The organism is Streptomyces cadmiisoli (genome assembly GCF_003261055.1).
GTDB classification, from domain to species: domain Bacteria; phylum Actinomycetota; class Actinomycetes; order Streptomycetales; family Streptomycetaceae; genus Streptomyces; species Streptomyces cadmiisoli.
Genome location: NZ_CP030073.1, coordinates 5,100,724 through 5,326,983 on the forward strand (window position 1 = coordinate 5,100,724; position 226,260 = coordinate 5,326,983).

The 226,260-nt window shown below is 72.0% G+C and carries 198 protein-coding genes, 4 tRNA genes, 5 pseudogenes and 1 riboswitch (2 of these 208 cut by a window edge); of the genes and pseudogenes, 111 read left to right on the forward strand and 96 right to left on the reverse strand.

The window, feature by feature from the left end; genetic code table 11:
* Both DN051_RS22185 and DN051_RS22190 read right to left on the reverse strand, forming a co-directional pair.
* Window positions 1–317 carry the 5' end (the start) of an acetate--CoA ligase family protein gene (locus tag DN051_RS22185; RefSeq protein ID WP_112439355.1) on the reverse strand. It extends 1,912 nt beyond the left edge of the window, so only the first 317 of its 2,229 coding nucleotides appear in the window; its start codon is at window positions 315–317; the stop codon falls past the left edge of the window.
* A gap of 128 nt (window positions 318–445) precedes the next feature.
* Window positions 446–1,726 carry a flavin-containing monooxygenase gene (locus tag DN051_RS22190; protein ID WP_079001300.1) on the reverse strand — a complete coding sequence of 427 codons (1,281 nt, stop codon included), beginning with the start codon at window positions 1,724–1,726 and terminating at the stop codon, window positions 446–448.
* A gap of 225 nt (window positions 1,727–1,951) precedes the next feature.
* Here DN051_RS22190 and DN051_RS22195 point away from each other — a divergent pair, with 225 nt between their 5' ends.
* From DN051_RS22195 to DN051_RS22205, 3 genes are read left to right on the forward strand one after another with little or no spacing between them, the layout of a single operon-like run.
* Window positions 1,952–2,404, forward strand: coding sequence for a DoxX family protein (locus tag DN051_RS22195; RefSeq protein WP_112439356.1), 453 nt, complete (start codon window positions 1,952–1,954; stop codon window positions 2,402–2,404).
* Window positions 2,401–2,802 carry a Zn-ribbon domain-containing OB-fold protein gene (locus tag DN051_RS22200; RefSeq protein WP_079001332.1) on the forward strand — a complete coding sequence of 134 codons (402 nt, stop codon included), beginning with the start codon at window positions 2,401–2,403 and terminating at the stop codon, window positions 2,800–2,802. The genes DN051_RS22195 and DN051_RS22200 overlap by 4 nt, the downstream gene beginning before the upstream one ends.
* 31 nt (window positions 2,803–2,833) lie before the next feature.
* Entirely contained in the window at window positions 2,834–3,436 is a 603-nt protein-coding gene (locus DN051_RS22205; protein ID WP_112439357.1) for a GNAT family N-acetyltransferase, read from the forward strand.
* A 13-nt stretch (window positions 3,437–3,449) separates the two neighbouring features.
* On the opposite strand, the gene DN051_RS22210 is transcribed toward DN051_RS22205, so the two are convergent.
* The 3 genes from DN051_RS22210 to DN051_RS22220 all read right to left on the reverse strand — a co-directional run bounded on the left by DN051_RS22210 (window position 3,450) and on the right by DN051_RS22220 (window position 6,129).
* Window positions 3,450–4,115 (reverse strand): pyridoxine/pyridoxamine 5'-phosphate oxidase, encoded by a 666-nt coding sequence (locus DN051_RS22210; protein ID WP_112439358.1) that lies wholly within the window; start codon window positions 4,113–4,115, stop codon window positions 3,450–3,452.
* Between the two features lie 305 nt (window positions 4,116–4,420).
* A complete protein-coding gene (locus DN051_RS22215) occupies window positions 4,421–4,846 on the reverse strand; it encodes a pyridoxamine 5'-phosphate oxidase family protein (RefSeq protein WP_053760894.1) in 426 nt (141 codons plus the stop codon).
* A gap of 116 nt (window positions 4,847–4,962) precedes the next feature.
* Window positions 4,963–6,129: a thiolase C-terminal domain-containing protein gene (locus tag DN051_RS22220; RefSeq protein ID WP_112439359.1), complete on the reverse strand. Its 1,167-nt coding sequence runs from the start codon at window positions 6,127–6,129 to the stop codon at window positions 4,963–4,965.
* 99 nt (window positions 6,130–6,228) lie between these two features.
* On the opposite strand from DN051_RS22220, the gene DN051_RS22225 reads away from it, so the two are divergent.
* Both DN051_RS22225 and DN051_RS22230 read left to right on the forward strand, forming a co-directional pair.
* Window positions 6,229–7,410, forward strand: coding sequence for an acyl-CoA dehydrogenase family protein (locus DN051_RS22225; RefSeq protein ID WP_112439360.1), 1,182 nt, complete (start codon window positions 6,229–6,231; stop codon window positions 7,408–7,410).
* Entirely contained in the window at window positions 7,410–7,886 is a 477-nt protein-coding gene (locus DN051_RS22230; protein WP_053760897.1) for a nitroreductase/quinone reductase family protein, read from the forward strand. The genes DN051_RS22225 and DN051_RS22230 overlap by 1 nt, the downstream gene beginning before the upstream one ends.
* A 4-nt stretch (window positions 7,887–7,890) precedes the next feature.
* Here DN051_RS22230 and DN051_RS22235 read toward each other — a convergent pair whose 3' ends face one another.
* Window positions 7,891–8,514 carry a LysE family translocator gene (locus tag DN051_RS22235; RefSeq protein WP_053760898.1) on the reverse strand — a complete coding sequence of 208 codons (624 nt, stop codon included), beginning with the start codon at window positions 8,512–8,514 and terminating at the stop codon, window positions 7,891–7,893.
* 82 nt (window positions 8,515–8,596) lie between these two features.
* Here DN051_RS22235 and DN051_RS22240 point away from each other — a divergent pair, with 82 nt between their 5' ends.
* The gene (locus DN051_RS22240; protein WP_112439361.1) at window positions 8,597–9,049 is read left to right on the forward strand and encodes an Lrp/AsnC family transcriptional regulator; all 453 of its coding nucleotides are present in this window, start codon (window positions 8,597–8,599) and stop codon (window positions 9,047–9,049) included.
* Window positions 9,050–9,150: 101 nt separating this feature from the next.
* Here DN051_RS22240 and DN051_RS22245 read toward each other — a convergent pair whose 3' ends face one another.
* Window positions 9,151–9,786 (reverse strand): TetR family transcriptional regulator, encoded by a 636-nt coding sequence (locus DN051_RS22245; RefSeq protein WP_053760900.1) that lies wholly within the window; start codon window positions 9,784–9,786, stop codon window positions 9,151–9,153.
* A 134-nt stretch (window positions 9,787–9,920) separates the two neighbouring features.
* On the opposite strand from DN051_RS22245, the gene kbpA reads away from it, so the two are divergent.
* Window positions 9,921–10,655, forward strand: coding sequence for an AfsK-binding protein KbpA (kbpA, locus tag DN051_RS22250; RefSeq protein WP_053760901.1), 735 nt, complete (start codon window positions 9,921–9,923; stop codon window positions 10,653–10,655).
* A 177-nt stretch (window positions 10,656–10,832) separates the two neighbouring features.
* Window positions 10,833–13,184 (forward strand): protein serine/threonine kinase AfsK, encoded by a 2,352-nt coding sequence (afsK, locus tag DN051_RS22255; RefSeq protein WP_053760902.1) that lies wholly within the window; start codon window positions 10,833–10,835, stop codon window positions 13,182–13,184.
* Window positions 13,185–13,298: 114 nt separating this feature from the next.
* On the opposite strand, the gene DN051_RS22260 is transcribed toward afsK, so the two are convergent.
* The 3 genes from DN051_RS22260 to DN051_RS22270 are packed head-to-tail and all read right to left on the reverse strand — an operon-like array spanning window position 13,299 to window position 15,646.
* A complete protein-coding gene (locus DN051_RS22260) occupies window positions 13,299–14,093 on the reverse strand; it encodes an enoyl-CoA hydratase/isomerase family protein (RefSeq protein WP_053760903.1) in 795 nt (264 codons plus the stop codon).
* Window positions 14,072–14,488, reverse strand: coding sequence for a Zn-ribbon domain-containing OB-fold protein (locus tag DN051_RS22265; RefSeq protein WP_053760904.1), 417 nt, complete (start codon window positions 14,486–14,488; stop codon window positions 14,072–14,074). Before DN051_RS22265 ends, DN051_RS22260 begins: the two co-directional genes overlap by 22 nt.
* Window positions 14,489–14,497: 9 nt before the next feature.
* Window positions 14,498–15,646 carry a lipid-transfer protein gene (locus DN051_RS22270; RefSeq protein ID WP_053760905.1) on the reverse strand — a complete coding sequence of 383 codons (1,149 nt, stop codon included), beginning with the start codon at window positions 15,644–15,646 and terminating at the stop codon, window positions 14,498–14,500.
* 93 nt (window positions 15,647–15,739) lie between these two features.
* Between DN051_RS22270 and DN051_RS22275 the strand changes: the two genes are divergently transcribed.
* A complete protein-coding gene (locus DN051_RS22275) occupies window positions 15,740–17,323 on the forward strand; it encodes a FadD3 family acyl-CoA ligase (protein ID WP_112439362.1) in 1,584 nt (527 codons plus the stop codon).
* A gap of 87 nt (window positions 17,324–17,410) precedes the next feature.
* Here DN051_RS22275 and DN051_RS22280 read toward each other — a convergent pair whose 3' ends face one another.
* From DN051_RS22280 to afsR, 3 genes are all read right to left on the reverse strand, one after another.
* Window positions 17,411–17,863, reverse strand: coding sequence for a phospholipase (locus DN051_RS22280; protein WP_053760907.1), 453 nt, complete (start codon window positions 17,861–17,863; stop codon window positions 17,411–17,413).
* Window positions 17,864–18,118: 255 nt separating this feature from the next.
* The gene (locus DN051_RS22285; RefSeq protein ID WP_053760908.1) at window positions 18,119–18,319 is read right to left on the reverse strand and encodes a hypothetical protein; all 201 of its coding nucleotides are present in this window, start codon (window positions 18,317–18,319) and stop codon (window positions 18,119–18,121) included.
* Window positions 18,320–18,542: 223 nt separating this feature from the next.
* The gene (afsR, locus tag DN051_RS22290) at window positions 18,543–21,512 is read right to left on the reverse strand and encodes an SARP-family global regulator AfsR (RefSeq protein WP_112439363.1); all 2,970 of its coding nucleotides are present in this window, start codon (window positions 21,510–21,512) and stop codon (window positions 18,543–18,545) included.
* 252 nt (window positions 21,513–21,764) lie between these two features.
* On the opposite strand from afsR, the gene DN051_RS22295 reads away from it, so the two are divergent.
* From DN051_RS22295 to DN051_RS22320, 6 genes are all read left to right on the forward strand, one after another.
* Entirely contained in the window at window positions 21,765–22,991 is a 1,227-nt protein-coding gene (locus tag DN051_RS22295; protein ID WP_199314640.1) for an amidohydrolase family protein, read from the forward strand.
* Window positions 22,988–23,911, forward strand: a complete 924-nt coding sequence (locus DN051_RS22300) for an LLM class F420-dependent oxidoreductase (RefSeq protein WP_246040649.1) — start codon at window positions 22,988–22,990, stop codon at window positions 23,909–23,911. Before DN051_RS22295 ends, DN051_RS22300 begins: the two co-directional genes overlap by 4 nt.
* A gap of 9 nt (window positions 23,912–23,920) precedes the next feature.
* Window positions 23,921–24,691: an SDR family NAD(P)-dependent oxidoreductase gene (locus DN051_RS22305; RefSeq protein ID WP_112439364.1), complete on the forward strand. Its 771-nt coding sequence runs from the start codon at window positions 23,921–23,923 to the stop codon at window positions 24,689–24,691.
* 142 nt (window positions 24,692–24,833) lie between these two features.
* Window positions 24,834–25,925 carry an LLM class flavin-dependent oxidoreductase gene (locus DN051_RS22310; protein ID WP_053760913.1) on the forward strand — a complete coding sequence of 364 codons (1,092 nt, stop codon included), beginning with the start codon at window positions 24,834–24,836 and terminating at the stop codon, window positions 25,923–25,925.
* A gap of 30 nt (window positions 25,926–25,955) precedes the next feature.
* Window positions 25,956–27,686 carry an N-acyl-D-amino-acid deacylase family protein gene (locus tag DN051_RS22315; RefSeq protein WP_053760914.1) on the forward strand — a complete coding sequence of 577 codons (1,731 nt, stop codon included), beginning with the start codon at window positions 25,956–25,958 and terminating at the stop codon, window positions 27,684–27,686.
* Window positions 27,683–29,146, forward strand: a complete 1,464-nt coding sequence (locus DN051_RS22320) for an aldehyde dehydrogenase family protein (RefSeq protein ID WP_246040650.1) — start codon at window positions 27,683–27,685, stop codon at window positions 29,144–29,146. The genes DN051_RS22315 and DN051_RS22320 overlap by 4 nt, the downstream gene beginning before the upstream one ends.
* Before the next feature lie 46 nt (window positions 29,147–29,192).
* On the opposite strand, the gene DN051_RS22325 is transcribed toward DN051_RS22320, so the two are convergent.
* Entirely contained in the window at window positions 29,193–29,588 is a 396-nt protein-coding gene (locus DN051_RS22325) for a nitroreductase family deazaflavin-dependent oxidoreductase (protein WP_053760915.1), read from the reverse strand.
* An 80-nt stretch (window positions 29,589–29,668) separates the two neighbouring features.
* Here DN051_RS22325 and DN051_RS22330 point away from each other — a divergent pair, with 80 nt between their 5' ends.
* On the forward strand, window positions 29,669–30,499 hold the full coding sequence (locus DN051_RS22330; RefSeq protein ID WP_112439365.1) for an endonuclease/exonuclease/phosphatase family protein: 831 nt from the start codon (window positions 29,669–29,671) through the stop codon (window positions 30,497–30,499).
* Here the strand turns inward: DN051_RS22330 and DN051_RS22335 are convergent.
* On the reverse strand, window positions 30,391–32,010 hold the full coding sequence (locus tag DN051_RS22335) for a CehA/McbA family metallohydrolase (RefSeq protein WP_112439366.1): 1,620 nt from the start codon (window positions 32,008–32,010) through the stop codon (window positions 30,391–30,393). The two genes, DN051_RS22330 and DN051_RS22335, sit on opposite strands and share 109 nt — an antisense overlap.
* Before the next feature lie 154 nt (window positions 32,011–32,164).
* Between DN051_RS22335 and DN051_RS22340 the strand changes: the two genes are divergently transcribed.
* The 3 genes from DN051_RS22340 (at window position 32,165) to DN051_RS22350 (ending at window position 36,316) form a co-directional block, all read left to right on the forward strand.
* Entirely contained in the window at window positions 32,165–33,013 is an 849-nt protein-coding gene (locus tag DN051_RS22340) for an LLM class F420-dependent oxidoreductase (protein WP_112439367.1), read from the forward strand.
* Window positions 33,014–33,051: 38 nt separating this feature from the next.
* On the forward strand, window positions 33,052–35,637 hold the full coding sequence (locus DN051_RS22345; protein WP_053760918.1) for a bifunctional FO biosynthesis protein CofGH: 2,586 nt from the start codon (window positions 33,052–33,054) through the stop codon (window positions 35,635–35,637).
* Between the two features lie 106 nt (window positions 35,638–35,743).
* Window positions 35,744–36,316: a hypothetical protein gene (locus DN051_RS22350; protein WP_112439368.1), complete on the forward strand. Its 573-nt coding sequence runs from the start codon at window positions 35,744–35,746 to the stop codon at window positions 36,314–36,316.
* Between the two features lie 113 nt (window positions 36,317–36,429).
* Here the strand turns inward: DN051_RS22350 and DN051_RS22355 are convergent, their stop codons facing one another.
* Window positions 36,430–36,981 carry a DoxX family protein gene (locus DN051_RS22355; RefSeq protein WP_053760920.1) on the reverse strand — a complete coding sequence of 184 codons (552 nt, stop codon included), beginning with the start codon at window positions 36,979–36,981 and terminating at the stop codon, window positions 36,430–36,432.
* Between the two features lie 400 nt (window positions 36,982–37,381).
* Between DN051_RS22355 and DN051_RS22360 the strand changes: the two genes are divergently transcribed.
* Entirely contained in the window at window positions 37,382–38,494 is a 1,113-nt protein-coding gene (locus DN051_RS22360; RefSeq protein ID WP_053760921.1) for an ADP-ribosylglycohydrolase family protein, read from the forward strand.
* 31 nt (window positions 38,495–38,525) lie between these two features.
* Here the strand turns inward: DN051_RS22360 and DN051_RS22365 are convergent, their stop codons facing one another.
* Together DN051_RS22365 and DN051_RS22370 are read right to left on the reverse strand one after the other, a co-directional pair.
* On the reverse strand, window positions 38,526–40,088 hold the full coding sequence (locus tag DN051_RS22365; protein ID WP_053760922.1) for a sodium:solute symporter family protein: 1,563 nt from the start codon (window positions 40,086–40,088) through the stop codon (window positions 38,526–38,528).
* Window positions 40,089–40,236: 148 nt separating this feature from the next.
* Entirely contained in the window at window positions 40,237–41,022 is a 786-nt protein-coding gene (locus DN051_RS22370) for an SDR family oxidoreductase (protein WP_112439369.1), read from the reverse strand.
* A 73-nt stretch (window positions 41,023–41,095) separates the two neighbouring features.
* Between DN051_RS22370 and DN051_RS22375 the strand changes: the two genes are divergently transcribed.
* Window positions 41,096–41,935, forward strand: coding sequence for a hypothetical protein (locus DN051_RS22375; protein WP_053760924.1), 840 nt, complete (start codon window positions 41,096–41,098; stop codon window positions 41,933–41,935).
* Between the two features lie 53 nt (window positions 41,936–41,988).
* Here DN051_RS22375 and DN051_RS22380 read toward each other — a convergent pair whose 3' ends face one another.
* Window positions 41,989–43,824: a DUF2339 domain-containing protein gene (locus DN051_RS22380; RefSeq protein ID WP_053760925.1), complete on the reverse strand. Its 1,836-nt coding sequence runs from the start codon at window positions 43,822–43,824 to the stop codon at window positions 41,989–41,991.
* Window positions 43,825–44,040: 216 nt separating this feature from the next.
* Entirely contained in the window at window positions 44,041–46,836 is a 2,796-nt protein-coding gene (locus DN051_RS22385) for a D-alanyl-D-alanine carboxypeptidase (RefSeq protein ID WP_112439370.1), read from the reverse strand.
* Window positions 46,837–47,062: 226 nt separating this feature from the next.
* Here DN051_RS22385 and DN051_RS22390 point away from each other — a divergent pair, with 226 nt between their 5' ends.
* The 3 genes from DN051_RS22390 to DN051_RS22400 all read left to right on the forward strand — a co-directional run bounded on the left by DN051_RS22390 (window position 47,063) and on the right by DN051_RS22400 (window position 49,395).
* Window positions 47,063–47,815: a GOLPH3/VPS74 family protein gene (locus DN051_RS22390; protein ID WP_053760927.1), complete on the forward strand. Its 753-nt coding sequence runs from the start codon at window positions 47,063–47,065 to the stop codon at window positions 47,813–47,815.
* A 338-nt stretch (window positions 47,816–48,153) separates the two neighbouring features.
* The gene (locus DN051_RS22395) at window positions 48,154–49,011 is read left to right on the forward strand and encodes a helix-turn-helix domain-containing protein (RefSeq protein WP_053760928.1); all 858 of its coding nucleotides are present in this window, start codon (window positions 48,154–48,156) and stop codon (window positions 49,009–49,011) included.
* A gap of 192 nt (window positions 49,012–49,203) precedes the next feature.
* Entirely contained in the window at window positions 49,204–49,395 is a 192-nt protein-coding gene (locus tag DN051_RS22400) for a DUF397 domain-containing protein (RefSeq protein ID WP_053760929.1), read from the forward strand.
* 126 nt (window positions 49,396–49,521) lie between these two features.
* On the opposite strand, the gene DN051_RS22405 is transcribed toward DN051_RS22400, so the two are convergent.
* From DN051_RS22405 to DN051_RS22415, 3 genes are read right to left on the reverse strand one after another with little or no spacing between them, the layout of a single operon-like run.
* The gene (locus DN051_RS22405; protein WP_112439371.1) at window positions 49,522–50,400 is read right to left on the reverse strand and encodes a MerR family transcriptional regulator; all 879 of its coding nucleotides are present in this window, start codon (window positions 50,398–50,400) and stop codon (window positions 49,522–49,524) included.
* Between the two features lie 54 nt (window positions 50,401–50,454).
* Window positions 50,455–50,973, reverse strand: a complete 519-nt coding sequence (locus DN051_RS22410; protein ID WP_112439372.1) for a glutathione peroxidase — start codon at window positions 50,971–50,973, stop codon at window positions 50,455–50,457.
* A gap of 9 nt (window positions 50,974–50,982) precedes the next feature.
* On the reverse strand, window positions 50,983–51,975 hold the full coding sequence (locus DN051_RS22415) for a winged helix-turn-helix domain-containing protein (protein WP_112439373.1): 993 nt from the start codon (window positions 51,973–51,975) through the stop codon (window positions 50,983–50,985).
* 86 nt (window positions 51,976–52,061) lie between these two features.
* Between DN051_RS22415 and DN051_RS22420 the strand changes: the two genes are divergently transcribed.
* Window positions 52,062–53,231, forward strand: coding sequence for an MFS transporter (locus DN051_RS22420; protein WP_112439374.1), 1,170 nt, complete (start codon window positions 52,062–52,064; stop codon window positions 53,229–53,231).
* A gap of 203 nt (window positions 53,232–53,434) precedes the next feature.
* Window positions 53,435–54,709 carry a cation:proton antiporter gene (locus DN051_RS22425; RefSeq protein ID WP_112439375.1) on the forward strand — a complete coding sequence of 425 codons (1,275 nt, stop codon included), beginning with the start codon at window positions 53,435–53,437 and terminating at the stop codon, window positions 54,707–54,709.
* Between the two features lie 25 nt (window positions 54,710–54,734).
* Here the strand turns inward: DN051_RS22425 and DN051_RS22430 are convergent, their stop codons facing one another.
* Window positions 54,735–55,394 (reverse strand): response regulator, encoded by a 660-nt coding sequence (locus DN051_RS22430; RefSeq protein ID WP_053760935.1) that lies wholly within the window; start codon window positions 55,392–55,394, stop codon window positions 54,735–54,737.
* A 1-nt stretch (window position 55,395) separates the two neighbouring features.
* On the reverse strand, window positions 55,396–56,343 hold the full coding sequence (locus DN051_RS22435) for a HAMP domain-containing sensor histidine kinase (protein WP_053760936.1): 948 nt from the start codon (window positions 56,341–56,343) through the stop codon (window positions 55,396–55,398).
* A gap of 478 nt (window positions 56,344–56,821) precedes the next feature.
* Here DN051_RS22435 and DN051_RS22440 point away from each other — a divergent pair, with 478 nt between their 5' ends.
* Together DN051_RS22440 and DN051_RS22445 are read left to right on the forward strand one after the other, a co-directional pair.
* Entirely contained in the window at window positions 56,822–57,106 is a 285-nt protein-coding gene (locus tag DN051_RS22440; RefSeq protein WP_053760937.1) for a DUF3040 domain-containing protein, read from the forward strand.
* Between the two features lie 125 nt (window positions 57,107–57,231).
* Window positions 57,232–57,672, forward strand: a complete 441-nt coding sequence (locus tag DN051_RS22445; protein WP_053760938.1) for a hypothetical protein — start codon at window positions 57,232–57,234, stop codon at window positions 57,670–57,672.
* Window positions 57,673–57,830: 158 nt separating this feature from the next.
* Here the strand turns inward: DN051_RS22445 and DN051_RS22450 are convergent, their stop codons facing one another.
* From DN051_RS22450 to DN051_RS22460, 3 genes are all read right to left on the reverse strand, one after another.
* Window positions 57,831–58,373, reverse strand: a complete 543-nt coding sequence (locus tag DN051_RS22450) for an MOSC domain-containing protein (RefSeq protein WP_112439376.1) — start codon at window positions 58,371–58,373, stop codon at window positions 57,831–57,833.
* A gap of 99 nt (window positions 58,374–58,472) precedes the next feature.
* Window positions 58,473–58,793 carry a GYD domain-containing protein gene (locus DN051_RS22455; RefSeq protein WP_053760940.1) on the reverse strand — a complete coding sequence of 107 codons (321 nt, stop codon included), beginning with the start codon at window positions 58,791–58,793 and terminating at the stop codon, window positions 58,473–58,475.
* A 212-nt stretch (window positions 58,794–59,005) separates the two neighbouring features.
* Window positions 59,006–59,767 carry a hypothetical protein gene (locus DN051_RS22460; RefSeq protein ID WP_112439377.1) on the reverse strand — a complete coding sequence of 254 codons (762 nt, stop codon included), beginning with the start codon at window positions 59,765–59,767 and terminating at the stop codon, window positions 59,006–59,008.
* A gap of 270 nt (window positions 59,768–60,037) precedes the next feature.
* On the opposite strand from DN051_RS22460, the gene DN051_RS22465 reads away from it, so the two are divergent.
* Entirely contained in the window at window positions 60,038–60,334 is a 297-nt protein-coding gene (locus tag DN051_RS22465) for a GYD domain-containing protein (protein ID WP_053760942.1), read from the forward strand.
* Window positions 60,335–60,690: 356 nt separating this feature from the next.
* Here the strand turns inward: DN051_RS22465 and DN051_RS22475 are convergent, their stop codons facing one another.
* From DN051_RS22475 to DN051_RS22510, 7 genes are all read right to left on the reverse strand, one after another.
* Window positions 60,691–60,912 carry a hypothetical protein gene (locus DN051_RS22475; RefSeq protein WP_053760943.1) on the reverse strand — a complete coding sequence of 74 codons (222 nt, stop codon included), beginning with the start codon at window positions 60,910–60,912 and terminating at the stop codon, window positions 60,691–60,693.
* Between the two features lie 252 nt (window positions 60,913–61,164).
* A tRNA-Arg gene (locus DN051_RS22480) sits at window positions 61,165–61,237 on the reverse strand.
* A 168-nt stretch (window positions 61,238–61,405) separates the two neighbouring features.
* Window positions 61,406–62,767, reverse strand: a complete 1,362-nt coding sequence (locus DN051_RS22485) for an ABC transporter permease (RefSeq protein ID WP_246040651.1) — start codon at window positions 62,765–62,767, stop codon at window positions 61,406–61,408.
* Window positions 62,764–63,546, reverse strand: coding sequence for an ABC transporter ATP-binding protein (locus DN051_RS22490; protein WP_079001307.1), 783 nt, complete (start codon window positions 63,544–63,546; stop codon window positions 62,764–62,766). Before DN051_RS22490 ends, DN051_RS22485 begins: the two co-directional genes overlap by 4 nt.
* On the reverse strand, window positions 63,543–64,958 hold the full coding sequence (locus tag DN051_RS45145) for a peptidoglycan-binding protein (RefSeq protein WP_162624977.1): 1,416 nt from the start codon (window positions 64,956–64,958) through the stop codon (window positions 63,543–63,545). The genes DN051_RS22490 and DN051_RS45145 overlap by 4 nt, the downstream gene beginning before the upstream one ends.
* Window positions 64,959–64,972: 14 nt before the next feature.
* A complete protein-coding gene (locus tag DN051_RS22505; RefSeq protein WP_162624978.1) occupies window positions 64,973–65,929 on the reverse strand; it encodes a hypothetical protein in 957 nt (318 codons plus the stop codon).
* Between the two features lie 314 nt (window positions 65,930–66,243).
* Window positions 66,244–67,146, reverse strand: coding sequence for a DUF3152 domain-containing protein (locus DN051_RS22510; protein WP_112439380.1), 903 nt, complete (start codon window positions 67,144–67,146; stop codon window positions 66,244–66,246).
* Window positions 67,147–67,347: 201 nt separating this feature from the next.
* Here DN051_RS22510 and DN051_RS22515 point away from each other — a divergent pair, with 201 nt between their 5' ends.
* From DN051_RS22515 to DN051_RS22525, 3 genes are read left to right on the forward strand one after another with little or no spacing between them, the layout of a single operon-like run.
* Window positions 67,348–68,037: a response regulator transcription factor gene (locus DN051_RS22515; RefSeq protein WP_053760948.1), complete on the forward strand. Its 690-nt coding sequence runs from the start codon at window positions 67,348–67,350 to the stop codon at window positions 68,035–68,037.
* On the forward strand, window positions 68,034–69,644 hold the full coding sequence (locus tag DN051_RS22520; protein ID WP_079001315.1) for a sensor histidine kinase: 1,611 nt from the start codon (window positions 68,034–68,036) through the stop codon (window positions 69,642–69,644). Before DN051_RS22515 ends, DN051_RS22520 begins: the two co-directional genes overlap by 4 nt.
* Window positions 69,641–70,246 (forward strand): hypothetical protein, encoded by a 606-nt coding sequence (locus tag DN051_RS22525; protein ID WP_112439381.1) that lies wholly within the window; start codon window positions 69,641–69,643, stop codon window positions 70,244–70,246. The genes DN051_RS22520 and DN051_RS22525 overlap by 4 nt, the downstream gene beginning before the upstream one ends.
* 67 nt (window positions 70,247–70,313) lie before the next feature.
* On the opposite strand, the gene DN051_RS22530 is transcribed toward DN051_RS22525, so the two are convergent.
* The gene (locus DN051_RS22530; RefSeq protein WP_112439382.1) at window positions 70,314–71,996 is read right to left on the reverse strand and encodes an IclR family transcriptional regulator domain-containing protein; all 1,683 of its coding nucleotides are present in this window, start codon (window positions 71,994–71,996) and stop codon (window positions 70,314–70,316) included.
* A 101-nt stretch (window positions 71,997–72,097) separates the two neighbouring features.
* On the reverse strand, window positions 72,098–73,387 hold the full coding sequence (locus DN051_RS22535; protein WP_053760951.1) for a M6 family metalloprotease domain-containing protein: 1,290 nt from the start codon (window positions 73,385–73,387) through the stop codon (window positions 72,098–72,100).
* A gap of 321 nt (window positions 73,388–73,708) precedes the next feature.
* On the opposite strand from DN051_RS22535, the gene DN051_RS22540 reads away from it, so the two are divergent.
* Together DN051_RS22540 and DN051_RS22545 are read left to right on the forward strand one after the other, a co-directional pair.
* Entirely contained in the window at window positions 73,709–74,353 is a 645-nt protein-coding gene (locus DN051_RS22540; RefSeq protein WP_053760952.1) for a TetR/AcrR family transcriptional regulator, read from the forward strand.
* 264 nt (window positions 74,354–74,617) lie between these two features.
* Entirely contained in the window at window positions 74,618–76,168 is a 1,551-nt protein-coding gene (locus DN051_RS22545; RefSeq protein ID WP_053760953.1) for an MFS transporter, read from the forward strand.
* Between the two features lie 94 nt (window positions 76,169–76,262).
* Here DN051_RS22545 and DN051_RS22550 read toward each other — a convergent pair whose 3' ends face one another.
* Window positions 76,263–76,778, reverse strand: coding sequence for a MarR family winged helix-turn-helix transcriptional regulator (locus DN051_RS22550; protein ID WP_053760954.1), 516 nt, complete (start codon window positions 76,776–76,778; stop codon window positions 76,263–76,265).
* Window positions 76,779–76,901: 123 nt separating this feature from the next.
* Here DN051_RS22550 and DN051_RS22555 point away from each other — a divergent pair, with 123 nt between their 5' ends.
* Window positions 76,902–77,693: a dioxygenase family protein gene (locus DN051_RS22555; RefSeq protein WP_053760955.1), complete on the forward strand. Its 792-nt coding sequence runs from the start codon at window positions 76,902–76,904 to the stop codon at window positions 77,691–77,693.
* A gap of 48 nt (window positions 77,694–77,741) precedes the next feature.
* Here DN051_RS22555 and DN051_RS22560 read toward each other — a convergent pair whose 3' ends face one another.
* The gene (locus DN051_RS22560) at window positions 77,742–78,260 is read right to left on the reverse strand and encodes a GNAT family N-acetyltransferase (protein WP_053760956.1); all 519 of its coding nucleotides are present in this window, start codon (window positions 78,258–78,260) and stop codon (window positions 77,742–77,744) included.
* Window positions 78,261–78,450: 190 nt separating this feature from the next.
* Between DN051_RS22560 and DN051_RS22565 the strand changes: the two genes are divergently transcribed.
* Window positions 78,451–79,449: a sigma-70 family RNA polymerase sigma factor gene (locus tag DN051_RS22565; protein ID WP_053760957.1), complete on the forward strand. Its 999-nt coding sequence runs from the start codon at window positions 78,451–78,453 to the stop codon at window positions 79,447–79,449.
* 621 nt (window positions 79,450–80,070) lie between these two features.
* Entirely contained in the window at window positions 80,071–80,712 is a 642-nt protein-coding gene (locus tag DN051_RS22570) for a TetR/AcrR family transcriptional regulator (protein WP_053760958.1), read from the forward strand.
* A 53-nt stretch (window positions 80,713–80,765) separates the two neighbouring features.
* Here DN051_RS22570 and DN051_RS22575 read toward each other — a convergent pair.
* Window positions 80,766–81,239, reverse strand: a pseudogene (locus tag DN051_RS22575) (WYL domain-containing protein); the annotation flags it as partial.
* Between the two features lie 167 nt (window positions 81,240–81,406).
* Here DN051_RS22575 and DN051_RS22580 point away from each other — a divergent pair.
* The 3 genes from DN051_RS22580 (at window position 81,407) to DN051_RS22590 (ending at window position 85,522) form a co-directional block, all read left to right on the forward strand.
* Window positions 81,407–82,168, forward strand: a complete 762-nt coding sequence (locus DN051_RS22580; protein ID WP_053760959.1) for a DeoR/GlpR family DNA-binding transcription regulator — start codon at window positions 81,407–81,409, stop codon at window positions 82,166–82,168.
* On the forward strand, window positions 82,165–83,112 hold the full coding sequence (gene pfkB / locus DN051_RS22585) for a 1-phosphofructokinase (RefSeq protein WP_112439383.1): 948 nt from the start codon (window positions 82,165–82,167) through the stop codon (window positions 83,110–83,112). Before DN051_RS22580 ends, pfkB begins: the two co-directional genes overlap by 4 nt.
* 322 nt (window positions 83,113–83,434) lie before the next feature.
* Window positions 83,435–85,522, forward strand: a complete 2,088-nt coding sequence (locus tag DN051_RS22590) for a PTS fructose transporter subunit IIABC (RefSeq protein WP_112439384.1) — start codon at window positions 83,435–83,437, stop codon at window positions 85,520–85,522.
* 45 nt (window positions 85,523–85,567) lie between these two features.
* Here the strand turns inward: DN051_RS22590 and DN051_RS22595 are convergent, their stop codons facing one another.
* The 4 genes from DN051_RS22595 to DN051_RS22610 form a co-directional block, all read right to left on the reverse strand.
* On the reverse strand, window positions 85,568–86,314 hold the full coding sequence (locus tag DN051_RS22595; RefSeq protein WP_112439385.1) for a DUF6227 family protein: 747 nt from the start codon (window positions 86,312–86,314) through the stop codon (window positions 85,568–85,570).
* A gap of 195 nt (window positions 86,315–86,509) precedes the next feature.
* Window positions 86,510–87,727 (reverse strand): L,D-transpeptidase, encoded by a 1,218-nt coding sequence (locus DN051_RS22600; protein ID WP_112439386.1) that lies wholly within the window; start codon window positions 87,725–87,727, stop codon window positions 86,510–86,512.
* 175 nt (window positions 87,728–87,902) lie between these two features.
* Entirely contained in the window at window positions 87,903–88,952 is a 1,050-nt protein-coding gene (locus tag DN051_RS22605; RefSeq protein ID WP_112439387.1) for a P1 family peptidase, read from the reverse strand.
* Window positions 88,953–89,077: 125 nt separating this feature from the next.
* Entirely contained in the window at window positions 89,078–90,292 is a 1,215-nt protein-coding gene (locus tag DN051_RS22610) for a low temperature requirement protein A (protein WP_053760964.1), read from the reverse strand.
* Between the two features lie 163 nt (window positions 90,293–90,455).
* Here DN051_RS22610 and DN051_RS22615 point away from each other — a divergent pair, with 163 nt between their 5' ends.
* Window positions 90,456–90,635, forward strand: a complete 180-nt coding sequence (locus tag DN051_RS22615) for a hypothetical protein (protein WP_053760965.1) — start codon at window positions 90,456–90,458, stop codon at window positions 90,633–90,635.
* A gap of 25 nt (window positions 90,636–90,660) precedes the next feature.
* Here DN051_RS22615 and mscL read toward each other — a convergent pair whose 3' ends face one another.
* The 6 genes from mscL to DN051_RS22650 all read right to left on the reverse strand — a co-directional run bounded on the left by mscL (window position 90,661) and on the right by DN051_RS22650 (window position 96,697).
* The gene (gene mscL / locus DN051_RS22620) at window positions 90,661–91,137 is read right to left on the reverse strand and encodes a large conductance mechanosensitive channel protein MscL (RefSeq protein ID WP_053760966.1); all 477 of its coding nucleotides are present in this window, start codon (window positions 91,135–91,137) and stop codon (window positions 90,661–90,663) included.
* Window positions 91,138–91,278: 141 nt separating this feature from the next.
* Window positions 91,279–91,761, reverse strand: a complete 483-nt coding sequence (locus DN051_RS22625; RefSeq protein ID WP_053760967.1) for a hypothetical protein — start codon at window positions 91,759–91,761, stop codon at window positions 91,279–91,281.
* 353 nt (window positions 91,762–92,114) lie between these two features.
* Window positions 92,115–92,948, reverse strand: coding sequence for an S-methyl-5'-thioadenosine phosphorylase (locus DN051_RS22630; protein WP_053760968.1), 834 nt, complete (start codon window positions 92,946–92,948; stop codon window positions 92,115–92,117).
* A 100-nt stretch (window positions 92,949–93,048) separates the two neighbouring features.
* A complete protein-coding gene (locus DN051_RS22635; RefSeq protein WP_079001318.1) occupies window positions 93,049–93,360 on the reverse strand; it encodes an FmdB family zinc ribbon protein in 312 nt (103 codons plus the stop codon).
* A 67-nt stretch (window positions 93,361–93,427) separates the two neighbouring features.
* A complete protein-coding gene (locus DN051_RS22640) occupies window positions 93,428–94,720 on the reverse strand; it encodes an MFS transporter (RefSeq protein ID WP_053760970.1) in 1,293 nt (430 codons plus the stop codon).
* A 471-nt stretch (window positions 94,721–95,191) separates the two neighbouring features.
* Window positions 95,192–96,697 carry a potassium/proton antiporter gene (locus tag DN051_RS22650; protein ID WP_053760971.1) on the reverse strand — a complete coding sequence of 502 codons (1,506 nt, stop codon included), beginning with the start codon at window positions 96,695–96,697 and terminating at the stop codon, window positions 95,192–95,194.
* A gap of 286 nt (window positions 96,698–96,983) precedes the next feature.
* On the opposite strand from DN051_RS22650, the gene DN051_RS22655 reads away from it, so the two are divergent.
* The gene (locus tag DN051_RS22655; protein ID WP_112439388.1) at window positions 96,984–99,761 is read left to right on the forward strand and encodes a penicillin acylase family protein; all 2,778 of its coding nucleotides are present in this window, start codon (window positions 96,984–96,986) and stop codon (window positions 99,759–99,761) included.
* 84 nt (window positions 99,762–99,845) lie between these two features.
* On the opposite strand, the gene DN051_RS22660 is transcribed toward DN051_RS22655, so the two are convergent.
* The gene (locus tag DN051_RS22660; protein WP_112439389.1) at window positions 99,846–100,469 is read right to left on the reverse strand and encodes a 5-formyltetrahydrofolate cyclo-ligase; all 624 of its coding nucleotides are present in this window, start codon (window positions 100,467–100,469) and stop codon (window positions 99,846–99,848) included.
* Between the two features lie 94 nt (window positions 100,470–100,563).
* Between DN051_RS22660 and galU the strand changes: the two genes are divergently transcribed.
* The 7 genes from galU to DN051_RS22695 all read left to right on the forward strand — a co-directional run bounded on the left by galU (window position 100,564) and on the right by DN051_RS22695 (window position 106,210).
* Window positions 100,564–101,466, forward strand: coding sequence for a UTP--glucose-1-phosphate uridylyltransferase GalU (galU, locus tag DN051_RS22665; protein WP_053761039.1), 903 nt, complete (start codon window positions 100,564–100,566; stop codon window positions 101,464–101,466).
* A gap of 5 nt (window positions 101,467–101,471) precedes the next feature.
* Window positions 101,472–102,794 (forward strand): molybdotransferase-like divisome protein Glp, encoded by a 1,323-nt coding sequence (gene glp, locus DN051_RS22670; protein ID WP_053760974.1) that lies wholly within the window; start codon window positions 101,472–101,474, stop codon window positions 102,792–102,794.
* Between the two features lie 83 nt (window positions 102,795–102,877).
* Window positions 102,878–103,357 (forward strand): cyclic pyranopterin monophosphate synthase MoaC, encoded by a 480-nt coding sequence (gene moaC, locus DN051_RS22675; RefSeq protein ID WP_053761040.1) that lies wholly within the window; start codon window positions 102,878–102,880, stop codon window positions 103,355–103,357.
* On the forward strand, window positions 103,354–103,893 hold the full coding sequence (locus DN051_RS22680) for a MogA/MoaB family molybdenum cofactor biosynthesis protein (protein WP_053760975.1): 540 nt from the start codon (window positions 103,354–103,356) through the stop codon (window positions 103,891–103,893). Before moaC ends, DN051_RS22680 begins: the two co-directional genes overlap by 4 nt.
* Window positions 103,894–103,919: 26 nt before the next feature.
* Window positions 103,920–104,549, forward strand: a complete 630-nt coding sequence (locus DN051_RS22685) for a GNAT family N-acetyltransferase (RefSeq protein WP_234388914.1) — start codon at window positions 103,920–103,922, stop codon at window positions 104,547–104,549.
* Window positions 104,550–104,733: 184 nt separating this feature from the next.
* The gene (gene sepX, locus DN051_RS22690) at window positions 104,734–106,065 is read left to right on the forward strand and encodes a divisome protein SepX/GlpR (RefSeq protein ID WP_053760977.1); all 1,332 of its coding nucleotides are present in this window, start codon (window positions 104,734–104,736) and stop codon (window positions 106,063–106,065) included.
* A 71-nt stretch (window positions 106,066–106,136) separates the two neighbouring features.
* Window positions 106,137–106,210 (forward strand) — tRNA-Ala (locus tag DN051_RS22695).
* A 109-nt stretch (window positions 106,211–106,319) separates the two neighbouring features.
* Here DN051_RS22695 and DN051_RS22700 read toward each other — a convergent pair.
* A complete protein-coding gene (locus tag DN051_RS22700; RefSeq protein WP_053760978.1) occupies window positions 106,320–106,799 on the reverse strand; it encodes a GNAT family N-acetyltransferase in 480 nt (159 codons plus the stop codon).
* 68 nt (window positions 106,800–106,867) lie between these two features.
* On the opposite strand from DN051_RS22700, the gene DN051_RS22705 reads away from it, so the two are divergent.
* Window positions 106,868–107,671 (forward strand): exodeoxyribonuclease III, encoded by an 804-nt coding sequence (locus DN051_RS22705; RefSeq protein ID WP_053760979.1) that lies wholly within the window; start codon window positions 106,868–106,870, stop codon window positions 107,669–107,671.
* Window positions 107,672–107,699: 28 nt separating this feature from the next.
* Here the strand turns inward: DN051_RS22705 and DN051_RS22710 are convergent, their stop codons facing one another.
* Complete coding sequence (locus tag DN051_RS22710) at window positions 107,700–108,344, reverse strand: MerR family transcriptional regulator (RefSeq protein ID WP_053760980.1); 645 nt, start codon at window positions 108,342–108,344, stop codon at window positions 107,700–107,702.
* Window positions 108,345–108,490: 146 nt separating this feature from the next.
* Between DN051_RS22710 and DN051_RS22715 the strand changes: the two genes are divergently transcribed.
* From DN051_RS22715 to DN051_RS22730, 4 genes are all read left to right on the forward strand, one after another.
* On the forward strand, window positions 108,491–110,008 hold the full coding sequence (locus DN051_RS22715) for a flavin-containing monooxygenase (RefSeq protein ID WP_053760981.1): 1,518 nt from the start codon (window positions 108,491–108,493) through the stop codon (window positions 110,006–110,008).
* The gene (locus DN051_RS22720; RefSeq protein WP_112439390.1) at window positions 110,005–110,940 is read left to right on the forward strand and encodes an alpha/beta fold hydrolase; all 936 of its coding nucleotides are present in this window, start codon (window positions 110,005–110,007) and stop codon (window positions 110,938–110,940) included. The genes DN051_RS22715 and DN051_RS22720 overlap by 4 nt, the downstream gene beginning before the upstream one ends.
* The gene (locus DN051_RS22725) at window positions 110,937–111,821 is read left to right on the forward strand and encodes an SDR family oxidoreductase (protein WP_112439391.1); all 885 of its coding nucleotides are present in this window, start codon (window positions 110,937–110,939) and stop codon (window positions 111,819–111,821) included. Before DN051_RS22720 ends, DN051_RS22725 begins: the two co-directional genes overlap by 4 nt.
* Window positions 111,822–111,895: 74 nt before the next feature.
* Complete coding sequence (locus DN051_RS22730; RefSeq protein ID WP_053760984.1) at window positions 111,896–112,123, forward strand: hypothetical protein; 228 nt, start codon at window positions 111,896–111,898, stop codon at window positions 112,121–112,123.
* A gap of 127 nt (window positions 112,124–112,250) precedes the next feature.
* Here DN051_RS22730 and DN051_RS22740 read toward each other — a convergent pair whose 3' ends face one another.
* Window positions 112,251–115,907, reverse strand: a complete 3,657-nt coding sequence (locus DN051_RS22740; protein ID WP_246040653.1) for a S41 family peptidase — start codon at window positions 115,905–115,907, stop codon at window positions 112,251–112,253.
* A gap of 168 nt (window positions 115,908–116,075) precedes the next feature.
* Here DN051_RS22740 and DN051_RS22745 point away from each other — a divergent pair, with 168 nt between their 5' ends.
* From DN051_RS22745 to DN051_RS22770, 6 genes are all read left to right on the forward strand, one after another.
* Window positions 116,076–116,675 carry a TetR/AcrR family transcriptional regulator gene (locus tag DN051_RS22745; protein ID WP_053760985.1) on the forward strand — a complete coding sequence of 200 codons (600 nt, stop codon included), beginning with the start codon at window positions 116,076–116,078 and terminating at the stop codon, window positions 116,673–116,675.
* Between the two features lie 135 nt (window positions 116,676–116,810).
* Window positions 116,811–119,027, forward strand: coding sequence for an MMPL family transporter (locus DN051_RS22750; RefSeq protein ID WP_112439392.1), 2,217 nt, complete (start codon window positions 116,811–116,813; stop codon window positions 119,025–119,027).
* 194 nt (window positions 119,028–119,221) lie between these two features.
* Entirely contained in the window at window positions 119,222–119,719 is a 498-nt protein-coding gene (locus DN051_RS22755; protein ID WP_053760987.1) for a YbaK/EbsC family protein, read from the forward strand.
* A complete protein-coding gene (locus DN051_RS22760; protein ID WP_112439393.1) occupies window positions 119,716–120,561 on the forward strand; it encodes an EamA family transporter in 846 nt (281 codons plus the stop codon). The genes DN051_RS22755 and DN051_RS22760 overlap by 4 nt, the downstream gene beginning before the upstream one ends.
* A 134-nt stretch (window positions 120,562–120,695) precedes the next feature.
* Entirely contained in the window at window positions 120,696–120,974 is a 279-nt protein-coding gene (locus tag DN051_RS22765; RefSeq protein ID WP_053761041.1) for a DUF1876 domain-containing protein, read from the forward strand.
* A gap of 134 nt (window positions 120,975–121,108) precedes the next feature.
* Complete coding sequence (locus DN051_RS22770; protein ID WP_112439394.1) at window positions 121,109–121,630, forward strand: hypothetical protein; 522 nt, start codon at window positions 121,109–121,111, stop codon at window positions 121,628–121,630.
* Here the strand turns inward: DN051_RS22770 and DN051_RS22775 are convergent.
* The 4 genes from DN051_RS22775 to DN051_RS22790 form a co-directional block, all read right to left on the reverse strand.
* Window positions 121,620–122,828 (reverse strand): serine hydrolase domain-containing protein, encoded by a 1,209-nt coding sequence (locus DN051_RS22775; RefSeq protein WP_112439395.1) that lies wholly within the window; start codon window positions 122,826–122,828, stop codon window positions 121,620–121,622. The two genes, DN051_RS22770 and DN051_RS22775, sit on opposite strands and share 11 nt — an antisense overlap.
* A 94-nt stretch (window positions 122,829–122,922) precedes the next feature.
* Complete coding sequence (locus DN051_RS22780; protein WP_053760991.1) at window positions 122,923–123,690, reverse strand: energy-coupling factor ABC transporter ATP-binding protein; 768 nt, start codon at window positions 123,688–123,690, stop codon at window positions 122,923–122,925.
* Window positions 123,678–124,439, reverse strand: coding sequence for a cobalt ECF transporter T component CbiQ (gene cbiQ, locus DN051_RS22785; protein WP_053760992.1), 762 nt, complete (start codon window positions 124,437–124,439; stop codon window positions 123,678–123,680). Before cbiQ ends, DN051_RS22780 begins: the two co-directional genes overlap by 13 nt.
* Window position 124,440: 1 nt before the next feature.
* Window positions 124,441–125,502, reverse strand: a complete 1,062-nt coding sequence (locus tag DN051_RS22790; RefSeq protein ID WP_053760993.1) for an energy-coupling factor ABC transporter permease — start codon at window positions 125,500–125,502, stop codon at window positions 124,441–124,443.
* A gap of 178 nt (window positions 125,503–125,680) precedes the next feature.
* Between DN051_RS22790 and DN051_RS22795 the strand changes: the two genes are divergently transcribed.
* The gene (locus DN051_RS22795; protein ID WP_053760994.1) at window positions 125,681–126,037 is read left to right on the forward strand and encodes an SsgA family sporulation/cell division regulator; all 357 of its coding nucleotides are present in this window, start codon (window positions 125,681–125,683) and stop codon (window positions 126,035–126,037) included.
* A 24-nt stretch (window positions 126,038–126,061) separates the two neighbouring features.
* Here DN051_RS22795 and DN051_RS22800 read toward each other — a convergent pair whose 3' ends face one another.
* The 3 genes from DN051_RS22800 to DN051_RS22810 form a co-directional block, all read right to left on the reverse strand.
* Window positions 126,062–127,729: a penicillin-binding transpeptidase domain-containing protein gene (locus tag DN051_RS22800; protein ID WP_112439396.1), complete on the reverse strand. Its 1,668-nt coding sequence runs from the start codon at window positions 127,727–127,729 to the stop codon at window positions 126,062–126,064.
* Window positions 127,730–127,866: 137 nt separating this feature from the next.
* Complete coding sequence (locus DN051_RS22805; RefSeq protein ID WP_112439397.1) at window positions 127,867–129,486, reverse strand: penicillin-binding transpeptidase domain-containing protein; 1,620 nt, start codon at window positions 129,484–129,486, stop codon at window positions 127,867–127,869.
* A 124-nt stretch (window positions 129,487–129,610) separates the two neighbouring features.
* Entirely contained in the window at window positions 129,611–131,356 is a 1,746-nt protein-coding gene (locus tag DN051_RS22810) for a dolichyl-phosphate-mannose--protein mannosyltransferase (protein ID WP_053760997.1), read from the reverse strand.
* A gap of 95 nt (window positions 131,357–131,451) precedes the next feature.
* On the opposite strand from DN051_RS22810, the gene rsmI reads away from it, so the two are divergent.
* The 10 genes from rsmI (at window position 131,452) to DN051_RS22860 (ending at window position 144,420) form a co-directional block, all read left to right on the forward strand.
* Entirely contained in the window at window positions 131,452–132,297 is an 846-nt protein-coding gene (gene rsmI / locus DN051_RS22815; protein WP_053760998.1) for a 16S rRNA (cytidine(1402)-2'-O)-methyltransferase, read from the forward strand.
* Between the two features lie 173 nt (window positions 132,298–132,470).
* Complete coding sequence (locus DN051_RS22820) at window positions 132,471–132,860, forward strand: hypothetical protein (RefSeq protein ID WP_053760999.1); 390 nt, start codon at window positions 132,471–132,473, stop codon at window positions 132,858–132,860.
* A 47-nt stretch (window positions 132,861–132,907) separates the two neighbouring features.
* Window positions 132,908–133,777: a TatD family hydrolase gene (locus DN051_RS22825; protein ID WP_112439398.1), complete on the forward strand. Its 870-nt coding sequence runs from the start codon at window positions 132,908–132,910 to the stop codon at window positions 133,775–133,777.
* A gap of 495 nt (window positions 133,778–134,272) precedes the next feature.
* Window positions 134,273–135,652 (forward strand): resuscitation-promoting factor, encoded by a 1,380-nt coding sequence (locus tag DN051_RS22830; protein WP_246041113.1) that lies wholly within the window; start codon window positions 134,273–134,275, stop codon window positions 135,650–135,652.
* A 41-nt stretch (window positions 135,653–135,693) separates the two neighbouring features.
* Complete coding sequence (gene rsmA / locus DN051_RS22835) at window positions 135,694–136,569, forward strand: 16S rRNA (adenine(1518)-N(6)/adenine(1519)-N(6))-dimethyltransferase RsmA (RefSeq protein WP_112439399.1); 876 nt, start codon at window positions 135,694–135,696, stop codon at window positions 136,567–136,569.
* Window positions 136,570–137,493, forward strand: a complete 924-nt coding sequence (locus tag DN051_RS22840) for a 4-(cytidine 5'-diphospho)-2-C-methyl-D-erythritol kinase (protein WP_053761002.1) — start codon at window positions 136,570–136,572, stop codon at window positions 137,491–137,493. It begins immediately after the preceding gene.
* A gap of 163 nt (window positions 137,494–137,656) precedes the next feature.
* Window positions 137,657–139,456 carry an ABC-F family ATP-binding cassette domain-containing protein gene (locus DN051_RS22845; protein WP_112439400.1) on the forward strand — a complete coding sequence of 600 codons (1,800 nt, stop codon included), beginning with the start codon at window positions 137,657–137,659 and terminating at the stop codon, window positions 139,454–139,456.
* Window positions 139,457–139,685: 229 nt separating this feature from the next.
* The gene (locus tag DN051_RS22850) at window positions 139,686–141,467 is read left to right on the forward strand and encodes an outer membrane protein assembly factor BamB family protein (RefSeq protein ID WP_112442388.1); all 1,782 of its coding nucleotides are present in this window, start codon (window positions 139,686–139,688) and stop codon (window positions 141,465–141,467) included.
* A gap of 49 nt (window positions 141,468–141,516) precedes the next feature.
* Window positions 141,517–143,376 (forward strand): outer membrane protein assembly factor BamB family protein, encoded by a 1,860-nt coding sequence (locus DN051_RS22855; protein WP_112439401.1) that lies wholly within the window; start codon window positions 141,517–141,519, stop codon window positions 143,374–143,376.
* A gap of 303 nt (window positions 143,377–143,679) precedes the next feature.
* Window positions 143,680–144,420 carry a helix-turn-helix transcriptional regulator gene (locus DN051_RS22860; protein WP_079001324.1) on the forward strand — a complete coding sequence of 247 codons (741 nt, stop codon included), beginning with the start codon at window positions 143,680–143,682 and terminating at the stop codon, window positions 144,418–144,420.
* Window positions 144,421–144,530: 110 nt separating this feature from the next.
* Here the strand turns inward: DN051_RS22860 and DN051_RS22865 are convergent, their stop codons facing one another.
* Together DN051_RS22865 and DN051_RS22870 are read right to left on the reverse strand one after the other, a co-directional pair.
* A complete protein-coding gene (locus DN051_RS22865; RefSeq protein ID WP_053761006.1) occupies window positions 144,531–144,854 on the reverse strand; it encodes a hypothetical protein in 324 nt (107 codons plus the stop codon).
* A gap of 21 nt (window positions 144,855–144,875) precedes the next feature.
* Entirely contained in the window at window positions 144,876–146,561 is a 1,686-nt protein-coding gene (locus DN051_RS22870) for a sodium:solute symporter family protein (protein ID WP_053761007.1), read from the reverse strand.
* A 198-nt stretch (window positions 146,562–146,759) separates the two neighbouring features.
* Here DN051_RS22870 and galT point away from each other — a divergent pair, with 198 nt between their 5' ends.
* Genes galT through galK form a run of 3 tightly spaced genes read left to right on the forward strand, consistent with a single transcriptional unit; the run spans window position 146,760 to window position 150,005 of the window.
* The gene (gene galT / locus DN051_RS22875) at window positions 146,760–147,821 is read left to right on the forward strand and encodes a galactose-1-phosphate uridylyltransferase (RefSeq protein WP_053761043.1); all 1,062 of its coding nucleotides are present in this window, start codon (window positions 146,760–146,762) and stop codon (window positions 147,819–147,821) included.
* Window positions 147,818–148,780 (forward strand): UDP-glucose 4-epimerase GalE, encoded by a 963-nt coding sequence (gene galE, locus DN051_RS22880; protein ID WP_053761008.1) that lies wholly within the window; start codon window positions 147,818–147,820, stop codon window positions 148,778–148,780. Before galT ends, galE begins: the two co-directional genes overlap by 4 nt.
* Before the next feature lie 49 nt (window positions 148,781–148,829).
* Complete coding sequence (gene galK / locus DN051_RS22885) at window positions 148,830–150,005, forward strand: galactokinase (RefSeq protein ID WP_053761009.1); 1,176 nt, start codon at window positions 148,830–148,832, stop codon at window positions 150,003–150,005.
* A gap of 42 nt (window positions 150,006–150,047) precedes the next feature.
* On the opposite strand, the gene DN051_RS22890 is transcribed toward galK, so the two are convergent.
* Window positions 150,048–150,536, reverse strand: a complete 489-nt coding sequence (locus DN051_RS22890) for a GNAT family N-acetyltransferase (protein WP_079001326.1) — start codon at window positions 150,534–150,536, stop codon at window positions 150,048–150,050.
* Between the two features lie 295 nt (window positions 150,537–150,831).
* Here DN051_RS22890 and DN051_RS22895 point away from each other — a divergent pair, with 295 nt between their 5' ends.
* On the forward strand, window positions 150,832–151,611 hold the full coding sequence (locus tag DN051_RS22895) for a response regulator transcription factor (RefSeq protein WP_053761010.1): 780 nt from the start codon (window positions 150,832–150,834) through the stop codon (window positions 151,609–151,611).
* A 169-nt stretch (window positions 151,612–151,780) separates the two neighbouring features.
* Here DN051_RS22895 and tamR read toward each other — a convergent pair whose 3' ends face one another.
* Window positions 151,781–152,278, reverse strand: coding sequence for a MarR family transcriptional regulator TamR (gene tamR, locus DN051_RS22900; RefSeq protein ID WP_053761011.1), 498 nt, complete (start codon window positions 152,276–152,278; stop codon window positions 151,781–151,783).
* 103 nt (window positions 152,279–152,381) lie between these two features.
* Between tamR and DN051_RS22905 the strand changes: the two genes are divergently transcribed.
* Complete coding sequence (locus DN051_RS22905; protein WP_112439402.1) at window positions 152,382–153,194, forward strand: trans-aconitate 2-methyltransferase; 813 nt, start codon at window positions 152,382–152,384, stop codon at window positions 153,192–153,194.
* 9 nt (window positions 153,195–153,203) lie between these two features.
* Here the strand turns inward: DN051_RS22905 and DN051_RS22910 are convergent, their stop codons facing one another.
* Both DN051_RS22910 and DN051_RS22915 read right to left on the reverse strand, forming a co-directional pair.
* The gene (locus DN051_RS22910) at window positions 153,204–153,881 is read right to left on the reverse strand and encodes a TetR/AcrR family transcriptional regulator (RefSeq protein WP_053761013.1); all 678 of its coding nucleotides are present in this window, start codon (window positions 153,879–153,881) and stop codon (window positions 153,204–153,206) included.
* Window positions 153,878–154,897 (reverse strand): acyl-CoA desaturase, encoded by a 1,020-nt coding sequence (locus DN051_RS22915; protein WP_053761014.1) that lies wholly within the window; start codon window positions 154,895–154,897, stop codon window positions 153,878–153,880. The genes DN051_RS22910 and DN051_RS22915 overlap by 4 nt, the downstream gene beginning before the upstream one ends.
* Window positions 154,898–155,203: 306 nt before the next feature.
* Between DN051_RS22915 and ppc the strand changes: the two genes are divergently transcribed.
* On the forward strand, window positions 155,204–157,948 hold the full coding sequence (gene ppc, locus DN051_RS22920; protein WP_053761015.1) for a phosphoenolpyruvate carboxylase: 2,745 nt from the start codon (window positions 155,204–155,206) through the stop codon (window positions 157,946–157,948).
* A gap of 183 nt (window positions 157,949–158,131) precedes the next feature.
* On the opposite strand, the gene DN051_RS22925 is transcribed toward ppc, so the two are convergent.
* The 7 genes from DN051_RS22925 to DN051_RS22955 form a co-directional block, all read right to left on the reverse strand.
* The gene (locus tag DN051_RS22925) at window positions 158,132–158,620 is read right to left on the reverse strand and encodes a hypothetical protein (RefSeq protein ID WP_053761016.1); all 489 of its coding nucleotides are present in this window, start codon (window positions 158,618–158,620) and stop codon (window positions 158,132–158,134) included.
* Window positions 158,621–158,695: 75 nt separating this feature from the next.
* Window positions 158,696–159,298: an aminoacyl-tRNA hydrolase gene (gene pth / locus DN051_RS22930; protein WP_053761017.1), complete on the reverse strand. Its 603-nt coding sequence runs from the start codon at window positions 159,296–159,298 to the stop codon at window positions 158,696–158,698.
* A 77-nt stretch (window positions 159,299–159,375) separates the two neighbouring features.
* Window positions 159,376–159,981, reverse strand: coding sequence for a 50S ribosomal protein L25/general stress protein Ctc (locus DN051_RS22935; RefSeq protein ID WP_053761018.1), 606 nt, complete (start codon window positions 159,979–159,981; stop codon window positions 159,376–159,378).
* A 188-nt stretch (window positions 159,982–160,169) separates the two neighbouring features.
* Window positions 160,170–161,144 carry a ribose-phosphate diphosphokinase gene (locus tag DN051_RS22940; protein ID WP_053761019.1) on the reverse strand — a complete coding sequence of 325 codons (975 nt, stop codon included), beginning with the start codon at window positions 161,142–161,144 and terminating at the stop codon, window positions 160,170–160,172.
* 134 nt (window positions 161,145–161,278) lie between these two features.
* Entirely contained in the window at window positions 161,279–162,727 is a 1,449-nt protein-coding gene (glmU, locus tag DN051_RS22945; RefSeq protein WP_079001328.1) for a bifunctional UDP-N-acetylglucosamine diphosphorylase/glucosamine-1-phosphate N-acetyltransferase GlmU, read from the reverse strand.
* Between the two features lie 120 nt (window positions 162,728–162,847).
* A tRNA-Gln gene (locus tag DN051_RS22950) sits at window positions 162,848–162,918 on the reverse strand.
* Between the two features lie 6 nt (window positions 162,919–162,924).
* Window positions 162,925–163,797 carry a hypothetical protein gene (locus tag DN051_RS22955; RefSeq protein ID WP_112439403.1) on the reverse strand — a complete coding sequence of 291 codons (873 nt, stop codon included), beginning with the start codon at window positions 163,795–163,797 and terminating at the stop codon, window positions 162,925–162,927.
* A 166-nt stretch (window positions 163,798–163,963) separates the two neighbouring features.
* Between DN051_RS22955 and DN051_RS22960 the strand changes: the two genes are divergently transcribed.
* Complete coding sequence (locus tag DN051_RS22960) at window positions 163,964–165,280, forward strand: sensor histidine kinase (protein ID WP_053761022.1); 1,317 nt, start codon at window positions 163,964–163,966, stop codon at window positions 165,278–165,280.
* Window positions 165,281–165,332: 52 nt separating this feature from the next.
* Here DN051_RS22960 and DN051_RS22965 read toward each other — a convergent pair whose 3' ends face one another.
* Complete coding sequence (locus DN051_RS22965) at window positions 165,333–165,866, reverse strand: SUKH-3 domain-containing protein (RefSeq protein ID WP_053761023.1); 534 nt, start codon at window positions 165,864–165,866, stop codon at window positions 165,333–165,335.
* A gap of 83 nt (window positions 165,867–165,949) precedes the next feature.
* Window positions 165,950–166,474: a YwqJ-related putative deaminase gene (locus DN051_RS22970; protein ID WP_199314642.1), complete on the reverse strand. Its 525-nt coding sequence runs from the start codon at window positions 166,472–166,474 to the stop codon at window positions 165,950–165,952.
* Window positions 166,475–166,786: 312 nt separating this feature from the next.
* Between DN051_RS22970 and DN051_RS22975 the strand changes: the two genes are divergently transcribed.
* From DN051_RS22975 to DN051_RS22985, 3 genes are all read left to right on the forward strand, one after another.
* Window positions 166,787–167,830: an SMI1/KNR4 family protein gene (locus DN051_RS22975; RefSeq protein ID WP_053761025.1), complete on the forward strand. Its 1,044-nt coding sequence runs from the start codon at window positions 166,787–166,789 to the stop codon at window positions 167,828–167,830.
* A 7-nt stretch (window positions 167,831–167,837) separates the two neighbouring features.
* Window positions 167,838–170,477 carry an SUKH-4 family immunity protein gene (locus DN051_RS22980; protein WP_112439404.1) on the forward strand — a complete coding sequence of 880 codons (2,640 nt, stop codon included), beginning with the start codon at window positions 167,838–167,840 and terminating at the stop codon, window positions 170,475–170,477.
* Window positions 170,478–170,705: 228 nt separating this feature from the next.
* Window positions 170,706–171,596, forward strand: coding sequence for a cellulose-binding protein (locus tag DN051_RS22985; protein WP_112439405.1), 891 nt, complete (start codon window positions 170,706–170,708; stop codon window positions 171,594–171,596).
* Window positions 171,597–171,614: 18 nt separating this feature from the next.
* On the opposite strand, the gene DN051_RS22990 is transcribed toward DN051_RS22985, so the two are convergent.
* From DN051_RS22990 to DN051_RS23000, 3 genes and pseudogenes are all read right to left on the reverse strand, one after another.
* Window positions 171,615–173,225 (reverse strand): sodium/solute symporter, encoded by a 1,611-nt coding sequence (locus tag DN051_RS22990; protein WP_053761028.1) that lies wholly within the window; start codon window positions 173,223–173,225, stop codon window positions 171,615–171,617.
* Window positions 173,222–173,662, reverse strand: a pseudogene (locus DN051_RS46595) (DUF485 domain-containing protein); the annotation flags it as partial. The gene DN051_RS22990 and the pseudogene DN051_RS46595, both read right to left, overlap by 4 nt.
* A gap of 538 nt (window positions 173,663–174,200) precedes the next feature.
* Complete coding sequence (locus DN051_RS23000) at window positions 174,201–175,691, reverse strand: MFS transporter (protein WP_112439407.1); 1,491 nt, start codon at window positions 175,689–175,691, stop codon at window positions 174,201–174,203.
* 411 nt (window positions 175,692–176,102) lie between these two features.
* Here DN051_RS23000 and DN051_RS23005 point away from each other — a divergent pair, with 411 nt between their 5' ends.
* The 3 genes from DN051_RS23005 to mfd all read left to right on the forward strand — a co-directional run bounded on the left by DN051_RS23005 (window position 176,103) and on the right by mfd (window position 183,393).
* The gene (locus tag DN051_RS23005) at window positions 176,103–176,891 is read left to right on the forward strand and encodes an ABC transporter ATP-binding protein (RefSeq protein ID WP_053764234.1); all 789 of its coding nucleotides are present in this window, start codon (window positions 176,103–176,105) and stop codon (window positions 176,889–176,891) included.
* The gene (locus DN051_RS23010) at window positions 176,888–179,467 is read left to right on the forward strand and encodes an ABC transporter permease (RefSeq protein WP_112439408.1); all 2,580 of its coding nucleotides are present in this window, start codon (window positions 176,888–176,890) and stop codon (window positions 179,465–179,467) included. The genes DN051_RS23005 and DN051_RS23010 overlap by 4 nt, the downstream gene beginning before the upstream one ends.
* Window positions 179,468–179,859: 392 nt before the next feature.
* Complete coding sequence (gene mfd, locus DN051_RS23015) at window positions 179,860–183,393, forward strand: transcription-repair coupling factor (RefSeq protein ID WP_112439409.1); 3,534 nt, start codon at window positions 179,860–179,862, stop codon at window positions 183,391–183,393.
* A gap of 29 nt (window positions 183,394–183,422) precedes the next feature.
* Here mfd and DN051_RS23020 read toward each other — a convergent pair whose 3' ends face one another.
* Complete coding sequence (locus DN051_RS23020) at window positions 183,423–184,019, reverse strand: TetR/AcrR family transcriptional regulator (protein ID WP_053764237.1); 597 nt, start codon at window positions 184,017–184,019, stop codon at window positions 183,423–183,425.
* Between the two features lie 102 nt (window positions 184,020–184,121).
* Between DN051_RS23020 and DN051_RS23025 the strand changes: the two genes are divergently transcribed.
* Window positions 184,122–185,087 (forward strand): SCO6745 family protein, encoded by a 966-nt coding sequence (locus DN051_RS23025; protein ID WP_246040654.1) that lies wholly within the window; start codon window positions 184,122–184,124, stop codon window positions 185,085–185,087.
* A 140-nt stretch (window positions 185,088–185,227) separates the two neighbouring features.
* On the opposite strand, the gene DN051_RS23030 is transcribed toward DN051_RS23025, so the two are convergent.
* On the reverse strand, window positions 185,228–185,410 hold the full coding sequence (locus tag DN051_RS23030) for an antitoxin (RefSeq protein WP_053764238.1): 183 nt from the start codon (window positions 185,408–185,410) through the stop codon (window positions 185,228–185,230).
* A 159-nt stretch (window positions 185,411–185,569) separates the two neighbouring features.
* On the opposite strand from DN051_RS23030, the gene DN051_RS23035 reads away from it, so the two are divergent.
* Together DN051_RS23035 and DN051_RS23040 are read left to right on the forward strand one after the other, a co-directional pair.
* Entirely contained in the window at window positions 185,570–186,277 is a 708-nt protein-coding gene (locus DN051_RS23035; protein ID WP_425471788.1) for an HNH endonuclease family protein, read from the forward strand.
* 163 nt (window positions 186,278–186,440) lie between these two features.
* On the forward strand, window positions 186,441–187,184 hold the full coding sequence (locus DN051_RS23040; protein ID WP_112439411.1) for an N-acetyltransferase: 744 nt from the start codon (window positions 186,441–186,443) through the stop codon (window positions 187,182–187,184).
* A 97-nt stretch (window positions 187,185–187,281) separates the two neighbouring features.
* Here DN051_RS23040 and DN051_RS23045 read toward each other — a convergent pair whose 3' ends face one another.
* Both DN051_RS23045 and DN051_RS23050 read right to left on the reverse strand, forming a co-directional pair.
* Window positions 187,282–188,046, reverse strand: a complete 765-nt coding sequence (locus DN051_RS23045) for a hypothetical protein (RefSeq protein WP_112439412.1) — start codon at window positions 188,044–188,046, stop codon at window positions 187,282–187,284.
* Window positions 188,047–188,500: 454 nt separating this feature from the next.
* Entirely contained in the window at window positions 188,501–189,184 is a 684-nt protein-coding gene (locus tag DN051_RS23050; protein ID WP_324612427.1) for an Rv1352/Rv1906c domain-containing protein, read from the reverse strand.
* Window positions 189,185–189,385: 201 nt separating this feature from the next.
* Here DN051_RS23050 and DN051_RS23055 point away from each other — a divergent pair, with 201 nt between their 5' ends.
* The 16 genes from DN051_RS23055 to DN051_RS23130 all read left to right on the forward strand — a co-directional run bounded on the left by DN051_RS23055 (window position 189,386) and on the right by DN051_RS23130 (window position 208,595).
* Complete coding sequence (locus DN051_RS23055) at window positions 189,386–191,737, forward strand: N-6 DNA methylase (RefSeq protein WP_112439413.1); 2,352 nt, start codon at window positions 189,386–189,388, stop codon at window positions 191,735–191,737.
* Window positions 191,738–191,995: 258 nt separating this feature from the next.
* Entirely contained in the window at window positions 191,996–192,682 is a 687-nt protein-coding gene (locus DN051_RS23060) for a hypothetical protein (protein WP_112439414.1), read from the forward strand.
* 65 nt (window positions 192,683–192,747) lie between these two features.
* Window positions 192,748–194,205, forward strand: a complete 1,458-nt coding sequence (locus DN051_RS23065; protein ID WP_234388870.1) for a serine/threonine-protein kinase — start codon at window positions 192,748–192,750, stop codon at window positions 194,203–194,205.
* A gap of 269 nt (window positions 194,206–194,474) precedes the next feature.
* A complete protein-coding gene (locus tag DN051_RS23070; RefSeq protein WP_112439415.1) occupies window positions 194,475–195,119 on the forward strand; it encodes a SurA N-terminal domain-containing protein in 645 nt (214 codons plus the stop codon).
* A 121-nt stretch (window positions 195,120–195,240) separates the two neighbouring features.
* Window positions 195,241–196,263, forward strand: coding sequence for a nucleoside triphosphate pyrophosphohydrolase (locus DN051_RS23075; RefSeq protein ID WP_112442392.1), 1,023 nt, complete (start codon window positions 195,241–195,243; stop codon window positions 196,261–196,263).
* A 408-nt stretch (window positions 196,264–196,671) separates the two neighbouring features.
* On the forward strand, window positions 196,672–197,142 hold the full coding sequence (locus tag DN051_RS23080; protein ID WP_053760283.1) for a hypothetical protein: 471 nt from the start codon (window positions 196,672–196,674) through the stop codon (window positions 197,140–197,142).
* Between the two features lie 186 nt (window positions 197,143–197,328).
* The gene (locus DN051_RS23085; RefSeq protein ID WP_053760284.1) at window positions 197,329–197,601 is read left to right on the forward strand and encodes a hypothetical protein; all 273 of its coding nucleotides are present in this window, start codon (window positions 197,329–197,331) and stop codon (window positions 197,599–197,601) included.
* 287 nt (window positions 197,602–197,888) lie between these two features.
* Window positions 197,889–199,163 (forward strand): cytochrome P450 family protein, encoded by a 1,275-nt coding sequence (locus tag DN051_RS23090; protein ID WP_112439416.1) that lies wholly within the window; start codon window positions 197,889–197,891, stop codon window positions 199,161–199,163.
* A 183-nt stretch (window positions 199,164–199,346) separates the two neighbouring features.
* The gene (locus tag DN051_RS23095; RefSeq protein ID WP_342781459.1) at window positions 199,347–200,336 is read left to right on the forward strand and encodes a transglycosylase family protein; all 990 of its coding nucleotides are present in this window, start codon (window positions 199,347–199,349) and stop codon (window positions 200,334–200,336) included.
* A 283-nt stretch (window positions 200,337–200,619) separates the two neighbouring features.
* Window positions 200,620–200,787, forward strand: a riboswitch (cyclic di-AMP (ydaO/yuaA leader).
* Between the two features lie 4 nt (window positions 200,788–200,791).
* Complete coding sequence (locus tag DN051_RS23100) at window positions 200,792–201,469, forward strand: LysM peptidoglycan-binding domain-containing protein (RefSeq protein ID WP_112439417.1); 678 nt, start codon at window positions 200,792–200,794, stop codon at window positions 201,467–201,469.
* A 431-nt stretch (window positions 201,470–201,900) separates the two neighbouring features.
* A complete protein-coding gene (eno, locus tag DN051_RS23105) occupies window positions 201,901–203,187 on the forward strand; it encodes a phosphopyruvate hydratase (protein ID WP_112439418.1) in 1,287 nt (428 codons plus the stop codon).
* A 113-nt stretch (window positions 203,188–203,300) separates the two neighbouring features.
* A complete protein-coding gene (locus DN051_RS23110) occupies window positions 203,301–203,777 on the forward strand; it encodes an FtsB family cell division protein (RefSeq protein ID WP_053760288.1) in 477 nt (158 codons plus the stop codon).
* Between the two features lie 28 nt (window positions 203,778–203,805).
* Complete coding sequence (locus DN051_RS23115; protein WP_053760289.1) at window positions 203,806–204,336, forward strand: DUF501 domain-containing protein; 531 nt, start codon at window positions 203,806–203,808, stop codon at window positions 204,334–204,336.
* Window positions 204,333–205,274 (forward strand): Ppx/GppA phosphatase family protein, encoded by a 942-nt coding sequence (locus tag DN051_RS23120; protein ID WP_053760290.1) that lies wholly within the window; start codon window positions 204,333–204,335, stop codon window positions 205,272–205,274. Before DN051_RS23115 ends, DN051_RS23120 begins: the two co-directional genes overlap by 4 nt.
* A 432-nt stretch (window positions 205,275–205,706) precedes the next feature.
* Entirely contained in the window at window positions 205,707–207,092 is a 1,386-nt protein-coding gene (locus tag DN051_RS23125; protein ID WP_079001146.1) for an NAD(P)/FAD-dependent oxidoreductase, read from the forward strand.
* 201 nt (window positions 207,093–207,293) lie between these two features.
* Window positions 207,294–208,595, forward strand: a complete 1,302-nt coding sequence (locus DN051_RS23130) for a class I SAM-dependent methyltransferase (protein WP_112439419.1) — start codon at window positions 207,294–207,296, stop codon at window positions 208,593–208,595.
* Window positions 208,596–208,680: 85 nt separating this feature from the next.
* Here the strand turns inward: DN051_RS23130 and DN051_RS23135 are convergent.
* The 3 pseudogenes from DN051_RS23135 to DN051_RS23145 form a co-directional block, all read right to left on the reverse strand.
* Window positions 208,681–208,989, reverse strand: a pseudogene (locus DN051_RS23135) (FtsX-like permease family protein); the annotation flags it as partial.
* A gap of 3 nt (window positions 208,990–208,992) precedes the next feature.
* Window positions 208,993–209,460 (reverse strand): annotated as a pseudogene (locus tag DN051_RS23140) (ABC transporter permease); the annotation flags it as partial.
* 37 nt (window positions 209,461–209,497) lie between these two features.
* A pseudogene (locus DN051_RS23145) lies at window positions 209,498–209,707 on the reverse strand (ABC transporter ATP-binding protein); the annotation flags it as partial.
* 276 nt (window positions 209,708–209,983) lie between these two features.
* Here DN051_RS23145 and DN051_RS23150 point away from each other — a divergent pair.
* A tRNA-Leu gene (locus tag DN051_RS23150) sits at window positions 209,984–210,066 on the forward strand.
* Between the two features lie 164 nt (window positions 210,067–210,230).
* On the opposite strand, the gene fmdA is transcribed toward DN051_RS23150, so the two are convergent.
* From fmdA to DN051_RS23175, 5 genes are all read right to left on the reverse strand, one after another.
* Entirely contained in the window at window positions 210,231–211,481 is a 1,251-nt protein-coding gene (gene fmdA / locus DN051_RS23155; RefSeq protein ID WP_053760296.1) for a formamidase, read from the reverse strand.
* A 24-nt stretch (window positions 211,482–211,505) separates the two neighbouring features.
* Complete coding sequence (locus DN051_RS23160) at window positions 211,506–212,141, reverse strand: AmiS/UreI family transporter (protein ID WP_053760297.1); 636 nt, start codon at window positions 212,139–212,141, stop codon at window positions 211,506–211,508.
* 81 nt (window positions 212,142–212,222) lie between these two features.
* Complete coding sequence (locus tag DN051_RS47815) at window positions 212,223–212,561, reverse strand: FmdB family zinc ribbon protein (RefSeq protein ID WP_420709193.1); 339 nt, start codon at window positions 212,559–212,561, stop codon at window positions 212,223–212,225.
* A gap of 127 nt (window positions 212,562–212,688) precedes the next feature.
* Entirely contained in the window at window positions 212,689–213,057 is a 369-nt protein-coding gene (crcB, locus tag DN051_RS23170) for a fluoride efflux transporter CrcB (protein ID WP_053760298.1), read from the reverse strand.
* Window positions 213,054–213,560, reverse strand: coding sequence for a fluoride efflux transporter FluC (locus tag DN051_RS23175; protein WP_234388867.1), 507 nt, complete (start codon window positions 213,558–213,560; stop codon window positions 213,054–213,056). Before DN051_RS23175 ends, crcB begins: the two co-directional genes overlap by 4 nt.
* Window positions 213,561–213,689: 129 nt before the next feature.
* Here DN051_RS23175 and DN051_RS23180 point away from each other — a divergent pair, with 129 nt between their 5' ends.
* The 4 genes from DN051_RS23180 to DN051_RS23195 all read left to right on the forward strand — a co-directional run bounded on the left by DN051_RS23180 (window position 213,690) and on the right by DN051_RS23195 (window position 218,053).
* A complete protein-coding gene (locus DN051_RS23180) occupies window positions 213,690–214,853 on the forward strand; it encodes an NAD-dependent formate dehydrogenase (RefSeq protein WP_112439422.1) in 1,164 nt (387 codons plus the stop codon).
* 242 nt (window positions 214,854–215,095) lie between these two features.
* Complete coding sequence (locus DN051_RS23185; RefSeq protein ID WP_053760300.1) at window positions 215,096–215,518, forward strand: hypothetical protein; 423 nt, start codon at window positions 215,096–215,098, stop codon at window positions 215,516–215,518.
* 248 nt (window positions 215,519–215,766) lie between these two features.
* Window positions 215,767–216,942, forward strand: coding sequence for a 4-hydroxybenzoate 3-monooxygenase (locus tag DN051_RS23190; protein WP_112439423.1), 1,176 nt, complete (start codon window positions 215,767–215,769; stop codon window positions 216,940–216,942).
* Window positions 216,943–217,156: 214 nt separating this feature from the next.
* The gene (locus DN051_RS23195) at window positions 217,157–218,053 is read left to right on the forward strand and encodes a Bax inhibitor-1/YccA family protein (protein WP_053760302.1); all 897 of its coding nucleotides are present in this window, start codon (window positions 217,157–217,159) and stop codon (window positions 218,051–218,053) included.
* A gap of 105 nt (window positions 218,054–218,158) precedes the next feature.
* On the opposite strand, the gene DN051_RS23200 is transcribed toward DN051_RS23195, so the two are convergent.
* A complete protein-coding gene (locus tag DN051_RS23200) occupies window positions 218,159–218,386 on the reverse strand; it encodes a DUF4287 domain-containing protein (protein WP_053760303.1) in 228 nt (75 codons plus the stop codon).
* A 94-nt stretch (window positions 218,387–218,480) separates the two neighbouring features.
* Between DN051_RS23200 and DN051_RS23205 the strand changes: the two genes are divergently transcribed.
* Entirely contained in the window at window positions 218,481–218,792 is a 312-nt protein-coding gene (locus DN051_RS23205) for a hypothetical protein (RefSeq protein WP_053760304.1), read from the forward strand.
* A gap of 138 nt (window positions 218,793–218,930) precedes the next feature.
* On the opposite strand, the gene DN051_RS23210 is transcribed toward DN051_RS23205, so the two are convergent.
* The 3 genes from DN051_RS23210 to DN051_RS23220 form a co-directional block, all read right to left on the reverse strand.
* Complete coding sequence (locus tag DN051_RS23210) at window positions 218,931–219,710, reverse strand: hypothetical protein (protein ID WP_199314999.1); 780 nt, start codon at window positions 219,708–219,710, stop codon at window positions 218,931–218,933.
* 281 nt (window positions 219,711–219,991) lie between these two features.
* On the reverse strand, window positions 219,992–221,212 hold the full coding sequence (locus DN051_RS23215; protein ID WP_053760306.1) for an acetyl-CoA C-acetyltransferase: 1,221 nt from the start codon (window positions 221,210–221,212) through the stop codon (window positions 219,992–219,994).
* A 140-nt stretch (window positions 221,213–221,352) separates the two neighbouring features.
* Complete coding sequence (locus tag DN051_RS23220; RefSeq protein WP_079001149.1) at window positions 221,353–222,408, reverse strand: SGNH/GDSL hydrolase family protein; 1,056 nt, start codon at window positions 222,406–222,408, stop codon at window positions 221,353–221,355.
* A gap of 149 nt (window positions 222,409–222,557) precedes the next feature.
* Between DN051_RS23220 and DN051_RS23225 the strand changes: the two genes are divergently transcribed.
* Window positions 222,558–223,946 carry a cystathionine beta-synthase gene (locus DN051_RS23225; protein ID WP_053760308.1) on the forward strand — a complete coding sequence of 463 codons (1,389 nt, stop codon included), beginning with the start codon at window positions 222,558–222,560 and terminating at the stop codon, window positions 223,944–223,946.
* 432 nt (window positions 223,947–224,378) lie between these two features.
* On the opposite strand, the gene DN051_RS23230 is transcribed toward DN051_RS23225, so the two are convergent.
* A complete protein-coding gene (locus DN051_RS23230; RefSeq protein ID WP_053760309.1) occupies window positions 224,379–224,804 on the reverse strand; it encodes a hypothetical protein in 426 nt (141 codons plus the stop codon).
* A 331-nt stretch (window positions 224,805–225,135) separates the two neighbouring features.
* Between DN051_RS23230 and DN051_RS23235 the strand changes: the two genes are divergently transcribed.
* On the forward strand, window positions 225,136–226,260 hold the 5' portion of the coding sequence (locus DN051_RS23235) for an aromatic amino acid ammonia-lyase (protein ID WP_112439424.1). Its footprint extends 384 nt past the window's final position; the window shows 1,125 of its 1,509 coding nt (coding positions 1–1,125); its start codon is at window positions 225,136–225,138; its stop codon lies off the right edge, out of view.

Sequence of the window (226,260 nt, forward strand, 5' to 3'; positions counted from 1 at the left end):
CCGAAGACCGACTCACGGGTGGGGTGGACGGGGTGCAGCCGCGCCCCGACCCGCTCCGCCCATGCCGTCAGCTGCCGGGTGATCCCGGTGTTCGGGCGCCCCTCGGCGTCCGAGGCGCCGATCACCGCGACGGACTCGGGGCGGAAGAAGCGGTCCAGATCGGGGACCTCCGCGTGCAGCGGCCGCCCGCTGACGTCCAGGTCCGCCACATCGGCCGGGCGGCCGTGGACGGCGGGGTGGGGCCGCCGCTCGCCGCAGGCGATGACCCGGGCCCGGCGGGCGTCGGTGGTGAGGGTGCCGTGGGTTGATCCAAGCATGGGCCCGCCCGCTCCTGTGTGACAGCCACCAGCAACAAATAACTGACGCACTGTCAGATTACTGAACTGACGCATTGTCAGGAACCGGTGTGCAGCCGGGAAATCGGGCGGGCGGGACCCGGTGGGGCTCAGCCGGGGAGCCGGGAGACCCGGTCGGCGCTCCTCCTGGCGATGGTCCGGGCGATCTTCTCCGCGTCGATCGCCAGCTCGCGGAACATGCCGCTGATCGGGTTGGTGAAACCGGTGAAGTACAGGTCGGGGGCGTTGCGCGGGGTGCGGGCACCGTGCACGACGGGCCTGCCGCGGTCGTCCAGGACGTCGAGATGGCCGACGAGGGGCTCCAGCGCGCGGCGGTAGCCCGTCGCGGCGACGACGGCGTCCGGGGTGACCCGGCTGCCGTCCGCGAGCAGGACCTCGCCGTCCTCGAACGCCTGTACCGCGGCGACGATCTCGACCCTGCCGCCGCGCACCGCGTCGACCAGGCCGACGTCCTGCACGGGGATCGAGCCCTCGGTGACCCTGCTGTACAGGCCGGTCGCGGGGCGGGGCAGGCCGTGCGCGCTCAGGTCCGGCACGCTGACCTTGGCCAGCGGGCGGGCGAGCCGGTCGACGAGCCGGACCGGCAGCCGGCGCACGAGCACACCGGTGTACTGGGCCGCCCAGCCGGCCGTGGAGCGGCGGACGATGTGCGGGGCGGTGCGCACCGACAGCCGCACCCGGGCCGCGCCGCCCTCGACGAGGTCGACCGCGATCTCCGCGCCGGTGTTGCCGACGCCGACGACGAGGACGTCCTGGCCGGCGTAGGGCTCGGGGTTGCGGTAGTCGCGGGCGTGGCGCAGTTCGCCGGAGTAGGTGTCCCGGCCCGGCCAGTCCGGAAGGCGCGGGGTGTGGTTGTGGCCGGTGGCGACGACCACGGCGCCGCCGGTCAGTTCACGGCCGCCGGTGGCGTGCAGCAGCCAGCCGGTGCCGTCGGGCGCCCGCTCGACGCGGGAGACCTCGACGCCGGTCACGATCTCCAGTTGGTGGTGCTCGGCGTACTTCTCCAGGTAGCGCACCACGTCGTCCCGGGAGACCCAGCGTCCGAAGCGGCGCGGCATCGGCAGTCCGGGCAGCGCGGACAGCCGGCGGGTGGTGTGCAGGTGCAGCCGGTCGTAGTGGCGTCGCCAGGACGCGCCGACCCGGTCGGACTTCTCCAGTACGACCGCGCGGATGCCGCGGGCCCGCAGCGCCCGGGCGACGGAGAGGCCGCCCGGTCCGCCGCCGATGACGTAGACGGGCCGGTCGGCGGGGCTTTGCGAGGGGCGCGGGCCGCCGTCGTCCCGGGAGGTCTCGGGGCTCGCGGACGTCGGTTCCTCCCGCTGCGGGGACGTGGGTCCCTCGGGTTGGGTGGGCGCTGTGGAGTCGGGCATGTCCCGGAGCGTAACCACATGCCGGGTTGATGGGTCTCGGTCAAGACCGAAATTGGTTGCGGATCGATCACGGGTGGGGGAGGAGTGGGTGGAGCTTGTGGCGCCGGGCGACTGGTTGTGAGTGATCGGGGAGGACCGGGCGCGGGGCGAGGGGTGGACACCCGGGGGCCGTGCCGATTAACTGACGTACCGTCAGATACGGCGGGACCGTCGGCGGGAGAGCCCATGGACACGATCTGGCTGAGCGGTGCGCAGTGGCTGGCCGTGCTGCGCATCGGGCTCGGGCTGTGGTGGCTGGAGAGCTGGCGGCACAAGGACAAGAAGGGCTGGTTCGAGCGGGGCACCGGGATCGCCTGGGCGGCGGACGTGGCGGCGGAGCACCGCTGGGGCGTGGTGCGTTCGGGATTCCGGCGCGTCGTCGCCCCCCGGCCGCGGGTGATGGCGTACGTCGTCGTGTACGCGGAACTCGCCCTGGGACTCGGCCTGATCACCGGATTCCTCACCCCGGTCGCCCTGGCCGGCGGGCTGCTGCTCAACGTCCTCTACTTCAGCCTCATGATCCACGACTGGGCCGAGCAGGGGCAGAACCTCATGATGGCGCTGATCTCCACCGTCGCCCTGTTCGGGATGTCCTGGCAGACCTGGTCGCTGGACGCCGCCCTGGGGTGGCTGCCGTGAGCGCGCGGCACGATCTGCCGGACGTCGACGCGTTCACCCGGACCTACTGGGACGCCGCGGCGGGCGGGCGGCTGCTGGTGCGGCGCTGCCGGGCGTGCGGGCGGGCGCACCACTACCCCCGGGAGTTCTGCCCGTACTGCTGGAGCGAGGACGTGGGCTGGGAGGAGGCCTCCGGTCGCGCCACGCTCTACACCTGGTCCGTCGTGCACCGCAACGACCTGCCGCCCTTCGGGGAGCGCACCCCGTACGTCGCCGCGGTCGTTGACCTCGCCGAGGGGCCGCGGATGATGACCGAGGTGGTCGAGTGCGGGCCGGACGACCTGCGGGCGGGGGCGGAACTGGCGGTGGCGTTCCGGGAGGGAGTGCCGGTCTTCCGGGTCCGGCGGGATCGGGGGTGATTCACCGCCGACGAGGAGATTGAATGGGGCGATGTCCCACATACGCGCCCGGTCCCTCGTCTCCCAGCCCTTCCCCGAGCCGCACGGCCACGGTCTGCGGCTGTGCCGCTGGGACCCGGATTCCGACGCCGACGCCGAGAACTGGCTGCGCGGCATGTCCGACCCGGAGTTCCAGCGCTGGAACACTCCGCTGAAGCAGATCACCGGGCTGTCCGAGGCCCGTGCCTCCCTCCGCGCCAAGGCGGAGAGCTGGGCGAACGGTTCCGGCGCGTCGTTCCGCGTCGCGGACGCCGCCACGGGCACCACGCTCGGCCACCTCGGTGTCAACGAGATCGACCATGTCTTCCGCGTGGCGCGGGTCGGCTACTGGACCCTCCCCGAGGCCCGCGGCCGGGGCGTCGCCGCCCGCGCCCTCGTCCTCGCCGCCGACTGGGCGTTCACGGACCTCGGCCTGCACCGCCTGGAACTGGGCCACGCCCTCGGCCACGAGGCCTCCTGCCGGATCGCGCAGCGCTGCGGATTCCCCTACGAGGGGACCCTGCGCGGCGCGATGTGGGAGGCCGGGCGGCAGGACACGTTCCGCGACGTGCACCTGCACGGCCGACTGGCCACCGACCCGCCGGTCCGGCTGTGAACGCGGCCCGGTCTCAGGGCCACAGGAGCTGCCGGGTCCAGCCGTCCGGGGTGCGCCGGTAGGCCAGCCGGACGTGGCGCCGCCGGGCGTCGCCCTGGAAGAACTCGACCTCGTCGGGCAGGAGTCGGTAGAGCGTCCAGGTGGGGACCGGGGCCTGCGGGGTGTCCCGTGCCCGGGTCCAGGCCTCGTCCGAGGCGCGGGCGAGTTCGTCCAGGGAGCCGAGGGGTTCGCTCTGGTGGCCGGTGAGCGCGGCGGCCAGCGCGCCCGTGGAGCGGGCGTGCAGGTCGGACCGGCTCTCCTCGGCCGGGGCCGTGGTGACCGGGCCCCGCACCCGGACCTGCCGGCCCTGGGCGGGCCAGTAGAAGCCCAGGGCGGCATAGGGGCGGGCCGTGAGATGGCCGCCCTTGCGGCTGGTGAGGTGGGTCGCGAAGGACCAGCCGTGTGCGTCGGCGCCGTGCAGCATCACCGTGCGCACATCGGGCCGGCCCTCCTCGTCCGCCGTGGCCAGGGACATGGTGTGCGGTTCGGGCTGGCCCGCGGCCACCGCCTGCGCCAGCCATCCGGTGAACAGGGGCAGCGGTTCGGCGGGCGCCGCGGCGGGGTCGAACGGCGGCAGCTCGGTGGCCTCCGGGTCCCACACCCGCAGCGACCTCAGCAGCTCGTGAAGATCCGGTTCCATGGGGCGAGTATCCCCCCGCGGGCCGCCGCGACGGCCTGGGGCCTGCCGTCGGATTCCCGCCTGTCCCGCGACGCCCGGCGCGCTCCCCCACTGCCTGAAAGGTGTGGGAGGTGCCCCCGCTCGCGGCACCGGGGGAAGGCCCGGGTACGTCCGGTACGAAAACTTCCGCCCGGCATTCCCCCGGCCTCCGGCCGGGGACCCCCGGAGCGCGCACCGGACGCCGCGGGGCCGCCCTTCGGGCGACGACGCCGCGGGGCCGCCCTTCGGGCGACGACAGCAATGTGACGACAGGCCCTGGACCAGCCCTAGACCGACCCGAGGTCCGAGGACACCCACCGCTCGGGCCGCATCCGGATGACGACCTGCTCGCCGTGGTTCTTCGCGGCGAAGTCGACATAGCCGTCGACCTTGTCGGCGGGGAGGTAGCGGGCGGCCAGCTCCCGCAGCTCCTCGACGGTCGCGGAGGTGGTCCCGATCACCGGGCCCTCGACGGAGACGTAGCGGATGGTCGGTTCTACGCGGTCGACCATCAGGGAGAACCGGCCCGCCGCGCCGAGCAGCTCGTTCTTGCGGGAGTCGCGGCCGGTCATGATCCAGATGTTGCCGCCGGGCGCGTACTGGTACCAGATCGGCACGGTCAGCGGGGCCCTGCCCGCCATCCCGGCCACCGCAAACGCGGCCACGTGGGGTTCGGCCAGGAACTGTTCGCGTTCCTCACGGGACAGTGCCATGATCGCTCTCCTTCGAGTGCTCCAGGTCCGCGGGCATCCGCTTGTCCCTGTCAGCGTGCCCCGGCGGGGGCCGTATTCCGGGTAGCCGGGCCGCTGGGTGCCGGGGGAATGCGGATTCACCCGCGTCCCAGGATCACCGTCCCGGAGGAGCAGAACCAGCCCCCCGTCCCCGAGGCCACCCCGAGCCGGGGCAGTTCGCCGTCCCGCGCGCGCACCTGGCGGGCACCCGCCTCCCCGCGCAACTGCCGCACCGCCTCCACGAGCAGGAACAGCCCGCGCATACCGGGGTGCTGGGCCGACAGGCCGCCCCCGTCGGTGTTCACCGGCAGTTCCCCGCCCTCGACCCTGAGCCGGCCCTTCTCCACGAACGCGCCGCCCTCGCCCTTCGCGCAGAAGCCGAGGTCCTCCAGGGTCACCAGGGTCATGTAGGTGAAGGCGTCGTAGATCTCGGCGAAGTCGATCTCGTCCGGGCGCACTCCGGCGCGTTCGAAGGCCAGCCGTCCGCTCACCGCCGCCGGGGACACGGTGAAGTCGGTCCACTGCGACATGGCGGCGTGCGAGACGTGCTCACCGGTGCCGAGGATCCACACGGGGGCGGTACGGCAGTCCCGTACGAACTCCTCGGCCGCCAGCAGCACCGCCGCGCCGCCGTCGGAGCGGATGCAGCAGTGCAGCTTGGTGAACGGCTCGGCGACGGGCGGGCCGGACAGGACGTCGTCGACCGTGATGGGGTCGCGGAACATCGCCTCGGGGTTGAGCGCGGCGTTGGCCCGCGCCTGGACGGCGACCTGGGCCAACTGCTCGACGGTCGTGCCGTGTTCGATCATGTGGCGGCGGGCGGCCATGGCGTACTTCGCGATCAGGGTGTGGCCGTACGGCACCTCGAACTGGAGCGGGCCGCGGGCGCCGAAGGAGAGGGTGCCGGTGCGCCGGCCCGCCCTGAGGTCCGCGCGGGCCGTGGAGCCGTAGGCCAGCAGCACCGCGTTCGCGTGGCCGGCGGCGATCGCGTCGGCGGCGTGGGCCGCCATGACCTCCCAGGTCGAGCCGCCGACCGAGGTGGAGTCGACCCAGGTCGGGCGCAGGCCGAGGTAGTCGGCCACCTCCGCGGGTGCCAGCGTGCCCGTGCCGGCGGACGCGAAGCCGTCGACCAGGCCGCGGTCGAGCCCGGCGTCGGCGAGGGCCCGGCGGGCGGCCTGGGCGTGCAGGGTGTACGGGGTTGCCTGGTCCACACGGCCGCAGGCGGACAGGGAAACGCCCACCACGGCCACTCTCCGGGTCCGCATGAATCTGACGGTACATCAGATCGGTGGTTCCCCGGCAGGTCTGGGTATCGCGGCCCCGCTGCCCTAACATGACGACCCGTCAGATCCTGGAGGTCGCTCATGGACGCCGGCTTCACCCCCGAGCAGGACGAGATCCGCCGCACGCTGCGCGAGCTGCTCCGCCGCAACCGCGACGCCGAGCGGGAGCGGGCCGCCCCGCACGGCCCGGACGGACACGACCGACGCCTGTGGACCGGCCTCGCCGCCGGACTCGGCCTGCCGGGCCTGGCGCTGCCCGAGGCGTACGGCGGGGTCGGCTGCTCGGCGACCGAACTGGCCCTCGCCTGCGAGGAGACCGGCCGGACACCGTTCCCCTCACCGCTGCTCGCCACCGGCGTCCTGGTGGCCCCCCTCGTGCTCGCCCTGGGCACGGACGCCCAGCGCGCCGACCTGCTCCCGCGCATCGCCTCCGGCCGCCTCACCGCCGCCCTCGCCGTTCCCGGCGCGCGGCTGGCCACCGCCCTCGCGCTGACCGGCGGCAACCGGGGCGACTGGGCCGGCGGCGGCCGGGCGGGCGGTGTGCAGGCCCGCCGGGCCGACGGCGGCTGGCGGCTCTACGGGGAGGCCGACCAGGTCCTCGACGGGCACAGCGCGGACCTGCTCGTGGTGGCCGCGCACGCCGGGGGGTTCGCCCGCTCGCGGACCCTGCTGTTCCTGGTGCCGGGTGAGGCCGCCGGTGTCGTACGGGTGCGGCTGACCGCCCTGGACCCGTCCCGGCCGCGGGCCCGTGTGCAACTGCGCGACGTACCCGCGCAATTGCTGGGGGAGGACGGGGCGGACGTCCCGGGGGCCCTGGCCGCGGTCGGGAACACCGCCGCCGCCGCGCTCGCCGCCGAGTCCGTCGGGGCAGCCGACGGCATCCTGGCGCGGACCGTGGAACACGTCGGTCGGCGTGAGCAGTTCGGCCGGCCCATCGGCTCCTTCCAGGCCGTCAAGCACCGCCTGGCCGACGTGTACGTCCAGGTGCAGGCGGCCCGCTCGGCGGCCTACTACGCGGCCTGGGCCACTGCCCGCGCGGAGCCGGTCGGCGGGCTGGCGCTCGCGCAGGCCCTCCAGGCGCTGCGCGTCGCGGCGGCCGAGGGGATCCAGTTGCACGGCGGGCTGGGCTTCACCTGGGAGCACGAGGCCCACCTGTACTTCAAGCGCGCCGCCGGCGACGAGCTCCTCTTCGGGCCCGTCCACCGGCTGCGCGACCATGCCGCCGGTTCGGCGGGGCTGTTCGAGGGAGAGGTGGCTGTCTGATGGCCTCGGGTCTGCGCGGCGCGGTGCAGAAGGTGTCCTCCACCAGGGCCTTCGCGAAGGCCGCCCCTCATGTCGTGCCCGCCCTGGACCGCGCCGTCCACCGGCTCAGCCGGGGCAGGGTGCTGCTCAGCGCCCTGATGCTGCCCGGAGTGATCCTCACCGCCACCGGCGCGCGGAGCGGACTGCCCCGGCGCACCCCGCTGGCCTGTCTGGCCGAGGCCGACGGAGGCGGCTGGATCCTGGTCGGCTCCAACTTCGGCCGGCCGGGCCATCCCGCCTGGACGCACAACCTCCTCGCCCGCCCGGCCGCCGAGATCAACTGGCGGGGCGAGGACATCCCGGTCACGGCCGTGCTGCTGGCGGGGGAGGAGCGCGCGCGGGCCTGGCGCGCGGTGCTGGAGTTCTGGCCGCCGTACGCGGCGTACCAGGCACGGGTGGAGCGGGAGATCAGGGTCTTCCGGCTCGTGCGACGGTGAGCGGCTACAGCGTCGCCAGCCGCTGCACCAGCAGAAACGTGCCGATGCCCAGCATCGCGGCGCCCGAGGTGCGGGCGACGGCGCGGGCGGCGGCCGGACGGGTCCCGAGGACGGCGCGGGCCGCGACGCCGACCGCGAGGTAGACGACGGCGCAGCACGCCATGTGCAGCAGGCCGAGCACCGCCGTCTGGGCCGGTACGGGCAGATGCGCGCCGTCCACGGTCAGGAACTGCGGCAGGACCGAGAGGTAGAGCAGCAGGCCCTTGGGGTTCAGGCCGCTGATCGCGGCGCCGCGCAGGAAGACCCGTGCCCGGCCGGTCCGGGCCGGCTCCTCGGACGCCTGCGGCGTACCCGGTCGGCGCAGCACGCCCCAGCCCAGCACGACCAGGTACAGCGCTCCCGCCGCGGTCAGCGCGGTGAGCAGGACCGGGGACCCGGCCACCAGGACCGCGAGACCGGCCGCCGCCAGCAGGGTGTGCAGGGCGTAACCGCCGACCAGGCCCGCCACCGCCGTCACCGGCGACCGGTCGCGCAGACCGGCCGAGATCACGTACGCCCAGTCGGCGCCCGGCACGCACACCAGCAGCAGGTCGAGGGCCAGGAAGGAGAACAGCACCGCCAATTCCATGGCGGCGAGATTATGCGTGATCGGCGCGAAAGTGTTCCTTAAGTTTGCCCAGCACAGGGCCCTCATGAGAAGAATCTTCGCCATGGACGACATAGACCGGAAAATTCTTGCCGAGCTCCAGACGGACGGGCGGCTGACCGTGACCGAGCTGGCCGCGCGGGTGCGGCTGAGCGTCTCGCCCTGCCACCGCAGGCTGCGGGAGCTGGAGCGGTCGGGGGCGATCAGCGGCTACCGGGCCGTGGTGGATCCCGCGGCCGTGGGGCTGACCTTCGAGGCGCTGGTCTTCGTCTCCATGCGGCAGGAGGACCGGGAGACCGTCGTCGAGTTCGAGCGCGCGGTCGGCGAGGTGGAGCACGTCCTGGACGCCCAGCGGCTGTTCGGGGACCCCGACTATCTGCTGCGGGTCGCCACCGCGGACCTCGCCGCCTTCCAGCGGCTGTACGACGAGCGGCTGGCGACGCTGCCCGGCGTGCAGCGGCTGACCTCGACGCTGGTGATGAAGCACGTCGTCAAGGACCGCCCGATGCCCGCCTGAACGGCCCCGGACAGCACAGCGGGCGGTGGCCCACCCGGGTGAACCGCCGCCCGCCTGACAGGACTTCGGACAGGGACAAGAAGGTGCGCCCGCCGCGCGGGCTACTTCGTCGGCTTCTTGCCCGTGATGCCCAGATGCACCAGCAGCGCCAGATTCGGCTTGAGTTCGGCCTGCTTCACACCCCAGGACTGGAAGCCCTTCTGGTGCGAGGCGACCGCCGCCAGCATCGCGACGATCGAACCGGCCATCGCCGCCGGGTTCACGTCCTTGTCGACGCGGCCCTTGGACTGGAGCTCGGCGACCGCGTCCACCAGGGAGTTGTTCACCGAGTTCAGGATCTTCATACGGAGTTTGTAGAACCGCTTGTCGCCCTCGGCGGCCCCGAGGTCGACGACGCGCAGGATGGCGTCGTTGCGGCGCCAGAACTCCAGGAAGCCGTCCACGAGTTCCTGGGCGGTCTGCCAGCCGGCCTTGCCGGTCCAGGAGCGGCCGGCCAGCAGCTCGGTCAACCCGGCGCCCTCGGTGGCCATTTGCTCGGCGATCTCCAGGACGGCGCCTTCGACGTCCGGGAAGTACTGGTAGAAGGTGGCGGGCGAAGTGCCCGCCTTCCGGGCGACATCGATGACTTTGACGTCCCGGTACGGGGAGGAGCTGAGCATCTCGCTGAGGCAGTCGAGCAGCTTCTGCCGGGTCGCCTGCCCACGCCGACCGGCCACGCGGCCGTCGACGGTACGCACTTGTCCTGTCATGCCGTCAGCTTACCGAGGGGTGATCGGACCGCGATTCGGCCGACTGCAAATGGGGTGCACGGCGGGAAACGCGGTGGTGTGGCAGGTGGGCGGGGTGCGTGAAGGACGATTAGCTTGACCATATGGCCGAAAACAGGGCATCTGCTCGCGACGAGGCGTTCCTGGAGGGTGTCCCCTGCTGGGTGGACGCACAGCTCGCGGACGTGGAGGCGGGCAAGCGGTTCTACGGTGGGCTCTTCGGGTGGTCCTTCACGGCGTCGCACGGCGGCGGTGTGTGGGCCCGGCGGGAGGGCGAACCCGTGGCGGCGCTGGCGCGCAAGGCGGACGGCCGCCTGCCCACGGTGTGGACGGTGTACTTCGCGACCCCGGACGCCGACGCGCTCGCGCGGCGCGTCCGGGCGGGCGGCGGCCAGGTGGTCACCGCTCCGGCGCAGGTCGGGGAGCTGGGCACCGCCGCGCTGGTCACCGACCCCGAGGGCGCCGTCCTCGGTCTGTGGCAGCCGGGGTCCCACCGGGGCTTCGGGCGGCGCCACGAGCCCGGCACGTTCGCCTGGGCCGAGCTGTACGCCCGCGACACGGCCGCCGCCAACGCCTTCTACGGGGAGCTGTTCCACGACGCCCTGTTCGGCCCCGACGCCGAGCCGGACTTCGGCCGCGCCCCGCTCGTCGATGTCTTTCCCGCCGAGATGCCGCCCCATTTCCTGGTCCATTTCGCCGTCGAGGACTGCGAGGCCGCGCTCGCGGCGGTGAGACGGCTCGGCGGCCGCGTCCAGGCGGGGCCCTTCGCCACTTCGTACGGGACAGTGGGCGTCGTGGCGGACGACCAGGGGGCGTCGTTCGCGGTTCTCCAGCGCTGACCTGCTGCTTTTGATCTGATAAAAGGCGTGACACCCCATATGTCGCCGGGTTCGCAACCTGTGGCCCGGACAGGAAGAATCAGGGTGCGTGCCGCCACGGCGGTGCGGTGGTGAGACGCTGCACTGGGTCGCGTACATATGGAGGTGGCGCGGCTCGTACGGGGAGGTGGCAGGCAAGTGGTGGATCAGCTGACACAGCACGATCCGCGGCGGATCGGGCCGTTCGAGGTGCTGGGACGACTGGGCGCCGGCGGCATGGGACTGGTTTATCTCGCACGCTCGGCGTCCGGCCGGCGCGTGGCGATCAAGACCGTCCGGACGGAGCTCGCCGAGGACCAGCTGTTCCGGGTCCGGTTCACGCGCGAGGTCGAGGCGGCCCGCGCGGTGTCCGGCTTCTACACGGCGGCCGTGGTCGACGCCGACCCGCGCGCCGCCGTGCCGTGGCTGGCCACCGCGTACGTGCCCGCGCCCTCGCTCGAGGAGATAGTGAACGACTGCGGGCCGCTGCCGGCCCAGGCGGTGCGCTGGCTGGCGGCGGGCGTCGCGGAGGCCCTCCAGTCCATCCACGGCGCCGGGCTCGTCCACCGGGACCTCAAGCCCTCCAACGTCCTGGTCGTCGAGGACGGTCCCCGGGTGATCGACTTCGGGATCGCCTCCGGCGTGTCGAACACCCGTTTGACGATGACGAACGTCGCCGTCGGCACCCCCGCCTACATGTCGCCCGAGCAGGCGAAGGACTCGCGCTCCGTCACCGGCGCCAGCGACGTCTTCTCGCTGGGCTCCACCCTCGTCTTCGCCGCCACCGGGCACCCTCCCTTCCACGGCGCCAACCCGGTCGAGACCGTCTTCATGCTGCTGCGCGAGGGCCCCGACCTGGAGGGACTCCCGGACGAGCTGCGCCCGCTGATCGAGTCCTGTATGCAGATGGACCCCTCGGCCCGTCCCACCCCCGCCGATCTCCAGGCCCAGCTCGCCCCGCACCTGTTCGGCTCCGGCTCCGACGACAGCGGAACGGCCTCGGCATGGCTGCCGGAGAAGGCCGTCGGCCTGATCGAGACCCGCCGCGGCGGACGCCCCGCGGTCAGACCGGCCCCGGGAACGGGCCGCAGCGCGGGCCGGCCGCACGCCGTGCCGCCCCCGCCGTCCCACGACCCCGTCGTACCGGCCCCGCCCGTGCCCGCCCCGGTCGGCGCCCCCGACGGCGGCCCGGTCCGGCTGGCCGGCGCCCCGATGCCGATCGGCCCCGGCCCCCGGGTCGCCGACGCCCGTGCCGCCGCGGTCAAGGCGCCTCCCCCCGAGGCCGGTCTCGTCGCGTCCTGGTCCAGGCCCCGCCCCGGTGTCAACGGCGCCGAACCCGCCGTCCCGGCCGCGGCCCCGCCGCCGCTGCCGGAGAGCCCGGCCGGCTGGCGCCCCTGGCGCTTCCGCATGTCCAACGACGTCTGGGGCACCCCCGCCGTCGCCGACGACCTGGTGTACGTCACGTCCTTCGAGGTCCACGCCCTGGACGTGGCCACCGGCCGGCGCCGCTTCAAGACCCGTGACGTGGCCTGGTCGATGGCGGTCGCCGACGGCAGGGTGCACGCCTCCGACGGACCCACCCTGTTCGCCCTGGACGCCCGCGAGGGCGGCGACCTGTGGCGGCTGTCGACGGACGCCTGGGTGTACTCCCTGAAGGCCGAACGCGGCACCGTCGTCACCGGCACCCGCGGCGGCGGCGTGCAGGCCTGGGAGGCCGCCAGCGGCCTCAAGCTGTGGGAGATCGGCGGCTGCCAGAGCGACTTCGAGTCGCCCGAGGCCGGGCCCGCCCTGCACGACGGCACGGTGTACGTGTGGCAGGACGCCAGGCTGCGCGCCCTGGACGCCCGCACCGGCGACGAGCGCTGGTCGTACCCGATCGGCGACGCGGCCTCCTGCGGCGGCGTCCCGGTCCGGATCACGCCCGCCCCCGACGGCTACGTCTACGTCTGCGCCGGCACCCGCGTCCTGGCCGTCGAGGCGGCCGGCGGGCACGTCCGCTGGCACTTCGAGGCACCCGCGGTGTTCCTCTCCCCGCCCGCCTTCGCGCCCGGCCCCGCCGTCACCGGCGGCGGCGTCTACCTCGCCGACTACCTCGGCACGGTCTACGCCCTCGACGCCACCGACGGCCGCGACCGCTGGCGGATCGCCACCGAGTCAAGGTCGTCCATCGAGCCGGTGCTGGTCGCCGCCGGCCACGTCCATGTCGGCAGCGGCACCGGCCTGTACACGCTGGACGCGGTCACCGGCACGCCCAAGTGGCGCTTTCAGGCGGGCGGCGACATCGTGGGCTCGCCCTCGGTCGCCGAGGGCCGGATCCACTTCGGCTCCACCGACCACCTGCTGTACACCCTGAAGGCCGACGACGGCCGGCTGCGCTGGAAGCTCGCCACGGGCGGCGAGATCACCGGCTCCCCGGTGGTCAAGGACGGCATCGTGTACGCGTGCAGCAAGGACCGCTGTGTGTACGCGCTGGACGCGGAGAAGGGCACCGGTACGGCGCGGACCGCCTGAGCGGCACCGGGGCCGGCCGTCGAACGGGCTCGGCGGGGGCTCCGGACGGCGGCGGTCGCCCCGGACACCACGCCCGGTCCGCGGCACCCGCCACGCGGTGGGCGCGCTCCCGGCTCACCGGACCCGGAAGCCGTCCGGCCGCCGTGCGGCGAACAGTTCGGCCTGCCGCTCGGCGGGCAGATTACCCAGCGCGACCAGATGCGGGGCCAGGGCCAACGCCTGGGAGAGGGCCGCCTCCCGGGCCGCCCAGCAGGCGCGCACGGTGCCCTGCACGGCCTCGGGCGGACACCCCGCGATGGTCTCGGCGCAGCGCACGGCCGCCGCCACCGCCTCGCCGGGGGCGGTGACCTCCGACACCAGGCCCACCTCGTACGCCCGCCGCGCGGAGATCCGCTCCGCGGTGCCCATCAACGCCATCCTCGCCACCTCCCCGGGCGGCATCCGCTGCGCCAGGTACATCGACTCGTACGCGCTGACCATGCCGTAGGTCGTGTGCGGGTCGAAGAAGGTGGCGGTCTCGTCCGCGACGACGAACTCGGCCTCGCCCAGCAGGTAGAAGGCGCCGCCGCAGGCCATGCCGCGCACGGCCGCGACGACCGGTTTCCACAGGTCGTTCGCCTTCGGGCCGACGGTGAGCAGCGGGTCGTCCACCATGTACGGCGAGCCGGGCTGCGGCACCTCGGCGCCGCGGTCGATGCCGGTGCAGAAGGCCCGTTCCCCGGCGCCGGTCAGGACGACGGCCCGTACGGAGTCGTCGAACCGGAACTCCCGCCAGACCGCGGCGAGGTCGGCCGCCGTCGCGAGATCGACGGCGTTGAGCCGTTCGGGTCGGTCCAGGGTGACGACGGCGACGCCGGTGGCCTTGTCGGCGGTGACCCGGACGCCGCTCACACCCGCTCCAGCACCCATTGCGGGAGGCCGTCGCCGTCGAAGACGACGCGGACCCGCGCGCCGATCCGGATCCCGCCGGGCGCCACGGAGTCGAGGCGGGCGCCGGGTTCGCGGACGAGGTTGCCGACGAGCCGGACGGCGGGTGCGTCGGCCAGCTCGACGACGATCACGTTGTACGGCGCCTGTTCGGCGTAGTCGGGCAGCAGCGGCGGGTGCGGCACGACGTACGACCAGATCCGTCCGTGGCCGCCGACCGCGCGCCACTCCGTCGCGAAGGACCGGCAGCGCGGGCAACAGGGCCGGGGCGGGAACCGGAACCCGCCGCAGTCGGCGCAGGCCTGGATCCGCAGTTCGCCCCGGGCGGCGTACCGCCAGAAGGGGGCGCCGTCGGCGTCGATGGCGGGGCTGAGCATGTCGACTCCTCAGTTCCGGAGCAGCAGGGCGGAGGTGGGGACGCCCTCACCGGCCGTGACCAGGCAGGTGGCGGCGCCGGGGACCTGCGCGGTACTGGTCCCCCGCAGTTGCTTGACACCCTCGGTGATGAGGTTGAACCCGTGGACGTAGGCCTCGCTGAGCCCGCCGCCGCCGGTGTTCAGCGGCAGCCGCCCGCCGGTCTCCAGGGCGCCCCCCTCGGTGAAGGCGCCGCCCTCACCGCGGTCGCAGAAGCCGTAGCCCTCCAGGGAGAGCGGGACGAGGGCGGTGAACGCGTCGTAGATCTGGGCGACGTCCACGTCCTGCGGGGTGAAGTCGGCGTGCTTCCACAGGTGCCGGGCCGCGGTCCAGGCGGGGCCGGTGAGCGGGTCGTCGTTCCAGTAGTTGACCATGCCGTGGTGCTGGGCGGGCAGGCCCTGCGCGGCGGAGTGGACGTAGACGGGCCGGCTCCGGCAGTCCCGGGCCCGCTCGCGCGAGACGACGACGCAGGCCAGCGCGCCATCGGTCTCCAGGCAGTTGTCGAACAGGCAGAGGGGTTCGCTGATCCAGCGGGAGGTCATGTACATCTCGCGGGTCAGCGGCCGGTCGTACATCACCGCGGCGGGGTTCTGGTTGGCCCGGTTCCGGCAGGCGAGGGCCACATTGAACAGGTGGTCCCGGGTGGTGCCGTACTCGTGCATGTGGCGGCGGGCGAGCATGGCTATCTCGTCGGCCGGGCGCAGCAGCCCGAAGGGGCGGGTCCACTGGGCCGGGGTGGGGAGCTGGACGGTGGTGTTCGTCCAGGGCCGCGGCCCGCTGCCCCGTTTGCGGGACCGCCAGGCGACCCCGACCGTGGCCTGCCCGGTGGCGACGGCGGCGGCGAGGTGGGCGACGGTGGCGCAGGAGCCGCCGCCCCCGTAGCCCACCTTGCTGAAGAAGGTGAGGTCGCCGAGGCCCAGGCTCTTGGCGAGCTCCACCTCGTCGGTCTCCTCCATCGTGTAGGAGGCCAGCGCGTCGACCTCCCGCGGGGCGATCCCGGCGTCGTCCAGGGCGGCGAGCACGGCACGGCACGCGAGGGTCCGCTCGTCCTCCGGAAGGCGCCGGGCGAAGGCGGTCTGCCCGATCCCGACGATCGCCGTCGCGTCCTTCAGCCCTGCCATGAGCACACCTCCGCAACGGTCCGGTCTGCTGACAGTCCGTCAGGCTACCGCTAATCTGACGGGTAGTCAGCTATGGGTTCGGGGAGGCCGGTTGTGCGAGGGGACGAGGAGTGGGGCAGCATCCCGGCGCTGGTGCGGAGCGCGGCCGAACGGTACGGCGACGCCGAGGCGGTGGTGGAGGGCAGGACCAGGATCTCGTACGCCGAACTGGGCGCCCGCGTGGAACGCGCGGCGGCGGCCTGTCTGGCGTACGGGGTGGCGCCCGGCGACCGGGTCGCGGTCTGGGCGCCGAACACCCTGGACTGGATCGTCTCGGCGCTGGGCGCGGTGTCGTCCGGCGCGGTCCTGGTCCCGCTGAACACGCGCTTCAAGGGCACGGAGGCCGCGGACGTCCTGCGGCGCAGCCGCGCGCGGCTGCTGTTCGTCACGGGCACGTTCCTGGGGACGTCGTACGTGGCGTCGCTGCGGCGGGCCGCGGGGGAGGGCGACGGGCGGGGCCCGCTGCCCGGACTGCCGTCCCTGGAACAGGTGGTGGTCCTGTCGGACGACGCCCCGGCCGACTTCCGCACCTGGAAGGACTTCCTGGCCGGCGGCGACCGGGTGGCGGGGGCCGCCGTGCGGGCCCGGGCCGACGCCGTCGAGCCGTCCCGGCCGTCGGACATCGTCTACACCTCGGGCACCACCGGCCGCCCCAAGGGCGCGGTGATCACCCATGCGCAGAGCCTGCGCGCCTACGAGGTCTGGAGCGACCTGGCGGGCCTGCGCGGCGACGACCGCTACCTCATCGTGAACCCCTTCTTCCACACCTTCGGCTACAAGGCGGGGATCCTGGCCTGTCTGATGCGGGGCGCGACGATGATCCCCCAGCCGGTCTTCGACGTGGACACGGTCCTGGCGAACATCGCGGCGGAACGGGTGTCCGTCCTGCCCGGCCCGCCCGCCCTGCACCAGGCCCTGCTGGACCACGCCTCCCGCGACGCCCACGACCTGTCCGCGCTGCGCCTGGTGGTGACCGGTGCCGCGGTCGTCCCGCTGCGTCTGGTCGAGCGCCTGCGCGGCGAACTCGGTGTGGACACCGTCCTGACGGCGTACGGCCTGTCCGAGGCGAGCGGCATCGTCACGATGTGCCGGCGCGGCGACGACCCCGCGGTGATTGCGTCGACGTCCGGCCGGGCGATCCCGGGCACGCGGGTGCGGGTCGACGCGCCCGCCGGCAGTCCCGGGGAGGTCCTGGTCAGCGGATTCAACGTGATGGCCGGCTACTTCGAGGACGACGCGGCCACGGCCGAGGTGCTGGGGGCGGACGGCTGGCTGCGCACCGGCGACGTGGGCGTGCTGGACGCGGCGGGAAACCTGCGCATCACCGACCGGATCAAGGACATGTTCATCGTCGGCGGCTTCAACGCCTATCCCGCCGAGATAGAGCAGGCGCTCGGCCTGCATCCGGCGGTGGCCGACGTCGCCGTGATCGGCGTTCCCGACGCCCGGCTGGGTGAGGTCGGCAAGGCCTACGTGGTGCGGCGCCCGGGGGCCGTGCTGACCGCGGACGACCTGATCGCCTGGGCGCGCCGGGAGATGGCGAACTACAAGGTGCCCCGGACGGTGGAGTTCGTGGGGGAGCTGCCGCGCAACGCGAGCGGCAAGGTGGTGAAGGGGGAGCTGCGGGCGCGGCGCTGAGCGGGGGTGGGGGGCGGGGGTGCGGGGCGCCGTGCGGCGACGCCCCGCCATGTCCGTCCGGCCGGAGGCACTCCGGCCGGCGCCGGGTCAGCCGAAGGCCCGCACGGCCTGGTAGTACGTCCACGCGGTGCTGTTGCAGGCCGCCTTGGTGGCGCCGCCGTATCCGTTGCAGACGCGCTTGAGGTCCTCGTAGAAGGCGCTGTCGAGGCGGGCCTTGTTGGCGTCGAAGGCGCCGGCCGCCTTGTAGTTGCGGTAGCCGAAGTCGTGACGGGCGCAGGACGTGGCGAAGGGGAAGCCGAAGGGGTTGTCGGGCGAGGTGGAGCAGTAGTCGGTCGACCAGTCGAAGCCGTAGGCGGCCCAGGCGGACTGGTTGGCACGGGCCGCCACCCAGGCGTTGTAGCTGGACGCGCTGGTCTGCGTCCAGCTCGACAGGACCTGGGGCTTGTCGGCGGGAGCGGCGCCGGCGGCCGTCGCGGTGGCGACGACGGTGCCGAGAGCCAGGGTCGAGGCGGCAAGAGCGGTTGCGAGTCTGCGGTGCATCCCACACCTCCATGAGGCTGCCGCCCGTCCGTCGGACAGCAGGTTCATGCCAAGAGAATCGCCATCGGACCCGTGGTTTCACACCTCGTCAGGCCGAATAGACTTTGAATTGTGGGATGTGACAGGAGTTCGGTACGTGAACTTCAGGTGTTCCTGGGACTTGTGCCGCAGCGTCAGAAATGCCGCGGCCGCGGCGGCTCCCCCTCCGCGCCGCCGCGGCCGATCCCCGTGCGATCCCCCGCCGTTGCCGCGGTCCTAGTTGGCCGGCTCGCTCGACGCGTGGGCGTCGGTCGGCTTGACCTCGGTGCCCGAAGCGTGGGCGTCCGCGGGCTTGAGCGGCCCGCTCGACGCGTGCGCGTCCTGCGTAGTCAGCTCCTCGCCGGAGGCGTGTGCGTCGTTCGGCTTGACGGCGTCCTTGCCGTCGGTGGTGCCGGCGTTCTGGGCGTTCTCGGCCATGTGAGTCAACTTCCCTGTGCGTGCAGCCAAATGGTCGTCCGGCCCGCTCGGCGGCTCCCCCGTGAGCCCCCGAGCGGACCGAGCAGGCCGTTCACCCTAGCGGGGCGGCCGTGCCGGTCCGTCTGCCCCCCGATGCGACGGACCGGCAGGAAGAGAGACTGCCACCAGTCGATAAACGATCGATGAACGGCCCGCTCACGGTGACCGGGCCCGTCGACCGTGATCAGGCCACGGCCGACGGCGACAGCAGCAGGCGCACCGACTCGGCCTCCGGCGAGCCGAGTTCCTCGAAGATCGCCAGCGCCTCGCTCCAGCAGACCCGGGCCCGGTCGGTCTGGCCGATGGCGGCCAGCCCGCGGCCCAGCACGGTCAGCACGTTGCCGCGCCGCCACTCGCCGCCGATCCCGTGCAGGACGGACAGGGCCTGTTCGGCCTGGGTCGCCGCCAGGGCCGGGCGCCGGTCCGCCAACTGCACCTCGGCGAGCCGGTACAGGGTCATCCCCTGCCAGAACCGCTGGCGGCTGTCGCGGAAGACCTCCAGCGCCTCGGTCAGCACGTCACGGGCCCGCGCGGTCTGTCCGGCGCCGGTCAGGGCGAGGCCGAGCGCGTACTTGCCGTTGGCCAGCCGCAGCGCCAGTCCGGACCGGTCCTCCTCGTAGAGGGCGATGCCCTGGCCCGCCAGTTCCACGGCGGTGGCCGTCCGCCCGGTGGCCAGGTGCACCCGCGAGAGATTGCACAGCGCCGCGGCCTCGCCGGGCTTGTTGCCGTCCGCCCGGAACGCCGCCAGGGCCTCCGACAGATGGGCCTCCGCGTCCTCGTGCCTGGCCTCGTACAGGGCGATGATCCCGCGCTGGTTGGGCGCCTGGCCGCTGGAGACCGGATCGCCCGCCGGCAGCCCGACCGCGAGGGCCCGCCGCGCCTCCGCGTCGGCCTCCGCGAACCGCCCGCAGATGCTGTGCACATGGGTCAGCATGGTCCGGGCCCGGGCCTCGGCCCAGGGGTCCCCGGCCTCCGCGGCGGCCTCGCTCACCGCGGCGGCGACCTTGGTGAACTGAAGGGAGCCGGCACCGGACTCGCCCAGGTCCACCGCCGCCATGAGCAGGTCCGCCGCCTTGCGGTGCAGACCGGCCGACGTGGCCTGCCGGGCGCACGCCAGCAGGCAGTTCGCCTCGCCGAACAGCCACTCCAGTGCCTGGTCGCGGTCCTGGAAGGACAGGCCCGGGTGCCGGGTCTTCGCGATGTGCTCCAGGACCCGCTCGCCGGGCCGCTCGATCGCGTAGACGCGGGACGCGGTGGCCAGATGGAAGTCCAGCAGGCGGGCGAACGCCGCGTCGCGTTCGCTCGGCGGCTGCTCGTCCCGCTCGGCGCACGCGCGCGCGTAGAGCCGGACGAGGTCGTGGTACCGGTAGCGGCCGGGCGCCGCCGACTCCAGCAGGGACATGTCGACCAGGGACTCCAGCAGGTCCTCGGCGTCCTCCGGCGGCAGATCCAGCACCGCGGCCGCGGCCGGCAGCGAGACGTCCGGCCCGTCCGCGATTCCCAGCAGCCGGAACGCCCGTGCCTGGGCCGGTTCCAGCTGGCCGTACCCCAGCTCGAAGGTCGCCTTGACGGCGAGGTCGCCGGCCTGGAGCTCGTCCAGCCGGCGGCGTTCGTCGGCGAGCTTCGCGGCCAGCACGGACACCGTCCAGGTGCGGCGGGCGGCCAGCCGGGACGCGGCGATCCGGATCGCCAGCGGCAGGAAGCCGCACGCCGCCACCACGTCCAGCGCCGCCTTGCGCTCGGCGGTGACCCGCTCCGCGCCGACGATCTTCGTGAACAGCGACAGCGCCTCGTCGGGCGACATCACGTCGAGGTCGACCAGATGCGCCCCGGCCAGGTCCACCATCCGGGCGCGGGAGGTGACCAGCGCCGCGCAGCCGGAGGTGCCGGGCAGCAGCGGGCGCACCTGGGCGGCGTCGCGGGCGTTGTCCAGCAGCACCAGCACCCGGCGGCCGTCCAGTACGGACCGGTACAGCGCCGCCCGCTCGTCCAGGGTGTCCGGGATCGCCGAGTCGGCCGTCCCGAGCGCCCGCAGGAACGAGCCGAGCACCGACTCCGGCTCCGACGCCCGGCCGCCGGCTCCTTGCAGGTCGACGTACAGCTGTCCGTCCGGGAAGGCGGCCCGCGCCTGGTGCGCGACATGCACCGCGAGCGTCGTCTTGCCCACGCCGCCGATCCCGGCCACCGCCGAGACGGCCATCACCCGGCCCTCGGCCGACGCCAGCACCTCGCTCAGCTCGGCGACGAAGGAGCTGCGGCCGGTGAAGTCCTGGACCGTCGCCGGAAGCTGGGCCGGGCGCACCCGCGCGGTCGGCGCTTCGGCGGCCGGGGCCGCCGGTGCCGCGAGGTCCGGGTCCGCGCGCAGGATCCGCTGCTGCAACTCGCCGAGGCCCCGCCGCGGATCCACTCCCAGCTCGTCCGCCAGCAGCCGCCGGGTGTCCGCGTAGACCGCCAGCGCCTCCGCCTGCCGGCCGCTGCGGTACAGCGCCAGCATCAGCAGCTCGCGCAGCCTCTCGCGCAGCGGGTGGGCGGCCGTCAGCGCGGTCAGCTCCGAGACCGCCTCGGCGTGGCAGCCCTGTTCGAGGTCCATGTCCAGGCGGGACTCCAGCAACTGGAGCCGCCATTCCTCCAGCCGTACGCGCTGGGCCTGCGCGTACGGCCCGGGTACGCCGGCCAGCGCCTCGCCGTCCCACAGGGCCAGGGCCCGCCCGAGCAGGTCCCGCGCCCGGCACAGGTCCCCCGTGTGCCCGGCCCGGTCGGCCTCCGCAGCCAGCTCCCGCGCGACGGCCAGGTCCAGCGCGCCGTCGGGGAGGGAGCGGATGGCGTACCCGCCGGACTCGCTCACCAGGACCCCGGGGTCCAGCACCTTGCGCAGCCGGGAGGCGTAGGTCCGCAGGGCGGCCAGCGCCTGCGACGGGGGCTCGTCGCCCCACAGGGCGTCGATCAGCTCCGGCGCGGTGGCCGTACGGCCCTCGCGCAGCAGCAGCGCGGCCAGCAGCGCGCGTTGCTGGGGGGAACCCGTGGCGAGCGGTTCCGCGCCGCGCGAGGCGCGCACGGGACCGAGGACGCAGAAGCGCAGCGCACCCGGATCGCCGAAGGCATCCGGGAAGTCCGGCTGCCGTTGCGCCGGCACCCGCGGTGGTACCCCTTCCATCGCCGTCCCCTTAGACATCCTGAACAACCCTGTCAGTTTGCCTTGCTCGTGGTGTTTGCGTCAGTGGCGCGAGACCACACTCACAGTCGGCGGTGCGGTGCCTCACAAAGCCTTCACATTCTCATCGCCCACTTCCGTACTGATCAGAGCGCGAAGGGCCGTCCGAGATACACCGGGGGTGCCGCGAGGGGCCCGGGGCCGATCCCGCCGCCGTAGCTGACGGGTCGTCAGATGAGCGCTACCGTGGCCGGCATGGACACCCAGCCGACCTTTCCCCGGATCATCTCCGTCGACGACCACACCGTCGAACCGCCGAACGTCTGGCAGGACCGGCTCCCGAAGAGGTATCTGGACACGGGTCCGCGCACCGTGCGCGCCCCGCTGAAGGAGATGACCTTCCTCGGCGGCCGGTTCAAGCCCGTGATGGGCGCCCCCGGCGACGACGGCCCGATCGGCGACTGGTGGGTCTACGAGGACCTGCACCGGCCGCTGACCCGACTGGACACCGCCGTCGGGTACGCCCGGGACGAGATCAAACTGGAGATCATCACCTACGAGCAGATGCGCCCCGGGTCCTACGACGTCCCCGCGCGCCTGGCCGACATGGACGTCAACCACGTCCAGTCCGCGCTCTGCTTCCCGACCTTCCCGCGCTTCTGCGGCCAGACCTTCACCGAGGCCGCCGACCGCGAGCTGGCCCTGCTCTGCGTGCGCGCCTACAACGACTGGATGGTGGAGGAGTGGTGCGGGCCCGAGGCGCGGGGCCGGCTGATCCCGCTCACCCTCATCCCGCTGTGGGATCCCGTGCTCGCCGCCGAGGAGGTCCGGCGCAACGCGCGACGCGGTGTGCGCGCGGTCGCCTTCTCCGAGATACCCCCGCACCTCGGACTGCCCTCCGTCCACACCGACGCCTGGGACCCCTTCCTCGCCGCCTGCGACGAGACCGGCACGGTGGTCGCGATGCACATCGGCTCCAGCAGCCGGATGCCCTCCACCTCCGCCGACGCCCCGCCCGCCGTCGGGTCCACGATCACCTTCGCCAACTGCTGCTTCTCGATGGTGGACTGGCTGATGAGCGGGAAGCTGGAACGCTTCCCGAACCTGCGGATCATGTACGCCGAGGGGCAGATCGGCTGGATCCCCTACATCCTGGAGCGCGCCGACGTCGTCTGGGAGGAGAACCGCGCCTGGGGCGGGGTCGCCGACAAGGTGCGCCGTCCGCCGTCGGAGCTGTTCGCCGAGCACGTCCACGGCTGCTTCTTCGACGACGCCTTCGGGCTGCGCAACCTCGACGCGATCGGCGTCGGCAACGTCCTGTACGAGACCGACTACCCCCACTCCGACTCCACCTGGCCGAAGTCGCGCCAGGTCGGTGAGGAGCAGATGGCGCACCTGGACGCGCCGACGGTCGAGCGGATCGTGCGCGGCAACGCCATCGAGCTGCTCGGGCTCACCCCGGACGGACTGTGGTCGCCGTGAGCCGGCTCCGCTACGGCATCCAGCTGCCGGTGCAGTCCCAGAGCACGCTCTACGCGGAGGCCTGGGAGGCGGACGCCGGACCCGAGGACCTCGTCGCCGTCGCCCGCGCCGCCGACCGGGCCGGCTTCGACTACGTCGCCTGCTGCGACCACGTCGCCGTACCGCGCCGGCTCGCGACCGCGATGAGCACGGTGTGGTACGACCCCGTGGCCACCCTCGCCCACCTCGCCGCGGTCACCGAACGCGTCCGCCTGCTCTCCCATGTCGCCGTCGTCGGTCTGCGGCACCCGCTGGTCACGGCCAAGCAGTACGCCACCCTCGACCACCTCTCCGGCGGCCGGCTCGTCCTCGGGGTCGGGGCCGGGCACGTGGCCGAGGAGTTCGAGGCGCTCGGCGTGGACTTCCGGCGCCGCGGCCCGGTGCTCGACGAGGTGATCGACGCCCTGCGGGCCGCGCTCGGGCCGGAGGAGTTCCCCGTGCACCACGGGAAGCTGTACGACTTCGAAGGGCTCGGGCAGTTGCCCCGGCCCGCACAGCGGCACGTGCCCGTCTGGGTCGGCGGCTCCTCGCCCGCCGCGGTGCGCCGGGCCGCGCTCAAGGGCGACGGCTGGCTGCCGCAGGGCGACCCGCGGGAGCGGATGCCCGGGCAGATCGCGCGGCTCACCCGGCTGCGCGCGGAGGCGGGGATCGACGCGCCCCTGACCGTGGGCGCCCTCACCGAGCCGCTGTACGTGGGCCGGCCGGACCGGCCCGTCGGCCGCCGCACCCTGACCGGATCGCCGGACGAGCTGGCCGAGTCGCTGCGGGAGTACCGGGCGATGGGCGTGCACCAGATCCAGGTGCGGTTCCGCAGCCGTGACCGCGGCGAACTCGTCGACCAGATCGCCGCCTTCGGCGCCGAAGTGGCTCCTCACCTCTAAGGAGAGCGCATGGGCAAGCTGGACGGACGCGTCGTGATCGTCACCGGCGCGGCACGCGGACAGGGGGAACGGGAGGCCCGGCTGTTCCGGGAGGAGGGCGCCGAGGTCGTCGTGACCGACGTCCTCGACGACCAGGGCGAGGCGCTGGCCAAGGAGATCGGTGCCCGCTACGTCCATCTCGACGTGGGCCTCGAGGACGACTGGCGGGCCGCGGTGGCCGCCGCCAAGGAGGCGTACGGCCGTGTAGACGGGCTCGTCAACAACGCCGGCGTACTGCGCTTCAACTCCCTCGTCGACACCCCCCTCGACGAGTTCATGCAGGTGGTGCGGGTCAACCAGGTCGGCTGCTTCCTGGGCATCAAGTCCGTGGCACCCGAGATGACCGGCGGCGGCACGATCGTCAACACCGCCTCGTACACCGGCATGACCGGAATGGCTGCGGTCGGCACCTACGCGGCGACCAAGCACGCCGTCCTCGGCCTCACCCGGGTCGCCGCGCTGGAGCTGGCCCACCGGGGCATCCGGGTCAACGCCATGTGCCCCGGCGCGATCGACACGGCGATGTCCAACCCGGCCCGTCTGGATCCGCAGGCCGACCCGGAGGCGACCTCGCTCGCGCTGGACCGGCTGTACCGCAAGCTCGTGCCGCTGGGGCGGATCGGGCGGCCGGAGGAGGTGGCGCGGCTGGCGCTGTTCCTGTCCTGCGAGGACTCCTCGTACATCACCGGCCAGCCGTTCGTGATCGACGGGGGATGGCTGGCGGGCGTCAGTGTCCTGTGACCCATCCATCTGACTGTTCGTCAGCTATTGACGGTGCACACCCTCGGTGCCACAGTCGGCGGCAGACGAATCTGACGGTCCATCAGAAAATGACTGGGGACGGTGAACCTCCTTGGAATTCGGGCTCTTTGTACAGGGGTACGTGGGCAAGCGCGCCGAGACCGACCCGCTCGCCGAGCACAAGGCGCTGATGGAGGAGACCGAGTACGTCATCCAGGCGGACAGGTCCGGGTTCAAGTACGCCTGGGCGTCCGAGCACCACTTCCTGGAGGAGTACTCGCACCTCTCCGCCAACGACGTCTTCCTCGGCTACCTCGCCCACGCCACCGAACGCATCCACCTGGGCTCCGGCATCTTCAACCCGCTCGCCCAGGTCAACCACCCGGTCAAGGTGGCCGAGAAGGTCGCCATGCTCGACCACCTCTCCGGCAACCGCTTCGAGTTCGGCAGCGGCCGCGGCGCCGGCTCGCACGAGATCCTCGGCTTCCTCCCCGGCATCACCGACATGAACCACACGAAGGAGATCTGGGAGGAGACGATCGCCGAGTTCCCGAAGATGTGGCTCCAGGACGAGTACGAGGGCTTCCAGGGCAAGCACTGGTCACTGCCGCCCCGGAAGGTGCTCCCGAAGCCGCACGGGCCCGCGCACCCGGCGATGTGGTACGCGGCCGGTTCGCCGCCGTCGTACGCGATGGCCGCGCGCAAGGGCCTCGGGGTGCTCGGCTTCAGCGTGCAGAAGGTCTCCGACATGGAGTGGGTGCTGGAGCAGTACAAGTCCGCGATCGTCGACGCCGAGCCGATCGGCGCCTTCGTCAACGACAACGTGATGGTCACCACCACCGCCGTCTGCGCCCCCACCCACGACGAGGCGATACGGATCGCGGTCGAGGGCGGGTTGCACTACCTGCCCTCCCTCGTCTTCCGCTACCACGACACCTTCCCGCGCCCCGAGGGCTTCCCCGTGTGGCCGGAGACCCTGCCCGAGTACACAGCCGAGTTCGTCGAACTCCTCATCGAGGAGGAGCTGCTGATCTGCGGCGACCCCGACGAGGTGCTCCGGCAGTGCAAGCGGTGGGAGCAGGCCGGCGCCGACCAGCTCAGCTTCGGGCTGCCGGTCGGGGTGCCGAAGGAGGAGACGCTGCAGACGATCCGGCTGATCGGCGAGCACGTGATCCCGAAGATCGACACGGATCCGGTCCACCGCACCTCGCGGTTCCGGGCCTCCGCCGCGTGAGCCGCCCGCCGGAGCCGGGGGAGGAGACCCATGCTTGATCACGTCATCAAGGGCGCGACCGTCGTGGACGGCACGGGCGCGCCCGCGTTCACCGCCGACGTCGGCGTGCGCGACGGGCGGATCGCCGCCGTCGGCCGGGTCACCGAGCGGGCCCGCACCAGCGAGGACGCCTCCGGCCTCGTCCTCGGGCCCGGCTTCGTCGACCCGCACACCCACTACGACGCCCAGCTGTTCTGGGACCCGTACGCCACCCCGTCCCTCAACCACGGGGTGACCACCGTCGCCGGCGGCAACTGCGGCTTCACCCTCGCCCCGCTCAACCCCGACCGCCCCGAGGACGCCGACTACACCCGCCGCATGATGTCCAAGGTCGAGGGCATGTCCCTGGTCGCCCTGGAGGAGGGGGCGCCCTGGAACTGGCACACCTTCGGCGAGTACCTGGACGCGCTGGAGGGGCGGATCGCGGTCAACGCGGGCTTCATGGCGGGGCACTGCGCCCTGCGCCGCCACGTGATGGGCCCGGACGCGGTCGGCGGGCAGCCGAGCGAGGAGCAGCTCGCGGCCATGGTCCGGCTGCTCCACGACGCGATGGACGCCGGCGCCTGGGGCCTGTCCACCACCCAGTCGTCCACCCACTCCGACGGGGACGGGCGGCCCGTCGCCTCCCGGCACGCCGCGCCCGACGAACTGCTGGCGCTGTCCCGGGCCGTCGGCGAGCACGAGGGCACCCAGATCGAGGCGATCGTGGCCGGCTGCCTCGACCAGTTCAGCGACGCCGAGATCGAGCTGTTCGTGGAGATGAGCGCGGTGGCCGGCCGGCCGCTGAACTGGAACGTGCTGACCGTCGACGCGGCCGTGCCCGAACGCGTCCCGCGCCAGCTCCTGGCGAGCGAGCGGGCCCGGAAGGCCGGCGGCCGGGTCGTGGCGCTCACCATGCCGATCCTCACGCCGATGAACATGTCCCTCGGCACCTTCTGCGCGCTGAACCTCATCCCGGGCTGGGGGCCGGTGCTGAGTCTGCCCGTGCCCGAGCGCGTCGCGCGGCTGAAGGACCCCGTCGTGCGGGCCGAGCTGCTGCGCCGGGCCGACAGCAGGGAGGCGGGCGTCTTCCGGCGGCTGGCGGACTTCGCGCGGTACGTCGTCGGGGACACCTACAGCGAGGCGAACCGCGGCCTGACCGGGCGCGTGGTCGGCGACATCGCCGCCGAACGCGGCCAGGACCCGTTCGCCTGCCTGGTCGACATCTGCGCCGAGGACGACCTGCGCACGGTCCTGTGGCCGATGCCGCCCGACAACGATCCGGCGTCCTGGGCGCTGCGCGCCGAGACCTGGCGGCACGAGGACGTGCTGCTCGGCGGCTCCGACGCGGGCGCCCACCTGGACCGGATGTGCGGCGCGCCGTACACCACCCGCTTCCTCGGGGACTGCCTGCGCGGCCGGAAGCTGGCGGGACTGGAGCAGGCGGTGAAGATGCTGACGGACGATCCCGCGCGGCTGTTCGGACTGCGGGACCGGGGCCGGATCCGGGAGGGCTGGCATGCCGACCTCGTCCTGTTCGACCCGGAACGCGTCGACGCCGGCCCCGCCACGCTGGTGCACGACCTGCCGGGAGACAGCCCGCGCCTGGACTCCCGCGCGATCGGTGTGCGGGCGGTCTGGGTCAACGGCGTCGAGGCGATCCGCGACGACGTGGTGAGCGGAGCGGTGCCCGGCCGGGTGCTGCGTTCGGGCCGGGACACGAGGACGGTGAGCACCCGGTGAGCACCCGGCTGTTCATCGGCGGGGAGTGGGTCGAACCGGCGGGCGGCCACTACGCCGTGGTCGACCCGGCGACCGAGGAGACCGTGGGATGGGCGCCGGAGGCCTCGACCGAGCAGGTGCACGCCGCCTGCGCCGAGGCCCGCGCCGCCTTCGACTCCTGGTCGCGCACCCCCGCCCAGGAGCGCGCGGCGGTCCTCGCCAGGGCCGCCGACCACATCCGCGCCCGGCTGGTGCCCCACGCCGAACTCGCGCAGGCGGAGACCGGGGCGACGACCCCCACCGCCCGCGCCATGCAGGTGGGGGTCGCCGCCGCCCGCTTCCGCCGGTACGCCGCGGTCGAACCCGCCGAGTGGGCGATCGCGCCGCAGATCGGCGAGGGCGGGCGGAAGGGCGCCGCGTCGGCGCTCGGCGGCGGGGGCGTGCTGGGCGCGCTGGCCGTACGCCAGCCCGTCGGCGTCGTCACCTGCATCACCTCGTACAACAACCCCTGGGCGAACCCGGCCGGCAAGGTCGCCCCCGCCCTGGCGATGGGCAACACGGTGGTGGTGAAACCGGCCCCGCAGGACCCCCTGTCCGTCTACCGCATGGCGGAGGCCCTGGACGCGGCGGGCGCGCCGCCCGGCGTGCTCAACGTGGTCTGCGGACGGTCGGTGGAGGTGGGGGAGGCCGCCGTGGCCTCCGCGGACGTCGACATGGTCAGCTTCACCGGTTCCACCGCCGTCGGACAGCGCATCGCCGAGGTCTGCGGGCGGGACATGAAACGCCAGCTGATGGAGCTGGGCGGCAAGGGGGCGGCACTCGTCCTCGACGACGCCGACCTCGGCTCCGCGGTGGCCGGCATCGGCACCACGTTCTCCTTCTACAGCGGGCAGATCTGCACGGCACCGACGCGGGTGCTGGCACAACGCGGGGTGTACGAGCGGCTGGTCGAGCAACTGGCGGCGTACGCCCGCCGGCTGAAGGTCGGCGACCCCCGCGCGGCGGACACCGTCGTCGGCCCGGTGATCTCCGCGGCGCACCGGGAGCGGGTGGAGTCGTACGTCGCCCTCGGCCGCAAGGAGGGCGCGGTGACCGTCGTCGGCAGCGAACGCCCCGACGTGGAACGGGGCTTCTACGTCGCGCCCACCGTCCTGGCCGACTGCACCAACGACATGCGTGTCGCCCGCGAGGAGATCTTCGGTCCCGTCGTGGTCGTCATCCCCTTCGACGAGGAGGACGAGGGCGTCGCCCTGGCCAACGACTCCGACTACGGCCTGATCGACTACGTCTGGTCGGCCGACGTCTCCCGCGCCTTCCGGGTGGCACGGCGGCTGCGGGCGGGCGGCGTCGGCGTCAACACCGTCGGCCGCAACATGGAGGCGCCGTTCGGCGGGTTCAAGCGGAGCGGAGTGGGCCGCGACGTCGGCTCGTACGCCCTGCACGCGTACAGCGAGGTGCAGTCGATCGTCTGGCCGGGGTGAGCGGGCCCGCCGGGAGACCGCGACGCGGGCCGGGGGCCCGGGGACCTCAGCCGTCCAGGTCCACCCGCACCGTCAGCAGGTCCGTGCCGATCGCGCGTACCGCCGCGCTGTTCAGCCGCGGCAGCCGGCGCAGCCGCGCCCCGGCGTCGTCCTCCGGCAGGACGTGGGCCGTGCCGGCGTGCCAGCGGCCCCCGATCCGTACGCGTACCCGGGGATCGGCCCGGATGTTGCGGATGTACTGGGAGCGTTCGCCGAACTCCGAGACCAGCCAGAAGGAGTCACCGACGCGCCGGCCGCCCACCGGGGTGCGGCGGGCGAGTCCGGAGACGCGGCCCGTGGTCTCCAGGACCGTGTGCGGCGGGAAGCGCCGCATGAGGGGGTTGGCGAGCCGGCGCTGGACGGCGGTGGCCGTCCGGAACTTCAGTTCGGCGAGACGGGACATGATCCGTGCGGCTCCTGTGTCGTGCGGCGGTGGCTGTTGCTTCAATGGTCCTCGGACGTGGTGCGACGAGGGCGGTGGCCATGCGGGTCGTGACCTGGAATCTGTGGTGGCGGTTCGGCCCCTGGGCGGAACGGCAGAAGGCGATCCTCGGCGCGCTGCGGGAACTGCGCCCCGACGTCGTGGGCTTGCAGGAGGTGTGGGCCACCGACGGGGAGAACCTGGCCGAGTGGCTGGCCGGGGAACTCGGACTGCACTGGACGTGGGCCCCCTCGCACGCCCCCGAGCGCTGGCAGCGCCGGATCGGCGACCCCGGTGTGCGCATCGGCAACGCGGTCCTCAGCCGCTGGCCGGTCGAGGCGCGGGCGGTGCTGCCGCTGCCCGCCCCGGCGGAGGTCGACGACGGCCGGCTCGCCCTCTGCACCCGGATCGTGACCCCCACCCACGACGTGCCCTTCTTCACCACGCACCTCACCTCGGCCCTGGACGGCTCGGCCACCCGCTGCCGGCAGGTCTCCGTCCTCGCCGAGTTCGTCGGGGAGCACTCCGGCGGCACGCCGTTCCCGGCGATCGTCACCGGCGACTTCAACGCCTGGCCCGACTCCGACGAGATCCGCCTGTTCGGCGGGTACCGGACCGCGCCGGTCGTGCCCGGGCAGGTGCTGCTCGACGCCTGGCAGTACGCCGAGCCGGGCGCTCCGTCCGTCACCTGGGACCCGGCCAACCCGTACGTAGGGGAGGGCCGGTACCCCGGCGCGCGGATCGACTACATCCATGTGGCACCCCCCGGTCCGGGCGGCCTCGGTCATGTACGGGCGGTCCGGCGCGCTTGCGACCGCCCGGTCGACGGCGTCTGGGCCTCCGACCACGCGGCCGTCGTCGCCGACCTCGCCGACCGGCCCGACCACGCCTGACGGCGTCCGAGGAACACCGGGTTCGTGAACGCCGCCAGCGCCCCCGGCAGCGGCGCCAGCACCGCCTCGTGGCGCAGCTCGGCCCGCACGTAGGCGGCGTACGCCGCGGTCGTCCGCCACTCCACCACCCCCGAACCCGTCACCGGCAGGGGAGCGCTGGTGTGCAGCACGCCCTGGTCCGTGACGAACCGGACCGCGCAGCGCGGGGCACCGGTGACCTCCAGCCGGACGGTCACCGGGGTGTCCGGGCCGACGTCCAGACGCTCGCCGATGCCCGCGTGCTCACCCCGCCCGCCGGACGCCGTGAACGACAGGACGACGTTCTTCGACTCCGCCACGTACGAGCGCCCCGCGCGGATGCCCGCCAGGACGGCCTCGCGGGTCAGGTCGTCGGCCAGGACCACGGTCTGCGGAAGGCCGACCACGTCCGGGTCGCGGTGGGCGTCGCTGCCGCCCATCGCCGGGATCCAGTCCCGGCCCTCGCGCACCGAGGCCACGAGCGTGCCGTCCCAGTCGGCCAGCGACACCTCGTCGTCGGGGGTGTAGGGGCCGTTCCACACCTCGACGGCGTCCGCCTCGCCGAAGCCGAACTTCCAGTTGCAGCCGATGCAGGTGGCGTGCGGATGGGCCGGTACGACCAGACCGCCGGCCCGGCGGATCTGCCGGGCGAACCGGCCGAAGCGGTTGTCGCGGGCCCGGTAGCGCCAGTCGACGAAGGTGCCGGGCTCCGTGCCGACGGCCACCACGTGCCCGTTGCGGGTGGTGACCTCCTCGCCCAGCATCACCAGCAGGTCGTCGCTGGCGACGTCCGCCCAGTGGGCGTGGCCGGCGTGCGTGTTGTGCTCGGAGGTGTTGATGAAGTCCAGCCCCGCCGCCCGCGCGAGGGCCCCGATCTCCGCGGGGGTGCGGCGGCCGTCGGAGTGCCAGGAGTGCAGATGGCAGTCGCCCCGGTACCAGTCCCGGCCCCGGCCCTTCGCCCGCCGCGGCGGGTGGACGGGCGCGGCGACGGCGCCCTGCTCACCGCGGACGAGTGTGACGTCGATCTCGTACGTCATGCCCTGCGGCGCCACCGTGTAGGGGCCGAGCACGATGTGCCAGGTGCCGCGGCGGATCGGCCCGGGGAGGTATCCGGGCGTGGCGTCGTCCGCGCGCAGGAAGAACTCCGTGCGCGCGCCGCCCGACCAGCCGCGGAAGCCCCGGCCGCCCAGGTCGGTGCCGCGTTCGTCGAAGATGCCGATGTCGAGGGCGTTGCCCGCGGTGCCCGCCGGGACGGAGGGCCGGTCGTAGGTGTACGCGACCCTGATCTCCCGTACGCCGGAGGGGATCTCCAGCGGCAGGTACACGAAATCCGGCGAACCGGTGGGCAGCGTGCCCCGCACCGTCCGTGTCTCCTGGTCGCCGTCCGCGGCCCCGGCGCCGCTCGCGAAGGTCACGCCACCCAACGTAAGGGCGGTCGCGGCTCCCGTCACGACCAACGCGCGTCTGCCGATGCCCTCGTGGTCCTCGCACATACCGTCAGTGTGTCGGACACTGGTGAACTGCGGTACAGGAAAAGGGAATTGGGGTTCCTGGGAGCCTCGCCCGCCGGCGTTCCGGCCGGCCTCTCCCGGTGAATCCCGACCGGTCGGTATGGACAGATGCGGCGCCTGCGGGTAGAGATGGGGCATGCGTATCGCCGTCACGATCTTCCTCACCGACGAGACCGTCACCCCGATCCGGCTCGCCCGTGAGCTGGAGCAGCGGGGCTTCGCCGGGCTGTATCTGCCCGAACACACCCACATCCCCGTCGAGCGGACCACCCCCTACCCGGCGGGCGGCGAGCTGCCGCCCGAGTACGGCCGCACCCTCGACCCGTTCGTCGCGCTCGGCCAGGCCGCCGCCGTCACCGAACGCCTCGGGCTCGGCACCGGCATCACGCTGGTCGCCCAGCACGACCCGATCGGCCTGGCCAAGCAGATCGCCACCCTGGACCACCTCTCCGACGGCCGCTTCACCCTGGGTCTCGGCTTCGGCTGGAACGTGGAGGAGGCCGCCGACCACGGGGTCGACTGGACGACCCGGCGCGAACTGGTCCGCGACCGGATGGCGCTGATGCGCGCCCTGTGGGCGGAGGAACCGACCGCCCACGACGGGGAGTTCGGCAGCGTCCGGGCGAGCTTCGCGCACCCCAAGCCGGCGCAGAAGCCGCGCGGCCCGGTGGCCGGTCCGCGCACCCTCGTCGGCGGTGCCGCCGGACCGAAGCTGTTCACGCACATCTGCGAGTACGCCGACGGCTGGCTGCCCATCGGCGGGCGCGGCCTGTCCGAGTCGCTGCCGCGGCTGCGTGCCGCCTGGACCGACGCGGGCCGTGACCCGGCCGCCCTCCAGGTCGTCCCGTACGCCGTGTACCCCACCCCGGGCAAGCTCGCGCACTACGCGCAACTGGGCATCGAGGAGGTCGTCGTGCAACTGCCGCCGGCCGGGGAGGCCGAGGTGCTGCGGGTGCTGGACGGGTACGGCGCCTTCCTCGACTGAGCCCCGGGCCCTGATCACGTCGACCGTATGCTCGAAGGATGACGACTTCCGCGACCTCTGGAACCGGACCCACCGAGAACTCCCTGCGTCGCGCCCTCAAACGCGCCCGTGACGGCGTCGCCCTCGACGTCGGCGAGGCGGCCGTCCTGCTCCAGGCCCGCGGCGAGGCACTCGAGGACCTCGCCGCGTCCGCCGCCCGGGTGCGGGACGCGGGCCTGGAGGCGGCGGGCCGCCCCGGCGTCATCACGTACTCCAAGAGCGTCTTCGTCCCGCTGACCAGGCTGTGCCGGGACAAGTGCCACTACTGCACCTTCGTCACCGTGCCCGGCAAGCTGCGCCGTGCCGGGCACGGGATGTTCATGTCCCCGGACGAGGTCCTCGACATCGCCCGCAAGGGTGCCGCGCTCGGCTGCAAGGAAGCCCTCATCACCCTCGGCGACAAGCCCGAGGACCGCTGGCCCGAAGCACGCGAATGGCTCGACGCGCACGGGTACGACGACACCATCGCCTACGTCCGGGCGATCTCGATCCGGATCCTGGAGGAGACGGGCCTGCTGCCCCATCTCAACCCCGGGGTCATGACCTGGACCGACTTCCAGCGGCTCAAGCCCGTGGCCCCGTCCATGGGCATGATGCTGGAGACCACCGCCACTCGCCTGTGGTCCGAGCCGGGCGGCCCGCACCACGGCTCCCCCGACAAGGAGCCCGCCGTCCGGCTGCGCGTCCTGGAGGACGCCGGCCGCTCCTCGGTCCCCTTCACGTCCGGGATCCTGATCGGGATCGGCGAGACGTACGAGGAGCGCGCGGAGTCCCTCTTCGCGCTGCGGAAGGTCGCCCGCGCCCACCACGGCATCCAGGAACTGATCATCCAGAACTTCCGCGCCAAGCCGGACACCGCGATGCGCGGCATGCCGGACGCGGAACTCGACGAACTGGTCGCCGCGGTCGCCGTCGCCCGGCACATCATGGGCCCCTCGGCCTGCCTCCAGGCCCCGCCGAACCTGGTCGACAGCGAGTACGAGCGGCTGATCGGCGCCGGTGTCGACGACTGGGGCGGGGTCTCCCCGCTCACCATCGACCACGTCAACCCCGAACGCCCCTGGCCGCAGATCGAGGAGCTCGCCCGCAGGTCCGCGGCGGCCGGCTTCGAGCTGCGCGAGCGCCTGTGCGTGTACCCGGAGTTCGTCACCCGCGGCGAACCCTGGCTGGACCCGAGGCTGCTCCCGCACGTCCGGGCACTGGCCGACCCGGCGACGGGCCTGGCACTCCCGGACGCGGTGGTGGAGGGCCGCCCCTGGCAGGAGCCGGACGAGGCCGTCCGGCCCTCGGGCCGCACCGACCTGCACATCACGATCGACACCGAGGGCCGCACCGGCGACCGGCGGACGGACTTCGACGTCGTCTACGGCGACTGGGAGGCCCTGCGCGAGGCGGCGGCCCCCGGCATGGCGCCCGAGCGCATCGACACCGACGTCCGCCAGGCGCTGCGCACCGCCGCCGACGACCCGACCCGGCTGACGGACGAGGAGGCGCTGGCCCTGCTGCACGCGGACGGCACGGCACTGGACGCGCTGTGCCGGGTCGCGGACGACGTGCGCAGGTCGGCGGTCGGCGACGACGTCACCTACATCGTCACCCGGAACATCAACTTCACCAATGTCTGCTACACGGGCTGCCGCTTCTGCGCCTTCGCCCAGCGCCGCACCGACGCGGACGCCTACACGCTCTCCCTGGACCAGGTCGCCGATCGCGCCCAGCAGGCGTGGGACGTCGGCGCGGTGGAGGTCTGCATGCAGGGCGGCATCCACCCCGATCTGCCCGGCACGGCCTACTTCGACATCGCGAAGGCGGTCAAGGCGCGCGTCCCCGGCATGCACGTGCACGCCTTCTCGCCGATGGAGGTCGTCAACGGCGCGACCCGCACCGGCATGTCCGTGCGCGAGTGGCTGACCGCGGCCAAGGAGGCCGGACTGGACTCCGTGCCCGGCACGGCCGCGGAGATCCTCGACGACGAGGTCCGCTGGATCCTGACGAAGGGCAAACTGCCGGCGGCCACCTGGATCGAAGTGATCACCACGGCGCACGAGCTGGGCATCCGCTCGTCGTCGACGATGATGTACGGCCATGTGGACCAGCCCCGGCACTGGCTCGGCCATCTGCGCACCCTGGCCGGCATCCAGCAACGCACCGGCGGCTTCACGGAGTTCGTGACGCTTCCGTTCATCCACACCAACGCTCCGGTCTATCTGGCGGGCATCGCCCGGCCCGGCCCGACGGCGCGCGACAACCGGGCGGTGACGGCGATGGCCCGGCTGCTGCTGCACCCGTGGATCCCGAACATCCAGACCAGCTGGGTGAAGCTCGGCGCGCAGGGCGCGGCGGAGATGCTCCGCTCCGGCGCCAACGACCTGGGCGGCACGCTCATGGAGGAGACGATCTCCCGGATGGCGGGCTCCTCCTACGGCTCGTACAAGTCGGTCAAGGACCTGATCGCGGTGGCCGAGGCCGCGGGCCGCCCGGCCCGCCCCCGGACGACGCTGTACGGCGAGGTGCCCGAGGAGCGCCGCCGGGCGGCCGAGGCCTCGGACGGGCACCTGCCGGCGCTGCTGCCGGTACTGGACTGAGCCGGGATCCGCGGCCGGGGCGGCCCCGGCCGCGGATCGCCCGGTCGGGCGCTCACAGTACGATGATCCGACCCTCGACACCGGGGGTCGGAGACTGAGGAGATGCGTGCCCGTGCCTGCCCGACGGCTTCCCTCGTGGGCCTGGGTCAGCGGCCTGACCGCGGGGGCGGTCGCGGCGGTCGCCGTGCTGGCCGTGCAGGCCGGCCAGGGAACCCGCCCCACCGCCACGGCGACCGTGCCGAGCCCGTCGGCGTTCCCCAGCGCGCGTCCCACCGCCGAGCGGCCGCCGGCCCCGCCGGCGGTCCCGGACGACTCCGGCACCGGGCGCCGCATCGTCTACTCCCTCGCCGAGCGGCGGGTCTGGCTGGTCGACGTCAACGACAGCCCCCGGCGTACGTTCACCGTCTGGCCCGGCACGGTCGACCCCGACCCCGGCAGCTACACGGTTGGCACCCGCACCGACGCCACGACCGGCTCGGACGGCGTGCCGGTCGAGCACGTCGTGTTCTTCGCCCTCAAGTCCGGCGTCAACTTCGCCTTCTCCGCGGCCGTGGACGGCTCCTCGCCGCCGCCGGCCGAGCCGGGTGCCCGGACCGGCGGCATCCGTATGAAGTCGGCCGACGGCTCCGCCCTGTGGACGTTCGGGTCGGCGGGCACGACCGTGACGGTCGTCGACTAGTGCCGTGGCAGGCAACGTTTGCCCGTCGCGACGGCGCGAACGTTGCGTGCTACGGCACTAGGACCTGTCGGTAAGGCGGTGTCCGGTCCCCGCTACGTCCGGTGCGCCACGGTTCACCTCAGGGCCAGCACGATCGCGGCTCCGGCACAGCCGAGGAGCAGGGCGAAGCCCGCCGGGCCCCAGCCGCCGTCCCGCCAGGGGAAGGGCACGTCGAGGGAGAGCCGGCCCGGCCCCACGGCGGCGATGGTGAAGGCGCCGACGGCCAGCAGCATGGGGTAGGAGAAGGCCGGCCCGGTCGACGACCACAGGCTGAAGTGGGGCGCGATCTCCATCGCGTTGATCATGACCCCGATCGAGGCCGCCGCGGCGAGCGGAGTGAGCAGCCCGACGGCCAGGCCGAGCCCGCCGAGGAACTCGGAGGCCCCGGCGAGCACGGCGTAGAAGAGGGCGGGGTCGTATCCCAGCTGGGCGAACCCGGCGGCCGTCGCGTCCGGGCCGGACCCGCCGAACCAGCCGAACAGCTTCTGGGCCCCGGCTCCCGCGAGGATCAGGCCGACGGCCAGGCGGAGCATCAGCATCGCGACGTCGGAGGCACCGGCCGGCATCGGCGCGGCACCCGTGCCCGGAACGACGGGCTGATCGGGACGCTCGGTGTGCAGTTTCATCGTGGAGTCACCTCCAGCGTCGCCGGTCCCGGTCGCCGGAGGTGACGGCGGCCCGGGGCGCCGCCGACGCGGTCAGGTGGAGAAGGCGGGCCGGCGCGGCCGGTCCGGGAGAGCCGGGCCGACGGTGCCGGGCACAGGAGTCGGACGGAGAACTCGGGCCGGGTACGTCGGGCGCCCCGGCTCCTCGGGCTCTCCACCCACCGTACTGCCCTGCCCACCACGACGCGTGACGACCGGGCGCCGCCGAGGCATCCGCAATGTCACCTGGTACGGCCGATAGCCGACCAGTCACGACAAGTTCGGTCACATTCCACATACCGATTCGCCTCTGATCCGACGCTTCCCGGTCGAATACAGTGCTGTGCTGTCGTACGTACGGACGGTGCCCCGGGGAGGTCTGGTGGATGCGACAGCCGGCGCCGTCTGGGGCCGCACCGAGCAGCAGGACTTCCGCAGCCGGGTGCGCGGAACGCTGCTCGGCGTGGCCGTCGGGGACGCCCTCGGCGCGCCCGTCGACACGCTCGACCTGGACGCGATACGGCAGGCGCACGGCCCGGAGGGCGTCGTCGATCTCGCGCCCGCGTACGGCCGGCGCGGCGCCGTGACCGACCGTACCCAGCTCACCCTGTTCACGGTCGACGGGCTGATCCGCGCCCAGGTGCGCCGTGACACCGGCGCCTGGCATCCGCCGACCGATCTGCACCGGGCGTATCTGCGGTGGGCCACCACGCAGCGTGACTGGGGGCCGGACGAGCGGCGCAAGGACGACGGCTGGCTGGCCCGCGAGGAGTGGCTGTACGCCCGCCGCGATCCGGCCCGCGCCCTGCTGCTCGGTCTCGGTGACGAGATCATGGGCACACCGGACGTGCCGAAGAACCCGGGCGAGGCGGGCCCGGAGGCCGCCGCCCGTTCCGCGCCGTTCGGTCTGCTCGTCGGCTGGGAGCCGCAGCTGGTCGCCCAGCTCGCCGTGGAGTGCGCGGCCCAGACCCACGGCCATCCCACCGCGTATCTCGCCGCGGCGGCCTACGCCGTGATCGTGCACGCCCTGGCGCGGGGCGAGACGCTCGACGGTGCCGTGCAGCGGACGCTCGCCCTGCTCGCCGCCCGGCCGGGGCACCAGCCGGTGTCGGAGGCGCTCCAGCACGCGCTCGGCGCGGTGCGCCAGGGGATCCCGACCCCGGCACGCGTCGCCGACCTGGCCGGCGCGGGCACCGCGGACGGGGCGGTGTCGGCCGCCGTCTACTGCGCCATGGTCGGCGAGGACGTCCGGCACGGTCTGCGCCTCGCCGCCAACCACGACGGCCCCTCGGCCACCGTCGCCGCCCTCACCGGCGGACTGCTCGGTGCCCTGCACGGCGAGACGGCCCTCCCGCCGGCCTGGCTGGCCGAGCTGGAGGGCCGTCCCACGATCCTGGAACTCGCCGACGACTTCGCGATGGAGATGACCCAGGGTCCGGCCCTGCACGGCCCGGCCGGCGCGTCACCCGCGTGGCTGGCGCGCTACCCCCGGTAGAGAGGTGGAGAGAGGGCGCGGCCCGCCGCGCTCAGTCCTTCACCGGCGCGGTGTCGTCGGCCCCGGCCTGCGCCGGGACGACCGCCGCGGCACCGTCGTCGTCGGTGTTGATCCGCTCGATGAGGGCGTCCCGCTCGGGGGTGTCCTCCGGCTTCACGTATCCGATCAGGATGTACAGGGTCAGGGAGACGGCCAGCGGCACCGACACCTGGTACTGCAACGGCACCCCGCCGTCGACGCTCCAGTGGATCGGGTAGTTCACCAGCCAGAAGGCCAGCAGGCCCGCGGCCCAGCTGGTGAGCGCCGCGGTCGGGCCGGAGCGCCGGAAGGTCCGCAGCAGACCCAGCATCATCGGGATCGCGATCGGGCCCATCAGACCGGCCACCCACTTGATGACGACCGTGATGATGTCCTTGAACGTGGGCGAGTTGACCTGCGTCGCCACCGCCATGGACAGCGCCAGGAACACCACCGTGGTCAGCCGCGCCGCGATCAGCCCGGACCGCTCCGACCACGACCGCGCCTTCGCCGACAGCACCGGCGCCACGTCCCGGGTGAACACCGCGGCGATGGCGTTGGCGTCGGAGGAGCACATGGCCATGGTGTGCGAGAAGAAGCCGACGATGACCAGGCCCAGCAGGCCGTGCGGCAGGAGCTGCTCGGTCATCAGGGCGTAGGAGTCGGAGCCGTCCGTCTTCTGCGACTCGACCAGCAGTGGCGACATCCACATGGGGAAGAACAGCACCAGCGGCCAGATCAGCCACAGCGCGGCCGACAGCCGGGCCGACCGGGTGGCCTCGTGCGGCGTCGGCGTGGCCATGTACCGCTGCGCCTGGTTGAGCATGCCGCCGTTGTACTCGAACAGCTTGATGAACAGGAACGCGAGCAGGAAGACCGTCCCGTACGGTCCCACCAGCGGCTTGTCGTGGCCCTGGAGCGCCGGTTCGTCCCAGGCGCCGAAGAACCCGATGCCCTTGTCGTCGAGTTCCATGATGACCGCGACGAACATCGCGAGTCCGGCCAGCAGTTGGATGACGAACTGGCCCAGCTCGGTCAGCGCGTCCGCCCACAGCCCGCCGATGGTGCAGTAGATGCCGGTGATCACACCGGTGATGAGGATGCCCTGGTTCAGCGAGATGCCGGTGAACACCGACAGCAGTGTGGCGATCGCCGCCCACTTGGCACCCACGTCCACGATCTTCAGCAGCATGCCGGACCAGGCCAGCGCCTGCTGCGTCTGGAGGTTGTACCGGTTCTTCAAGTACTCCAGCGGGGAGGCCACATGGAGCCTTGACCGCAGCCGGTTGATGCGCGGCGCGAACAGCTTCGACCCGATGGCGATACCGAGGGCGATCGGGAAGGACCAGGTCACGAACGAGGTCACGCCGTAGGTGTAGGCGATCCCCGCGTAGCCGGTGAACATCACCGCGCTGTATCCGGACATGTGGTGCGAGATGCCGGACAGCCACCACGGCATCTTCCCGCCCGCGGTGAAGAAGTCGCTGACGTTGTCGACACGTTTGTGCGACCAGACGCCGATCGCGACCATCACGCCGAAGTAGCCGATGAGCACGGCCCAGTCGAGACTGTTCATGTGCCAACCTTCCGGATTCCGCCTGGTGAACGGCCCGCTCATCGTGGGTGCGGCGACACGGACACGACAAGCGAGAGGAAGGTCAAGAGCAGGCAAAAAAGTTCTGTGAGATGACTCACGTTCATGAACATGAACGTCGCCGAAGGTGTCAGCGCATCAGCTCCCCGGCGTTGACCAGCAGCGACTGCCCCGTGATGGCCCGCGCCCGGTCCGAGGCCAGGAACACCGCGGCGTCCGCCACGTCCCCGTCCGTGGCCAGCTCCGGCAGCGCCATCCGGCCGGTCAGCCGCTCCAGCACCTCGTCCTCGGGTACCCCCTCGGTGTGTGCGGTGAACTGCACGTACGCCTGCACCGGCGGCCCCCACATCCACCCCGGCAGCACGGTGTTGACCCGTATCCGGTGCGGCCCGAGCTCCCGCGCGAGCGAGTACATCGCGCTGGTCAGCGCCCCCTTCGAGGCCGCGTACGCCGCCTGCCGCACCTGAGAGGGGGCCGCCACCGCCGACTGCGTCCCGACGAACACCACCGAGCCGCCGCACTCCTTGAGCCCCGGCAGGCACGCCCGGGTCATCCGCAGCGTGCCCAGCAGATTCACGTCGATCACCGAGCGCCAGGTGTCGAAGTCGGCGTCCTGGAGTCCGCCGAAGTGGCTGTCCCAGGCGGCCACGTGCACCACGGCGTCGAGCCGGCCGAACCGTTCCCGGGCCAGCCCGGCCAGTTCCTCGCACTGCGCCTCGTCGGTGATGTCCGTCGCCCGGTACGCCGTGTGCGCGCCGTCCGGGTCGATCGAGGCGGCGCTCTTGGCGAGGTTCGCCTCCGTCCGCGCGCCGAGCACGGCGTTCCCGCCGTCCCGTACGACCGCCGCCGCGACCTGGTGGCCCAGTCCGGCGCCGACGCCCGAGACGACCACGGTCCTTCCCTCCAGCAGTGACATCGCAGACTCCCCGCTCTGGCACTTTCCCTGACGGACCGTCAGAGTATGGGCGACCGGAGGAAAGGGGAACCGCATGAGCGAGGACACCCGCAGCGAGCTGTACGCCGAACTGGCCGCCGTCGGCCCCTACGGCGTCCGCCCCGGCCACGCGCTGATCACCATGGTCGAACCGCACCCGGGTCACGAGTACGCCTACAACCGCTGGTACGAGGACGACCACTACTACGCCGGCGCCATGGCGATGCCCTGGATGTACGCCGGGCGCCGCTGGGTGGCCACCCGCGATCTGCAACTGCTGCGCCACCCCGAGAAGTCGGCCGTCGCCCAGCCCGTCACCACCGGCTGCTACCTGTCCACGTACTGGATCACCGCCGGCCGGCACGCCGACCACATGCGCTGGACCGTGGGCATCAACAAGCGCCTCAACCACGACGCCCGCGTCTACCGCGACCGCACCCATGTCTTCACCGCGTTCCAGGACCACCGGACGACCGTCTACCGCGACGGAGCGGCAGGCCCCCGCGACTTCCACGCGCTCGACCACCCCTACGCGGGACTGGTCCTCCAGGTGATCGACGCCGAATCGGCCGAGCAGCGTGCCGCACTGCTCGACTGGCTGCGCACCCGGCACCTGCCCAAGCGGCTGGCCGGCTCCCCGACCGCGCTGGTCACCGTCTTCCGCCCGGTGCCGCTGCCCGGTGACCGGATGACGTACGTCCGCCAGGTCGAGGGGGTCGACACCCGGCTGACCCTGCTGTGGTTCCTGGAGGCGGACCCCAGGGAGTGCTGGGAGCGGCACTTCGCCGGGCAGTCCGACGCCGTCGAGGAGACGGGGCTCGGCCGGGTGGAGCTGGTCGCGCCGTTCATCCCCACCGTGCCGGGGACCGACCGCTATGTGGACCAGCTGCGCTGACCCCGCGGCAGGGCGCCGTCAGCCGGCCGGGTGACGCCCGGACCGGTGTCCGGTCACCGCAGCTCCTCCGGGCACGGCGTGCCGCGCGGCAGGTCGTACGGCGACGCCAGCCGGTAAGTGCCCGCCCGCGGAGCGAGCAGCACCGTCCACCGGTCGCCCTTCGCGTCCTCCTCCGTCTCCATCAGGCAGCCGCTGACGTTGCGATACGTCTTCGGCATGCCTTCCGGGCGGTCCTCGGAGGCCTTGGTCTCCTGCGGCGGCTGGACGCCCTTGCCCTCCGCGTCGACGAGCTTGAGCCAGGGGGAGTACGGGACCCGGATCAGGACCCGGCCCGGCTCCCGGATCCGCAGCGTCATCTCGCCCTGCTCGGCCCGTTCGACGGTGGCGGGCGGGTCGGCCAGCGGCGTCGGGTCGGTCACCGCGAACAGCTGCCAGTTGGCGTCGCCCCAGATCTGCTTCAGATACGGCAGCCCGCGCTGCACCAGTTCCCGCTCCCGCTCCCCGCCGTCGCCGTCCGGCTCGTCCTTGGGCAGCACGACGTAGTGCACAGCCCAGCGCTTGAGCCAGTCGTGGTAGTTCGCCGAGTTGAGAGTGTCGTCGTAGAACAGCGGGTTGCGCTCCATGTCGGCCTGGCGGTTCCAGCCGCGGGCCAGATTGACGTACGGGGCGAGCGCGGAGGCCTCGCGGTGGGAGCGGGCCGGGACCACCTCGACGCGGCCCTTCCCGGCACCGGCCTGCTGGAGCTGGTTGACCAGCGGCGCCAGCTCACGCGCCCAGGAAGCCCGGGGCGTGGTGTGGACGACGTCGTCGACCGACTTGAAGCCGATCCAGGCGACGAAACCGGCCGAGGCCACCACGATCGCGTACCACTTGCGTGAGCGCGGCACCGCGAACGGCAGCGCCGCCAGCAGGGCCACCCCGGCGAACAGCATCGCCAGCCGGGTGATGTTCGAGCCGATCTGCGAGCTGATCAGCCACACCAGCAGCACCGACAGGCCGTACACGGCGGCCGTGATCCGCACCGTCCGCCAGTCCCGCGGAACCAGCAGGAACACCAGGGCCGCGTACAGCAGCGGAAGGGAGGCCGAACCGAACGACATCGGCTGGGTCCCGGAGAACGGGAACAGCCACGCGGACACCGCGACCACGGCGGTCGGCGCGAGCCCCAGCGCCCACGCGCCCGGCCGCCGCTTCTGGAGGAACAGCGCCACCGCCACCAGACCCACGAACAACCCGGCGACCGGCGACGACATGGTGGCGAGCGCGGCCAGCGGAGCCGCGCACAGCGCCTTCGCCCACCGTTTGTGGCGCCAGCGGTACGGCCAGCAGAACACCACGGCCACCGCGCCGAGGGCGAACAGCGTGCCCAGGCCGTAGGTCACCCGCCCGGACGCCGCGTTGCACAGCAGGGAGAACACCCCGACGGCGGCCGGCCAGAACGGTCGCCGGACCGCCCGGCTGCGCACCAGGACCAGCGTCAGCAGTCCGGCGGACAGCGTCCCCGCGATCATCATCGTGGTCCGCACACCGAGCAGGGACATCAGATACGGCGACACCGCGCTGTACGACACCGGGTGCATCCCGCCGTACCAGGCGAGGTTGTACGCCGAGTCCGGATGGCGGCCGACGAACTCGGCCCACGCGTCCTGCGCCGCGAGATCGCCGCCACTGTTCGCGAACGTGAAGAACCAGATGAGGTGCAGCAGTCCGGAGACCGTGGTGGCGACGAGGACGGGATGCCGGTTCAGCCGCTCACTCAGCCCGGACGGCTCCGGCCGGCCACCGGGCCCGCCGGGCGCGCCCGGCTGATCCGAGGGCACACGTATTCGCGGACCGGTTCCCGAACCCGGACCGGTGTCGTCGGTGCGTGTCGGCTCCGCAGTGGCCACCTGTTGGCACTCCCCGTGTCCCGTCTTCTGTTCTCGGCCGCACGCGCCGTTTCCGGCCGGTTCGCGGCTCCGTGGCCGGGGGTTCGCGCCCCCGCCCCGCACGCGGGCGTCCTGTCCCGTTTCGTGACGCTAGCACGCACCCCGCCGGCGGGCTCCCCGGGAGGGGCCCACCGACGGGGTGCGCCGGTCGGTGCCGCGTTCGGGCGGCGCCGGGAGTCAGCCGATGCGGGTCAGCTTGTCCGTGAAGCCCGGCTCGGCGAGGTCCGACTTCAGGGCGACCGGCACCTCGACGGCGCCGCCGCTGCCGTCGCCCACGGTGAGCGTGCCCACCTTGGCGCCCGCCTTCGCGGTGTGCGGTACGACGTCGGCCTCGAACGACAGCTTCACCTTCAGCCCGGCCCAGCCGACCGCGGTGACGTCCTGCGTGGCCACGACCGGGGTACGGCCGCCGAGCCGGTCGTCGACGTATCCGACGACGTCGCCCTTCTTCAGGATCTTCGCCGAGGCCAGCGCCTCCTGGGCGGCGAGCAGCGCGGTCTTGCTGACCGCGTTCACCGTGTCGATGATCGGGGCCTTGTGCTGGCCGAGGATCGCGCCGACCACGGTCACCGTCTCACCGCCGACCTCCTTGCGGGCGGCGAACAGGAGGTTGCCGCCGGCCGCGGTGGTGCTGCCGGTCTTGATGCCGATGGCGCCGTTGTAGGGGACGAGCGTGTTGTAGTTGTAGTGCTTCCGCCCGGCCGGGTCGACCCACTCGCCCATCGAGGAGATCTCCACCAGGGCCGGGATCTTCACCAGCTCGTTGCCCAGCTTCACCTGGTCCTCGGCGGTGGAGACGGTGGTCTCCTTCAGCCCCGAGGCGTCGGTGTAGGTGGTGTCGGTCATACCGAGCTCCTCGGCGGCGTCGTTCATCTTCTTGATGAACTCCGCCTCCGTGCCGGAGTCCCAACGGGCCAGCAGCCGGGCGATGTTGTTCGCGGAGGGGATCATGATGGCGGACAGGGCCTGCCGCTCGCTGATCCGGTCGCCCTCCTTGACGTTGTTGAGCGTGGACTCGCCCTGCTGGTCGAAGCCGCCCTCCTCCTCGGCGGTGGCGTCGACCTCGATGTCCGGGCCCTCCTCACCGGACTTCAGCGGGTGCTCCTTGAGGATGACGTACGCCGTCATCGCCTTGGCCACCGAGCCGATGGCGACCGGCTTCTGGTCGCCGAAGCTGTCCATCGTGCCGATGCCGGTGCCGTCCATCCAGCCCTGGCCCTCGTTCGGCCACGGCAGTCCGACCCGGTCGCCGTCGAACGAGTAGGTCTCCTCGGCCGTGAGCTCCAGCGTCGGCGTCGGCAGCGGACGCACGGCCTGCGCGATCGCAAAGACGACCACCAGCAGAAGCAGCAGCGGCGTCCAGATCTTCACCCTGCGGACCGTCGTGCGGAGCGGCGTCTCCGGGGGCGGCGGCGTGTTCGTCAGCTCCGCCAGCAGATCCAGCGGCGGCTTGGGCGGCAACGGCTGCTGCGTGGTGCGCTCGGGCCCGACCTGCGGCACGGCCGCGGTCGCCTCGGCGGGAACCTTGGGCAGCGCGGTGGTGGCCGCCGGGGGCGGCTTGCGGGTCGACGGGTCGTCCAGCGGCTTGAGCGCGACGAACCTGCTGGTGCGCTCGGCCTCCGCGGCCGCCTTCTGGGCGTCCCCCAGCTTCAGCATGGTGGTCGGCTGGTCCACGGGCGGCTTCGGCGCCATGGTCCGGAAGACGGCGGTGGGCTGATCGACGGCCTTGCCGCGGGGCTCGGCGTCGTCCGTGTCGCCGCCCCGGGCGCCGGGGCCGCCGCCCTTCGGCGCGCCGCCTCCGGTGCCGGTGCCGGGCCGGTCGCCGTCCTCGGCGTCGTCCGTCGCGCCGGCCCCGGCGGAGTCGTCGCCGGACTCACCCTCGGCCGCGTCGGACTTCGCGCCCGCGCCGCCCTCGTCGGAGGCCCGGCCCTTTTCGGGCGTCCCGCGCTCCTCGGAGGTCGCGCCCTCTTCGGCCTTCCCGGACCCTGCGAACTGTCCGGCCTTCGGGGCTTCTTCGGGCTTTGCGCCGCTTTCGGCCTTCGCGGTGCCGTCGGCCTTCGGGGCTTCTTCGGGCCTGGCGGCGCCGTCACGCGTCTCGGCCTCTTCGGCCTTCCCGGCCGCTCCGAACTGTCCGGACTTCCCGGCCTCTTCGGCCTTCCCGGACTTCGCGGACTGTCCGGACTTCCGGGCTTCCCCGGCCTTCGCGGTGCCCTCGGACTTCTGCGCCTCTTCGGACTTCGCGCCGCTTTCGGACTTCGCGCCGCCTTCAGCCTTCGCGGTCGCTTCGGGCTTGGTGGCGGCGGGGGCGGTGGGCTCCGCGTCATCCCCGCCCTTGTCGGCGGCACCGGCCTTGGCCTCGGAGGCCCCCTGCGCCCGCGCGGCGGCCTCCTCGCCCCCGGCGTCGCTTCCCGCGTCGGCGTCGGCGTCGGTGTCGTCCGCCGCCTCGCCGTCCGTGCCGCCGTCGCCGTCGCCGCCGGCGTCGTTCCGCGCCCCGGCGTCCGAGGCGTCGGACCGCCCGTTCCCGGTGCCGTCCTCGCCGTCCGTGTCGCCGCCGTCCTCCTCGGCGGTGGCGTCCGCGCCGTCCCGCGGGCCCGCCGAGGTCACCCATGCGGCGACGGCCGCCCGCAGGCGGTCGTCACCCACCGTCTCGGTCCCGCCGCCCCGCTCGGCCCCGGCCTCCGTCCCGGCGGAATCGCTCACTTCTTCGGAACGTTCGGCCTCCGCGGATCCCTCGGACTCCTCGGCCTCCGCGGGCCGCGCGGAGCGGTCCCGTACGGAGAGCACCTGCGTCGCCGTGTCGGCGCGTGCGCCGGTGTCCGGCGCGGACTCCCGTGCCACGGCGAGCCGGGGATCACTGGGTGCGCCCTTGCGGGCCTCGGGAACCGGACCCGCGCTCCCCGACGTCGGTTCTTCCGACGACTCGCGCTGCTTCGACCTGTCGGGGGACTCGCCCGCCACCGATGCCTCCTCCATGCGCCGCACGTTATCCGTGCGCCTACCCCAAACCGTGGAAACGACCGCCTGGCAAACCGTTCCACAGCGCTGTCCGAACCGTGTATCAGTGTCCTGTGTGTGGGCTTGACCCCTGAGGTAGACGAGAACGACATACCTACTGGTTCCACTACGAACCGGTCACGCACCCTCGACAGACCAATGTGAGAGGGGTCACCCTGTCATTCATCCACGCGGGGAGGCATGGATGGGCAGGAGCCGCAGAACACTTCCGGAGGAGCTTCTGCTGCTGGCACTGGACCCGACCACGGGTACCACTGCACAGCCGCAGTCGCTCGACCTTGGTCTGGCCGGAGCACAGCTAGTGGAGCTGGCGCTGGCCGGACGGATAGCCCCAGACGGGGATCGTATCGCCGTGGTGTCCCCACGGCCGACTGGAGATCCGACCCTGGACAGCGCGTTGGAGTTGCTGCGCAGGCGTGGCGCTCCGGTACGGGCCGTTCACTGGATCGGCGGGCCGCGTCTCGGGCTCCGCCAGACCTACCTCTCGCATCTGGAGCGGTGCGGCATGGTGCATGCCGTGGCGGGCCAGATGTGCGGGGTGCTGCCGACGACTCGCTACCAGGCGACGGAAACGGCGATCAGCCGGGAGATCAGGGCCCGGCTGGACTCCGCGATCCGCACCGGTGTACCACCGGACCCGCGGACCGCGGCGCTCGCCGCGCTCGCTCACGCGGTCGGCCTCGGCAAGCACCTGTATCCGGGCAACGAGGGACGCTCGTCCCGCTCCCGGCTGCGGGACCTGATCAGGCACGACCCGATGGGCGGCCTCGTGGCGCACGCCGTGATGGACGTTCAGAACGGTGTGGCCGCCCAGCCGCGCCGTAGCCCGGCGGCGCCCGGCCGCCCGGCCGCCGGACCCAGGTCCGCGACGGAGCCCGCCCGGGGTGTCCCCGTGCAGCCGCGTCGTGGATCGATGGCGCGTGTCGTGGCTCACTGAGCCGCAGTCCCACGGCATCGCACCACGACGGCAGTACCACCGCAGCACAGCACGCAGCATGTCCGCACCACGCACCGCCGCGTGACACCGAGCCGCGGAAGAGGGCCGAACGGACCCGGTTCGGGAGCCGCAGCGGTCCGCGCGGGGTGGCGGGACCCGTCCTTCGGACGAGGACGGTCCCGCCACCCCGCGCGGACGCATGTGTGCGTTCGACGCGACGCGTACCTGCCGCATATCCGCAGTTTCCCAGCGGTAAGAAGCACCTTGGTGGCAATCTGCTCAGCAGCAGATACGCAAAGTGGCAGAGTTCGAGGCACGCAGCCGGAGGTGCACGTCCCGTGGCGTCCAATGTCAATCCCACTGTCAGGCGACGCCGGCTGGGCCAGGAGCTCCGCAGGCTCCGCGAGCTCAAGGGCATGACGGCCGAAGAGGTGGCGGAGCGGCTGCTGGTGTCGCAGTCGAAGATCAGCCGGCTGGAGAACGGCCGCCGCAGCATCAGCCAGCGCGACGTGCGCGATCTGTGCGGGGTCTACGAGGTGGAGGACCACCGGATCGTCGACTCGCTGATGCAGATGGCCAAGGACTCCCGCCAGCAGGGCTGGTGGCACTCGTTCGGCGACATCCCGTACAGCGTCTACATCGGCCTGGAGACGGACGCGGCGAGCCTGCGCGTGTACGACCCCCAGGTCGTCCCCGGTCTGTTGCAGACCCGCCAGTACGCCGAGGCGCTCATCCAGGGCGCCCTGCCCGAGGCGACCGCGACCGACATCGACAAACGCGTCCAGGTGCGGCTGCGGCGGCAGGAGCGTATTGCCGCCGAGGACACCCCGCTTCGCCTGTGGGCGGTGCTGGACGAGGCCGCCGTACGGCGTGAGGTCGGCAACCGGCAGGTGATGATCGAGCAGCTGGAACACCTGCTGGAGATGTCCCAGCTGCCGCACGTGACCGTGCAGTTGATCCCGTTCTCGATGGGCGCGCACCCCGGGGTGAGCGGCCAGTACGCGATTCTGGAGTTCCCGGACGCCGCGGATTCGAGCGTGGTCTACATCGAGGGCGTCACCAGCGACCTTTATCTGGAGAAACCGCAGGATGTTCAGAAGTACAGCGTGATGTACGAGCATCTGCGGGCACAGGCGCTGAATGTGGACCAAACCCGGGAATTCCTCTCGGATGTGGCCAAGAGCTACGCCCGCTGAGCCGGTTCCCGACACGGGCGGCGGAACGGTACACCTTCCCCCGCCCCGGACGGAAGGCCTCGCCGGAATATGCCATCCGGTCGAGTGAACGGCCGCTCCGCACAGCGATGTTGGCGAGTAGCGTCGATCACGCCATCAAGCAAGAACGTTGGCGCAATCACAGCAACTCAGCAACTGCTTACCGGAGCGAAAATGGCAATCAAGCAGGGCGCGACGGACGCGTGGGTCAAGTCCTCGTACTCCCAGGGCAATGGCGCGTGCGTCGAGATCAAGTCCCCTGTCCTGTCCGCAATGGCCGTCCGGGACTCCAAGGTCCCGGAGGGTCCCGTCCTGGCCTTCCCCGCCGGCGCGTGGAACGCCTTCGTGGCATCGGTCAAGGCGTAAGGGGGAGGCCCCCTCTGACCACGCCCGACAACTTCAGAGCACCATCGAAAGAGCCCTCTCGACCAGTTCGCCGTCCTTGCCGAGGGGGCTCGGCTCATTCCACGGACTCCCGCTCCCGCGGACGGCTCACACCACCGGAAAGGCCACGTCGCACACCGGATCCCCGGCCCCGGCCGCATCCCAGTCCGCGAAGTACACCTCCCGGCACGGACCGCCGTACGACAGCCCCCGGGCCCTCATCCACTCCTCCACCGCCTCGAAGGCGGCCAGGATCTGCGGGTGCGCCACCTGCGCCTTGGTGATCCGCGTGTAGGCGAGCCGCCGGGCGGGCTCGACCCGCACCCCGGTCTCCCACGTCCGCCCGTGCTCGGCCACCCACGCCCGGGCCGCCGCCTCGTCGGCGACCGGCACGCACGACTCCGCCGGACCGTCGCTCTCCATCGACACCTCGGAGTGGTAGACGACGAACGGTGCCGCCGTCACCCCGCCGCACTCCCGGGCCGCCGCCTCCAACCGGCCGATCGACGCCCCGATCCACGCCGGCAGCTCGTCCGCCAGCGTGTGCCGGGTCTCGGTGATGACCACCCGCTCGGGCACGTCCACCGTCTCGACCACGAATTTTCCGTACATCTCGGAACTCCTCCCCGACAGCCGTCCACGGAGGTAGTCGGCGAGCGTCCGCTGTCCCGCCAGCCGCGCCTCGACGTCCGCCCAGTACGCGGCGAGCAGATCCGCCGCGTCGGGCCCGTCCGCGTCGACCACCTCGGCGATCCGCGCGAGCGGCATGTCCAGCCGGCGCAGCAGCGCCACCAGCCGGGCGCGTTCCACCTGGCCGGCACGGTACTGGCGGTAGCCGCTGATCTCGTCCACCCGGGCCGGGGTCAGCAGGCCGAGCCGGTCGTACAACCGCAGGGCCTTGGCCGACAGCCGGGCCCGCGCGGCGAACGCCCCGATGGTGAGCAGTTCGTCGTCGGCGGGTTCGGTCACGATGCCATCCTCCGTCACCGGGCGACTGCCGCCCGGTGACACAGGACACTCGGGTCTGCCCCAGGGGGAAGGTCAACCGGCCAGTCGGCCCTCGATCGCCGCGACGATCTCGGCCGAGTCCGGCTCGGTCCGCGGCGAGAACCGGGCGACGACGGTGCCGTCCCGCCCGATCAGGAACTTCTCGAAGTTCCAGCGGATGTCTCCGCTGTGCCCCTCGTCGTCGGCGAAGCCGACCAGGCGGTCGTACAGCGGATGCCGGCCCTCGCCGTTCACCTCCACCTTCTCGGTCATCGGGAAGGTCACGCCGTACGTCGCCGAGCAGAACTCGGCGATCTCCTCGGCGGAGCCGGGCTCCTGGCCCATGAACTGGTTGCACGGCACGCCGAGGACGGTGAAGCCCTGGGCGGCATAGCGCTCGTGGAGGAGCTCCAGGCCCGCGTACTGCGGGGTCAGCCCGCACTTGGAGGCCACGTTCACCACGAGCACGACCTTGTCGGCGTACTGCGCGAGGTCGGCGGGACCGCCCTGGAGGGCGTCGATACCGATGTCCAGGACGGAGCCGACGGAACCGGCGGTTTCATTCGTCGTCATGGGCGGATGCTAGCCGCGCCCGACGGCGTCCCCGCTCCCGGCCTCCGCGAGCACCTCACCCGCCGCCGTCCGCGAGTACCACACCGACCGGCCCGCGCGCCGCCGCTCCACCAGTCCCGCGTCCAGCAGCACCCGCAGATGCCGCCCCACCGAACCGAGGCCCTGCCCGGTCACCCCGACCAGCTGAGTGGTGCTCATCGGCGAGGCCAGCAGCACCAGCACCTCGGCCCGGGACCGCCCGAGCAGCGCGCCCAGGCCGGCCGGCACGGCCGCCCGGTCCCGGTCGCCGGCGAGGGCGCCCGCACACGGGTACACGACGGCGTACCGCTCCCGGCCGGGCTCCTCCCAGGACACCCAGCCGGTCTGCGGGGTGACCGGCACGAACAGCAGCTCGGCGCCGGAGATCTCACGCGGCGGGTACTCGTGCAGATTGACCTGGAGCCGGCTGCCGCCGAGCCATCGGGTCCGTCCCGGCCGCAGCGCGTCCAGCACGGCCGCCCAGCCGCCCCGGGCGACCTGCGCCGTCCGGGCGACGACATCGGCCTCCAGGACCCGGCGCCGCCGGTCCCAGTACGGCCCGACGGCCGCCGTCCACACGTACTCCAGGAGCCCGGCCGCCCGGTCGGGCAGGTCGTCCCGTTCCAGGTCCGCGGGCAGCGGGCCGCCCAGCGACATGCGCAGCTGGGCGCGCGCCCGGTGCGCGCCGACCGCGCGCACCCGGTCGAGCGCCTCCTGGAAACCCTCCCCGGCCCGTGGCGTCGGGGTGAGGAAGTCGGCGATCCAGTCCCGCCCCAGCCCGGCCCGGACGAGCTGCGCGGTCACGGGGTCCGCGGCCAGCCGCTCGCGGTATCCGGGCAGATGCGCGTCCAGCCAGGCCCGTTCGCCCGGGTGGCCGCCCACGCCCGCGTGCAGCAGCTTCAGGCTCGCGAAGGTCTCGGCGAACGCGGACACCAGGAAGCGGCTGCCGGCCAGTGTGTCGGCGTTGACCTGCCACCATCCCATCGCGCCACCACCCCGTCGCGCCGCTGCCTTTCGCACCTGTGCGAAACAATAACGACCGGGCCCCGGCCCGCCGGAGACTCCGGCGCATGCGCAGCTACAGGGACCTCGTCCGCACCCCGGAGTTCACTCCGCTCTTCGTCTCCTCCTCCGCCCAGATCGCCGCCCAGACCATCGGCGGCCTGGCACTCGGCACGCTGGTGTACGAGGAGACCCGGTCACCTCTGCTGTCGGCGGTGAGCATGTTCGGACCGTCACTGGCCCAGGTGCTCGGTGCGACCCTGTTCCTGTCCTGGGCCGACCGCCTCGCCTCGAGGGCGGCGCTGGCCGGCATCGCTCTCGCCTTCGCGGCCGGGACGGCGGTGCTGGCGCTGCCCGCCCTGCCGCTGTGGGCCGTCCTCCCGGTCCTCCTCGCCCAGGGTCTGATCGCCTCGCTCGGCGGGGGAGTGCGCTGGGGCCTGCTGACGGACATCCTGTCCAAGGACGGCTATCTGCTGGGCCGGTCGGTCTTCAACATGATGAGCGGGATCATGCAGATCGCCGGCTACGCGACCGGCGGCGCCCTGCTCACCCTCCTGCCGCCGCGCGCCGCCCTGCTGCTGTCGGCCCTGCTGTACACCGCCGCCGCGGCGACCGTCCGCCTCGGCCTGTCGCGCCGCCGGCCGCGCGCGGCCGGCCGTCCGTCGGTGGCCGAGACCTGGCGTACGAACGCCCTGCTGTGGTCGGCCCCGCCCCGCCGCCACCTCTATCTCGCCCTGTGGCTGCCCAACGGTCTGATCGTCGGCTGCGAGTCCCTCTTCGTCGCCTACGCCCCGAGGTCCGCCGGCCCGCTGTTCGCCTGCGCCGCCCTGGGCATGCTGGTGGGCGACCTGACGGTCGGCCGCCTCGTCCCGCCCGGACGCAGAGCGGCCCTGGGCGTCCCGCTGCTGGTGCTCCTGGCCGCGCCGTACGTCCTGTTCTTGCTGCGCCCCGCGCCGCTCCTGGCCGCGGCCCTGGTGGGCGTGGCGTCGGTCGGCTTCGGGGCGAGCCTGGTCCAGCAGGAACGCCTGATGGCGCTCACCCCCGGCGCACTCTCCGGTCAGGCCCTCGGGCTGCACTCCGCCGGGATGCTCACGATGCAGGGCGTCGGCGCCGCGCTGGCGGGCGCGGTGGCCCAACTCACCTCGCCCGCCGTGGCGATGACCGTCATGGCGGGGGCGTCGCTGGCGGTCACGGCCGGGCTGAGCGCCGGGCTCCGCGAGCGGGTCCGCGCGGCCTGACCGCACGCTCGTCGCGTCCGCCCGGACGGCGGCCATGGGTGTCGGCCACCTGCGGAAATGAGGGACGGCACCGATGGTGACGCCGTCGGTGGCCGTGCGAGCGTGGAATGGACCCGCCCGGCTTCGTTCCTCGAGGAGGACCTGTATCCACCCCCGTCATGTGAAGCGTCCCCGGCCTTTCGCACGGCCGAAGGTGGTGACCCGTGGGACACGCTGACACGTTGCTCGCCATGGGCGGTGCCTTCCTGGCCGCCGCGTTCCTCGCCCGGCTGGGCGGCAGGATCGGACTGCCGACCATCCCCTTGTTCATGCTCGCCGGCATCCTCCTCGGACCCCACACCCCGGGCCCCGTCCTGGTCGAGGACTCGCACGACTTCGAGATGCTCTCGGCGCTCGGGCTCGTGCTGCTGCTGTTCTACCTGGGTCTGGAGTTCCACCTCGACGACCTCAGGAAAGGCGGCAGACGGCTCCTGGCGGCGGGCGGCATCTATCTGCTGCTCAACGTCGGCGCGGGGCTGGGATTCGGGTTCGCCCTCGGGTGGGGCGCCCGCGAAGCGCTGGTGATGGCCGGTGTCCTCGGCATCTCCTCGTCCGCGATCGTCACCAAGATCCTCATCGACCTGGGCCGGATCGGGCGCCCCGAGACGCGGCTGATCCTGGGCGTCATCGTGGTGGAGGACATCTTCCTCGCCCTGTACCTCGCGGCGCTCCAGCCGGTCATCAGCGGCGCCCAGGGCGTGACGGACATGGTCCTCCAGGCGGGCAAGGCGTTCGGGTTCCTGCTGGTGCTGGCCGCCGCGGCCCGCTACGGCACCCGGCTGATCGGACGGCTCGTCCAGGTCCGCGACAACGAACTCCTGGTGATCAGCTTCCTCGGGGCGGCCGTCTTCGTCGCCGGTGTCTCGGAGGTCCTCGGCGTCGCCGACGCCATCGGCGCCTTCATGATCGGGCTCATCCTGGCCGGCACCCCGTCGGGTCCGCGGATACGCCGGCTCGTCCATCCCCTGCGCGACGCGTTCGCCGCGATCTTCTTCTTCGCCTTCGGACTTGCCATCGACCCCGGTGTCGTCGCCGCCGTCGCCGGGCCGGTCGCCGCTGCCGCCGCCGTGACCGTCGTCATGAACGTCGTCGCGGGACTCCTCGTCGCCAGGCTGTACGGCTACGGCCCGGACCGCGCCGCGGACATCGCCACCACCCTGGTCGCCCGCGGGGAGTTCGCGCTGATCCTCGCCGCGATGGCCACCAGCGCCGGACTCGACGAGCGGCTCGCGCCGTTCATCGCCGGATACGTCCTCGTCCTCGCCGTCCTGGGGCCCGTGGTCGCCGGACGCGCCGAACTGCTGGCCCGCGCCCTGGTGTCGGTGAACGCGTTCCTGCGCCGCCCCGGAAGGTCCGCCCCCGCGCCGCCGTCCGAGCCGGCCCCCGCCGACGCCGCCCCCGAACCCGCGGACTCCGGCCTCTTCCGGCCGGGAGTGTGAGGGCGGGGCGGCGAGCGGCCCCGCGTCAGGGCTCGATCAGGCCGACGCGGATGGCGTAACGGGTCAGTTCCAGACGGTCCTTCAGGCCGAGTTTCTGCAGCAGGTTCGCCCGATGGCGCTCCACCGTCTTCGGGCTGATCACCAGCATGTCGGCGATGTCCTGCGAGGTGTGCCCCTCCGCGACGAGCTTGAGGATCTCCTCCTCGCGGTCGGTGATCGCCCGGGCGGGCAGCGCGCGGCCCTCCCGCATGCGGTCCAGGTAGTTGCGGATCAGGGCGTTGACCGCGCCGGGGTACAGGAACGGCTCACCGCGCATCGTGGCGCGGCACGCCTCCACGAGGTCGCGGTCGGCGACGGACTTCAGCACGTAGCCGGAGGCGCCGGCGCTCAGGGCCTCGAAGAAGTACTGCTCGTTGTCGTACATCGTCAGGATCAGGATGCGCAGGTCCGGCAGGGTGCGGGAGAGTTCGCGGGCCGCCTGGAGCCCGGTCAGCCGGGGCATCGCGATGTCGAGGATCGCCAGGTCGGGGCGGAGTTCGCGGGCCTGCGCCACCGCCTCGGCGCCGTCGTCGGCCTCGGCGACCACGGTGAGGTCGGGCTCGCCGTCGAGGATGAGGCGGACACCGCGCCGTACGAGGGCGTGGTCGTCGGCGAGCAGGATGCGGGTGGGCTGCGGTTCTCGCATGTCAGCCGTTCCGGTCGGGGACAGGGACGTCGAGGGAGATCTCGGTGCCGCCGCGCGGGCCGGGGCCCAGCGTGAGGTCGGCGCCGATGAGCAGGGCACGCTCGCGCATACCGCGGATGCCGGCTCCTTCGGGTGCGTCGCCGATGCCCCGGCCGTCGTCGCGGATGAGCAGCCCCACCCCGGCCGGGGTGCGCCTGAGGGCGAGTTCGGCGTGCCGGGCGCGTGAGTGGCGGACCGTGTTGGTGAGCCCTTCCTGGGCGACGCGGTAGAGGACGAGTTCGGCGTCGTGGCCGAGCGGCGGCAGTTCCGCGTCGAGCCGGTGCTGCACGGACAGGCCGGGACTGGTGAACTCCGTGGTGAGGGCCCTGAGCGCCTTCGCCAGCCCGAGTTCGTCCAGGACGCCGGGGCGCAGCCGGCGTGCGATGCGACGGATCTCGTCCAGGCTGACCCGGGTGGTCTCCTGGACCTGATGCAGTTCGCCGCGCATCTCGGGCGGCGCGTGGTCGGCGACCCGCTTGAGTTCGAGCAGGACGGCCGTCAGGGTCTGGCCCACCTCGTCGTGGAGTTCCTGCGCGATGCGGCGGCGTTCGGCCTCCTGCGCGGACAGGGCGCGGGCACTGCTGGTGGCCCGTTCGTGCTCCAGCCGGTCGAGCATGGCGTTGAACGTCGCGATCAGCTCGGCGATCTCCCCCTGGCTGTCGACCGCGAGGCGCCGGCCGGGGCGGAGCAGGTCGGTCGTGGTCATCGCGCGGGTGAGGCGCTGGAGCGGGGCCAGGCCCACGCGGAGCAGCAGGGCGTTGGCGATGAGCATGGCGGCCAGACCGCCGGTGAGGACCGCGGCCTCGGTGAGCAGCACGGGGGTGGAGACGGTGACCGGGCCCAGCAGCAGTGCGGCGGCCGTGACCAGCACGACGGCGTTCAGCAGGAATATCCGCCAGAACAACGGCACCGCGCGTCGCCTCCTCGATCCTCGACCCGGGCCTCTTCGGCACGCTTCGTCACGGCCCCGCCGGGCAGCGGCGGGCGCCTGCGCACCGCGACGGGCCTCCAGGATTCAGCGTGGCCGCTGCCGGGACCGGCTGCCATCCGTGGCGGCACCCATGTGCAACTCGTGCAGACTCGGCGCGACGGCGTTCGTGGGGGTCTGGTGCGGGCAGGAATGCAGCGTGGGCCTGATGGCCGGGGGGCAGCGGAGCGCGACAGGCTGGAATCCGGTCGGAACCTCCGGACGGGGGTGTCTTGGCATGGACGACGTGGTACCGGCTGACCGGTGGGCGGGCCGTGCACGGCCTCGGTGCCGCCCGCCACGGCATCTCCCGCCCCACCGTCCCCACCGTCCCCACCCGTTCGCACCGCCTCCGCCGCACCCACCGCACTCCTCATCGGCCCCGAGTACAGGGCAGAACGTGTTCCGGAAAGGAGACGGCATGTCCCAGCCCGACGACGAGCGCTTGGTCGCACTGGAAGCAGGGTTCGAGCGCGACGATCCCCGGTTCGCCCGGGCGATGCGTGCCGGACGCCCCTCCCGGCCCCGTGAGTACCGCCGCACGGGCGCCTGGTGGGCGCTGGCGGTCGCCGTGGCCGTACTGATCACCGGTGTGTTCCTGCCCGACGGCCTGCTCATAGCCACCGGCCTGGTCCTGGCCGGTATCGCCGCGCAGCTGTTCGATCCGCACCGGGCGCGGGCCCGCCGCCGCCCGCCCCGCCGCTGAAATCCGTCCGGCGGCCGCCTGTTCGGAGGGGGTCCACCCAGTGGGACAATCCATGCCCAGGGTCCACGCCGCCGTGGTGGCCGGCGCCCCTCGGGCAGGGGGAGGACCGGAGGGAGGCAGGGAGCATGATCGAGTGGGTGTCCCTCAGGGCCGGCGCCCGGCCCGTGCCCGCGCCCGTCGCCACTCCACTGGTGTGGGCCACGGCATTCGGCGGGGCGATGACCCTGGTCGCCCTGCACAGCGCGCTGGTGGGCACGGACCGCCCCGGGCTCGCCCTGGCCGCGCTGTCCGTACTGGCCGGAGGGCTGGGCCTGTGCTCCCGCTTCACCGCGGCCCCGGGTACGGCCGTACTGTGCTGGCTGTTCCTCAACGGCTTCGCCATTCCGCCCGTGGGCACCCTCACGTGGGCCGGCCACCGCGACACCCTCTGGCTCGGCTGCCTGTGCGCGGCGACCCTCTTCGGCACGGCGCTGGCCCGCCTGATCCATGCCCGGATCGCCTACCGCCGCCTCAGCGTGGGAGAGCCTCCGGCGGCGGCACCGGACGACTGGCCGCGCGGCCTCTGACCCACGCGACGGCCGGTCGGACGCGGGCCGGTGACCGGTCGGACGCGATGCGGCGGTCGGTGGGACGCGACGGCCGGTCCGGCGGCTGGTCGGATCCGGTCCGGCGGTCGGTCGGACGCCTGCCGGGCCGGTGTCCGTCGGACGTGGTCCGGTGGCGGTCAGACGCGGTCCAGTGGCCGGTGCGGGCCGGCCGGTAGCTCGACCTCGATCGTGTCGCCCGGTCGCACCACACCGCCCGTCCTCACCACGCTCATGATCCCGGCCCTGCGCACCAGCCCGCCCGCCTCGTCGCGGCCGACGACCTCCTTCAGCAGACCGTGCTGGAACGCGTCGATCTGCACGCACGGGTTGCGCAGACCGGTCACCTCCACCACCGCGTCGTCCCCGATGCGCAGCAACGCGCCGACGGGCAGGCCGAGCAGATCGATGTCGCGCGTGGTGATGTTCTCGCCGAGACGACCCGGCCCCACCTCGAACCCCGCGTCACCCACCTCGGCGAACAACTCCTCGTGGATGAGATGGACCTGCCGCAGATTCGGCTGGGTGGGATCCTGCGCGACGCGCGACCGGTGCTTGACCGTCACCCCGGCGTGCACATCCCCCTCCACGCCCAGCCCGGCGAGCAGCGTGATGCTCTCCCGGTTCGGCTTGGTGAACGAGTACTCCCCGTTGCTGCTGACCGCCGTGACGCTTCCGCCCATGGTCCCGAGCCCCCTCTTCAGTGACGATCCTCAGTGACGATGATCCGTCAGAAACCTGACCGAGCGCCCGCCCACGAGTCCCCCTCCCGGCCCCGCGGTCTAGGCGCCGGGGGCGCGGAACGCGACCTGCCGGCGCGCGGCCTCGTCGATCTCGTCGACGGTCAGCAGCGGGGTGGCCCGCGTGTTCAGGGCGCCGCTGGCCTTGACGCCGAGAGACACGGCGGCCATGGAGACCGCGTCGGGGAAGTCGAGGATGATCACGATGTCGTCGGCCCCGAAAGCGAAGTACATCGCCTCGACCGTTCCGCCGAGGTCCCCGACGACCTGCTCGACGGCGGCCCGGCGGCCACTCGCCCCCTCCCCGAGCAGCCCTTTGGTGCCCTCGGGCGTGTAGGTGGCCTGGATGAGGAACTTCGCCATGGGGGTGCTCCCTGCCCAGCGTTCGTCCGGTGTCCCGAATGCCCTTCCCGCCCGTCCTCGACGGCCATGCGCCTTCCGGCGGGATTCACTCGTCGGAACCCCGATCCACCGCCGGGCAGGGGCATCTGACACGGCGAAGGGCCGGCCCGGGAGGGGAGACCTCCCGGGCCGGCCCGTACGGCGACGCTTCCGCCGGATGCCGCCCGCCGGTGTCAGCGCACGTCGACGAAGTCGCCCTTGGCCTTCAGCGCCGCGGTCGTGCTGGTGCCGGCGAAGCTCCAGCGCCAGTAACCGTCGGCGGCGGCCTTCACGTCGGCCCTCAGGTTGCCCTTCGCGTCGCTCGTCACGGTCTTGACCGTGGTGTAGGCGCTGCTGTTCTTGGCGCGGAACTGAAGCCGTACGGACTGCGAGGTGTAGCCGGCGTAGACGTACTTGTCCCAGTTCGCCCGGGCCAGCTTGCCGGTGACCGTGATGGTCCTGCCCTTCACGACCGGCTCGGGCGAGGCGTTGACGCTCAGCGTGGAGCGCCGCTTCACGGGGTGGGTGCCGTAGACGTCCCCGTAGTAGTCGCCGTCCTTCGACTCCAGCTGGACGTAGACGTCCCAGGGCCCCGCGAGAGCGTTGCGCGGCAGGTCGATGTCCCGTTCGAGCTCGACGTGGAGCTTGCAGGTGGACGTGGTGGAGTTGCTGGCGGTGCAGCTGGGGGCGCCGTGGTACGTCCAGTACTCGTCCCCCTTCTCCCGCTCGATCTGGAGGAAGCCGCCGTTCTTGATCCCCGAGTCGTCGGAGGCGGTCACCGAGATGGTGAACGACTCCGTCCGGGAGGTGCCGAAGACGATGGACTTGCCGCCGTTCACGGACACTTTCTTGATCTCTACACCGGTCTCCGCCGCGTGTGCGGAGGGTACGGCGAGCAAGGAGCCGCACAGGGCGAGGGCACCGGTCGTGACGGCACCCAAGGTCGCTGAACGCATGAATCCCCAAATGGTCGGGCCGGCCCCGACCACAGATCCCGGTGGGATCCCCCCTGGTCGCAGGCACGGCAGGTGGCGTGAGGATACGTCATGCCGGCCGGCGCCCGGCGCGGGGTCGGGCGGCCCGGGCGACGCGCGGAGGCGACCCCCGTTCGGAGGCGTCCGGGACCGGGCGCGACCCTCGTTCGGATGCGAACGGCATGCGCCCGGCGGAGTCCGTGCCCAGGATTTACCTCGAGATCGTGCCCGTCTGCCGAAGGTGAGAAGACCATGGCGACCTATGTCGCGCTGCTGAACTGGACCGATCAGGGCGTCCGCAACTACAAGGACACGGCGGCGCGCGCCGACAGCTTCGCCGCCGCGGCCCACAAGCTCGGGGCGGAGGTCGTCGACATCTACTGGACCGTCGGTCCGTACGACCTCGTGGCCGTCGTCGAGGCCCCCGACGAAGAGACCGCCACCGCGGTCCTTCTGCAACTCGGCGGCGTGGGCAATGTCCGCACCACGACCCTGCGCGCTTTCGGCAAGGAGGAGATGAACCGGATCATCGCGAAGGCGGGCGGGTGAGAGGGCGGCCGGGTGTGGGGGGTACCGGGGTCCGGGGTGTGACCGCCGGACCCGGGAATCCCCGGGGCCCCTCTACGTGTCCGGCCCGCCGCTGGGCGGCCGGTTGATCAGGCAGCCTTGGACCGCGTCGTACGCGTGCCCGGGGTGGGCTCTTCTGCTTCTTCGGCCAGGAAGATCTCGTCTTCTCCGAAGTCCGGGGCCTGGAAGGGGTTCGTCGCCGGAGGCGGCGATGCCGGAGTGGAGCGGCGGGGTCGCCCTTCCAGGGCGGAGAACAGCGACGTCAGTTCGATGAGAGGTCTGCCTTTCGTTACAGGTCCCCGAAGGGGCCTGGCGTGCCGTGACCGGGCACAGCGGTCCTACAGCTTGGTCATCTTGGCGTACGGGCTCAGGATCCGCATACGCGTCGCGCCGAAATCCACGAGCGCCGCGATTCCGTCCTCGATGCCGGTCACCCGGCCGAGTCCGTACACATCGTGAGTGACCTGGTCGCCCACGGCGAAGTGCTTGGGTGCCGGTGTGACCGGGGCCTTGAAGGGGCTGGTAGGCAAATGACGCTTCGGTGCAGCAGGCTTTGTCATTGGCCTCATTATGAGCCCAGGTGTGTCCTGTTCGCTGTGGCCGTCGGCACAGATCTCGTCGGCGACAACCACGTCATGCCACTGACCTGGGCTTTCGAGATCTCGCGGGCCGAAACTCGACCGCCGATCCCTTTCGCCGGCCGTGGCTGACCTCCGTATCCGGCGCGATCGGGGCCCGAACCCCGCCGACGGCAGCCGACAACGAAGGGCCAGCCCGGAAGAAAACCTCTCCTGAACTGGCCCTTTTGTCCGTGCCCCCGGCAGGATTCGAACCTGCGACACCCGCTTTAGGAGAGCGGTGCTCTATCCCCTGAGCTACGAAGGCGGGGATGTTTGGGTGAAGGTGTTGGAAATCCGCCCACATCGGACGGATCTCGACCCCTGTGGTCCCCAGACATCCACAGGGCGCCCCACCGGAGTGGTGCACCGCGCACAGTCTAGCGGTTGCGGCAGCACGCCGAGGGGCGGCCATGGGCCGCCTTGATGAAGGTCTTCAGGAGCGCAGCGCGTCCACCGGCTCCATGTGGGCGGCTCGCAGGGACGGGTAGAGGCCGGCCAGGAGGCCGACGAGGGCTCCGGCGACGGGGGCTCCCAGGGCGAGGCGGACGTCAAGGACCGGGGTCCAGTCCTTGACGGCGGAGACGGCGACCACGACGACCATGCCCAGGACGGCGCCGACGACGCCGCCGAGCAGTCCGATGGTCGTCGACTCCACCAGGAACTGGCCGGCGACCTGTCGCCGCGAGGCGCCGAGGGCGCGGCGCAGTCCGATCTCGCCGATCCGCTCCATGACCGTCACCAGCGTCACGTTGGCGATGCCGATGGCCCCGACCACGAGGGAGACCAGCCCGAGCACCAGGAACAGGCCGTTGACGTCGCCCTGCACTCCCTTGCGGGCCTTGGTCAGGTCGGGCGGGGCCGTGACGGTGAGGGCGTCCTCGGCTCCGGGGGCCAGCGCGATCGGCGCCTGGCGGGCGACCTGCTGCGCCGCGCCGAGCGCGGTGTTGATCAGTACCCGGGTCACCGCTCCGAGGCCCAGTTGGTCCGTGGCCGTCGTCGGCGGCAGGATCACGGCGGTGGAGATCTGCTGTTCCCGTTCGGCTCCGCCGAGAATCCCGATCACCGTGTAGGACTGGCCCCTCAGGAAGACCGCGGGGGAGTTCTGTACGGAGTTGATGCCGAGGAGGCGGGCGGCCTGGTCGCCGAGTACCGCCACGCGTTCGTGCCGGGTGATGTCCCCCTCGTCGAAGAAGCGCCCGGCGGTCATCCGGCCGCGTACCGCGGCGGGCAGCGTGGGGGACGCGGCGAGGACCGCCATGGTCCGGCCGGTGACGTCCCCGGGAGCGACCACGTCGTTCGCGCGCACCTGGACGCTCGCGGTCTGCTGGGAGTCGGCGATCGCGGCCGCCGAGTCGACCCCGGCCAGCCGCCGTACCGCGTCGACGCCCGACCAGTCCACGAGCGGGACAGGGTCGGCCGACCGGGGCGGCGGGGGTACCACCACGGTGACCGAGGTGGCGGTGAGGGCGTCGAAGCGGCCGACGATCTGGTTGCCCGCCGTGGCCGAGACGCCGATGGTGATCACCAGGGTGGTGATGCCCAGAACCGTGCCGAGGGTGGTCAGGGCGGAGCGCACCGGACGGGCGAGCACCCCTGCCAGCGCCTCGGTCCAGAGATCCCTGACGTCCATCCAGGGGCGATCCGTGCCCCTGGTGCCGCCACGGCGCCGTACCCGCCCCCGGCGAGCGGCGTGGTGCCGTCCGCCGCCGGGGTTCCGGTGGGCGACCGGCGGGTCCGTCGGGTCTGCCGGAGCCGTCCCGGCCACCGGCTTCGGGGCGTGTGTGCGGGTCCTCATCGGGTCTCCTCGGTGAGGCGTCCGTCGCTGATCCTCACCCGTCTGTCGGCGCGGACGCTGACCGCCTCCTCGTGGGTGATCACGACCAGGGTCATGCCCTGCCGGCTCAGCCGGTCGAACAGGTCCAGCACCGACTCGGTGTTCTCGCTGTCGAGGTTGCCGGTGGGCTCGTCGCAGAGCAGCAGCGCGGGCTCGCTCATCAGTGCCCGGGCGATCGCCGCACGCTGCCGCTCACCACCGGAGAGCCGGTCCGGCCGGAATCCGATCCGGTGCGCCAGGCCCACCCGGTCCAGCGCCTCCTCGGCTCGCGCGCGGCGGCCGGCGCGACCGCGCCCGGGGCGCGGCCGCCGGTACGCCTCGGCCAGCATGACGTTCTCGTCCACCGTCCGGTACGGCAGCAGATGGAAGGACTGGAAGACGAAACCGATCCGGCTGCCGCGCAGCGAGGTGCGCTCCAGGTCGCCGAGCGTGTTGGTCTCCACCCCGTCGAGCCAGTACGAACCCGAGGTGGGGCTGTCCAGCAGTCCCAGGGTGTTGAGCAGCGTCGACTTGCCGGAACCGGACGGCCCGACGACCGACAGGTGCTCGCCGCGCCGGACGGCCAGGTTCACGTCCCGCAGGGCGTGCACCGGCGGTTCGGAGCCGAAGGTCCGGTCGACGGAGACCAGTCGGATGACGGTGTCCGCGCCGGGCACGGCGGACGCCGGTACGAAGGAGGCCGGCACGGCGGACGCCGGCTCCGCGGACGTCGCCGCGCCGGACCTCGGCAGGCCGGTCATCGGCCCACCACCACCGGATCGCCCGCCTTCAGGGTGTCCCCGGACGGCGTGACCTCCACCCGCCCCTCGGCTGACAGACCCGCCTCGACGGACACCCGCACCACCGTGGTGCCGCGCCGGACCCGCACCGTGGCCTGCCCGTCGGCCGATGTGTGGAGCGCGGCGATGGGCACGGTCAGCACGTCACCGTCCGACGCGCCCACCTCGATGGTCACCTTCGCCGACCCGTCGGCGTTCTCGGTCAGCTTCCCCGACGGGACGGAGATCCGTATCGGTACCGGAGCCGAGGCGTCACCTCCGCTGCCGCCGTCCGGTGCCACCGGTGCGTCCTTGTCGTCCCCCGCGTCGTTCTTCGGCACGTCGTCGCCGAGTGCCACCAGCCGCCCCTCGACCTCCTCGCCGTCGGGGGTCTCCACCCGCGCCGTCATGCCCGCGCGGAGCAACGTGGCGTCGCTGCCCGGCACCACGGCCTGCACCACCACCTCGGAGCTGGTCACCGTGCCGACCGGTCCGGACGGGGTGTCACCGGTCTTCACGGACACCTTGTCCAACCGGGCCGGAAGATCCGGCAGGAAGACGATCTCACCCGCGGGGACCTTGGTGCCGTAGCCGGCCCGGAAGGCGGAGAGCGCGGCGTCGGCCGTGTCCGACTGCTGCTGCGCCGCCCTGAGCCGCAACCTTTCCGCTTCCCCACCGGCACCGGCACCGGCACCCGCACCAGCACTCGCACCCGCACCGCCGCCCGATTCCTCGGCGCCGCCGGGGTTCTGTGCCGCGAGGAGGGCCTGACGCGCGGTGGTCACGGCCGCTTCCAGCGTCCCGAGCTGCTGCCGGTCCGCGAAGGAGGGCTCCTGCGCGCGAAAGCCCTCGCTCCCGTACCAGCGGCTCACCGCCGCGGCGTCCCCCTGCCCGTACGTCCCGTCGGATCCACCGGGGTCGAAGCCGAGCCGGCCCAGGGCCCGTTCCAGTTGCTCGACGTCGTCCCCGGACGCGCCGGGACCCAGCGTGCGGTACATCGGAACGGATCCCCGCAGGACCAGCACCGGTCGCCCGCTCACCTGCATCAGCACGTCGCCCTCCTTCACCCGCGCCCCGGCGACCGGCGCCTTGGTGACCCGCTGGACGGCGGCATCGCCGGCCCCGGAATCCCCGGAGCCGGAATCCGGCGGGCCGACGGGCCCGGCCAGGGTGACCCTCCGCGGTGAGGCGTACTCCACCGAGCCCTGGGTGATCACACTCGCGGTCAGGGGCCGCCGCTCGACCGCGACGGTGACCGGTTGGGCCTGCGGCGGCCGGTGCGCGGCAGCCGCGTCCGCCGGGGACTGCATCTGCGATCCGGCGAACCAGCCGCCCGATCCCACCAGCGCCACCCCGGCGACGACGATCCCCAACTGCCGGGGCCGGCTGCTCATTCGGTCGCGGCGCCTCATCCGGCACCGCCGCCACCGCTGGTCGGGGCCTTGAAGAACTTCGGGAAGTAGGCGGCCCGGAACTCCCGGCCGCACTCCAGGTCCTGAGTCGCCAGTCGGACGTCCCGGGTGAGCAGCGGCAGAGCCTCGTCCTTGCCGATGGTTTCCGCGGGGGTCCCATCGGCGTTCAGATCACCGGAGTCGGCGCCGAGCGGAGCGGCCCTGAGCGCCTGGAGCTTGACCATCTCGTGGATGTCGGTCGGCTGCGTGGTCGTGACGGGGATGCCGTGCCCCCTCAGGCACGAGGCGTACGACTGTGCCAGGGCGACCAGCTTCGGGTCACCGTTGAGCGCCTGCCCGTTCGCCTTGTCCCGCGCCGTGGTCCGGGCGCCGATCTCCCGGGTCGACGCGGAGCCGTAGACCTCCTCGGTGGCCGACCGGTGGCAGCCGGCCGGCAGCACACCGGTGGCCTTCGCCTCCCGGCCCGGGACTCCCATCGCCTTGTCGTAGGCGGCCTTCTGCGCGGCGCTGAGGGAGGCGACGTACTCCCCGTTGGCCGTGTCCGCCACGTCGTCCAGGGACACCGCGCCGCCCCGTGCCTGGGGATCGTCGGGGTAGACGATGTCGGCGTAGATGCCGAAGCCGTACTTCTGCCGGTACTTCCGGGTCAGCTCGTAGTCCGCCCCGCCCGTGGTCCAGGAGTCCGCGGGATCCACCGGGACCACGGGGGTGTAGAGGAACCCCTGCTTCTTCATGCAGGACGCCAACGCGTTCTGGATGAGGTAGTCCTCCTTGATGTCCGCACTGGCGTCCGCGGGAACGTCGAGCTGCCCGGACGACCCGGCGGCGGTCTTTCCGCCGCCGGCCGAGGCCGTCCCTCCGTCCGCCGAGTCGGATGCCGTGCCGCAGGCCGCCAGCAGCGGCAGCAGACTCACCGCGACGGCAAGGTTCCGAACAGCGCGGGATCCAGACATGCTCTTCCATTCGATCGAGGGAGTGGGTGGTGCGTCCGGGCCGGGCGAAGTCGCGCGGCTCGGTGGGCTCGGCCCGCGGCGACGGCGTCCGCGCACCGGGAACACGGCACCGTGAGCGTCCGACGGCCTTCACGACCACGGGGTGCCGGTGTCGAAGGCGAGAGTGGCGTCGGCAGGTGATGGCCACTGGCCCGGATGATGACCGAGCTGTAACAGGCGGCCCCGGTCCCGGTGCGAACCGCCGGGCGGTCGCCGCCCGTTCGCGCCGGCTCGCGCGACGGCCGGGAGGCTTGTGAGGGCCCGTCGCCGCCGGTTCACGGCGCGGGCGGCCCGATGACGAGGCGACCGTTCTCGTCGTAGGGCCAGGCGTTGGCGACGCAGCCGTGCAGGCCCTTGATCTGCTGCATCATGACGGGGGCCCGCTCTCCGGGGCCCGCGCAGGTCTTGTGCGTGTGGCCCAGGAAGTGCCCCATCTCATGGTTGATGATCAGCGCCCGGTACTCATGGATCGGACCGTCGAAGGTGGGCGAGCCCTCGACCCAGCGCTTGAGGTTGACCACCACCCCGCCGGGGACCTCGCAGTTGTACTCGCCCCCGGTGTCCTGCTGGATGCCCGCCCAGCACAGGGCGTCCGCCGTCCCCGGTGTCGCGATCGTCACCGTGAGGTCATGGGGCTGTCCCGCGCTCACCAACTGGAAGGCGTTCTCCGGGTCGTGGGTCCAGCCGCGCGGGGAGGCGAGGATGTCGGCGATCTCGTTCGCCGCCCGGGTCGGCGAGATGTCCAGGCCCGTCTCGACCTTCACCACGTACCGGAGTGGACGCGGGCCCTCGCCGACCTTCGCGCCGCCGGCCTGCGCGGTGACGAACGTGCCGGCGCCCGTCGCGGGGACGTCGATCTCGGTGGGTGTCGGGGTCGGGGTCGGGGTCGGGGTGGGCGTCGGCGTCGGGGTGGGTGTGCGCGTCGGAGTGGGCGTCGGGGTGACGGGTGCCGCGCTCCGCCGGTGCGGCGCGCCGCTCGACGCGTCGCTCCGGCCGCCGTCCAGGAAGAACGCGGCGGAGCCGAGCAGGCCCCCGGCCACCAGCGTGCCGACCAGATACCGCCCACCCCGGCGGCGCGGACGGCGACGGCGGCGCGAGGGCCGGTGACGGCCACCGCGGTGGGAGGCCCCCGAGCTGCCGGTGGTCGATGCGTTTTCCCGGTGTCGTGCCGAATGCATGGCAACTCAAGCTGGTCATCTCAGATGATCGCCATGAGTTCGAACCATCACGAACCGATAACGGGCGATCGCCCGCCGGATCCGGCCGCTCCGGCCCGCTCGCACGCCCGGCGGCGCACCGATGTGACCCTTGTGTAACAGCCCCCGAGCAGGGCTCTTTCGCCGGTCGGCGGCCGAGTGCGATCTGCTTACACTGTCGCAGTGCCACGAGTCCTTATTGTCGAAGACGACCCGGATGTCCGTAAGGCCGTCCAGTTGGGGCTGCGCCATCAGGGGCATGACGTCTTCGCCGCCGGAACGGGTGAAGAGGGGTTGGAGCAGCTCCACCCCTTCCACCCGGACGTCGTCGTCCTCGACCTGATGCTGCCCGGTATGTCCGGCCTCGACGTGTGCCGGCGGATCAGGGTCCGCGACCAGGTGCCGATCATCATGGTGACCGCCAAGGGCGACGACATCGACGTGGTCGTCGGGCTGGAGGCCGGCGCGGACGACTACGTCGTCAAGCCCGTCCAGGCCCGGGTGCTCGACGCGCGAATACGGGCCGTGCTGCGCAGGCAGGACGCGTCGGTCTCCGACGCCGTCCGGCCGAGGGCGGAGGCGCACGGCGAGCTGGTCATCGACCGGGCCGGGCTCGTGGTGACCCACCGCGGTGAACCCGTCGCGCTCGCCCCCTCCGAGCTCCGGCTGCTGCTGACCCTGTCGGCCTCGCCCGGGCAGGTGTTCAGCCGCCAGCAGTTGCTGGAAGCGGTCTGGGAGCACAGCTACTACGGCGACATACGGCTCGTGGACGCCTGTGTGAAGCGACTGCGCGGCAAGCTCGGTGAGCTGGGCGGGGATCCCCGGTACATCCAGACCGTACGCGGCTTCGGCTACCGCTTCGGTTCCCCATGAGGGGCCGGAGATCCGTACGGCCGCGCACGAGTCCGCGTGAGCGCGAGACCGTCACGGTCGAGCAGGGCCCCGGGCCGGAGAAATTCTTCCGGAGGGTCCTGGAGAAGCTCCCGCTTCCGGTGCGGGGCCTGCGCTCCCGCCTGGTGGTGGCCTTCGTCCTGGTGGCCATGGCCAGTGCCCTGAGCGCCGGAGCCGTCGCCTTCCGGGAGGCCCGGAACGGCGTGCTCCAGCAGAGCCAGGACTCCGTCATACGACAGTTCCGGGCCAGCGTCGACGCCGTGGCCGCCGACATTTCCCCGGGCCCGGACCCCGCGTACACGCGGAAGGTCCTGCAGACCGGGGTGCAGCAGGTGCTCAGCGCCAACCAGTCACAGGGATGGCGGGTCCTGGCGACGTACGGGAGCGTCCGTGCCTACGCGCCGCGCGCCGAGTTCGACAAGCTCAGCCCGGAGCTGCGCCGGTCCGTGGACACGAAACGCGCCGCGGTGTTCCAGCGGGTGAACGCGGGCGGGCGTCCCTACCTCGTCGTCGGAATGCCGGTCACGTACGGCGGCGTCGGGAGCACCGGGTCCAGCCTCTCGGGGGTGGTGATGTACCTGGTGGTGCCGCAGAACACCGAGCAGGCCTATGTCGAGGCGATGGTCAGCGCCATCGAGCGCGCCACCCTGGTGGCACTGGTCCTCGCCGTCGTCCTGGCACTGCTGGCCGCGAGCGGCGTCCTGCGTCCGGTACGGGCGCTGCGCCGGGCGACACGCCGGATGGCCGAGGGGCATCTCGACGTCCGGCTGGTCGTCGACGGTTCCGACGAACTGGCCGACCTCTCACGGTCCTTCAACCACATGGCGGCGGCCCTGGAGCTGTCGGTGGCGGAGCTGCGCCGCCTGGAGGCCCGCGCGCGCCGCTTCGTCGCGGACGTCTCCCATGAACTGCGGACACCGCTGGCGGCGATGTCGGCCGTCACCGACGTGCTGGACGAGAACGCGCGGCACCTGAACCGGGACACCGGAGAGGCACTGCGGCTCATCAGCGACGGAACCAATCGGCTGAGCGTGCTGGTGAACGACCTGATGGAGATCTCCCGCTTCGACGCGGGCGCGGCCGAACTCAGCCTGGACGAGATCGACCTGGCCGAGTTCGTGCAGTACACCCTCGCCGCTCGGGGGTGGCAGGGCCGGGTGGAGACCCGGCTGCCCGGGCCGGGCGTGCTGCGGACGCGGGTGGACCCGCGCCGGCTCGACGTGGTGGTGGCCAATCTGGTCGGCAACGCGCTGCGGCACGGGGCGCCGCCGGTACGGCTGACGCTGGGCGTGAGACAGGAGCGGGCGGACGTGGCGTGGGCCGTCATCGAGGTGACCGACAACGGACCGGGCATCGCCGAGGACGCCATGCCGCACATCTTCGAGCGCTTCTACAAGGCCGGCACCACCCGGACCAGGAGCGAGAGCAGCGGACTGGGCCTGGCCATCACGGCGGAGAACGTGCAGCTCCACTCAGGACGTATCGGCGCCGCCAACCGTCCCGGCGGCGGAGCGGCGTTCACGGTCGAACTGCCCCTGCACCGCGACAGCGCGACCGCCGACCACGACTCCACCGGGGGTGCCCGGTGAAGGGCTCGCGGGTGACGGCGCTGCTCGCCGGGCTCGCGGCCGCGCTCACGCCGGCCGCGTGCGGAGTCCCGCCGTCCGACGTCATCGAGGCCGGCGAACCGGCGAGCGGCATGCGCGCCCCCGGTCCGACCCCCTCGGTGCCGTCCGCCGTCTCCCTCTACTTCCTGAGCGACGGTGTTCCGACGCCCTACCCACGCAAGATCGGCGATCCCGCGGACCTCGGGGCGGTCGTGAGCCTGCTGTTCGCCGGACCGACGGACGGCGAGGCCGGGACGGCCGTCACGGAGCTGCCGCACCTGACGGACGCACCGGGCGTGACGGCCGGCAGCGGCGGCATCTCCGTGAAGCTCCCCGACGATGTCGCTCCCCTCAGCCGTCCGGCCATGCTTCAGCTGGCGTGCACGGTGGCCCACGCCGGCGGGGCGTCCGCCGGGCTGCCCGCGGGCGGCGCCGTCGCGGCTCCTTCCGTCGACGCGCAAGGCCCGGACGGGCAAGGCTCCGACGCGCAGCGCTCCGCCGCCCACACGAACGTCCATGTGTTCGGGGACGGATGGGCGAAGACGCAGTCGACCGCCTCGTGTCCCGACCCGGCGCGGCCGTAGCAGTCGCCCGGGCACGGCCCCCGCGGGCGGCGGCCGGCCCGGCGGCTCCGCCCCGCGCGGTGCCGCGTCAGGTCATCCCGACCGCACTGAACCGCCCCGACACATGAAGGTCCGATTCGACCGCGTCGGCCGTGGTGCGCAGGGCCGGGACGATGTCGTCGACGCATTCCCGGAGGCTGTGGCGGGAGGTGTGCATCGCGGTGTTCAGAGCGGCGACCGCGCGGCCCGTGCGGTCGCGCACGGGCACCGCGATGGAGCGCAGTCCCTCCTCCAGCTCCTCGTCGACCAGGGCGTACCCCTGTGCCGCGGTCTCGTCCAGGATGCGGGCCAGGGCCCGCGGGTCCGTGACGGTGCGGGGTGTCAGGGCGCGCGGCGGTTCGGTGCCGAGGGCGCGTTCGGCGGGCGGGAGGTCCGCCAGCAGGACGCGGCCCATCGAGGTCGCGTAGGCGGGCAGGCGGGTGCCGACGGTGATGTTCACGCTCATCACCCGGCTCGTCGCCACCCGTGCCGTGTACTGGATCTCGTCCCCGGCCGCCGTCAGCACCGCCAGGGACGTCGACTCGTGGACCCGGTCGGCGAGCGCGGCCAGATGGGGGGCCGCGATCTGCGGGAGGGACGTGCGGGACAGGGGCGGGTAGCCGAGGGAGAGGACCTGCGGGGTGAGGCGGAAGCCGCCCGCGCGTGACTGGGTCACCAGGCCCAGGTGCTCGTACGTGATCAGTGCCCGCCGGGCGGTCGCGCGGGCCAGGCCGGTGGCCTTCGCCACCTCCGACAGCGTGAGCTCCGCTCGGCCCTCGCCGAAGGCCGTCAGCACCGTCAGGCCCCGCGCCAGCGACTCGACGAACTCCCGGCCCAGTTCCTGCTTCGACGCGCCCGTCCAGGTGGCGAGCCCCGAGGGGGCCGGCACGGGGTCCGGCGGGAACGCCGCGCGCAGGTCGTCCTCCATCGCCGCCACCGCCTCCAGCAGGCGCGGCAGCAGGGTGTCGCGCAGGCCGGCCGCGGTGTGCCGGCTGGTGTGGCTGACGACGCTCGCCGCACAGGCGATCCGGCCGGTACGGGGGTCCCGTACGGGCGCGGCGACCGCCACCAGACCGGGCTCGATCAACTGGTCGTCCAGTGCCCAGCCGTCCTGCCGGGCCCGCGCCGACCGCCGGGTGAACTCCTCGTCCGCGGCGGGCCGCCGTCTCGGCGGTACGGCCGGGAAGCCGTGGTTCCCGGGGTCCGCCGCGCGCCGCGTGCGCCAGTGCTGCCAGTCCTCGGCCGTCCACTCGGTGGCGAACAGCGGGCCCGGCGCGGTGCGCTCGGCGGGCAGCAGATCGCCGATGCGGAAGCTCAGCGACATCGCGCGGCGCCGGGTCGCCTGGTGGATGAAGCGGATGCCGTCGCCGTCGCGGACGGCCAGCGACACCGACTCGTCGAGGGCGTCCGCGAGCGCGTCGGCGCGGGCGTCGAGCAGGGCGGGCAGGCGCAGGGCGGCCAGATAGGCGTTGCCGAGTTCCATCAGGCGCGGGGTGAGGACCGCGTCCCGGCCGTTGAGCCGGACGTATCCCATCCGGGCGAGGGTGGCCGTGATCCGGTCGACGGTGGACCGGGCGAGGCCGGTGGCGCGTTCCAGCGCGCTGAGGCTGAGGGATCCGCCCGCCCCGGTCAGCTCCCGCAGGACGTGGACCCCGCGGATCAACGGCGTCACCGCCTCGGCTGGTACGGCCGGGGCGGCGGACTCCTGCAACGTCGGATCGGCGGCGGGCATCTGTTCTCCGGTACGGGGATCGCGGCAGGCCTACGGTATCCGCGGATCGGCGGGATCGGCCGATCGCGTGCCCGGTGGGCGGACCCCGCCGGTCCGTACGGCTACCGCCGGGTCACCCGCACCACGTGGTTCCCGTCCGGGTCCTGTCCCGTGACGGCGATACGGATGCCGTGCGTGCGGTCCTCGAAGGTCTGGCCGGGGGCGAAGGGGGCGTCGGAGAGTTCGGCGTGGACGTTGGGACTGCGGGTGCAGCCGCCGCTCTCGCGCCGGGAGTCGAACACCGTCACCGGGCCCTGACCGGTGTCGACGTCGGCGTCCACCCGGTAGATGAGGACGCCCGGCCGGCAGACCGTCTCGTCGTTGCCGGCGCGGGTGCGCAGTTCGAGGGCGTATCCCGTACGGCGGTCGACGGGTATGAAGACGAGCTTCGGGCCGCCGGCGCGGGCCAGGGGGGTCAGTGTGTGCTCCGTCGTGCCGTGGGCGGCGGCGCAGCCTATCTGGTCGGCGTCCAGCCAGCCGAGCTTCCACTTGTGCCAGCCGAGGAGGTCGTTGTTGGCGCCCCAGTCCTCGCTCATGATGTCCCAGTGCCCGACCGCGCCCCCGCCCTCCTGGGTGTACAGGTCGGGCAGGCCGAAGACGTGGCCGTTCTCGTGCGGCAGGACGCGGTAGCCGGTCTGCTCGTAGGAGCCGGAGCCGTCGTCCTGGCGGGAGTAGACGAAGGAGGCGTTCGCGACGGGCACGCCGTCCGCGGTCGGTGCCTCGCCGTTGCCGGCGAAGGTGACGGACAGGACCGTGTCGAGCGCCGAGGGGCCGGCGTTGGGGGTGACCAGCACGTTCAGCAGGTCGTACCGGCGGAAGTCGACCTTGGCGTCGGCGGTGGCGACGAGGTCCTCGACCAGTTTGCGGTAGCCGGGGTCGAAGGGGGCGCCGCGCTCCAGGCCGTACGCCTTGAACGGTTTCGGCATGCGCAGCCAGTCGCGGATCGGGGTCTCGGCCCGGTAGTCGAGGCGGCCGTAGGAGCTGGTGCGGAACCATTCCTGGGTCTGCGGGAAGAACTCGGCGAACCGGTCCTGGGCGTCGCCGCGGCCGGGTGCGTCGGAGAAGTCGATCATCACCGTCAGGGCGCGGACGGTGCCCGTGGAGCGGGAGTAACCGGTGGTGGTGGGTATGCCCTCCGACATCTGGATGTCCAGCTTGCTCCTGATCATGCAGGGGGCGAGGGCCGCGGTCCCGGCGGGGACACCGAGCGGGCGGGCTCCCGCCGTCGCCGAACCGGATCCGAGGCGGCTCGTGCCGGCCGAGGTGCTGACCGCGAGGGTCAGCGCGGTCACCGCGACGAAGGCGGCGGTGCGGCGGGTGCGTATCCGGTCGCGGGACGGCTGTGGCTGCATGCATGGACCTTTCGCTCCAGGCAGCCACCGGTCTCCGGCTGCACCCTTTTGCTCACCCTGAGCCGGGTGGGGCGGGTGCGCGCGCTGGAGGAGACCGATCGTGGGTTCTCGGAGAGTGATGGCAGGTCAGCGGGCCTCTCCGGGCCTGTCACGGCGGGCCCGCACGGGCAAGTGACGCGGGTCACAGGAAATCTTTCGGGTGGTGGGAAATAACCGGGGACGGAATCCCCGTTTAACCAGTCGTCCAAGCGAAACGGGGAGTGATTCCCCGGATCGTCAGCCCACTCAGCCCGTCCGCCCCACAGACCCCAGGAGTACGCCGTGCAGACCGTCGCTCCGGAACGACGTAAAGCGAGCCGGCCGCGCGCCGACGCTCTGCGCAACCGGGAACGGATCGTCACCGCCGCCCGGGAGATGTTCGTCGAACTCGGCCCCGACGTGCCGCTCGACGAGATCGCCCGCCGGGCCGGCGTCGGCAACGCCACGGTGTACCGCAACTTCCCGGACCGCGACGCACTGGTCCGCGAGGTCGTCTGCTCGGTCATGGACCGTACGGCCCGAGCGGCCGAGGACGCGCTCGCGGAGACCGGTGACGCCTTCGAGGCGCTGGAGCGCTTCGTGCACACCGCCGCCGACGAGCGGATCAGCGCGCTGTGCCCGATGTTCGCCGGCACCTTCGACGAGCACCACCCCGACCTGGAGGCCGTGCGCACCCGGGTCGAGCGGCTCGTCCAGGAGATCATGGACCGGGCCAAGGCGGCCGGGCAGCTCCGTTCCGATGTGGGCTTCGGCGATCTCATGCTCGTCGCCGCCCAGCTCAGCAGGCCCCCGGCGGGGGCCGCGTGTCTGAGTGCCGACCGCTTCGTGCACCGTCATCTCCAGCTGTTCCTGGACGGACTGCGGGCGCCGGCCCACTCACCGCTGCCGGGCACGCCCGTGACCCTGGAGGATCTGCGCCGGGCCTGAGCGCGAACGACACCGACGCGGGTCATCCCGCCGTACCCGACCACTGATCCGTCCTTCCGATTCCCCAGATCCCTTTTTCCGACCCCAGTCCCGAATTCCTCTTCCTCAGTCCCGAGCGGTCCCTGTCCTGCTCGGTGTCCCGAGTGGTTCCCGTCCTGCTCGCATGCCGTGAGCAGCGATCGGGCCGCCCGCGATCCCGAGTCCCTTTTTCCTGCCCGAAGTCCGGAATCTCTTTTCTTCCGAAGTCCCGAAGTGGGTACCCCCATGTCTGAAACCGTCCGAAGCGCACGCGGCGGCGCCGCCGTACCCGCGCCCGATCCAGCCCGCTGGAAAGCGCTCGTCTTCATCGCGCTGGCCCAGCTGATGGTCGTCCTCGACGCGACCATCGTGAACATCGCACTGCCCTCCGCCCAGCAGGACCTGGGCATCTCCGACGGCAACCGGCAGTGGGTCGTCACGGCCTACGCCCTCGCCTTCGGTGGCCTGCTGCTGTTCGGCGGGCGCGTCGCCGACCTGTGGGGGCGCAAGCGCGCCTTCCTGATCGGCCTGGTCGGCTTCGCCGCGGCCTCGGCGCTCGGCGGCGCCGCCAGCAACGAGGCGATGCTGTTCGGCGCCCGCGCCCTCCAGGGCGTGTTCGGCGCGCTCCTCGCCCCCGCCGCGCTCTCGCTGCTCGCGGTGATGTTCACCGACGCCAAGGAGCGCGCGAAGGCGTTCGGCATCTACGGCGCCATCGCCGGCGGCGGCGGCGCGGTCGGTCTGATCCTCGGCGGATTCCTCACCGAGTACCTGGACTGGCGCTGGACGTTCTACGTCAACATCCCGTTCGCGGTGGCCGCCGCGGTCGGTGCCTGGACCGTCATCCGTGAGCCGGAGGGCGGCCGGAACCGCTCGTCGCTCGACATCCCCGGCGTGATCCTGTCCACCCTCGGACTGGTCGCCCTCGTCTACGGCTTCACCCGCGCCGAGTCCGAGGGCTGGAGCGACGCCGTGACAGTGGGCATGTTCGTCGGCTCGGCCGTGCTGCTGGCCGCCTTCGTGTTCGTCGAGGCCAGGGTGAAGGCCCCGCTGCTGCCCCTGCGGGTGATCACCGACCGCAACCGCGGCGGCATCTACCTCTCGCTGGGCCTCGCGGTCATCGGCATGTTCGGCCTGTTCCTGTTCCTCACCTACTACCTCCAGACCGTGAAGGGCTACACGCCCGTGCGGACCGGCTTCGCCTTCATGCCGATGATCGTCGGCATGATCGTGGGCTCGACCCAGATCGGCACGCGCCTGATGACCAGGGTCGCGCCGCGTCTGCTGATGGGCCCCGGCTTCCTGGTCGCCGCCGTCGGCATGGGGCTCCTGACCCAGCTGGAGATCGACTCGTCCTACGCGGCCCTGCTGCTGCCGGCGATGCTGCTGCTCGGCCTCGGCATGGGTACGGCGTTCATGCCGGCCATGTCCCTGGCCACCCAGGGAGTCGAGCCGCGGGACTCCGGTGTCGCCTCCGCGATGGTCAACACCTCGCAGCAGGTGGGCGGCGCGATCGGCACGGCCCTGCTGAACACGATCGCCGCCTCGGCGACCACGTCGTACATCACCGACCACATCCGTTCGGCCGGCACGCCGGCACGGCAGCAGGCGGTGCAGCTGGAGGGTCTGGTGCAGGGCTACTCCACCGCGATCTGGTTCGCCGTGGGCATCCTGCTCCTCGCCGCGGTGATCGCCGTGACGTTCATCAACGCCGGGCGGCCGGGCGGCTCCACGGTGGCCGGCTCCGGTACCGGTGAGGGTGCCGAGAACGAGATCGCGGTGCCGGTGATCGCGCACTGACGCCGGCCACCGGCTCGTACCCCCTTCGGGCCATCCGTACGGACGGGGAAGGGACGCCTCGTCCGTACGACCCCCAGGGCCTGCCCCGGTTCCCTCAGCGGAGCCAGGGCAGGTCCGCCCGCGCGTCTTCGGGCTGAAGTCCCTCGGCGACGATCTGCATGATCTCGCCGAGGGACTTCTGCTGTTCCGGGGTGAGCCGCTCGAACAGCGCCTGGCGGACGGCGGCCACATGGCCCGGCGCGGATTGCTCCAGCACCTCCATGCCCTCGTCCGTGAGCACCGCGAACTGGCCGCGTTTGTCCGACGGGCAGTCCTCGCGGCGCACCCAGCCGCTCTGCTCCAGACGCGCTATGGCGTGCGACAGACGGGACCTGGTGATCTTCGCCCGCATCGCCAGCTCGGTCATCCGCAACCTGCGCCCGGGAGCTTCCGCGAGGCTGACGATCAGTCCGTAGTAGACGTGCGGCATGCCGGCGTCACGCTGGAGCTGGCGGTCGAGATGGTCGTCCAGGAGCGTGGTGGCGTGCAGGTAGGAGCGCCAGACGCGCTGCTCCTCCTCGGTGAGCCAGCGGGGTTCCTCAGCGCGTGCGGGTGCGGATGCCGTGTCCATGGGGTCCACTGTACGAGGCCCCTTCTTGAAAGTTAAACAAACGGCGCGTAAGCTCTGCCCCGCTAGAACTTGAGAGTTAAAGCAAACGGTCCCGGGGCCGGGTCCGCGGAGGGAGCAGCCGTCATGTCCGCCACCGCTCAGGAGCGCATGCCCGCCCTCTACCTCAGCCACGGCGCCCCGCCGCTCGCGGACGACCCCGTCTGGCCCGGCCAGCTCGCCGCCTGGTCCGCCGGCCTGCCCCGCCCCAGGGCGATCCTTATGGTCTCCGCCCACTGGGAGGAGGCCCCCCTCGCCCTCGGCGCCACCGGGACGGTGCCCCTCGTGTACGACTTCTGGGGCTTCCCCGAGCACTACTACCAGGTGCGCTACGACGCCCCCGGCGCCCCCGAACTGGCCGAGTCCGTCCGCAAGCTGCTGCGCGCGCCCGGCACACCGGTCCAGGACATCCCCGACCGCGGACTCGACCACGGCGCGTACGTGCCGCTGGTGGAGATGTTCCCCGAGGCCGACATCCCGGTCCTCCAGGTCTCCATGCCGACGCTGGACCCGGTGAAGCTGATGGAGATCGGCCGCAGGCTCGCACCGCTGCGCGACGAGGGGGTGCTCATCGTCGGCTCCGGGTTCTTCACCCACAACCTCGCCGCGCTGCGGCACGTCGGCGGGGGAGTGCCCGAGTGGTCCGCGGAGTTCGACGACTGGGGCCGGCGGGCGCTGGAGGCCCATGACGTGGACGCCCTGCTGGACTTCCTCCACAAGTCCCCGGCCGGCCGGTACGCGCATCCGCGCACCGAGCATTTCGCCCCGCTGTTCGTGACCATGGGCGCGGCGGACGCCGCCGGTGAACTGGACACGCAGAGGTCCGTGATCGACGGGTTCTGGATGGGCCTGGCGAAGCGGTCGGTGCAGTTCGGCTGAAACGCGCGGCGTGGCGTGTCCGGTCGAAAAGGCGGCCGGTGCGTCCGCTCAGAGGTCCTTCTCGTACCAGGCCACGTCCCAGTACCGCCCGAACTTGCGGCCCACCTCCCGGTACGTCCCCACGTGCCGGAACCCGAAGCGCTCGTGCAGACGGGTGGACGCCTCGTTCGGCTGGGCGATGCCCGCGTAGGCGCGGTGCAGGTCCTCGCCGGACAGGGCCTCGAAGAGGGCCTCGTAGAGCGCGGTTCCGGTGCCGCGGCCCGCGGCGTGCGGCGCGACGTAGACGGTGACCTCCACGGAGGTGTCGTAGGCCGGCTTGGCGCGATACGCGCTGGAGGTGGCGTAGCCCAGAATCTCCCGGGTGTCCGCGTCCGTGGCAACCATCAGCCGGTGCGGCCCGTCTTCCAGGTGGGAGAGCAGCCAGGACCGTCGCTCCGCCGGAGTGAACACCACGGTGTCGAAGGTGATCGGCGTCTCACGCACATAGTGGTTGTAGAGGTCGGTGAGGGCCCTGAGATCGTCCTCGACCCCTGGCCTGACCTGCACCGCTGTGTTCCCGGACGTCATCGCGCCTCCTATGCGGCCGCACAGGATACTGCATGATCAGAAAAATTGAGGGACGCGGTGGGAATTCTGTCCGGATTCCAGTCGTTGTTTCCATCGGATGCAGGGCACCCCGACAGTGTTCGCAGAGAACGCCAGGAGTGCTGAGCGTCCACTGGACCACCCGCTGACCTCACTTCGCAAGGGAGCACGCATGGCAACCCGTGCCGTCGCCCGTCGTACGTCCGCCTCCGGCGAGACCGTCGGCGCGACCAGCAGTGTTCGCGCCCATGGCGGCGAGATCGCGGACCGCGATCTGGTCGGTATGTATCTGGACGAGATCGCGCGCACACCGCTGCTCGATGCCGCCAAGGAGGTCGAGCTGTCCCAGACGATCGAGGCGGGCGTTTTCGCGAGGCAGGTTCTCGACGGGTACGAGGAGACCACCGCCGACGCCTCCCGCGCCGAGTTGGAGGCCCTGGTCGCCGAGGGCGAGCGGGCCAAGGACGTCTTCATCCGCTCCAACCTCCGCCTGGTCGTCGCCGTGGCCCGCCGTTACCCCCGCAGCGGCCTGCCCCTGCTCGACCTGATCCAGGAGGGGAACGCCGGCCTCGTGCGCGCGGTGGAGAAGTTCGACTACCGCAAGGGCTTCAAGTTCTCCACGTACGCCACGTGGTGGATCCGTCAGGCCATCACCCGTTCCATAGCCGACCAGTCGCGCACCATCCGACTGCCCGTCCACCTGGTGGAGGAGCTGGGCCGGATCCGGCGTGTGCAGCGCGAGTTCAACCGCGAGCACGGGCGTGACCCGGAGCCCGCCGAGGTCGCCACGGAGCTCGGTTCGACCCCGGAGCGCGTCATCGACGTGCTCGACTGGGCACGCGACCCGGTCTCGCTGAACATGTCGGTGGACGACGAGGGCGAGACCCAGTTCGGCGACCTGCTGGAGGACACCTCCGCGGTCTCCCCCGAGCAGTCGGTCCTCACGCTGCTGCGCAGCGAGGAACTGGACGACCTGATCGGCCGCCTGGACCAGCGCACCGCATCGATCATCAAGATGCGGTACGGCATCGAGGACGGCCGGGAGCGCACGCTGACCGAGGTCGGCAAGGAACACGGCCTGACCCGTGAGCGCATCCGCCAGATCGAGAAGCACGCACTGCTGGAGCTGAAGAAGCTGGCACGGGACACCGGGTTCGACGCGGCGGCGTGACCGCCGCGTCACCCGGGCCCCGGCCCGGCGGGTGTGCGACCCCGTGCGGTCGCGTACGCCGGGTGGCGAAAGCCCGCGCAAACATGGCCGTGTAACGCCGCTTCAAGGCGTGAGGGCCCGGGAACAAGACCTCCGAGCACCTCAGTTCGCGTCCCAGGGCCCCGACTTCTGCCCCCGTGGGCCGACTTGCCGAGGCCTGACCGGCCGGACCGCACCGTCGGTCACAGCTGTACCGCGATCACCAGTAGCGCAACCATCAGAGCCACGTCCCGACGCACTCCCCCCGGCGCCGGGACCTCCCCCAGCCGGGCTTCGGCGCCTTCCCCCGGGCGTCGGGGCCCGGCTGTCTGCCGTCCGGACGCGGGCACGGCAGGACGGCGGGGCACCCCGTACCTGAACACCGGGGTGGCCCGCCGGATGGCAGATTGTGCCACATGGGCATAGCCTGCCGACGTGAGCAGCACCACCCCCGCACAGCATCCACGCCGTTCGTCTTCCTCTTCATCCCCAGCGTCCGCGGCTTCATCCGTGTCACCCTCCTCTTCCTCGGCCCTCCCGCCCCTCCCGGCCCCGCTTCCCCCCGGCGCCTCGCTGACGGAGCGGCGCAAGGCCGCGACACGGATGGAGATCGCCCGGGCGGCGGCCGGACTCTTCGTACGGCGCGGCCTGCGCGCCACCCGGGCCGAGGACATCGCCAACGCCGCCGGCGTCGCCCCGCGCACCTTCTACCGGTACTTCGCGACCAAGGAGGAGGCAGTCGCCCCGCTCTACGCCGCCGGGGCGCAACGCTGGGTGGAGGCCGTCCGCGCGGCTCCCGCCGAACTCCCCGTGCACGATGCCCTGGAGCACGCGGTGCGCCACACCCTGACACCGGGCCTCGGAGTGTCCGGCGCCTCCTGGGAATGGGTGCGCACCCTCATCCACCTCGCCCGCACCAGTCCCGCGATCCTGAAGGTCTGGGCGGAGGTGTGCCGGACCTCGGAGGACGCCCTCGCGCAGGTGCTGGCGGCACGGGCGGCGCCCGGGACCGAGGTGACGGAGGGTGACGACAACGTTGCCGCGGGGCAGGCCGTGACCCCGGAACTCCGCTTCACCGCGGCGGTCGCGAGCGCGTCGGTGCGCGTGGCCGTCGAGTCCTGGTCGGCGGGCACGGCCCCGGCGACGGGCCCGCGGGGTCCGGCGGAACTGGCACTGAGCAACCTGGAGTCGCTGCGGGGGTTCCGGTGGGAGGGGACCGGCGGGAGCGCGGCGGATCCCGGGTGAGGACCCGGGGCCGGCGGGAGTGCGGCGGATCCCGGTGAGGACCGCGCCGGGTGTCACGCCGCGCCCGCCGCACCGGCGCCGGCGCGGCACAGACGCCCGCCCAACTCCCGTACTCTGCTCACCAGTTCCGCGGGCTTCTCGACGGTGAACTCGTGCCCGAGCATCGCCAACCGCACCGCGAGCCACTCCACGGGTTCGCTGCTGGTGCCGGTCAGCCGGCAGCGCTCCGGGTCCGTCCCCTCCGGCACCCCCAGCCAGGCCGGGAGCCCGGCCGCCACCGCCTCGGCCGACGCGTCGAAGGCGACGGCGAACTCGTACGTCTCCTGCCGCCGCCCGATCGACTGCCGCAGATACTCCGCCGCGCTCCCCGTCGGCAGCTCCCTCGGCGTGAACCGCGCGCCCGTGGCGAACGGCTCGCCGACCCGGTCCACGCGGAACGTGCGCCAGTCCTCCCGGTCGAGGTCGTAGGCCACGAGGTACCACCGGCGGCCGGTCGACACCAGCCGATACGGCTCCGTCAGCCGCCGATCGCGGGCAGGCTTCTGTCGCGCCGTTTCCCCGGGTGGGTCGGCCCTGACCGCCCCCGATGCCTGTTTGTGTCTGTCTCATGCCTGACCATGTTTACTTTCCGCTCATCCGGGCGTAGCCTCCAGGCGAAACCACAAGTTCGGGCATGAGTCGGAGGCGAACGGGCATGTACGCGCCGGAGCGGCAGCAGGAGATCCTCCGGATCGCCCGGGACAGCGGTCGGGTGGACGTGGTGTCGCTCGCCGAGGAGTTCCAGGTCACCGCGGAGACGATTCGCCGCGATCTGAAGGCGCTCGACCGGGCGGGCCTGGTCCGCCGGGTGCACGGGGGCGCGATCCCGGCCGGGCGCCTCGACTTCGAGCCGGACCTCGCCGAGCGCGAGTCCACCGCCGCCGACGAGAAGGACCGCATCGCGAAGGCGGCCCTGGCCGAACTGCCCACCGAGGGCACCGTGATCCTGGACGCCGGTACGACCGTGGCGAGGCTCGCGGCGGCGATCCCGCTGGACTCCTCGCTGACGGTCGTCACGCACAGCCTGCCGATCGCGGCCCGGCTCGCGGACCACCCCGGCATCCAGCTCCACCTCGTCGGAGGACGCGTCCGGCACCGTACGCGCGCCGCCGTGGACGCCTGGGCGCTGCGTGCGTACGGCGAGATCCGGGCGGACGTCCTCTTCGTCGCCGCCAACGGCTTCTCCACCGACCACGGACTGACCACCCCCGACCTCGCCGAGGCCGCGGTCAAACGCGCCGCGGTCGCCGCCGCGCGACGCGTGGTGCTGCTGGCCGACTCCGCCAAGCACGGCCAGGAGCACTTCGCCCGCTTCGGCGACCTCGGCGATGTGGACCTGCTGGTCACCGACACCGAGCTCAGCACGCAGGACGCCGCGGCCATCGAGCGCGGCGGCACGGAAGTGGTACGCGCATGATCCTCACCGTGACCCCCAACCCGTCCCTGGACCGCACCTACGAGGTCCCCGCACTGGAGCGCGGTGAGGTCATCCGCGCCACCGGCGAGCGCATGGATCCCGGCGGCAAGGGCGTCAACGTCTCACGCGCCGTCACGGCCGCCGGACGGCGCTCGGTCGCGGTCCTCCCGCTGGGCGGCGCGCCCGGCGCGCTGATCGCCGAGCTGCTCGACGCGCAGGGCATCGAGGTCGTACCGGTCCCCGTGGCCGGCGCCACCCGCTCGAACATCGCGCTGGCCGAGGCCGACGGAGTGCTGACGAAGATCAACGCTCCCGGTCCGCTGCTCTCGGCGGAGGAGCGGGAGCTGCTGTTCGACACCGTGCGCCGGCAGTCGCGCGACGCCGACTGGATCGCGTGCTGCGGAAGCCTGCCGCGGGGCCTCGCACCGTCGTGGTACGCCGACCTGGTCGCGCGGGCGCACGCCGAGGGTGCGCGTATCGCGCTGGACACCTCGGGCCCGGCGCTGCTCGAAGCGCTGCGCGAGCGGCCCGACGTGGTGAAACCCAACGCGGAGGAACTCGCGCAGGCCGTCGGGCGCCCGCTGGCGACGGTGGGCGACGCGCTGAAGGCGGCCGAGGAACTGCGGGAGCGCGGCGCGCGCGCCGTGCTGGCGAGCCTGGGCGCCGACGGGCAACTGCTCGTCGAGGGCGCGGGCACCTGGTTCGGCAGCGCCCGCGTCGACGCGGTGCGGTCCAACGTCGGCGCCGGCGACTCCTCACTGGCGGGCTTCCTGATCGCCGGCGGCAGTGGCCCGCGGGCGCTCGCCTCGGCGATCGCGCACGGCGCGGCGGCGGTCGGGCTGCCCGGCAGCGTGATGCCGGCGCCCGCCGACCTGAACCCGGCCGCGGTGACGGTGACCGACCGGGTCCCGCTGGACCGCGAACTGACGGAGCCGGTGTCATGACCGTTCGCGCGACGATCCCGACGGCACCCCCGGAACCGGACGCGAGGCGGCGGGGCGGACCGGCGTCGCCCGCCGCGCCCCTGGCCGCCGCACCGTCCCCCGCCCCGTCGCCTGTCACACCCGTGCCCGCCTCGACGCCCGCCCCGTTGCCCGCGGCGGCCATCGCCCGGCCGGGCGGCCCGAGCCGCGCCGCTTCCCCGGGGAGGCGGGGTTTCCCCGGCCCCGCCACCGCGCTCTCGGCCACCCCCCGCAGCACCCCCGTCCCCATCCCCTGTTCCGCCCACCCCACCGGCCGGGCGATACGCGTGCGAAGGAGCCCGCGATGAGCGAGATGATCACCGCGGACCTGGTCGACCTCGACCTGTCCGCCGAGACCAAGGAAGCGGCGGCGCGCGCCCTCGCCGAACGCATGGTGGCCTCGGGCCGGGTGACCGACCTGGAGGGCTTCCTCGCCGACGTGGCGGCCCGCGAGGCGCAGATGCCGACCGGCCTGGACGGCGGCATCGGCATACCGCACTGCCGCAGCGAGCACGTCACCGAGCCGACGCTCGCCTTCGGGCGCAGCACCGCCGGTATCGACTTCGGCGCCGCGGACGGGCCCGCGGACCTGATCTTCCTGATCGCGGCCCCGGCCGGCGCCGACGACGCCCATCTGACGATCCTCTCGTCGCTCGCACGGCAGCTGATGGACGCCGATTTCACCGCAGCGCTGCGATCGGCGGACGACGCGGTGGCGGCCGCCGAGCTCATCCGGGGTGAGCGGCCGGCGCGGGCCGAGGGCGGCACCGAGGACTCCGCGGCGACGTCGGCGGCGGCCTCCGCCGGCGGCGCCACGGGTGACGCCGACGGCGACCCGGGTGGCGCGGACGCCGCCACCGGTGACAGCCTCGGCGAACCGGCTGGCGCGCGTCCGTTCCGGATCGTCGCCGTCACCTCCTGCCCCACCGGCATCGCCCACACGTACATGGCGGCCGAGTCGCTGGAGAGCGCCGGCCGCGAGGCGGGCGTCGAGGTCGTCGTCGAGACGCAGGGTTCGGCCGGCTTCACCCGGCTCGACCCGGGTGTCATCGCCGCGGCGGACGCCGTGATCCTCGCGCACGACGTGCCCGTACGGGACAAGGCCCGCTTCGCGGGCAAGCCGACCGTCGACGTAGGGGTGAAGGCGGGCATCAACCGTCCCGCCGAGCTGATCTCCGAGGTGCGCGCCAAGGCCGAGCGCGGCGAGGTCACCGCGCCCGCGGTCCCGGGCACGCCGGTCGACCGCGCCGGTGAGTCCGGCGAGGGCTACGGCACGAAGCTGCGCAAATGGCTGATGAGCGGCGTCAGTTACATGGTCCCGTTCGTCGCCGCGGGCGGTCTGCTCATCGCCCTCGGCTTCGCGATCGGCGGCTACGAGATCAACAAGGCGCCGTCCGTCATGGAGCACTTCATGTGGACCCAGGCGGACAGCTGGGGCGCGCTGTTCTTCCAGATCGGCGGCGTCGCGTTCAACTTCCTGGTTCCCGTGCTGGCGGGCTACATCGCCTACGGCATGGCCGACCGCCCCGGTCTCGTCCCCGGCTTCGTCGGCGGCGCGATCTCGTTCACCATCAACGCCGGCTTCCTCGGCGGCCTGGCGGCCGGTCTGATCGCCGGCGCGGTGGTGATGGGCATCCAGCGGGTGCGGATCCCGGCGACGCTGCGCGGCATCATGCCGGTGGTGGTGATCCCGCTGATCTCCTCGGCGATCGTCGGCTTCCTGATGTTCGTCGTGATCGGCAAACCCATCGCCTCCGCGCAGAAGGCGATGACCGACTGGCTCAACGGCCTCACCGGCACCAACGCCGTCCTGCTCGGCATGCTGCTCGGCCTGATGATGTGCTTCGACCTCGGCGGCCCCGTCAACAAGGTCGCCTACACCTTCGCCACCGCCGGTATCGCCGTCGCCGCCCCCAGCGAGTCCGCGATGAAGATCATGGCGGCGGTGATGGCCGCCGGTATGGTCCCGCCGCTGGCGATGGCCCTGGCCACGACCGTGCGCGGCAGGCTGTTCACGCAGACCGAGCGGGAGAACGGCAAGGCGGCCTGGGTGCTGGGCGCCTCCTTCATCTCCGAGGGCGCGATCCCGTTCGCGGCGGCCGACCCGCTGCGTGTGATCCCCTCCGCGATGGTGGGCGGCGCGGTCACCGGTGCCCTGTCGATGGCCTTCGGCGCCACGCTGCGCGCTCCGCACGGTGGCATCTTCGTGGTGCCGCTGATCGGCAACCCGTTCCTCTACCTGATCGCCATCGCCGCGGGCGTGTGCGTCACCACGGCGCTGGTCGTCGTACTGAAGAGTCTGCGCAAGCCGGCCGCGGGCACCTCGGGCGCCGGGGCGGCGGACGGTTCGGCCGTCGCGGCGGCGGCGCGGAAGCAGGCGGTGGCCGCGTAGCGACCCGGGCTGGTGCCGGTGCCCTCGCGGCGCCGGCGCGCCGGGTCAGGAGAGCTGGGCCGCGCGGCGCTCCATCGCGTCCCGCGCCTCGTTCTCGCTCGTGTAGACCTCGCACATGTGGCGTCCGTCCGGCGTCGCGGTGTGCTCCGCCTCCCACAGGGAGACCTCCTGCCCGTCGTGCAGCAGGAACGCGTGCTCGTAGAGCGAGAAGCACAGCCTGGCGCGGCCGGCGCGGCAGGGGCGGCCGAAGGCCTGGGTGATCTGGTGCGCGCAGGCCGTGGCCAGCAGCGCGGCGGTCTCCGCGCCGGGCCGGTCCGGGTTCTCCGCCCGGCGCAGCAGCCGGCGCGCGTGGTCCGCCGAGTCGTCCGGCACGTACGCGTGCCGCGAAGCGAGGAACGGGGACAGCTCGATCAGCATCGGCAGCTCGAAGTCGGCGGTCTCCGGCGGCAGCGGCAGCCGGGCCCCGGCGGCGTGCAGTTCCTCCGAGTCCACGTACACCTCGTGCTGCGGGGCGCCGCCCGGCTCGGTGTTGTGCACCAGCTCCCAGAGCGTGAGCGCCGACCCGTCGGCGAGCAGCCAGGTGTGCCGGTACGTCTCGCGGTGCAGGCCGGCGCTGTGATGCGCGGAGTGCAGTGAGCTGTCGTGCGCCAGCGCACCGTCGAGCCGCCCTATCGTCTCGTCGGGCAGTTCGAACGAGTTCAGGGCACGGCCGAGCAGTCGCGTGAGGTGCTCCTCCGGAGACTCGGGCGACTCGTGTGGTTCGTACGCTGTCGTCTCGTACGGAACGCTCAAGGTTTCTCCCGGCGTTGCTGCATGTCACCTTGTGGGTGCATACCGTAGCCCCTCGGTCGGACATCATGTCCGAGAACCGAGAAAACGTACGCAGGGAAAACGGACGGGCCGGGTGGGAGGTTCCCACACGGCCCGACGCCTCATCAAAAACCGCTGGCCGACGGCCCCTTACCGGCGGTCACCCGCACCCTCCGGTCAGCCTGCCGTCCACTCGCTCCAGGCCATGTTCCAGCCGTTGAGGCCGTTGTCCGGCGCCACCGTCGTGTCCGGCGAGTTCTTCACGACCACGACGTCCCCGACGAGCGAGTTGTCGTAGAACCACTTGGCGGGAGTGTCGCCCCGCGCGCCCTGTACGTCCTGGAGCCCGACACAGCCGTGGCTGCTGCCCCGGTTCCCGAACGGCGGATTGCCCTTGTCGTACCAGTAGTTGCCGTGCAGGAACGTGCCCGACCCGGTCAGCCGCATCGCGTGCGGCACGTCCGGGATGTCGTACTCCCCGCCGAAGCCGACCGTCGAGCCGTTCATCCGGGTCTGCTCGAACTTCTCCGAGATCACCATCTGCCCGTTGTACGTGCTGTGCTCCGGGCTGCCCGCCGAGATCGGCACGGTACGCACCGTCCGGCCGTCCCGCACGACCGTCATGGTCTGGGTGGCGGCGTCGACCGTGGTGACCTGCGAACGCCCGACGGTGAAGGTGACGGACTTCTTCTGCACCCCGTGGATGCCGTCCGCGCCCTCGACACCGTCCAGGTCGATCTTCATCGTGACCTCGGAGCCGGCCTTCCAGTACTTCTCGGGCCGGAAGTCGAGCCGTTGCGCCCCGAACCAGTGCCCGACCACCTGCTGCCCGCTGCTCGACGTGACCGTGATCCGCGACTGCACGGCCTTCTTCTCGGTGATCGCCTTGTCGAACGTGAACGACACCGGCATCCCGACCCCGACGGTCGTGCCGCCGTCCGGCGTGTAGGTCCCGATGAAGCTGTCGGCCGAAGTGACGGTGGTGAAGACGGAATCGGCGGTGGCGGTCCGGCCGTCGCCGTCCTCGGCGGTCGCCGCGATCTCGTACTTCGTCCCGCGCTCCAGCTGCTCCTTCGGCTTCCAGGTCCTGCCGTCCGAGGAGACCGTCCCCGGCACGGCCTGCCCCGACTCCGCCACCGTCATCCGCACGTCGGTCAGCCGCCCGCCACTGACCTTCACACCGGTCGTGTTGATCGACGCGCCGGTCGAACCGTCCTTCGCGGATATGGCGATCCTCGCCACCGAGGTTTTGGTGTCGCTCCTGCCGCCGTCACCGCCCTTGGCGTCGTCGCCGGCCTCGGCGGTGCCGACGCAGGCGGTCAGAGTGAGGGCGCCGACCAGCAGGGCGGCACCGGCCGCCAGCGCGCGCCCCGTTGCTTTGTACGGCGTTGTCACGGGCTGCTCCCTGTTCTTGTGATGTGGGTGATCCGCTCCGATGCGTGGAGAAGGAGGGAATCACCGGCGGACGGGGTTCCCGCCGTGCGCTCTGAACGCCATCACGTGACAGAACCAGGACAATCAGCCCCCGGTGCGCGGTCTCCCGGGTACGGCCCGACGCGCCGCGGGGCGATCAGCGTTCCGGCCGCGGCCCGGACGCCTCGGTGCCGTACAGCTCGGTGTACGACGGCCAGGTTCCGCCCGGTCCGTCCACCGACTCCGCCGCGCGCGCGGCTCGTACGATCGCCCGCGTCACCACGTCCGCGCCCGCCGCGAGGATCTCGTTCAGCGCGAGGGGTGCCGCGTCGAGTTCGCGTGCTCCCGTGGCCAGGGCGAACACCGTGTCGCCGTCGTGCAGCAGATGCACCGGCCGTACGGCGCGCGCGATCCCGTCGTGCGCCGTCCCGGCCAGCTTCTGCGCCTGCGCTTTCGACAGTTCCGCGTCGGTGGCGACCACCGCGAGCGTGGTGTTCAGCGGCGGCGGCGCGTTCGTCGCGGCGCACTCGACGAGGCGCCGGTCCGCCGCCTCGTGGACGCGCGGGTCCGGGAGATCCGTCCGCCCCTGCAACAACTCCCCGTACAGCACGCCCGTCCGCGGATCCGTCACCGAACCCGCCGCGTTGGCCACCACCAGGGCCGCCACCGTGATCCCGGAGTCGAGCACGGCGCTCGCGGTGCCGACGCCACCCTTGAGCGACCCCATCACGGCACCGGTCCCGGCACCCACGCAGCCCTCCGCGACGGGGGCGCGGACCTCGCTCGCCGCGGCCGCCTCCACCGCGGCCCGCCCGAGGGCGGCGTCCGGCCGGGCCCGGAAGTCGCCACCCCGACCCAGGTCGAAGACGCACGCGGCGGGAACCACCGGCACGACGTGGGCCGGATCAGCCCCGACCCGTACCCCGCGCTGCCGCTCCTCCAGCCAGGCCATCACACCGGACGCCGCGTCGAGCCCGTACGCGCTGCCGCCGGTCAGCACGATCGCCTCGATCTTCTGCACCACGTTGCGCGGATCCAGGGCGTCGGTCTCCTTGGTACCGGGGCCGCCGCCGCGCACGTCCACGGCGGCCACGGCGCCGCCCTCGGCGGCCAGTACGACCGTGGTGCCGGTGAGCCAACCGTCGCCGGTGCGGTCCGCGTGCCCCACGCGCAGCCCGGTCACGTCCGTCAGAGCGTCAACTGTCATGCGGCTCAGTCTCGCGCGCCCCGGCCCGCCTCCGCCCCGACCCAGGGTCCCGGCCCCCGTCGCGACCCACGGCTCCTACCCCGTCCCGGGGCGTTCCCCGCGCCCGTCTCTCCTGTGCGGCTGCGTCATCGGCCGGCCGGTACGGCCCTGTGCGCGGTCAGCGTCTCCGCGACCACCACCGACAGCGCCGACACGATGCCGGCCGCGAGGACCGCCCATGAACCGAGGAAGGTGCAGCAGATCACCAGCAGCGCCGTGGACGGCAGCACGAGCTGCTGGGCGATGCCCGCCTTGTAGTGGCGTGAGTGCAGGGCCCACACCGTCAGCAGGAAGAGCGCCGTCGGCAGCGTCACCGCCGCCGCGGCGGCCAGGTCGGAGATGTGTGCCTTGCCGACCGCGTGCTCGACCGCCACCTCCAGGCCCGCGCCGATCGCGGCGGCCGACGAGAAGATCAGATAGTGGCCGTACCCCCAGAGGAACGCGTGCTTGCTGGAGCGCAGATGCCCGTGGATCGGCACCGCGAAGTAGATCCACCAGGCGGAGAACACGATCAGCAGGCCGCCCGCCGAGATCGGCACCAGCAGCCCGAGCTCGTGGTTCTCCCCCACACCCGACTTCACCGCGATCGTCGCCGCCGCGATCGTCTCGCCCAGGACGATGATGGTGAACAGCCCGTACCGCTCGGCGATGTGGTGCGGGTGCCAGGTCGTCACCCGGGCCCTCTCCGCGAAGGCGGGCACGCACATCTCCGCGACCGCCATCAGGACGTACAGCCAGAGCCGGGCGGGATCCGGCACGACCACCAGCACCGTCCAGCCGACCTGGCAGACCAGGATGCCGCCCGCGTACCGCAGCGCGGTGGCCCTCTGCGCGCCCTCCGCGTCTTTCGCGGCCCGCAGCCACTGGGCGACCATCGCCAGCCGCATGATCACGTAACCGAGCCAGAGCACCACGTAGTTGTGGTCGGTGAAGGCCTCCGAGACACCGGCGGCGAGCACGAGGACGCCGGCGATCTGCACCAGGGTGACGACCCGGTAGAGCGCGTCGTCGTTGTCGTACGCCGAGGCGAACCACGTGAAGTTCATCCACGCCCACCAGATGGCGAAGAAGACGAAGGCGTAGTTCAGGACGCCCTCGCCCGCGTGCCCCTCGGCGAGTGAGTGCACCAGCTGGACGCCCGCCTGTGCGACGGCCACGACGAAACACAGGTCGAAGAAGAGCTCCAGCGGCGTCGCGACGCGATGCGGCTCGTCGCGGCGGCGGGCCTTGAGTCTGCGCAGTGGGCGGCGGGAGTCCGATGCGCCCGTGGACGGGGGCGGGGGAGTGGGACTGGACGTCATGGGACCCAGCACAGCAGATACCGGCCGGAAAATCTTGTGACCGCATTCACATGGGGGTGGGGCTCCGGCGGCAGGACAGAAGCCGCAGGTCATCATGCGTATACGGGCCGCGGGGGACACCCGGGTAACCACAGGGGGCGGGTCGGCGCCGTACGCTGAGGGCATGAGCACCTCCCCCGTCTCCGAGGAGCGCGACCCGAAAGCCGCGCTGATCTTCGACGACCCGCTGAGCCAGCAGTCCCCGGACGACACGGACCGGGGATGGGGCGATCGGCCGGGCACCGGCGGCGCGACCGACGACCTGACGCGCTTCCTCGAGGAGAAGCCGCCCCACCACCTGTGACCCGGCCGCGCCCGGTGGCTGTCGGCTAGTGCTCGGTGTGCCCCGACCCGCGCTGGGCCACCAGCGCGTCGCGGATCTCCTTGAGCACCTCCAGCTCGGTCACCTCGATGATCTCGTGGGTGCCCTCCCTCGCCTTCCTGCGTGCCTCCTGGCGGGCCAGGTACTTCGACATGGGCAGGACCATGAGGAAGTAGACCACCGCCGCTGTGATCACGAAACTGAGCGTGGCACCGAGGACGGAGCCCCAGAGGATCATGACGCCGCTCGTGACCGTGCCGTCCGCCGCCGTTTCGCACGGGCCCTTCAGGCACGAGCTGTAACTGTCGAGGTTCTTGGTGCCGATCGCCCCGACCAGTGGGTTGATCACACCCTTCACCACCGAGTTGACGATGTTGGTGAAGGCGGCGCCGATGACCACCGCCACCGCCAGGTCGACGACGTTCCCTCGCATCAGGAAGGCCTTGAACCCCGCGACCACGCCCGGTTCCTTCTTCTCGCTCACCTAGTGGCCTCTCCTTTTCGCCTGCACAAGCTGTGGAACAAACAGCTCCGCAACCTACGGCAGGGTGCGCCCGAACGGCCCAAAGAAGTAACTCGAACGAGGGACTTGACAGGGATTTGATCACCAGCTGCAACTCCGGGTTCAGCACAGCGTCACCGCCAGCCTCGCCATCGCGCTCGCACCGGCGAGGCGGGTCGCGGTGGACCGTGGCACCGAGAGCACGACCAGCGCGCCGCTGTCGGCCTCATCGTCGAGCGGCTCGGGCACCTCGGCCACCCGTGCTCCGCGGGCGAGCACCTCGGCCCGGCCGCCGGTCGCCGTCTCGTGTGCGGCGACGACGTCGACCCGGTCACCCGGCCTCAGGAGTCGTACCGTGGCCGCGTCGGCGATCCGGACGGGCGCGGACACCCGCTGCACGGCCCGAGGCCCGGGTGGGCGGTCCGCCACCGGGTGACCGCGGGCCTGCTCGTCGCGGGGCGCGTCGGCCGGGGCCCGGGGGCCGGCCGCCACGAGCGCGGCGGCCGTCACCGCGAGCCAGGCCGCCAGGGCCCGCCTGCGATGCCGTACGAGCCGCCCCGGCAGGTACCGCCCGCCGCGGATCCGGACAGGGGCGAACTGCGGCACGTCGCTCGTCGCCGGTACGTCGGTACCCGGCGGCTGCGCAACGGAACACGGTCCGGAACCGGGGAAAGGACGAGAACCGGAAGGCGAGCCGGCACCGGAAGACGAGCCGGCACCCAAAGAACCGGCACCGGAAGAACGCGAAGAAGAACGAGAAAGGGACATCGGAACCACCACCTGCCGTGCGGGATCGCTGTGCCAGGCCCACGATGAGGCCTCGCGCCGCGTCCCGCTGAAGCAGGTGGATCACCGGCGGATTGTGGACAACTCCCTCACCCGAAGGGGAAGTTCCACAGCCACAGCCACAGCGACAGCCACAGCCGAAGCCACAACCAGTGCCCCCGCCCCTCGCCCGCTCAGGGCAGCTCGAACCCCGGGTCCATCCCGCCCAGCGCCGTCGTGCACAGGCAGTCCCGCGCGTCGTTCGCGGGCAACGCGGCCACCGCGTCGAACAGCACGCCCCGCAGCCGGTCCACGTTCGCGGCGAACACCCGCAGCACCTCGTCGTGCGAGACCCCCTCGCCGGTCTCGGCGCCCGCGTCCAGGTCGGTGACCAGGGTCATGGACGTGTAGCAGAGCTCCAGTTCACGGGCGAGCGCGGCTTCCGGGTGGCCCGTCATGCCCACCACCGACCAGCCCTGCGCCTGGTGCCACAGCGACTCGGCGCGGGTGGAGAAGCGCGGTCCCTCGATCACCACCAGCGTGCCGCCGTCCACCGGTTCCCAGTCCCGTCCGCGCGCGGCCTTCAGCGCGGCGGCCCGACCGGCGGGGCAGTAGGGGTCGGCCAGGGAGACGTGCACGACGTTGGGCACCGTGCCGTCGGGCAGCGGCAGCCCGTCGAAGTAGCTCGCCGCCCGGGACTTCGTACGGTCGACCAGTTGGTCCGGGACGAGCAGCGTGCCCGGTCCGTACTCGGGACGCAGCCCGCCCACCGCGCACGGGCCGAGGATCTGCCGTGCGCCGAGCGAGCGCAGGGCCCAGAGGTTGGCGCGGTAGTTGATCCGGTGCGGTGGGAGATGGTGGCCGCGTCCGTGCCGGGGCAGGAAGGCGACCCGCCGGCCGGCGATCTCGCCGAGGAAGAGGGAGTCGCTGGGCGGTCCGTACGGTGTGTCCACCTGGATCTCGGTCACGTCGTCGAGGAACGAGTAGAAGCCGGATCCGCCGATTACACCGATCTCTGCGTGCGCCATGACGAGCACACTAGCTGGCGTCCCACGACGTGCCGCGGGCGGAGTCGGAAACGCCGCGGGACCCGGTCGCCGTACGACGACCGGGTCCCGCGGGCGAGATTCAGGCTGCGGTGGTGCTGGACGTCGAGCTGGAGCTGGACGTCGTACCGGAGCTCGACGACTTCGAGTCCGAGGCCGGGGCGGGCGACGTCGACGGGGTCGACGGCTTCGACGCCGGGGAGCTGCTCGACGAGGAGCCGCGGCTGTCGTTGCGGTAGAAGCCGGAGCCCTTGAAGACGATGCCGACGGCCGAGAACACCTTCTTGAGGCGGCCGGAGCAGTTGGGGCACTCGGTCAGGGCGTCATCGGTGAACTTCTGCACCGCCTCGAGGCCCTCGCCGCACTCGGTGCACTGGTACTGGTACGTCGGCACTGTCTTCCTCCTGGCACTCTTACTCAGTGAGTGCTAACGACGGTCCATAGTGACGTATTCCTCGGGATCAGTCCACTGTGACCGGCGTGCGGTGACCGACGCCACGTGCGACGGTCCGGCTGCGGGGTGCCGCCGTGAGCCGTGACCGCCGGGCGGAGAGGATCACCAGGGCGAGCGCCGTACCGCCGAGCGGCACCAGGAATCCGGTGCCGTTCCCGACGCGGTCCTCCAGCTGTCCCGCCACCGTCACCGCGACCGCCTGGCCCAGCGCCACCGCGCCGGTCAGCCAGGTGAAGGCCTCGGTGCGCGTCCCGGCCGGGACCAGTCCCTCCACCAGGGTGTAGCCGGTGATCAGGGCGGGGGCGACGCACATGCCGACCAGCAGACCGAGACCGGCCAGCAGCAGCACGGACTGTGCCGCCCACAGGCCGGAGGCGGCCAGTACGAGGGCCGTGTAGCCGATGACCAGGCGTCGCTGCGGGGCGGCCTTCCAGGCGATGGCGCCGCAGGCGATGCCGGAGAGCATGTTGCCGGCGGCGAAGGTGCCGTACAGGACGCCGTTCAGACCGGGTTCGCCGATCGACTCGCTGAAGGCGGCCAGCGAGACCTGCATCCCGCCGAAGACGGAGCCGATGCCGAGGAACACCACGATCAGGATCCGCACCCCGGGGGCGCGGAGAGCGGAGGCGTGCCGCACGCGCGCGTGCCGCCCGGCGAGGGCCGGCGGCTGGGTGCCGCGCCGGGCGGCGAACAGCAGTCCTCCGACCAGGGTCAGCGCCGCCTCGGTCACCAGTCCGGCGGCCGGGTCGACGGCGGTGCACAGCGCGGTGGCGAGCAGCGGGCCGACGACGAACGTCAGCTCGTCCGTGACGGACTCGAAGGCCGCCGCGGTGGTCATCAGCGGCGAGTCCTTGAGCTTCGCGGCCCAGCGGGCGCGCACCATGGGGCCGACCTGCGGGACGGAGGCGCCGGTGGGGACGGCTGCCGCGAACAGCGCCCACAGGGGCGCGTCCGCCAGGGCCAGCGCCGTCAGCGTGAGGGCGGACAGCGTGTGCACCAGGACGCCGGGGAGCAGTACGGCGCGCTGCCCGAAGCGGTCGGCCAGACGGCCGCCGTACGGGGCGAACACCGCCATGGAGACGCCGGTGACGGCCGCCGCGGCGCCGGCCACGCCGTAGGAGCCGGTGGTGTGCTGCACGAGCAGCACGATGGAGATCGTCAGCATCGCGAAGGGCTGACGGGCCGCGAACCCGGGGAGCAGGAACGTCCAGGCGCCGCGGGTGCGCAGGAGCCGGCCGTATCCCGGGCGGGAGGGGGCCGGCGAGGTCTTCGACGGCGTGTCGGTGACCGTGGATGCCACGGCCTGTGCCTTTCTGCCGCCTGGTAGCGCGCCTGTGCGGGGGCGCCGAGAGCTGTCCTCTTGCGCGGAACTGCGGTAGATACCGGCGCCCCGCGGGGTTTCCGGCCGCCATACGGTCGCGCCAGCTCTGCGTCAGGCAGAGTTGGTTCGATCAAGGTCTGCCTTCATCGTACAGGGGTCGTCCTACGGGGTGCCTGTGAAAGTGAGCACCGTGCACGCGTTCACCTGTGAATGGGGAAGGCGCGCGGCGCGTGAAAAGCGAACGCGCCGCCGCACGGAGAGGAAGAGGTGCGCGGCGCGCGACGGCCGGACACGGCGCTCAGCCGGGCGGCCGCCGAGAGGGGAGCCCGTCACCGCTAGGCCTGAGTCCGGCCCCGCCTCGGCGAATGCCGCTCAGCGCCCGGACCTGTACCTCACTTCGGCGAATGACGCTCAGGGCCCGGACCTGGACCCCACCTCGACGAACGCCGCTCAGTGTCCCGACCCGCCGCCGTTCATGCCCAGCCAGCCGGCCAGCTTTCCGCCGTGGGCCACCGCCCGCAGTCGGCGTTCCGCCGCGTCCCGGACCGGATCGGTGGCGACCACCAGGAGCTCGTCCCCGTGCCGCAGCACGGTGGTGGGCAGCGGTACGAACGACTTGCCCTCGCGTACGACGAGGGTGACCGCGGCCCCGGCCGGCAGCCGCAGCTCGCTGACCTCGACGCCGTGCATCTTCGACTCGTCCGGGACGGAGACCGAGAGCAGGTGCCCGCGCAGCCGCTCCAGAGGTGCCGACTCGATGCCGAGGTCGGCCGCGCCGGTTCCGTCGCCGAGGTGCAGTATCCGGGCGAGCCAGGGCAGCGTCGGCCCCTGGACGAGGGTGTAGACGACGACCAGGACGAAGACGATGTTGAAGATCGTGCGGCTGCCCTCGACGCCGTTCACCATGGGGATCGTCGCCAGGATGATGGGCACGGCGCCGCGCAGCCCGGCCCAGGACATGAGCGCCTGCTCCGGCCAGGGCACCCGGAACGGCACCAGGCACAGCACGACGCTCAGCGGGCGCGCCACCATGGTCAGGACCAGCCCGATGAGCAGCGCGGGCACGATGTCGTCGCCCAGTTCGTGCGGGGTGACCAGCAGACCGAGCAGGACGAACATGCCGATCTGGGCGATCCAGCCGAGCCCGTCGGCGAACCCGCGGGTGGCGGGCCAGTGCGGGAGCCGCGCGTTGCCCATCACCATGGAGGCGAGGTAGACGGCGAGGAAGCCGCTGCCGTGGGCCATGGCGCCGGCCGCGTAGGCGGCGACCGCGATGGCGACGACGGCGATCGGGTAGAGGCCGGACGCCGGCAGGGCGACGTGCCGCAGTCCCCAGGAGCCCAGCCAGCCGACCGCGAGGCCGATGGCGGCGCCGATGGCCAGTTCCAGAGCTATCTTGCCGATCAGCACGTACCAGTGCTCGAACGGACCGGCGGTGGAGAACGAGACCACCAGGATGACGACGGGGGCGTCGTTGAAGCCGGACTCCGCCTCCAGCGTGCCTGTCACGCGTGAGGGGAGGGGGATCTTCCGCAGGACGGAGAAGACCGCCGCCGCGTCGGTGGACGAGACGACCGCCCCGATGATGAGGGCCTGCCGCCATTCCAGGCCGACCAGGTAGTGCGCGGCCGACGCCGTGACCCCTACGCTCACGGCCACTCCGGCCAGCGCCAGCGCGGTCGCGGCCGGCATGACCGGCTTGATCTCCTTCCACTTCGTGCCCAGTCCGCCCTCGGCCAGGATCACGACGAGGGCCGCGTATCCGATGACCTGGGTCAGTTCGGCGTTGTCGAAGTGGATGTCGCCGACCCCGTCCTGTCCCATGGCGACGCCGATGCCCAGGTAGACGAGCAGGCTGGGGAGCCCGCTGCGCGAGGAGATCCGGACCGCTGCGACGGCGACGAGCAGGACGATCGAGCAGACGAGCAGGAGCTGGTTGAGGTCGTGGACAGTCAGCGGCCGTTCCCTTTCCCGGTTTCACGATTCCGGTTCACACACGTCACGCGCGTGAACGCTCATGTGCATGGTGTGCGGAGCTGCGCGCTCCACATGGGGGGTACTTCGTTACCTTACCTAATTCTTGACGATTTCTTGACGCGCTCCGCGGGATGATCGAACGTCCGTCCGCGCTGGTTCCCCAGTCCGCGTCAAGTGCCACCGGGCCCTGCGCCTATGGTTGCTCCAGCGCTCATTCAAAAGGACAGCCACCCCTGCCGCTCGCGTTAGGACAGCAAGGACAGCGATGCCCCCCAACACCACCGCTACAACGGGTCAGCAGCCCGGCAAGTCCCGGAGGGAGAAGGGGCGCAGAGGCCGTCTGGTCGTGCTCGTACTGGTGCTGGCCATCATCGGTGGCCTCGCCTACGGGGCGTACTGGTCCGTCAGCACGGTCCGTGCCTCCTTCCCGCAGACAAAGGGTTCGATCACGCTGGACGGTCTGTCGGGGCCGGTCGACGTCAAGCGGGACGGGTACGGCATCCCGCAGATCTATGCCTCCTCCGACGAGGACCTGTTCATGGCGCAGGGCTACGTCCAGGCGCAGGACCGGTTCTACGAGATGGACGTGCGCCGTCACATGACCTCGGGCCGTCTGTCGGAGATGTTCGGCAAGGGCCAGATCGGCAACGACGAGTTCCTGCGCACGCTGGGCTGGGAACGGGTGGCGCAGGAGGAGTACGACACCAAGCTGTCCGACGCCACGAAGACGTACCTCCAGGCGTACGCCAAGGGAGTCAACGCCTACCTGGACGGCAAGGACGGCGAGGACATCTCCCTGGAGTACGCCGCTCTCGGTCTCACCAACGACTACAAGCCGCAGAAGTGGACGCCGGTCGACTCGGTCGCCTGGCTCAAGGCGATGGCCTGGGACCTGCGCGGCAACATGCAGGACGAGATCGACCGCTCGCTGATGACCAGCCGCCTGGGCCCCCAGCAGATCGACGACCTGTACCCGGACTACCCCTACGAGCGGAACCGGGTGATCGTCCAGCAGGGCCAGTACGACGAGCTCACCCAGACCTTCGACGGCGGCGGCACCGGCGGCGCGTCCGCCGACGGCACCACCGGTGGCACGGGCAACGGCACGGACCCCGCCGCCGGCACGAACGGCACCCCCGCCTCGTCGGCGCTGCAGACCCAGCTGTCCGGCCTGTACGGCGCGCTGGAGGACCTCCCGGAGGCCGTCGGTGTGAACGGCAACGGCATCGGCTCCAACTCGTGGGTGGTCGGCGGCCGTCACACCATCACCGGCAAGCCGCTGCTGGCCAACGACCCGCACCTGTCGGCTTCGCTGCCGTCGGTCTGGTACCAGATGGGCCTGCACTGCCGCTCGGTCTCCGACAAGTGCCAGTACGACGTCTCGGGCTACACCTTCGCGGGCATGCCCGGTGTGATAATCGGCCACAACCAGGACATCTCCTGGGGCATGACCAACTCCGGGGTCGACGTCACCGACCTCTACCTGCAGAAGCTCACCGGCGACGGCTACCTGTTCGACGGCAAGGTCAAGCCCTTCGAGAGCCGCGAGGAGACCATCAAGGTCGCCGGCGGCTCCGCCAAGAAGATCGTCGTCCGGGAGACCAACAACGGACCGCTGCTGTCCGACCGCGACGACGAACTGGTCAAGGTCGGCAGGAAGGCCGCCGTCGACACCGCCGCACCCGACCGGGGCGACGGCTACGGCCTGGCGCTGCGGTGGACCGCGCTGGAGCCCGGCACCTCGATGGACGCCGTCTTCGCCATCAACAAGGCGGCCGACTGGGACGACTTCCGCGCCGCGGCCACCCTGTTCGACGTGCCCTCGCAGAACCTCGTGTACGCCGACACCCGGAACAACATCGGCTACACCCTGCCCGGAAAGATCCCCACGCGCGCCGAGCGCCACGACGGGTCGATCCCGGCGCCGGGCTGGGACGGCAAGTACCGCTGGACCGGCTACATCGAGCAGGACGAGCTGCCCCACGAGTACAACCCGGAGCGCGGCTACATCGTGACGGCCAACCAGGCCGTCGTGGACGAGGAGTACCCCTACACGCTCACCGAGGACTGGGGGTACGGCGCGCGCAGCCAGCGGATCAACGACCTGATGGAGTCCAAGCTCAAGGGCGGCGGCAAGGTGTCCACCGAGGACATGCGCCAGATGCAGCTGGACAACAGCAGCGAGATCGCCAAGCTGCTCGTGCCGCAGCTGCTGAAGATCGACGTGGGCGACCGGCACGTGCGCGAGGCGCAGAAGCTCCTGGAGGGCTGGGACTACACCCAGGACTCCGAGTCGGCGGCGGCGGCCTACTTCAACTCGGTCTGGCGCAACGTCCTCAAGCTCGCGTTCGGCAACAAGCTGCCCAAGGAACTGCGCGTCAAGGGCCAGTGCCTGTGGGTCGAGCCGACCGGCACCACCGGACCGGTCGACGACGAGCGCCGGGTGCGGGAATGCGGTGAGCGCGACGCCGACCAGGCGCAGCCGGACGGCGGCGACCGCTGGTTCGAGGTCGTGCGCGGTCTCCTCGACGAACAGGACAGCGACTGGTGGAAGGTTCCCTCCGTCGGCACGCGCCCCGGGGCGGAGAACCGTGACGAACTGTTCCGCCGCGCCATGGTCGACGCCCGCTGGGAGCTGACCGCCGAGCTGGGCAAGGACATCGACACCTGGAGCTGGGGCCGGCTGCACCGCCTGTTCCTGGAGAACCAGACGCTCGGCACCGAGGGCCCCGGGTTCCTCCAGTACGCCCTCAACCGCGGCCCCTGGAAGCTCAGCGGCGGCGAGGCGACGGTCAACGCGACCGGCTGGAACGCCGCGGGCGGCTACGGCGTCGTCTGGGTGCCGTCGATGCGGATGGTGGTCAACCTCGACGACCTCGACAAGTCGAAGTGGATCAACCTCACCGGCGCCTCGGGACACGCCTACAGCGCCCACTACGTCGACCAGACGGACAAGTGGGCCAAGGGCGAGCTGCTGGACTGGTCCTTCTCCAAGGAGGCCGTCGACAAGAGCACCCGCGACACGCTCGTACTGAAGCCGTGAGCCGCTGAGTCCGCGGCCGGCCGACGGCCGTCGACGTGAAAGGGCCCTCCACGCACGCGTGGAGGGCCCTTTCCGTGTCGGGTGTCAGACGCCGCCCGGGAATCGGCGCACGCCCGAGGGCGTCACCACCGCGTGCACCGGCCGGTCGTGCGCCTCGGCGGGGACGCGCCCGACGACCTCCGGGTCGTACAGCAGCACCACCAGGGCGGGCCGGGCTCCCGCGTCGGCCAGACGGGCGAGCACCCGGTCGTAGGAACCGCCGCCCCGGCCGAGGCGCATGCCGCGTGCGTCGACCGCGAGTCCGGGCAGCAGGACGGTGTCCGCGGCGGTCACCGCGTCCGGCCCGAGGCGCGGGCCGGAGGGCTCCAGGAGGGCCATTTTCCCGCCGTGTCGGACGCGGTCGAGCGACCCCGGGCCGGTGTACACGCCCCAGTCGAGGTCGTTGTCGGGCAGCAGCGCCGGCAGCAGGACGCGCACCCCGCGCGTGTGCAGCGTGTCGAGCAGCGCGAGGGTGCCGGGTTCGCTCCCCACCGAGACGTACGCCGCGACCGTGCGCGCCTGCGACAGTTCCGGCAGGTCGAGTGCGCGCTGGGCCAGCGCGGCGGCGGTCGCCCGCACGTCATCCGCGGGCAACCTGCCTCTCACCGTGAGGATCTCCCGCCGCAACGTTCGCTTGTCAGGCTCGTCGGCGTGTCCGACGTGGCTCATGGGTCGCTCCCGTACTGTGTCGAATGTGCGCATATGACAGCCAAATAACCGGAGCCACTGATTCCAGGCAAAGGCACCGGATATGGTTGCCGGCATGACCCAGTCTCACCCCAGGATCAGCAAGGCCGTCATTCCCGCGGCAGGCCTCGGCACCCGGTTCCTGCCGGCCACCAAGGCCACTCCCAAGGAGATGCTGCCGGTCGTCGACAAGCCCGCCATCCAGTATGTGGTCGAAGAGGCCGCGTCCGCCGGTCTCGACGACGTCCTCATGATCACGGGCCGCAACAAGCGCCCGCTGGAGGACCACTTCGACCGCAACTACGAACTCGAGTCCGCCCTCCAGAAGAAGGGCGACGCCGGGCGGCTGGCCAAGGTCCAGGAGTCCAGCGACCTCGCCACGATGCACTACGTGCGCCAGGGCGACCCCAAGGGCCTCGGGCACGCCGTCCTGTGCGCGGCCCCGCACGTCGGCAACGAGCCGTTCGCGGTCCTCCTCGGCGACGACCTGATCGACCCCCGCGACCCCCTCCTCCAGCGGATGATCGAGGTCCAGGAGCAGCGCGGCGGCAGCGTCATCGCGCTGATGGAGGTCGAGCCGGAGCAGATCCACCTCTACGGGTGCGCGGCCGTCGAGACCACCGAGGACGGCGACGTCGTCAAGGTCAACGGCCTGGTCGAGAAGCCCGAACCGGCGGACGCGCCGTCGAACTACGCCATCATCGGCCGCTACGTCCTCGACCCGCACGTCTTCGGAATACTGCGTCAGACCGAGCCGGGCCGCGGCGGCGAGATCCAGCTGACCGACGCGCTCCAGCAGCTCGCACAGGACGAGAAGGTCGGCGGCCCGGTGCACGGCGTCGTCTTCAAGGGCCGCCGCTATGACACCGGCGACCGCGGCGACTACCTGCGTGCCATTGTCCGACTCGCGTGCGAACGTGAGGACCTGGGCCCGGACTTCCGGACCTGGCTTCGCAGTTACGTCACCGAGGAGATGTAGCCACCTTGAGCACCGCCGCGTCCCGAGCCACCGGCCAGAACCACCTGTGGTCGGTGGACGAACACCTGGAGGACATCCTCGCCACCGTCCGCCCCCTGGAACCCATCGAGCTGCAACTGCTCGACGCCCAGGGCTGCGTCCTGGTCGAGGACGTCACGGTGCCGGTGTCCCTGCCGCCCTTCGACAACAGCTCGATGGACGGGTACGCGGTGCGGGTCGACGATGTCGCGGGCGCGAGCGAGGAGTTCCCGGCCGTGCTGGAGGTGGTCGGGGACGTCGCGGCCGGCCAGGCCGACCTGCTCCAGGTCGGTCCCGGCCAGGCCGCCCGCATCATGACCGGCGCCCCGCTCCCGCCCGGCGCCGAGACGGTGGTCCCCGTGGAGTGGACCGACGGCGGCCTCGGCGAGGGCCCGGTCACCGCGATGCCGGCCCGCAGCCGGGACCCCGAGGGTGCCGCAGGGCACGTGCGGGTGCACCGGCCGGCCGAGGCACGCGCGCACGTGCGCGCCCGGGGAAGCGACGTCAAGGCCGGGGACCGCGCCCTCGAAGCCGGCACCGTTCTCGGACCGCCGCAGATCGGGCTGCTCGCCGCCATCGGACGCGGCACGGTGCGGGTGCGCCCGCGTCCGCGCGTGGTCGTCATGTCCACCGGCAGCGAACTCGTCCAGCCCGACGAGGACCTGGGCAGCGGCCAGATCTACGACTCCAACAGCTTCGCCCTCACCGCCGCCGCCCGTGACGCCGGCGCCATCGCCTATCGCGTCGGCGCGGTCGCGGACGACGCCGAGACCCTGCGCACCACCATCGAGGACCAACTCGTGCGCGCCGACCTGATGGTCACCACGGGCGGGGTGAGCGTCGGCGCGTACGACGTGGTCAAGGAGGCCCTGTCGCACGTCGGGGACGAGGACGAGCCGGGCAGCGGCATCGAGTTCCGCAAGCTCGCGATGCAGCCGGGCAAACCGCAGGGCTTCGGGTCCATCGGCCCCGACCACACCCCGCTGCTCGCCCTCCCCGGCAACCCGGTGTCGTCGTACGTCTCCTTCGAACTGTTCGTCCGGCCCGCGATCCGCACCCTGATGGGCCTGGAGGACGTCCACCGGCCGCGCACCCGGGCGACCCTCACCACGGACCGGGCGCTGACCTCGCCGAAGGGGCGCCGGCAGTTCCTGCGCGGCAGCCACTCCGACGGACGGGTGACACCGGTCGGCGGGGCGGGGTCCCATCTGGTGGCCGCCCTCGCGCACGCCGACGCGCTCATCGTCGTCCCCGAGGACGTGGAGTCCGTCGAGCCCGGCGCCGAGGTCGAGGTGGTCCTGCTCCGCTGAGAGCCCCAGGTTGGGGGTACCGTGTCGCGCACGACAGGCCCGTGCGCCGCACCGCGACGGGCCCGGACCGGGAGCGCCGCACCATGAGCACGCAGGACCGACTGACCCATATCGACGAAGCGGGGGCCGCCCGCATGGTCGACGTGTCGGACAAGGACGTCACCGCCCGCACGGCGCGCGCGAGCGGACGCGTCCTCGTCGCGCCGCGTGTGATCGAGCTGCTGCGCGGTGCGGGCGTTCCCAAGGGCGACGCCCTCGCCACCGCGCGGATCGCGGGCATCATGGGCGCCAAGCGCACCCCGGACCTGATCCCGCTGTGTCACCCGTTGTCGCTGTCCGGTGTGACACTGGACCTGTCGGTTACGGACGACGCCGTGGAGATCGCGGCCACGGTGCGTACGACGGACCGCACGGGCGTCGAGATGGAGGCGCTCACCGCGGTCTCCGTCGCCGCGCTCACCGTGATCGACATGGTCAAGGCGGTCGACAAGGGAGCGGTCATCACGGACGTGCGGGTGGAGTCGAAGACGGGCGGCAAGTCGGGCGACTGGAGCCGGGCGTGAGCGGCAACGGATACCGCGCACTCGTCGTCACGGCGTCCAACAGGGCGGCGTCCGGCGTGTACGAGGACAAGGGCGGCCCACTGATCGCCGACGGCCTCAAGGGCTTCGGGTTCGACGTCGACGGCCCCCAGGTCGTCCCCGACGGCGACCCGGTGGAGGCGGCGCTGCGCGCCGCGGTGGACGCCGGTTACGACGTCGTCGTCACCACCGGCGGCACCGGCATCTCCCCGACCGACCGCACGCCGGAGGCGACCCGCGCGGTGCTCGACCGCGAGGTGCCGGGCATCGCGGAGGCCGTCCGGGCCCACGGACGGCCGAAGGTGCCGACCGCGGCGCTCTCCCGCGGCCTCGCCGGAATCGCGGGCCGCACCCTGATCGTCAACCTGCCGGGCTCCACCGGCGGCGTGCGCGACGGCCTCGCCGTGCTGGAGCCCCTGCTGCGCCACGCCGTGGACCAGATCCGCGGCGGTGACCATCCAAGACCCTCCCCCAGTGCCGAACAGGCCTGGGAGGTGCCCCCAGGGGGTGTGAGCTGAACACCGCATCCTGGCCCGTGGAACTGGTGGAGGGCGATGTCGTCCTCCGGCCGATAAAGCTGCGCGACCAGCGGGCCTGGCGTGAGGTCAACCGGCGCAACCGCGACTGGCTGCGCCCCTGGGAGGCCACCATCCCGCCGCCCACGCCCGGCGGCCCGCACACCCACCGGCCCACCTACCGCCAGATGGTCCGCCATCTGCGCTCGGAGGCGAACGCGGGCCGGATGCTGCCGTTCGTCATCGAGTACCGGGGGCGGCTGGCCGGGCAGTTGACGGTCGCCGGGATCACCTGGGGCTCGATGTGCTCGGGACACGTCGGCTACTGGGTGGACGAGGCGGTGGCCGGCCGGGGCGTGATGCCGACCGCCGTCGCGCTCGCCGTGGACCACTGCTTCCGGAGCGTCGGGCTGCACCGTGTCGAGGTCTGCATTCGCCCGGAGAACGGGCCGAGCCGCCGTGTCGTGGAGAAACTCGGATTCCGCGAGGAGGGCCTGCGCCCGCGCTATCTCCACATCGACGGGGCCTGGCGCGACCACCTCGTCTTCGCCCTCACCGCGGAGGAAGTGCCCGACGGCCTGCTGAACCGGTGGCGGCGCAAGCAGGTGCCGTCCTCCGCGCCCCGCGATCCGCAGAACACCCCCCGGAATCCCGCGTAACTCAAGAATTGAATAAATGTTCGAAAATGATCGGCTGGTGACCGCTCGGGGGCATTGAATTCGCGCTCCCGGTGACCTACTGATCGCCTCGGTCACAAGAAAAGCTCGAAATATCAGCCAGATCGTGCGACACACCGGCTCAATTGGCAGATGGCCTCACGCAAACCCCTCTACCGTGTGAGACGTGAGCAGCAGCGGCCTCATCTACGCAGTCATTGTCGGGGCCTGGGCCGCCTACTTGGTGCCGATGTGGCTCCGTAGGCAGGACGAGCTGAACGAGGCCCGTCCGACGGAACGCTTCAGCACCGCCATCCGGTTGCTGTCCGGACGGGCGGGCATGGAGCGCCGGTACGCCAAGGACCTGCGGGCACGCTCCGCCGACGAGGAGGAGTGGGAGCCCGGCGTCGACGACCCGGACGCGGTCACCGACTCGGTGGACGTCCGGGCCTTCGCCGTGTCCTCGACCGGGGCCCGGGTGCAGGCGACGGTCCAGGAGCACGGCGCGGAAGGGTCCCGGCCGGCGCGCGAGCAGAGCGGCGCACCGACTCCTCCCGGCGCCCGCGTGCCCGCCCCCGCGTCGGGTGCGGCGCCCGCGCCCGAGCCGCAGGTCGCACCCCCTCGTCGGCCCGTGGACGCGCCCGCCCGTCCGTCCGGAGCCACTCCGGCGCGCGACGGGGCCGTCGCGTCGGCGCGCAACCGCGTCCCGTCGGCCCGGCGTGCCCCCACCTCGGAGGCGGACGCGGCGCGTGCCCGGCGCTCGAAGGTCCTCGCCCGCCGGCGCCGCACCACGGTGATGCTGTTCCTGGCGTTCACCCTCGGCGCGGTCGTCGCCGCCGTGGGCGGGCTCACCCTCCTGTGGGCGCCCGCCGTACCGGCCGTGATGCTCAGCTCGTACATCGCCTATCTGCGGACGCAGGAACGCCGCCGCTTCGCCTACCAGATGGACCGCCGCCGGGCCGAGGCCGCAGCGCAGCGGCTGCGTGAGTACGCGCGCCGGTCACGTCGGCACCCGGCCGTCGAGGAGGGCCCCGGCGACTGCGACGAGGTGTCCGAGCCGGAGGCGGACCCAGGACTGTCGGCGCTCGCCGCGGACCGGCGGGCGCTGGTCGAGCAGACCGACCACGCCGAGTGGGTCGACCAGCAGCGGGAGCGCCGGAGCAGGCCGGGGCGCGGCGAGAGCTGGGACCCGGTGCCGGTGCCCCTGCCGACGTACGTGACCGCGCCGGTGGCTCCGCGGGCCACGGCCGATGTGGACCTCGAGGCGTCGGACGCGTGGAGTTCGGCGCGGTCGAGTGCCGTCGCCCCGGAGCAGGACGCCGGTGCCGGAGCGCCGGCGGCGACCGCTCCGGCCGCCCCGCGGGCCGCGGAGCCGGACGAGGCGGAGGACCGGGCCGACGAGGAGGGCCGCAGCGACGCGCGCCGCGCCGCCTCGGCGCGCAGGGCGCGGGAGCGCGGGCGTACGCCGCTGTTCGACCAGTACGAGGACGGGGAGCGGCCGCGGGCGGCGAACGAGTAGGTGCCGGTCCGGCCCGCGGGAACGGATTTCCAAGCAGGCCGATCGGGGTGCTAAAGTTTCACTCGTTGCAAGGGCCTGTGGCGCAGTCCGGTAGCGCACCTCGTTCGCATCGAGGGGGCCAGGGGTTCAAATCCCCTCAGGTCCACCGCAACAACTGCCCCGAGGAAACTCGGAGTCGGTTGAAAGGATCCCGTCCGATCGGTTGATCGGGCGGGATTCTTGTTTTGTCGCCCCCCGCCGGGGCTGATGCCGGGTCAGGCGAGGGGCTTCGCGAAGCAGCGGCTGGCCTCGTGGAAGCGGTAGTAGCCGAACTTGGCGCAGGGCTCGTAGCCGCTGGACGTGTACAGGGCGATGGCCTCCGGCTGCTGCGTCCCGGTCTCCAGGACCATGCGGGTGCGGCCGGCGGCGCGGGCGTCCTCCTCCAGGGCGGCCAGGATGCGCCGGGCGAGGCCGCGCCCGCGCAGTTCCTTGTTGACGTACATGCGCTTGAGTTCGGCGTCGCCGTCCTCGTTGCCCTCGTCGTTCCTGTCCTGGGTGCGCCAGCCGCCCGAGGCGACGGGGCGGTCGTCCGTGTCGTAGGCGATCAGGTAGACGCCCCTCGGGGACCGGAAGTCCGACGGGTCGAGGACGGTGGCGTCGCCGCCGTCGCCGTAGCGCTCGTGGTATTCGGCCTGGACCTCGTCGTTGAGCTTGACGGCGTCGGGGTGGTCGAAGGAGACGCGACGTATATTCATGCCAATTATCGTACATCTATTCGAGTAGCGGATCCGGACATGGTCCAGTGTGCCGGTATCGTGCGCGAGTGCTCACTGTGACCTCTGTGAATGTGAATGGATTGCGGGCCGCCGCGAAGAAGGGATTCGTGGAATGGCTCGCCGGTACGCAAGCCGATGTGCTCTGCCTCCAGGAGGTGCGTGCGGAGCCGGGGCAGCTGCCGGAGCACGTGCGTGAGCCGGAGGGCTGGCACGTCGTGCACGCCCCCGCGGCCGCCAAGGGTCGGGCGGGCGTCTCCCTCTACAGCCGGCGTGCGCCGGACGCCGTCCGGGTCGGGTTCGGGTCGGCCGAGTTCGACGACAGCGGCCGGTACGTCGAGGTCGACCTGCCCGGTGTGACGATCGCCTCCCTCTATCTGCCGTCCGGTGAGGCCGGTACCGAGCGGCAGGACGAGAAGGTCCGGTTCATGGACGAGTTCCTCGGCCATCTCAAGGAGCTGCGGCAGCGGGCCGCCGCCGAGGGGCGCGAGGTGCTCGTCTGCGGCGACTGGAACATCGCCCACCAGCAGGCCGACCTGAAGAACTGGCGCGGCAACACCAAGAACTCCGGCTTCCTGCCCGAGGAGCGGGAGTGGCTGGGGCGGGTCCTCGGCGCCGGGGACGGCGGGTACGTCGACGTCGTGCGGGCGCTGCACCCGGACGTGGAGGGGCCGTACACCTGGTGGTCGTACCGGGGGCGGGCCTTCGACAACGACACGGGATGGCGGATCGACCTCGCCGTGGCGACGCCGGGGCTCGCCGGGCGGGCCGTCAAGGCGGTCGTCGAGCGGGCGGCCACCCACGCCGAGCGGTGGTCGGACCACGCGCCGGTGACGGTGGTCTTCGACAGGTGATGCCGGGGGGCCGCGCCTGCCGGAGCGGCTACGCGCCCTCGCGCAGCCTGCGGTCCATGGCCAGGGACAGCTCCGCCTCGACGACGCTCCGGGCGAGCGGGCGCAGCCGCGGCAGGTCCTCCTCGGAGGCGTGCCGCAGGACCAGTTCGGCGAAGAGTCCGGCCAGGGCGTCGGCGTGCTCGCGCACCCGTCTGCCGGCCGCCAGGACCTCCGCGAGGGGGATGCCCTCGCGGACGAGCTCGGAGGAGACCTCCAGCAGGCGGCGGCTGATGTGGACGATCTCCTCGCCGTCGGTGCCCAGATAGCCGAGCTCCAGGGCGGCCGCCAGGTTCTCGGGGGTGACCTGGCCCGCGAAGTGGTCGGCGAGTTCCTCGGGGGTGAGGCGGACCGGGGTCTCCTCGGTCGGGGCGCCCAGCCCGAGCAGGTCGCCGACGTCCCGGCCGTGGTCGAACGCCTCGGCGAGTTCGGCGATGCCGCTGAGGGTGTGGCCGCGGTCGAGCAGTGCGCCGATCGTCCGCAGCCGGGCCAGGTGCTGGTCGTCGTACCAGGCGATACGGCCCTGTCGGCGGGGTGGCGGAATCAGCTTGCGCTCGCGGTAGAAGCGCAGGGTGCGCACCGTGATGCCGGCCAGTCGGGCCAGCTCCTCCATGCGGTACTCACGCTTGTCTGCCACGCCCGCACCCTATGTCGTACCGTCGGTAACTTTCCTCGCGCCGACCCCTACCGATCGGTACGGCTCTCCTCTACTCTCCCGATTGTGCCAGTGAACACTGGCAGAGTCGCGGTGCGCGAAGTCGCGTGGCATGGAGGGGCGTCGGTATGGCCGAGCACGAGCATGTACGGGTGGCGGTCGTGGGGTCCGGCTTCGGCGGACTCGGGGCGGCCGTGCGGCTGCGCCGGGAGGGGGTCACCGACTTCGTCGTCCTGGAACGGGCCGACAGCGTCGGCGGCACCTGGCGGGACAACAGCTATCCGGGGTGCGCCTGCGACGTGCCCTCGCACCTGTACTCGTTCTCCTTCGCGCCCCATCCCGACTGGCCGCGCACCTTCTCCGGGCAGGAGCACATCCGCGCCTATCTGGAGCACGTCACGGACGTGTTCCGGCTGCGCCCGCATCTGCGCTTCAACTGCGAGGTCAAGAAGATGACCTGGGACCCGCAGGGGCTGCGCTGGGACATCGAGACCAGCTCCGGCCGGCTCACCGCCGACCTCGTGGTCTCCGCCACCGGGCCGCTGTCCGACCCGAAGGTGCCGGACATCCCCGGACTCGACACCTTCCCCGGCAAGGTCTTCCACTCCGCGCGCTGGGACCACGACTACGACCTGCGCGGCAAGCGGGTCGCCATGGTCGGCACCGGCGCGTCCGCCATCCAGATCGTGCCGGCCATCCAGCCCGAGGTGGAACGGCTCACCGTCCTGCAGCGCACCCCGCCGTGGGTGATGCCGCGCATCGACCGCGCGATCACCGGGCCCGAGCGGTGGCTGCACCGCCGGCTGCCCTTCACCGCGCAGGCGCGGCGCGGACTGCTGTGGGGCATCCGCGAGTTGCAGGTCCAGGCGTTCACCAAGCATCCCGATCAGCTGGGCGTCGTCGAGCAGCTGGCCAGGCGCAACATGGCCCGTGCCGTCAAGGACCCGGACCTGCGCGCCCGGCTCACCCCCGACTACCGCATCGGCTGCAAGCGGATCCTGCTGTCCAGCGAGTACTACCCGGCCCTGACCCGTCCCAATGTGGACGTCGTCGCCGGCGGGCTCGCCGAGGTGCGCGACTCGACGGTGGTCGCCGCGGACGGCACCCGCGCCGAGGTCGACGCGATCATCTTCGGCACGGGCTTCCACGTCACCGACATGCCGATCGCCGACCGGGTCGTCGGAGCGGACGGCCGGACCCTCGCCGAGGTCTGGAAGGACGGCATGGAGGCGCTGCGCGGTGCCTCCGCCGCGGGGTTCCCCAACTGGATGACGATCATCGGCCCCAACACGGGCCTCGGGAACTCGTCCATGATCCTGATGATCGAGTCCCAGCTGAACTACCTGGCCGACTTCGTACGGCAGTTGGACGTGCTCGGCGGACGGGTCGCGCTCGACGCCCGCCCGAGCTCCGTGCACACCTGGAACCGCCGCGTGCAGGACCGGATGAAGCGCACGGTGTGGAACACCGGCGGCTGCACCAGCTGGTACCTCGACGCGGCCGGCCGCAACACGACCATCTGGCCCGGTACGACCTCGGAGTTCCGGCGGGCGACCCGGCGGGTGGACCTCTCCGAGTACACGGTGCTCCGGGCGCCCGCCCGGGCGACGGCCGGCGAGCAGGACACCGTGGAGGCCGCGATATGAGCCGCCTGCTGCACGTCTCCTCGGGCCCCTACGCCCCGCCCGTCCCCGCCCGCGAACTGACCGTCGTCTCCGCCGACGGCGCCCGGCTGCACGCCGAGGTGCACGGTGCCGAGGACGCGCCGCCCGTCGTACTGGTCCACGGCTGGACCTGCTCCACCGCGTTCTGGGCGGCGCAGATCCGGGAACTCGCCGCCGACCACCGGGTCATCGCCTACGACCAGCGCGGCCACGGCCGCAGCCCCGCGAGCCCGGCGTGCAGCACCGAGGCGCTCGCCGATGACCTGGAAGCCGTTCTGGCCGCGACGCTCGCGCCCGCCGAACGGGCCGTGATCGCCGGGCACTCGATGGGCGGCATGACGGTACTGGCGGCCTCGGCGCGCGAGGGGTTCCGGGAGCACGCCGCGGCCGTCCTGCTGTGCAGCACGGGCAGTTCACGGCTGGTCGCCGAGTCGACGGTGCTGCCGCTGCGCGCGGGCCGGCTGCGCACCGCGCTGACCCGTCGCGTCCTCGGCTCGCGCGCCCCGCTCGGCCCGGTCACGCCGCTCGCCCGGCGGATCCTCAAGTACGCCACGATGGGCGCCGGTTCGGCGCCCCACATGGTGGAGGCGTGCGCGCGCATCGTGCACGCCTGCCCGCGCCGGGTGCGGCACGCCTGGGCGCACGTACTGGCGCTGCTCGAGCTCGACGAAGCGGTGCGGGCGCTCGCGGTGCCGACCGAGGTGGTCGTGGGCTCGCACGACCGGCTCACGCCGCCGGTGCACGCCCGGGCGCTGGTCGCCGCGCTGCCGAGGTGCGTCGGACTGACCGAACTGCCCGGGCTCGGCCACATGACGCCGGTGGAGGCGCCCGAACTGGTCAGCGGCCGCATCCGGGAACTGGTCACCACGTACACGAACAGCGCGGCGGACGCCGACGTGAAGGAGGGGGCATGAGCAAGGTGAGCCTGGAGGGGCAGGTCGCGGTCGTCACCGGGGCCGCGCGGGGCGTCGGCGAGTTGCTGGCCCGCAAGCTGTCGGCGCGCGGCGCGAAGGTGGCGCTGGTGGGGCTGGAGCCGGACGCGCTCAAGCAGCTCTCCGAGCGGCTGCACGGCGACAGCGGTCACTGGTACGCCGACGTCACCGACCACGAGGCGATGGCGCGCGTCGCCGGGGAGGTCGAGGAGCGGTTCGGCAAGGTCGACGTCGTCGTCGCCAACGCCGGTGTCGCCGCCGGGGGTCCCTTCGCGGACTCCGATCCGGAGGCGTGGCGGCGCGTCATCGAGGTCAACCTGATCGGTTCGGCGGTCACGGCGCGGGCGTTCCTGCCGGTGCTGCGGGAGAGCCGCGGCTATCTGCTCCAGATCGCCTCGCTGGCCGCGATCACCCCGGCGCCCATGATGACGGCGTACTGCGCGTCCAAGTCCGGTGTGGAGGCGTACGCGCACAGTCTGCGCGCCGAGGTCGGCCACCAGGGCGTGAAGGTGGGCGTGGCGTATCTGTCGTGGACCGACACCGACATGGTGCGCGGGGCCGATCAGGACGACGTCATGCGGGAGTTGCGGCAGCGGCTGCCGTGGCCGTCGAACAAGACCTATCCGCTCGGGCCCGCGGTGGACCGGATCGTGGCCGGGATCGAGCGGCGGTCGAGCCATGTGTACGGGCAGCGGTGGCTGCGCGGGATGCAGGGGGTGCGCGGGTATCTGCCGGGGCTCATCGGGACGGTGGGGCAGCGGGAGATGCGCCGGTTCGCGGACCGGTTGCAGGGGATGCGGACCGGGCTGGTCGGGGCGGGCGGCGCCGCCGACGAACAGGCCCGCGCTACACAGCGTAGTTGATCGAAATGCGGAGCGTGTCGGCCCGTGCAAATCTGGTCGAGGCCCGATCCCCTCACCCACAACAGGAGTGAATCATGGGCATGAAGGACCAGTTCCAGAACAAGGCCGAGCAGATCAAGCACCAGGCCAAGGAGCGCCACGGCCAGGAGAGCGAGCCGAGCCGTCGCGGCGACCGTCCCGGTGAGCGCCCCGGCGAGCGTCCCGGCGAGCGCCCCGGCGCCCCGCGCGAGCGCAGCCGCGAGGAGAGGCAGCGGGAGCAGGAAGAGGCGGAGGACCGCTTCGACCACGACTACGACCGGTAGTCACCGCGGCCCGGCCTCGGCCGGTTCGACGTGGGGCGCCCTTCCACCGCGAAGGGCGCCCCGCGCCGCGTCCGCGCCCGTGTCCGTGTTCGCCTTCACGGCGCCCGCGTTCGCCCCGCTTCCGTCGTCACGGCCTGGGGGGCAGCTCGGGGCGGGAGCGGTCGGGTACGTCGTCCAGGTTCGGCGGTGTCGCCGCAGGGTGGCCGGCCAGCAGGTCGAGGGCCAGGCGGACCGCGTCGGCCAGTTGGGCATGGCGCCCTTCCGCCCAGTCCAGGGGGGTGCGCAGGGCCTCCACGTCGGGGGCCACGCCGTGGTTCTCGACGGACCAGCCGTAGGCGTCGAACCAGGCCGCGTTCATCGGGACGGTGATCACCGTCCCGTCGCCCAGGCGGTGACGGCCCGTCATGCCGACCACCCCGCCCCACGTCCGCTGACCGACGACCGGCCCCAGGTTCAGCAGTTTGAAGGCGGCCGTGATCATGTCGCCGTCGGAGGACGTCGCCTCGTCCGCCAGCGCCACCACCGGACCGCGCGGGGCATTGGAGGTGTACGAGACCGGCTGGGCGTTGCGGGTGAGGTCCCAGCCCAGGATCTCGCGGGTCAGCTTCTCGATGACCAGTTCGCTGATGTGGCCGCCCGCGTTGCCGCGCACGTCCACGATGAGCGCGGGCCGGGACACCTCCACACGCAGATCGCGGTTGAACTGGGCCCAGCCCGAGCCGCCCAGGTCGGGAATGTGCAGATAGCCGCAGCCGCCGCCGCTCAGCTCCCGGACGACGGCCCGGCGTTTGGCCACCCAGTCCTGGTAGCGCAGCGGCCGCTCGTCGACGAGCGGGACGACCGCGACCCGGCGGGGCGGGCACAGGACTCCGGCCGCGACAGCGGCTTCGGCTCCAGCGCTGGTTGCGGCTCCGGCGCCGGTTCCCGTCTCGGCTCCGGCACCTGCCGGGGCTTCGGCTCCGGCTCCCGCTTCGGCTCCGGCTCCGGCGTCGGCACCCGCCGGGGATCCGGCTTCGGATTCGGCTCCGGCTCCCGTCTTGGCTCCGGCTCCGGTATCTGCCGGGGATTCGGCTCCGGCTTGGGCATAGGTTCCTGCCGCGGCACCGGCTTCTTCCCCCGCACCGGCTTCTTCCCCCGCACCGGCTTCTTCCCCCGCACCGGCTTCGGCCTCGGCTCCGACTTCGGCCCCGGTTCCGGTTCCGGCCTTGGTTCCCGCCCCCACCTCGGCCCCGGCCTCAACACCCTCCCCGCCCCCGGCATCCGACGTGCCGTCCGGTGCCGGGCGGCGTGCGGACGGGGGCTGGACGAAGGTCAGCTCCACCGTCGTACCGCCCGCGCCCGCCAGGAGCGGATACGGGCCGCTGACCCGGTTCACCGGGCGTCCGTCCACGTGCGTCAGGACGGCGCCCTCCCGGATGCCCGTGCCGGCCAGCGGTGAACGGGCCCTGGAGTCGGAGGAGTCGCCCGGCAGGATGCGCTTGACGGTCCAGCCGTCCTCCCGGCGGACGAAGTTGGCGCCGAGCAGGCCCTGGCGGCGCTGGTAGTGCCGCGGGCCCTCGTTGCGGCGGGCGGCGGTGACGTAGGCGTGCGAGGTGCCCAGTTCGCCCAGCATCTCGCGCAGCAGGTCGGCGAACTCGTCCGGCGACGCGACGCGGTCGACCAGCGGCCGGTACTGGTCCAGCACCCCGTCCCAGTCGATCCCGCACATCCCCGGGTCCCAGAAGTAGGCGCGGATGAGCCGGCCCGCCTCCTCGAACGCCTGGCGCCACTCGGCGCCCGGGTCCACCTCGTGCATGATGCGCCGCAGGTCGATCCAGGTCGTCGTGTCGCTGTCGCCGGCCTCCGTGGACGGCACCGCGCGCAGGTCGCCCTCGTCGACCACGACGAGGCGGGTGCCGTCCCCGCTGATGGCGAACCAGTCCAGGTGGTCGACGAGTTCGGACTTCCTGGCCTTCGTGATGTTGAAGTACTCCAGCGTCGGGCGTCCGCTGATGTCGGCCGGGTTGACGAAGGTCTCGCCCAGCGCGCCGGAGATCGGCCAGCGCAGCCAGACCAGTCCGCCGCCCGCCACCGGGAACAGCGCGGAGTACTTGGAGGCGGTGACCGGGAAGGGGGTCACCCGGCACTCCAGGCCCTCGATCTCCACGCTCGCCGCGCCGCCGTCACCGGGCTCCTCGTCCTCGACCGGGTCGAGTCCGCCGGCGGCCGGACGCCCGTCCGGGCTCAGGGCGAAGGGGGAGGGGGTGGCCGAGGACAGCGGGACCAGGTAGGGGCGGCAGCCCAGCGGGAAGGACAGGTCGCCGGTGTGGACGTCGTACACCGGGTCGAAGCCGCGCCAGGAGAGGAAGGCGAGATAGCGGCCGTCGCGGGTGAAGACCGGGTTCTCGTCCTCGAAGCGGCCGTTGGTGACGTCGACGACCAGACGGTCCTCGATCCGCGCCATCTTGATCTGCCTCAGGGAGCGCCCGATGCCCGGGTGCGACCAGGTCAGCCATGCCCCGTCCGGGGAGAAGGCGAGGTCCCGCACCGGCCCGTTGAGCGACCGGATCAGCTCGGTGACCCCGCCGCCGGATTCCTCCCCCGGGTCGACCAGCAGCAGCCGCCCGTCGTGCGCCGCGACGGCGAGCCGCTCGCCTTCCGGATCCGAGACCATCTCCAGGACACGTCCCAGCTCCCCCTGCGCCAGCCGGCGGGTCGGGCGGTCGCCGGTGGCGCGCGGGAGTTGGGCGATCTCGATGGCGTCCTCGCCCTCCGCGTCCGTCACGTAGGCCACCCGGCCGCCCGGTCCGAGCATCTCCGGGAGGCGGACCCGCACGCCCGGCGTGTCGGTGAGCGTGCGCGCCGGGCCGTCGCGGTGTGTCAGCCAGTACAGGCTCCCCCGGACGACGACCGCGCTCGCCCGGCCCGTCTCGTCGACGGAGATGCCGTCCAGGTGGTGGGCGGCGGGCACCTGGTACCTGCGGCGGCCCGCCCGGGGGCCGCTCAGGCGCACGTCCAGCCGGCGGGGCACCGAGTGCGGGGACAGGTCGTCGACCAGCCACAGGTCGCCCGCGCACTGATAGACCACCCGGGTCCCGTCGCTGGACGCGTGCCGGGCGTAGAAGGCGTCGTGGTCGGTGTGCCGCCGCAGGTCGGAGCCGTCGTGAGCGCAGGAGTAGAGGTTGCCGACGCCCTCGTGGTCGGAGAGGAAGGCGATGCGGCCGGCGACGAACATGGGGGAGTGCAGATGGCCCTGGAGGCCGGCGAGCAGCCGCCGTCCGTGCAGCCACAGCCTGCCCATGGCGCCGCCGCGGTAGCGCTTCCAGGACGCCGGTTCGTGCGGCGGGGTGCCGGTCAGGAGCAGGGTGCGGCGCTCGCCGTCCAGGTCGGCGACCTGGATGTCGGCGACCGGGCCCCAGGGCAGCTTGCGGCCGGGGTCGCCGTCGGTGGAGACCTTGTAGGCCCAGGTGAAGTGGGAGAAGGGCTCACCGTGCGAGGCGACGGCGAGAATGTCGCCCTCGGGGGTCCAGCCGCAGACCTGGGTGTCCGCGCTGCCCCAGTGGGTCAGCCGCCGCCCCTCGCCGCCCTCGGCCGGCACCAGATGGATCTCCGGGACGAGGCTGCGCCAACTCGTGTACGCGATGCCGGTGCCGTCGGGCGAGAAGCGCGGGTGTCCGATCTTGGTGCGGTCGACGGTGAGCCGCCAGGCGCGGCCCGGACCGTCCAGCGGGGCGAGCCAGAGATCGTCCTCGGAGACGAAGCACAGCAGGTCACCGCTGAGGTGGGGCAAGTGCAGATAGCTCACGTCTCCATGCTTTTCCGGGCCGGAGGCCGGAGCAACTCGTGCCGCCGGAGGCACGTGACGCGCGACACGTACGAAACCGTTTCGTTTCGATGAATGGCTGCGCTATCGTCGTCCTGTACGAAACAGTGCCGTTCGGCACATCCGACGGAGCAGAAGAAGGTGAGTGGCATGGCTGAGGCCGCAACGGCGCGTCGCAGTCGTCTCACGCCCGCACGCGAGGCCGAGCTCTACGGAGCCGTGCTCGATCTGCTCCGGGAAGTCGGTTACGACACCCTCACCATGGACGCGGTGGCCGCCCGCACGCATTCCAGCAAGGCCACCCTCTACCGCCAGTGGGGCGGCAAGGCCGAGCTGGTCGCGAAGGCGATCCGGCACTACAAGCCGGGCGGCCTCGCCGACGTCGACACCGGGTCGCTGCGGGAGGACCTGCACGCCCTGGTGGCCCGTGAGGACGACTGCGTCATGGCGCAGAACGCCGCGCTCATGCGGGGCCTGGCCATGGCCATGCACACCAACCCGGACCTTCTGCGGGCCTTCAAGGAACTGATCGTCGAGCCCGAGATGAACGAGTTCCACCGGGTGCTGCGGCGTGCCGTCGACCGGGGCGAGGTCCGTGCGGACAACCCCGCGCTGGGCTACGTCGTGCACATGATGCTCGGCGCTTTCACCACCCGGTGGCTGATCGACGACCTGCCGCCCACGAACGCCTTCCTCACCTCGTACATCGACGCCGTGATGCTCCCCGCTCTCGGCGTCTCCACCGGCTGAGTCCCCGCACCTCCACCTCCACCTCAACCTCCACCTGACGCGACCGCTCACGTCGTCGGGACGATCACCCCTGCCTCCCCACGGGTTGATCACCCCTGCCCGAACACCCCACGACCTGACCGGGAGTACGCCCTCGTGGCCACGTTTCTCTACAAACTCGGCCGGCTCGCCTTCCGGCGACGGCATCTCGTCGCCCTGATCTGGGTCGCGCTGCTGACGCTCGCCGGTGTCGGCGCGGCCAGTGCCCCCGCGGCCGGCAGCGGATCCTTCTCCATCCCCGGCACCGAGGCCCAGAAGGCCTTCGACCTGCTGGAGGAGCGCTTCCCCGGCACGAGTGCCGACGGAGCGACCGCCCGCGTCGTCTTCAAGGCCCCCGACGGCGGGAAGATGACCGACGCCGGCCCCCGCGCGACCGTCGAGGAGACCGTCGAGGAGCTGTCGGACGGCTCCGAGGTCGCCTCGGTCGCCGAACCGTACGCCGCGAAGGCGATCAGCCGGGACGGCACGGTCGCCTACGCGTCGGTGCAGTACGACGCCGCCGGCATGGAGCTCGCGGAGTCGACCAAGGAAGCCCTGGAGGACGCGGCGCAGAACGCGCGGGACGCCGGGCTGACCGTGGAGGTCGGCGGTGACGCGCTCCAGGCGGCACCCGAGACCGGCTCCACCGAGATCATCGGTATCGCGGTCGCCGCGGTCGTGCTGGTCGTCACCCTGGGCTCGCTGGTCGCCGCCGGCCTGCCGCTGCTCACGGCGCTCATCGGCGTGGGCATCGGCGTCTCCACCATCACGGCGCTGGCCGACGCACTCGAACTCGGCTCCACCACCTCGACGTTGGCCATGATGATCGGCCTCGCCGTCGGCATCGACTACGCGCTGTTCGTCGTCTCCCGCTACCGGGCCGAACTCGCCGAGGGCCGCGACCGCGAGGAGGCCGTCGGCCGCGCCGTCGGCACGGCGGGCTCGGCGGTGGTCTTCGCGGGCCTGACCGTCGTGATCGCCCTGGCCGGTCTCGCGGTCGTGAACATCCCGATGCTGACCAAGATGGGCCTCGCGGCGGCGGGCACCGTCGTCATCGCCGTACTGATCGCGCTGACCATGATCCCCGCGCTGCTCGGCTACGCCGGCCGCAGGGTCCAGCCGGCCGGCGCCCGGAGCAGGCTGCTCGGCGGCCGCGGGTCCGAGGGTGCCGGGAGCCGGCCGAACATGGGCACGCGCTGGGCGAGCTTCGTCGTCCGCCGTCCGCTCGCCGTCCTGCTGCTCGGTGTCATCGGCCTGGGCGCCGCCGCGGTGCCGGTCGGCTCCCTGGAACTGGGCCTGCCGGACGACGGCTCGCAGCCGACGTCGACCACCCAGCGCCGGGCCTACGACCTGCTCTCCGAGGGCTTCGGCCCCGGCTTCAACGGCCCGCTGCTGGTCGTGGTGGACGCCCGCGCCAGCGACGACCCCGAGGAGGCCGCCACCACGGTGACCGGCGAGGTCGAGGAGATGGCGGGTGTCACCACGGTGACCCCGGCGCGGCCCAACAAGGCCGGTGACACCTTCACCATCACCGTGATCCCGGACTCCAAGCCCTCCTCGACCCAGACCGAGGACCTGGTCCACGCGATCCGCGACGCGGGCACCGGCATCGAGGCGGACTCGGGTGCGCACGTGCTGGTCACCGGGTCCACTGCGATGAACATCGACTTCTCGCAGCGGATGAACGACGCGCTGGTCCCGTACCTGGCCCTGGTGGTCGGCCTCGCGTTCCTGCTGCTGATCGCCGTCTTCCGGTCGATCCTCGTCCCGCTCAAGGCGGCCCTCGGGTTCCTGCTGAGCGTGCTGGCGGCGCTCGGCGCCGTGGTCGCGGTCTTCCAGTGGGGCTGGCTCGCCGGGCTCATCGGTGTCGAGGAGACCGGCCCGATCATGTCGATGATGCCGATCTTCATGGTGGGCGTGGTCTTCGGTCTCGCGATGGACTACGAGGTCTTCCTCGTGACCCGGATGCGGGAGGCCCACGTCCACGGCGAGAAGCCCGGCCAAGCCGTGGTGACCGGCTTCCGGCACGGCGCGCGGGTGGTCGCCGCCGCCGCGGTGATCATGATCGCGGTGTTCGCCGGCTTCATCGGCTCCGGCGAGTCCATGGTGAAGATGATCGGCTTCGGCCTCGCGGTGGCCGTCTTCTTCGACGCGTTCGTGGTCCGCATGGCCGTCGTCCCGGCGGTCCTCGCCCTGCTCGGCGGCAAGGCGTGGTGGCTGCCGAAGTGGCTGGACCGCGTCCTGCCCGACGTGGACGTCGAGGGCGAGGGCCTGCGCACGATGTCCGGCCCGGACCGCGCGGCCGGCGAGGAGAAGCAGCTGGTGCGCGCCTGACGTTCGGCATCCGGCACCGGGCCGGCCGGTGAGGGTTCCGTGGGGACGGGGCAGCCCTCACCGGCCTCTTCGTGCGCGGGTCCGTCAACACCGGTGCGGTGTATGGAGGTTGACGTTCCCTCACCCGCGGTGCGCGGAGCGCCGTATCCGAATCCGGTCGCATGTGCCGTACACGTACCGCTAGCGTGCGGGCCATGACCACTTCCGACTCCGCAGCCCACCCCCGCTTCGCCGCGGCCCTCGGCGAGCTGGGCCTCGACCGGCTGCACACCCGGATCCGCCGCTTCCCGGACGCCACCCGCACCGCCGCCGAGGCCGCGGCGGCGATCGGCTGCGAGCTGAGCCAGATCTGCAAGTCCCTGATCTTCGCCGCGGACGGCGTACCGGTGCTGGTGCTCATGGACGGGGCGTCCCGGGTCGACGTGGAGCGGGTCCGCGAGGAACTCGGTGCCGAACGGGTCACCCGGGCCCAGGCGGACGTCGTACGGGAGACCACGGGGTACGCGATCGGCGGCGTACCGCCCTTCGGGCACCGGACGAGGACGCGGGTCCTGGCCGACCGGTCGCTGCTCGCGCACGACGTCGTGTGGGCCGCGGCGGGCGATCCGCACGCCGTGTTCCCCATGGCACCCGGGGAGTTGATCGCCCACGCCGGTGCCGCGCTGGTGGACGTGCGCGAGCGGACCGCGTGACGCCGCTGGTCACCGCCGCGGTACTCGCGGCCGCGGTCACCCACGCCGGGTGGAACGCCATCGCGCACCGCATCACCGACAAACTGGTCGGGTTCACGCTCATCTCGGGCGGCGGGCTGCTGATCGGGCTGGCGGCCGTGCCGTTCGTGGCGTTCCCGGCGGCGGCCGCGTGGCCGTACCTGTTCACCTCGGCCGCCATTCACATCGTGTACTACGCGCTGCTGATGAGGTCGTTCCGGCTCGGCGACTTCGGGCAGGCCTATCCCATCGCGCGCGGCACCGCGCCGCTGGTGGTCACCGCCCTCGCGGCGGTCTTCGCGCACGAGGTGCCGGACGGCTGGGCCGCCGCGGGGATCGCGCTGTCCTGTGCCGGACTGACCGGGGTCGCGCTGTGGGGACTGCGCGGACGCCGCCCCGACTGGCCGGCGATCGGCGCGGCGCTCGCCACCGGGGCGACCATCGCCGCGTACACCCTGGTCGACGGGCTGGGCGTACGGGCCTCGGGTTCGCCGCTGGGGTACATCGCCTGGCTGATGGCGTTGCAGGGCAGCCTGATCCCGGCATACGCCCTGTACCGCTGGCGCGCTGAAGCGCCCCGGCTGCTGGCGCCCTTCGCCCGCCTCGGACTGCTCGGCGCCGCGATGTCGGTCGCCGCGTACGCGCTCGTGCTCTGGGCCCAGACCGAGGCCGAACTCGCGCCCATCGCCGCGCTGCGCGAGTCCTCGATCCTGGTGGGCGCGGCCATCGGTGCGGTGGTCTTCAAGGAGCGGTTCGGTCTGCCGAGGATGGCCGCCGCCGGGCTGCTGGTGATCGGGATCGGGCTGATACTGCATTCCGGGTGAGGCCGGACCCCCGGCCGCGGGACGGTGAGGGCGGCGCGGACCGCGGCGCCGGTGCGACGGGAACGCGACAACCCCGGCACCGAAGGCGCACTCTGGAAACAAGCCTGGAGACAGGCGTTCCGGAGGTGATCACCGTGACGACGCAGACCACTGTGGGATGGCATGTCGAGCTGGAGTTCGAGGAGGACGACCTGCACACCAAATCGGCGGCACTGGTGCGCCTGCCCGACGGGTCCGAGGTCCGGGCCCACGGGCATGCCAGCCGGCACCACACCGACGAGAACCAGCCGAGGGTCGGCGAGGAGATAGCGGGGGCGAGGGCACTCAACGAACTCGCCATGCTGCTGCTCACCAAAGCGCACGACGAGATCGACGCGGTGACCGGTCGCACCTCGCACCCGATCCACGTCTGAGCGCCCGATCCGCGTCCGACCGTCCGGCCCGTGACCGCGAAGGGCCCGGGGCTGGTCGCCCGACCGGGCGAAATGCCCTGGCAAAACGGGTCAGCGACGGGTTCACGAAGGTGGCGGCGCGGCACCATCCGCGCATGACGCAACAGTCTCTGAGCCGACGCCGCGCGCTCGGTACCGCCGCCGCCACCGGTCTGGCGGCCCTGTTCACCGCGGGTGCCGCCCGGGCGGCCTCCTCCGCCCGGCCGGCCCCGCTGGCCGCCGGGACGTACACCATCGCCCTCGGCCCCGGGAACCTCCTCACCGCCGGGCGGATCAACGAGCCCCTCGTCATCCTGCCGCCCGGTCACGAGGCACAGGAGTGGGAGGTGGTGGCGCTCACCCACGGCAACATCGCCCTGCGGAACCTCGGCGGCAACGTCTACATGGGGCACCAGGGCACGTTCCACCCCCACCGGTTCGCCGTGGCGACCACCACCCCGTTCGAATGGGGCCTCGCCCCGAGCGGCGCCTTCGGCGGGTTCCGTGTGACGGCCCCGGGCAGTGATCTGGTGCTCGGCCAGAGCCCGTTGCTGGTCTCCCCGCTCCGGGTCGACCTCCAGTACCGGCGGGAGGCCGATCTGCGTCAGGCGTGGCAGTTCCGGCCCGTCACGAACTGACCGCCGCCGCCGCGCGGCCCGGCCCACCGGACGGGCCCCCGGCGACGGCTTCGCGCACCGCCCGGACCAGCGCCTGCGCCCTCGGGTCCGCCGTCACGCTCCGGTGGAAGCCGTTCGTCACATAGCCGAACGCGATGCCCGAGTCCGGGTCGGCGAAGCCGAGGGCACCGCCCCGGCCGGGGTGGCCGAAGGACGCGGGCGACAGCAGCGGGGACGCGGTGCCGTGCAGCATGTGGCCGAGGCCGTACCGGGTGGGGACGACCAGGGTGCGGTCGGGACCGGCGGACTGCTCGGTGCGGGCGAGCGTCGTCGTCCCCGGCGTGAACAGGCGCCGTCCGCCGTCCACCTCGCCGATCAGCGCGGCGTACACACGGGCCAGTCCGTCGGCGGTGGCGATGCCGTTGGAGGCGGGGAGGGCGGCCGCGCGATAGGCGGGGTCGTTCTCGTCGGGCAGCGGTGTGATCGCGGCGAAGGCACGGCGGGTGAGGGAGCCGGGATCGGCGTACGCGTCGGCCACGGCACGCTTCGGACGGGTCCGCAGCCCGCCGGCCGCGGCCGCCTCCGGTATCTGTCCGACGCGTCCGGCCCGCGCGGCCCGGTCCGCGGGCAGCCCGAGCCACAGATCGGCGCCGGCCGGTCCCGCGACCTCGTCCGCGATCCACTCGCCGACCGGCCGCCCGGTGACCCGGCGCACCAGTTCGCCGATCAGCCAGCTGAAGGTCTGCGCGTGGTAACCGTGGTCGGTCCCCGGCTCCCACACCGGGGCCTGCGCGGCGACCGCGGCGGCGCCCGCGTCCGGGTCGGCCGCCTCCCGCGGGGTCAGCGGGCGGTCCAGCACCGGCACCCCGGCCCGGTGGGAGAGCAGATGCCGGACGAGCGTCCGGTCCTTGCCGGCGGCCTTGTACTCCGGCCACCACTCACCGACCGGCGCGTCCAGGTCCAGTTCGCCGCGCTGGTGCAGCAGCAGGACCGCGGCGGCGGCGACGCCCTTCGTCGCGGACCGCACGATCTGGGCGGTGCCCCGCTGCCACGGCTCGGCGCCGTCGAAGTCGCGTGTGCCGCCCCACAGGTCGACGACCTTGCGCCCGTCGCGGTACACGGCCACCGCGGCACCGCGGTCCCCGAGCGTCTCGAAGTTCCTGACGAACGCCGTCCTGACCGGCTCGAAGCCCTCGGCGACCGTGCCGTCCACCTTCACGTCCGTACTCCGTTCCGCTCGCACCCTGCGACGATGGCTGCAACGCGCCCGCGGGGCCGGCGATTCCCCTCGCCGGAAGGTGTGCGCCGAGGTGTCAGGTCCGTCCCGAACCGGTGCGCACGGAGCGCGGGTCGAAGCCGAAGGGCAGCTCCAGCCGGTGCGCGCGCATCAGGGCGTCGTCGGACAGCAGCTCACCGGTCGGACCGTCGGCGGCGATCACGCCCTCGCTCAGGATCAGCGAGCGCGGGCACAGTTCGAGGGCGTACGGCAGGTCGTGGGTGACCATGAGCACGGTCACGTCCAGGGAGCGCAGGATGTCGGCCAGTTCACGGCGGGAGGCGGGGTCGAGGTTGGACGACGGCTCGTCCAGGACCAGGATCTCCGGCTCCATCGCCAGTACGGTCGCCACGGCGACCCGGCGCCGCTGACCGAAGGACAGATGGTGCGGGGGCCGGTCCTTGAACCCGGTCATCCCCACCTGCTCCAGCGCCCGGTCCACGCGCGCCTCCAGCTCGGCGCCCGCGAGCCCGGCCGCGGCCGGCCCGAAGGCGACGTCCTCCCGGACGGTCGGCATGAACAGCTGGTCGTCCGGGTCCTGGAAGACGATGCCGACCCGGCGCCGGATCTCCGCCATGTGCTTCCTGCCCACGGGCAGCCCGGCGACCCGCACCGCCCCCGTGCCGCCGCTGAGGATGCCGTTGAGGTGCAGCACCAGCGTGGTCTTGCCGGCGCCGTTGGGCCCGAGCAGCGCGACCCGCTCACCGCGCTCGACGCGGAAGTCCACGCCGAACAGGGCCTGGTGCCCGTCGGGGTAGGCGAAGGCGAGGCCGGAGACCTCCAGGGAAGCAGTCACAGGGTCCATCCCAGCAGGCAGACGACGAGGGCGGTGAGGGGGAGGGCGAGGGCGTACGACCACTGCGCCCGGGACGCGGTCACCTCGTCGATCACCGGCATGACACCGGCGTACCCGCGGCTGACCATGGCGAGGTGCACGCGCTCGCCGCGTTCGTAGGAGCGGATGAACAGCGCCCCGGCGGACTTCGCCAGCACTCCCCAGTGCCGCAGGCCACGGGCCTCGAAGCCGCGGGACTCGCGCGCGATCCGCATCCGCCGCATCTCGTCGGTGATGAGGTCGCCGTAGCGGATCATGAAGGAGGCGATCTGCACCAGCAGCGGCGGCAGTCTGAGCCGCTGCAATCCGAGCAGCAGCTGGCGCAGTTCGGTGGTGGAGGCCAGCAGTACGGAGGCGGCGACGCCCAGCGTGCCCTTGGCGAGCACGTTCCAGGCGCCCCACAGTCCGCTGACGCTGAGCGACAGGCCCAGCACGTCGACCCGCTCGCCCTCCGCGACGAACGGCAGCAGTACGGCGAACGCGACGAACGGCACCTCGATCAGCAGCCGTTTGAGCAGAAACCCGGCCGGTACGCGCGCGACGGCCGCGACGACGCCCAGCAGCACGGCGTACGCCGCGAACGCCCACATCGCCTCGCGCGGCGTGGACACCACCACGAGGACGAAGGCGAACGTCGCGGCGAGCTTGGTGTGCGGCGGCAGGGCGTGCACGGGCGACGAACCCGCCCGGTAGAGCTTGTGGGCGTGCCCGGCACCCATGTCAGACGCTCGTGCCGGCCGGGGACACGTCGGTCCCCTCGGCGTCGCCGCGCCGGCGGCGCACCGACCAGAAGACCGCGCTGCCCGCGACGACGGTGACGCCGACGCCGATCACGCCCGCGAGGCCGCCGGACAGCCGGGCGTCGTCGACGCTGCTGACGCCGTAGTCGGCGAGCGGGGAGTCGGCGTTGGCGTGCTCCTCGGCGGACTCGGCGAATCCCTTGTCCTCGGCGACCTTCTCCAGACCGTCGGGGCTGGCGGAGGCGTAGAAGCTCACGAACCCGGCGAGGACGAGGGAGGTGACCAGGCCGCCGGCCCACAGGGTGCGCCGGGAGGTGCGGGCGGCGGGCGCCGCGACCGGGTCGGCGGCGGGGGCGTCGACGAGTTCGCCGCCGACCCGCAGCTTCAGCGGCTGCCGCAGATCGCGGGCGCCGTACACCAGGTCCGGGCGTACGGCGATGACGGCGCCGACGGTGAGCGCGGTGATCACGGCCTCGCCGATGCCGATGAGGACGTGGACGCCGCCCATGGCGGCGGCGACCTTCCCGATCGAGACGTCGGTGGTGCCGCCGACGGCGTAGAACAGGGTGAAGGCGAGCGCGGCGGCGGGCACCGAGATCACCGCGGCGACGAAGGACGCCGCCGTGACGGTGCGCCGGCCGCGCGGCAGCACCTTCACCAGGCCGCGGAAGACGATGTAGGCGACGGCGACACCGACGATCGACATGTCGGTGATGTTCACGCCCAGCGCGGTCAGGCCGCCGTCCGCGAAGAGGATGCCCTGCATGAGCAGGACGACGGATATGCACAGCATGCCGGTGTAGGGGCCGACGAGTATCGCGGCGAGGGCGCCGCCAAGCAGATGCCCGCTGGTCCCGGCCGCGACCGGGAAGTTGAGCATCTGGACCGCGAAGATGAACGCCGCCACGAGTCCGGCCAGCGGTGCCGTCCGCTCGTCGAGCTCGCGGCGCGCGCCGCGCAGGCTCACGGCGACGGCGCCCGCGGCGACGACTCCGGCTACCGCGGAGGTGGGGGCGTCGATGAATCCGTCAGGTACATGCACCGTTCGATGATAGTGGCTTAATGCGAACCTCTTGCAAGAGCGAGTCCATGTCTTGTGCTAAGCGGTTCTACGCGCGAGATCCACCCGCCCGAAGGGCGAAAACCAGGAAATGTGCGACATTGGACGCAAAGCGGATTGGCAGCTTCCGCTCCGACTGCGCAGGGTAAGGGGCTGTCCGATGTCTGTAGTGGAGCAGTACGCGCGAGCCCGCATGGTCACCGACACCGACGTCCAGGTGCTGGAGGAACGGGGAGCGGTTCCGGTCGTGCTGCGCTACGACCCCGACCTCGATCCGCGCTCGGTCCGCATCGGACTGCCCGGCCCGCACGAGTGGACCTTCTCCCGGGCCCTCCTCGAACAGGGCCTGCGCGCACCGGCCGGCGACGGCGACGTCCGGGTCTGGCCGTGCGGGCGTGTACAGGTCGTGGTCGAGTTCCACTCCGCGCAGGGCACGGCAGTGGTCCAGTTCGAGTCGAAGACGCTGATCCGCTTCCTGCGGCGGACCTACCAGGTGGCGACACCGGTGGCCGGCTGACCCGGGTCCGGCCCGGCCCGCCGTTCAGCCCCCCTGCTTCAGCAGCCCCGCCACGATCGGTCCCGCCGTCTCGCCGCCGTGCCCGGCCGCCTGGACCACACCGGCGGCGGCCAGATCGCCGCGGTACGCCGTGAACCAGCCGTTGGGCTTCTTCTGCCCGTCGACCTCGGCCGAGCCGGTCTTCGCGCCGACGTCACCGGTCACCCCGGCCATCGCCTCCGCGGCCGTGCCGTACGCCGCCGTGTAGGACATCAGGTCCCGCAGCTGCGACAGGGCCGACGCGGACAGCTTGCGCGAGGCCGTGGCGAGGGTGCGGTCGTCGACGGACGGGTCCACCAGGAAGGGCTGGCGGAAGACGCCCGCCTTGATCGTCGCCGACACCGACGCCATGTTCAGCGGGTTCATCCGCACACCGCCCTGGCCGATGAGCGACGCGGCCATCGAGGCGTCGGACTGCACCGGCACCGAGCCGTCGAAGGTCGGCACACCGACCGCCCAGTTGTTCCGCGACAGACCGAACACCTGCTGCGCCTGCTTGGTCAGGTCGTCGTCGGCCAGCTCCGGGGCCTGGCTGATGAACGCCGTGTTGCAGGACCGCGCGAAGCTCGCCTTGAACGTGCCGCCCTTGATCTCGAACTTGTCGTCGTTCTGGAACTTCCAGCCCCCGTACGAGAAGTACTTGGGGCACGGATGCTGCTCGTCCGCGGACGCCAGGCCCTTCTCGATCAGCAGCGACGACGTGATGACCTTCATGGTCGAGCCGGGCGCCAGCGAGCCCTGGAGCGCGGTGTTGAAGCCCCGTGAGGAGTTCGCGACCGCGAGGATCTCGCCGGTAGAGGGCCGCAGCACCACCACCGAGGCCCGTGCCCGCGAGGCCACCTGGGTCTCCGCGGCCGACTGCATCGTGGGGCTGAGCGTGGTCTTCACCTCTCCCGGCGTGCCCTCGCTCAGCTCCAGAATCGTCTTGTCGGACAGCTTCTCGGCCTGGGACGCCTTTCCGCGGACCACCTGGAGTTCGACGCCCGCCTTGCCGCCCGCGGTCTTGCCGTACTTCTCGCGCAGGCCGTCGAGCACCAGCCCGAGCGACGGGTACTCCTTCGCGGTCAGCTCACCGCCGTCCCGGTCCAGCGCCGTGATCGGCGGCGTGCCCGACTCACCGGTGACGAGCCGGTCGCCCTCGTGCAGATCGGGATGGACGACGGACGGCTCCCACGCCACGACCGGCGCGCCGTCCGAGTCCTGCCGTACGACCTTGAGCGAACTCCCGTACGACAGAGGCTTGTCGACGCCCTTGTACGACACCGTGCCCTTCACCGTGAACGGCAGCCGGTCGCCCTGGCGGGTGCCCGGGGTGAGCGTGACGTCCTTGATGTGGGCCTGCTTCGTGTAACCGGTCAGCAGGGACTTCGCTGCCGCGGCGTGGTCCGTGGCGTCCGCCGCCCGTGCCACCCGGCCCTGCTGCCAGGCCGTGAGGAACCGCTGGGCCGCGCCGGTGACCTCGGCGGCCGACAGGGGGCCGGTGCGCACCGACTTCTTCTCGCCGGCGGAGGTCGAGCCGTCCTCGGCCGCGGCACCGCCGCCGAGCAGGGCGTAGGCGCCGATCCCGGCGACGCCGACGACCGCGGCGATCACCCCGCCGACGACGACGGGTCTTGTGTTCCGCCGCTCGGCGACGCGCCTTCTCTTGCCCACTGCCACCCGATCCTTTGCAACATGCCCGGTCCCGCCGCGGTCAGGGCCCGTGGGCCCCGCCCGGCCGTCCCGGTCCCGTGGCCCTCACAGTCCCCAACGACGGCACCACCCTAGAGTCCCGTCCTGCCCGGGTGACGTCAGCCACCCGCCCGCAGCACGGCCGCGACGATCGGGCCGGCCGACTCGCCGCCGCGACCGCCCTGCTGCGCCATGGCCGCCGCCGCGACGTCGCCGCGGTAGCCGGTGAACCAGCTGTCGGCCTTGTCCCGGCCGTCGACCTCGGCGGAGCCGGTCTTCGCCCCGATGTCGCCGCCCAGCCCGGACATCACACTCGCCGCGGTGCCGCTGGTGGCGGTGCGGTTCATCATGGCGCGCAGCTGGGCGACGGTGTTGCCGGACAGGCCCCGCGCCGTGGCCAGCTCGCGGTCGTCCAGGCCCCGCGGCACGATCACCGGCTGGCGGAAGGCCCCCGTCATGGCCGTGGCGGTCACCGAGGCCATGTTCAGCGGGCTCATCTGCACCTGGCCCTGGCCGATCAGGTTGGCGGCGGTGTCCGGGCCGCCGGAGGCGGGCACCGAGCCGTCGAAGGAGGGGACACCGACCTTCCAGTCGTCCCGGCCGAGCCCGAAGCGCTGCTGGGCTTCCCGGGTCAGGGAGTCGACCTGCACCTCGTCCGCGAACTTGATGAAGGCGGTGTTGCAGGAGCGGGCGAAACTCTCGGACAGGGTGGCGTTGTCGTTCGGCGTCATGCCCTCCAGATTGTGGAAGGTCTGGCTCTCCGAGATCGCCGAGTCGGGACAGGGCGCGGGACCGTTCATGCTGGTGAGCCCGTTGTCGATGAGCGTCGCCGCGCTGACGATCTTCATGGTGGAGCCCGGCGCCACCTGGCCGAGGAACGCCGCGTTCCAGCCGTCCTCGCGGTGGTTGGCCACCGCGAGCACCTCGCCGGTGCTCGGCTTGACCGCGACCACGGACGACTCGCCGTACCGCCGCACCGCCTTCTCGGCCGCCGCCTGCACGCTCGCGCTGAGCGTCGTCGGCAGCCGGCCCGGCTTGCCCTTCGAGAGGGTCAGCAGTGAGGTGTCGGCGGCCTCGGCCGCCGTGTGCCGGACGGCCAGCTCGACGCCCGGGGTGCCGCCGGCCTTGTCGCCGTAGCGGGCCCGCAGTTCGTCCAGGATCGGGCCGAGGGACGGGTACTTCTCCTTCGTCAGGACCGTGCCGTCGCGGTCGACCGCCTCGATGGGCGGGTTCGCCGACTCCTCGGTGACGAGGAGGTCGCCGTCCTTCAGGCTCGGATGGACGACGGCGGGATCCCAGTCGACCAGCGCCCGCCCGCTGGAGACGCCGCGGACGACGGTGAGGCTGCTGTCGTAGGCGAGCGGCTCGGTCTTTCCGCCGTAGGACACCTTCGCCCGCACGGAGAAGGGCACCGTGCGGCCCTCGGTGGCGTCCGGGGTGATCCGCACATCGGTGATGTGCGCCTCCCGGCCGAAGGACGCCAGCAGCGGCTCGGCCTCCACCGCGTTGTCGGTGTACGACGCGGCCTTCGCCCCCTGCGCCTTCTCCCAGGCCGCGAAGAACGCGCGCGAGGTCTCCTCGACCTCCGAGCCGCTGGGCGGCCCGGTCCGCGCCGCCTCGGACCCGCTGCCCGACCCGCCGTTCAGCGCGGAGGCGATGTTGTAGGCGCCGTACCCGGCCCCTCCCACCATCACGGCGAACACACTGCCGACGACGGCAGCCTTGACCCCCTTGCGCATCGCGCGCCCCCTCCCCGTAGCGGACCTTGGCACTCTAGGCGGGCCCTGATGAGGGAGGGGCGGGTGTTTCTCTGATTGTTAGACCACTGTCCGGTTTCACCGGATGTGCGGCTCGGAACGAGGGCTAGACCCAGGTATCCAGCCACATCCGTGAACGCCAGTCGTCGATCGGGATGGTCTGGCCGGTGTAGATGGGCCAGAAGTAGATGAAGTTCCACGCGATCAGCAGCACCAGGACGCCCGCGCCCGTCGCGCCCACCACCCGACGGGTGTCGGTGGAGCCCTGGCGGCCGACCAGCGCGCCGATCAGCATCGCCACCGCCAGGCACAGGAACGGCAGGAAGACGACGGCGTAGAAGAAGAAGATCGTGCGCTCCTGGTACAGGAACCAGGGCAGATAGCCGGCCGCGACGGCGCAGGCGATGGCGCCCGCCCGCCAGTCGCGCCGGAAGAACCAGCGCCACAGCACGTACAGGACCGCGAAACAGCCCACCCACCACAGCATCGGCGTGCCCAGCGCGAGGACCTCGCGGGCGCACTTCTCGCCCGCGTCGACCGGGCAGCCGTCCTTGCCGGGGGCCGGGGACTCGTAGAAGTACGACACCGGGCGGCCCATGACGAGCCAGCTCCACGGGTTGGACTCGTAGGTGTGCGGCGAGGACAGGCCGACGTGGAACTCGTAGACCTGGTTCTCGTAGTGCCACAGGCTGCGCCACCAGTCCGGGAACAGCCAGGACCAGTTGCTCGTCCGGCCGTCGGCCGTGGCCCAGTCGCGGTAGTAGCCGCCGGACCCGTCGGTGGCGGAGAGGATCCAGCCGGTCCAGGAGGCCAGGTAGGTCGCGACGGCGACCGGCACCGTCGACAGGAACGCCCACCCCAGGTCGCGCCGGACGACCGCCCGGTACGGGTGGCGGGCGCCGGCCACCCGGCGCGAGCCGACGTCCCACAGGACCGCCATCACGCAGAACGCCGCCAGGATGTACAGGCCGTTCCACTTGGTGGCGAAGGCCAGGCCCAGCATCACACCGGCCGCCAGCCGCCACGGGCGCCACCCCGTCCGGGTGTTCTCCGCGGTGTACGCGTCCGGGCGGACCCGGCCGTCGGCGTCCACCGGGAGCGCGGCGGCGAGCCGCTCACGGGCCCTGTCGCGGTCGACGACCAGACAGCCGAAGGCGGCCAGCACGAAGAACATCAGCACCCCGTCGAGCAGCGCGGTGCGGCTCATCACGAAGTGCAGGCCGTCCACCGCCATCAGCCCGCCCGCCAGGCAGCCGAGGAACGTCGAGCGGAACAGCCGGCGGCCGATCCGGCACAGCAGCAGCACCGACAGCGTGCCCAGCAGGGCCGTCATGAAGCGCCAGCCGAACGGGGTGAACCCGAACATCAGCTCGCCGAGCCCGATGACGTACTTGCCGACCGGCGGATGCACCACGTACGCGGCGTCCGTCGGGATCGGCACGTTCCCGCCCGACGACAGGATCAGGTCGTTGACGTTCTTTTCCCAGTTGACCTCGAACCCGCGGTGGACCGTCGCCCAGGCGTCCTTGGCGTAGTAGGTCTCGTCGAATATCACCGCCTTGGGGCTGCCCAGGTTCCAGAACCGCAGCACCCCCGCGAACAGCGTCACCAGCAATGGACCGGCCCAGCCCGACCAGCGGGTCAGCCTCGCGGCGAACGTGTGCCGGACGCCGAGCGTCGCCCACAGCCGCGGGGAGGGCTCCGCGTACGGCGGCACCAGCCGGTCCCGCACGTCGCCGCCGGAGCCGGCCGGCACGTATCCGAAGCGGCGCAGGCGCTGCTGCCACGAGGGTTGCCGCTCGTGGGGGGCCTGCTCCTGCCGGGTGTCCGTGGAGGACGCGGTACTGGTCACCGCGCCATCGTAGGGAACCGTGCTGTGGGAGTCCCGTGCATGGGTGGTACCGGCCGGATGCGTCCCGCGCGCGGGGCCCCTGCGACCATGGGTGGGTGAGCGGAATCCTTGTACTGGCAGGCACTCCCATCGGCGACGTCGCGGACGCCCCGCCCCGGCTCGCCGAGGAACTGGCGGGCGCCGACGTGGTGGCCGCCGAGGACACCCGGCGGCTGCGGCGGCTGACCCAGGCCCTGGGGGTCACCCCCAAGGGGCGCGTCGTGTCCTACTTCGAGGGCAACGAGTCCGCCCGTACGCCGGAACTCGTCGAGGAACTGCTGGGCGGCGCCCGCGTGCTGCTGGTGACGGACGCCGGGATGCCGTCGGTGTCGGACCCGGGGTACCGGCTCGTCGCGGCGGCCGTCGAGCAGGACGTCAAGGTCACCGCGGTGCCCGGACCGTCCGCCGTGCTGACCGCGCTCGCGCTGTCGGGACTGCCCGTGGACCGGTTCTGCTTCGAGGGGTTCCTGCCGAGGAAGGCCGGCGAGCGGCTGTCGCGGCTGCGCGAGGTGGCCGAGGAGCGGCGGACGCTGGTCTACTTCGAGGCTCCGCACCGGCTCGACGACACCCTCGCCGCGATGGCCGAGGTGTTCGGCGCCGAGCGCCGCGCCGCCGTGTGCCGCGAACTGACCAAGACGTACGAGGAGGTCAAGCGCGGCCCGCTGGCGGAGCTGGCGCGGTGGGCGGCCGACGGGGTGCGCGGCGAGATCACCGTCGTCGTCGAGGGCGCGCCGGACAAGGGCCCGCAGGAACTGGACGCCGGGGAGCTCGTGCGCCGGGTGCGGGTGCGCGAGGAGGCCGGGGAGCGGCGCAAGGAGGCCATCGCGGCGGTCGCGGTGGAGGCGGGGCTGCCCAAGCGGGTGGTGTTCGACGCGGTGGTCGCGGCCAAGAGCGCGGGCTGATCCGGGGGCCGCCGCCGGTGTTTCCCATACGGCGGCAAAGGCCCGAGGGGGTTTCGGCAAGGTACGGCCAAGACCGCTCCAATACTGCACAGCTCCCGTGCATTCGCCCCGTGCGCGGCGTCCACTGGGTGGTGGGACGCGACCGTCCCACCAGCGGACCTCAGGAGCTGGCAATGAGCGAGATCACAGGTCAGTCCGGCCCTCGCAACGGTGCGACCGCCGTCATCCACGAGTCGTACTCCTTCGCCTGCATGCGCTGCGGGCACGGCTGGGAGCAGTCGTACGAGATAGAGCACCACGTCGACGGCACCGGCCAGGAGTTCGTGCGGTACGTGGCGGACGGCCGCCCGGTGCCGTCCCCGCTGAGCCGGCCCACGTGCGCCAACTGCGACGGGCACCTCGTGCGGATCATGGGTGCCGGGCGGGTCTCGTCGGCGCGGAACGCGGCGTCGCGGCAGCAGCGGGGCACGGATGCGCCGGCGAAGGTGCCCGAGCCCCGCGCGGACGGGCACCACTGGCACCTGTCCGACCTGCTGCATCCCTTCCAGCGCCGGGTCGGCTGAGACGGCCGGCGGCTCGGGCCGGTGCGGTCCTTTCGTAGGATCGAGGCATGCCTTCCCACGCCGAAGCCCCGCCGCTGCCCGAACCGCTCCGGGTACCGGTCGCCGACTCCCACACCCACCTCGACATGCAGTCCGGCACGGTCGAGGAGGCACTCGCCAAGGCCGCCTCGGTGGGTGTGACCACGGTCGTCCAGGTGGGCTGCGACGTCGACGGCTCCCGGTGGGCGGCACGGACGGCGGCGGCGTACGAGCAGGTGCACGCCGCCGTCGCGCTGCACCCCAACGAGGCGCCGCGCATCGTGCACGGCGACCCCGACGGGTGGTCCCGGCAGGGCGCGCGGCGGCCCGGCGGGGACGCCGGACTCGACGAGGCGCTCGCCGAGATCGACCGGCTGGCCGCGCTGCCCGAGGTGAAGGCCGTCGGCGAGACGGGACTGGACCATTTCCGCACCGGCCCCGAGGGCAAGGACGCGCAGGAGCGGTCCTTCCGCGCCCATATCGAGATCGCCAAACGGCACGGCAAGGCGCTCGTCATCCACGACCGCGACGCCCACGCCGACGTCCTGCGCGTCCTGAAGGAGGAGGGCGCGCCGGACCGGACGGTGTTCCACTGCTACTCGGGCGACGCGGAGATGGCCGAGGTGTGCGCCCGCGCCGGCTACTACATGTCCTTCGCCGGCAACGTCACCTTCAAGAACGCCCAGAACCTGCGCGACGCGCTGGCGGTGGCCCCGCCGGAGCTGGTCCTGGTGGAGACGGACGCGCCCTTCCTGACCCCGGCGCCGTACCGCGGACGGCCCAACGCCCCGTATCTGATTCCGGTCACGGTGCGCGCCATGGCCGCCGTGCGCGGTGTCGACGAGGACACGCTGGCGGCGGCCGTCGGCGCCAACACGGCACGCGCCTTCGGCTACTGACGCCGACCCCCGGCACACCGCTCGCGCGGAGCTTTCCGGACACATGATCGCCACTGTGCGTAGTCGTGCCGCTTTGGAGAGTGACGACCGCTCCGCTAGGTTCTGGGCCCGGTCCATCCCGGGACCGTCCGGACCCAGGAGCGTATCGGCGTGAACAACCCGCACTACGCGCGCAACGCGCGGGAGGCGCACCACCCTTACGGCGCCTCCGACGTGCCCGACGCCCACGACGTCGATCACGCCTATGCCGTCGATCACGCCCACGACCGCTACGGCTGCCACACCTGCCGCAGCAACTACGGCTTCCACGACCCCTACGCGCCCGATCGCTACGTCTGCGGCCCTTACGTCGCCGGCCCCCACGTCTCGGGCCCGTACGTCTTCGACCCGTACGCCTACGACCCCTACGCCCGCGATCCCTACGCCACCACCCCCTACGCCTCCGACCCCTACGCCTCCTACGATCCGCACACCGCGGAGACGCTGGCGTACGGCGTGACGTACGAGACGGCGTACGGGACCCAGCGCGGCGCGTACCCGCATCCGTACGTGGACACCGTCCCCGACACCGGCGCCGACACCTACGCACCCGGGTACGAAACGGCCCGCTGGGCGGCCTTCGCGCCGGACGAGGCCGGCGCCGCGGACGACACCGTGCCCGAAACGCTGTTCCCGCGCCAGGCAGGCGCCGCGGACGACGACGAGGCGCCCGAGCCCGACCCGTACACCGGAACCGGCCGCCGGTCCGCGCGCCGCCGCAGGCCCCGCTACGCCGAGCGGGTCGACGGACCGGTGCGCCGCCTGCTGCCCCAGGCCCTGGTCGTGGCGTTCCTCGCCGGCGGCACCACCGCCTTCGTCGCCGAGGACAAGGCCGTGGAGCTGAACGTCGACGGCGAGCCGCGCCGGCTGCACACCTTCGCCGACGACGTGACCGAACTGCTCGCGGAGGAGGGCTTGCGGGTGGGCGCGCACGACGTCGTCGAACCCGCCCCCGGCGCGGCCCTCACCGACGGTGACGAGATCGCCGTGCACTACGGGCGGCCGGTCCGGCTCACCCTGGACGGCCGGCGGAGCGAGGTGTGGACCACGGCCCAGACGGTCGAGGGGGCGCTCGAGCAACTGGGGGTCCGTGCCCAGGGCGCCCATCTGTCCGCCCCGCGCTCCCGGCCCATCGGGCGGGAGGGCCTCGCGCTCGAAGTGCGCACCGAGCGCTCCGTGACGATCATGGCGGACGGCCGCGCCCGCACCGTCCGCACCAATGTCGCCACCGTGGCGGAGGCCGTCGAGGCCGCCGGGATCACCCTGCGCGGCCAGGACACCACCTCGGTGCCGGCGCACAGCTTCCCGCGCGACGGACAGACCGTCACCGTGCTGCGGATCACCCGGACCAAGGAGGTCCGCGAGGAGCAGATCCCGTTCGACGTGGAGCGGATCGAGGACCCGGCGGTGTTCAGGGGCACGGAGATCGTCGAGCGGGCGGGCCAGCCGGGTCTGCGGCGGGTCACGTACTCCCTGCGCACCGTCAACGGGGTCCGGCAGAAGCCGCGGCGGCTGCGCACCGAGCTGGTGCGCGAGCCGGCCTCCCAGATCGTGAAGGTGGGGACGAAGCCGCTGCCGACGTCCGTGCAGGGCGCCGACCATCTCGATTGGCAGGGCCTCGCGGCCTGCGAGTCCGGCGGGCGCCCGGGCGCGGTCGACCCCTCCGGCACGTACGGCGGCCTCTACCAGTTCGACACCGGGACCTGGCACAGCCTCGGCGGCACCGGCCGCCCCCAGGACGCCTCCGCCGCCGAGCAGACCCTGCGGGCGAAGAAGCTGTATCTGCGGCGCGGCGCGAGCCCCTGGCCGCACTGCGGCGCCCGCCTCCACGGCTGACCCGGGACGACCCCGTCGCCACAGGCCCTAGGCTTGGCCCCGTGAGCAGCTCCACCCCTGACGCCCTTCTGGGCCCCGCCGACGTCCGTGAGCTGGCGGCGGCCCTCGGCGTACGCCCCACCAAGCAGCGCGGACAGAACTTCGTCATCGACGCGAACACGGTCCGCCGCATCGTCCGCACCGCCGACGTCCGGCCCGAGGACGTGGTGGTGGAGGTCGGGCCCGGCCTGGGCTCCCTCACCCTCGCGCTGCTGGAGGCGGCCGACCGGGTCACCGCGGTGGAGATCGACGACGTGCTGGCCGCGGCGCTGCCCGCGACGGTCGCCGCGCGGATGCCGGAGCGCGCCGACCGTTTCGCGCTGGTGCACTCCGACGCGATGCACGTCGCCGAACTGCCGGGCCCGCCGCCGACCGCGCTGGTCGCCAACCTCCCCTACAACGTCGCCGTTCCCGTCCTGCTGCACATGCTGAACACCTTCCCCAGCATCGAACGCACCCTCGTGATGGTGCAGGCGGAGGTCGCCGACCGGCTCGCCGCCGCCCCCGGCTCCAAGGTGTACGGCGTGCCGTCCGTGAAGGCGAACTGGTACGCGGAGGTCAAACGGGCCGGCGCCATCGGCCGCAACGTCTTCTGGCCCGCGCCGAACGTCGACAGCGGGCTGGTCTCCCTGGTCAAGCGCACCGAGCCGATCAGGACCACCGCCACCAGGCGGGAGGTCTTCGCCGTCGTCGACGCGGCGTTCGCCCAGCGCCGCAAGACCCTGCGGGCCGCGCTCGCCGGGTGGGCCGGCTCCGCGGCCGCCGCCGAGGCCGCCCTCGTCGCCGCGGGCGTCTCACCGCAGGCGCGCGGGGAGTCCCTGACCGTCGAGGAGTTCGCGCGGATCGCCGAGCACGCCCAGCGCGAGGAGAACAGCTAAGTGAGCGTGACGGTACGTGTCCCCGCCAAGGTCAACGTCCAGCTCGCGGTCGGCGCGGCCCGCCCCGACGGCTTCCACGACCTGGCCAATGTGTTCCTGGCGGTCGGCCTGTACGACGAGGTCACGGTCACCCCCGCCGACGGGCTGCGGGTGACCTGCACCGGTCCGGACGCCGACCAGGTCCCGCTGGACGCCACGAACCTCGCCGCGCGCGCGGCGATCGCCCTCGCCGAGCGGTACGGGCGCACCCCCGACGTGCATCTGCACATCGCCAAGGACATCCCGGTCGCCGGCGGCATGGCGGGCGGCAGCGCGGACGGCGCTGGCGCGCTGCTCGCCTGCGACGCGCTCTGGGGCACCGGCGCCTCCCGCGCCGAACTCCTCGACATCTGCGCCGAGTTGGGCAGCGACGTACCGTTCAGCCTGGTCGGCGGGGCGGCCCTCGGCACCGGGCGCGGCGAGAAGCTGACCGCGCTGGAGGTCGGCGGCACCTTCCACTGGGTGTTCGCGATGGCGGACCGGGGCCTGTCGACCCCGGCGGTCTTCCGGGAGTTCGACCGGCTCGGCGCGGGCACGGACATCCCCGAGCCCGTCGCGTCCCGGGAACTGTTCGACGCGCTGGCCGCGGGCGACCCCGACGCGCTGGCCGCCGCCGTCACCAACGACCTCCAGCCCGCCGCCCTCTCCCTCTTCCCCGAGCTGGCCGGCACCCTCGCGGCCGGCCGGGCCGCCGGCGCCCTCACCGCGCTGGTCTCGGGCTCCGGCCCGACCACCGCGTTCCTCGCCCGCGACACCGAGTCCGCGGCGAAGGTGGCGCGGGGGCTGCGCGAGTCGGGCACGTGCCGGACGGTCCGCACCGCCTCGGGCCCGGCGCCCGGGGCGACCGTACTGCCCGACGTCCCCCGCACGATGACCTTGGTGTGATCTCGCGGAGGAATCGGGGCAGCTGTGCCGCGCCGCCCGGCCGGGACCGGCGGCGGACGGTGCACGACCCGCCCCCTGACCGCCGTCTGACCTGCGCGAATCGGACACCCTCCCGGCGCACATTAGGCTGGGAGGCTGACCGATCCCCGCGAGCAGGAGCAAAATGGCCGTCAACCTGGTCAATGTCGAGAACGTCAGCAAGGTGTACGGCACCCGTGCGCTTCTCGACGGCATCTCCCTGGGCGTCTCGGAGGGCGACCGGATCGGCGTGGTCGGCCGCAACGGAGACGGCAAAACCACCCTCATCCGCATGCTCGCCAGGCTGGAGGAGGCCGACAGCGGCCGGGTCACCCACTCCGGCGGCCTGCGCCTGGGCGTGCTCACCCAGCACGACTCCCTCGACTCCGCGGCCACCGTCCGGCACGAGGTCATCGGCGACATGGCCGACCACGAGTGGGCCGGCAACGCCAAGGTCAGGGACGTGCTGACCGGTCTGTTCGGCGGCCTCGACCTGCCGGGCTTCCCGAAGGGCCTCGACACGGTGATCGGCCCGCTCTCCGGCGGTGAGCGGCGCAGGATCGCGCTGGCCAAGCTGCTGATCGACGAGCAGGACCTGATCGTCCTGGACGAGCCCACCAACCACCTCGACGTCGAGGGCATCGCCTGGCTCGCCGCGCATCTGCGCGAGCGCCGCTCGGCCCTGGTCTGCGTCACCCACGACCGCTGGTTCCTCGACCAGGTCTGCACCCGCATGTGGGACGTCCAGCGCGGCGCGGTCCACGAGTACGAGGGCGGCTACTCCGACTACGTCTTCGCCCGTGCCGAGCGGGCGCGGATCGCCGCGACCGAGGAGGTCAAGCGGCAGAACCTGGTCCGCAAGGAGCTGGCCTGGCTGCGCCGCGGCGCCCCGGCTCGCACCTCCAAGCCGCGCTTCCGCGTGGAGGCCGCCAACGAGCTGATCAAGGACGTGCCGCCGCCCCGGGACCGCTCCGAGCTGATGAGGTTCGCCTCCTCCCGGCTCGGCAGGACCGTCTTCGACCTGGAGGACATCACCGTCCAGGCCGGGCCCAAGGTGCTGCTGAAGCACGTCACCTGGCAGCTCGGCCCCGGCGACCGCGTCGGCCTGGTCGGCGTCAACGGCGCCGGCAAGACCTCCCTGCTGCGGGCCATGGCCGAGGCGGCCCGTACCGAGGGCGAGGCGCAGCCGGCCGGCGGGCGGATCGCGGTCGGCCGGACCGTCAAGCTCGCGTACCTCTCGCAGGAGGTCGCCGAGCTGAACCCGGACTGGCGGGTCCTGGAGGCCGTCCAGCAGGTGCGTGAGCGCGTCGACCTCGGCAAGGGCCGCGAGATGACCGCGGGTCAGCTCTGCGAGACCTTCGGCTTCAACAAGGAGAAGCAGTGGACGCCGGTCGACGACCTGTCCGGCGGTGAGCGGCGCCGCCTCCAGCTGCTGCGCCTGCTCATGGACGAGCCCAACGTCCTCTTCCTCGACGAACCGACCAACGACCTCGACATCGAGACCCTGACCCAGCTGGAGGACGTCCTCGACGGCTGGCCCGGCACGATGATCGTCATCTCCCACGACCGGTTCTTCGTCGAGCGCACCACCGACAACGTGTACGCCCTGCTGGGCGACGGCACGCTGCGGATGCTGCCGCGCGGTATCGACGAGTACCTGGAGCGGCGCCGGAAGATGGAGGAGGTGGCCGCCGCCTCCGCGCCGGCCGCCCCGGCCGCCGAGCGGAGCAGCGCCGCGGACCAGCGTGCCGCCAAGAAGGAACTCCAGAAGATCGAGCGGCAACTGGACCGGGTCTCCGAGAAGGAGACCAAGCTGCACGGCCAGATCGCCGAGAACGCCACGGACTTCGCGAAGGTCGCCGAACTCGACGCCGAGCTGCGGCGGTTGACGGGGGAGCGCGAGGAGCTGGAGATGCGCTGGCTCGAACTCGCCGAGGACGCCTGACCGAGCGCTGCACGAGGGCCGCGCACGTCGCGTGAAGGGGGCGTGAAGGCGCGTAACGAGGCCATCACGGGCCGGTTCTCCCTTGGGAACAGGGGCGGATCCGGCCCGGTGCGCTGCCCGCACCTGGTGATAGAAAGGGCCGTCTGAGAATCGTCTGAGAAGCATGGGTGTGGCGAACACGCAGCGCCACCGGGCGCGGTGCCACATCGGTCACAAGGGGGAACCGCTGATGAGCCAGCCGCCCAGTCCGCCGCCGCAGGGGGGCTTCGGCGCGCCGCAGGATCCGCCGCAGGGCGGCTTCGGCGCACCGCAGGTCCCGCCGCAGGGCACACCGCCGCCGCCCGCCCAGCCGCCTCAGACACCCCCGCCTCCGCAGGGCCCCCCGCAGCCCGGGTACGGCTACCCCCAGCAGCAGCCCGGCCCGTACACCCAGCCGGGCCCGTACGGCACCCCCGGTCCGTACGGCGCGCCGACCGGCCCCTACGGTCAGCCGCAGCAGCCGGGGCCCTACGGCCGGCAGCCCGGCTACGGCTACCCGCAGCCCCAGTACCCCGGCACCCCGTCGCCCGGCTCCGGCTCGCGCAATCCCTTCAAGGGCCGGCCCGCGCTGGTGGCCGGCGCGGCGGTCGCGGCGCTGCTCGTCATGGGCGGCACGGTGGTCGCCCTCGCCGGCGGTGACGACGAGCCGGCCGGGAAGCCGGTCGCCGGGAAGAGCGGCGAGCCCGGGCCCACCGCCTCCGACGACCCGGTCAACCCCGGCGACGGCAGCGGCGACGGCGGCGAGGACACCGAGGACCTCAACGCGGGCCGCAAGGCGGGCGAGGCGAAGGTGCTCTGGTACAAGGAGGCGCCCGACGCGCCCGGTTCCGGTGCCGACGCCCCCGGCATGTGGGTCACCGACAAGACGGCGGTGAAGGCGGCGTACAAGCAGCTGTTCGCCTACGACGTCGGTGACGGCAGCCCGGCCTGGGACCCCATCACCTTCCCGCAGAAGATCTGTGCGGTCACCCCGCAGAGGACGGCCGACGACAAGGTCGTCGTCGCGTACATGAACGGCGCCAGCGACCGCGCCAAGTGCAACCAGCTCCAGCAGGTCGACCTGGGCACCGGTGACAAGGGCTGGACCGCCGAGGTCGCCGACGGCGCCCTGTTCGACAGCACGATCACCATCGAGCTGTCCCTGACCGGCAACACGCTGATGGTGGGCCGCTCGCAGTCCGGTACCGCCTACGACGCGACGAGCGGCAAGAAGCTGTTCGACAAGAAGCGGTACGGCGACTCCTGCTTCCCCACCGCGTTCGCGGGCGGCAGCAGGCTGATCGCGGTCTCCTCCTGCGGTGCGAGCACGGACGACGAGCACGACGAGATCCAGGAACTGGACCCGCGCACCGGCAAGACCAAGTGGACCCAGAGGTTCGACAAGGGCTGGCGCGTCGCGCGCACCTACTCGGTGGATCCGCTGGTCGTCTACAGCACGAACGACGACAAGGACGCCTGGAACATCTCCGCGCTCGACGCCAAGGGCGGCTTCCGCTCCCAGGTCGACTTCGACGAGGACTTCGCCCCCGACTGCGGCTGGTCCGTCCTCCAGCGCGACCTGACGGGCTGTCAGGGCGTGGCCGCAGACGCGAACACGCTCTACCTGCCGACCGAGGCATCCGCGAGCGCCAACGAGATCGTCGCGATCAACCTCGCCAACGGCAAGGAGAAGTGGCGCGTCAAGTCCCCCGCGGAGGAGACGATGCTGCCGCTGAGGGTCGAGGGCGGCAAGCTCATCGCCTACGTCCAGCCGTCCTACGACGCCGGCGGCCAGATCGTGTCGATCCCGACGACCGGCAGCAGCCACAAGCCGGTGAAGCTGCTCCAGAACCCGGCGGGCGCCTCGGCCATCGAGAACGGCTTCTTCTCACGCGACATGGACTGGGTGGACGGACGTTTCTACCTGTCGTCCACACGCCTGACCGGAGACGACGAGGCGAGGGAGAAGCTGATGCTCGCCTACGGCAAGTGACGCGCTCCCAAGACTCCTTCCGTCCCCGTTCACCCGAGGTACCCACGTCATGACCCAGCCGCCGCCCCCGCCGCCCAACCAGCCCCCGCAGGGGGGAGGGTTCGGCGCTCCCCAGAACCCCCAGAACCCCCAGAACCCCCAGAATCCCCAGAATCCCCAGAATCCCCAGAACCCCCAGGACCAGCCCCCGCAGCAGCCGCCCGGCTTCGGCGCCCCGCAGACGCCCCCGCCGCCGGCCCAGCAGCCCCCGCAGGGCGGGCCCGCCTACGGCCACCCGCAGGGACCGCCGCAGACCCCACCGCCCCCGCACGGCTCGCCGCAGCCCGGCTACGGCTACCCGGGCGGGCAGCCGAACCCGTACGGCTACCCCCAGCAGCCCGGTCCGTACGGCCAGCAGCCCGGCTACGGCTATCCGCCGCAGACGATGCCGCTCCACCCGCAGCCGGGCGGACCGGCCGGCGGCGGCCGCAAGCCGAACGCGCAACTGGTCATCATCGTCGCGGCCGTCGTCGCGATCGCCCTGATCATCGGCGGTGGTGTCCTGTACGCGAAATCCTCCGGTGACGACAAGGGCAAGGACGACACCGCGAGTTCCAGCGGCGGCACCGGCGGCGGCGACAAGGGCGACGACGGCTCCACCAAGGGCGCGGAGAAGGTGCCTTCCGACACCGGCTCCAAGGTGCTGTTCCAGGTTCCGCAGCCCAAGGTCGACAAGGACGACACCTTCGTCGTCGAGGGCTCCTGGCTGACCGACAAGGTGTACGCCAAGAGCGGCATCGCCGAGATCGTCGGCTACGACCCCGGCAAGGGCACGAAGCTGTGGACGATCAAGCTGCCCGGCCCGGTCTGCCAGGCCTCCCGGCATGTCTCCCAGGACAACAGGACGGCTGTCCTCTTCCAGCCGCGGATGCCCGCCAAGAACTCCTCCGAGGGGTGCAGCCAGGTCGCCGGGATCGACCTGGACACCGGCAAGAAGCTGTGGACGAAGACCGCCGGCTCCGGTGACCAGCCGATCAACTTCGACAACGTCACCGTCAGCGCGGGCACCGTGGCCGTGGGCAGCACCAGCGGCGGCGCCGCCTTCGACCTCGCCACCGGCAAGGCGCTGTGGACGCCCAAGCCGGCCGACACCTGCTACGACGCCGGGTACGGCGGCGGCCCCAAGCTCGTCGCCGTGCGCAAGTGCGGTGCGTACGACGCCCGCGAGCTGCACATCCAGACCATCGACCAGAAGTCCGGGAAGGTGATCTCCGAGTACAAGCTGGCCAAGGGCATCGAGTACGCCAGCGTCGTGTCGACCGACCCGCTGGTCGTCGCCGCCGACGTCGGCGACTCCGCGGGCGACGGCAGCGGCATCTCGGACTTCTTCTCCATCGACAACAAGACCGGCAAGCTGCGCGCCCGCATCTCCGCGCCGGGCGACGACTACGCCGCCGAGTGCGACGGCATCACCCGGATCGAGGACTGCTCCGGCATCGCGGTCGGCGACGACCGGCTGTTCGTGCCGACGGAGGAGCACGAGGCCGCCTCCGGCGAGTACAGCCGGACCAACGAGGTGGTCGTCTTCGATCTGCTCACCGGCAGGCAGACCGGCCAGCGCGCCGACGCGGGCGACGGCTACACGATCACGCCGCTGCGGATGGACGGCGGCAACGTGATCGCGTACAAGCGTCCCCCGTACGACAAGGGCGGGCAGATCGTCAGCATCGACGGCGGCACCTTCAAGCAGACGGTGCTGCTGGAGAACCCGGCCACGGAGGCGGTGCGGGACGTGGAGACCAGCATGTCCCCGGAGTACTCGGAGATCCGCTACTCGCAGGGTCGCCTGTACATGGCCGACGTGTACGCCAGCGGGTCGTCCTCGGGGGGCCAGGAGTACCTCGTGGTCGCGTTCGGTACGAGCGGCTGATCGCGCACGCTCCGGCCGCACGGCCCCGTCCCTGCTCAGGGGCGGGGCCGTGCGCGTACCGCTCAACACCCTCGAATGCGAGGAATTTCGGCGATCCGGGGCACTTCTCACCAGTAGGGGCAGCGCAACGTCGAACAAGCGTGTAGCTTCCGGGGGCATGAAGGACGGAGTGCCGGGGGGCCTGCGTCCTCGGGGTCCGACCGGGCCCGTTCCAGGGTCGGTCGGGGCCCGTTCCGGGTCTGTCCGTGGGGCCCGGTGGGCAGCCATGGTGGGCGTCCACTGGGGGGACTGGGGGGTTGCTCGATGGGAGTGCGGCTCATGGTGGTCGACGACCACCGATTGCTCGCCGAGGCACTGGCCTCGGCGCTGAAGCTGCGGGGTCACCGGGTGCTGGCCGCGGCGGCACCGGCCGCGGGGGCGGCCGAGCTGGTGATCGCGCGGGCGCCGGAGGTGTGCCTGCTGGGGACGGCCGCGCCGGCCGAACCGGGGGCGTTCGAACCGGTGGTGCGGATCAAGCGGGAGCGCCCGCAGGTGGCCATGCTGGTGCTGGGCCCGGTGCCGAGTCCGCGCGGCATCGCGGCGGCCTTCGCGGCGGGCGCGTCCGGCTACGTCCGTCACGACGAGCGCATAGAAGGCGTCGAGCGGGCGATCATGAAGGCCAGGGCGGGCGAGGCGGCGGTCGCCCCGCAACTGCTGCAAGGCGCGTTCGGTGAACTGCTGAACCCCGCGGCCCAGCCCGACGACGAGGGGCAGCGGCTGCTGCAGATGCTGACTCCGCGGGAGGTCGAGGTCCTGGTCCGGGTGGCCGACGGCGAGGACACCCGGCTCATCGCCGCCGGGATGGGCATCGCGCCGTCCACCGCGCGCACCCATGTCCAGCGCGTCCTGATGAAACTGGGCGTCGGGTCCCGTCTGGAGGCGGCGGCGCTGGCCGCGCGCACAGGTCTGCTGGACCGGGCGGCGCCGGCCCTTCAGCCTCCGTCGCCGTCCCTGCCGCCACCGCCGCCACGACAGCGCAACGGCCCGCCCGAGGACGCGGGCTGAGCCGGCCGGGCCGCGGGGCTGCACCGGGTTCCGGGCCGCCCCGCGCCGGCCCGGCCCGGTCCGGTCCGGGCCCGGGTCGGTACGGGGGCTGCCGGGTGCGGCCCTCCTTCTCAGTGGTCCGGCGTCTTCTCGTCGGGCGGGGCGACCGGGGTGGGCGGTGCGATCGGCCGCAGTTTCAGCCAGGCCAGGAAGAACAGGCCGAGGAGCAGCATCCCCAGTCCCGTCCACAGGTTGATGTTGACGCCCTCGGCCTTGGCGATCGCCGCCTCGTCGTCGGTCAGTCCGGCGATGGTGACGATGACGCCGTAGAGCACGAACAGGCCGCCGATGAGACGGCGGATGTCGAACAGGCGTGCCGCGGTCGCGGACCTGCTCTGGAGTTCGGTGACTTCCCGCTGGACGTCCTTGTCGGAGTAGCCGTGGTCTTCGGACATGGTCTCTCCATCCTCCCGCGGTCAGAACGTGAACGAGAACGGGATGTAGCAGGCGGCGGCCAGGATCACGGCGCTCCAGCCCAGCAGCGCCGGTTTGCGGTACCAGGCGTCGTCGCCCTTGGCGGGCGGCTCGGCCATTCCGGGGGAGCGGGTGCCGTAGACCAGTCCCTGCAGTTCCTCCTCCGTCTTCGGCGCGGTGAACAGGGAGACGGCCACCATGACGACCGCGCCCGCGACGAAACCGGCGATCGCGGAGACGAAGTTGGCGCCCTGGTCGGAGGGGATGTCGATGATGCCCTGCTTGTAGATGACGAAGTAGTTCACCATCGCGGCCGTGGTGCCGGCGAGCAGTCCCCAGAAACCGGACTTCATGGACGCCCGCCGCCAGAACATGCCGATGATGAAGACGACGAACATCGGCACGTTGAAGAAGGAGAACAGCGCCTGGAGGTAGGCCATGATGTTCGAGAACGACCGGGCGAGGAACGCCGTGCCGATCGACGCGAACACTCCGATCGCCGTGATGAGCCGGCCGAAGCGGACGTAGTACTCGTCCTCGCGGCCCCGCACCACGTACCGCGCCCAGATGTCGGCGGTGAAGACGGTGTTGAAGGAGGACACGTTGGCCGCCATGCCCGCCATGAACGCGGCGAGCAGTCCGGTGACCGCGATGCCGAGGACACCGTTGGGGAGCAGCGCCTCCATGAGATAGGGGATGGCGTCGTTGTACTGGAGACCGGACTCGGGACTGCCGATGTTCGGTACCAGCACGGCGGCGACCAGGCCGGGGATCATCACCAGGAAGACGATGAAGATCTTCGGGAACGCGGCGATCAGCGGGGTGCGCTGGGCCGCGGACAGGTTCTTCGCGGACAGCGCGCGCTGCACCTCGGCGAAGTTGGTCGTCCAGTAGCCGAAGGAGAGGACGAAGCCGAGGCCGAGGACGATGGTGAGCCAGTTCGCGCCGAGCGGGTTGTCACTGCCGATGCCGGTGCCGCCCCAGGCGGTCATGAAGTCCGCGCCGCGGGTCTCGGTGAGGGTCTCGGACAGTCCGTCCCAGCCGCCGACCTTGCGCAGGCCGAGCACGGCGATCGGGATCAGCGCGGCGAGGATCACGAAGAACTGGAGCACCTCGTTGTAGATCGCCGAGGACAGGCCGCCGAGGGTGATGTAGGCGAGCACGAAGAACCCGGCGACGACGATGGCCACCCATTCCGGCCATCCGAGCAGCGCCTCGACGACGATGGCGAGTGCGTAGAGGTTGACGCCGGCGATCAGGATGGCGGCGAAGGCGAACAGGATCGAACTGAGCAGGTGCGCCGCCCGGTCGAAGCGCAGCAGCAGGAACTCGGGAACCGAGCGGACCTTGGAGCCGTAGTAGAAGGGCATCATCACCAGGCCGAGGAAGACCATGGCCGGGATGGCGCCGATCCAGTACCAGTGGGTGGTGTAGACGCCGTACTGCGCGCTGTTGGCGGCCATGCCGAGGATCTCGGTGGCGCCGAGGTTGGCCGCGATGAACGCCAGGCCCGTGACCCAGGCGGGCAGGGAGCGCCCGGACAGGAAGAAGTCGAGGCTGGTCTTGACCGACCGGCGGGCGGCGAACCCGATGCCGAGGACGACGACGAAGTAGATGCCGAGGATCGTGTAGTCGAGCCAGTTGGTGGGGAGCCGTAGCTCGGCGGCCAGGTATGTGGGGGTTTCCATACACGCTCGCTTCGTTGCGGGAACTGTGCCGGAACTGATTCCTGAACTGGTCCGGGGCGGAACCTACGCCTCCGCGTTCGTTCATTGAACACGTCCGATGTCGAGCTTTGATTGATTGTGATGTTGACTGTCGTGGTGAGTTGTGTTTTGGTGTGTTGAGTTCTGTTGAATGCTTGGGTGGCTCGAATGGAGTCCGCGGTGAAGAAGACCTCGACCCGTCTCGCCGACGGCCGTGAGTTGATCTACTACGACCTGCGCGACGACACCGTGCGCGACGCGGTCGACCGCCGTCCGCTGGACCCGACCGTCACGACGTCGGAGATCCGCCGCGACGACCTGCTCGGCGACTCGGTCGCCATCGCCTCGCACCGCCAGGGCCGCACCTACCACCCGCCGGCCGACGAGTGCCCCCTGTGTCCGACGCGGGGCGACCGGCTGAGCGAGATCCCGGACTCGTCGTACGACGTCGTGGTCTTCGAGAACCGCTTCCCGTCGCTGGCCGGCGACTCCGGCCGCTGCGAGGTCGTCTGCTTCACCTCCGACCACAACGCCTCCTTCGCCGACCTCGGCGAGGAGCAGGCGGGCCTGGTCCTGGACGCGTGGACGGACCGGACGGCGGAGCTGTCCCATCTGCCCTCCGTGGAACAGGTGTTCTGCTTCGAGAACCGCGGTGCGGAGATCGGTGTGACACTGGGTCACCCGCACGGGCAGATCTACGCGTACCCCTTCACCACGCCCCGCACCGCGCTGACGCTCCGCTCCGTCGCGGCCCACAAGGAGGCGACGGGCGGGGAGAACCTCTTCGACGCGGTCCTGGAGCGTGAACTCGCCGGCGAGCGGGTCGTCCTCGCGAGTGAACACTGGGTGGCGTTCGTGCCGTACGCGGCGCACTGGCCGTACGAGGTCCACCTGTACCCGCGGCGCCGGGTGCCCGACCTGCTCGGTCTGGACGACGCGGCGCGCGGCGAATTCCCGCGGGTCTATCTGGAACTCTTGAAGCGCTTCGACCGGATCTTCGGGGACGCGGAGTCGCCGACGCCGTACATCGCGGCGTGGCACCAGGCACCGTTCGGCCAGTTGGCGGAGTTCGAGGGCGTCAGCCGTGACGACTTCGCGCTCCACCTGGAGCTTTTCACCATCCGCCGTACTTCCGGCAAGCTGAAGTTCCTCGCGGGTTCCGAGTCCGGCATGAGCGTGTTCATCAACGACGTGCCGCCGGAGCGCGCGGCCGAGCGACTGCGAGAGGTAGCGAGTTCATGAGCGGGAAGTACCTGGTCACCGGTGGTGCGGGCTACGTCGGCAGTGTGGTCGCCCAGCATCTGCTGGAGGCGGGCCACGAGGTCACGGTGCTCGACGACCTCTCCACCGGCTTCCGCGAGGGCGTGCCCGCGGGCGCCGTCTTCGTCGAGGGCGACATCCGCGACGCCGCCAAATGGCTGGACTCGTCCTACGACGCCGTCCTCCACTTCGCCGCCTCCTCCCAGGTCGGCGAGTCGGTCGTGAAGCCGGAGAAGTACTGGGACAACAACGTCGGCGGCACGATGGCCCTGCTCGGCGCCATGCGCGAGGCGGGCGTGCGCAAGCTGGTGTTCTCCTCGACCGCGGCCACCTACGGCGAGCCGCAGGAGGTGCCGATCGTCGAGACGGCCCGCACCGCCCCGACCAACCCCTACGGCGCCTCCAAACTCGCCGTCGACCACATGATCACCGGTGAGGCGAAGGCGCACGGCCTGGGCGCGGTCTCGCTGCGCTACTTCAACGTGGCGGGCGCGTACGGCGAGTTCGGCGAGCGCCACGACCCCGAGTCGCACCTGATCCCGCTGGTGCTCCAGGTCGCCCAGGGCAGGCGTGAGGCGATCTCGGTCTACGGCGACGACTACCCGACGCCGGACGGCACCTGCGTGCGCGACTACATCCACGTCGCCGACCTCGCCGAGGCCCACCTGCTGGCGCTGACGGCGGCGGCCCCGGGCGAGCACCTGATCTGCAACCTCGGCAACGGCAGCGGCTTCTCCGTCCGCGAGGTCGTCGAGACGGTCCGCCGGGTCACCGGCCACCCGATCCCGGAGGTCGTGGCGCCGCGCCGCGGCGGCGACCCGGCGGTCCTGGTGGCGTCCGCGGGCACGGCCCGCGAACGGCTCGGCTGGAACCCGTCCCGCACGGACCTCGCCGGGATCGTCGCGGACGCATGGGAATTCGCGCAGCGGCGCGGTCGGTAGAACAGCAGCGGCGCGGTCAGTGGAACAACGGAAGGTCAGGGGTCAGGGAATGAGCAGCGGGACTGACGGGGGCGTCGCGGGGGCCGTCGCCGAGCGCTTCCGGGAACTGTACGGAGCGGATCCGGACGGCGTGTGGGCCGCACCGGGACGGGTCAACCTCATCGGCGAGCACACCGACTACAACGACGGCTTCGTGATGCCGTTCGCGCTGCCGCACGTCGCGGTCGCCGCGGTCTCACGCCGCACGGACGGCGTGCTGCGCCTGCACTCCGCGGACGTCGAGGGCGGCGTGACGGAACGGTCCGCGGACGCGCTGGAGCCGGGCTCGGACAAGTCCTGGACGGCGTACCCGGCGGGCGTGGTCTGGGCGCTGCGCGCGGCCGGGCACCCGGTCACCGGCGCCGACATCCACCTGTCCTCGACGGTCCCGGCGGGCGCGGGCCTGTCGTCCTCCGCGGCACTGGAGGTGGTCGTCGCGCTCGCGCTGAACGACCTGTTCTCCCTCGGCCTGAAGGGCTGGGAGCTGGCCCGCCTGTGCCAGCGCGCGGAGAACGTCTACGTCGGCGCCCCGGTCGGCATCATGGACCAGACGGCCTCGGCGTGCTGCACGGCGGGACACGCCCTGTTCCTGGACACCCGGGACCTGTCCCAGAAGCAGATCCCCTTCGACCTGGCCGCGCAGGGCATGCGCCTGCTGGTCGTCGACACCCGCGTCAAGCACGAGCACAGCACCGGCGAGTACGGCAAGCGGCGGGCCGGCTGCGAGAAGGGCGCCGCCCTCCTCGGCGTCGACGCGCTGCGCGACATCCCGTACGACGGGCTGGAGGCGGCGCTGGAACGTCTGGGCGACGAGGCCGAGGTGCGCCGCCTGGTCCGCCACGTGGTCACCGAGGACGAACGCGTCGAACGGGTGGTCGCGCTGCTGGAGTCGGGGGAGACCCGGGCCATCGGCCCGGTCCTGACGGCGGGTCACGCCTCGCTGCGCGACGACTTCCGCGTCTCCTGCCCGGAGCTGGACCTGGTCGTGGAGACCGCGGTGTCCGCGGGCGCGCTGGGCGCCCGGATGACCGGCGGCGGATTCGGCGGTTCGGCCGTGGTGCTGGCCGAGGCCGCCGACGTGGACGCCATCACCAAGGCGGTGGAGGAGGCCTTCGCCTCGGCCGGTCTCACCGCGCCGCGGGTGTTCGAGGCGGTGCCGTCGGCGGGAGCCCGCCGGCTGGTCTGACGCCCCGGACCCGGGCCCGGACCGCGGGCCCCGGCGCCCGGGTCACCGCGCCGGGCCCGGACGCCCCGGGCCCGGCGCGTCCAGCCGCTTCGTCAGCGTGAACTCCGTGATCCCCGGCGGGTAGCCGGGGATCACGCACACCACGTCGTAGCCGTGCCTGCGGTAGAAGTCCGGCGCCTGGAAGTCCCAGGTCTCCAGCCGGGACGCCGCGCAGCCCCGCTCCTGCCCGGCCACGCGCTCCGCCTCGGCCAGCAGACGCGAGCCGAGGCCCGCTCCCCGGTGGCGTTCGTCCACCCAGAGGTACGTCACGTGCAGCCAGGTCGCCCAGGTGTGGCCGACCAGTCCGCCGGCCAGGTCACCGGCGTCGTCCAGGACCCAGACGTGCAGCGGCACTTCGCGTTCGCCCGGGGTGCCCCGCAGGGCGCGCAGCACGGGCGAGGCGGCCGTGTTCGTCGCGCGGAGCCGGGAGCGGAGAAGATCGCGCCGCGACTTGTCGACTTCTGTCTCCATACGAAACATGCGGCTCACCATAAACGCGCTGGACAACCAGTTCTGCAAATTGACTTCCGCTCCGGGCCCCCGCCCGTACCCTGATGAGCAGCGCCGGTGGGGGCCGGTGCTGTTCAGGGGGCGAGGCAAGTCGGGTACGACGCCCGAAGTGGGGGTAGCAGTCTCAGCACGGCGGCGGCCGTGCGGCTGCGCGGCCCCGTCCGGGGGAACGGCAGACACAGACAACCCGGGAGCGCTTCAGGCGTCGTACCCGCACCGGCCGTCGGCTCCCGACGATGAATCCCCTGCTCGTGGAGAGCTTGGGGAAGGGGGTTTCGTGGTTCGCATCCGAGTCCTGGTCGTCGACGACCATCGCATCTTCGCCGAGTCCCTGGCGGCGGCCCTGGCCGCCGAGCCGGACGTGGACGTCTCCGCGGCCGGCAGCGGCCCGGCCGCACTGCGCAGTCTGGAACGCGCCGCCGCCGAGGGCCGCCGGTTCGACGTGCTGCTCGTCGACGCCGATCTGGGCGGGAACATACCCGCGGTGCGGCCCGCCGTGCCCGTGCCCGTGCAGGAGGGCGGGCTCGACGGGGTGGTGGACGGGCTCTCGCTCGTCGCCGCGGTCCGTTCGGCGCAGCCCGCGGTCCGGATCGTCGTCCTCGCCGAGAAGGACGATCCGCGGCGCGCGGCCCTCGCCCTCCAGGCGGGCGCCGGCGGGTGGGTCGCCAAGGACTGCTCGCTGTCCCGGCTGCTGACGGTGATACGCGGTGTCCTGCGCGACGAGACGCATCTGCCGCCGGCCCTGCTGACCGGGGTGCTGCGGGAACTGACCGCAGCCCGCAAGCACCGCACCGAGAGCGAGCGCCTGGTGGAGTCCCTCACGCCGCGCGAGCGCGAGGTGCTGCGGTGCATGGTCGCGGGGCTGGGGCGCAAGGCGGTCGCGGAGCGGCTGTATCTGTCGCCGCACACCGTGCGCACCCATATGCAGAACGTCCTCGGCAAGCTCGGCGTGCATTCCACACTGGCCGCGGTCGCGCTGGCCCGGCGGGCCGGCGTGGGCCCGGTCGATCTGGGGCCCGCCGCGCAGATCAGGGCCGAGGCGAGCAACAGCGCCTGACCGGTACGGCAGAGGGGGTCCGCGCGCCGGGCCCCCTCGGCGCCGCTGCGGGCCGCCGCCCGGAGCGCCGGCGCCGCGAGGCGGACCGGAACGGTCGGACGGTCCTCGTGCGCGCCGGCGCCGCGAGGCGGACCGGAACGGTCGGACGGTTCTTGTGCGGTGGTGGGCGCTAGCCGGGGATGTTGTCGAACGGCGCGGTCAGCTGGCGCAACAGGGCCGCCAGTTCGCTGCGCTGGGCGCGGGAGAGTTCCGCGAGGATCGCCCGCTCCTGGTCCAGCAGGCCCGCCAGCGCCTGGTCGGCGCGGTCCCGGCCCACATCGGTCAGACGTACCAGCACACCGCGCCGGTCGCTGGGGTCGGGCAGACGCTCGACCAGGCCCTTCTTCGCCAGCCGGTCGATGCGGTTGGTCATCGTGCCCGAGGTGACGAGCGTCTGGGTCAGCAGCTGCCCAGGAGAGAGCTGGTACGGGGTGCCCGCGCGGCGCAGCGCCGTCAGGACGTCGAACTCCCAGGGCTCCAGGTTGTGCTCGGCGAACGCCAGCCGGCGTGCGCGATCCAGGTGCCGGGCCAGCCGGCTCACCCGGCTGAGCACTTCGAGCGGTTCCACGTCGAGGTCCGGGCGCTCCCGGCGCCATGCTGCGACCAGCCGATCGACCTCGTCCTCCATGGCGATCAGTGTAGTGGTTGTGTCGACATGAAGTCTCTTGACGTCAAGATATCTTGCGGGGGAAGCTGAAGCCGACCTACGGTGACTTCGAGGAAGGCCCGCCATGCCCACCCCCACCTGGGACCCCGCGCAGTACCTGCGCCACGCCGACCACCGCGCCCGCCCCTTCGCCGACCTCCTGGCCCGCGTCCCGGAGCTGCCCTCCGGCCGGCCCCGGATCGCCGACCTGGGCTGCGGCCCCGGCAACGTCACCGCCCTGCTCGCCGCCCGCTGGCCCACCGCCCGCATCACCGGCCACGACAACTCGCCCGAGATGCTCGACCGGGCCCGCGCCGGACACAAGGGCACCACCCCCGGCGGCGGCCGGCTCGACTTCGCGCACACCGACGCCCGCACCTGGACCCCCGACGAGCCGCACGACCTGATCGTCAGCAACGCCACCCTCCAGTGGGTCCCCGGACACGCCGACCGGTTCGGCGACTGGATCGGCGCGCTCAACCCCGGCGGCACCTTCGCCTTCCAGGTCCCGGGCAACTTCGACGCCCCCAGCCACCGCCTCATGCGCGACCTGGCCCGCTCCCCGCACCGGCGGGCCCGCCTCGACGGCATCCTGCGCCACACCGACGCGGTCCTGACCCCCGAGGCCTACCTGGAACGCCTCACCGGCCTCGGCTGCGTCGTGGACGCCTGGGAGACGACGTACATCCACCTGCTGACCGGCGAGGACCCGGTCCTCGACTGGGTGAAGGGCACCGGTCTGCGCCCGGTCCTGGCGGCACTCGCCGACGACCCGGACGCCGCACGGGAATTCGAGGACGAGTACCGGGCCGCCCTGCGCGAGGCCTACCCGCCCGGCCGGCACGGCACCCCGTTCCCGTTCCGGCGGATCTTCGCCGTGGCCGTCCGGCCCGCGTGACGGCCGCGTTCAGTTCTTGCGGTGCCCGATCAGCCGCGGCTTCTGCTCCAGCCCGTCCAGCCCGTGCCAGGCCAGATTCACCAGGTGCGCCGCCACCTCCGCCTTCTTCGGGCGGCGGACCTCCAGCCACCACTGGCCGGTCAGGGCGACCATGCCGACCAGGGCCTGCGCGTAGAGAGGGGCGAGCTTGCTGTCGAAACCGCGGTTCTTGAACTCGCGCCCCAGGATGTCCTCCACCTGGGTGGCGATGTCCGAGATGAGGGACGCGAAGGAACCCGTCGACTGCGGGATGGGCGAGTCACGGACCAGGATGCGGAAACCGTCCGTGTACTCCTCGATGTAGTCCAGCAGAGCGAACGCCGCCTGTTCGCACAGTTCACGCGGGTGACCGGCGGTGAGGGAGCCGGTCACCATGTCCAGCAGCCGCCGCATCTCACGGTCCACCACCACCGCGTACAGGCCCTCCTTGCCGCCGAAGTGCTCGTACACCACCGGCTTGGACACCCCGGCCTTGGCCGCGATCTCCTCCACCGACGTGCCCTCGAACCCCTTCGCCGCGAAGAGGGTGCGACCGATCTCCAGCAGCTGCTGGCGCCGCTCCGCACCGGTCATCCGGGTGCGGCGCGTACGCCGCGGCTTGTCGTTGCTGGGGGTACTGCTGGAGTCGGTCGCCACGGCGTCAATCATGCCGCCTCGGCGGTCTCCTTCCGGCGCCGGGAGCCGTCTTCGCCGGTGTTACGCCGCGAATCGATACGTGAGCGTGACGGCCAGCGCACGTCGTACGCCCAGCCGGCCAGCTCGAACCAGCGGATCAGCCGCGCCGAGGAGTCGATCTGGCCGCGCTCCACACCGTGCCGCGCCGACGTCGGATCGGCGTGGTGCAGGTTGTGCCAGGACTCGCCGCACGACAGGACGGCCAGCCACCACACGTTGCCCGAGCGGTCCCGGGACTTGAACGGCCGCTTGCCGACCGCGTGGCAGATCGAGTTGATCGACCAGGTCACGTGGTGCAGCAGCGCCACCCGCACGAGGGAACCCCAGAAGAAGCCGGTGAACGCGCCCCACCAGGACATCGTCACCAGACCGCCGATCAGCGCCGGCAGCGCCAGCGACAGGATCGTCCACACGATGAACTGGCGGGAGATCGCCCGAAGGGTCCGGTCCTTGATCAGGTCCGGGGCGTACTTGTCCTGCGGGGTGCGCTCCTCGTCGAACATCCATCCGATGTGCGCCCACCACAGGCCCTTCATCAGGGCCGGCACCGTCTCGCCGTAACGCCACGGGGAGTGCGGATCGCCCTCCGCGTCGGAGAACTTGTGGTGCCTTCGGTGGTCCGCCACCCAGCGCACCAGAGGCCCTTCGACCGCCATCGAACCCGCGATGGCCAGCGCGATCTTCAAGGGCCGCTTGGCCTTGAACGAACTGTGGGTGAAATGCCGGTGGAAGCCGATCGTGATGCCGTGGCAACCGAGGAAGTAGAAGAAAACCAGCAGGCCGAGGTCCAGCCAGCTCACGCCCCAGCCCCACGCCAGCGGGATCGCCGCGATCAGCGCGAGGAACGGGACGATGATGAAGAGCAGGAGGGCGAGCTGCTCGACCGAACCCTTCCGGTCGCCACCCAGAGTGGCGGGCGGATGGTCCGCGGCAGTGGCCTGGGCGGTCGCGTCCGAGGCATCGTCGATCACATCGGAGCTCGTGGTCATGGGGCGTCCCCTGTGGGGTTCGAGGGTTGAGACAGGTGCCGGGCCGAGGAAATCCGGGAAAGGCCCGAAATGAGCCTTCCCTACGCTCCCGTAACCTACGGCGACGTAAGTATGTCAGCGCGTCGCCCGGCGGCAAGAGCCCACGGGCCTGCGCGTCCCGCCCGACACCTATCCTTGGAATCGGTCGGACAGCGCGGTCCGCTCTGTTTACTTCCCGGAAGTCCGGCCCGTATGCGGCGTCCCCGCCGCGCGACGGGCACCGGGTTCCCTCCCAGACGAGCTTCAACACTGCAAGGAGCCGCACCTGTGAGCAGTGCCGACGACCACACCACGACGACCAGCAGCGAGCTGCGCGCCGACATCCGCCGGCTGGGCGATCTCCTCGGTGAGACCCTCGTCCGCCAGGAGGGCCCCGAGCTGCTGGAACTCGTCGAGAAGGTACGCCGCCTCACCCGAGAGGACGGCGAGGCCGCCGCCGAACTGCTGCGCGGCACCGAACTGGAGACCGCGGCCAAGCTGGTCCGCGCCTTCTCCACCTACTTCCACCTCGCCAACGTCACCGAACAGGTGCACCGCGGCCGGGAACTGCGCGCCCGGCGCGCCGCCGAGGGCGGACTCCTCAGCCGTACCGCCGACCGGCTCAAGGACGCCGACCCCGAACACCTGCGGGAGACCGTCCGCCACCTCAACGTCCGGCCCGTGTTCACGGCCCACCCCACCGAAGCCGCACGCCGCTCGGTACTCAACAAGCTCCGGCGCATCGCCGAACTGCTGGACACCCCCGTCATCGAGACCGACCGCCGCCGCCACGACACCCGACTGGCCGAGAACATCGACCTCGTCTGGCAGACCGACGAACTGCGCGTCGTACGCCCCGAACCCGCCGACGAGGCCCGCAACGCCATCTACTACCTCGACGAACTGCACGCCGGAGCCGTCGGCGACGTCCTGGAGGACCTCACCTCCGAACTGGCACGCGTCGGCGTCCAGATGCCCGACGGCACCCGCCCCCTGACCTTCGGCACCTGGATCGGCGGCGACCGCGACGGCAACCCCAACGTGACCCCCGACGTCACCTGGGACGTGCTCATCCTCCAGCACGAGCACGGCATCAACGACGCCCTGGAGATGATCGACGAGCTGCGCGGCTTCCTGTCCAACTCCATCCGCTACAGCGGCGCCACCGACGAACTCCTCGAATCCCTCCGCGCCGACCTGGACCGCCTGCCCGAGATCAGCCCCCGCTACAAGCGCCTCAACGCCGAGGAGCCCTACCGCCTCAAGGCCACCTGCATCCGGCAGAAGCTGGAGAACACCAAGCAGCGCCTCGCCAAGGGCATCCCGCACGAAGCGGGCCGCGACTACCTCGGCACCTCCGAACTCCTCGACGACCTCAAGCTGATCCAGGGCTCCCTGCGCGAGCACCGCGGCGGCCTCTTCGCCGACGGCCGCCTCGACCGCACCCTGCGCACCCTGTCCGCCTTCGGCCTCCAGCTCGCCACCATGGACGTCCGCGAACACGCCGACGCCCACCACCACGCCCTCGGCCAGCTCTTCGACCGGCTCGGCGAGGAATCCTGGCGGTACGCCGACATGCCGCGCGACTACCGCACCAAGCTGCTCGCCAAGGAACTCCGCTCCCGCCGCCCGCTGGCCCCCACCCCGGCGCCCGTCGACGCGGCCGGCCAGAAGACCCTCGGCGTCTTCCGGACCGTCAAGCGGGCCCTTCAGGTCTTCGGACCCGAGGTCATCGAGTCGTACATCATCTCCATGTGCCAGGGCGCCGACGACGTCTTCGCCGCCGCGGTCCTGGCCCGCGAGGCCGGACTGATCGACCTGCACGCCGGCTGGGCGAAGATCGGCATCGTGCCCCTGCTGGAGACCACCGACGAGCTCAAGGCCGCCGACACCATCCTGGAGGACATGCTCTCCGACCCCTCCTACCGGCGGCTGGTCGCCCTGCGCGGCGACGTCCAGGAGGTCATGCTCGGCTACTCCGACTCCTCCAAGTTCGGCGGCATCACCACCAGCCAGTGGGAGATCCACCGCGCCCAGCGCCGACTGCGCGACGTCGCCCACCGCTACGGCGTACGACTGCGGCTCTTCCACGGCCGCGGCGGCACCGTCGGCCGCGGCGGCGGCCCCACCCACGACGCGATCCTCGCCCAGCCCTGGGGCACCCTGGAAGGCGAGATCAAGGTCACCGAACAGGGCGAGGTCATCTCCGACAAGTACCTGATCCCCTCGCTGGCCCGCGAGAACCTGGAACTCACGGTCGCCGCGACCCTCCAGGCCTCCGCCCTGCACACCGCGCCCCGCCAGTCCGTCCAGGCCCTGGCCCGCTGGGACGCCGCCATGGACGCCGTCAGCGACGCCGCGCACGCCGCCTACCGGCGACTCGTCGAGGACCCCGACCTGCCCGCCTACTTCTTCGCCTCCACACCGGTCGACCAGCTCGCCGACCTGCACCTGGGATCCCGGCCCTCCCGCCGCCCCGACTCCGGCGCCGGCCTGGACGGCCTGCGGGCCATCCCCTGGGTGTTCGGCTGGACCCAGTCCCGCCAGATCGTCCCCGGCTGGTTCGGCGTCGGCTCCGGCCTCAAGGCGCTCCGCCAGGCCGGCATGCGCCAGGAGGGAGCCGCCGTCCTCGACGAGATGTACGAGCGCTGGCACTTCTTCCGCAACTTCGTCTCCAACGTCGAGATGACGCTCGCCAAGACCGACCTGCGGATCGCCGGCCACTACGTCGACACCCTCGTTCCCGACGAGCTCAAGCACGTCTTCGACACCATCCGCGCCGAGCACGAACTGACCGTGTCCGAGATCCTCCGCATCACCGGCGAGGACGAACTCCTCGACGCCCAGCCCGTCCTGCGGCAGACCTTCAGCATCCGCGACGCCTACCTGGACCCCATCTCCTACCTCCAGGTCGCGCTGCTCAAGCGCCAGCGCGACGCCGCCGAGGCGGGCACCGAGCCCGACCCGCTGCTGGCCCGCGCCCTGCTGCTCACCGTCAACGGCGTGGCGGCCGGCCTGCGCAACACCGGCTGACCCCCACCGACACGAAGGTGCCCCCGCGCTGCCATCGGCACGGGGGCACCCGCATGTTCCGGTCGGCCGGGACCCGGATCGTCGGGAAAGCGGCCGTGACCGCCGGGGCCCAGACCGTGATCACATCGGCCGTGACCGGCGGCGGCTCAGACCGTGATCACATCGGCCGTGACCGGCGGCGGCTCAGACCGTCAGGAACGCGGCCGTGATCACCGCGAACCCCGCGCCGGCCATCATCCACGCGGCACGCGTCCGCCCCAGCCCGCCCGCGACGACCACCGACGCCAGCAGCAGCGCCCCACCCAGCGGCACCCAGGAATACAGCACCCCCGCCGGCCCCGAACGGATCACCTCGCTGCCACCGGGCTTCATCACCACGGTGTACGTCTCCCCGTCCCGCACGGCCGCCGTGTTCTCGATCAGCACCCGCTCCCGCGCCTGCGACCCCGCGGACAACGGCGTGTACCGCCCGCCGCAGGTGTCCCCGGCGCACCCCGCGACCTCGATCGTCCCGCTCTCCCGCCCCTTGGTGAGCATCACGTACTGGGCGGAACTCCACGACGCCCACACACCCGCGATCAGGATCAGCACCGCGACGGCACCCATCGCCGCGAGCCGCCCGAACCGCAGCGCCGTGAAAGCGCCCTGACTGGAGACGACGGCAGAAGGCATGGCCGCGATCCTTGGCCATGCCTGCACAGTCAGTCAACCGCGGTGGGGGACAAGTCGCAGTTGTCCCGACCCACCTCACGAGTTGTACGAGTTCTGCGCCCTCTCCAACCCCTCGACCACCAGACACTCCACCGCATCGGCCGCCCGGTCCACGAAGAAGTCCAGCTCCTTGCGCTCCGTCGAGGAGAAGTCCTTCAACACGAAGTCCGCCACCTGCATACGACCCGGCGGACGCCCGATCCCGAACCGCAACCGGTGATAGTCGGCACCCATCGCCTTCGACATCGACTTCAGACCGTTGTGCCCGTTGTCGCCACCGCCCAGCTTCAGCCGCAGCGTCCCGTAGTCGATGTCCAGCTCGTCGTGCACCGCCACCACATTGCCCAGCGGCACCTTGTAGAAGTCCCGCAACGCGTTCACCGGACCACCCGACAGGTTCATGAACGACATCGGCTTCACCAGAACCACCCGACGGCTCGCCGGCCCCGGCGGACCCATCCGGCCCTCCACGACCTGCGCCTGCGCCCTGCCCGCCCGCTTGTACCTGCCCCCGATCCGCTCAGCCAGCAGATCGGCCACCATGAACCCCACGTTGTGCCGGTTCATCGCGTACTCCGGCCCGGGATTCCCCAGCCCCACGATCAGCCAGGGGGCACCCGCATCGGTCGTCACGTCCATGTCTCCTCGATATGCGCCGGCCGCCGCTCCCGACAGGAAACGGCGGCCGGCGGAACAGCTACCGCTGCGGACCCGGATCAGGCCTCGGCGACCTCTTCGGCCTCACCCTCGGCGGCCTCCTCGCCCTCCGGAGCCTCCTCCGCCTGCGCGGCCAGCACCTGGAGGACCACCGCGTCCTCGTCCACGGCCAGGGTCACACCCTTGGGAAGCGCGATGTCCTTGGCGTGGATCGAGGCACCGGCCTCCAGACCCTCCACCGACACGCTCAGCGACTCCGGGATGTGCGTCGCCTCGGCCTCCACCGGAAGCGCGTTCAGCACGTGCTCCAGCAGGTTGCCACCCGGAGCCAGCTCGCCCTCGGCGTGCACCGGCACCTCGACGTTGACCTTCTCGCCACGCTTGACCAGCAGCAGGTCCACGTGCTCCAGGAAACCCTTCAGCGGGTCACGCTGCACCGACTTCGGAATCGCCAGCTCGCTGGTCTTGCCGTCGATGTCCAGCGAGATCAGCACGTTCGGCGTACGCAGCGCCAGCAGCAGTTCGTGACCCGGCAGCGTCAGGTGCTGCGGCTGCGTGCCGTGCCCGTACAGCACGACCGGAACATTGTTGTCACGGCGGATACGACGGGCGGCACCCTTGCCGAACTCCGTGCGGGACACGGCGGCGAGCTTCACCTCGGACATGATCACTCCTCGAAGAGGTCGAAAACGGACGGGGTCACCCGGCCACGAACGGCCTGCTACGAAGAGCGCGTCGATAACGGACCACCGACCACCTCACCAGAAGCGGTACGGCCTCCCTCGCCGAGCAACTGCAACAGAGTACTCGGCGAAGGAGGCCGCAGAAAAATCGATCAGCCGGAATCAGGAGATCACTGCTCGTCGAAGAGGCTCGTCACCGAACCGTCCTCGAACACCTCACGCACCGCACTCGCGATCGTCGGCGCGATCGACAGCACCGTGATCTTGTCCAGATCCAGCTCACCCGGCGTCGGCAGCGTGTTCGTGAACACGAACTCACTCACCTTCGAGTTCTTCAACCGGTCCGCCGCGGGCCCCGACAGCACACCGTGCGTCGCCGTCACGATGACATCCTCCGCGCCGTGCGCGAACAACGCGTCCGCCGCCGCACAGATCGTGCCACCGGTGTCGATCATGTCGTCCACCAGCACACACACCCGGCCCCGGACCTCACCCACGACCTCGTGCACCGTCACCTGATTCGCGACGTCCTTGTCACGCCGCTTGTGCACGATCGCCAGCGGCGCACCCAGCCGGTCGCACCAGCGGTCCGCGACCCGCACACGACCCGCGTCCGGAGACACCACCGTCAGCTTCTCCCGGTCCACCTTCGCGCCCACGTAGTCCGCCAGCAGCGGCAGCGCGAACAGATGATCCACCGGACCGTCGAAGAAGCCCTGGATCTGGTCCGTGTGCAGATCCACGGTCAGGATCCGGTCCGCACCCGCCGTCTTCATCATGTCCGCGATCAGACGCGCCGAGATCGGTTCACGACCACGGTGCTTCTTGTCCTGCCGCGCGTAACCGTAGAACGGCACGATCACCGTGATGGAACGGGCCGACGCACGCTTCAACGCGTCGATCATGATCAACTGCTCCATGATCCACTTGTTGATCGGCGCCGTGTGGCTCTGGATCAGATAACAGTCCGCACCACGTGCCGACTCCTGATAACGCACATAGATCTCGCCATTGGCGAAGTCGAAGGCCTTGGTCGGGACAACCCCGACACCCAGCTGGTGGGCGACCTCCTCGGCAAGCTCGGGGTGGGCGCGGCCGGAGAAGAACATCAACTTCTTCTCCCCGGTCGTCTTGATCCCGGTCACAGCACTGTCTCCTCAGAGGTGTCTCAGCTGGATGTTGACACGACGTCTCAGCTGGGCGCAGGACGTCGACTCAGCCGGTGGGGTGCGGGTGTGCACTTATCACGGTACGCCGTCCCAGACGCACCTGTTTCCGGTCAGCCTTCGCCCTCCGGCTCACGAGACGCCGCCTCGGCCGCCTTCGCCGACGCACTCCCAGGACGCTTACGAGCCACCCAACCCTCGATATTCCGCTGCTGGCCACGGGCCACGGCCAACGAACCGGGCGGCACATCCTTCGTGATCACGGACCCGGCGGCGGTGTACGCACCGTCCCCAACCGTGACAGGCGCCACAAACATGTTGTCCGAACCCGTCTTGCAATGCGACCCGACGGTGGTGTGATGCTTGCTCTCCCCGTCGTAGTTCACAAACACACTCGCGGCACCGATGTTCGTGTACTCACCGATCGTCGCATCCCCCACATACGACAGATGCGGAACCTTCGTCCCCTCACCGACCGAAGCGTTCTTGGTCTCCACATACGTACCGATCTTGGACTTCAGTCCCAGACGCGTCCCCGGACGCAAATACGCATACGGCCCCACACTCGCCTCAGGACCCACATCCGCACCGTCCGAAACCGTGTTGTCCACCCGCGCCCCCGCGCCCACCCGAGTGTCCTTCAGCCGGCTGTTCGGACCCACCTGCGCACCCTCCCCCAGATGCGTCGAACCCAGCAGCAACGTATTCGGAAGCACCACCGCGTCCTGCTCGAACGTCACCGACACATCCACCCACGTACTCGCCGGATCCACCACCGTGACACCGGCCAGCATCGCGCCCGTCAGCAACCGGTCGTTCAGGATCCGACGCGCCTCCGCCAACTGCACACGGTTGTTGATCCCCGCGATCTCACGATGATCACCGGCCACCGACGCCCCCACCCGGTGCCCCGCCTCACGCAAGATCCCCAGGACATCCGTCAGGTACTCCTCACCCTGACTGTTGTCCGTACGCACCTTGCCCAGCGCATCCGCGAGCAACCGCCCGTCGAACGCGAACACCCCCGAATTGATCTCCCGGATCGCCCGCACGGCGACCGACGCGTCCTTGTGCTCCACGATCGCCGTGACCGCACCCGAGACCTCGTCCCGCACGATCCGCCCGTACCCCGTCGCGTCCGGCACCTCGGCCGTCAGCACCGTGACGGCATTGCCGTCCGCACCGTGCGTCGCCGCCAGCTGCGCGAGCGTCTCACCGGTCAGCAGCGGAGTGTCACCGCAGACCACCACCACGGTCCCGTCGACGACACCACCCAGCTCCTCGAGACCCATACGGACCGCATGACCCGTACCGTTCTGCTCCGCCTGGACGGCGGTGCGCACGTCCGGGGCGACCTCGGCGAGATGCGCGGTCACCTTCTCGCGGGCGTGCCCGACGACCACGACGAGATGCTCCGGCTCCAACTCACCGGCGGCGGCGAGCACATGGCCCACCAGGGAACGGCCGCAGATCTCATGCATGACCTTCGGTGTGGCCGACTTCATACGGGTGCCCTCACCCGCTGCGAGTACGACGACGGCTGCCGGGCGAATGGCGCTCACGGGATGCCCTTCGGCTGTGGACGGGGTGTGGACAACCGCAGGATACCGGGGTGGTTATGGGGGGAGATGAGAGCGGGGCCTGACCGCTGCTGTGCGGTCAGGCCCCGAACCAAGCATTTGCTCCCGGGGGAGGACTCGAACCCCCATGATCAGAACCAAAATCTGACGTCTTGCCCTTAGACGACCCGGGATTACCGCTATGTCCGATTTCGTGGATCGGGTGCGGTGGCAGCACCTACTATGCCGTACCACCAGCCTTCGATGCGACGGTACAAGTCGGCTCCTTGCCGCACATCAATGCGCAGGCATCCACGGTAGTCCTCATCGGTGTTCTTCCTGTTGGTGCCCGGCCTGTGTTTCTTGAGCGTGGTCTTCATGAGTTCTGCGGTACCGAGGCCGATCAAATCCGCCCAGAAGGCCTCCGCCGCCGGGACGTCGGCGGTCTCGTGGATCTGCACCGCGAACCCGAGTTGCTCGGGTTTCACCTGGAGGAGCTTCAGCCATGCCAGGAAGACCGTGACCATGTCCGGATCACTGTTGATGAAGGTGACGCGCTCCCGTCGGCTGTATGGCTTGCTCTTGGCCCCTTCGGCCCAGTAGAGGCCCACGCCGATGAGGAAGAGCTCGCGATCCGTCAGTTCACCGACCTCGTCCAGTGCTGCCTGCCTCGTCCGCTGCCGTTCCTCGTCGCGGATGCGCAGCTTCGCCTCCCAGCCCTTCTTCGCGATCGCCGCGGCCTGTCCCGGGCTGCGCCGGCGTTCCGGTTTCGGCAGGTCCCTGACCCACAGGGAGATCGAGCTCTTGGAGCAGCCGAGCTCGACCTGGATCTGGTCGTACGTCCGGCCTTGCAGTCGTAGTTCCCTCGCCCGGTCCCGCAGGTCGTCCTTCGCGTTCGGTCGTTTCGTCCACTCGGGGGGCGGTTCGCCCTGGAGGAGCCGGTTGAGGACGTCGTTGTTGAAGATCTTCAGTTCGTCGCGGATCTGCCGAAGGCTGCGGCCCTCGCGGCGCAGCGCCACCGCCCGCTCCCGTAAGCCTTCGAAGTTCGCGTATTTGCCATGGGGATGTGCCATACACATACCGTCCGGCTGGAATGGCTGGTTCCGGAGGTGAACGGCTGTCGTTCAGCAGTTCGAGGGATTCCGTGCGGTTTCGCGGTTATTCGATTACGGAGTGTGGTGTAGGCCAGTCGTCAAAACTCGCCGGAAAAGCGACGCCCGCCGCCCGTAGGCTGGAGGCATGACCACGACGGGGGAAGACGACACCAGGGCCTTGACCGGGCCCTGGTGGTGGGCGAGGTGGCGCAGTGCCGTGCTGGACGGCGGTCTCGCGCTGGTGTCCGCGGTGGAGTGCGGGATCGAGGGGATTCCGTTCGCGCGGGACGCGGGGATTCCGCCGGCCGTGGGTGTGGCGTTCGGTGTGCTCGCCGGTTCGATGTTGCTGCTGCGTCGGAAGTGGCCGATTGTCGTCGTGCTGGTGTCGATCGCCATCGCGCCGGCGCAGATGGGTTTTCTGCTGACGGTCGGTGGTCTGTACACGCTGGCCGCGTCGGAGCTGCCGCGTCGGATCATCGGGTCGCTGGCGGGGATGTCGCTGGTGGCGACGCTGGTGGTGACGTTCGTGCGGGCGCAGCAGGACATGACCCGGGGTGAGATGGATGTGGGCGGCTGGTTCGTGCCGTTCATCTCGATCACGGCGTCCTTGGGTGTGACGGCGCCGCCGGTGCTGCTGGGTCTTTATGTGGGTGCTCGGCGCCGGTTGATGGAGAGCTTGCGGGAGCGGGCGGACAGTCTGGAGCGGGAGCTTCAGTTGCTCGCGGAGCGGGCGGAGGAGCGGGCCGAGTGGGCGCGCAACGAGGAGCGGACCCGGATCGCGCGGGAGATGCACGACGTGGTCGCGCATCGGGTGAGTCTGATGGTGGTGCACGCGGCGGCGTTGCAGGCGGTGGCGCGGAAGGACCCGGAGAAGGCGGTGCGTAACGCCGCGTTGGTGGGGGACATGGGCCGGCAGGCGTTGACCGAGTTGCGGGAGATGCTCGGGGTGCTGCGCAGCGGGGACGGCGGGGTGCGTGGTGGGCCGTCGGAGGTGCCGTTGGCCGCGGTGCGGGTGGCGGCGGCCGCGGCGGCTTCGCGTGCGGTGGGGGAGGAGTCCGCGGAGGCGGGGCCGTGTCTGTCGGAGCTGGACGAGTTGATCGGGCAGTCGGCGGCGGCGGGGATGGTGGTGCGGCTGTCGGTGGAGGGGGAGGCGCGGTCGTATGCGCGGCAGGTGGAGCAGACGGCGTATCGCGTGGTGCAGGAGGCGTTGACGAACGTGCACAAGCATGCGGCGGGGGCGAAGACGCATGTGCGGTTGGCGCATCGGGTGTCGGAGATCGCGATGCAGGTGGAGAACGAGCCGCCGTCGGAGTCTGCGTCGGCGTCGTCGGCTCGGTTGCCGTCCGGGGGGAACGGGCTGGTGGGGATGAAGGAGCGGGTGTCGGCGCTGGGCGGGGTGTTCGTGTCGGGGCCGACGGATGCCGGGGGTTTTCGGGTGTCGGCGGTGATTCCGGCGTCGTAGCCGGTGGTGGGGCGGCTGGTGGGGTCGGCCGGTGGTGGTGTGGCTGGTGGGGTCAGCCGGCTGTCAGGCGTGTGGGTTCGGTGCCTGCGAGGAGGCCGGTGAGGGCGTCGTCGATGGTGGGGCCGAGGTACCAGTCGCCGGTGTGGTCGAGGGCGTAGACGTGTCCTTCGTTGTCGATGGCGAGGACGGCCTGGGTGTCGGTTTCGGCGCCGATGGGGCTGACCTCGGTGTCGAGGGCGCGGCCGAGGTCGCCGAGGGTGCGGGCCATGTGGAGGCCGTGCAGGGGGTCGAGGTGGAGGGTCGCGGGGGCGATCCGGCGGCCGGGGCCGGTGGGTGTGATGTGCAGGCCGCCGAATTCGGCCCAGGCTTCGACGGCTGCGGGGAAGACGGCGTGGCGGTGGCCGGCGGGTGAGGTGTGTTCGCGGAGGGTGTCGGCCCAGATTTCGGCTTGTTTGATGTCCCAGCGTCCGGGTTGCCAGCCGGCGGTGCGCAGTGCGGCGTCGATGGGGCCTGCGAAGCGTGACGAGTGTCCCCCCTGGTCGAGTGCGATGGGGTGCTGGGGGGTGGTGGCGCGGTCGGCTTGCATCGGCCCTTCGATCGTCTTCGGCGCTGTGCTGTGCTGTGCGGTGCTGTGCGCGGTGGTGCGGTGCTGTGCGGGTGTGCGGGTGGTCAGCTGTCGGCGGCGGGGTCGACGATGCGGACGCCGAAGTGGGCGCTGAGGGCGGTGCAGGCGCGGCACGGGGTGGCGAAGCTGCCGTGCAGGGGGTCGCCGTCCTCGCGGATGCGGCGTGCGGTGAGTTTGCCGTGTTTGAGGGCTTTGCGGGCTTCGCCGTTGGTCATGGGTTTTCGGGCGGCGCGTTTGCTGCGGGCGGCGTCGGCGGTGGTGATGTGCCGGGAGATGAGGATGGCTTCGGCGCAGCGGCCGGTGAAGCGGTCGCGCTGGGTGCTGTTGAGGGTGTCGAGGAAGTCCTGGACGAGGTGGTGCAGGGCGGGTGGCGCGTCGCCGCGGGCGGCGGTGCCGGTGAGGGTGGCGCCGCGGACGGAGAGGGCGGCGGCGACGGTGGGGAGTATGCCGTCGCGGCGGTGGCGGAGGGTGGGCGTGTGGTGGTCGTCGGTGGCGCTCCAGCCGACGCGGGGGTCGCCGGATGTACCGGTGTGCGGCCCCGTTTGCGGCCCTGTCTGCGTCGCGTTCATGATCGTCTTTCCCCTCCCTTGCATCCCCCCGGCGGACACAGAGTGCCAAATGCCGTGGCTGGTGCGGAAGCTGGGGCGCCGCGACACGCCCGGGTTTGGGCAGGCTGTCACGATGGGGTGACGGCTGGTCACGGTGGGCGGAGGCCGGGTTTCCGCGGCTGTGACCGGCGCCGGTGACCGGTTTCGCCGTACCGCATAGGCTGTCGGCACCGCGATGCGTGCGGTCAACGCGTTGGAGACAGTCGATACGGGGCGTAGTGGGCCGAAGGGTTCGCTGCGGGCCGTACCAGAGTGCCGCAGGGGGCAACCGCCATGACGACAGGTCGGCTCGGGCTGGGGGCGCCTCCCGGCCGCCAGGCCGGGGGACAAGCCGTGCCGCCGAACGCGGCCTACGCCGGGCAGGTCGTGCATTTCCCGGATCCGGTCCGGGCGACCCGTCATCCGAGAGGGGTGCGGGTGGACGAGTACGGCTACCCCGACTTCTCGCCCTACGCGCGTGCCGCCGCGGAGATCGCGGAGCCGCCGGAGGGTTTCGGTGTGGACGAGTTGCGGTTGACGGACTACGTGTCGGCGAACGCGGCGCTGGCGGCGACCGGTCATGAGTTGTGGGACACGGTGCCGTCGGTGGCGACGCCGCACGGCTGGACGTGGCATCACGTGGTGGGTACGCGCCGGCTGGAGCTGGTGCCGGTCGAGGTGAAGGCGCTGCTGCGGCATCACGGCGGTATCGCGACGTCGGCGGTGGACCAGGGCAAGCGGGGTACGCGGCCGTTGCAGGAGACGCGGCCGGCGCACATAGGGCTGCCGAAGTCGGGTGTGGCGGTGAGCGAGTCGCAGGTGCTGGGGGTCGAGGAGGACCTGGGGTACCGGCTGCCGGGGGCCTATCGGTCGTTCCTGAAGGCGGCGGGCGGGTGCGCGCCGGTGGGTACCGCGCTGGACGCGGAGTTGGGGCTGCTGATCGATCAGCCGTTCTTCACGGTGCGCGACGAGGCGGCGGTCAACGACCTCGTGTACGTGAACAAGTGTCTGCGCGACCATCTGACCAAGGACTATCTGGGTGTCGGGTTCGTGCAGGGTGGTCTGCTGGCCGTGAAGGCCAAGGGTGAGCGGATCGGTTCGGTGTGGTTCTTGGCGTACGACGACGCGCGTGACGTGGATCCCTCGATGCCGCCGGCGGAGCGTGTGGAGCGTCTGCTGCTGCCGTGCGGTGAGGACTTCGATGTGTTCCTGTCGCGACTCGCGGGGTCTCCGCCGGAGTTGGAGACCGTGGCGGGTCTGATGGTGGACGGTGGGTTCGCGCACGCGGTCGATGTGTCCTCGTCTGCTTCCGCTTCCGTCCCGTCCGTGGGGGAGTGAGCTGACGATGGTGACGTTCGCGCAGGCGCAGGAGCGCGCGGAAGAGTGGATCAACGGGGACGTGCCGTCGTACCAGCATCGTGAGGTGCGGGTGCGGGAGTTCGACCTGGGGTTCGTGGTGTGGGCCGAGGACCGTGCGGACGGGCCGCGTTCGGACGGGGGCGCGCAGCGGCTGGTGATCGCGCGGGACAGCGGTGAGGCCACGTTGTGGCCGTCGCTGCCGGTGGGTGAGGTGATCCGCCGGTACGAGGAGGAGTACGGCGGGCACGGGGAGGCTGCCGCGGACGCGGCGCCGGCCGCTCCGGCGCGGGTCGATCTGAACCAGACGTCGTTCCTTTTGACTCCGCCGGAGTGGTTGCAGGAGGCGGCGGACCGGCTGGGCATCCCGGACCGGCGGACGCCGGACGAGACCGGTGCCGGTGCGGGTGGCGCCGCGGCTCCCGGTGGCGCGGGCGGGCCCGGTACGGCCGTACCCGGCGGGCCCGGTACGGCCGGAGGTGCCACGGCGTGGCCCGCCGCGGCGTCCGATGGCGGTGCGGGGGACGCGTCCGGTGCGCCGGTCGCGCCCGCGGGGGCGACTCCGTGGGCCGGTACGGACACCAACGCGGACGTCGGTGAGGACCGTTCCGTGCCGTTGCCGGTGACGGTGTTCGCGCCGTCGCTGAGCGAGTCGGACGACGAGACGCCGCCGGAGGCGAGGACGGCGATGATGTCCGGCGGCAGCCAGCTGCCGCCGACGGCGGTCTCGCCGGTGCTCGACGGCACCCGGGGTGCGGGTGCCGTGCCCGGGGGTGCTCCGCAGGGCGGTACGCCCGCGCCGGGCACGTCGGCCGCGCAGACGTACGGGTACCCGCAGGGTCCGGGGCCGGCCACGCCGCCTGCGCGGGTGCCGGGTCCCGCCACGCCGCCGCCCGGGCCGGGCACGCCCCCGCCCGGAAGTCAGGGGTACGCGGGTGCGCAGGCGCCGGCCGCTGCGGGCGGGTCCGCCGGGCAGCCGGTCGCGTCGCACGCCGGGGACATCGCCGACGCCGCGACGAGCAAGGCGGCGCCTCCGCCGCGCCGGGGCCGGGGCGCGACGCCGCCTCCTCCGCCGGGCGCGCCGGGGACTCCGGGTGCGCGGCCCGGGAGCACACCACCGCCGCCGAGCGCACCGGGTGCGCCGGCGGGCGGCTACGTACCGACGCAGCTCGTGTCGGCGCTCGGGCCCGACGGCCCCCAGGTGCCGGGCGGTCCGGGTGCGCCGCAGACGCCGGGTGCCCCGAATCCGCCGGGGGCTCCGCAGCCGCCCGGCGCTCCGGGCGGTACGCCGCCCGGCGGTGTCCACCACGCCGCCACGATGCTGGCCGACCCGTCGCAGGGCGGGGGCGTGCCCAGGACACCGGGTGCCCCGGGTGCGCCCGGTGCCCCGCAGCCGCCCGGTGCGCCGGCGGCTCAGGGTTCGTCCGGTGGTGCGGGAGGTGCCGTGCACCATGCGGAGACCGTTTTGTCGGCGCCCTCGTTGGGCGGCCCCGGTGTGCCCCCGCCGCCGCAGGCTCCGGGCGTGCCCGGGGCTCCGGGTGCGGCCGGGATGCCTCCGGCCGCCCCGCAGCCGATGCCGCCGGGCGCGGTTCCGCCGGGTGCGCACGTGCCCGGCCGGCAGCCGCCGGCGTACGGCTACCCGCAGCAGGGCGGGCAGCCGACGGTGGGCCCCGGTTATCAGGCCGTGCTGCGCTACCGGGCGCAGGACGGGTCGGAGCAGCAGCTGATCCGGCGTTCGGCGCCGGGTACGCCGCACCCCGAGTGGCAGATCTTCCACGAGCTGCGGGCGATGAACGTGCCGCCGGATCAGGTGCTGGAGCTGCACACGGAGTTGGAGTCGTGCGAGCTGCCGGGCGCGTACTGCGCGCGGATGATCCGGGAGCAGTGGCCGCAGGCGCGGATCACGAGCATCGCGCCGTACGGGACGGATCACGCGAGCCGGCAGCAGGGCATGGGGCAGTTGCTGGCGCATCAGGGTGAGCTGCATCAGGTGGCGGACGGTCCCGCGCGTCCGGCGCCGGTGCGTGCGCCGTTGCCGCCGGTGCAGGCGGCGCCGCCGATTCCGGCGGAGGGTGTGGCGCAGGAGCTGGCGGGCGCGTTCGGGCCGGGCGTGTTCCGGTTCGAGCAGGCGGCGGTGTCCCGGCAGGGGGTGCCGCCGGTCGTGGCGCACACGCTGGTGGTGGCCGGGCTGCCGCTGGACATGGGGCCGTTCTTCTGGGCGCAGGCCCAGCCGGGGCGGCCGGTGCCGACGCTGGCGGAGCTGGCCGCCGAGCGCGGGGTGCAGCCGGGTGCGGACGCGGCCTCGTACCTCGTGATGGGCAGTGACTTCGGCAAGGCGATCTGTGTGCAGTACGGCACGGCGAACATCGTGGCCGTGCCGGTGGAGGGCGGGCCGGGCGGTGCGCCGGTGCCGCCGCAGTTCGTCAACACCGGTCTGCCGGAGTTCGTGCGCTGTCTCGCGCTGCTCGGGCGGATGTGGCGGCTGCGGTTCGGGCTGAACCAGGAGCAGGCCGGTCGGTGGACGGTGGACTTCCAGGCCCAGTTGGCGTCACTGGATCCGGCGGCGCTCGGTTCGCCGGAGAGCTGGTGGTCGGTGCTGCTGGAGCAGATGTGGGACGGACTGCTGTGATCCGCGGTTGACGGGACGCGGCGGTTCCCGTTGTCGGGCCGCTGTCAACTCCGCTGTCCGGGCGATGTGATTCCCGGCTGACGGGACGTGAGAAGGGGCCGGACCCGGTCGTGCGACCGGGTCCGGCCCCTTCTGCGTGTCACCCATCGGCGGAGTGTCGCATTATGAACACTTAAGCCTGATACCGCACTATGTGCGCTAAGTGGATGTCGTTCGAGGGGTTCCGGTATGAACAGCGCATCGGTGTCGCCGCATGGCTTCCTCCCCGTCCGGGGACGCGGCTACCGCCCCGAACAGGCCGACGCGTACACCGCCGCCCTCTTCGACGACCGTGACGCCGCCTGGGAGCGCGCCGCCCGCCTCACCGTGCTCGCCAGGGAGATGGCGGCGGAGGCGGAGCAGTGGCGCCGGACGGTCGAGGAACTGCCGCCGCAGACCTACGAGGCGCTCGGCGAGGGCGCGCGCCATCTGTTCGCGACGGTGCAGGAGGAAGCGGAGGCGGTCCGCGAGCGGGCCCGGAACGCGGCGCGGGAGTGCGCCGAGCAGGCCGAGGCGTACGCCGCCGGTCTGCGCGAGGCGGCGCGGGCACACGCCGACTCGCTGCGGACGGGTGCCGAGGAGTACGCCGGTGACCGGCTGCTCGCGGCGCGCGCGGTGGCGGACCAGGTCCGGATCGCCGCCCGCCGTGATGTGAAGGAGTGCCGGGCGGAGACGCTGGCGGTGCTGCGGGGGGCGCGGCAGCGTGCCGACGCGATGCTGGCCGAGCTGGACCGGGAGCACACCGGGCGGTGGACGGCGCTGGAGCGCGAGACCGGGGACGCCGCGGCCGCGCTGGACGCGCATCTGGCGGAGCGGGTGGCCCGCGCGGAGGCGGCGCTCGCGGAGGCCGAGCGGGACGTGGCCAAGGCCGAGGAGTCCGGCCGGCGCTGGCAGGAGGAGGCCCGCGCGCGGGGCGCCGAGATCATCGCCGACGCGCGGATCGAGGAGGAACGCGTCTCCCGGGAGACCGAGCGGGTGCTGCGCGAGCACGGTGAGCGGTGGGACACCGTGCAGGCGCAGATGGACGACGTGCGCAACAGCCTGGCCGCGCTCACGGGGGGCCGTGCGCCGGTGGAGTGACCGTGCGGCTGGTCGGCGTCACTCCTTGCGGCGTACCGCGCCGGCCAGGATCCACCCCTCCACCGCCTCGTACTGCCGGCGCTGTTCGTCCGCCTTCTTCCGGCCGGAGGCCAGGGTCCCCAGCCAGCCGCAGGCGAAGCCGACCGGGATGGACACCAGCGCGGTGGTGCTGAAGGGGAAGTAGTTGAAGTCGGCCTCGGGGAAGGCGGAGAAGGGGGAGCCCGAGACGAGGTTGGTGCCGGGCATCAGCAGGAGCACCGACAGGGAGCCGCCGATGAGGGTGCCCATCAGGCCCGTTCGGGTGTAGCGGCGCCAGAAGAGGCTGTAGACGAGGGCGGGGGCGAGGGCGGAGGCGCCCATGGTGAAGGACATCGACACCAGGGGGTGCAGGCTGCGGTGCTGCGCCATCGTGGCCAGCAGTACGGCGGGCGCGCCGACGGCGAGGGCGGAGACCCGGGCGAGGGTCATCTCGCGGCGTGCCGACATCTCCTGGACGCGGCTGGCGAAGACGTCGTGGGCCAGGGAGTTTGCGCAGGCGAGGATCATCCCGGCGACCGACGCGAGCACCGTCAGGAACACCGCCGTGGTGACCGTGGTGAACAGGAACGTCTCGGCCGTGGTGATGTCGGGTCCGAACGCCGCCTGGGAGCCCAGCAGATACGCGGAGTTGCCCTGCGGGTCGGCTGTCGCGATGGCCTCGCGGCCGATGAGCGCGGTCGCGCCGATGCCGACGGTCGTGGTGATCAGGACGAAGAAGACGACGCTGGACACCGCCCAGGACATCGAACGGCGGACCTGGCGCGCGCTGGAGGCGGTGTACATGCGCATGGTGACGTGCGGCAGGCAGGCACCGCCGAGGACGACGGCCAGCTCGCCGCTGATCATGTCGAGGCGGGGGAACGGGCCGCCCGCGAACTGCAGTCCGGAGCTGAGGAAGGCCGACCCGACGCCGCTGCGCTCGGCGGCCTGGTCGAACAGCGCGGCGGGATTCCAGTCGAACCTGTTCAGGACGAACCCGGCCACGACCACGCCGGAGCCGAGCAGCATCACCATCTTCAGGATCTGGATCAGGGCGGTGCCCTTCATCCCGCCGATCGCCGCGTAGCTGATCATCAGCGCGCCCAGTCCGATGATGCAGCCCGTCTTCAGTTCGGCGCCGGAGAAGCCCAGCAGGAACGCGACCAGTTGTCCGGTGCCCGCGAGCTGCACGATCATCAGCGGCAACAGCGCGGCCAGTGTCACCAGGCAGGAGGTCACCCGCACGGCCCGCCCCGGCATACGGCGGGCGAGGACGTCGCCCATCGTGAACCGGCCTGCGTTGCGCAGGGGCTCCGCCAGCAGGAACATCAGCAGCATCAGGGACAGTGCCGTGCTCAGGGCGAGGACGATCCCGTCGTAGCCGTACAGCGCGACCACCCCGCAGGTGCCCAGCACGGTGGCGGCGGAGATGTAGTCCCCCGCGATCGCGAGGCCGTTGCGCATCGGGGACAGGGAGCCGTAGCCGGTGTAGAACTCGTCGAGGTCGTCCCGGTCGGGGCCGGTCATCACGCACAGCAGCAGGGTGATGGTGACCACGGCGGTGAAGGCGACGAGGGTCATCGTCTCCGACGAATCGCTGAAGCCGGTCATCGCGCGGCCCCCCTCTTGGCGTCCAGTCGGGCCTGCAGGCGGATGCGGTCGGCGAGCGGGTCGACGCGGCGGCGCGCGGTGCATTCGTACAGCCCGATCGCCAGCCAGGTGACGGGCAGTTGGGCCAGCGCGAGCAGCACGCCGACGGGCAGGCCGCCGAGGCCGTCGCCGGTCATGAACCCCGGGGCGAACGCGGACAGGATCAGGAACAGCACGAAGTAGCCGAGTGCGGTGAGCGTGGCCACCCGGCGCTGCCGGCGGTAGGCGCTGCGCAGGATCCGCAGGTCGCTGTGGTGCCCCAGCGGGGCGTGGATGGGCCTGCGCCGGTGCACCGGTTCGGGCGGCGCGGCGGGTTGCCACGGGTAGGTCGGAGCGGGCTGCGACGGCCGCTGCGGCGGATACGGCGAGGAGGTCGGCGGCGGGTACGGCGAGGCGGAGCGGGGTGGACGGGGCGAGGGGGACGGGGGCGGATGCGGCGGGGCGGACTGGGGTCGATACGGGGGTGAGGGGGGACGGGGCGGTGCCGGCGGGTTCGCCGGGTACGGCGCGTTCGGCGCGTTCGGTGGACAGGAGGGATGGGATGGATACGACGGGTTCGGCGGAGGGGACGGACGGGACGGATGCGACGGGTTCGGCTGGTGGGGCGGGTTCGACGGGTACGACGGGGACGATCGGTACGGGTCGGACTGCATTCCCGTTGCTCCTTGCGCGGCTCGGGTCCGTGGCGGCGGACCGCAGGGAGTGGGGGGTGTGCGGGCCACGCACGCTACTCGTGGGTTCGAGGGCTCGTGGGGTTTTCCCCAAACTGAGTGGTCGGTATGCGCTTACTTCGGCGACCTGCGGTGTTACCCGCGTTAACTCAGACTTATGCCGTCCGCAGGCCCGTTCGGACGCCCGCCCGCACACGTGGCGGCCCCTTCCCCCGCCCCCGTGTCAGGAGAAAGGGGAACGCGTCCGTCCTCCTTCGGCCGCCGTTCAGTCCTTCAGCACCGGGAACCGCCGCGGCGCGAGCACCAGCAGCACCAGGAACGCGAGTGCCGCCGCGCACGCCGCGCCCAGATACACCGCGTGCACCGCGTCCGCGACGGCCCGACGGGTCGCCTCGGACGCGGCGCCCGTGCCGATGCCGTGCGCGATGGCGTCGAGGCTGCCGCTGCCGAGGCGCCCGGCGAGCACACCGTTGGCGACGGCGCCGAACAGGGCCGCGCCGAGGGTCTGGCCGATCTGACGGCAGAACAGGATGGACGCGGTCGCGGTGCCGCGTTCGTCCCAGTCGACGGTGGACTGGACACCCACGATCAGCGGCAACTGGAACAGGCCGAGCGCGCCGCCGAGCAGCAGCATCAGGAGAGCGGGCTGCCAGGCCTGGCCGGGATACGGCAGGAACGGGAAGGCCAGCAGGATCAGGGTTGCCGTGCCGATGCCGAGCATCGCCGTGTTGCGGAAGCCGATCCTGCGGTAGACGTGCTGGCTCAGGGCGGCCGAGACGGGCCAGCTGAGCGTCCACACGGACAGCACGAACCCGGCCGCCACCGCGCCCAGGCCCAGCACCGACTGCGCGTACGTCGGCAGGAACACGGTCGGCGCCACCATCAGCAGGCCCAGCGCGCCGAGCGCGAGATTGACCGCGGCGATCGTCCGTCGGCGCCACACCCAGCCCGGGATGATCGGCTCCGCCGACCGGCGCTCCACCACCACGACGAGCGCGACCAGTACGAGTCCCGTGCCGAACAGCGCGATCGACGGCGGCGACAGCCAGGGCCAGGCCACCCCGCCCTGCACCAGAGCGGTCAGCAGCACCCCGCCGCACGCGAACGCCGCGAGGGCGCCCGCCCAGTCCACCCGCGCGCGTGCGCCGGCGGCCCGGGCCGGTTCGTGCAGATGACGGACGATCAGCCAGAGAGCGAGCCCGCCGACCGGCAGGTTCAGCAGGAAGATCCAGCGCCAGTCGGCGTAGGCGGCGAGGAGGCCGCCCACCGCCGGGCCGGCGACCGCGGACAGCGCCCACACGGTGGAGAGCTTGGCCTGGATCTTCGGGCGTTCCTCGAGCGGGTACAGATCGGCGGCGAGTGTCTGGACCGTCCCCTGCAGGGCCCCGCCGCCCAGGCCCTGGACGATGCGGAAGGCGATCAGCGCCCACATGTTCCAGGCCAGGGCGCACAGCAGCGAGCCGAGCAGGAACAGGCTCGCGCCGACCACGAGGACCGGTTTGCGGCCGAAGGTGTCGGAGAGCCTGCCGTAGACCGGCAGGGTGACGGTGACCGCCAGCAGGTAGCCGGAGAACAGCCAGGAGAAGACGGAGAAGCCGCCGAGGTCGCCGACGATCTGGGGGACGGCCGTGGAGACCACGGTCGAGTCGAGCGCCGCCAGGGCCATCGACAGCATCAGCGCGGCGACGACGGCTCCGCGCCGGGGTGCTCCCGTGCCTTCCGACGTGCCGCGTATCGCGGGTCTGGTGCCGCTCACGCAGATTCCTTCCCCTTGCACCTATCTGCCGTCCGACAGCTTCCCACTTGACCCTGACGCGGCGGGAGGGTGGAGGCTGAGCGGGCCGAAGGGGGGAGGCGACCCTGAGAAGACCTCCTCCCGGCGGCCGACTCCCCCTAGGGGTGTCTCCGCTCCAGGGCTCGGGGCGGGTTCGTACCGGCGGAGGACGAGCCCTGTCCCGGTCGTCCTTAACCTGGCTTTATGCCGCCGGGGGCGTCGCCGAGGTCATCGGCGAGGGCGGCGCACCGCACCTTCGGGGGTGGGGTTTTCCCCCGTGCAAGACGGGGCTGAACACCATCGAACCGCGGCCCCGCCGCCGCGAGACTCTTCGACGTACCACTTCGCACAACCGCGAACGAACCCACCGCTGACTTACATAGGAGACATACCGTGACATCGGCTGTGACCATTCCCAGGCACGGGGGCACTGGAGGGCGTACGGCCGTTGCCGCGCGGGCGCGGCAGGTCGTCAAGGCCTACGGGGCCGGGGAGACCCGCGTCGTCGCCCTCGACCACGTCGACGTGGACATCGCCCGCGGCCAGTTCACCGCGATCATGGGCCCCTCGGGGTCCGGCAAGTCCACCCTGATGCACTGCCTGGCGGGGCTCGACACCGTCACCGGCGGCCAGATCTACCTCGACGAGACCGAGATCACCGGCCTGAAGGACAAGAAGCTCACCCGACTGCGCCGGGACCGGATCGGGTTCATCTTCCAGGCGTTCAACCTCCTGCCGACGCTCAACGCGATCGAGAACATCACCCTGCCCATGGACATCGCCGGCCGGAAGCCCGACAAGGAGTGGCTCCAGCGGGTGGTGGAGACCGTGGGGCTCGCCGACCGGCTCAAGCACCGGCCCGCCCAGCTGTCCGGCGGACAGCAGCAGCGCGTCGCCGTGGCCCGGGCGCTGGCCGCCCGGCCCGAGATCATCTTCGGTGACGAGCCGACCGGAAACCTCGACTCCCGGGCGGGCGCCGAGGTGCTGGGATTCCTGCGCCGGTCCGTGGACGAGCTGGGCCAGACGATCGTGATGGTCACCCACGACCCGGTGGCCGCCTCGTACGCCGACCGCGTGCTCTACCTCGCCGACGGGCGGATCGTCGACGAGATGCTCCGGCCGACGGCCGACACCGTCCTCGACCGCATGAAGGACTTCGACGCCCGGGGGCGCACGTCATGACCGTCCTCAGGACCTCGATGCGCAACTTCTTCGCGCACAAGGGGCGCATGGCGCTCTCGGCGGTGGCGGTGCTGCTGTCGGTGGCGTTCGTGTGCGGCACGCTCGTGTTCACCGACACGATGAACACGACGTTCGACAAGCTGTTCGCGGCCACCGCCTCCGATGTCACGGTCAGCCCGAAGGGCGCCTCCGACACCGGTGAGACCACCGCCGACAACGGCAAACCGCCGGTGATGCCGGCCTCCGTCGTCGACGACGTCCGGAAGGCCGACGGCGTGAAGTCGGCGGAGGGGACCGTCTTCTCCACCTCGGTCACCGTCGTCGACGCCGACAAGGACAGCCTCTCCCCGTCCGGCGGCGGACCCACCATCGTCGGCAACTGGAACGCCAACGACGCCCGCACCATGAAGATCGCCTCGGGCTCCGCGCCCGAGGGCGCCGACCAGGTGATGGTCGACGCGGACACCGCCGGCAAGCACGACCTGGCGCTCGGCGACCGGATCGGCGTCATCACCGCGGTCGGCACCCACCGGGCGAAGATCTCCGGCATCGTCGACTTCACCGTCACCAACCCCGGCGCCGCGATCTTCTACCTGGACACACCGACCGCGCAGCGCGCCCTCGTCGGCGAGACCGGCGTCTTCACCAACGTCAACGTCACCGCCGCGTCCGGCTTCAGCGACGCGGCGCTGAAGAAGAGCGTCGCCACCGCGCTCGACGGCGGCTTCCAGGTGCAGACCGCCAAGGAGGTCGCCGACGCCAACGCCGAGGACGTCCAGGAGTTCATGGGCGTCATCAAGTACGCGATGCTCGGCTTCGCCGGGATCGCCTTCCTGGTCGGCGTCTTCCTGATCATCAACACCTTCTCGATGCTGGTCGCGCAGCGCACCCGCGAGATCGGCCTGATGCGGGCCATCGGGTCGAGCCGCCGGCAGGTCAACCGCTCCGTGCTGGTCGAAGCGCTGCTGCTCGGTCTCGTCGGCTCCGTCCTCGGCGTCGGCGCGGGCGTCGGACTGGCCGTCGGACTGATGAAGCTCATGGGCGCCATGGGCATGAACCTCTCCACCGACGACCTCACCGTCGCCTGGAGCACCCCGGTGGTCGGACTGGCCCTCGGTGTCGTCGTCACCGTCCTCGCCGCCTACCTCCCGGCCCGCCGGGCCGGCAAGGTCTCGCCGATGGCCGCCCTGCGCGACGCGGGCGCCCCGGCCGGCGCCCGGGCCGGCGTCGTACGGGCCGTGCTGGGCCTGCTGCTGACCGGCGCGGGCGGACTCGCCCTGTACCTGGCCACCGCCGCCGCCAAGGCGAGCGAGGGCGGGCTGTGGCTGGCCGCGGGCGTCGTCCTGTCGCTGATCGGCTTCGTCGTCGTCGGACCGCTGCTGGCCGGCGGGGTCGTGCGGGTGCTCAGCGCCGTACTGCTGCGGGTCTTCGGCCCCGTCGGCCGGATGGCCGAGCGCAACGCGCTGCGCAATCCGCGCCGCACCGGCGCCACCGGTGCCGCCCTGATGATCGGACTGGCCCTCGTCGCCTGTCTGTCGGTGGTCGGCTCGTCGATGGTCGCCTCGGCGACGGAGGAACTCGACAAGAGCGTCGGTACGGACTTCATCGTCCAGTCCGACACCGGGCAGCTGATCACGCCGCAGGCCGTCGACGCGGTGAAGGCGGCCGACGGGGTGGAGCGGGTCACCGAGTACAAGTGGTCCAAGGCCGACTTCGAGACCCCCGACGGCAAGACGTCCAAGGACACGGCGATCACCGCCGCCGACCCGACGTACGCCCAGGACCTGCGGGTCGAGACTGTCGCCGGCGACCTCGCCGACGCCTACCGCCCCGACTCGATGTCCGTGCACGAGGAGTTCGCCGAGGACCACGGCATCCGCCTCGGCTCACAGATCGCCGTCGACTTCGCGGACGGCGCCACGGCGCGGCTGACGGTCCGCGCGATCACCAGCAGCGACGCGGTCATCGACCAGGGCGCGATGTACACGTCGATCGACACCCTCGCCACCTACGTGCCGGCCGACCGCATCCCGCTCGACATGCTGGTCTTCGCCTCGGCGAAGGACGGCCAGGAGGCGACCGCCTACCAGTCGCTGAAGAAGGCCCTGGACGACTACCCGCAGTACACCGTCCGCGACCAGACCGACTACAAGGAGGCCCTGAAGGACCAGATCGGCCAGCTCCTGAACATGATCTACGGCCTGCTGGCCCTGGCGATCATCGTGGCCGTCCTCGGCGTGGTGAACACCCTGGCCCTGTCGGTGGTGGAGCGGACCCGGGAGATCGGCCTGATGCGGGCGATCGGCCTCTCGCGCCGGCAGCTGCGCCGCATGATCCGCCTGGAGTCGGTCGTGATCGCCCTCTTCGGCGCCCTGCTGGGCCTCGGGCTCGGCATGGGCTGGGGCGCCACCGCGCAGCAGCTGCTCGCACTGGAGGGACTGACCGTCCTGGAGATCCCCTGGGCGACCATCGGCGGCGTGTTCATCGGCTCGGCCTTCGTCGGCCTGTTCGCCGCGCTGGTCCCGGCCTTCCGGGCGGGCCGTATGAACGTCCTGAACGCGATCGCGACGGAGTAGCCGCTCGCCTCGGCCACCGCACACGGGGGTCGCGGGGGAGGGGCCCGGTGCCGGGGAGTCCTGCGGGACCTCACGGCACCGGGCCCTCGCCGTGTGCGCGGGGCCCGGTGGGGGCGCGGGAGCGGACGACGCGCGCGTGGGGCTTCGCCGGGTCCGCGGGGGCACGGTGCGGGTGCGGGGCCGCGGCCCTTCCACGCGGGCACGGTGAGGTTCGCGGGGACGCGGACGGCACCGGGTGACCGGCCGCCGGCCGGCCCCCCGGCCTCACTCTCCCGGGTGATCGGCACGGCGGCGACGTACCCTGGAGACCCCCGGCCCGCCACGCGTGTCGGGCGATTCGGGTTGCGCAAACCCGTGTCACCCCCCTGTCATCCAGGACGGAAAGCCTCTTCATGAGCCTGCACGGTCTGCTCGACGCCGTCGTCAAGGACACCGCACTCGCCGAAGCGATCAAGGCGTCCACCGACGGCAACCGGATGCACGTCGATCTGGTCGGCCCCCAGGCGGCGCGCCCCTTCGCCGTCGCGGCACTGGCCCGCGACAGCGGCCGCCCGGTCCTGGCGGTGACGGCCACGGGCCGCGAGGCGGAGGACCTGGCGGCCGCCCTGCGCACACTGCTGCCGCCGGACGGCGTCGTGGAGTACCCCTCGTGGGAGACGCTGCCGCACGAGCGGCTCAGCCCCCGCAGCGACACCGTGGGCAGGCGCCTCGCCGTCCTGCGCCGCCTCGTCCACCCCAGCGCCGACGACCCCGAGACCGGCCCCGTCTCCGTCGTCGTCGCGCCCGTGCGCTCCGTGCTCCAGCCGCAGGTCAAGGGCCTGGGCGAACTGGAACCGGTGGCCCTGCGAAGCGGACAGACCGCCGACCTGAACCAGATCGTGGACGCCCTGGCGGCCGCCGCGTACGCGCGCGTGGAGCTGGTCGAGAAGCGCGGCGAGTTCGCCGTGCGCGGCGGAATCCTCGATGTGTTCCCGCCCACCGAGGAACACCCCCTGCGCGTCGAGTTCTGGGGCGACGACGTCGAGGAGATCCGCTACTTCAAGGTCGCCGACCAGCGTTCCCTGGAGGTCGCCGCGCACGGCCTGTGGGCACCCCCGTGCCGGGAGCTGCTGCTCACCGACGACGTACGGTCACGCGCGCGTGCCCTCGCCGAGCAGCACCCGGAGCTCGGCGAACTGCTCGGCAAGATCGCCGAAGGCATCGCCGTGGAGGGCATGGAGTCCCTCGCGCCGGTCCTCGTCGACGACATGGAACTGCTGCTCGACGTCCTGCCGAAGGGCGCCATGGCCGTCGTCTGCGACCCGGAGCGGGTCCGCACGCGCGCCGCGGACCTCGTGGCGACCTCGCAGGAGTTCCTCCAGGCGTCCTGGGCGGCCACCGCGGGCGGCGGCGAGGCCCCCATCGACGTCGGCGCCGCCTCCCTGTGGTCCATCGCGGACGTCCGCGACCGGGCGCGCGAGCTGGACATGATGTGGTGGTCGGTGTCGCCGTTCGCCGCCGACGAGGAACTCGACGCGAGCACCCTCAAACTCGGCATGCACGCCCCGGAGACCTACCGCGGCGACACCGCCAAGGCCCTCGCCGACACCAAGGGCTGGCTCGCCGACGGCTGGCGCACCGTCTACGTCACCGAGGCCCACGGCCCCGCCGCCCGCACCGTCGAGGTGCTCGGCGGCGAGGGCATCGCGGCCCGCCTCGACACCGACCTGGGCGAGATCTCCCCGTCGGTGGTGCACGTCGCGTGCGGGTCGATCGACAACGGCTTCGTCGACCCGGCGCTGCGCCTGGCCGTGCTCACCGAGACCGACCTGTCAGGCCAGAAGGCGGCCGGCCGCGACGGCGCCCGCATGCCCGCCCGCCGCCGCAAGACCATCGACCCGCTCACCCTGGAACCGGGCGACTACATCGTCCACGAACAGCACGGCGTCGGCCGCTACATCGAGATGGTGCAGCGCACCGTCCAGGGCGCCACGCGCGAGTACCTCGTCGTGGAGTACGCCCCCGCCAAGCGCGGCCAGCCCGGCGACCGCCTCTACATCCCGACCGACCAGCTGGAGCAGATCACCAAGTACGTCGGCGGCGAGGCACCCACCCTGCACCGGCTCGGCGGCGCCGACTGGACCAAGACCAAGGCCCGCGCGAAGAAGGCCGTCAAGGAGATCGCCGCCGACCTCATCAAGCTGTACAGCGCGCGCATGGCGGCCCCCGGCCACACCTTCGGGCCCGACACGCCGTGGCAGCGCGAGCTGGAGGACGCCTTCCCCTACGCCGAGACGCCCGACCAGCTCACCACCATCGCCGAGGTCAAGGAGGACATGGAGAAGTCGGTCCCGATGGACCGCCTGATCTGCGGCGACGTCGGCTACGGCAAGACCGAGATCGCGGTGCGCGCCGCCTTCAAGGCCGTACAGGACGGCAAGCAGGTGGCGGTCCTCGTCCCGACGACCCTGCTGGTGCAGCAGCACTTCGGGACGTTCGGCGACCGGTACGCGCAGTTCCCGGTGCGGGTGAAGGCGCTGTCCCGGTTCCAGACGGACACCGAGGCGAAGGCGGTACTGGAAGGCCTGCGGGAAGGCTCCGTGGACGTCGTCATCGGCACCCACCGGCTGTTCTCCTCGGAGACGAAGTTCAAGGACCTCGGACTGGTCATCGTCGACGAGGAGCAGCGGTTCGGCGTCGAGCACAAGGAGCAGCTGAAGAAGCTGCGGGCCAACGTCGACGTGCTCACCATGTCGGCCACCCCCATCCCGCGAACCCTCGAAATGGCCGTGACCGGCATCCGCGAGATGTCCACCATCACGACCCCTCCGGAGGAGCGGCACCCGGTGCTCACCTTCGTCGGGCCGTACGAGGAGCGGCAGATCGGCGCGGCCGTCCGGCGCGAACTGCTGCGCGAGGGCCAGGTCTTCTACATCCACAACCGCGTCGAGTCCATCGACCGCGCGGCGGCCCGGCTGCGGGAGATCATCCCCGAGGCGCGGATCGCCACCGCGCACGGACAGATGTCGGAGTCGGCACTGGAGCAGGTCGTCGTCGACTTCTGGGAGAAGAAGTTCGACGTGCTGGTGTCGACGACGATCGTCGAGTCCGGCATCGACATCTCCAACGCGAACACCCTGATCGTCGAGCGCGGCGACACCTTCGGCCTGTCGCAGCTGCACCAGCTGCGCGGCCGCGTCGGCCGCGGCCGCGAACGCGGCTACGCCTACTTCCTCTACCCGCCGGAGAAGCCCCTGACCGAGACCGCGCACGAGCGGCTCGCCACCATCGCCCAGCACACCGAGATGGGCGCGGGCATGTACGTGGCGATGAAGGACCTGGAGATCCGCGGCGCGGGCAACCTGCTCGGCGGCGAGCAGTCCGGCCACATCGCGGGCGTCGGCTTCGACCTGTACGTGCGCATGGTCGGCGAGGCGGTCGCCGACTACCGGCGCCAGTTGGAGACCGGCGAGATCGAGGAGGAGCCGCCGCTCGAGGTCAAGATCGAGCTGCCCGTCGACGCGCACGTCCCCCACGACTACGCGCCCGGCGAGCGGCTGCGCCTCCAGGCGTACCGCGCCATCGCCTCCGCCAACACGGAGGAGGACGTCAAGGCCGTACGCGAGGAACTCGTCGACCGCTACGGCAAGTTGCCCGAGCCGGTGGAGAACCTGCTGCTGGTCGCGGGCCTGCGCATGCTCGCCCGCGCGTGCGACGTCGGTGAGATCGTCCTCCAGGGCAACAACATCCGCTTCGCCCCCGTGGACCTGCGCGAATCGCAGGAACTGCGGCTCAAGCGGCTGTATCCGGGCACGGTCGTCAAGCCGGCGGTCCACCAGGTGCTGGTCCCCCGCCCGAAGACCGCGAAGGTGGGCGGAAAGCCACTGGTCGGGCGCGAACTGCTCGGGTGGGTCGGCGAGTTCCTGGCGTCGGTGCTGGGTTCGTAGCGGGAGGGGCGCGCGCACCCCGGTGGGCGCTACGCGGACCGGAACAACATGGCCGCCAGCGCCCGGAACACCTCCTCGGGGTCGCGGTCGCCCACCGGCTCGTCCAGGTTGTGGCCGAGGAGCAGCGTGGCGAACCCGTGGGCGAGGGACCAGGCGGCGATACCGGCGAGGCGGGGGTCCGAGCCGCGGTTCTCGGGGGCCACGGCGGAGACCGCCTCGCGCAGGGCGGCGCCGGCCAGGGCGCGGGCCGTGGTCAGTTCGAGGTCGTCGGCGCGCAGCAGTTCCGGCGTGAACATCACCTGGAAGTGCGCCGGGTGCTCGCGGGCGAAGCGCACGTAGCGCGCACCCGCGTCCTTGAGGTCGGCCGACTCCCCGATCGCTGTCGCGAGCAGCCCGAACCCCTCGGCTGCGATGGCGGTGAGCAGGCCTGTGCGGTCCTTGAAGTGGTGGGCCGGGGCCGCGTGCGAGACGCCCGCGCGGCGGGCCAGGTCGCGCAGGCTCAGCGCGGACGGGCCGTCGGTGGCGATCGCGTCGAGCGCGGCGCCGAGGACGGCCCGGCGCAGGTCGCCGTGGTGGTACGGACGGCGTGGGCGGGGGCCGGTGTCGCCCGGCTCGGTGGACGTCATGATCAGCAGCGTACGCGCAATCTAGGCATTGACAAGTTCTTGCGTGCCGGGGCAATCTTGTCAGTGTCTAGTTGTCGCTGCGAGCGGGACGGGGGTCGTGTCATGTCGAAGTACGCCGATGAGGTCGACAGGACGGGCGAGGCGGACGGGGCGGACGGGGTGCACGAGGTGGGCGAGGTCGGTGGCGGCGGAGAAGCGGACGGCGCCGTGGATCCGGCGCGCGCCCGCCGGCTCTGGCACCTGCTGGAGCCGCTGCACGCGGTGCTGTACTACGCGCCGGAGGCGTTCGAGGAGGCCGCCGGTCTCGGCTTCTCCACCGAGGAGCGCTGGCCGAGCTACTTCCCGTACCGCGCCGCGCCCTTGGGGCCGGTGAGCGGCACGGCCGTGACCTCTGCCTTCTACAGCTTCGCCCCGGACATGGTCGACGAGCACATCGCGTCCGCCTGGCAGACCGCCGCGCCCGAGGACGTGCTGCCGGCGAGGGAGCGCGCGGTCGACCGGGCGTACCGGAAGCTGTTCGGCGACCGGGTGGACAGCCCGGCCCTGGCGGAGGCCGCCGCCCTGGCCCGGCGGGCGGCCGAGGCGGCGAACACGGCGGGCCGCCCCCTCGCCGCCGCCAACGCCGCACTGCCCTGGCCGCACGCGCCGCACCTTCAGCTGTGGCAGGCGGCCACGATCCTGCGCGAGCACCGTGGGGACGGCCATCTCGCCGCTCTGCTCGTCGCCGGCCTCGATCCGGTGGAGTCCCTCGTGTCCTTCGCCGCGATAGGCGCCGCGCCCGTCGAACGCTTCTCCAGCCGCGGCTGGAGCGAGCGCGAGTGGGCCGCCGCGCGCGAGCGCCTGACCGCCCGGGGGCTGGTCGACCGGGACGGGACGGCCACGGAGGCGGGACGCGCAGTGCGGCGGAGCGTCGAACGGCACACGGACCAACTGGCCGTCGCGCCTTGGCGGTCACTCGGCCCGCAGGCCGGCGACCGTCTCGCCGAGCTGCTCGGTGACTACTGGGTCGCGGTGATCGGCTCCGGGATCCTGCCGTCCGAGACCACGCTCGGCATCGGGAAGGTCTGAGAGCGGACATCGCTGCGGGGGGAACGGCGAAGCCGCCCGCGGTTGGTGGAGCCCGCGGACGGCTTCTGTTTCAAGGTGGCTCATGGGGCCGCTTCGGGGACGATGCCCCGGCCGGCTGGTGCACTCCGTGGTTCTGGGCGCTACGGCCGGTCGGGCCGGTCGCGGTCCATGCCGAGCTGACCCTCCGCCTTCTGCTGGGCGGAGTCGACTTGGCCCTCGTACTTGTTGCCCGTCTTCTCGTTGATCTTCCGCTCCGCGGTGTCGGACATGTCCTTGGCCCGGTCCCGCGACGCCTTGTTCTTGAACCTGTCGAAGATGCCCATCCAGAGCTCCTTCCGGAGGTGTCTCACGACCGACGATACGCCCGACTTGCGACGAATGCAGGGTTGGCCCTCTATGGTCTGGACCTCCCTACCGCTACCGTGGCACCGGGTGATCCGCCCGTACGGGCGGACACGGCAGTCAGGGGAGGGGCGCGCGTGATGCGTCTGAGGGGTGGGGCAGCGGCCGTCGCCGTGGTGCTCGCGGCGGCCGGATGCACGGAGCTGACCGAGGGCGCCGACGGCCCGCAGAACACGGCCGGTGGGGGAGCCGCCCTCGCCGCCGCACAGGCGCTGCCCGAGAAGGGACGAGCCCCGAAGACCGGCTACGACCGGGACCGGTTCGGCTCGCCCTGGGCGGACACGGACTCCAACGGCTGCGGCACCCGCGACGACATACTCGAACGGGACCTGGAAGGCGTCGAATTCCGCGACGGCGACTGCGAGGTGGTGTCCGGGACGCTGGACCCCGACCCGTACACCGGCACGGAGGTCGCCTTCGTACGCGGACGCAGCCGGGTCGACATCGACCATGTCGTCGCCCTGTCCGACGCCTGGCAGAAGGGCGCCCAGCAATGGGACCCGAGCAAGCGCACGGCCTTCGCCAACGATCCGCTCAACCTCATAGCCGTCGACGCGGGCGCCAACCGCTCCAAGGGCGACGGTGACACGGCGACCTGGCTTCCGCCGAACAAGGAGTACCGCTGCACGTACGTCGCCGCTCAGGTCGCCGTGAAGAAGAAGTACGAGCTGTGGGTGACTCCCGCCGAGAAGAACGCGATGACACGGGTCCTCTCCGGCTGCCCCGGCCAACGGCTCCCCACCGGGGGCAACCCCACGAAGGCACCGCCTCGCTTCCAGGCGGACTGAGCGGGCCTGGCGGACCGGCCGGACCGGGCAGTTCATGAAGTGGAGCGGGTGCGGTGAGGGCGGACCGGGCGGCTCACCGAGCCGAGTGCGCCGGGTGCACCGGTGGCGGTCGGGGGCTCGAAAATCCGTGTCCGGGAGGCCGGACGCCGCCTAGCGTGAGCGTATGGATGTGAAGATCTCCAGCCTCGCCGAGCGGCCGGACATGCTCGACCGGGTCGTCGGAATGGCCGACACCTGGCCGCGGTTCGTCGTCAACGACCTGGTGGGCAACGCCCACTACGGGCGGATAGCCAGGGAACTCCCGCAGTATGTGCAGTTCGCCCAGGACGAGCGCGGAGAGGTCGTCGCCCACGCCTACAGCGTTCCCTTCGCGCTCCGCACCGAGGACCGCGGCGAGCTTCCCGACCGCGGCTGGGACGAGATGCTGGTGTGGGCGTTCGCGGACCTGCGTGAAGGGGTCCGCCCCGACACGGTCAGCGCCGTCTCGGTCGTCATCGCCCCGCAGGCCCAGGGTCTCGGCCTGTCCGGGCAGATGGTCACCGCGATGCGTGACAACGCCCGCGCCCTCGGCTTCGACGAGGTCGTCGCCCCCGTCCGCCCCAGCGCCAAGCACCTCGAACCCCGTACCCCCATGGAGGAGTACGCCCACCGGGTACGCCCCGACGGACTGCCGCACGACCCCTGGCTCCGCGTCCACGCCCGGGCCGGCGCCACCGTCCACGCCGTCGCGCCGGCCTCGATGACCGTGGCCGCCGCGCTGCCCGACTGGCGCCGCTGGACCGGGCTGCCCTTCGACACCGCGGGCGACATCGAGGTGCCCGGCGCCCTGGTGCCGGTGCGGTGCGAACCGGCGCACGGGTTCGCGGTGTACGTGGAACCCAATGTCTGGATGCGGCACCGACTGTGAGCGGCAGCGTAGGTGTGCGGCACCGTCTGTGTGCGGCACGGTCTGCGAGGGGCACCGTCTGTGAGCGGCCGGGCCGCTCCCGGCGGTCGGCACGAGGTCAGCTGCCCAGTTCGTCGAGGTCCAGGATCTCGCCGTCGGGCTTCTGTGCCGGCACCGGCTCGTCGTAGTCGCTGAAGGTGAGCGTGCCCGGGTCGGCGTCGGACGTGCTGTCGACCCGCAGCAGATACGGCTCGCCCTCGGTGGCGACGTACACCGTGTACCGGTCCTTGCCCTCCTTCTCGCGCAGGACGATCGCCGGACTGCCGTCGACGGTGGTGGTCTTCCCGCGAACCGCGTCGGAGTGCACGTCCTCCGCGCCGCCGAGCATGGCGTCCAGATCGCAGAAACTCGCGATGTCCGCGGCGTCCGCGCCGGTCGCCGACGTCTTGGTCCACTTGCCGGCCAGCATGTCCACGGCCGCCTGGACGTCCGCCGCGGGCTCGCCCTTGCTCTGGGCGCGCAGGAACCCCTCGTCGTAGCGGAGGTAGACGGTGTCGCCGGTCTTGATCAGATCGGCCTTGCCGCCGTCCATGCTCATCGTGCCGGCGCACTCGTTCCGCTTGTTCAGCGCCATGTCCATGTGGATGGTGGCGTCGTCCGGGCCGTCCGGGACGTCTCCGGCCACCCGCAGCGAGGACGCGCCGGTGGTGGCCTCGAGGGCGCGGTCGGCGATCTCGCCGCCGGTCAGCCCGGCGAACGGTTCCTTCGACTTCGCGGAGCGGCTCGGTTCGCGGTCCGCCCCGTCCGATTCCGGCTGGCAGGCGGAGAGACCGACGACGGTCGACGCGGTGAGAAAGAGAGCGGCAAGTGCTGTTCGGCGCACGGGAAACTCCTCGGTGAGCGGCCACTGGGGCGCGGTGATACGTGGTGAGTGGTGTGTGGTGAGTGGCGCGTATGTGCTGGGTGGCGCTGCGTGCCGGCAGCGCGCTGCCTGTGAGGCGCGTCGCGTGGTGAGCGCGCTGTTTGCCGAGCGCCGAGCGGTGGGTGCGCTGCGGAGGTGTCGGAGGCGGACGCCGCCGGGGTGAGGGTGATGGGCGTGGGCTCGCGGGGCGGGCCCGGGCGGGGCGGCGGGCGGGTGCCGGGTGCCTGGGCCGCGCCTGTCGGCCCGCCCGGTCTACGCCCGGGGAGCAAGGCCGCGCTCTCGGCCCGTCACTCGGCTCGTCTTCCCTCTGGTCTCCGTGCGGGTTCGCCGGCCGGTCCGCCCGGCTGTCGCGGTCGCGGTCGCGGTCGCAGTCGCAGTCGCGGTCCCGGTGCGGGGCGCTCGCGCGGCGGCTGGTTCAGCCGGTCTTCTTCCAGTCCTCGCAGCCGGAGGTCTTGAAGTAGGCGTCCGAAGAGCTGATCGTCACGACCGCGTTGCCGCTGACGTTGTTGTTGGCGATGATCGAGTCCAGCGAGTGCTCGGCGTCCTTGGACCGCTCCCAGTAGCACATGTCGTCCGAGTTGCCGGCGGATCTGTAGGTGCCGGGGGCGATGTCCGTGCCGACCTTGAACATTCCGCCGTCACCGGCCATCTTCGCGCCGGGGGACCCCTTCGCCTTCGGGTCGACGGCCTCCCAGTCGGAGCAGCCGCTCGATCTGAAGATCTTGTCCCCCGCCTCGACGGTCACGTAACTGGTCCCGCTGACGTTGTCGTTGGCCAGCAGCGCGTCCAACTCCCCGGAAGCGTCCTTGGCGCGCTCCCAGTAGCACATGTGGTCCGTGTTGCCGCTGGTGCGATAGGTGCCGGGCTTGATGTCGGAGCCGACCTGGAAGTCGCCGTCCCCGGCGAAGGCGGCCTTCTTCTCGGCGACTTCCCCGCCCTGCGCCGAGTCCTTGTCGCCACCGGGCTTGCGGTCCGCGGACGCCGACGTGGCCTTGTCGCCACCGGAGTCGCCGCCGTTGCCGTCGTCACCGGAGTTCGTCGAGACGGCGCCGAGCACCACGACCCCCACGACGACGCCCAGCGTGATCTTGCCCGTCATGCCCATGGCTCTTTCCCCTCCCTGCGCGATGACCGCCTCGGTCCGGCAGTGCATCCGTTCGCTGCGTCAATGAGACCAGACCGTGTGAACCGAGTCAACACGGTTCACACGTTGTGGTGTCTGCGCGGCCGTGAATGGGTGGATCACGCGTACGTCGGTATGCTCGACGCCACACACGGGACAAGCGGAGGAGCTGGGCCGGTGCAGGACAACGCGACAGAGGTGACCGCCGCCGGAATCGCCCGGCTCGCCGGGGTGGGCCGGGCCGCCGTGAGCAACTGGCGCCGCCGCCACGCCGACTTCCCCAAGCCGGTCGGAGGCACCGAGACCAGCCCCTCGTTCTCCCTCGCCGAAGTCGAGACCTGGCTGCGCCGCCAGGGGAAACTCGCCGAAGTCCCGCTGCGCGAAAGGGTCTGGCAGCAGCTCGTCGGCCACCCGGAGGGCCCGGTCGCGGCACTCGCGCACGCCGGATGCGTCCTGCTGCTCATCCATGACCGCCCGACGGTGTGGCTGGACGTGAGTGCCGGGTCCGACGCCCGGCTGGCCGCGATGCTGCCGGCGGCGCTGGAGCAGGTGATCGTGCCGCGCTTCGGTGGCAGGCGGGTTCACGGACCCAGGACGGGCGGCGACGGCGCAGCTGTGAACAGCCCACCGGCCGTGAACGCGGGTACGGGTGTTCACGGAACGGTCGGCGAAGGCGCGGCGGACGGCGACTCCGTGAACCCCGCGTCAGCTGTGAACCCGGCGCTGACTGTGAACCCGGCGTCCCCGGCGACCCCCACATCAGCCGTGAACCCCACTTCAGCCGCGACCTTCACTTCAGCCGTGACCCCCGCAGCGGGTGTGAACGCCTCGCCCGATGTTCACGCAGCGCCCCGCCCCGCCACCCCCGCAGGTGTGAACGCACCAGCACCTGTGAACGGCCCGCCCGCCGTTCACGTCCCCACCGGCCCCGAACTCCTCCCCTCCGCCCCCCTCCTGCGCGGCACCGCGGAACTCGCCGCCGAGCTGGGCGCCCGCCAGACCTTCGAGTTCCTGCTCGGCCGGCACCTCGACGCCAACCCCCGCCAGTACACGCTCACCCCCGCCGAGCTCGCCGACCTCATGGCCGCCCTCGCCGGCCCGGCCCGCGTCGTCCTCGACCCCGCCTGCGGCACCGGCGCCCTGCTGCGCGCCGTCGCAGCCCGCCCCGACCAGGAGCTGTACGCCCAGGACAGCGCGCCCGAACTGGCCGCGCTCACCGCCATCCGGCTCGCGCTGCACGGCCGGGCCACCGTCCGCGGCGCCGTCGGCGACACCCTGCGCGCCGACGCCCACACCGGGCTGCGCGCCGACGCCGTCCTGTGCCACCCGCCGTTCAACGAGCGCAACTGGGGCCACGACGAACTCGCCTACGACCCGCGCTGGGAGTACGGCTTCCCCGCGCGCACCGAGTCCGAGCTGGCCTGGGTGCAGCACGCGCTCGCCCGGCTCAAGGACGGCGGCACCGCCGTACTGCTGATGCCGCCCGCCGCCGCCTCGCGCCGCTCCGGCCGCCGTATCCGCGCCGACCTGCTGCGCCGCGGTGCGCTGCGCGCCGTGGTCGCCCTGCCGGTGGGCGCTGCGCCCCCGTACAACATCCCGCTCCACCTCTGGGTCCTGCGCCGGCCCGAGAGGGCGCCCGCGCAGCCGGAGGTGCTGCTGGCCGACGTCGGGCAGTTCGCCACCGAGGGGCGGGGCGGGCCGGACTGGCGGGGCGTGCGCGAGGCCGTCCTCGACGTCTGGCGCGCCTTCGAACGGTCGGGCACCGCGGTGGAGCGGCCAGGGACGGCCCGTGCCGTGCCCGTCATCGAACTCCTCGACGACGACGTGGACTTCGCCCCTGCCCGCCACCTCCCGCCGCCCGCCGCGGCCGACGGGGCCGAACAGCTCAAGGAGGTCCGCGAGCGTCTCGGGGACACCCTGCGGCTGACCGCCGAACTCACCCCGCCCCCAGCGCGTACCGAGCAGCCCGCACGCTGGCCGCTCACCACCGTCGGTGAACTGGCTCGCGGCGGCGCCCTGTTGATGCGCACCGGCGGCAACGGCGGCCACGCGCGTGTGCCCGTCCTCAGCGACCACGACGTCCTCGCCGGAACGGCCCCCTCCGGGACGCTTCCCGAGAGCGACGAGGAGGCCGTGCTGACGGAAGCGGGTGACGTGGTCGTGCCGGTGCTCGGCGGCGGGGCGATGGCACGCGTGATCGACGAGGCGACGGCCGGCGCCGTACTGGGCCGCAATCTGGTGGTCGTGCGCCCCGACCCGGCGGCGCTCGACCCGTGGTTCCTCGCCGGCTTCCTGCGCGGCACCGCCAACAACCGCCAGGCCAGCAGCTACGCCTCCACCGCCACCCGCCTCGACGTACGCCGGCTGCAACTGCCCCGGCTGCCGCTGGACGAACAGCGGCGCTACGGGGCGCGCTTCCGCGCACTGGACGAGTTCGAGCGCGTGCTCAGGCGGACGAGCCGGCTGGGCGAACAACTCCTGCGCGGTATGTACGACGGCCTGACGGACGGCACGGTCACCCCCGACTGAAGGCCCGGCTCCCCGGCCGGCCGACGACCCCGCGCACCCGCTCCCGCCGTGCCCGCACCCGGCTCAACCCCCGCTCCTCCCGCCGTGGTCACAGGGAGATCCGCCCGTGGCCTCATGAAGTGATCAGTGCGACAACGGTTCGGTACAACCCGGGACCGCTTGTCCGTGTCGGCCTATACGCTCGAACCGACAATCGCCCGGCCGGCGTCGCCCGACGCCGGCCGGCTCGTACGCCCACTTCAGGCATCAGGAGCAGCCATGCATGGCCACGGCTACATGCAGCCGGTGAAGCAGCCGCCACCGACGGCCTGGCTGGTCCTCCTGCGCGTGCTGTTCGTGGCGATCTCCGTCCTCAGCCTCGGGTTCCTGACCTGGACCATGCTGCTGCGCCTGGCCATCGTCACGCGCAAGTCGCTGGACTGGGGCCTGTTCGTGGCCGTGCTGGCGGCCGACATCCTGGCGATCGTGCTGCTCGGCACCGAGCCCGGCGACGAGATCCACACCCCCAGCGGCTGGACGGGCCTGGGGCTGCTGCTGGGCACCCTGGTGGTCGTGATCGCGTACTACCTGGCCGCGGACGTCCGCCACTTCCACCAGCTCCGTTACGGCTCCGGATACCACCCCCAGCCGACGGCGGCGTACGGCTACCCGCAGCCGCAGCAGCCCTACACGACCGCCACCACCGTGCCGCAGTCGGCGCAGACCCCGCCCCCGCAGCCCCCGCACACCCCGCCCCCGCCCGCCCGGAGCGCCCCGCACACCCCGCCCCCGGCGTCCCCGGCCGCCACGCCGCACCCTTCGATACCGACGCCGCCGCAGCAGCGCCCCGCACCCGCGCGTATCGACCAGGTGCGCGCCGAGCTGGACGAACTCAGCGACTACCTGCGCAAACAGAGCGGTCAGGGTGAGGTCCGGCGCGACGGCGACCACGAGGGCGGAAGGTGACCGTGGCGGCAGGACGCGTCGTCGCCGGCCGCTACGAACTGGCCACGCTCATCGGTCAGGGCGGCATGGGCCAGGTCTGGACGGCCTACGACCAGCGCCTCGACCGGCGCGTGGCGGTCAAGCTGCTGCGCCCCGACAAGGTGGCCGGGCAGGAGGCCGACGAACTGCGCCGCCGCTTCGTGCGCGAGTGCCGGGTGACCGCGCAGGTCGACCATCCCGGGCTCGTCACGGTGCACGACGCGGGCAGCGCGGGCGAGGAGTTGTTCCTCGTCATGCAGTACGTGGACGGCGCCGACCTGTCCGACCACCTCGCCGAGCACGACCCGTACCCGTGGCAGTGGGCGGTGGCGGTCGCCGCGCAGCTGTGCGCCGTGCTGAGCGCGGTGCACGCCGTGCCGATCGTCCACCGCGACCTGAAGCCGCGCAACGTCATGGTGAAGCAGGACGGCACGGTCACCGTCCTCGACCTCGGCGTCGCCTCCGTGATGGACACCGACACGACGCGGCTCACGCACACCGGTTCGCCCATCGGCTCGCCCGCGTACATGGCGCCGGAGCAGGCGATGGGCGGCGCAGTCGGCCCGTACACCGATCTGTACGCGCTCGGTGTGCTGATGCACGAACTCCTCAGCGGTGACGTACCGTTCTCGGGCTCCACGGCGCTCGGCGTTCTGCACCGGCACCTGTACGAGCCGCCGCTTCCCGTGCGCCGGCTCCGCCCGGAGGTCCCCGACCGGCTCGAAGCGCTCGTCCTGCGCCTGCTCGCCAAGGATCCGCTGCACCGGCCGGCCTCCGCGCAGGAGGTGTACGAGGCCCTGGCGCCGCTGCTGCCGGCTCGGGGGATGCCCACCGGCGCGCCCCTGGACCCCACGCGCCCCTTCCTGCGACCCCATGCCCCGTGGCCGGACCGGGCGCGCACGCCCGCGCCCCAGCCGGCCCCGGTCACGCCGGTCGACGAGAGGCCGGACGTCGCGAGCGCCGTCGACGAGGTCAAGCGACTGCTCGGCGAGGGGCGCATCACGCAGGCCGTCGACATCCTGGGCGCGATCCTGCCAGCGGCGGCCGAGCAGCACGGCGAGCATTCACCGGTGGTGCGCACCCTGCGCAAGCAGTACGCGGCCACGCTCATGGACGACGGCCAGTACCGGCGCGCGCTGCCCGAACTGCGCCGGCTCGCCGACGAGCGCGCCGCGGAGGCGGGCCAGGCCGACCCGCAGTCGCTCCGGTTCCGCTACGAGGCCGCCCAGTGCCTGGAGCAGCTCGGCGAACCGGCGGCGGCCCTCGCGGAGTACCGGGCGCTGCTCCCGTACTACGAGAACCAGTACGTCTCCGGCGACCCGGGGCTCTCCCACGACGTGCGCCGCCGTATCGGCCACCTCCTCCTCGCCCTCGGCGACCGGGCGGCCGCCCACGACACGCTGGTGCGGCTGCTGCACGACGTGGAGGCGCTCAACGGCCCCGGGCATCCGCTGGCGGCGGAGCTGCGCCGCACGCTGCAGTGGCTGGGGCAGGTGCGGGGCTAGGCCTGGGCTGGGCAAAGTCCGGCAGTCCGCGGGGCAGGACGGGGCACGTCGGACCGGCGCCGGTGTCCCGGCCGCGGGGGGCGTGACGGGGGTGTCATCGGGAGTCCGTCCGAGGGTGGCCACCCCGGAGGGGGCACACTGCGGGCGCGGCGGTGCCCGAAGTCCTGGTGAATCGTTGGTCGAATGGGTTGGCCAAAGCTGGGCCGCTGCCTACCATCGATCATCGCAAGACCTTGTGCACCGCCGCACAAACTCCTCGGGAGGTCTCCTTGCACCGCCGTCGTCGCACCGCGCTCCTCCTGTCCGCCGCGATCGCCGCAGCGCCACTCCTGGCCGCCTGCGGAACCGACGCGCATCCCGGTGCGGCGGCCGTCGTCGGCGGTCAGCGCATCACCATGGCGCAGCTCGAGAGCAGGGTGAGCGAGGTCCGCGAGGCGCAGCGGGCCGCGGTGGACGGCGACGCGCAGTACGCGCAGGCCGTCGCCAAGACCGGCACCCTGACCCGCGACACGCTGCACGGCATGGTCCTGGACCGGGTGCTGCACCGCGCCGCGCAGGACGCCGGCGTCACCGTCAGCCGCAAGGAGGTCCGCGAGATGCGGGCCGGCCTGGAGGGGCAGGTCGGCGGCGCGGAGGCGCTGCGGACGGCCTGGTTGCAGCAGTACGGCGTGCCGCCGGAGCGGCTGGAGGAGAACCTCCGCCTCCAGCTGGAGGCCCAGAAGCTCGCCACCAGGCTCGGCACCGACACCAGCCAGCCGGCCTTCTGGAAGGCCCTGTCGCAGGCGTCCCGGAAGCTGGACATCGACCTCAACCCGCGCTACGGCAGCTGGGACGTGGACAAGAGCAGCCGCGTCGACGAGCAGGCGCCGTGGGTGCGGGACGTCACGACGCAGCAGGCGCAGCAGCCGGCGTAACGGTACGGCGGCGGACCCGGCGGCCGGGATCACCGCACCACGCCGTCCGATCATCCGATGATCGGCGCCGTGCCTGTGGACAACTCGCGGGTCCGTCGGTGGCGTGGGTTACGTTCGGATCGTGAACGCAACCAGCTTCGAAGGCGCTCCCGACGCCGGCCGGGGCGGGGCCGCGAGCCCCGGTTCCGGCGCCGCCCCGGGCCGTGTCGTCCTGCTCACCACCAGCCACCGGGTCGCACCCGGACTGCTGTCCTGGCCCGCCTGGCAGGCCCTGCGCACCGCCGACCGCGTGCTCTGCGCGGACGGCGCGCATCCGCAGCTGCCGTATCTGCGCGAGGCCGGGATATCGGTGGACGAGGCGTCCCCGACCGCCGAGGAGCTGGTCGACGCCTGCGGCGGCGGGCACACGGTGGTGGTCGTCGCCACGGGCGAAGGGGAGCCCGCGCTGACCGACGGTCTGGCGCGCCTGGCCGGTTCCGGTCGCGTCCGGATGCCCGATCTGGAGCTGCTGCCCGCCTCCTACGACCTGCCGGGCGCCCGGCTGCTCGACCTCGTCCAGGTCATGGACCGGATCCGCGCCGAATGCCCGTGGTCGTCCCGGCAGACCCATCAGGGCCTGGCGAAGTACGGGATCGAGGAGGCGTACGAGCTGGTCGAGGCGATCGAGGACGGCGACCGGGACGAACTGCGCGAGGAGCTGGGCGACGTCCTCCTCCAGGTCGTCTTCCACGCCCGGATCGCCGAGGAGGACCCGGAGACCCCGTTCTCCATCGACGACGTGGCGGGCACCATCGTCGCCAAGCTCGTCCACCGGCATCCGCACGTCTTCGGCGACGAGACGGCCTCCACCCCGGAGGAGGTAAAGGAGCACTGGCTGCGCACCAAGGCCCAGGAGAAGCGGCGGACGTCGGTGACGGAGGGCATCCCCCTGCACCAGCCGGGCCTGGCCCTCGCGGCGAAGCTCGCCTCCCGGGTCCGCACGGCGGGCCTGGAGGTGCCCCTGCCGGACACCGGGAGCATCGGGTACGAGCTGCTGGCGCTGGCGGTGCGCGCCGAGGCGGAGGGCGTGGACCCGGAAGCGGCCCTGCGGGCCGCGGCGCGGGTGTACCGGGACGCGATCAGAGAGACCGAGAACCCGGGATAGCGGAGGGAATCGGAGCGCACCCGCGCGTCATTGCGTGCGGGTGGGCGGTTCTCGACGACCGGCCCGCGTATTGCCGTTGACGGACCGGCAGAAATGTTCAATGTTCAGCAATTCGCGCCAATAGATGAGAACTGGCCAAATGATCTAGGCCCGTGTTATGTTCCTGCGGCACCGAACACCTGGTCGGACCAACCGGGTTGGGGGGTGAGCGGACCGAGCGTACGGTCTCCGCTCCGCAAGCGGCCTGATCAACCGCGTGGGGACGGGGCCCTGTTCGGCGACGGTTCCGCGGTGAACACAATTCGGGGGGAAGAAGTCCGCGGGGGGACCTTTTCGGTTTCCACGCCAGTTCCAGGTCGCCCGTGAGGGCTTCCTCCCCCTTGCGCCAAAACGCAAGGGAGACTTTACATGAATCGCAGCACGCTGCGTCTGGCCGCGGTTTCGGCCGTGGCCGCCGTGACACTCGGCGCCGGAGCCGGGCTCGCCCAGGCCTCGCAGGCCGCTGAGGCCCGCCCGGCGGCCGCGCCGGCGGCCCTGTCCGCGGCCGATGCCCGCGCCCTCCTCACCAACCCGGCCGTCAAGGCCGAGCTGAAGGCCGAGGACACCCGGGCGCTGCGCGCCGTCGCCGACGGCACCGCGAGCAAGGCCCAGAGCCGCGCCGCGATCAGCGGCGCCGTCAAGGCGCTGTTCAACCTGATGAAGCGGCACGGGGGCAAGCTCTGGGACGACGCGGTCAAGGCCGCCAAGTCGGGCTGGGGCAAGTTCCGTTCGTACATGAACGGCCTGTCCTGGTACCACCCGGTGCGGATCGCCTGGGTCGCGCTCGGCGCCGAGGCCCAGTACCAGCTGTACACCTACATCCGCAGCCTGTTCGCGTAGCGGCACGGCCGCCGCGGCGGGGTCCCGGTACCAGGACCCCGCCGCGGCGGCCGGGCGGCATGTCGTCCCCCACCGACCCCGGCACCGGTGCGGCTCCGTACCGGTGCTCGTACCAGCGCTCGTACCAGCGCTCGTACCGGCTCTCGTACGGGTTCCCGTACCGGCTCTCGCAAGGAAAGCAGCACCATGGCCTCCACCACCGAAGCATCGTCGGCCCTGCGGCACCTGTGGGCCTCGCCCGCGTACTTCATCGCCGCGGCGTTCGTCGCGTTCAACATGCTGGGAAAGCCGGGCGCGGGCTGGGCGCTGATGGCCGCCGGCCTCTCCGGCCCCATAGCCGCGCTCCTCTGGCAGGCGGCCCGACGTGAACGCCCGGACTCCTTTGTGATCGTCCCGTTGTTCGCGATGGCTCTCTTCACCGTGCTGTTCGGGATCAACGAGGGATTTCCCTGGTCCTGAATCGATTTCCGGAAGCCGTGCGGGGAGCACAGGGCCCGGCCCGATGTGAATCCGCAGCGGAATCGACATCGGAATCGGTACCGGAATCCGTAACTCAATTCGCACCGGATCCCATTCCGGAGGTGCCTGCCGGAAATACTTGCCGGAATCCGCGCAGCGGCTTCGGACAGGCGGGTGCCGTCATTTCCCGCGCTCGCCGGAACGCGGTGACGCCTTCGGGTGTCCGGCCCCGGCCCGGAGCGGCCGCCGACATCACGTGTCCCGCCACCGCCGGATACGGTCGACGGGTGACCAGCGAGCCCCGTCCCCCGGCCGATCCCGCTCCCGAACTCTTCACCTGGGAGTTCGCGACCGACCCGTACCCCGCCTATGCCTGGCTGCGTGAGCACGCCCCCGTCCACCGGACGGAGCTGCCGAGCGGTGTCCGGGCCTGGCTGGTCACCCGGTACGCCGACGCCCGGCAGGCCCTCGCCGACCCCCGGCTCAGCAAGAACCCGGCGCATCACGACGAGCCCGCGCACGCCAAGGGCAAGACGGGTATCCCCGGTGAGCGCAAGGCCGAGCTGATGACGCATCTGCTGAACATCGACCCGCCGGACCACACCCGGCTGCGCCGGCTCGTCTCCAAGGCCTTCACCCCCCGGCGCGTGGCCGAGTTCGCGCCCCGGGTGCAGCAGCTCACCGACGACCTCATCGCGGGGTTCGCCCGCAAGGGCTCGGCCGACCTCATCCACGAGTTCGCCTTCCCGCTCCCCATCTACGCGATCTGCGACATGCTCGGCGTCCCGAGCGAGGACCAGGACGACTTCCGGGACTGGGCCGGGATGATGATCCGGCACGGGGGAGGGCCGCGCGGCGGCGTCGCCCGGTCGGTGAAGATGATGCGGGGCTACCTCCTGGAACTGATCCACCGCAAGCGCGCCTCGCTACCCGCCGAGCCGGCGCCCGGCGAGGACCTCATCTCCGGCCTGATCCGCGCCTCCGACCACGGCGAGCACCTCACCGAGAACGAGGCCGCCGCCATGGCGTTCATCCTCCTGTTCGCCGGATTCGAGACCACGGTCAACCTCATCGGCAACGGCACCTACGCCCTGCTCACCCACCCCGAGCAGCGGACCCGGCTCCAACAGGCCCTCGCCGGCGGCGACCACGCCCTGCTGGAGACCGGGGTCGAGGAACTCCTGCGCTACGACGGCCCGGTGGAGCTGGCGACCTGGCGGTTCGCCACGCAGCCGCTCACGATCGGCGGCCAGGACATCGCCCCCGGCGATCCCGTGCTGGTGGTCCTGGCCGCCGCCGACCGGGACCCGCAGCGGTTCGCCGATGCGGACACCCTCGACCTCGCCCGCCGTGACAACCAGCACCTCGGCTACGGACACGGCATCCACTACTGCCTCGGCGCGCCGCTCGCCCGCCTGGAGGGGCAGACCGCGCTCGCCAACCTGCTGACCCGCCTTCCGGACCTCCGACTGGCCGTGGAACCGGGCGAGTTGCGCTGGCGCGGCGGACTCATCATGCGCGGACTGCGCACGCTGCCCGTGGAGTTCACTCCCGTCCCGTAATCGACCGGAATAAACCATTCCGCCGAACTGGACGTGACAAGCCCTCAACTCTGTGACGTTCACGTGATCTGCGCGGCATTAACTTGTGACAAGTGATCGTCTACCTATAACTTCACCCATCAGCGCGCGACGCGGTGCATCACCCGCCGCGCCGGTCACCGCTGTCTCGCGAAAGGTTTCCGCATGCTCTCCGGGAACGGACGTCACCGTCGCCCCCGTCAGGCTCCGGCGTTCGTCGTCGCGGCCGGCGTGACCGGCTCCGCCATCGCCATCCCGCTTCTGGCCGCCACCGGCGCCAGCGCCGCCACCGGAACGACCTGGGACAAGGTCGCCGACTGCGAGAGCGACGGCTCCTGGAGCGCCGACGAGGGCAACGGCCGCTACGGCGGGCTCCAGCTGTCCCAGAAGGACTGGGAGCGCTACGGCGGTCTCACCTACGCGACCAGCGCCGACCAGGCCAGCAGATCGCAGCAGATAGCCGTCGCCGAGCGGGTCCTCGCGGACCGGGGCGCCGAGGCGTGGGGGACCTGCGGCACGCTGGCCGGGCTCGAGGCGGACTCCGAGTCGGCGCGGATCGACACGGGTGTGGCCGGTGACAAGTCGTCGACCCCGGTGTCGGGCGATTCGGGCGACCTGTCCGATTCGCTGAGGTCTCTGGGATTGTCCAACTCGTCTGGTTCTTCCGGTTCCTCCGGCGGGTCAGGATCGGGTGAATCGTCCGGATCCGGAAAGTCGTCGGAGTCTCCGCGGTCCACCGGGTCCCCCAAGCCCTCCGCATCGCCCGAATCGGATGAAAGCCCGGAAACGGACGAATCGTCCTCCAGTCCTTCGGCCTCGCCGTCCTCCGGCGCCTCGTCGGACCCGACCGACGGGTCCGCGAGCCCCACCGATCCGCAGGGATCCGGTACTCCCTCGACGGACGACAATTCGGACGAAACTCCGTCAAGCGGTGGTCTTTCCGGCCTGATCGGCGTCGGCTCCGAGGGTGGCGGCAAGCACCGCGGGGACCGTGCCGACGAGAGCACCGACGGTGCGGGCTCGTCCGGGTCCTCCGGTCGCCACGCCTCCCGCGGCGCTGCCGCGGGCGGTATCGCGGGCGACAAGACCTCGGTCGTGCAGGAGGGGAGCGGCCTGTGGAACCTCGTCGACTCCCTTGACGGCCAGGCCGGATGACCCGCGCCCCACTGCGCGACACGGATGCGGTCGGTATCGACCCCGACCGCATCACTCCCGGTCGGACGCTGGATGTCGGGGGCGAAACGGGCGAAAAGCAGAGGGAGTTCACGCCGCACTTCACACGTAATGTCCGTTTTGGTGAAAGTGTGGGATGAGTCTCAGAGGCCCTGATCGTCTTTGAAATTCCGCCGATCGCGTGTCTACGGTCAGGACCGCTCGCCAACACGAGCCCCGGCTGCCGCAACGCCGAGTCCTGCCAGTGGCAGCCCGGGAACAGTCGTCGCGTCATGCGCCGTAGGCAGGAGCGGGGGACCCAAGGTAAGCGCCGTGCCGGGCAGTTGAGCCGGCACGACTCGGGGTGAAGCCATGCCTCCCACAGAGGCGTGGCCGGGCAACTCAACCGGCCCGAACCCGACAGCTCACCTCGCAGGCGTCGGTGAGGGGATCCATCCATGCTGTTCTCCGGCAAGGGCAAGCACCGTCGTCCGTTCAAGGCCACCCGCGCCATCGCCATCGCCGGCGTGGCCTCCGCCGCCGTCGCCGCCCCGCTGATGGCGGCCGGCAACGCCTCCGCCGCCACCGCGTCCGAGTGGGACGCCGTCGCCCAGTGCGAGTCCGGCGGCAACTGGTCCATCAACACCGGCAACGGCTACTACGGCGGCCTGCAGTTCTCCGCCTCCACCTGGGCCGCGTACGGCGGCACCCAGTACGCCGCCTCCGCCGACCGGGCCACCAAGGAACAGCAGATAGCGACCGCCGAGAAGGTGCTCGCCGGCCAGGGCAAGGGTGCCTGGCCGCACTGCGGCACCGGCCTGTCGAACGCCCCGTACAACGGCGGCTCGGCTGCCCCGGCCCCCGCGCCGAGCGCAGCCGAGACCCGCGCCGCCGAGCAGCAGCCGGCCTCCCGCTCGCAGGGGCGCCCCGCCGCGCCGAAGACCGTCACCACCCCGACCGGCGAGAAGGTCGTCAAGGGCGACGGAGAGTACAAGGTCGTCGCCGGCGACACGCTCAGCACGATCGCCGCGGAGCGCGGCGTCGAGGGCGGCTGGGAGAAGCTGTTCGAGCTGAACAAGGACATCGTCGAGGACGCCGACCTCATCTACCCGGGCCAGCAGCTGCACCTGAAGTAAGGAACGCGGCCGAGGCCTCTCCGTCCACGGGACGGTCCGCCCCCACGGGCTGTCCCGGGCCCCCCGCTCCGGTGCGTTTTCCCCCGTACGCACCGGGGCGGGGCTTTTGTACCCCGCTCTCCACCGGCCGCCGGCCCCGCCCGGCAGCCGGCCCGAGTCGTCGCCGCGCCGTCGCCGCTCCCGTCCCCGCCCGGCCGCCGTCGCCCCGCGCGCCCCGCTCGTGCCGGGCCTCGCGTCGGCCGCCGCCGTCCCCTCGGCGTCACCGTCCTGGCCGTGACTTTTCCGGAACCGTCTTTGTTCCGTTCGGAAACAATTTACTCTCGGTTCCGTCCACGGGATGGGCGACCGGCTGGCCGATCCCACGGAGCCGGTTAGGCTCATCTCGCAGAGCCGCTGCGGCCCTGCTCAATCGCGTCACATCCACGAAGGAGATGCTCGTGCCGTCCATCGACGTCGTCGTAGCCCGGGAAATCCTGGACTCCCGAGGCAACCCCACGGTCGAGGTCGAGGTCGGCCTCGACGACGGCAGCACGGGTCGTGCCGCCGTTCCGTCCGGCGCCTCCACCGGTGCCTTCGAGGCCATCGAGCTCCGCGACGGCGACCCCAACCGCTACCAGGGCAAGGGTGTCGAGAAGGCCGTCCTGGCCGTCATCGAGCAGATCGGCCCCGAGCTGGTCGGCTACGACGCCACCGAGCAGCGCCTGATCGACCAGGCGATGTTCGACCTGGACGCCACCGACAACAAGGGCTCGCTCGGCGCCAACGCCATCCTCGGTGTCTCCCTCGCGGTCGCCCACGCCGCCTCCGAGGCGTCGGACCTGCCTCTCTTCCGCTACCTGGGCGGCCCGAACGCGCACCTGCTGCCGGTGCCGATGATGAACATCCTGAACGGCGGCTCGCACGCCGACTCCAACGTGGACATCCAGGAGTTCATGATCGCCCCGATCGGCGCGGAGTCCTTCTCCGAGGCCCTGCGCTGGGGCACCGAGGTCTACCACACCCTCAAGAAGGTGCTGAAGACCAAGGGCCTGTCCACCGGCCTCGGCGACGAGGGCGGCTTCGCCCCGAACCTCGGCTCCAACCGCGACGCCCTGGACCTCATCCTCGAGGCGATCAAGCAGGCCGGTTACATCCCCGGCGAGCAGATCGCCCTCGCGCTCGACGTCGCCGCCTCCGAGTTCTACAAGGACGGCAAGTACCTCTTCGAGGGCAAGGAGCGCTCCGCCGCCGAGATGACGGAGTACTACGAGGAGCTCGTGGCGGCCTACCCGCTCGTCTCCATCGAGGACCCGCTGTTCGAGGACGACTGGGCCGGCTGGAAGGTCATCACCGACAAGCTCGGCGACAAGGTCCAGCTGGTCGGCGACGACCTGTTCGTCACCAACCCGGAGCGCCTGGCCCGCGGCATCGAGGACGGCGCCGCCAACGCCCTGCTGGTCAAGGTCAACCAGATCGGCTCGCTCACCGAGACCCTGGACGCCGTCGAGCTGGCCCAGCGCAACGGCTTCAAGTGCATGATGTCGCACCGGTCCGGCGAGACCGAGGACGTCACCATCGCCGACCTGGCCGTCGCCACCAACTGCGGTCAGATCAAGACCGGCGCCCCGGCCCGCTCCGAGCGTGTCGCCAAGTACAACCAGCTGCTGCGCATCGAGGAGATCCTCGACGACGCCGCGGTGTACGCCGGCCGCAGCGCCTTCCCCCGCTTCAAGGGCTGAGCGCGCGCTGCAAGGTTGAGCCTTCGTAAGGCCCAGCCCGTCGTCCGTACGTCCCCGTACTCGGTCCCGTACCGTGTGCGGGGACGTACGCGCGTGTGAACGGGAGGCGGGAGATGGCCGTGAAGGACCGGGACCGGTTCTCCACCGCGACCAGACTGCGACTGCTCGGCGAGCAGACCGCGGCCCGCGTCTACCGCTCGCAGACCCGGCGCCAGGCCCGCCGCTCCCGGCTGACCGGCCGCGCCGCGCTGCTGGCGCTCGTCGTCTGCTCGCTGGTCGTCGCGCTCGCCTATCCGATACGGCAGTACGTCGCCCAGCGCGCCGAGATCGCCGACCTGCGCCAGGAGCAGGAGGAGGCCCGGCAGCAGGTCGAGGAACTGCGCGACCTCAAGGCACGCTGGCAGGACGACGCGTACGCGGAGCAGCAGATCCGGCAGCGGCTGCACTACGTGATGCCGGGCGAGTCCGGTTACGTGGTGGTCGACCCGGACGCGGCCAGGCAGTCGCGCTCCCACTCGGGGACGGCCGACCGTCCCTGGTACGCGAACCTCTGGGACGGGGTCGACAAGTCCGACGCCTCCGACCAGTGACACAGACAGAAAGACATTCGCAGCAGACATGGAAACGCCCCCGCCGCCCACCCCGCGCACCGAGCCCACCGACGCGGACGTCGAGGCATTCCGGCAGCAGCTCGGACGGCCACCGCGCGGGCTGCGCGCCATCGCGCACCGGTGCCCCTGCGGGCAGCCGGACGTCGTGGAGACGGCCCCGCGGCTGCCCGACGGCACGCCCTTCCCGACGCTGTACTACCTGACCTGCCCCAAGGCGGCGTCGGCGATCGGCACGCTGGAGGCGAACGGCGTGATGAAGGAGATGACGGCCAGGCTGGCGTCGGACCCCGAACTCGCCGCCGCCTACCGGGCCGCGCACGAGGACTACGTCCGGCGCCGCGACGAGATCGAGGAGCTGACGGGCTTTCCGAGCGCCGGCGGCATGCCGGACCGGGTCAAGTGCCTGCACGTCCTGGTGGCCCACTCGCTGGCCGCGGGACCGGGTGTGAACCCGCTGGGCGACGAGGCGCTGGCGATGCTGCCGGAGTGGTGGCGCAAGGGCGCCTGCGTGACGAGCACCGAGGAGGCCGCGCAGTGACCCGGGTCGCCGCCGTCGACTGCGGTACGAACTCCATCCGGCTGCTGGTCGCCGACGCGGACCCGGTGACCGGTGAGCTGGTGGACCTGGACCGCCGTATGACCATCGTGCGGCTCGGGCAGGGTGTCGACCGCACCGGCCGGCTCGCCCCCGAGGCGCTGGAGCGGACCTTCGCGGCCTGCCGCGAGTACGCCGCGATCATCAAGGAGCACGGCGCCGAACGCCTCCGGTTCGTCGCCACCTCCGCGTCCCGCGACGCGGAGAACCGGGACGAGTTCGTCCGCGGGGTGGTGGACATCCTCGGTGTCGAGCCCGAGGTCATCTCCGGTGACCAGGAGGCCGAGTTCTCCTTCACCGGCGCGACCAAGGAGCTGACCGGGCGCACCGACCTGCACCGGCCCTACCTGGTGGTGGACATCGGCGGCGGCTCGACCGAGTTCGTCGTGGGCGACGACCACGTCCGGGCGGCCCGCTCCGTCGACGTCGGCTGCGTGCGGATGACCGAGCGTCACCTGGTGCGCGAGGGCGTCGTGTCGGACCCGCCGACCGAGGAGCAGATCGCGGCGATGCGGGCCGACATCGAGGCCGCGCTCGACCTCGCCGAGGAGAAGGTCCCGCTGCGCGAGGCGCGCACACTGGTCGGGCTGGCCGGTTCGGTCACCACGGTGTCCGCCATCGCGCAGGACCTCCCGGAGTACGACTCGGCGGCGATCCACCACTCGCGTGTCTCCCACGACCGGGTCAGGGAGATCACCGAGTGGCTGCTGCGCTCCAGCCACGCCGAGCGCGCGGCCGTTCCCTCGATGCATCCCGGACGGGTCGACGTGATCGCCGCGGGCGCCCTCGTCCTCCTCGCGATCATGGAACGGATCGGCGCGGAGGAGGTCGTCGTCAGCGAGCACGACATCCTCGACGGCATCGCGTGGTCGGTGGCGTAGCCCGCTGGAACCGCCTGCCCGCGGCCTCGGGTGAGCGGCTCGGACACCGCATGAGCGCCTTCGCGGGGCCCCTTCGGGCCCCTCGGCGACACCCCCTCGGAAAAGTTCGTGAAGTTCTTCACAAGGAATTCGGCCCTGAGGGGGTGCCGGGCGGTCGGCATACGGCCGATCGGGGGTCCAGCAGGGCCGTCGACCCGCTCGGCGGGGGCGCTCGCAGGGTTTCGGGAGGGGCCGTCCCGGAGACTGGTACACCCCCTTCGGCGGCCCGGAGGGGCAGCTCACGCGGCCTTGACAACGGTCCGCCCTGCCCGGCGGTTCCCGCTCGTCGGCATGACCTCGGTCACGTGGGCGGCGCAGTGTAGCAGAGCCCCTGGGGAAGCTTGTGAAGGGGCGCACGAACTCCCTCCCCTGGACGGGTGGATACTCGATGCCATGAGCACCACGGAGCGTCCCAGGATCCTCGTAGTAGGCGGTGGGTACGTAGGCCTGTACGCAGCTCGGCGCATTCTGAAGAAGATGCGCTACGGCGAGGCGACCGTCACGGTCGTCGACCCCCGGTCGTACATGACCTACCAGCCCTTCCTCCCCGAAACCGCCGCCGGCAACATCTCCCCGCGCCATGTCGTCGTCCCGCTGCGACGCGTGCTGCCCAAGGCGGAGGTGCTCACCGGCCGGGTCACCACCATCGACCAGGACCGCAAGATCGCCACGATCGCCCCGCTGGTCGGCGAGGCGTACGAGCTCCCGTTCGACTACCTCGTGATCGCGCTCGGCGCCGTCTCCCGCACCTTCCCGATCCCCGGCCTCGCCGAGCAGGGCATCGGCATGAAGGGCATCGAGGAGGCCATCGGCCTGCGCAACCACGTCCTGGAGCAGCTCGACAAGGCCGACTCCACGACCGACGAGGAGATCCGCCGCAAGGCGCTCACCTTCGTCTTCATCGGTGGCGGCTTCGCGGGCGCGGAGACCATCGGCGAGGTCGAGGACATGGCCCGCGACGCGGCGAAGTACTACAACAACGTCTCCCGCGAGGACATGCGGTTCATCCTCGTCGACGCCGCCGACAAGATCCTTCCCGAGGTCGGCCCCAAGCTCGGCCAGTACGGCAAGGAGCACCTGGAGGGCCGCGGGGTCGAGGTCTACCTCTCCACCTCGATGGACTCCTGCGTCGACGGCCACGTGGTGCTGAAGAACGGCCTGGAGGTCGACTCCAACACCATCGTGTGGACCGCGGGCGTCAAGCCCAACCCGGCCCTCGCCCGCTACGGTCTGCCGCTCGGTCCGCGCGGCCACGTCGACTGCGCCCCGACCCTCCAGGTCCAGGGCACCGACTACATCTGGGCCGCCGGCGACAACGCCCAGGTCCCCGACCTGGTGGGCCGCAAGGCCGGCAACGAGAACGCCTGGTGCCCGCCGAACGCCCAGCACGCGCTGCGGCAGGCGAAGGTGCTCGGCGACAACGTGATCTCCGGTATGCGGGGCTTCCCGCAGAAGGACTACTCGCACGCCAACAAGGGCGCGGTGGCCGGGCTCGGCCTCCACAAGGGCGTCGCGATGATCGTCATGGGCAAGATGAAGATCGCGCTGCGTGGCCGTCTGGCCTGGTACATGCACCGGGGCTACCACGGTATGGCCATGCCGACCTGGAACCGCAAGATCCGCGTCTTCGCCGACTGGACCCTCGGCATGTTCCTCAAGCGTGAGGTCGTGGCGCTCGGCGCGCTGGAGTCCCCGCGCGAGGAGTTCTACGAGGCCGCCAAGCCCGCGCCGGTGCCCGCCGCCGCCGCGAAGACCGAGGAACGCGCCAAGGCCTCCTGACCCCGGTCGTCAGTCCAGCCCGAAGGGGCCGTCCGCCATCCGTGGTGCGGGCGGCCCCTTCGGCGTTCCCGGACGGACGGTGTTCCCGTGGCTTCCGCGCGTCCGGGTGAGGGTTTTGCCCAGCCGTGACGCGCGTGGGGGACTGCGGCCGGGCCCCGCAGGTGTTTACGTGGTGTGGGATCACCGTCACGGAGGTGCGCCATGACCGACGCCGCGCCGCGGCTGAAGGGGCTGCTCGAACAGGTGCTGGGCCATCCGCTCCCGGTGCGCATCCGCGCCTGGGACGGATCGGAGGCGGGCCCGCCGGGCGCGCCGGTTCTCGTCGTGAGGAACCGACGGGCTCTGCGCCGGCTGCTGTGGAAACCCGGCGAACTGGGTCTCGCCCGCGCCTGGGTCGCGGGGGACCTCGACATCGACGGTGATCTGTACGCCGTCCTCGGCCTGGTCTCCGGGCTGATCTGGGAACGCGGCGAGGACGCCCGCGGTCTCGGGCAGGCACTGCGGGAGAGCGACGTGCGCGCCGCCGTCCGCGGGCTGTTCCGCCTCGCCGGCCCCGGGTTGCCGCCCACCCCGCCCCGCGAGGAGATCCGCAGACGCCGCCATCTGCACACCCGGCGCAGCGACCGGCGCGCCATCAGCCACCACTACGACGTCGGCAACGACTTCTACGAGATCGTGCTGGGCCCGTCGATGGTGTACTCGTGCGCCTACTGGACGGCCCCGGAGAGCGTCGGCGGCACCCTGGAGGACGCCCAGCGCGACAAGCTGGAGCTGATCTGCCGCAAGCTCGCCCTGCGGCCGGGGCAGCGTCTGCTCGACGTCGGCTGCGGCTGGGGCTCCCTGGCGATCCACGCCGCCCGCGAGCACGGTGCGCGTGTCGTCGGCATCACGCTGTCGCAGGAGCAGGCGGCCTACGCCCGCAAGCGCGTCGCCGGCGAGGGGCTCACCGACAAGGTCGAGATCCGGGTGCAGGACTACCGCGACGTCCGGGACGGACCGTACGACGCGATCTCCTCCGTCGGCATGGCGGAGCACGTGGGCGCCGCACGCTACCTGGAGTACGCGCAGGATCTGCACCGTCTCCTCGCACCGGGCGGCCGGCTGCTCAACCACCAGATCGCCCGCCGCCCGCAGCGCGACGAGTCCACCTACGCCGTGGACGAGTTCATCGACGCCTATGTGTTCCCGGACGGTGAGCTCGCGCCCCTGGGCACCACCGTCACGCAGCTGGAGCGGGCCGGCTTCGAAGTGCGCGACGTCGAGCCGATCCGCGAGCACTACGCCCTGACCCTGCGCCGCTGGGTGGCCAACCTGGAGGCCGACGGGGCGCGGGCGGCCAGGCTGGCCGGCCCCGGCCGGGCCCGTGTCTGGCGCCTGTACATGGCGGCGTCCGCGCTGGCCTTCGAGCGCAACCGGATCGGCGTCAATCAGGTGCTGGCGGTCAGGACCCCCGAGTCCGGCGCCTCCGGGCTGCCGCTGCGCACCCGTACCTGGAACACCTGAACGCCGAGGGGCCCCGCTCCTCCGGGAGGAACGGGGCCCCTGCGGTCGTACGCCCGTTCCGGCCGCGCGGCCGGTCCGGGCCCGCCTACTGCGACTTGATGGCCGCGAGCATGTTCAGACGGCCCGCGCGGCGGGCCGGCCACAGCGCCGCCAGCACCCCGACCGAGGCCGCGAGCAGCAGGAAGACGGCCATCCGGGCCCACGGCAGGACCAGCTCGTAGGTGGCCATCCGCGTGCCCAGCAGCTCACCGGCGGCCCAGCCGAAGAACACGCCCAAGCCGATGCCGAGCACCCCGCCGAACAGGGAGATCACCAGCGACTCCAGGCGGACCATCCGCTTGACGCCCCGGCGGTCCAGGCCGATCGCGCGGAGCATGCCGATCTCCTGCGAACGTCAGCCGGCGCGCTCGGCGGTCCCGGAGTCGATGAGGACCTCGCCCCCGCCGCTCGGGACGCGGCCGTCGACGAGCGGGTAGCGGGGGTCGTCGTCGCCCCAGTAGTTGCCGCCCTGCGACCGGAAGCCGCCGCCGATGAGCTTGCCGTCCTTGTCGGCGATGGCGGTGAAGCCGCTGACGACCCCGAGGGCGGAGGCGGCGCCCGGCACGCGGGACGCCTCGTCGAGAAGGCCGTCGGTCAGCTCCGGGGTCCGGCCGGTCGTGTCACCGGTGTCCTCCCGGCCCTCGGCCGTGACGGCGACGTCGACCGCGTCGAATCCCATGGCGGAGCTCTTCCGGTACGCGTCCGAAATGGTGTTGGTGAAGACCAGCGTCCCGGACACGAAGGCCGCGCCGAGCATCACGGCGAGCACGGTCATCAGGAGCCGGGCCTTGTGCGCGAAGACGTTGCGCAAGGCGGTACGGAACATGGGAAGTCTCAGTTCGCAGTGGGAGGGTGAGCGGGCGTCAGCTGGTGCGGCCCTTGGCGTCGAACTGCTTCATGCGGTCGAGCACGGAGCCCGCGGTCGGCCCGTGCACCTCGTCCACGATCCGCCCGTCCGCCAGGAACACGACCCGGTCCGCGTACGCCGCCGCAACCGGGTCGTGGGTCACCATCACCACGGTCTGGCCCGGTTCCCGTACGGAGTTGCGCAGGAAGCCCAGCACCTCCGCGCAGGGATGACGGGTGACCCCGACGGGCCGATCACGGCGAGCACCTCGCCGGTCCCTGTCGAGAACAGGTGGATCCCCCTCGTTCGGGCGGTGAAATTCCGTCATTCCGCATACGCGGGCGATCGTCGCACGGAAGGCTGGTGGCAAGTGCGGACGGCGTGTTCCCCGTGCTGATGCACCCTCAGACGTCAATAAAATAAGACAACATCGGTCCGCCCTTCCGCTGTTCGGGGGAGCTGTCCCGATAGGCTCGGGACCTCGATGCGGAGCCCATGACCTGCCCGGATGGTGGAATGCAGACACGGCGAGCTTAAACCTCGCTGCCCCTTGCGGGCGTACCGGTTCAAGTCCGGTTCCGGGCACTTCCTCCCCTGCGGCGCGCGGCGCGCCGAATCGGTGGAACGGTCGGCACATCCCTTTCGTACGGCGGGTGTGCACCGTTCTCGGTGCACCTCCCGTGGCGCCGCCACGACGCCCCGCGGCCCCGCAGCCTTCCGGCTGCGGGGCCGCGCTCGTGCGGATCCGGTCAGGCGGTGCTCACCGCGCACATCCCGCGGTCGGCCTTCATCGGGCCTCGGGCGGAGGGCCGGACGTCGAAATCGAATATGGCGCTGGGTACGTACAGCGAGCAGCAGGCATTGGGGATGTCCACGATGCCGCTGATGCGTCCCTCGATGGGCGCGGAACCGATGAGCAGGTAGGCCTGCTCTCCGCTGTAGCCGAACTTCTTGAGGTACTCGACGGCGTTGAGGCAGGCCCGGCGGTAGGCCAGCGTCGCGTCGAGGTAGTAGTTCGTGTCCGTGTCGTGGTCGACGGAGATCCCGATGAAGGTGAGGAACTCCGTGTACCGCGGCTCGACGTTCCCCGGTATGAACACGGGGTTGGTGGAGATGCCGTACGTCTCCATGCCGCCCTTGATCAGGTCGACGTGGAAGTCGATGAAGCCGCCCATCTCGATGGCTCCGCAGAACGTGATCTCCCCGTCGCCCTGGCTGAAGTGCAGGTCGCCGCCGGAGAGCTTGGCGTCCTTGACGTGTACGGGGTAGAAGACCCTCGAACCGCGCGTGAAGTTCTTGATGTCGTGATTGCCTCCGTTCTCGCGGGCCGGCACCGTGCGTGCGCCCTCCGCGCCGATGCGCGCGGCGAGGTCACCGGTGGCCTTGCCGGCGAGTGCGTTGTTGGCGTCCGGGGGTACGGCGAGCGGCGGGACCCGGTTGGGGTCGGTGTCGATCAGCGCCTTCTCGCGGGCGTTCCAGCTGGCGAGCATCTCGGTCGACGGTGCCGTGCCGAACAGCCCGGGGTGGGTGATGCCGGTGAAGCGGACCCCCGGCAGGTGCCGGGAGACGGCCTGCTGGCCGTGGAAGTCCCATACCGCCTTGTAGGCGTCCGGGAAGTAGTCGGTCAGGAAGCCGCCGCCGTTGGCCTTGGCGAAGATGCCGGTGTAGCCCCAGTTCTGGCCCGCCGCGTCACCCGTCTGCTGCGGCACGGGGCCGAGATCGAGTATGTCGACGACGAGCAGGTCACCGGGTTCGGCGCCCTCGACGCCTATCGGGCCGCTCAGCATGTGAGGGATGGTCAGGTCGATGTCGCGCACGTCGTTGGCGGAGTCGTTGTTGCCGATCTGGCAGTCGGTCCAGTCGCGACACTCCACACGGAACTCCGCGCCCGGCTTCACCATGGCGACGGTGGGGATGTCCGGGTGCCACCTGTTGTGTCCGGGTACATCCTGCTCACGCATCGACTTGGTCTGGTCAACCTTGAATACGACGTCGGGCATAACAGCTCCTCATTTCGGATCAGGTCACGTGGGTGCGCTCACGCTGCCGGCCGCCCGGGCAGCCGTCCTCGGCTGCCGGTGCCTGGTGATCGGCCACAGACCCGCGAACGCCAGGACGCCGAAGGCCCCGAGGGCGATGGCGATCTCGGTGGGGTGCTTCCAGTAGCCGGAGAGCAGCAGCCCGGCGGGAATCACTCCCGTGACCCAGCCCTGGATCGCCGTCACCCAGCCCGTGTAGGTCCTGAGGCTCTCCATCTTGAGGCCGAGCAGCAGGAAGAACAGGAACCACAAGAACGCCCAGTAGAGCCAGATGACTCCGAAGGGCTGATCGTTGAGGAGCCGGAAATTGACGAACGAGTATCCGAGGGCGGCGATCGCCACGAACAGCGAGTAATAACCCACGCCCGTGGAGTCGAGATCGGCGAGCAGGCCTATTCCTACATACAGGTAGGTGAAGCCGAACAGATAAATTCCGGATGCCGCGAGTATCGCGGTCTGATCACCGTTGGCGGTGAAGATCAGGTAAGTCGGCGTCAGTACCTGGAGTGCACCTATGAAAAGGTTGAACACCGCTCCGGACTTGGCGTCGACCTTTCCGAGGAGCAGCATGCCGTTGATGAAGAGCACCGCACCGACAAAGAGCAGTCCCACATTGCCCACGGGGACGCACCTCCTCAGCCCGCGTGGGGGGCGAAAACGTCGAATCCCGCTGGAGACATTCTGTCTCGTCGATCACCGCCCTCAGGGGCGCGGCAACCGCGAGAGCGCGGGGTGCGGGCGTCGTGGCGGCCTTCTGCCCGGCGGCACTTCGGAGACCACCGCAGGGGCGTCGCGGGATTGCTCCTCCTGTTGGTGGAGGGCGGCGACCGAGTGCGGGGTCAGCCTGAGGCCGGGCGAGGAATACACGCGACGTGCACTGCCTGCGCAGTGTGGGCAGCCGTACGCCGCGGGTGCGGTCCCGATCGCCAACTTCACGTCGAAAGGCCCGCAACGGCTGCATAGAAATTCATAGGTCGCCATTACCACTCCGGGGTGTCGATCGGTTCTGGCCAACCTTTGTTGTGGGCGCGGCGCTCTCATCAGCGCGCGCCGCAAAGAAACTTCATCACTTTCAAGTGGACGTCTTGGAGATGCGCCTGTCAAGTCCGGGAAGTTCAGGAAGTCCTGTTCCCTCCGCGGCGTTTCTGCGGGCAATCCCGCGGTGCACTCACAGGGTGCTCACGGCGAAACCGGCCGCGGCCGTGCACAGTCCTGCCGCAAGGCTCGACGCGCCGTAGAAGAGGGCTTTTCGGACCATCCCCCGCTCGCACAGACGGACCAACTCGTAACTGAATGTGGAGAACGTGGTGTACCCGCCGCAGAAACCGACTCCGGCGATCGCCACGATCTGCTCGCTCAGCACGTGCCGCGAGCCGAGCCCCACCAGGAGCCCGAGGACGAACGAGCCGCTGACGTTGATCAGCCAGGTGCCGAGGGGGAACGGGCCGGGCCTGCGGTACTGCACGTACTGGTCGAGGACGTAGCGCGCGAGCGCCCCGAGCGCCGCCGCCGCCGCGACCCCCAGCAGGGTGATCATCGCGTCCGCCGGTGCCGGTCGAGGGCGCCGTTCCCGCTCCGGGTGCCGTGCCGCCCGCGGGCGCGGACCCGCCGGCCGAGGAACAGGCCCGCGACGGTGACGGTCGCGCCGGCCAGGAGGCTGCAGAAGAGGTTCAGCGCGGCGGTGAGGTGGTGGCCGTCGGCCAGCAGGCGGTCGGTGTCGACCATCCAGGTCGAGAAGGTGGTGTAGGCGCCGAGGAACCCCACGCCGGCGAACGGGCGCAGCAGGCGCGGCGGTTGCGGGCGCTCCAGCACGGCTCCGTTGAGCAGCGCCAGCAGGAACGCCCCGGACACGTTGACGGCCCAGGTGGTCAGCGGGAAGGTGCCGGCCGGCGCGGCGAAGGCCAGCTCCAGCGCGTACCGGGCCGTCCCGCCCAGCACCCCGCCGAGGGCGATCGCCGCCAGGACGTCGCCGTGCAGACGGGCTCGGAACGGCTCTCGTCCTCGGCCCGCCGAAACGGCCGGGTCTTCACCCACTGGCACATCCGCTCATTATCCGCCGGGATTGCCGCGCCGACTTCCGCTCGACTAAAATTCAAGATCATCGGTACCGACAGGTTCAGTTGCTGATTCGGTTTACCGGAGCAGTGGCCCCACCTGTGGAGGATGGCCATGGCAAAGATTCTTGCGGTGCTCTATCCGGATCCGGTGGACGGTTATCCGCCCGAGTACGCCCGGGACGAGATTCCCACCATCACCGGTTACCCGGGGGGTCAGACGGCACCGACCCCGCAAGCCCTCGATTTCACCCCGGGAGAACTTCTCGGGTGCGTGTCGGGAGAACTGGGACTGCGACGCTTCCTCGAGGAGGGCGGCCACACCCTGGTCGTCACCTCCGACAAGGAAGGCGCGGACTCCACCCTGGACCGCGAGCTGCCCGACAGCGACGTCGTGATCTCGCAGCCCTTCTGGCCCGCCTATCTCACCCCCGAACGGATCGCCGCCGCTCCCCGGCTCAAACTGGCGATCACCGCGGGGATCGGGTCGGACCACGTCGATCTGCCGAGCGCCATCGCCCACGGCATGACCGTCGCGGAGGTGACCTTCAGCAACAGCATCAGCGTGTCCGAGCACGCCGTCATGCAGATCCTGACGCTGGTGCACAACTACCTGCCCGCCCACGAGTGGGTGACGGCCAAGCAGGGCTGGAACATCGCGGACAGCGTCACGCGCGCCTACGACCTGGAGGGCATGGACGTCGGCGTCCTCGGCTCCGGCCGCATCGGACAGGCGGTGCTGCGCCGCCTGAAGCCGTTCGACGTCCGGCTGCACTACAGCGACGTGCACCGGCTGTCCCCCGAGATCGAGGAGGAACTGGGGCTGACCTGGCACCCCGACGCCCGGTCGCTGGTCCCGGAGGTCGACGTGCTGTCGATCCACACCCCGCTGCACCCGCAGACGCAGAACCTCTTCGACGACGACCTGATCGGCACGATGCGGCGCGGGTCGTACATCGTGAACACGGCACGCGCGCTGATCGTCGACCGGGACGCCGTGGTGCGCGCGCTGAACAGCGGCCGGCTGGCCGGGTACGCCGGTGACGTCTGGTATCCGCAGCCGCCGCCGCCCGACCACCCCTGGCGCACCATGCCGTACGAGGCGATGACCCCGCACGTGTCCGGGACGACGCTCTCCGCGCAGGCCCGCTACGCGGCCGGCACCCGGGAGATCCTGGAGAGCTGGCTCAACGGGCGGCCGATCCGCCCGGAGTACCTGATCGTCGACGGCGGCGGTCTCGCCGGAACGGGGGCGCGTTCCTATACAGTCGCTGGATAAGGAATAAAAAGCGCGGACCACAAAAACAGCAGTGGAATCCGCCGAAGATCCATTTTGCCCGCGGCGATCCCGCGACGGGCTGTGAGCCGACTCACCCGGAATTCCGCTGGACGATGTCCGGTGGGGGCTTTAGCGTCGGTGAATAGTTTAATTTGGCATTATGCGAAGGCACCGGCGCCGCGCATAGTGCTTCGCGGGATAACCAGGCGAACGCACGCCGGGAAGGTGGATCAGTGAGCAGCATGGACGCCGTGTGGGTACGGGGCGTGAACGGCATTCAGATGCATCACGTGACCGATCTCCAGGACGCGGGCCGATTCCTCGGCAACGCGGCCATGGCCCTGAGGGCGGCGCACGTACGGACCGGCGCGGACGGGTACATGGGACTCGCCGACGAACTCAAGACCCTGGTGGAACGGGTGCGGAAGCTGGAGGACGCGGCGCGGTCGAGCATGCACGACCTGCACGCGACGGACCCCGAGCGCTTCGCCCGCTGCCGGGACGGTCACGAGCCGTGGCCCGGTGAGATCCCGGCGGGCTTCATCCCCCGCCACACCTGCAAGGACGAGTGCCTGTACCACGACCGCGACGTACTCGACGCGATCATGCAGTGCACCTGCGGGCGGCCGCCGTGCCAGGCCTGCGAGATCGGCGGACAGCTCTGACGCCCTGACGGGCCATGACGACGGCCCGCGACGGACCCCCGGCCACCGGGGAGCCCGTCGCGGGCCGTCGCCGTGCTCGGGGACATCACTTCACGGCCGTCGACACCCGGCACCCCGCGGCCGTTGACACCCGGCGGACGCGGGCGGAGACTCATGACCGAGTGTGTGGTGAAAGAATCTTCACTGCGCGAACGGCGCTTACTGTGTGACACACCGCGGCAAACACGCCCACCCGAAGGGAACGCCCGATGCGCACCACCGTCGGCATCATCGGAGCCGGCCCCGCCGGCCTGCTCCTCGCCCGGCTGCTCCACAACGCCGGCATCGGCTCGGTCGTGCTGGAGAGCCGGGACCGGGCGTACGTGGAGCGGCGGCAGCGGGCCGGGATCCTGGAGCAGGGGACGGTCGACGTGCTGCGCGCGGCCGGCGCCGGGGCGCGGATGGACCGGGAGGGCCTGCCGCACGAGGGCATCGAGCTGCGATTCGACCGCCGCCGGCACCGGGTGGACTTCCCCGCACTGACCGCCGGACGCTCCGTGATGGTCTACGCCCAGACCGAGGTGTGCAAGGACCTCATCGCGCTGCAGACCGAGCAGGGCGGTCCGCTGCTGTTCGAGGCGGAGGCGCTCGCCGTCGAGGACGCGGACGGCGACCGGCCACGCGTCCGCTTCCGGCACGAGGGCCGCGAGGACGTCCTGGAGTGCGACTACGTCGCCGGATGCGACGGCTTCTGGGGCGTCTCCCGCTCGGCCGTGCCGGCCGACCGGTCCCAGATCTTCGAGCGCACGTACCCCTTCGGATGGCTCGGTGTCCTCGCCGACGTGCCGCCCTCCCACGACGAACTGGTCTACGCCCGCCACGAGCGCGGCTTCGCCCTGCTCTCCATGCGCTCCACGTCCGTCTCCCGCCTCTACCTCCAGGTGCCCGACGGGACCGACGCGGGGGACTGGCGCGACGAGGAGATCTGGGCGGAGCTGGAACGGCGCTTCGAGACCGCCGACGGCTGGCGCCTGGAGCGCGGGCCCATCACCCAGAAGTCGGTCACGCCGATGCGCTCCTTCGTCCACGAGCCGATGCGGCACGGGCGCCTGTTCCTGGCCGGTGACGCCGCGCACATCGTGCCGCCGACCGGTGCCAAGGGGCTCAACCTGGCCGTCGGGGACGTGGTCACCCTGGCCCGGGCGCTGGCCCACGAGCGGCGGACCGGATCCGCCGACCTGCTCGACGCGTACTCCGAGACGTGCCTGCGCCGGGTCTGGCAGGCCGAGCGGTTCAGCTACGACATGACCACGCTGCTGCACCGTCACCCCGACGCCACGCCCTTCGAGGACCGGCTCCAGCTCGCCCGGCTGGCCCGGATCACCACCTCGCGCGCCGCCGAGACGGACCTCGCCGAGGCCTACACCGGATTCCGCCTCGACTGAGCCGTCCGCGGGGGCCCCGGTGGATCACCGATGGGTTCCGGCGCGGTAGCGAGTTCGTCATGAATCGGTGCCCTCCGCTGCCGGGAATCAAGGACCCGGCTAGCGTGTTTCCCAGCACGAGGGGGGAAAGATCCTCCCCAAGCACTAGGGTCATTCCTTTGCCTGTCTATTACTCTTGAGCCAAGGCTACGCAGGGTGGCCATGGAGGAGTGAAATGAGGAGCAGCAACCCGGTCTTCTCGCGACGGGGGTTCAGCCGCGACAACGGCTACGCGGGCTTCAACACCGCGCCGCAGGCCGGGGGCGCACCTGTGGGTACGCAGGGCAACCCGTACGCCCAGCCCGGAACCGGCAACCCGTACGCGCAGAACCCGTACGCGCAGAACCCTTACGCCCAGCAGGACCTCCAGCACGGAGCGCCGCAGGCCCCGGTCACCACCGACCGGATGACGATGGACGACGTCGTCATGCGGTCCGCCATGACGCTCGGCACCGTCGTCGTCGGCGCCGTGCTCGCCTGGGCGCTGCTTCCGGTGTCGTCCAGCAGCTTCGGCCTGGCCATCGGCGCCGCGCTCATCGCCTTCGTCCTGGCGATGGTGCAGTCCTTCAAGCGCAACGCCTCGCCCGCGTTGATCCTGGCGTACGCCGCCTTCGAGGGTGTCTTCCTCGGCGTGATCAGTGAGATGTACAACAGCCAGTGGTCCGGCGCGCCCTTCCAGGCGGTGCTCGGCACCATGGCGGTCTCGGGCGCCACGCTGCTCATCTACAAGGCCGGCTGGATCCGTGTCACCGCGCGTTACGCCCGCATCGGCATGGCCATCGCCATCGCCTTCGTGCTGGTCCTCGCGGTGAACCTGCTGCTGGTCGCCTTCGGTGTCGCCGAGGACGGCGGTCTGCGCAGCATGGGCCCGCTCGGTGCCATCGTCGGCATCCTCGCGATCGTGCTCGGTGCCTTCTTCCTCACCCTCGACTTCAAGCAGATCGAGGACGGCATCGCCTACGGCGCGCCGCGCAAGGAGGCCTGGCTGGCCGCGTTCGGCCTGACCATGACGCTGGTGTGGATCTACATCGAGATGCTGCGCCTGGTCGCCATCTTCAGCGGCGACGACTGATCGACCCCACACGCTCCGCCGGACGGCGGACCGATGTGACAGGGCCCCGGGATGCGTTCCCGGGGCCCTTCGTCGTGTCCGGTGTCGGTGAACAGCGGTGCGCGCTCAGAGCAGTTTGCGCGCGGCCCTCCTCAGGTCGTATTCGTGAATGATCGCCTTGGCGTGGCCGTACGCGAGGTTGTGCTCGTGGCGCAGCCAGCTGACCTTCTCCTCGAAGCGGAGAGCGGGGCCTTCCTCGACGGTGCGAAGCCAGTCGGAGATGGCGCGACCCGTGCAGTGCGGGATGCGGGCGAGCAGATTGCGATGGGTCTCCTCGGAGAAGACTTGGGACATCGGCGCCTCCGGACGCAATCGGGTGTAAGCCGGTCCTTCAGGTCACGGTGCCTGAGCGTTCGCCCGTTGGCAACAGTGCGGGTAGCCTGCCGCCGTGGTTGATACGACGCGTCTGATCGGCGCGGTTGATCAGTTTGCCGATCGGTTGAGGGCGGCGCCGCAGAGCCGTCTGCAGCGAGGGGGTGCCGCCGAGGCGTTGGCGCTGGCCAGGGAACTGGCCGGCTGGGCGCAGAAGCTGGAGTCCCCCGAGGCGGAGCCGCGTGAGATGCCGGACGCGGGGATGTTCGCGGCGGCCGATCAGATCACCGTCGCCGGACGCGATCTGGCCGTGGTCCTCACGACCGACGGCGAGGTGGAGGAGGCCGTGCGGGCCGTGGCGGAGGCCCAGAAGCGCGCGGGCGTGTGACGGGCCGAAAGTCCGTACGGGCCGTGCCGGTTCGCGGTGTCCGTCCGTCCGGCGGGCCGCGTGCCGGCGCGGCCCGGGCCGTGGGAGACGGCGTCGCGGGCCGCGTGCTCGGCGGCCCCGGCGTTCTTCGCGTCGTCCTCAGAAGGACGCGATGACGCGGTCCGCCAGGATGTAGACGTTCTCCTCGCCGCAGGCGAAGGTCAGCGTGTAGGCGCCGGAGATGCCGGAGCCGCCCAGGAGGTACGGGGTCTCGCCGGTGCCGAGCGCGGCGGCCAGCCGTTCGGCGGTCTCCCGGTGGCCCGGGGTCATGCACAGCGTCGTGCCGTCGGCGAAGACGTAGACGTCGAGGGTGCCGAGCGGGCCCGGACGGACGTCGGTCAGTTCGACGCGGGACGTGGCCAGGTCCTCCAGGGCGGCCACCGTACGCTCATGGTCGCCCACGACCGGTGAGACGGCCGGGGTGAAGTCCGGGTGCGAGGGGTGGCGGCGGCGCGCCGCGGCCAGCTCGGGGGAGTCCCCGGCGTACTCCTCGCTGTCCGGGCCCGGCTCGGACACCGGCTCCAGCGGTTCCATGCCTGCGAAGTCGGTCTGCCGGGGCAGGAAGAGGTCGGCGTCGGTCAGCCCGAGCAGGGTGGGCGCGTCGGGCAGGTCCCGGGCTTCCTGGGCGGCCCAGAAGGCCCGCGCCTCGGCCAGCTCCCGCTCCCGCTCCTCGGCGAGCGCGTCGGCCACGGCCGCGCGTATCTCCTCGGTGTCCGCGGTGGTGCGGGCGGCGGGGACGTGCGCGCGCGCCGCGGCTCGCCCTTCAGCGAGCTCCGTGTGCAGGGCCGCCACCTGACGGCGCAGCTGCAGCAGGGTGCGCAGGACGGCGACGCCCACGGCGCCCGTGGCGGCCGTGGTGACCAGCAAGGCGATCGGCATGGCGCTCACTGACGTTCTCCCGGTTCAAAGTCGACCCCCGACTTCCTACATCAGCTTGATGGGTGAACTAACCAGCTGTCAGTGCGTAATGTCACGAATCGGACAGGACTATGGGTCCGAGGGTTGTCATGTGGCTGCTCTGACCTGCGGTGATTCCTGTGACTAGGGAGATAGGTCACATCCTGGGGGAGATTCGATCACAAAGCGGCCCGGAACCCCGGTGGTCACGGGGTTCCGGGCCGTTTCGTGGCGGTGGGTGCGGCGCCGGCTACGAAGGGGTGTCAGCTCAGGCGCTCGATGACCATCGCCATGCCCTGACCGCCGCCGACGCACATCGTCTCCAGGCCGAACTGCTTGTCGTGCCACCGGAGGGAGTTGATCAGGGTGCCGGTGATGCGGGCGCCGGTCATGCCGAAGGGGTGGCCGACGGCGATGGCGCCGCCGTTGACGTTCAGCTTCTCCAGCGGGATGTCCAGGTCGCGGTAGGAGGGGATCACCTGGGCGGCGAACGCCTCGTTGATCTCGACCAGGTCGATGTCGCCGATGGTCAGACCGGCACGCCGCAGCGCCTGCCGGCTCGCCTCGACCGGGCCGTAGCCCATGATCTCGGGGGACAGGCCCGAGACGCCGGTGGAGACGATGCGGGCCAGCGGCGTCAGGCCGAGCTCGCTCGCCTTGGTGTCGGACATGATCACCAGGGCGGCGGCGCCGTCGTTCAGGGGGCAGCAGTTGCCGGCGGTGATCAGGCCGTCGGGGCGGAAGACCGGCTTCAGGCCGGACACGCCCTCCAGGCTGACGCCGGCGCGCGGGCCGTCGTCCTTGCTGACGACGGTGCCGTCGGGCAGGGTCACGGGGGTGATCTCGCGCTCCCAGAAGCCCTTCTCGATGGCTTCCTCGGCCAGGTTCTGGGAGCGGACGCCGAACTCGTCCATCTCCTGGCGGCTGACCCCCCAGGACCGGGCGAGGTTCTCGGCGGTCTGGCCCATCGCCATGTAGGCGTCGGGTATCAGGCCGTCCTCGCGCGGGTCGTGCCAGGTCGAGCCCTCGGACCGGGCGACCTCGGCGGTGCGGGCCTCGGCTTCGGCGAAGACCGGGTTGTGCGTGTCGGGCAGGCTGTCGGAGTTGCCCTTGGTGAACCGGGAGACCATCTCGACACCGGCCGAGATGAAGACGTCGCCCTCGCCCGCCTTGATGGCGTGCAGGGCCATGCGGCTGGTCTGGAGGGACGAGGAGCAGTAGCGGGTGACGGTGCAGCCGGGGAGGTGGTCCATCCCCATCTGCACGGCGACGATCCGGCCGAGGTTGTTGCCCTGCTCGCCGCCGGGCAGACCGCAGCCGAGCATCAGGTCGTCGATGTCCTTCGGGTCCAGCTCGGGGACCTTGTCTAGCGCGGCCCGGATGATCGTGGCGGCGATGTCGTCGGGGCGCAGGTCCTTGAGGGAGCCCTTGAAGGCGCGCCCGATGGGGGAACGGGCGGCAGAGACGATCACGGCTTCGGGCATCACGGCTCCAGTGGCGAACGGGGATCGAGCGGGGCTGCTTGGGAAGTTACCCGCACGTATGGGCTGGGTCACGGGTGTGGCGGTGTGACTCCGACCGCAATTTTCTAAGCGCTTGCTTTTTGATTTTCGGGCACGCGGCCCTAGAACGGCTGCGTCGAGGGCTGGGACGAGGGCCGCGACGACGGTTCGGGGGACGACTCCGGTTCCTGCACCCGGCGTCGCCTACGTCGCTTGAGCAGGGCCCAGGGACCGCGCGGCCCGGACGGCATCGCCGCCGTGACCTCCGTACCCGCCTCGGACGCGGCCTCGGCGGCGGCGCGGGCGACCGGGAGGAAGCCCTCGCGGCGCGAGACGTCGGGGCGCTCCTCGTCGGCCGGCCACAGGCCGAGAGCGGCGCACAGCGTGGGCAGGACGGCCATCGCGGCGGTCGCGTAGCCCTCGGCCGACGGGTGGTAGTTGTCGGGGCCGAACAGTTCCCGCGGGTTGGCGGCGAACTCGGGGCCCAGCAGATCGCCCAGGGACACCGTGCGGCCGCCCTGCTCGACGACTCCGATCGTCTGGGCGGCCGCCAGCTGGCGGGAGGCCCGCCGGGCCAGCCAGCGCAGCGGCTGCTGCACCGGCTCGATGGTGCCCAGGTCCGGACAGGTGCCGACCACCACCTCCGCGCCGGCCGTGCGCAGCCGCCGTACGGCCGTCGAGAGATGGCGCACCGAGCGCGTCGCGGGCATGCGGTTGGTGACGTCGTTCGCCCCGATCATGATCACGCAGATGTCGGGGATCCGGTTGTGGTCGGCCAGGGCCAGGGCCACCTGGCGGTCCAGGTCGTCGGACCGGGCCCCCGGCAGGGCGACATTGCGCAGCCGCACCGGGCGTTCCGCCACCGCCGCCAGGCCCGAGGCGAGCAGCGCCCCCGGCGTCTGGCCGGCCCGGTGCACCCCTTGGCCGGCGGCCGTGGAGTCACCGAGGACGGTGAGCCTGAGGTGCGGTTCGCCCGGGGTGTCGTAGCCGCGGCCGTAGAGCCCGTCCGCGTTCGGCACCCGGGACGTCGTGCCGTTGCCCACATGACGCCTGGCCAGCCGCACCTCCGCCAGTAACAGACCGACCGCCGCCGCACCGGCCAGACCGACACCGCCGCCGCCGTAGGCCGCGCCGGCCGCGATGCGCCTGGCCACCCTCGCCCTCGACATGCTCGTCATGCGTCGCCGACACCTCCTCGCATCCGTACATCCACTGCTTGCCCCGAAGCGACCGTCCGCCAATCTCAACTACGCGTGAACGCCCGGGACGGGCCTTAGGCTGGCGGCACACCACGACCACACCTTCTGCAGCATCCGGAGACAAAACGGTGCAGTTCCACGACTCGATGATCAGCCTCGTCGGCAACACCCCGCTGGTGAGGCTCAACCACGTCACCCATGGCATCCGGGCCACCGTCCTGGCCAAGGTGGAGTACTTCAACCCGGGCGGATCCGTGAAGGACCGGATCGCCCTGCGCATGATCGAGGCGGCCGAGCAGAGCGGCGAGCTCAAGCCCGGCGGCACGATCGTGGAGCCGACCAGCGGGAACACCGGGGTCGGCCTCGCCATCGTGGCGCAGCAGAAGGGGTACAAGTGCATCTTCGTCTGCCCGGACAAGGTCTCCACGGACAAGATCAACGTGCTGCGGGCCTACGGGGCAGAGGTGGTCGTCTGCCCGACGGCGGTCGACCCCGAGCACCCCGACTCGTACTACAACGTCTCCGACCGGCTGGTCCGTGAGACGCCGGGCGCCTGGAAGCCGGACCAGTACTCCAACCCCAACAACCCGCTCTCGCACTATCACTCCACCGGCCCCGAACTGTGGGAGCAGACCGAGGGACGCATCACCCACTTCGTGGCCGGCGTGGGCACCGGCGGCACCATCTCCGGGACCGGCCGGTACCTGAAGGAGGCCAGCGAGGGCCGGGTGCAGGTCGTCGGCGCCGACCCCGAGGGCTCGGTGTACTCCGGCGGCTCCGGGCGGCCCTACCTCGTCGAGGGCGTCGGCGAGGACTTCTGGCCGACGGCGTACGACCGCACCGTGGCCGACGAGATCGTCGCCGTGTCCGACAAGGACTCCTTCCAGATGACCCGGCGGCTGGCCAAGGAGGAGGGTCTGCTGGTCGGCGGCTCGTGCGGCATGGCGGTCGTCGCCGCGCTGCGGGTGGCCGAGCGGCTCGGTCCCGACGACGTCGTGGTCGTGCTGCTGCCGGACAGCGGACGCGGATACCTCAGCAAGATCTTCAACGACGAGTGGATGGCCGACTACGGCTTCCTGGAGGACGAGGGCCCGAGCGCCCGCGTCGCCGACGTGCTCAGCGACAAGGAGGGCGGCGCCATGCCCTCCCTCGTCCACATGCACCCGGACGAGACGGTCGGCGAGGCCATCGACGTGCTGCGCGAGTACGGCGTCTCGCAGATGCCGATCGTCAAGCCGGGCGCCGGGCACCCGGACGTGATGGCCGCCGAGGTGGTGGGCTCGGTCGTCGAACGCGAACTGCTCGACGCGCTGTTCACCCAGCGGGCCTCGCTCGGCGACCCGCTGGAGAAGCACATGTCGGCGCCGCTGCCGCAGGTCGGCTCCGGCGAACCGGTCGGTGACCTGATGTCCGTGCTCGGCACGGCGGACGCGGCGATCGTGCTGGTGGAGGGCAAGCCGAACGGTGTGGTCAGCCGGCAGGACCTGCTGGCCTTCCTCGCCAGGAAGGCGAAGTAGCGGCGAAGCCGCCGTGCACGGGCCGTGTCCGGAGCGAACTCACGGTGACGTGCGGGTTCGCCGGTTTCGCGGAAGTGGTACGAGCGTGTCACGTCCGCGCAGCACCGGCTTAACACGGGTCCGGCACATTGGTGGGTGTCGGCAGGGCGGGAGCGGCTCCCCGCCCCGGCCGGCACCGAACGGCGCCAAGGACCTCCGGAGCGGCTCCCGGACCTCCATGGACGCCATGGACGCGCAAGCCCGGCCCTGACCGGCCCGCGTCCTTCGCGGGGACCGCCGTCGTCCCGCCCCCCGGCGACGGGGGTGCGGCGGTCCCCGCGCACAACCTTTACGACGACCTGCGTCCGGCCCCGGTGCGCGGTGGGCCTGCGGCCCGCCCGTTCGCCGGGGCCTTTTTCGCGTCGGTGCGGCCGAGCGCCTTCCGCCCCGCCGTCAGTCCTCCCAGGCGTCGTCCTGGCCGCCGGTCCGGCGCCTGCGGAACAGGGCGGGGTTGACGCGGGCGGCCTGGAAGGCGTTGACGCCCACGATGCCGGCCCACGCGACGAGCAGGCCGGGGAGTCCGGCCACGCCGCCGCCGATGGCGGAGAGCGGGACCGCCAGCACCAGCGAGACGATGCCGAAGCCGAAGCGCTCGCCCCAGGAGTCCGTCGGCTCGGGCGACCGCGTGTCGCGGGCCGCCGCCATCTGCTGCTCCGCCACCTGCCGGCGCACCCGGCGCTCCACGGCGCCGTCGATGCGCTGGTCGACCTTCTCCAGGAACGAGTCGACCAGCGCCGACTCGTACTCCTCGCCCAGTTCCCTGCGGGCTTGCAGGGTGGCGTCGAGTTCCTTCTTCAGGTCGGCGTCCCGCGCGTCCATTCCGCTCATGCACCTCACGGTAGGGAGCGTGCCGGGCGGACGCACTGGGGCTAGCCCCCCGGTCGGCGGCGGGTCAGCCGGAGGGCGTCAGCCCCTTGCGCGCGGCGCGGTCCCGCGCCACGTCCCCGGGGTCCTCGCGGTCCTTGTCCACCTGGGGAAGCGCTGGTGGACGGCGTCGGACTGGATCATGAGGTGTCCCTTGCCCGGCCTGTATAACGTCATGCAGAGTTCTTGGTGTCTGAATAGGTTGTCAATGCTCCGGCGTTGATCCGTGGTTGCGGATGATCGAGATGCAAGATCAGATGTCCGGTTGGAGGAGGGTTTGGGCGTGATGTCGTCTCGGATCGTGGACGCTCCGGGGGAGGTCGACTCCGGCCTCGTGGTCCTCGACGGGCGGGGGCTCGATGTTTCGGGCGTCGTACGGCTCGCCGACGGGACCGCGCGGCCGGTGCCCGCGGCCGACGCGATGAAGCGCGCCGAGGACTCCTGGGACGCGGCCCGCCGCATCGCCGCGACCGGGCGCGTCTACGGCCGCTCCACCGGCGTCGGCGCCAACCGGAACGAGGACGTGCCCACCGACGCGGCCGCCGCGCACGGTCTGAGACTGCTGCGCAGTCATGCCGGCGCCATCGGCGAGGAACTGCCCGCCCGGCAGGTGCGGGCCATGCTCGCGGTCCGCGCCAACCAGGTGCTGGCCGGCGGCGCCGGGCTGCGGCCGACCGTCGTCACCGCGCTGTGCGAGGCGCTGGAGACCGGGGCGCACCCGGTCGTGAACGAGTTCGGGTCGGTCGGCACCGGGGACATCGCCGCGCTCGCGCAGGTCGGGCTGGCCCTGGCCGGGGAGCACCCGTGGCGGGCGTCCGGCGCCCCCGAGCCCCAGCCGCTGGACAACAACGACGCGCTGGCGCTGATCAGCAGCAACGCCCTCACCCTCGGCCAGTCGGCGCTCGCCCTGCACGAACTGCGGGGCCTGCTCGCCGCCACCCAGGTCGTCGCCGCGCTGTCCCTGCTGGCCGTCGACGGCTCCCACGAGGCGTACGCCGCCCCGGTGCACGCCGCCCGCCCGCACCGGGGCTCCGCCGACGTCGCCCGCCGGATGCGGCGGCTGATCGGCGCCGCCGACCGGCCGACCCCGCCGCTCGGCCGGATCCAGGACCCGTACGGCTTCCGCTGCCTGCCCCAGATCCACGGCCCCGCGCAGGACGCCGCCGACGCGCTGGAGGAGGTCCTCGGCGTCGAGATCAACGCCGCCGCGGAGAACCCGCTGATCTCCCCCGAGGACATGGCCGCCTACCACCACGGCGGCTTCTACCAGGCCCAACTCGCCCTCGCCCTGGACCACTTCAGGCTGGCCGTCACCCAGGTCGCCCGGCTGTCCACGTCACGCCTGTCCACGCTCAACGAGCCCGCCTACACCCGGCTGCGCCCCTTCCTCGCCGATCCGGAGCCCGCCTCC

Bases quoted from the DNA above. Each gene is read 5' to 3' on its own strand.
- DN051_RS22865 (WP_053761006.1), bottom strand. From the start codon at position 144,854: ATGTCCGAAGACCACGGCTACTCCGACAAGGACGTCCAGCGGGAAGTC.
- DN051_RS45145 (WP_162624977.1), bottom strand. From the start codon at position 64,958: ATGAGCAGCCGGCCCCGGCAGTTGGGGATCGTCGTCGCCGGGGTGGCG.
- DN051_RS22465 (WP_053760942.1), top strand. From the start codon at position 60,038: ATGGCGACCTATGTCGCGCTGCTGAACTGGACCGATCAGGGCGTCCGC.
- DN051_RS22610 (WP_053760964.1), bottom strand. From the start codon at position 90,292: ATGACGTCCAGTCCCACTCCCCCGCCCCCGTCCACGGGCGCATCGGAC.
- DN051_RS22450 (WP_112439376.1), bottom strand. From the start codon at position 58,373: ATGGGCGGAAGCGTCACGGCGGTCAGCAGCAACGGGGAGTACTCGTTC.
- DN051_RS22365 (WP_053760922.1), bottom strand. From the start codon at position 40,088: ATGAACAGTCTCGACTGGGCCGTGCTCATCGGCTACTTCGGCGTGATG.
- DN051_RS22715 (WP_053760981.1), top strand. From the start codon at position 108,491: ATGGCCGAGCACGAGCATGTACGGGTGGCGGTCGTGGGGTCCGGCTTC.
- DN051_RS22370 (WP_112439369.1), bottom strand. From the start codon at position 41,022: ATGTCACTGCTGGAGGGAAGGACCGTGGTCGTCTCGGGCGTCGGCGCC.
- DN051_RS22850 (WP_112442388.1), top strand. From the start codon at position 139,686: ATGAGCCAGCCGCCCAGTCCGCCGCCGCAGGGGGGCTTCGGCGCGCCG.
- DN051_RS22700 (WP_053760978.1), bottom strand. From the start codon at position 106,799: ATGAATATACGTCGCGTCTCCTTCGACCACCCCGACGCCGTCAAGCTC.
- mfd (WP_112439409.1), top strand. From the start codon at position 179,860: ATGAGCCTGCACGGTCTGCTCGACGCCGTCGTCAAGGACACCGCACTC.
- DN051_RS22265 (WP_053760904.1), bottom strand. From the start codon at position 14,488: ATGCTCAGCCCCGCCATCGACGCCGACGGCGCCCCCTTCTGGCGGTAC.
- DN051_RS22870 (WP_053761007.1), bottom strand. From the start codon at position 146,561: ATGGAAACCCCCACATACCTGGCCGCCGAGCTACGGCTCCCCACCAAC.
- DN051_RS22330 (WP_112439365.1), top strand. From the start codon at position 29,669: ATGCGGGTCGTGACCTGGAATCTGTGGTGGCGGTTCGGCCCCTGGGCG.
- DN051_RS22335 (WP_112439366.1), bottom strand. From the start codon at position 32,010: ATGTGCGAGGACCACGAGGGCATCGGCAGACGCGCGTTGGTCGTGACG.
- DN051_RS22960 (WP_053761022.1), top strand. From the start codon at position 163,964: ATGACCACGACGGGGGAAGACGACACCAGGGCCTTGACCGGGCCCTGG.
- DN051_RS22795 (WP_053760994.1), top strand. From the start codon at position 125,681: ATGTCTGTAGTGGAGCAGTACGCGCGAGCCCGCATGGTCACCGACACC.
- DN051_RS23200 (WP_053760303.1), bottom strand. From the start codon at position 218,386: ATGTCCCAAGTCTTCTCCGAGGAGACCCATCGCAATCTGCTCGCCCGC.
- DN051_RS22420 (WP_112439374.1), top strand. From the start codon at position 52,062: ATGCGCAGCTACAGGGACCTCGTCCGCACCCCGGAGTTCACTCCGCTC.
- DN051_RS23040 (WP_112439411.1), top strand. From the start codon at position 186,441: ATGGATGTGAAGATCTCCAGCCTCGCCGAGCGGCCGGACATGCTCGAC.
- DN051_RS22295 (WP_199314640.1), top strand. From the start codon at position 21,765: ATGGACACCCAGCCGACCTTTCCCCGGATCATCTCCGTCGACGACCAC.
- DN051_RS22390 (WP_053760927.1), top strand. From the start codon at position 47,063: ATGGGCAGGAGCCGCAGAACACTTCCGGAGGAGCTTCTGCTGCTGGCA.
- DN051_RS22565 (WP_053760957.1), top strand. From the start codon at position 78,451: ATGGCAACCCGTGCCGTCGCCCGTCGTACGTCCGCCTCCGGCGAGACC.
- DN051_RS22355 (WP_053760920.1), bottom strand. From the start codon at position 36,981: ATGAAACTGCACACCGAGCGTCCCGATCAGCCCGTCGTTCCGGGCACG.
- DN051_RS22325 (WP_053760915.1), bottom strand. From the start codon at position 29,588: ATGTCCCGTCTCGCCGAACTGAAGTTCCGGACGGCCACCGCCGTCCAG.
- DN051_RS22630 (WP_053760968.1), bottom strand. From the start codon at position 92,948: ATGGCGCACGCAGAGATCGGTGTAATCGGCGGATCCGGCTTCTACTCG.
- DN051_RS22805 (WP_112439397.1), bottom strand. From the start codon at position 129,486: ATGCGCAAGGGGGTCAAGGCTGCCGTCGTCGGCAGTGTGTTCGCCGTG.
- DN051_RS23060 (WP_112439414.1), top strand. From the start codon at position 191,996: ATGCATGGCCACGGCTACATGCAGCCGGTGAAGCAGCCGCCACCGACG.
- DN051_RS22400 (WP_053760929.1), top strand. From the start codon at position 49,204: ATGGCAATCAAGCAGGGCGCGACGGACGCGTGGGTCAAGTCCTCGTAC.
- DN051_RS22990 (WP_053761028.1), bottom strand. From the start codon at position 173,225: ATGACCGGCTTCAGCGATTCGTCGGAGACGATGACCCTCGTCGCCTTC.
- DN051_RS47815 (WP_420709193.1), bottom strand. From the start codon at position 212,561: ATGAGAGCGCCGCGCCCACAACAAAGGTTGGCCAGAACCGATCGACAC.
- DN051_RS23035 (WP_425471788.1), top strand. From the start codon at position 185,570: ATGCGTCTGAGGGGTGGGGCAGCGGCCGTCGCCGTGGTGCTCGCGGCG.
- DN051_RS23010 (WP_112439408.1), top strand. From the start codon at position 176,888: ATGACCGTCCTCAGGACCTCGATGCGCAACTTCTTCGCGCACAAGGGG.
- DN051_RS22825 (WP_112439398.1), top strand. From the start codon at position 132,908: ATGCCTTCCCACGCCGAAGCCCCGCCGCTGCCCGAACCGCTCCGGGTA.
- DN051_RS22510 (WP_112439380.1), bottom strand. From the start codon at position 67,146: ATGCATTCGGCACGACACCGGGAAAACGCATCGACCACCGGCAGCTCG.
- DN051_RS23050 (WP_324612427.1), bottom strand. From the start codon at position 189,184: ATGACGGGCAAGATCACGCTGGGCGTCGTCGTGGGGGTCGTGGTGCTC.
- DN051_RS22555 (WP_053760955.1), top strand. From the start codon at position 76,902: ATGTCCGCCACCGCTCAGGAGCGCATGCCCGCCCTCTACCTCAGCCAC.
- DN051_RS22770 (WP_112439394.1), top strand. From the start codon at position 121,109: ATGACGCAACAGTCTCTGAGCCGACGCCGCGCGCTCGGTACCGCCGCC.
- DN051_RS22230 (WP_053760897.1), top strand. From the start codon at position 7,410: ATGGCCTCGGGTCTGCGCGGCGCGGTGCAGAAGGTGTCCTCCACCAGG.
- DN051_RS23215 (WP_053760306.1), bottom strand. From the start codon at position 221,212: ATGCCCGAAGCCGTGATCGTCTCTGCCGCCCGTTCCCCCATCGGGCGC.
- DN051_RS22590 (WP_112439384.1), top strand. From the start codon at position 83,435: ATGAGCGAGATGATCACCGCGGACCTGGTCGACCTCGACCTGTCCGCC.
- DN051_RS22605 (WP_112439387.1), bottom strand. From the start codon at position 88,952: ATGACAGTTGACGCTCTGACGGACGTGACCGGGCTGCGCGTGGGGCAC.
- DN051_RS22410 (WP_112439372.1), bottom strand. From the start codon at position 50,973: ATGACGACGAATGAAACCGCCGGTTCCGTCGGCTCCGTCCTGGACATC.
- DN051_RS22905 (WP_112439402.1), top strand. From the start codon at position 152,382: ATGCCCACCCCCACCTGGGACCCCGCGCAGTACCTGCGCCACGCCGAC.
- DN051_RS23030 (WP_053764238.1), bottom strand. From the start codon at position 185,410: ATGGGCATCTTCGACAGGTTCAAGAACAAGGCGTCGCGGGACCGGGCC.
- DN051_RS22215 (WP_053760894.1), bottom strand. From the start codon at position 4,846: ATGGCACTGTCCCGTGAGGAACGCGAACAGTTCCTGGCCGAACCCCAC.
- DN051_RS22890 (WP_079001326.1), bottom strand. From the start codon at position 150,536: ATGGTGAGCCGCATGTTTCGTATGGAGACAGAAGTCGACAAGTCGCGG.
- DN051_RS23130 (WP_112439419.1), top strand. From the start codon at position 207,294: ATGACCGACGCCGCGCCGCGGCTGAAGGGGCTGCTCGAACAGGTGCTG.
- galE (WP_053761008.1), top strand. From the start codon at position 147,818: ATGAGCGGGAAGTACCTGGTCACCGGTGGTGCGGGCTACGTCGGCAGT.
- DN051_RS23185 (WP_053760300.1), top strand. From the start codon at position 215,096: ATGGACGCCGTGTGGGTACGGGGCGTGAACGGCATTCAGATGCATCAC.
- DN051_RS22570 (WP_053760958.1), top strand. From the start codon at position 80,071: ATGGAGATCGCCCGGGCGGCGGCCGGACTCTTCGTACGGCGCGGCCTG.
- DN051_RS22755 (WP_053760987.1), top strand. From the start codon at position 119,222: ATGACCACTTCCGACTCCGCAGCCCACCCCCGCTTCGCCGCGGCCCTC.
- DN051_RS23025 (WP_246040654.1), top strand. From the start codon at position 184,122: ATGTCGAAGTACGCCGATGAGGTCGACAGGACGGGCGAGGCGGACGGG.
- DN051_RS22535 (WP_053760951.1), bottom strand. From the start codon at position 73,387: ATGCAGCCACAGCCGTCCCGCGACCGGATACGCACCCGCCGCACCGCC.
- DN051_RS22925 (WP_053761016.1), bottom strand. From the start codon at position 158,620: ATGCCTTCTGCCGTCGTCTCCAGTCAGGGCGCTTTCACGGCGCTGCGG.
- DN051_RS23020 (WP_053764237.1), bottom strand. From the start codon at position 184,019: ATGACGTCCACCGAGCCGGGCGACACCGGCCCCCGCCCACGCCGTCCG.
- DN051_RS22375 (WP_053760924.1), top strand. From the start codon at position 41,096: ATGAGCGAGGACACCCGCAGCGAGCTGTACGCCGAACTGGCCGCCGTC.
- DN051_RS22235 (WP_053760898.1), bottom strand. From the start codon at position 8,514: ATGGAATTGGCGGTGCTGTTCTCCTTCCTGGCCCTCGACCTGCTGCTG.
- DN051_RS22475 (WP_053760943.1), bottom strand. From the start codon at position 60,912: ATGACAAAGCCTGCTGCACCGAAGCGTCATTTGCCTACCAGCCCCTTC.
- DN051_RS22210 (WP_112439358.1), bottom strand. From the start codon at position 4,115: ATGGAACCGGATCTTCACGAGCTGCTGAGGTCGCTGCGGGTGTGGGAC.
- DN051_RS22855 (WP_112439401.1), top strand. From the start codon at position 141,517: ATGACCCAGCCGCCGCCCCCGCCGCCCAACCAGCCCCCGCAGGGGGGA.
- galK (WP_053761009.1), top strand. From the start codon at position 148,830: ATGAGCAGCGGGACTGACGGGGGCGTCGCGGGGGCCGTCGCCGAGCGC.
- DN051_RS22445 (WP_053760938.1), top strand. From the start codon at position 57,232: ATGATCGAGTGGGTGTCCCTCAGGGCCGGCGCCCGGCCCGTGCCCGCG.
- DN051_RS23065 (WP_234388870.1), top strand. From the start codon at position 192,748: ATGGGCCAGGTCTGGACGGCCTACGACCAGCGCCTCGACCGGCGCGTG.
- DN051_RS22935 (WP_053761018.1), bottom strand. From the start codon at position 159,981: ATGTCCGAGGTGAAGCTCGCCGCCGTGTCCCGCACGGAGTTCGGCAAG.
- pfkB (WP_112439383.1), top strand. From the start codon at position 82,165: ATGATCCTCACCGTGACCCCCAACCCGTCCCTGGACCGCACCTACGAG.
- afsR (WP_112439363.1), bottom strand. From the start codon at position 21,512: ATGGAAGGGGTACCACCGCGGGTGCCGGCGCAACGGCAGCCGGACTTC.
- DN051_RS22520 (WP_079001315.1), top strand. From the start codon at position 68,034: ATGAGGGGCCGGAGATCCGTACGGCCGCGCACGAGTCCGCGTGAGCGC.
- DN051_RS22345 (WP_053760918.1), top strand. From the start codon at position 33,052: ATGACGACTTCCGCGACCTCTGGAACCGGACCCACCGAGAACTCCCTG.
- DN051_RS22915 (WP_053761014.1), bottom strand. From the start codon at position 154,897: ATGACCACGAGCTCCGATGTGATCGACGATGCCTCGGACGCGACCGCC.
- DN051_RS22260 (WP_053760903.1), bottom strand. From the start codon at position 14,093: ATGGGTGCTGGAGCGGGTGTGAGCGGCGTCCGGGTCACCGCCGACAAG.
- DN051_RS22560 (WP_053760956.1), bottom strand. From the start codon at position 78,260: ATGACGTCCGGGAACACAGCGGTGCAGGTCAGGCCAGGGGTCGAGGAC.
- DN051_RS22725 (WP_112439391.1), top strand. From the start codon at position 110,937: ATGAGCAAGGTGAGCCTGGAGGGGCAGGTCGCGGTCGTCACCGGGGCC.
- DN051_RS22615 (WP_053760965.1), top strand. From the start codon at position 90,456: ATGAGCACCTCCCCCGTCTCCGAGGAGCGCGACCCGAAAGCCGCGCTG.
- DN051_RS22455 (WP_053760940.1), bottom strand. From the start codon at position 58,793: ATGGCGAAGTTCCTCATCCAGGCCACCTACACGCCCGAGGGCACCAAA.
- DN051_RS22550 (WP_053760954.1), bottom strand. From the start codon at position 76,778: ATGGACACGGCATCCGCACCCGCACGCGCTGAGGAACCCCGCTGGCTC.
- DN051_RS22745 (WP_053760985.1), top strand. From the start codon at position 116,076: ATGGCTGAGGCCGCAACGGCGCGTCGCAGTCGTCTCACGCCCGCACGC.
- DN051_RS22385 (WP_112439370.1), bottom strand. From the start codon at position 46,836: ATGGAGGAGGCATCGGTGGCGGGCGAGTCCCCCGACAGGTCGAAGCAG.
- DN051_RS22985 (WP_112439405.1), top strand. From the start codon at position 170,706: ATGAACAGCGCATCGGTGTCGCCGCATGGCTTCCTCCCCGTCCGGGGA.
- DN051_RS22220 (WP_112439359.1), bottom strand. From the start codon at position 6,129: ATGCGGACCCGGAGAGTGGCCGTGGTGGGCGTTTCCCTGTCCGCCTGC.
- DN051_RS22730 (WP_053760984.1), top strand. From the start codon at position 111,896: ATGGGCATGAAGGACCAGTTCCAGAACAAGGCCGAGCAGATCAAGCAC.
- DN051_RS22340 (WP_112439367.1), top strand. From the start codon at position 32,165: ATGCGTATCGCCGTCACGATCTTCCTCACCGACGAGACCGTCACCCCG.
- DN051_RS22430 (WP_053760935.1), bottom strand. From the start codon at position 55,394: ATGCGAGAACCGCAGCCCACCCGCATCCTGCTCGCCGACGACCACGCC.
- DN051_RS22580 (WP_053760959.1), top strand. From the start codon at position 81,407: ATGTACGCGCCGGAGCGGCAGCAGGAGATCCTCCGGATCGCCCGGGAC.
- DN051_RS22190 (WP_079001300.1), bottom strand. From the start codon at position 1,726: ATGCCCGACTCCACAGCGCCCACCCAACCCGAGGGACCCACGTCCCCG.
- DN051_RS23230 (WP_053760309.1), bottom strand. From the start codon at position 224,804: ATGGACGCGCGGGACGCCGACCTGAAGAAGGAACTCGACGCCACCCTG.
- DN051_RS23180 (WP_112439422.1), top strand. From the start codon at position 213,690: ATGGCAAAGATTCTTGCGGTGCTCTATCCGGATCCGGTGGACGGTTAT.
- DN051_RS22225 (WP_112439360.1), top strand. From the start codon at position 6,229: ATGGACGCCGGCTTCACCCCCGAGCAGGACGAGATCCGCCGCACGCTG.
- fmdA (WP_053760296.1), bottom strand. From the start codon at position 211,481: ATGCCCGACGTCGTATTCAAGGTTGACCAGACCAAGTCGATGCGTGAG.
- DN051_RS23095 (WP_342781459.1), top strand. From the start codon at position 199,347: ATGCTCTCCGGGAACGGACGTCACCGTCGCCCCCGTCAGGCTCCGGCG.
- DN051_RS22720 (WP_112439390.1), top strand. From the start codon at position 110,005: ATGAGCCGCCTGCTGCACGTCTCCTCGGGCCCCTACGCCCCGCCCGTC.
- DN051_RS22280 (WP_053760907.1), bottom strand. From the start codon at position 17,863: ATGCACCGCAGACTCGCAACCGCTCTTGCCGCCTCGACCCTGGCTCTC.
- pth (WP_053761017.1), bottom strand. From the start codon at position 159,298: ATGGACGTGACGACCGATGCGGGTGCCCCCTGGCTGATCGTGGGGCTG.
- DN051_RS22910 (WP_053761013.1), bottom strand. From the start codon at position 153,881: ATGATTGACGCCGTGGCGACCGACTCCAGCAGTACCCCCAGCAACGAC.
- DN051_RS23210 (WP_199314999.1), bottom strand. From the start codon at position 219,710: ATGCCGATCGCCTTGCTGGTCACCACGGCCGCCACGGGCGCCGTGGGC.
- kbpA (WP_053760901.1), top strand. From the start codon at position 9,921: ATGGCCGAAAACAGGGCATCTGCTCGCGACGAGGCGTTCCTGGAGGGT.
- DN051_RS22505 (WP_162624978.1), bottom strand. From the start codon at position 65,929: ATGTCTGGATCCCGCGCTGTTCGGAACCTTGCCGTCGCGGTGAGTCTG.
- DN051_RS22860 (WP_079001324.1), top strand. From the start codon at position 143,680: ATGGGAGTGCGGCTCATGGTGGTCGACGACCACCGATTGCTCGCCGAG.
- DN051_RS22660 (WP_112439389.1), bottom strand. From the start codon at position 100,469: ATGAGCCACGTCGGACACGCCGACGAGCCTGACAAGCGAACGTTGCGG.
- DN051_RS23195 (WP_053760302.1), top strand. From the start codon at position 217,157: ATGAGGAGCAGCAACCCGGTCTTCTCGCGACGGGGGTTCAGCCGCGAC.
- cbiQ (WP_053760992.1), bottom strand. From the start codon at position 124,439: ATGGGTGCCGGGCACGCCCACAAGCTCTACCGGGCGGGTTCGTCGCCC.
- DN051_RS22845 (WP_112439400.1), top strand. From the start codon at position 137,657: ATGGCCGTCAACCTGGTCAATGTCGAGAACGTCAGCAAGGTGTACGGC.
- DN051_RS22440 (WP_053760937.1), top strand. From the start codon at position 56,822: ATGTCCCAGCCCGACGACGAGCGCTTGGTCGCACTGGAAGCAGGGTTC.
- DN051_RS22285 (WP_053760908.1), bottom strand. From the start codon at position 18,319: ATGGCCGAGAACGCCCAGAACGCCGGCACCACCGACGGCAAGGACGCC.
- DN051_RS22240 (WP_112439361.1), top strand. From the start codon at position 8,597: ATGGACGACATAGACCGGAAAATTCTTGCCGAGCTCCAGACGGACGGG.
- DN051_RS22315 (WP_053760914.1), top strand. From the start codon at position 25,956: ATGCTTGATCACGTCATCAAGGGCGCGACCGTCGTGGACGGCACGGGC.
- DN051_RS22820 (WP_053760999.1), top strand. From the start codon at position 132,471: ATGAGCGAGATCACAGGTCAGTCCGGCCCTCGCAACGGTGCGACCGCC.
- DN051_RS23100 (WP_112439417.1), top strand. From the start codon at position 200,792: ATGCTGTTCTCCGGCAAGGGCAAGCACCGTCGTCCGTTCAAGGCCACC.
- DN051_RS22545 (WP_053760953.1), top strand. From the start codon at position 74,618: ATGTCTGAAACCGTCCGAAGCGCACGCGGCGGCGCCGCCGTACCCGCG.
- DN051_RS22530 (WP_112439382.1), bottom strand. From the start codon at position 71,996: ATGCCCGCCGCCGATCCGACGTTGCAGGAGTCCGCCGCCCCGGCCGTA.
- DN051_RS22970 (WP_199314642.1), bottom strand. From the start codon at position 166,474: ATGAACGCGACGCAGACAGGGCCGCAAACGGGGCCGCACACCGGTACA.
- DN051_RS23085 (WP_053760284.1), top strand. From the start codon at position 197,329: ATGGCCTCCACCACCGAAGCATCGTCGGCCCTGCGGCACCTGTGGGCC.
- moaC (WP_053761040.1), top strand. From the start codon at position 102,878: ATGAGCACGCAGGACCGACTGACCCATATCGACGAAGCGGGGGCCGCC.
- DN051_RS23080 (WP_053760283.1), top strand. From the start codon at position 196,672: ATGAATCGCAGCACGCTGCGTCTGGCCGCGGTTTCGGCCGTGGCCGCC.
- DN051_RS22415 (WP_112439373.1), bottom strand. From the start codon at position 51,975: ATGGGATGGTGGCAGGTCAACGCCGACACACTGGCCGGCAGCCGCTTC.
- DN051_RS22490 (WP_079001307.1), bottom strand. From the start codon at position 63,546: ATGACCGGCCTGCCGAGGTCCGGCGCGGCGACGTCCGCGGAGCCGGCG.
- DN051_RS22965 (WP_053761023.1), bottom strand. From the start codon at position 165,866: ATGCAAGCCGACCGCGCCACCACCCCCCAGCACCCCATCGCACTCGAC.
- DN051_RS23190 (WP_112439423.1), top strand. From the start codon at position 215,767: ATGCGCACCACCGTCGGCATCATCGGAGCCGGCCCCGCCGGCCTGCTC.
- DN051_RS23125 (WP_079001146.1), top strand. From the start codon at position 205,707: ATGAGCACCACGGAGCGTCCCAGGATCCTCGTAGTAGGCGGTGGGTAC.
- DN051_RS22955 (WP_112439403.1), bottom strand. From the start codon at position 163,797: ATGGCACATCCCCATGGCAAATACGCGAACTTCGAAGGCTTACGGGAG.
- DN051_RS22270 (WP_053760905.1), bottom strand. From the start codon at position 15,646: ATGGCAGGGCTGAAGGACGCGACGGCGATCGTCGGGATCGGGCAGACC.
- galU (WP_053761039.1), top strand. From the start codon at position 100,564: ATGACCCAGTCTCACCCCAGGATCAGCAAGGCCGTCATTCCCGCGGCA.
- crcB (WP_053760298.1), bottom strand. From the start codon at position 213,057: ATGATCACCCTGCTGGGGGTCGCGGCGGCGGCGGCGCTCGGGGCGCTC.
- DN051_RS22780 (WP_053760991.1), bottom strand. From the start codon at position 123,690: ATGGACCCTGTGACTGCTTCCCTGGAGGTCTCCGGCCTCGCCTTCGCC.
- DN051_RS22485 (WP_246040651.1), bottom strand. From the start codon at position 62,767: ATGAGGACCCGCACACACGCCCCGAAGCCGGTGGCCGGGACGGCTCCG.
- eno (WP_112439418.1), top strand. From the start codon at position 201,901: ATGCTCGTGCCGTCCATCGACGTCGTCGTAGCCCGGGAAATCCTGGAC.
- DN051_RS22195 (WP_112439356.1), top strand. From the start codon at position 1,952: ATGGACACGATCTGGCTGAGCGGTGCGCAGTGGCTGGCCGTGCTGCGC.
- DN051_RS22460 (WP_112439377.1), bottom strand. From the start codon at position 59,767: ATGCGTTCAGCGACCTTGGGTGCCGTCACGACCGGTGCCCTCGCCCTG.
- DN051_RS22980 (WP_112439404.1), top strand. From the start codon at position 167,838: ATGGTGACGTTCGCGCAGGCGCAGGAGCGCGCGGAAGAGTGGATCAAC.
- DN051_RS23220 (WP_079001149.1), bottom strand. From the start codon at position 222,408: ATGACGAGCATGTCGAGGGCGAGGGTGGCCAGGCGCATCGCGGCCGGC.
- DN051_RS22205 (WP_112439357.1), top strand. From the start codon at position 2,834: ATGTCCCACATACGCGCCCGGTCCCTCGTCTCCCAGCCCTTCCCCGAG.
- DN051_RS23110 (WP_053760288.1), top strand. From the start codon at position 203,301: ATGGCCGTGAAGGACCGGGACCGGTTCTCCACCGCGACCAGACTGCGA.
- DN051_RS22975 (WP_053761025.1), top strand. From the start codon at position 166,787: ATGACGACAGGTCGGCTCGGGCTGGGGGCGCCTCCCGGCCGCCAGGCC.
- tamR (WP_053761011.1), bottom strand. From the start codon at position 152,278: ATGGAGGACGAGGTCGATCGGCTGGTCGCAGCATGGCGCCGGGAGCGC.
- DN051_RS22655 (WP_112439388.1), top strand. From the start codon at position 96,984: ATGCCCCCCAACACCACCGCTACAACGGGTCAGCAGCCCGGCAAGTCC.
- DN051_RS22305 (WP_112439364.1), top strand. From the start codon at position 23,921: ATGGGCAAGCTGGACGGACGCGTCGTGATCGTCACCGGCGCGGCACGC.
- DN051_RS23115 (WP_053760289.1), top strand. From the start codon at position 203,806: ATGGAAACGCCCCCGCCGCCCACCCCGCGCACCGAGCCCACCGACGCG.